Annotated in this window: 189 protein-coding genes, 2 tRNA genes and 8 pseudogenes (2 of these 199 running past the window's edge); 98 read left to right on the forward strand and 101 right to left on the reverse strand. The window is 63.3% G+C overall.

Annotated elements, in window-relative coordinates; all coding sequences use genetic code 11:
* Window positions 1-366, forward strand: partial view of a GAF domain-containing protein gene (locus ACL58G_RS28780; protein ID WP_440963923.1) — the 3' portion only. 3225 nt of this gene lie to the left of the window's left edge; only the last 366 of its 3591 coding nucleotides appear in the window; its start codon lies beyond the left edge, outside the window; the stop codon is at window positions 364-366.
* 129 nt (window positions 367-495) lie between these two features.
* Window positions 496-1821 (forward strand): ISNCY family transposase, encoded by a 1326-nt coding sequence (locus ACL58G_RS28785; RefSeq protein ID WP_413382907.1) that lies wholly within the window; start codon window positions 496-498, stop codon window positions 1819-1821.
* A 22-nt stretch (window positions 1822-1843) separates the two neighbouring features.
* Here the strand turns inward: ACL58G_RS28785 and hisN are convergent, their stop codons facing one another.
* Window positions 1844-2689, reverse strand: coding sequence for a histidinol-phosphatase (gene hisN / locus ACL58G_RS28790; protein ID WP_440963924.1), 846 nt, complete (start codon window positions 2687-2689; stop codon window positions 1844-1846).
* Window positions 2690-2731: 42 nt separating this feature from the next.
* Window positions 2732-3532 carry an MBL fold metallo-hydrolase gene (locus ACL58G_RS28795; protein WP_440963925.1) on the reverse strand — a complete coding sequence of 267 codons (801 nt, stop codon included), beginning with the start codon at window positions 3530-3532 and terminating at the stop codon, window positions 2732-2734.
* A 91-nt stretch (window positions 3533-3623) separates the two neighbouring features.
* Here ACL58G_RS28795 and ACL58G_RS28800 point away from each other — a divergent pair, with 91 nt between their 5' ends.
* On the forward strand, window positions 3624-4604 hold the full coding sequence (locus ACL58G_RS28800) for a GlxA family transcriptional regulator (protein WP_440963926.1): 981 nt from the start codon (window positions 3624-3626) through the stop codon (window positions 4602-4604).
* A 69-nt stretch (window positions 4605-4673) separates the two neighbouring features.
* On the opposite strand, the gene ACL58G_RS28805 is transcribed toward ACL58G_RS28800, so the two are convergent.
* The 3 genes from ACL58G_RS28805 to ACL58G_RS28815 all read right to left on the reverse strand — a co-directional run bounded on the left by ACL58G_RS28805 (window position 4674) and on the right by ACL58G_RS28815 (window position 8236).
* Complete coding sequence (locus ACL58G_RS28805; protein ID WP_440963927.1) at window positions 4674-7241, reverse strand: PAS domain S-box protein; 2568 nt, start codon at window positions 7239-7241, stop codon at window positions 4674-4676.
* 106 nt (window positions 7242-7347) lie between these two features.
* The gene (locus ACL58G_RS28810; protein ID WP_413387147.1) at window positions 7348-7905 is read right to left on the reverse strand and encodes a pilus assembly FimT family protein; all 558 of its coding nucleotides are present in this window, start codon (window positions 7903-7905) and stop codon (window positions 7348-7350) included.
* Window positions 7906-8023: 118 nt separating this feature from the next.
* Window positions 8024-8236, reverse strand: a complete 213-nt coding sequence (locus tag ACL58G_RS28815) for a tautomerase family protein (protein WP_413345450.1) — start codon at window positions 8234-8236, stop codon at window positions 8024-8026.
* Between the two features lie 179 nt (window positions 8237-8415).
* Here ACL58G_RS28815 and ACL58G_RS28820 point away from each other — a divergent pair, with 179 nt between their 5' ends.
* From ACL58G_RS28820 to ACL58G_RS28835, 4 genes are all read left to right on the forward strand, one after another.
* On the forward strand, window positions 8416-9216 hold the full coding sequence (locus ACL58G_RS28820) for an alpha/beta hydrolase (protein ID WP_440963928.1): 801 nt from the start codon (window positions 8416-8418) through the stop codon (window positions 9214-9216).
* A 7-nt stretch (window positions 9217-9223) separates the two neighbouring features.
* Window positions 9224-9904 (forward strand): GNAT family N-acetyltransferase, encoded by a 681-nt coding sequence (locus tag ACL58G_RS28825; RefSeq protein ID WP_440963929.1) that lies wholly within the window; start codon window positions 9224-9226, stop codon window positions 9902-9904.
* A 243-nt stretch (window positions 9905-10147) separates the two neighbouring features.
* Window positions 10148-11641 (forward strand): PhoX family protein, encoded by a 1494-nt coding sequence (locus ACL58G_RS28830; RefSeq protein WP_440963930.1) that lies wholly within the window; start codon window positions 10148-10150, stop codon window positions 11639-11641.
* A gap of 22 nt (window positions 11642-11663) precedes the next feature.
* Entirely contained in the window at window positions 11664-12254 is a 591-nt protein-coding gene (locus tag ACL58G_RS28835; RefSeq protein WP_440963931.1) for a PEP-CTERM sorting domain-containing protein, read from the forward strand.
* 84 nt (window positions 12255-12338) lie between these two features.
* Here the strand turns inward: ACL58G_RS28835 and ACL58G_RS28840 are convergent, their stop codons facing one another.
* The gene (locus ACL58G_RS28840) at window positions 12339-13739 is read right to left on the reverse strand and encodes a GntP family permease (protein WP_440963932.1); all 1401 of its coding nucleotides are present in this window, start codon (window positions 13737-13739) and stop codon (window positions 12339-12341) included.
* Window positions 13740-13968: 229 nt separating this feature from the next.
* On the opposite strand from ACL58G_RS28840, the gene ACL58G_RS28845 reads away from it, so the two are divergent.
* Window positions 13969-14901: a PAS domain-containing protein gene (locus ACL58G_RS28845; RefSeq protein WP_413387137.1), complete on the forward strand. Its 933-nt coding sequence runs from the start codon at window positions 13969-13971 to the stop codon at window positions 14899-14901.
* 54 nt (window positions 14902-14955) lie between these two features.
* The gene (fliD, locus tag ACL58G_RS28850; protein ID WP_440963933.1) at window positions 14956-16269 is read left to right on the forward strand and encodes a flagellar filament capping protein FliD; all 1314 of its coding nucleotides are present in this window, start codon (window positions 14956-14958) and stop codon (window positions 16267-16269) included.
* Window positions 16270-16290: 21 nt separating this feature from the next.
* Here the strand turns inward: fliD (ACL58G_RS28850) and ACL58G_RS28855 are convergent, their stop codons facing one another.
* From ACL58G_RS28855 to ACL58G_RS28875, 5 genes are all read right to left on the reverse strand, one after another.
* The gene (locus tag ACL58G_RS28855; protein ID WP_440963934.1) at window positions 16291-18549 is read right to left on the reverse strand and encodes a putative bifunctional diguanylate cyclase/phosphodiesterase; all 2259 of its coding nucleotides are present in this window, start codon (window positions 18547-18549) and stop codon (window positions 16291-16293) included.
* A gap of 1 nt (window position 18550) precedes the next feature.
* A complete protein-coding gene (locus ACL58G_RS28860; RefSeq protein ID WP_413387134.1) occupies window positions 18551-19204 on the reverse strand; it encodes a methylamine utilization protein in 654 nt (217 codons plus the stop codon).
* Window positions 19201-19653, reverse strand: a complete 453-nt coding sequence (locus ACL58G_RS28865) for a nuclear transport factor 2 family protein (RefSeq protein WP_413387133.1) — start codon at window positions 19651-19653, stop codon at window positions 19201-19203. Before ACL58G_RS28865 ends, ACL58G_RS28860 begins: the two co-directional genes overlap by 4 nt.
* A gap of 109 nt (window positions 19654-19762) precedes the next feature.
* Window positions 19763-20728 (reverse strand): HDOD domain-containing protein, encoded by a 966-nt coding sequence (locus ACL58G_RS28870; RefSeq protein ID WP_413387132.1) that lies wholly within the window; start codon window positions 20726-20728, stop codon window positions 19763-19765.
* Window positions 20729-20852: 124 nt separating this feature from the next.
* On the reverse strand, window positions 20853-21596 hold the full coding sequence (locus ACL58G_RS28875; RefSeq protein ID WP_440963935.1) for an SDR family oxidoreductase: 744 nt from the start codon (window positions 21594-21596) through the stop codon (window positions 20853-20855).
* 97 nt (window positions 21597-21693) lie between these two features.
* Here ACL58G_RS28875 and ACL58G_RS28880 point away from each other — a divergent pair, with 97 nt between their 5' ends.
* Window positions 21694-22590 carry an AraC family transcriptional regulator gene (locus ACL58G_RS28880; protein ID WP_440963936.1) on the forward strand — a complete coding sequence of 299 codons (897 nt, stop codon included), beginning with the start codon at window positions 21694-21696 and terminating at the stop codon, window positions 22588-22590.
* Between the two features lie 16 nt (window positions 22591-22606).
* Here the strand turns inward: ACL58G_RS28880 and ACL58G_RS28885 are convergent, their stop codons facing one another.
* The gene (locus ACL58G_RS28885) at window positions 22607-23389 is read right to left on the reverse strand and encodes an HNH endonuclease (protein WP_440963937.1); all 783 of its coding nucleotides are present in this window, start codon (window positions 23387-23389) and stop codon (window positions 22607-22609) included.
* 163 nt (window positions 23390-23552) lie between these two features.
* On the opposite strand from ACL58G_RS28885, the gene ACL58G_RS28890 reads away from it, so the two are divergent.
* Window positions 23553-23643: transfer RNA gene (locus ACL58G_RS28890), tRNA-Ser, on the forward strand.
* Between the two features lie 148 nt (window positions 23644-23791).
* Entirely contained in the window at window positions 23792-26473 is a 2682-nt protein-coding gene (locus tag ACL58G_RS28895) for a polysaccharide deacetylase family protein (RefSeq protein WP_440963938.1), read from the forward strand.
* 91 nt (window positions 26474-26564) lie between these two features.
* Here ACL58G_RS28895 and ACL58G_RS28900 read toward each other — a convergent pair whose 3' ends face one another.
* Window positions 26565-27485: a lipase secretion chaperone gene (locus tag ACL58G_RS28900; protein ID WP_440963939.1), complete on the reverse strand. Its 921-nt coding sequence runs from the start codon at window positions 27483-27485 to the stop codon at window positions 26565-26567.
* Entirely contained in the window at window positions 27482-28408 is a 927-nt protein-coding gene (locus ACL58G_RS28905; protein WP_440963940.1) for a lipase family alpha/beta hydrolase, read from the reverse strand. The genes ACL58G_RS28900 and ACL58G_RS28905 overlap by 4 nt, the downstream gene beginning before the upstream one ends.
* Before the next feature lie 157 nt (window positions 28409-28565).
* Between ACL58G_RS28905 and ACL58G_RS28910 the strand changes: the two genes are divergently transcribed.
* From ACL58G_RS28910 to ACL58G_RS28930, 5 genes are read left to right on the forward strand one after another with little or no spacing between them, the layout of a single operon-like run.
* Window positions 28566-28838 carry a KTSC domain-containing protein gene (locus ACL58G_RS28910; RefSeq protein WP_371765217.1) on the forward strand — a complete coding sequence of 91 codons (273 nt, stop codon included), beginning with the start codon at window positions 28566-28568 and terminating at the stop codon, window positions 28836-28838.
* Between the two features lie 49 nt (window positions 28839-28887).
* Window positions 28888-30015, forward strand: a complete 1128-nt coding sequence (locus ACL58G_RS28915; protein WP_440963941.1) for a glycosyltransferase family 32 protein — start codon at window positions 28888-28890, stop codon at window positions 30013-30015.
* A complete protein-coding gene (locus tag ACL58G_RS28920) occupies window positions 30012-31208 on the forward strand; it encodes a hypothetical protein (protein ID WP_440963942.1) in 1197 nt (398 codons plus the stop codon). The genes ACL58G_RS28915 and ACL58G_RS28920 overlap by 4 nt, the downstream gene beginning before the upstream one ends.
* Window positions 31205-32038, forward strand: coding sequence for a glycosyltransferase (locus ACL58G_RS28925; protein WP_440963943.1), 834 nt, complete (start codon window positions 31205-31207; stop codon window positions 32036-32038). Before ACL58G_RS28920 ends, ACL58G_RS28925 begins: the two co-directional genes overlap by 4 nt.
* On the forward strand, window positions 32035-32868 hold the full coding sequence (locus tag ACL58G_RS28930; RefSeq protein WP_440963944.1) for a glycosyltransferase family 2 protein: 834 nt from the start codon (window positions 32035-32037) through the stop codon (window positions 32866-32868). The genes ACL58G_RS28925 and ACL58G_RS28930 overlap by 4 nt, the downstream gene beginning before the upstream one ends.
* Here the strand turns inward: ACL58G_RS28930 and ACL58G_RS28935 are convergent.
* The 5 genes from ACL58G_RS28935 to acs all read right to left on the reverse strand — a co-directional run bounded on the left by ACL58G_RS28935 (window position 32865) and on the right by acs (window position 49846).
* On the reverse strand, window positions 32865-33653 hold the full coding sequence (locus tag ACL58G_RS28935) for a hypothetical protein (RefSeq protein ID WP_440963945.1): 789 nt from the start codon (window positions 33651-33653) through the stop codon (window positions 32865-32867). The two genes, ACL58G_RS28930 and ACL58G_RS28935, sit on opposite strands and share 4 nt — an antisense overlap.
* Window positions 33650-34396, reverse strand: a complete 747-nt coding sequence (locus ACL58G_RS28940; RefSeq protein ID WP_440963946.1) for a hypothetical protein — start codon at window positions 34394-34396, stop codon at window positions 33650-33652. Before ACL58G_RS28940 ends, ACL58G_RS28935 begins: the two co-directional genes overlap by 4 nt.
* 34 nt (window positions 34397-34430) lie before the next feature.
* Complete coding sequence (locus tag ACL58G_RS28945; protein ID WP_440963947.1) at window positions 34431-45530, reverse strand: ESPR-type extended signal peptide-containing protein; 11100 nt, start codon at window positions 45528-45530, stop codon at window positions 34431-34433.
* Between the two features lie 182 nt (window positions 45531-45712).
* On the reverse strand, window positions 45713-47767 hold the full coding sequence (locus ACL58G_RS28950; protein ID WP_440963948.1) for a tetratricopeptide repeat protein: 2055 nt from the start codon (window positions 47765-47767) through the stop codon (window positions 45713-45715).
* Between the two features lie 87 nt (window positions 47768-47854).
* Entirely contained in the window at window positions 47855-49846 is a 1992-nt protein-coding gene (gene acs / locus ACL58G_RS28955; RefSeq protein WP_413387119.1) for an acetate--CoA ligase, read from the reverse strand.
* A gap of 201 nt (window positions 49847-50047) precedes the next feature.
* Here acs and ACL58G_RS28960 point away from each other — a divergent pair, with 201 nt between their 5' ends.
* The 7 genes from ACL58G_RS28960 (at window position 50048) to ACL58G_RS28990 (ending at window position 57804) form a co-directional block, all read left to right on the forward strand.
* On the forward strand, window positions 50048-50659 hold the full coding sequence (locus ACL58G_RS28960; protein ID WP_413387118.1) for a TIGR00645 family protein: 612 nt from the start codon (window positions 50048-50050) through the stop codon (window positions 50657-50659).
* A 36-nt stretch (window positions 50660-50695) separates the two neighbouring features.
* Entirely contained in the window at window positions 50696-52231 is a 1536-nt protein-coding gene (locus tag ACL58G_RS28965) for a fumarate hydratase (protein ID WP_413387117.1), read from the forward strand.
* Between the two features lie 119 nt (window positions 52232-52350).
* Window positions 52351-53190, forward strand: a complete 840-nt coding sequence (murI, locus tag ACL58G_RS28970) for a glutamate racemase (protein WP_440963949.1) — start codon at window positions 52351-52353, stop codon at window positions 53188-53190.
* Window positions 53191-53293: 103 nt separating this feature from the next.
* A tRNA-His gene (locus ACL58G_RS28975) sits at window positions 53294-53369 on the forward strand.
* A 967-nt stretch (window positions 53370-54336) separates the two neighbouring features.
* On the forward strand, window positions 54337-55395 hold the full coding sequence (locus ACL58G_RS28980; RefSeq protein ID WP_440963950.1) for a hypothetical protein: 1059 nt from the start codon (window positions 54337-54339) through the stop codon (window positions 55393-55395).
* On the forward strand, window positions 55388-56596 hold the full coding sequence (locus ACL58G_RS28985) for a cation:proton antiporter domain-containing protein (RefSeq protein ID WP_413387114.1): 1209 nt from the start codon (window positions 55388-55390) through the stop codon (window positions 56594-56596). Before ACL58G_RS28980 ends, ACL58G_RS28985 begins: the two co-directional genes overlap by 8 nt.
* The gene (locus ACL58G_RS28990) at window positions 56593-57804 is read left to right on the forward strand and encodes a YbdK family carboxylate-amine ligase (protein WP_413337855.1); all 1212 of its coding nucleotides are present in this window, start codon (window positions 56593-56595) and stop codon (window positions 57802-57804) included. Before ACL58G_RS28985 ends, ACL58G_RS28990 begins: the two co-directional genes overlap by 4 nt.
* A 7-nt stretch (window positions 57805-57811) precedes the next feature.
* Here ACL58G_RS28990 and ACL58G_RS28995 read toward each other — a convergent pair whose 3' ends face one another.
* The 4 genes from ACL58G_RS28995 to dusA all read right to left on the reverse strand — a co-directional run bounded on the left by ACL58G_RS28995 (window position 57812) and on the right by dusA (window position 62016).
* Window positions 57812-58183, reverse strand: a complete 372-nt coding sequence (locus ACL58G_RS28995) for a YXWGXW repeat-containing protein (protein WP_056131028.1) — start codon at window positions 58181-58183, stop codon at window positions 57812-57814.
* Between the two features lie 294 nt (window positions 58184-58477).
* Window positions 58478-58825 carry an energy transducer TonB gene (locus tag ACL58G_RS29000; protein ID WP_413337859.1) on the reverse strand — a complete coding sequence of 116 codons (348 nt, stop codon included), beginning with the start codon at window positions 58823-58825 and terminating at the stop codon, window positions 58478-58480.
* A gap of 74 nt (window positions 58826-58899) precedes the next feature.
* The gene (locus ACL58G_RS29005) at window positions 58900-60678 is read right to left on the reverse strand and encodes a methyl-accepting chemotaxis protein (RefSeq protein ID WP_413387112.1); all 1779 of its coding nucleotides are present in this window, start codon (window positions 60676-60678) and stop codon (window positions 58900-58902) included.
* Between the two features lie 348 nt (window positions 60679-61026).
* Window positions 61027-62016, reverse strand: a complete 990-nt coding sequence (gene dusA / locus ACL58G_RS29010) for a tRNA dihydrouridine(20/20a) synthase DusA (protein WP_440963951.1) — start codon at window positions 62014-62016, stop codon at window positions 61027-61029.
* A gap of 101 nt (window positions 62017-62117) precedes the next feature.
* On the opposite strand from dusA, the gene ACL58G_RS29015 reads away from it, so the two are divergent.
* Window positions 62118-63152 carry a tyrosine-type recombinase/integrase gene (locus ACL58G_RS29015; RefSeq protein WP_440963952.1) on the forward strand — a complete coding sequence of 345 codons (1035 nt, stop codon included), beginning with the start codon at window positions 62118-62120 and terminating at the stop codon, window positions 63150-63152.
* A gap of 328 nt (window positions 63153-63480) precedes the next feature.
* On the opposite strand, the gene ACL58G_RS29020 is transcribed toward ACL58G_RS29015, so the two are convergent.
* From ACL58G_RS29020 to ACL58G_RS29105, 18 genes are all read right to left on the reverse strand, one after another.
* The gene (locus tag ACL58G_RS29020; protein ID WP_440963953.1) at window positions 63481-64935 is read right to left on the reverse strand and encodes a hypothetical protein; all 1455 of its coding nucleotides are present in this window, start codon (window positions 64933-64935) and stop codon (window positions 63481-63483) included.
* Window positions 64936-64938: 3 nt separating this feature from the next.
* A complete protein-coding gene (locus ACL58G_RS29025; protein WP_440963954.1) occupies window positions 64939-67173 on the reverse strand; it encodes a KGGVGR-motif variant AAA ATPase in 2235 nt (744 codons plus the stop codon).
* A gap of 8 nt (window positions 67174-67181) precedes the next feature.
* On the reverse strand, window positions 67182-67844 hold the full coding sequence (locus ACL58G_RS29030; protein ID WP_440963955.1) for a helix-turn-helix domain-containing protein: 663 nt from the start codon (window positions 67842-67844) through the stop codon (window positions 67182-67184).
* Between the two features lie 283 nt (window positions 67845-68127).
* Window positions 68128-69189, reverse strand: a complete 1062-nt coding sequence (locus ACL58G_RS29035; protein WP_440963956.1) for a ribonucleotide-diphosphate reductase subunit beta — start codon at window positions 69187-69189, stop codon at window positions 68128-68130.
* Between the two features lie 78 nt (window positions 69190-69267).
* Entirely contained in the window at window positions 69268-71076 is a 1809-nt protein-coding gene (locus ACL58G_RS29040) for an LPD7 domain-containing protein (RefSeq protein WP_440963957.1), read from the reverse strand.
* A gap of 12 nt (window positions 71077-71088) precedes the next feature.
* Window positions 71089-72999, reverse strand: a complete 1911-nt coding sequence (locus tag ACL58G_RS29045; RefSeq protein ID WP_440963958.1) for a type IV secretory system conjugative DNA transfer family protein — start codon at window positions 72997-72999, stop codon at window positions 71089-71091.
* Between the two features lie 9 nt (window positions 73000-73008).
* Window positions 73009-74079, reverse strand: coding sequence for a P-type DNA transfer ATPase VirB11 (gene virB11 / locus ACL58G_RS29050; protein ID WP_440963959.1), 1071 nt, complete (start codon window positions 74077-74079; stop codon window positions 73009-73011).
* Complete coding sequence (locus ACL58G_RS29055; RefSeq protein WP_440963960.1) at window positions 74076-75269, reverse strand: TrbI/VirB10 family protein; 1194 nt, start codon at window positions 75267-75269, stop codon at window positions 74076-74078. Before ACL58G_RS29055 ends, virB11 begins: the two co-directional genes overlap by 4 nt.
* Window positions 75266-76075, reverse strand: a complete 810-nt coding sequence (locus ACL58G_RS29060; protein WP_440963961.1) for a TrbG/VirB9 family P-type conjugative transfer protein — start codon at window positions 76073-76075, stop codon at window positions 75266-75268. Before ACL58G_RS29060 ends, ACL58G_RS29055 begins: the two co-directional genes overlap by 4 nt.
* Window positions 76072-76935 (reverse strand): virB8 family protein, encoded by an 864-nt coding sequence (locus ACL58G_RS29065; RefSeq protein ID WP_440963962.1) that lies wholly within the window; start codon window positions 76933-76935, stop codon window positions 76072-76074. Before ACL58G_RS29065 ends, ACL58G_RS29060 begins: the two co-directional genes overlap by 4 nt.
* An 11-nt stretch (window positions 76936-76946) precedes the next feature.
* Window positions 76947-77099 (reverse strand): hypothetical protein, encoded by a 153-nt coding sequence (locus tag ACL58G_RS29070; protein WP_440963963.1) that lies wholly within the window; start codon window positions 77097-77099, stop codon window positions 76947-76949.
* 10 nt (window positions 77100-77109) lie between these two features.
* Entirely contained in the window at window positions 77110-78132 is a 1023-nt protein-coding gene (locus ACL58G_RS29075; protein ID WP_440963964.1) for a type IV secretion system protein, read from the reverse strand.
* Window positions 78133-78143: 11 nt separating this feature from the next.
* Complete coding sequence (locus ACL58G_RS29080) at window positions 78144-78413, reverse strand: EexN family lipoprotein (RefSeq protein ID WP_440963965.1); 270 nt, start codon at window positions 78411-78413, stop codon at window positions 78144-78146.
* A gap of 32 nt (window positions 78414-78445) precedes the next feature.
* Window positions 78446-79117: a type IV secretion system protein gene (locus tag ACL58G_RS29085; protein WP_440963966.1), complete on the reverse strand. Its 672-nt coding sequence runs from the start codon at window positions 79115-79117 to the stop codon at window positions 78446-78448.
* Window positions 79114-81570 (reverse strand): VirB4 family type IV secretion/conjugal transfer ATPase, encoded by a 2457-nt coding sequence (locus ACL58G_RS29090; RefSeq protein ID WP_440963967.1) that lies wholly within the window; start codon window positions 81568-81570, stop codon window positions 79114-79116. Before ACL58G_RS29090 ends, ACL58G_RS29085 begins: the two co-directional genes overlap by 4 nt.
* Complete coding sequence (locus ACL58G_RS29095) at window positions 81567-81941, reverse strand: type IV secretion system protein VirB3 (RefSeq protein WP_440963968.1); 375 nt, start codon at window positions 81939-81941, stop codon at window positions 81567-81569. The genes ACL58G_RS29090 and ACL58G_RS29095 overlap by 4 nt, the downstream gene beginning before the upstream one ends.
* Before the next feature lies 1 nt (window position 81942).
* A complete protein-coding gene (locus ACL58G_RS29100; protein ID WP_440963969.1) occupies window positions 81943-82230 on the reverse strand; it encodes a TrbC/VirB2 family protein in 288 nt (95 codons plus the stop codon).
* On the reverse strand, window positions 82223-82651 hold the full coding sequence (locus ACL58G_RS29105; RefSeq protein WP_440963970.1) for a hypothetical protein: 429 nt from the start codon (window positions 82649-82651) through the stop codon (window positions 82223-82225). The genes ACL58G_RS29100 and ACL58G_RS29105 overlap by 8 nt, the downstream gene beginning before the upstream one ends.
* Before the next feature lie 141 nt (window positions 82652-82792).
* Here ACL58G_RS29105 and ACL58G_RS29110 point away from each other — a divergent pair, with 141 nt between their 5' ends.
* The 7 genes and pseudogenes from ACL58G_RS29110 to ACL58G_RS29140 form a co-directional block, all read left to right on the forward strand.
* Complete coding sequence (locus ACL58G_RS29110; protein WP_440963971.1) at window positions 82793-83104, forward strand: TrfB-related DNA-binding protein; 312 nt, start codon at window positions 82793-82795, stop codon at window positions 83102-83104.
* Window positions 83101-83907: a ParA family protein gene (locus tag ACL58G_RS29115; protein WP_440963972.1), complete on the forward strand. Its 807-nt coding sequence runs from the start codon at window positions 83101-83103 to the stop codon at window positions 83905-83907. Before ACL58G_RS29110 ends, ACL58G_RS29115 begins: the two co-directional genes overlap by 4 nt.
* Window positions 83904-84965: a ParB/RepB/Spo0J family partition protein gene (locus ACL58G_RS29120; RefSeq protein WP_440963973.1), complete on the forward strand. Its 1062-nt coding sequence runs from the start codon at window positions 83904-83906 to the stop codon at window positions 84963-84965. Before ACL58G_RS29115 ends, ACL58G_RS29120 begins: the two co-directional genes overlap by 4 nt.
* A gap of 549 nt (window positions 84966-85514) precedes the next feature.
* Entirely contained in the window at window positions 85515-86081 is a 567-nt protein-coding gene (mobC, locus tag ACL58G_RS29125) for a plasmid mobilization relaxosome protein MobC (RefSeq protein ID WP_440963974.1), read from the forward strand.
* The gene (locus ACL58G_RS29130; RefSeq protein ID WP_440963975.1) at window positions 86071-87099 is read left to right on the forward strand and encodes a relaxase/mobilization nuclease domain-containing protein; all 1029 of its coding nucleotides are present in this window, start codon (window positions 86071-86073) and stop codon (window positions 87097-87099) included. Before mobC ends, ACL58G_RS29130 begins: the two co-directional genes overlap by 11 nt.
* Window positions 87100-87708: 609 nt before the next feature.
* Window positions 87709-88617 (forward strand): hypothetical protein, encoded by a 909-nt coding sequence (locus ACL58G_RS29135; protein WP_440963976.1) that lies wholly within the window; start codon window positions 87709-87711, stop codon window positions 88615-88617.
* 62 nt (window positions 88618-88679) lie between these two features.
* Window positions 88680-88862, forward strand: a pseudogene (locus tag ACL58G_RS29140) (IS5/IS1182 family transposase); the annotation flags it as partial.
* Here ACL58G_RS29140 and ACL58G_RS29145 read toward each other — a convergent pair.
* The gene (locus ACL58G_RS29145) at window positions 88863-89186 is read right to left on the reverse strand and encodes a hypothetical protein (protein ID WP_440963977.1); all 324 of its coding nucleotides are present in this window, start codon (window positions 89184-89186) and stop codon (window positions 88863-88865) included.
* 327 nt (window positions 89187-89513) lie between these two features.
* Window positions 89514-90464, reverse strand: a complete 951-nt coding sequence (locus tag ACL58G_RS29150) for a LysR family transcriptional regulator (RefSeq protein WP_440963978.1) — start codon at window positions 90462-90464, stop codon at window positions 89514-89516.
* A gap of 99 nt (window positions 90465-90563) precedes the next feature.
* On the opposite strand from ACL58G_RS29150, the gene ACL58G_RS29155 reads away from it, so the two are divergent.
* The 10 genes and pseudogenes from ACL58G_RS29155 to ACL58G_RS29200 all read left to right on the forward strand — a co-directional run bounded on the left by ACL58G_RS29155 (window position 90564) and on the right by ACL58G_RS29200 (window position 102205).
* Window positions 90564-91415 (forward strand): fumarylacetoacetate hydrolase family protein, encoded by an 852-nt coding sequence (locus tag ACL58G_RS29155; RefSeq protein WP_440963979.1) that lies wholly within the window; start codon window positions 90564-90566, stop codon window positions 91413-91415.
* Window positions 91416-91445: 30 nt separating this feature from the next.
* Entirely contained in the window at window positions 91446-93548 is a 2103-nt protein-coding gene (locus ACL58G_RS29160) for a hydantoinase/oxoprolinase family protein (protein WP_440963980.1), read from the forward strand.
* Entirely contained in the window at window positions 93548-95305 is a 1758-nt protein-coding gene (locus ACL58G_RS29165) for a hydantoinase B/oxoprolinase family protein (protein ID WP_440963981.1), read from the forward strand. The genes ACL58G_RS29160 and ACL58G_RS29165 overlap by 1 nt, the downstream gene beginning before the upstream one ends.
* 7 nt (window positions 95306-95312) lie before the next feature.
* Window positions 95313-95672 carry a hypothetical protein gene (locus ACL58G_RS29170; protein ID WP_440963982.1) on the forward strand — a complete coding sequence of 120 codons (360 nt, stop codon included), beginning with the start codon at window positions 95313-95315 and terminating at the stop codon, window positions 95670-95672.
* 9 nt (window positions 95673-95681) lie between these two features.
* Entirely contained in the window at window positions 95682-96716 is a 1035-nt protein-coding gene (locus ACL58G_RS29175; RefSeq protein WP_440963983.1) for a CobW family GTP-binding protein, read from the forward strand.
* Between the two features lie 97 nt (window positions 96717-96813).
* Window positions 96814-98253, forward strand: coding sequence for an MFS transporter (locus ACL58G_RS29180; RefSeq protein ID WP_440963984.1), 1440 nt, complete (start codon window positions 96814-96816; stop codon window positions 98251-98253).
* Window positions 98254-98278: 25 nt separating this feature from the next.
* Complete coding sequence (locus ACL58G_RS29185) at window positions 98279-99304, forward strand: porin (protein ID WP_440963985.1); 1026 nt, start codon at window positions 98279-98281, stop codon at window positions 99302-99304.
* A gap of 231 nt (window positions 99305-99535) precedes the next feature.
* Window positions 99536-100478: pseudogene (locus tag ACL58G_RS29190) on the forward strand (IS5 family transposase).
* A gap of 268 nt (window positions 100479-100746) precedes the next feature.
* Window positions 100747-101532 carry an SDR family NAD(P)-dependent oxidoreductase gene (locus ACL58G_RS29195; RefSeq protein WP_440963986.1) on the forward strand — a complete coding sequence of 262 codons (786 nt, stop codon included), beginning with the start codon at window positions 100747-100749 and terminating at the stop codon, window positions 101530-101532.
* A 10-nt stretch (window positions 101533-101542) separates the two neighbouring features.
* A complete protein-coding gene (locus ACL58G_RS29200) occupies window positions 101543-102205 on the forward strand; it encodes a TetR/AcrR family transcriptional regulator (protein ID WP_440963987.1) in 663 nt (220 codons plus the stop codon).
* Between the two features lie 480 nt (window positions 102206-102685).
* Here the strand turns inward: ACL58G_RS29200 and ACL58G_RS29205 are convergent.
* The 3 pseudogenes from ACL58G_RS29205 to ACL58G_RS29215 all read right to left on the reverse strand — a co-directional run.
* Window positions 102686-102828, reverse strand: a pseudogene (locus ACL58G_RS29205) (transposase); the annotation flags it as partial.
* 21 nt (window positions 102829-102849) lie between these two features.
* Window positions 102850-103710, reverse strand: a pseudogene (locus ACL58G_RS29210) (IS5 family transposase).
* Between the two features lie 55 nt (window positions 103711-103765).
* Window positions 103766-103875 (reverse strand): annotated as a pseudogene (locus tag ACL58G_RS29215) (IS5/IS1182 family transposase); the annotation flags it as partial.
* A gap of 252 nt (window positions 103876-104127) precedes the next feature.
* Here ACL58G_RS29215 and icmF point away from each other — a divergent pair.
* The 8 genes from icmF (at window position 104128) to ACL58G_RS29255 (ending at window position 113989) form a co-directional block, all read left to right on the forward strand.
* Window positions 104128-107406 carry a fused isobutyryl-CoA mutase/GTPase IcmF gene (gene icmF, locus ACL58G_RS29220; protein WP_440963988.1) on the forward strand — a complete coding sequence of 1093 codons (3279 nt, stop codon included), beginning with the start codon at window positions 104128-104130 and terminating at the stop codon, window positions 107404-107406.
* Between the two features lie 438 nt (window positions 107407-107844).
* Window positions 107845-108840 carry a nucleoid-associated protein gene (locus ACL58G_RS29225; RefSeq protein WP_440963989.1) on the forward strand — a complete coding sequence of 332 codons (996 nt, stop codon included), beginning with the start codon at window positions 107845-107847 and terminating at the stop codon, window positions 108838-108840.
* Window positions 108837-109796, forward strand: coding sequence for a hypothetical protein (locus ACL58G_RS29230; RefSeq protein WP_440963990.1), 960 nt, complete (start codon window positions 108837-108839; stop codon window positions 109794-109796). Before ACL58G_RS29225 ends, ACL58G_RS29230 begins: the two co-directional genes overlap by 4 nt.
* Entirely contained in the window at window positions 109789-110922 is a 1134-nt protein-coding gene (locus ACL58G_RS29235) for a hypothetical protein (protein ID WP_440963991.1), read from the forward strand. The genes ACL58G_RS29230 and ACL58G_RS29235 overlap by 8 nt, the downstream gene beginning before the upstream one ends.
* Before the next feature lie 188 nt (window positions 110923-111110).
* Window positions 111111-111287 (forward strand): hypothetical protein, encoded by a 177-nt coding sequence (locus tag ACL58G_RS29240; protein ID WP_440963992.1) that lies wholly within the window; start codon window positions 111111-111113, stop codon window positions 111285-111287.
* 56 nt (window positions 111288-111343) lie between these two features.
* Window positions 111344-111838 (forward strand): helix-turn-helix domain-containing protein, encoded by a 495-nt coding sequence (locus tag ACL58G_RS29245; RefSeq protein ID WP_440963993.1) that lies wholly within the window; start codon window positions 111344-111346, stop codon window positions 111836-111838.
* Window positions 111807-112421 (forward strand): IS630 family transposase, encoded by a 615-nt coding sequence (locus ACL58G_RS29250; protein ID WP_440963994.1) that lies wholly within the window; start codon window positions 111807-111809, stop codon window positions 112419-112421. Before ACL58G_RS29245 ends, ACL58G_RS29250 begins: the two co-directional genes overlap by 32 nt.
* Before the next feature lie 557 nt (window positions 112422-112978).
* Window positions 112979-113989: an AraC family transcriptional regulator gene (locus tag ACL58G_RS29255; protein WP_440963995.1), complete on the forward strand. Its 1011-nt coding sequence runs from the start codon at window positions 112979-112981 to the stop codon at window positions 113987-113989.
* 78 nt (window positions 113990-114067) lie between these two features.
* On the opposite strand, the gene ACL58G_RS29260 is transcribed toward ACL58G_RS29255, so the two are convergent.
* From ACL58G_RS29260 to gtfA, 16 genes and pseudogenes are all read right to left on the reverse strand, one after another.
* On the reverse strand, window positions 114068-114388 hold the full coding sequence (locus ACL58G_RS29260; RefSeq protein WP_440963996.1) for a recombinase family protein: 321 nt from the start codon (window positions 114386-114388) through the stop codon (window positions 114068-114070).
* 299 nt (window positions 114389-114687) lie between these two features.
* Complete coding sequence (locus ACL58G_RS29265) at window positions 114688-120897, reverse strand: AAA family ATPase (RefSeq protein WP_440963997.1); 6210 nt, start codon at window positions 120895-120897, stop codon at window positions 114688-114690.
* Between the two features lie 502 nt (window positions 120898-121399).
* Window positions 121400-124213 (reverse strand): phosphoenolpyruvate carboxylase, encoded by a 2814-nt coding sequence (ppc, locus tag ACL58G_RS29270; RefSeq protein WP_440968150.1) that lies wholly within the window; start codon window positions 124211-124213, stop codon window positions 121400-121402.
* A 135-nt stretch (window positions 124214-124348) separates the two neighbouring features.
* Window positions 124349-125536 carry an acetyl-CoA C-acyltransferase gene (locus tag ACL58G_RS29275; protein ID WP_440963998.1) on the reverse strand — a complete coding sequence of 396 codons (1188 nt, stop codon included), beginning with the start codon at window positions 125534-125536 and terminating at the stop codon, window positions 124349-124351.
* A gap of 91 nt (window positions 125537-125627) precedes the next feature.
* A pseudogene (locus ACL58G_RS29280) lies at window positions 125628-125776 on the reverse strand (AMP-binding enzyme); the annotation flags it as partial.
* A gap of 35 nt (window positions 125777-125811) precedes the next feature.
* On the reverse strand, window positions 125812-126945 hold the full coding sequence (locus tag ACL58G_RS29285; RefSeq protein WP_440963999.1) for an acyl-CoA dehydrogenase: 1134 nt from the start codon (window positions 126943-126945) through the stop codon (window positions 125812-125814).
* Window positions 126942-128411: an MFS transporter gene (locus tag ACL58G_RS29290; protein ID WP_440964000.1), complete on the reverse strand. Its 1470-nt coding sequence runs from the start codon at window positions 128409-128411 to the stop codon at window positions 126942-126944. Before ACL58G_RS29290 ends, ACL58G_RS29285 begins: the two co-directional genes overlap by 4 nt.
* Window positions 128408-129424: an alpha/beta hydrolase gene (locus ACL58G_RS29295; protein WP_440964001.1), complete on the reverse strand. Its 1017-nt coding sequence runs from the start codon at window positions 129422-129424 to the stop codon at window positions 128408-128410. The genes ACL58G_RS29290 and ACL58G_RS29295 overlap by 4 nt, the downstream gene beginning before the upstream one ends.
* A 421-nt stretch (window positions 129425-129845) precedes the next feature.
* Window positions 129846-130253, reverse strand: a complete 408-nt coding sequence (locus ACL58G_RS29300) for an alpha/beta hydrolase fold domain-containing protein (RefSeq protein WP_440968153.1) — start codon at window positions 130251-130253, stop codon at window positions 129846-129848.
* 94 nt (window positions 130254-130347) lie between these two features.
* Window positions 130348-131376: an alpha/beta hydrolase gene (locus ACL58G_RS29305; RefSeq protein WP_440964002.1), complete on the reverse strand. Its 1029-nt coding sequence runs from the start codon at window positions 131374-131376 to the stop codon at window positions 130348-130350.
* 21 nt (window positions 131377-131397) lie between these two features.
* Window positions 131398-132579 carry a serine hydrolase domain-containing protein gene (locus ACL58G_RS29310; RefSeq protein ID WP_440964003.1) on the reverse strand — a complete coding sequence of 394 codons (1182 nt, stop codon included), beginning with the start codon at window positions 132577-132579 and terminating at the stop codon, window positions 131398-131400.
* Between the two features lie 550 nt (window positions 132580-133129).
* Window positions 133130-134800, reverse strand: a complete 1671-nt coding sequence (locus ACL58G_RS29315) for an acyl-CoA synthetase (protein WP_440964004.1) — start codon at window positions 134798-134800, stop codon at window positions 133130-133132.
* 316 nt (window positions 134801-135116) lie between these two features.
* Window positions 135117-135398, reverse strand: coding sequence for a hypothetical protein (locus tag ACL58G_RS29320; RefSeq protein ID WP_440964005.1), 282 nt, complete (start codon window positions 135396-135398; stop codon window positions 135117-135119).
* Between the two features lie 6 nt (window positions 135399-135404).
* A pseudogene (locus ACL58G_RS29325) lies at window positions 135405-135646 on the reverse strand (hypothetical protein); the annotation flags it as partial.
* Window positions 135647-135935: 289 nt separating this feature from the next.
* Entirely contained in the window at window positions 135936-138110 is a 2175-nt protein-coding gene (locus ACL58G_RS29330; protein WP_440964006.1) for a TonB-dependent receptor, read from the reverse strand.
* A 207-nt stretch (window positions 138111-138317) separates the two neighbouring features.
* The gene (gene gtfA, locus ACL58G_RS29335) at window positions 138318-139853 is read right to left on the reverse strand and encodes a sucrose phosphorylase (protein ID WP_440964007.1); all 1536 of its coding nucleotides are present in this window, start codon (window positions 139851-139853) and stop codon (window positions 138318-138320) included.
* 223 nt (window positions 139854-140076) lie between these two features.
* On the opposite strand from gtfA, the gene ACL58G_RS29340 reads away from it, so the two are divergent.
* Window positions 140077-141072, forward strand: coding sequence for a LacI family DNA-binding transcriptional regulator (locus ACL58G_RS29340; protein WP_440964008.1), 996 nt, complete (start codon window positions 140077-140079; stop codon window positions 141070-141072).
* Here ACL58G_RS29340 and ACL58G_RS29345 read toward each other — a convergent pair.
* The 9 genes from ACL58G_RS29345 to ACL58G_RS29385 form a co-directional block, all read right to left on the reverse strand.
* The gene (locus ACL58G_RS29345; protein WP_440964009.1) at window positions 141055-141555 is read right to left on the reverse strand and encodes a TetR/AcrR family transcriptional regulator C-terminal domain-containing protein; all 501 of its coding nucleotides are present in this window, start codon (window positions 141553-141555) and stop codon (window positions 141055-141057) included. The two genes, ACL58G_RS29340 and ACL58G_RS29345, sit on opposite strands and share 18 nt — an antisense overlap.
* 272 nt (window positions 141556-141827) lie before the next feature.
* The gene (locus ACL58G_RS29350; RefSeq protein ID WP_440968155.1) at window positions 141828-143456 is read right to left on the reverse strand and encodes an electron transfer flavoprotein-ubiquinone oxidoreductase; all 1629 of its coding nucleotides are present in this window, start codon (window positions 143454-143456) and stop codon (window positions 141828-141830) included.
* Window positions 143457-143495: 39 nt separating this feature from the next.
* Entirely contained in the window at window positions 143496-144425 is a 930-nt protein-coding gene (locus ACL58G_RS29355) for an electron transfer flavoprotein subunit alpha/FixB family protein (protein WP_440964010.1), read from the reverse strand.
* Window positions 144426-144454: 29 nt separating this feature from the next.
* On the reverse strand, window positions 144455-145204 hold the full coding sequence (locus ACL58G_RS29360) for an electron transfer flavoprotein subunit beta/FixA family protein (RefSeq protein WP_440964011.1): 750 nt from the start codon (window positions 145202-145204) through the stop codon (window positions 144455-144457).
* Window positions 145205-145232: 28 nt separating this feature from the next.
* Window positions 145233-146141: a hydroxymethylglutaryl-CoA lyase gene (locus ACL58G_RS29365; protein ID WP_440964012.1), complete on the reverse strand. Its 909-nt coding sequence runs from the start codon at window positions 146139-146141 to the stop codon at window positions 145233-145235.
* An 11-nt stretch (window positions 146142-146152) separates the two neighbouring features.
* A complete protein-coding gene (locus ACL58G_RS29370; RefSeq protein WP_440964013.1) occupies window positions 146153-148153 on the reverse strand; it encodes an acetyl/propionyl/methylcrotonyl-CoA carboxylase subunit alpha in 2001 nt (666 codons plus the stop codon).
* Window positions 148154-148188: 35 nt separating this feature from the next.
* Window positions 148189-148974 carry an enoyl-CoA hydratase/isomerase family protein gene (locus ACL58G_RS29375; protein ID WP_440964014.1) on the reverse strand — a complete coding sequence of 262 codons (786 nt, stop codon included), beginning with the start codon at window positions 148972-148974 and terminating at the stop codon, window positions 148189-148191.
* Window positions 148975-148982: 8 nt separating this feature from the next.
* Window positions 148983-150590 (reverse strand): carboxyl transferase domain-containing protein, encoded by a 1608-nt coding sequence (locus ACL58G_RS29380; protein ID WP_440964015.1) that lies wholly within the window; start codon window positions 150588-150590, stop codon window positions 148983-148985.
* 10 nt (window positions 150591-150600) lie between these two features.
* Complete coding sequence (locus ACL58G_RS29385; RefSeq protein ID WP_440964016.1) at window positions 150601-151797, reverse strand: isovaleryl-CoA dehydrogenase; 1197 nt, start codon at window positions 151795-151797, stop codon at window positions 150601-150603.
* A gap of 305 nt (window positions 151798-152102) precedes the next feature.
* Here ACL58G_RS29385 and ACL58G_RS29390 point away from each other — a divergent pair, with 305 nt between their 5' ends.
* Complete coding sequence (locus tag ACL58G_RS29390) at window positions 152103-153782, forward strand: AMP-binding protein (protein ID WP_440964017.1); 1680 nt, start codon at window positions 152103-152105, stop codon at window positions 153780-153782.
* Window positions 153783-154145: 363 nt separating this feature from the next.
* Here ACL58G_RS29390 and ACL58G_RS29395 read toward each other — a convergent pair whose 3' ends face one another.
* On the reverse strand, window positions 154146-154472 hold the full coding sequence (locus ACL58G_RS29395) for a hypothetical protein (protein ID WP_440964018.1): 327 nt from the start codon (window positions 154470-154472) through the stop codon (window positions 154146-154148).
* An 889-nt stretch (window positions 154473-155361) separates the two neighbouring features.
* Between ACL58G_RS29395 and ACL58G_RS29400 the strand changes: the two genes are divergently transcribed.
* The 8 genes from ACL58G_RS29400 to ACL58G_RS29435 all read left to right on the forward strand — a co-directional run bounded on the left by ACL58G_RS29400 (window position 155362) and on the right by ACL58G_RS29435 (window position 171164).
* Window positions 155362-156375 carry a hypothetical protein gene (locus ACL58G_RS29400; RefSeq protein WP_440964019.1) on the forward strand — a complete coding sequence of 338 codons (1014 nt, stop codon included), beginning with the start codon at window positions 155362-155364 and terminating at the stop codon, window positions 156373-156375.
* Window positions 156376-156673: 298 nt separating this feature from the next.
* Entirely contained in the window at window positions 156674-158869 is a 2196-nt protein-coding gene (locus tag ACL58G_RS29405) for an AAA family ATPase (RefSeq protein WP_440964020.1), read from the forward strand.
* Window positions 158869-160575: a LeoA/HP0731 family dynamin-like GTPase gene (locus ACL58G_RS29410; RefSeq protein WP_440964021.1), complete on the forward strand. Its 1707-nt coding sequence runs from the start codon at window positions 158869-158871 to the stop codon at window positions 160573-160575. Before ACL58G_RS29405 ends, ACL58G_RS29410 begins: the two co-directional genes overlap by 1 nt.
* Window positions 160576-160586: 11 nt before the next feature.
* The gene (locus ACL58G_RS29415) at window positions 160587-161843 is read left to right on the forward strand and encodes a hypothetical protein (protein ID WP_440964022.1); all 1257 of its coding nucleotides are present in this window, start codon (window positions 160587-160589) and stop codon (window positions 161841-161843) included.
* Window positions 161836-163809 (forward strand): hypothetical protein, encoded by a 1974-nt coding sequence (locus tag ACL58G_RS29420; protein WP_440964023.1) that lies wholly within the window; start codon window positions 161836-161838, stop codon window positions 163807-163809. The genes ACL58G_RS29415 and ACL58G_RS29420 overlap by 8 nt, the downstream gene beginning before the upstream one ends.
* Entirely contained in the window at window positions 163806-167963 is a 4158-nt protein-coding gene (locus ACL58G_RS29425) for a helicase-related protein (RefSeq protein ID WP_440964024.1), read from the forward strand. Before ACL58G_RS29420 ends, ACL58G_RS29425 begins: the two co-directional genes overlap by 4 nt.
* Before the next feature lie 865 nt (window positions 167964-168828).
* Entirely contained in the window at window positions 168829-170046 is a 1218-nt protein-coding gene (locus ACL58G_RS29430; protein WP_440964025.1) for a hypothetical protein, read from the forward strand.
* Window positions 170043-171164 (forward strand): hypothetical protein, encoded by a 1122-nt coding sequence (locus tag ACL58G_RS29435; protein WP_440964026.1) that lies wholly within the window; start codon window positions 170043-170045, stop codon window positions 171162-171164. Before ACL58G_RS29430 ends, ACL58G_RS29435 begins: the two co-directional genes overlap by 4 nt.
* Window positions 171165-171170: 6 nt before the next feature.
* On the opposite strand, the gene ACL58G_RS29440 is transcribed toward ACL58G_RS29435, so the two are convergent.
* Window positions 171171-172033 (reverse strand): IS5 family transposase gene (locus tag ACL58G_RS29440; RefSeq protein ID WP_440964027.1). Its coding sequence is split into 2 segments (ribosomal slippage): window positions 171171-171664 and window positions 171664-172033, totalling 864 coding nucleotides; the frame shifts between segments, so codons are not numbered across the junction.
* Window positions 172034-172100: 67 nt separating this feature from the next.
* On the opposite strand from ACL58G_RS29440, the gene ACL58G_RS29445 reads away from it, so the two are divergent.
* The gene (locus ACL58G_RS29445) at window positions 172101-172691 is read left to right on the forward strand and encodes a hypothetical protein (RefSeq protein WP_440964028.1); all 591 of its coding nucleotides are present in this window, start codon (window positions 172101-172103) and stop codon (window positions 172689-172691) included.
* Window positions 172692-173178: 487 nt separating this feature from the next.
* On the opposite strand, the gene ACL58G_RS29450 is transcribed toward ACL58G_RS29445, so the two are convergent.
* The 3 genes from ACL58G_RS29450 to ACL58G_RS29460 form a co-directional block, all read right to left on the reverse strand.
* Window positions 173179-173433, reverse strand: a complete 255-nt coding sequence (locus tag ACL58G_RS29450) for a helix-turn-helix domain-containing protein (protein WP_440964029.1) — start codon at window positions 173431-173433, stop codon at window positions 173179-173181.
* Complete coding sequence (locus ACL58G_RS29455) at window positions 173430-173810, reverse strand: hypothetical protein (protein ID WP_440964030.1); 381 nt, start codon at window positions 173808-173810, stop codon at window positions 173430-173432. The genes ACL58G_RS29450 and ACL58G_RS29455 overlap by 4 nt, the downstream gene beginning before the upstream one ends.
* A gap of 86 nt (window positions 173811-173896) precedes the next feature.
* The gene (locus ACL58G_RS29460; RefSeq protein ID WP_440964031.1) at window positions 173897-174277 is read right to left on the reverse strand and encodes a hypothetical protein; all 381 of its coding nucleotides are present in this window, start codon (window positions 174275-174277) and stop codon (window positions 173897-173899) included.
* 262 nt (window positions 174278-174539) lie between these two features.
* Here ACL58G_RS29460 and ACL58G_RS29465 point away from each other — a divergent pair, with 262 nt between their 5' ends.
* Both ACL58G_RS29465 and ACL58G_RS29470 read left to right on the forward strand, forming a co-directional pair.
* Window positions 174540-175409, forward strand: coding sequence for a DNA-binding protein (locus ACL58G_RS29465; protein ID WP_440964032.1), 870 nt, complete (start codon window positions 174540-174542; stop codon window positions 175407-175409).
* 242 nt (window positions 175410-175651) lie between these two features.
* Window positions 175652-175867, forward strand: coding sequence for a helix-turn-helix transcriptional regulator (locus ACL58G_RS29470; protein ID WP_440964033.1), 216 nt, complete (start codon window positions 175652-175654; stop codon window positions 175865-175867).
* 295 nt (window positions 175868-176162) lie between these two features.
* On the opposite strand, the gene ACL58G_RS29475 is transcribed toward ACL58G_RS29470, so the two are convergent.
* Window positions 176163-177158, reverse strand: a complete 996-nt coding sequence (locus tag ACL58G_RS29475; protein WP_440964034.1) for a LysR family transcriptional regulator — start codon at window positions 177156-177158, stop codon at window positions 176163-176165.
* Between the two features lie 100 nt (window positions 177159-177258).
* Here ACL58G_RS29475 and ACL58G_RS29480 point away from each other — a divergent pair, with 100 nt between their 5' ends.
* Entirely contained in the window at window positions 177259-178266 is a 1008-nt protein-coding gene (locus tag ACL58G_RS29480; protein WP_440964035.1) for a zinc-dependent alcohol dehydrogenase family protein, read from the forward strand.
* A 160-nt stretch (window positions 178267-178426) separates the two neighbouring features.
* On the opposite strand, the gene ACL58G_RS29485 is transcribed toward ACL58G_RS29480, so the two are convergent.
* A complete protein-coding gene (locus ACL58G_RS29485; RefSeq protein WP_413337876.1) occupies window positions 178427-179428 on the reverse strand; it encodes a sulfate ABC transporter substrate-binding protein in 1002 nt (333 codons plus the stop codon).
* Window positions 179429-179704: 276 nt separating this feature from the next.
* Here ACL58G_RS29485 and ACL58G_RS29490 point away from each other — a divergent pair, with 276 nt between their 5' ends.
* Together ACL58G_RS29490 and ACL58G_RS29495 are read left to right on the forward strand one after the other, a co-directional pair.
* The gene (locus ACL58G_RS29490) at window positions 179705-180631 is read left to right on the forward strand and encodes a flagellin N-terminal helical domain-containing protein (protein ID WP_440964036.1); all 927 of its coding nucleotides are present in this window, start codon (window positions 179705-179707) and stop codon (window positions 180629-180631) included.
* Window positions 180632-180726: 95 nt separating this feature from the next.
* On the forward strand, window positions 180727-181596 hold the full coding sequence (locus ACL58G_RS29495) for a hypothetical protein (protein WP_440964037.1): 870 nt from the start codon (window positions 180727-180729) through the stop codon (window positions 181594-181596).
* Between the two features lie 79 nt (window positions 181597-181675).
* Here the strand turns inward: ACL58G_RS29495 and ACL58G_RS29500 are convergent, their stop codons facing one another.
* Genes ACL58G_RS29500 through ACL58G_RS29530 form a run of 7 tightly spaced genes read right to left on the reverse strand, consistent with a single transcriptional unit; the run spans window position 181676 to window position 187950 of the window.
* Window positions 181676-183772 (reverse strand): flagellar biosynthesis protein FlhA, encoded by a 2097-nt coding sequence (locus tag ACL58G_RS29500; protein WP_440964038.1) that lies wholly within the window; start codon window positions 183770-183772, stop codon window positions 181676-181678.
* On the reverse strand, window positions 183769-184908 hold the full coding sequence (flhB, locus tag ACL58G_RS29505; protein ID WP_440964039.1) for a flagellar type III secretion system protein FlhB: 1140 nt from the start codon (window positions 184906-184908) through the stop codon (window positions 183769-183771). The genes ACL58G_RS29500 and flhB overlap by 4 nt, the downstream gene beginning before the upstream one ends.
* The gene (gene fliR / locus ACL58G_RS29510; protein WP_413341624.1) at window positions 184901-185680 is read right to left on the reverse strand and encodes a flagellar biosynthetic protein FliR; all 780 of its coding nucleotides are present in this window, start codon (window positions 185678-185680) and stop codon (window positions 184901-184903) included. The genes flhB and fliR overlap by 8 nt, the downstream gene beginning before the upstream one ends.
* Window positions 185680-185949: a flagellar biosynthesis protein FliQ gene (gene fliQ, locus ACL58G_RS29515; protein ID WP_036235061.1), complete on the reverse strand. Its 270-nt coding sequence runs from the start codon at window positions 185947-185949 to the stop codon at window positions 185680-185682. Before fliQ ends, fliR begins: the two co-directional genes overlap by 1 nt.
* Before the next feature lie 11 nt (window positions 185950-185960).
* On the reverse strand, window positions 185961-186728 hold the full coding sequence (gene fliP, locus ACL58G_RS29520) for a flagellar type III secretion system pore protein FliP (RefSeq protein WP_413387104.1): 768 nt from the start codon (window positions 186726-186728) through the stop codon (window positions 185961-185963).
* Window positions 186725-187090, reverse strand: a complete 366-nt coding sequence (locus ACL58G_RS29525; protein WP_413341627.1) for a FliM/FliN family flagellar motor switch protein — start codon at window positions 187088-187090, stop codon at window positions 186725-186727. Before ACL58G_RS29525 ends, fliP begins: the two co-directional genes overlap by 4 nt.
* A gap of 5 nt (window positions 187091-187095) precedes the next feature.
* Window positions 187096-187950: a FliM/FliN family flagellar motor switch protein gene (locus ACL58G_RS29530; RefSeq protein WP_413387103.1), complete on the reverse strand. Its 855-nt coding sequence runs from the start codon at window positions 187948-187950 to the stop codon at window positions 187096-187098.
* 351 nt (window positions 187951-188301) lie between these two features.
* Between ACL58G_RS29530 and ACL58G_RS29535 the strand changes: the two genes are divergently transcribed.
* The 17 genes from ACL58G_RS29535 to ACL58G_RS29615 are packed head-to-tail and all read left to right on the forward strand — an operon-like array spanning window position 188302 to window position 201809.
* Window positions 188302-188649, forward strand: a complete 348-nt coding sequence (locus tag ACL58G_RS29535) for a flagellar hook-basal body complex protein FliE (RefSeq protein WP_440964040.1) — start codon at window positions 188302-188304, stop codon at window positions 188647-188649.
* Window positions 188650-188665: 16 nt separating this feature from the next.
* Entirely contained in the window at window positions 188666-190420 is a 1755-nt protein-coding gene (gene fliF / locus ACL58G_RS29540) for a flagellar basal-body MS-ring/collar protein FliF (RefSeq protein ID WP_440964041.1), read from the forward strand.
* Window positions 190401-191423 carry a flagellar motor switch protein FliG gene (locus ACL58G_RS29545; protein WP_413343258.1) on the forward strand — a complete coding sequence of 341 codons (1023 nt, stop codon included), beginning with the start codon at window positions 190401-190403 and terminating at the stop codon, window positions 191421-191423. Before fliF ends, ACL58G_RS29545 begins: the two co-directional genes overlap by 20 nt.
* Window positions 191420-192112 carry a flagellar assembly protein FliH gene (gene fliH, locus ACL58G_RS29550; RefSeq protein ID WP_413343260.1) on the forward strand — a complete coding sequence of 231 codons (693 nt, stop codon included), beginning with the start codon at window positions 191420-191422 and terminating at the stop codon, window positions 192110-192112. The genes ACL58G_RS29545 and fliH overlap by 4 nt, the downstream gene beginning before the upstream one ends.
* Window positions 192109-193425: a flagellar protein export ATPase FliI gene (fliI, locus tag ACL58G_RS29555; protein ID WP_440964042.1), complete on the forward strand. Its 1317-nt coding sequence runs from the start codon at window positions 192109-192111 to the stop codon at window positions 193423-193425. Before fliH ends, fliI begins: the two co-directional genes overlap by 4 nt.
* On the forward strand, window positions 193422-193874 hold the full coding sequence (fliJ, locus tag ACL58G_RS29560) for a flagellar export protein FliJ (protein WP_413387099.1): 453 nt from the start codon (window positions 193422-193424) through the stop codon (window positions 193872-193874). Before fliI ends, fliJ begins: the two co-directional genes overlap by 4 nt.
* Before the next feature lie 14 nt (window positions 193875-193888).
* Window positions 193889-195307: a flagellar filament capping protein FliD gene (gene fliD, locus ACL58G_RS29565; protein WP_440964043.1), complete on the forward strand. Its 1419-nt coding sequence runs from the start codon at window positions 193889-193891 to the stop codon at window positions 195305-195307.
* Between the two features lie 10 nt (window positions 195308-195317).
* The gene (gene fliS, locus ACL58G_RS29570) at window positions 195318-195707 is read left to right on the forward strand and encodes a flagellar export chaperone FliS (protein WP_440964044.1); all 390 of its coding nucleotides are present in this window, start codon (window positions 195318-195320) and stop codon (window positions 195705-195707) included.
* A complete protein-coding gene (locus tag ACL58G_RS29575) occupies window positions 195700-196029 on the forward strand; it encodes a hypothetical protein (RefSeq protein WP_440964045.1) in 330 nt (109 codons plus the stop codon). Before fliS ends, ACL58G_RS29575 begins: the two co-directional genes overlap by 8 nt.
* 2 nt (window positions 196030-196031) lie before the next feature.
* Window positions 196032-197192 (forward strand): flagellar hook-length control protein FliK, encoded by a 1161-nt coding sequence (locus tag ACL58G_RS29580; protein WP_440964046.1) that lies wholly within the window; start codon window positions 196032-196034, stop codon window positions 197190-197192.
* 51 nt (window positions 197193-197243) lie between these two features.
* Complete coding sequence (locus ACL58G_RS29585) at window positions 197244-197705, forward strand: flagellar basal body-associated FliL family protein (RefSeq protein ID WP_440964047.1); 462 nt, start codon at window positions 197244-197246, stop codon at window positions 197703-197705.
* Window positions 197706-197728: 23 nt separating this feature from the next.
* Window positions 197729-198460, forward strand: a complete 732-nt coding sequence (locus tag ACL58G_RS29590) for a FliA/WhiG family RNA polymerase sigma factor (protein WP_413387093.1) — start codon at window positions 197729-197731, stop codon at window positions 198458-198460.
* A 26-nt stretch (window positions 198461-198486) separates the two neighbouring features.
* Window positions 198487-199377, forward strand: a complete 891-nt coding sequence (gene motA, locus ACL58G_RS29595) for a flagellar motor stator protein MotA (RefSeq protein ID WP_056123405.1) — start codon at window positions 198487-198489, stop codon at window positions 199375-199377.
* A 13-nt stretch (window positions 199378-199390) separates the two neighbouring features.
* The gene (locus tag ACL58G_RS29600) at window positions 199391-200359 is read left to right on the forward strand and encodes a flagellar motor protein MotB (protein ID WP_413387092.1); all 969 of its coding nucleotides are present in this window, start codon (window positions 199391-199393) and stop codon (window positions 200357-200359) included.
* Window positions 200360-200388: 29 nt separating this feature from the next.
* Window positions 200389-200667: a flagellar biosynthesis anti-sigma factor FlgM gene (flgM, locus tag ACL58G_RS29605; RefSeq protein WP_413387091.1), complete on the forward strand. Its 279-nt coding sequence runs from the start codon at window positions 200389-200391 to the stop codon at window positions 200665-200667.
* A gap of 4 nt (window positions 200668-200671) precedes the next feature.
* A complete protein-coding gene (gene flgN / locus ACL58G_RS29610) occupies window positions 200672-201100 on the forward strand; it encodes a flagellar export chaperone FlgN (RefSeq protein ID WP_413387090.1) in 429 nt (142 codons plus the stop codon).
* Window positions 201087-201809 (forward strand): glucosaminidase domain-containing protein, encoded by a 723-nt coding sequence (locus ACL58G_RS29615; protein WP_440964048.1) that lies wholly within the window; start codon window positions 201087-201089, stop codon window positions 201807-201809. Before flgN ends, ACL58G_RS29615 begins: the two co-directional genes overlap by 14 nt.
* On the opposite strand, the gene flgA is transcribed toward ACL58G_RS29615, so the two are convergent.
* A complete protein-coding gene (flgA, locus tag ACL58G_RS29620) occupies window positions 201799-202425 on the reverse strand; it encodes a flagellar basal body P-ring formation chaperone FlgA (RefSeq protein WP_413387088.1) in 627 nt (208 codons plus the stop codon). The genes ACL58G_RS29615 and flgA overlap by 11 nt on opposite strands.
* Before the next feature lie 160 nt (window positions 202426-202585).
* Here flgA and flgB point away from each other — a divergent pair, with 160 nt between their 5' ends.
* The 13 genes and pseudogenes from flgB to ACL58G_RS29685 all read left to right on the forward strand — a co-directional run bounded on the left by flgB (window position 202586) and on the right by ACL58G_RS29685 (window position 212375).
* Window positions 202586-202945 (forward strand): flagellar basal body rod protein FlgB, encoded by a 360-nt coding sequence (flgB, locus tag ACL58G_RS29625; RefSeq protein WP_056123393.1) that lies wholly within the window; start codon window positions 202586-202588, stop codon window positions 202943-202945.
* A gap of 10 nt (window positions 202946-202955) precedes the next feature.
* The gene (flgC, locus tag ACL58G_RS29630; protein WP_036235094.1) at window positions 202956-203360 is read left to right on the forward strand and encodes a flagellar basal body rod protein FlgC; all 405 of its coding nucleotides are present in this window, start codon (window positions 202956-202958) and stop codon (window positions 203358-203360) included.
* Window positions 203361-203362: 2 nt separating this feature from the next.
* Complete coding sequence (locus tag ACL58G_RS29635) at window positions 203363-204028, forward strand: flagellar hook capping FlgD N-terminal domain-containing protein (RefSeq protein WP_413341027.1); 666 nt, start codon at window positions 203363-203365, stop codon at window positions 204026-204028.
* A 41-nt stretch (window positions 204029-204069) separates the two neighbouring features.
* The gene (locus ACL58G_RS29640) at window positions 204070-205254 is read left to right on the forward strand and encodes a flagellar hook protein FlgE (protein WP_413387086.1); all 1185 of its coding nucleotides are present in this window, start codon (window positions 204070-204072) and stop codon (window positions 205252-205254) included.
* A 12-nt stretch (window positions 205255-205266) separates the two neighbouring features.
* Window positions 205267-205992, forward strand: a complete 726-nt coding sequence (locus tag ACL58G_RS29645) for a flagellar basal body rod protein FlgF (protein WP_413341023.1) — start codon at window positions 205267-205269, stop codon at window positions 205990-205992.
* Between the two features lie 37 nt (window positions 205993-206029).
* Entirely contained in the window at window positions 206030-206815 is a 786-nt protein-coding gene (flgG, locus tag ACL58G_RS29650) for a flagellar basal-body rod protein FlgG (RefSeq protein ID WP_200948751.1), read from the forward strand.
* A gap of 2 nt (window positions 206816-206817) precedes the next feature.
* The gene (gene flgH / locus ACL58G_RS29655; RefSeq protein ID WP_413387085.1) at window positions 206818-207486 is read left to right on the forward strand and encodes a flagellar basal body L-ring protein FlgH; all 669 of its coding nucleotides are present in this window, start codon (window positions 206818-206820) and stop codon (window positions 207484-207486) included.
* Window positions 207487-207493: 7 nt separating this feature from the next.
* Window positions 207494-208651, forward strand: coding sequence for a flagellar basal body P-ring protein FlgI (locus tag ACL58G_RS29660; RefSeq protein WP_413387084.1), 1158 nt, complete (start codon window positions 207494-207496; stop codon window positions 208649-208651).
* Between the two features lie 74 nt (window positions 208652-208725).
* Window positions 208726-208989, forward strand: coding sequence for a rod-binding protein (locus ACL58G_RS29665; RefSeq protein ID WP_440964049.1), 264 nt, complete (start codon window positions 208726-208728; stop codon window positions 208987-208989).
* A gap of 45 nt (window positions 208990-209034) precedes the next feature.
* Window positions 209035-209967: pseudogene (gene flgK / locus ACL58G_RS29670) on the forward strand (flagellar hook-associated protein FlgK); the annotation flags it as partial.
* A 364-nt stretch (window positions 209968-210331) separates the two neighbouring features.
* A complete protein-coding gene (locus tag ACL58G_RS29675; protein ID WP_440968158.1) occupies window positions 210332-210406 on the forward strand; it encodes a hypothetical protein in 75 nt (24 codons plus the stop codon).
* A gap of 11 nt (window positions 210407-210417) precedes the next feature.
* Complete coding sequence (gene flgL / locus ACL58G_RS29680; protein WP_440968160.1) at window positions 210418-211329, forward strand: flagellar hook-associated protein FlgL; 912 nt, start codon at window positions 210418-210420, stop codon at window positions 211327-211329.
* Between the two features lie 5 nt (window positions 211330-211334).
* The gene (locus ACL58G_RS29685) at window positions 211335-212375 is read left to right on the forward strand and encodes a hypothetical protein (RefSeq protein WP_413387081.1); all 1041 of its coding nucleotides are present in this window, start codon (window positions 211335-211337) and stop codon (window positions 212373-212375) included.
* A gap of 113 nt (window positions 212376-212488) precedes the next feature.
* Here ACL58G_RS29685 and ACL58G_RS29690 read toward each other — a convergent pair whose 3' ends face one another.
* Genes ACL58G_RS29690 through ACL58G_RS29710 form a run of 5 tightly spaced genes read right to left on the reverse strand, consistent with a single transcriptional unit; the run spans window position 212489 to window position 217291 of the window.
* Entirely contained in the window at window positions 212489-213271 is a 783-nt protein-coding gene (locus ACL58G_RS29690) for a hypothetical protein (protein WP_440964050.1), read from the reverse strand.
* A 36-nt stretch (window positions 213272-213307) separates the two neighbouring features.
* A complete protein-coding gene (locus ACL58G_RS29695) occupies window positions 213308-213862 on the reverse strand; it encodes a DUF2059 domain-containing protein (RefSeq protein ID WP_440964051.1) in 555 nt (184 codons plus the stop codon).
* Window positions 213863-213874: 12 nt separating this feature from the next.
* Entirely contained in the window at window positions 213875-215488 is a 1614-nt protein-coding gene (locus ACL58G_RS29700; protein ID WP_440964052.1) for an OmpP1/FadL family transporter, read from the reverse strand.
* A 10-nt stretch (window positions 215489-215498) separates the two neighbouring features.
* Window positions 215499-216509, reverse strand: coding sequence for a transporter (locus tag ACL58G_RS29705; RefSeq protein ID WP_413387076.1), 1011 nt, complete (start codon window positions 216507-216509; stop codon window positions 215499-215501).
* A gap of 20 nt (window positions 216510-216529) precedes the next feature.
* Window positions 216530-217291 (reverse strand): C39 family peptidase, encoded by a 762-nt coding sequence (locus ACL58G_RS29710; protein WP_413342833.1) that lies wholly within the window; start codon window positions 217289-217291, stop codon window positions 216530-216532.
* Window positions 217292-217499: 208 nt separating this feature from the next.
* Here ACL58G_RS29710 and ACL58G_RS29715 point away from each other — a divergent pair, with 208 nt between their 5' ends.
* Window positions 217500-218351, forward strand: coding sequence for a helix-turn-helix domain-containing protein (locus tag ACL58G_RS29715; RefSeq protein ID WP_156403644.1), 852 nt, complete (start codon window positions 217500-217502; stop codon window positions 218349-218351).
* 166 nt (window positions 218352-218517) lie between these two features.
* The gene (locus ACL58G_RS29720) at window positions 218518-219675 is read left to right on the forward strand and encodes an AraC family transcriptional regulator (protein ID WP_440964053.1); all 1158 of its coding nucleotides are present in this window, start codon (window positions 218518-218520) and stop codon (window positions 219673-219675) included.
* Here ACL58G_RS29720 and ACL58G_RS29725 read toward each other — a convergent pair.
* The 10 genes from ACL58G_RS29725 to nusA form a co-directional block, all read right to left on the reverse strand.
* Entirely contained in the window at window positions 219620-220078 is a 459-nt protein-coding gene (locus tag ACL58G_RS29725) for a hypothetical protein (protein WP_440964054.1), read from the reverse strand. The genes ACL58G_RS29720 and ACL58G_RS29725 overlap by 56 nt on opposite strands.
* Window positions 220075-220917, reverse strand: coding sequence for a hypothetical protein (locus ACL58G_RS29730; RefSeq protein WP_440964055.1), 843 nt, complete (start codon window positions 220915-220917; stop codon window positions 220075-220077). Before ACL58G_RS29730 ends, ACL58G_RS29725 begins: the two co-directional genes overlap by 4 nt.
* Window positions 220917-221690 (reverse strand): hypothetical protein, encoded by a 774-nt coding sequence (locus ACL58G_RS29735; protein ID WP_440964056.1) that lies wholly within the window; start codon window positions 221688-221690, stop codon window positions 220917-220919. The genes ACL58G_RS29730 and ACL58G_RS29735 overlap by 1 nt, the downstream gene beginning before the upstream one ends.
* Window positions 221691-221770: 80 nt before the next feature.
* On the reverse strand, window positions 221771-222280 hold the full coding sequence (locus ACL58G_RS29740; RefSeq protein WP_371763683.1) for a DUF6160 family protein: 510 nt from the start codon (window positions 222278-222280) through the stop codon (window positions 221771-221773).
* Window positions 222281-222549: 269 nt separating this feature from the next.
* Window positions 222550-224388: a translational GTPase TypA gene (gene typA / locus ACL58G_RS29745; RefSeq protein WP_440964057.1), complete on the reverse strand. Its 1839-nt coding sequence runs from the start codon at window positions 224386-224388 to the stop codon at window positions 222550-222552.
* A 154-nt stretch (window positions 224389-224542) separates the two neighbouring features.
* Complete coding sequence (locus ACL58G_RS29750) at window positions 224543-224728, reverse strand: hypothetical protein (protein ID WP_440964058.1); 186 nt, start codon at window positions 224726-224728, stop codon at window positions 224543-224545.
* A 39-nt stretch (window positions 224729-224767) separates the two neighbouring features.
* Window positions 224768-225691 (reverse strand): tRNA pseudouridine(55) synthase TruB, encoded by a 924-nt coding sequence (gene truB, locus ACL58G_RS29755; RefSeq protein ID WP_440964059.1) that lies wholly within the window; start codon window positions 225689-225691, stop codon window positions 224768-224770.
* Complete coding sequence (gene rbfA / locus ACL58G_RS29760) at window positions 225688-226137, reverse strand: 30S ribosome-binding factor RbfA (protein ID WP_440964060.1); 450 nt, start codon at window positions 226135-226137, stop codon at window positions 225688-225690. Before rbfA ends, truB begins: the two co-directional genes overlap by 4 nt.
* Window positions 226138-226390: 253 nt before the next feature.
* On the reverse strand, window positions 226391-229279 hold the full coding sequence (gene infB, locus ACL58G_RS29765; protein ID WP_413387066.1) for a translation initiation factor IF-2: 2889 nt from the start codon (window positions 229277-229279) through the stop codon (window positions 226391-226393).
* Window positions 229280-229380: 101 nt separating this feature from the next.
* Window positions 229381-230686, reverse strand: partial view of a transcription termination factor NusA gene (gene nusA / locus ACL58G_RS29770; protein WP_413387065.1) — the 3' portion only. It continues 260 nt past the right edge of the window; 1306 of the gene's 1566 nt are visible here — the last part of the coding sequence; its start codon lies beyond the right edge, outside the window; it ends in the stop codon at window positions 229381-229383.

Genomic DNA, 230686 nt, shown 5'->3' on the forward strand with positions numbered 1-230686 from the left:
GCGGCGCTGGCCGGCCACCGCGTGCTCGTCGTCGACGACAACGCCGACGCGGCCGACACGCTGGCCCAGCTGCTGGACACGCACGGGGCGCGGACGCGGGCCGTGTACGGCGGCCCGGCCGCGCTGGCGGCGCTGCCGGCGTTCGCGCCCACCGTCGTGCTGCTCGACCTGGGCATGCCGGAGATGGACGGTTTCGACGTCGCGCGCGCCATCCGCGCGGAAGGCCATGCGCACGTGCGCGTCGTCGCCCTCACGGGCTGGGGCCAGCAGGCCGACCGCGAACGCACGCGCGCGGCCGGGTTCGATCATCACATGACCAAGCCGGTCGATTTGCCGGCGCTTGCCGCTTGGCTGGGAAACGCCTGACGTCAACACATTGCGAACGTTCGCGTGGGCGGAGGGCCGCCCACCCTACCTTGCCGTAGGGTGTGTAAGAGCAAAGTTGTAATGTCCGCTTCTAGCAAAGTAGAAATGTCCGCTTTTGCTAGATAGTTCATGCTGTCGATTCCGAACGGTTTGGAGTCGAGTGTGGGCAAAGTCGGGAGCATTACGATGGAAGAGTTGGAGCGCGCCGATATCATCGCGGCTTGTGCCAAAGGTGAGATCACGGCGGTCATTGCAGCGAAGCGGTTGGGAATCACGACGCGGCAGGTTCGACGGCTGCAAAAGCGATTTGACGAAGACGGCGAACGTGGAATGATCTCCAGGCACAGGGGCAAGCCGAGCAATAATCGGCTTGCGCCCGAGTTGGCGCAAAAGGCATTGCAGCTGGTGCGCGAGCGCTATGCCGATTTTGGGCCGACGCTGGCGTGCGAGCAGTTGCGGGAGCGGCACGACTTGTGCCTATCGAAGGAAACTTTACGCAACTTGATGATTGAGGCCGGCTTATGGATTCCGAAAGCGGCCCGAAGTGCACGCTTGTACCAGCCGCGGGAACGACGGCCTTGCGTCGGAGAGTTGGTCCAGATAGACGGTAGCCGTCATCACTGGTTTGAAAAGCGCGACAACGCTTGTACCTTGCTGGTTTATGTCGACGACGCGACGGGAAAGATCCTGCATCTGCACTTCGCGGAGACTGAAACGACCGCCAGCTATTTCGCGGCCACTCGGCGATACATCGAACAGCATGGCAAGCCGCAAGCCTTCTATGCTGACCGAGCAGCGGTGTTCCGCTCGCCGTCGGCAACGAGTCGTACGAAGACCCAGTTCCAGCGTGCGCTCGACGAACTCGGCATCGAACTGATCTGTGCGAATTCCCCGCAAGCCAAAGGCCGCGTGGAACGTCTCAACCGTACTTTGCAAGACCGGCTGGTCAAGGCCCTGCGATTGGACGGAATCAGTGACATCGAAGCCGCCAACGTCTGGAGTGGCGACTTCATTCAACGTTACAACGCGACCTTCTCCCGGGTTCCGCGCAGCTCGCTCGACGTCCATGCGCCACTGCGTCCCGACGAGGATCTGGCGCTGATTCTGTCACTGTGCGACCACCGTAAGCTCACTGCCAAACTCACCCTGCAGCATGGCAAGCGGCTCTATCGCCTCGAAGACAAGCCAGCGTTACGTCAGCTGATCGGGCAGTCCATCAATATCCATACGTATGCCGATGGCCGAGTTGAAATTCGGGCAGACAGTCACGTACTCGCATACACCGCTATCGAGCAGCCTGACCGGGCCAACGTGACTTATGTCGATAGCAAAACTATTCATCACACCCTCGACAAGAAGGCGCGCAATCGTAACTACCGCCATGACCAACCTGCTACCGTCATCGCACAGGGTGTGACGGCAGCAAAGAAAATGTCCGCTCAAAAGCGCATCTGAACGCCCCAAAAAGCGGACATTTCTACTTTGCTGAAAGCGGACATTTTAACTTTGCCTTTACAGGGTGGGCACCCCGTGCCCACGCGGACGCATCCGCCAATTCACTCACCAATTGGGCGTGCAACCGGCGATCGCCGCACGCCAGCACCGTGCCGCCGTGCTGCACGTCGCCGCCATCCCACGCGGTGATGACGCCGCCCGCCCCTTCGATGATGGGCACCAGCGCCTGCACGTCCCACGGCTGCAGGCCCGCTTCGATGACGGCGTCGACGAGACCGGACGCCAGCATGCAGTAGGCGTAGCAGTCGCCGCCATAGCGCAGCAGCCGCGCGCGGCTTGCGACGGCGTCGAACGCGATGCGCTGGGCGGGATCGAAAATGTCGGGCGACGTGCACATCACGTGCGCGTTCGCCAGCTGCGCGCACGGGCGCGTGTGCAGCACGTGACCGCCGTTCCACGCGCAATGCGCCGTGCCGACGAAACGCTCGCGCGTGAAGGGCTGGTTCATCAGGCCCAGCACCGGACGCGTGCCGTCGTTCAGCGCGATCAGCGTGCCCCACAGCGGCAGGCCGAGGAGGAACGCTTTCGTGCCGTCGATGGGATCGAGCACCCAGGTGAGGCCATCGCCGGCCTGCGCCCCTTCCTCTTCGCCGAGGATGCCGTGATGCGGATAGCGCGCGCGGATCAGCGCCCGCATCACGCGCTCGGCGCCGCGATCGGCCGCCGTCACCGGATCGAAGCCGTGCGCGCTCTTGTTTTCGGCGCCGCTGCCGGCGCGGAAATGCGGCAGGATGGCGCCGGCGGCCGCGTCGGCCAGCTCGTTGGCGAACTGCAGGTACTCGTCGAATTCGGTGGCGTCGATGGGCATCGGCTATCTCGCAGGAAGGCGGCACGGCGCCGCCTCCCGATACTACATCGAACCTGCGCCGGCTTGGGTAAATACGCATGCCTCGCCATCGTCGGGCACGAGAACCCGCCCCACCAGATCCTGCGTGTCCACCCACGCCCGCAGCTCGGCCCGCGACAGCATGCAGTGATTCACGGCTTCCAGGTGGCTCGCGACGATGGCCGCCCGCGGCGCCGCCTTCACCACACTGGCCACGTCGTCCAGGTCCATGATGATGGGCCCCAGGCCCGGCACCTGCGCGTCGCCGCAGTTCAGCACGACGACGTCCGGATCGTACGTCTCCAGCGCCGCCGCCACGTGCACGTTCCACACCGTGTCGCCGGCGATGTACAGCGTGGGCTCGTCCGGATGGCGCAGCACGAGGCCGCTCACTTCGCCCATGCGCGCGCCGATGGCGGCCATGACGGTGTCGCTGCCGTGCTGGCCGCGGGTCTGGGCGATCCGGATGCCGTCGACCAGCGTGTCGCCTTGCGCCGACAGCGTGCGCACGTCGGTGAAGCCGTCGGCGCGGATGGCCCGCGCATCGGCGTCGTTCTGCGCGAACACGGTCAATGCGCGCGGCAGCTTGCGCCGCGCGGCCTCGTCCCAGTGGTCCGCGTGCAGGTGCGTGACGAGCACGGCGTCCACGTCGAACAGGGTCGCCAGCGGCACGGGCAGGTCGACGAGCGGATTCGCCAGGTGGCTGTTGGCCGTGCCGGCAAAGCCGGGGTAGGCGCCCTTGTCGGCCAGCAGCGGGTCGACGAGGAAGGTCTTGCCGGCGTACTCGATGAGCAGCGTGGCGTTGCGGATCTGGGTCACTTGCATGGTGTTTCTCCCTGGTTGTGTGACGCCATTCTCGCGGTGCGGACGGTTGCCCGACAGTGGCCCGGAGGACAATCTTCGATATAATCGGGCCATGACCCGACATGATCCCTCCACCTGGCGCGTGGCCGTCATCGCCTTCGACGGCATGACGCCCTTCCACCTGTCCGTGCCCTGCCTCGTATTCAGCGGCCGTCCCGGCGCGGATGCGAGATCGCGCTTCGCGCTGACGGTGTGCGGCGCCGGATTGGCCTCGCCGCTGGCCACGAGCGCCGGCTTCGGCATCGTGCCGGGCCACGGCCTGGAAGCGCTGCGGGATGCCGACATCGTCGTCATGCCCGCCTGGTACGATGACTGCCGCCCCGCGCCGCCCGCGCTGCTGGACGCGCTGCGTGCGGCGCATGCGCGCGGCGCCTGCATCGTCGCGCTGTGCCTCGGCGCGTTCCCGGTAGCCGAGGCGGGCCTGCTGGACGGCCGTACGGTCGCCACGCACTGGGCCCTCGCCGCCGAGCTGGCGCGCCGCCACCCGCGCGTAAAAGTCGATCCGGACGTGCTGTACGTGGACGATGGCGACGTGCTGACGTCGGCCGGCGTGGCGGCCGGCATCGACTGCTGCCTGCACCTGATGCGCCGGCTGTGCGGCGCGGATGCGGCCAACCACGTGGCGCGCATGCTCGTCGTGGCGCCGCACCGGCAAGGGGGCCAGGCCCAGTTCATCGAACGGCCGCTGCCCGCGTCGCCCAGCGACGGCCGCCTGACCGCCGTGCTGGACTGGGTCACGCGGCACCTCGCCGAGGAGCACGGCATCGACGACCTGGCGCAGCGCGCCGCCATGAGCCGGCGTAACTTCACGCGCCACTTCCGCCAGGCGACGGGCACGTCGTTCAAGCAATGGCTGCTGGCCCAGCGGCTGGCGCACGCGCGCTGGATGCTGGAGACATCCGATGCGGCCGTCGAGGTCGTGGCGCAGGAGGCGGGCTTCGGCTCCGCGCTGTCGCTGCGCCAGCACTTCCGCGCCGCGCTGCAGACGTCGCCGGCGGCGTACCGCAAGGCGTTCCGTGCCGGCGCAATCTGAACGCGTGGGCGGAGGGCCGCCCACCCTACGATTGGTCGCCGTAGGGCGGGCAGCCCGTGCCCACCGTGGTCAACGGGTCGTGCCGAGCCACGCGTGCAGCACGTCCAGGTCGACCGGCTTGGTGAGGTGAAAATCGAATCCGGCCCCGCGTGTGCGTTCGCGGTCGCCCTCCTGCCCCCACCCCGTCAGCGCGACGATGCGCACGCCGGACCAGGCGGGATCGGCGCGGATGCGGCGCGCCACGTCGAGGCCGTCCATGTCCGGCATGCCCAGGTCGAGCAGCACCGTGTGCGGGCGCAGGTCCGGCAACGCGGCCAGCGCGGACGGGCCGTCGTACACGGCGCGCGCCTGGGCGCCGTCCGCGTCCAGCAGCATCGCGAGCGTGTCGGCGGCGTCCTGGTTGTCGTCCACGACGAGGATGCGCTGTCCCGCCAGCGGCGCCATGCCCGCCCCCGTGGCGGCGCCGTCGTGCGCGGCGTCGGGCGGTTCGGCCAGCGGCAGGCGCACGACGAATTCGCTGCCCAGCCCCGTCCCGGCACTCTTCGCCTCCACGGTCCCGCCATGCATCTGCACGAGGCTGCGCACCATGGCGAGACCGATCCCGAGCCCGCCCTGCCCGCGCCCGGCCGCGCGATGCGCCTGCGTGAACATGTCGAACACCGCGGGCAGGTGGCCGGCCGGGATGCCGATGCCGTTGTCGCGCACCGCGATCTCGACTTCCAGGCCGTCGCGCCGCGCCTCCAGCGTGATCCGGCCGCCCTGGTCGGTGTACTTGGCCGCGTTGTTCAGGAGGTTCGCGAGCACCTGCGTGAGGCGCACGCTGTCCGCGTTCAGCGTCAGCGCTTCGTCGGGCAGGCGCACGTCCAGCTGGTGGTGGTGCTGGTCGATCAGCGGCCGGCTCGTCTCGACGGCGCCGTGCACGATGTCGGCCAGCAGCAGCGGCTGGCGGTGCAACTCGATCTTGTCGCGCGTGATGCGCGAGATCTCGAGCAGGTCGTCGACGAGCTTGATCATCTGGCGCACCTGGCGGCCCAGCATCTCGACGAGGCGGTCGGCGCGGCGGCGGCCGTCCGGATGGCGCAGCAAATGCACCGCGTTGCTGATCGGCGCGAGCGGGTTGCGCAGCTCGTGCGCCAGCACGGCGAGGAATTCGTCCTTGCGGCGGTCCGTTTCCTTCAGCGCCTGCTCGGCCAGCACGGCGTCCGTGATGTCGAGCGAAGCGCCCACGTGGCCCGCGTAGCCGCCGTCCGGCGCGAACAGCGGTTGCCCGTAACTGTCGAACCAGCGCCACTGGCCGTCGCGGCGGCGCACGCGGTCGACGTTGCGCCAGGGCCGGCGCGTGCGCACCGCATCCATGTAGTCGGCGATGTACGCGGGCGCGTCGTCCGGATGCACCAGTTCGTGCCAGCCCATGCCCATCACGTCCTCGAATGCCTTGCCCGTGAAATCGAGGTAGTACTGGTTGACGAACACGTTGCGGCCCGCTTCGTCGTTCTGCCAGATCAGCACGGGCACGGTATTCGCCAGCGTGCGGAAGCGCTGTTCCGACACCCGCAGCTCGTCCTCGACGCGCTTGCGCGCCGTGATGTCCTGGACGATGTTGACGGCGCCCGTGACGGCGCCCGCATGGTCGCGCAGCGGCGTGATGGTGAGCAGGACGTCGATGCGGCTGCCGTCCGGCCGCTCGATCGTCAGCTCGCGGTCGACGATGGGCTGTCCCCCGGCCAGCACCTCGCGCAACGGCGCCGTGAAGTTTTCCAGCCGGTGGCCGTTGTTCGCGCATGCTTCGGGGCCCCAGCACGCGGGCGCCTCGCCGGGCGGGCCGCCGCACAACGCGTCGGCGCAGGCGTTATGGAACACGACCGTTCCCGCCGCATCGCAGGCGACGACGCCGGCCGGGATCGCGCCGATCAGGTCGCGGTAGCGCTGCTCGCTGGCGCGCAGCGCGTCGTCGGCCTTGCGGCGCTGCGCGATCTCGTGTTCGAGCATGCGGTTGTGCTCCGCCAGCACCCGCGTGCGTTCCTCGGCCACCTGCTCCAGTTCGCGCCGGCCCTTGGCCGTTTCATCGAGCGCGACGATGGCCTGGCAGGCGGCGGCCGCGAAGTCGGCCAGGTTGCGCAGCACGCGCGCATCCTCGGCATCGAATTCGCGGTCGGGGCGATGGCTGATCACCCATACCGTGCCCACCGCGCGGCCCTGGGCCGTCAACGGCACGAGCAGGCTTTCGATCATCGGCGGGTCGAAGCCGGCCATCGCCGCGAAGCAGCGCTCGCCGTACCGCATGAGCATGGTTTGATTGCGGTCGACTACGACGCCGCATGGACTGACGTCGAAAGCGATCGTGCCGCCAGGATGGTCCGCGAACAGCCCGGCCGCCGCGTGCCAGCGGAAGTAGCGGCGCCCGTCCTGTTCCTCGAGGAGGCTGATGCCGGCCGAACCGGCGTCGCACAATTCGAGCACCAGTTCGGCGAGTGTCCGGGGGACGCCGTGCGGATCGGCGGCCAACTGGCGGGCGAGCGCAGCCATCGCGCGGTTTTCCGCCGCGTAGTCGGGCGCCCGGCGCGGACGCCGCTCCAGTTCCTTCGTGATGAGCACGTCGTCCACGCAGGACGCGGCGGCTGCGGGTGGGATCTCCATCGGCACTGTATCGCTCGTATCGACACCCCATGCTATCGAAAAGCACGCCGCCGTGGCGCGCTAATGCATTGCAGGCGCAATCAAGCTGTGCCGCGTTTCCCGCGGCTCAACACCCGTCGGTATTGGCCTTGACGGTCGGAACGCCGGTGCCGGCGTACGAGTACTGCACGGAACATTGCGTGGGATTCGGCGCGCTTTCGATACGCCATCCGGCATCGCCGTTCGGGATCTTGTTGTTGCCGTAGCCATAGAACGTGTAGCCGTCGGCCTCGACTGCCGCCGCGGACAGGTAGCAGCCGTTGGCCGGCACCGTCAGGCCTTGCACCACCGAGCCGATGCCGTCGCACCACCGGTCGGGGTAGCCGCTCCAGACACGGATCTTGGTGCCGTCCATGTCGACGTTCGTCAGGTTCGCGATGGCGAGCGGCGTGCCGGCGCCGCGGATCGCGGTCAGCGACTTGACCAGCTTGATGCCCGTGTTGACGGAACCGGTCAGCGCCTGGATCGACGCCTTGCGGCTGTCCCCCCCGAGGTCGGCGAATTTCGGCAACGCGACCGCGGACAGGACGCCCAAGATGACGATGACGACGATCAGTTCGATCAGCGTGAAGCCCCGGGTCCGTCCGGCGGTCGGGGCGTGAATTCCATTTTGATGTCGATACATGGCGCGAGCTCGGTAGATAAGCCGGTTACATTCTTTTCCACAAAGAATTATTTCAGTATATCAATACACTCGCCACATATCTATCATTTGGTTGGCCGACCGTTGTAACCTTGCGTCTCTACGGCTTGGCAAGGCCCATCCTGGCCAGGGTCAGCGTCTCGTCCGCCCTGCCCCAGCCGCCGTCGGCGACCTCTTCCACCAGCACCATCGAATAAGGCCGGGCCTGCTCGCCGAAATACTCGACGAACATCGCCGTCGTGCGGTGGATGATCTCTTCCTTGCGGGCCGCGTCGACGACGCCTTCGGGGAACTTGAAGTTTGCGAATGGCATGATTTTTCCTTGTCGTGAATGGCGACGGATGTCGCCGATGCACGCATTGTCGGCATTCACCCCAGCACGATAAATGTGCAGAGATGGCGAAGTCTGTTCGGGTTGCTCCAACAATCGACCGTTACTCGCCCCGCCCCGTTTGCGCTACCATACAGTCGAGAGCGACTCACGACGACCGCATGGAACTCGAACTGATCACGCGCCGCCCGGCGACGCCCCGTCCGGACAGCCCGCGCCTGCTGCTGGTGCACGGCATCTGCGTGGGCGCCTGGGTGTGGGAGGAACACGTCCTGCCCTGGTTCGCCGGCGCCGGGTTCGAAGTGCATGCGCTCAGCCTGCGCGGCCATGGCGGCAGCGGCGGGCGCGAACGGCTGAACGACTGGCGCCTGGCCGACTACACCGAGGACCTGCGCACGACCATCGCGCGGCTGGGCGACGGGCCGCTCGTCGTCGTCGGCCACTCGCTCGGCGGCGCCGTCGTGCAGGACTGGATCCGCAGCGGCGGGCACGCGGCCGGCGTCGCGCTGCTCGCGTCCGTGCCGCCGTGGGGCCTCGCGTATTCGGCGTGGCAGATGATGCTGTCCTCGCCCGACCTGTTCCAGCAGCTGGCGCGCCTCTCCTTCGCCGAACCGCGGACGCTCGACCCGGACGTCATGCGCCGCCACCTCTTTGCCGACGACCTGCCCGATGCCGACTATGCCCGCTTCGCGCGCCGCGTGCAGGGCGAGTCGCGCCACGTGGGCATCGAACTGCAGGGCTGGCGGCCGTTCGCGCCGATGCCCTGGCAGGCGCCGCCCGTGTTCGTGCTGGGCGGCCTGGACGACCGCTTCATCCGTCCCGACGCCGTGCGCGGCACCGCGACCTACTACGGCGTGAAACCGCACCTCGTGCCGCAGCTGGCGCACGCGCTGATGCTCGATCCGCACTGGGAAGGCGCGGCCCGGCCGCTGCTGGACTGGATCCTGAAGCTGCCTGCATAATGACAGCATGACCCACCCGCTCGACAACATCTTCTGGAACTGCCTCGACGGCCCGCACCGCCATCTTTCCACCGGCACCGACCGGGCGCGCCGCTATGCGCCCGGGTTGTCGCCCATCGTCGGCTTTCCCGATCCCGAGCGGCCCGATTTCGCCGCGCTGCGCCCGTTCTGCACGCCCGGCGAACAGTTCTATTGCGACGTCTGGTCCGGTCCCGCGCCGGACGGCTGGCGCATCGAGGTCGATGCGAAGATGTTCCGCCTCGCGTGGGATGGCCGCCCGGGCCCGGCCGGCGATCCCGCACCGGACGCCCTGCCGCTGGGCCCCGCCAACGCGGAAGAGGCACTGGTGCTGGCCCGGCTGACGCGCCCCGGCCCGTTCGGCCTGCGCACGATCGAGATGGGCGAATACTTCGGCCTGTTCGGGGACGGGCGCCTCGTCGCGATGGCCGGCGAACGCACGACGGCGGGCCGCTATCGCGAAATCAGCGGGGTCTGCACGCACCCCGACCACCAGGGCCGCGGCCATGCGAAGCGCCTGATGCAAAAGCTCATCATGCGCCAGCTCGCGCGCGCCGAGATCCCGTTCCTGCACGTGATGAGCGCCAACCAGGCCGCCCACGATTTTTACCTGCGCATGGGCTTCCGCGACTATGGCGAGACGGTCGTACGGGTCGTCACGCCATGCTGATTCCTGTTTACTCACCGTAGGGTGGGCGGCCGCCGCCCACGTGCAACGCCAGCAAGCCGCACGCGTCACGCGTGGGCACGTTTCATTTGAGGCCCCCGGCCTCAAATGCCCACCCTGCCGTTGTCTTTTTGCTGTCATCGAACGGTAGTTTTCGTTTGTTTTAATGCATGAGCACGTGCCATCCCGGCACGCAAGCCGGCCGCCAAGTGCCGGTGCAATCCATCCCTATGGAGAAAGCTCAGCATGACTCACAACGACATCTCGCCGTCGCGACGCAATCTGCTCAAGAGCATGGGCACGTTACCTTTCGTCGGCGCCTTCGCCGCCCTGCAGGCGCGCGAAGCGCTGGCCGCGGGCGGCGTCAGCGCCCTGGTCGACAGCCCATACGGCCCCATCGCCCCCGTCAACGACCTGACCACCGGCCTGCCGCTGCTGCAACTGCCGGCCGGCTTCACATACAAGAGTTTCGGCTGGACCGGCGACACCATGACCGACGGTAAGCCCTGCCCCGCCGCGCACGACGGCATGGGCGTCGTCCTGGCGCGCAAGGTGGGCCGCAGCACGGAGCTCGTCCTGATCCGCAACCACGAGGCGCACGCCGTCAGCCCGAACAAATTCATCAACGCGTTCGGCGCGTACGACACGGGCGCGAGCAGCGCCGGCGCGACCACGGTGCTGGGCGGCGGCACGACGAATCTGCTGTTCCGCGACGGCGCGTGGGTCAGCGTGACCCCGAGCCTGGGCGGCACCGACGGCAACTGCGCGGGCGGCATCACGCCGTGGGGCACGTGGCTGTCGTGCGAGGAAATCGGCTCGGATGGAGTCTCTGCCTCGGGCAAGAAGCATGGTTATGTGTTCGAAGTGTCGCCGGACACGACGCAGACGACGGGCCAGCCGATCGTCGGCATGGGACGCTTCGCGCACGAAGCGGCGGCCGTCGATCCGGCCACGAGCATCGTCTACATGACGGAGGATTCGTCGGGCAAGTCGGGCTTCTACCGCTACATCCCGGACGACAGGAATGGCGGCTACGGCGCGCTGGCGCGCGGCGGCGTGCTGCAGATGGCGAAAGTCAAAGGCACGCCGAACGCCAACGTGGCGGGTGCGCTGAAGGGCGACGCCTATGTGCTGGAATGGGTCCCGATCGCGAATCCCGACCAGAACCGCGGCAACGCGACGGGGCCGTCCGGCACGACGATCAACAACGCGGCCGGCCCGTTCGTGCAGGGCTGGCTGCAGGGCGCGCTGCGCATGAACCGCGGCGAAGGCATCTGGTACGCGCAGGGCAAGATGTACGTGATGGACACGTCGGGCGGCAGCGTGGCGCGCGGCGCGATCTGGGAACTGGACCTCGCCACGCAGGTCTTCCGCTGCATCTATTCGAGCCCGAACACGACGGTGGGCAATATGGGCGACAACCTCACGGTCAGCCCGCGCAACGCCATCCTGATCTGCGAGGACGCGTCCACGGCCACGACCGACGCCTTCGGCTACGGCCAGCGCCTGATGGGCATCACGCAGGGCGGCGACGCCTACATCTTCGCCAAGAACAACGTGCAGCTGACGACGCCGCAACTGAACGCGGCCGGCAAGCTGGATACGCTGGCGGGCGACCACCGCGGCAACGAGTTCGCGGGCGCCTGCTTCGACCCGACGGGCCGCTACCTGTTCGTCAACATCCAGACGCCGGGCATCACGTTCGCGATTTCCGGTCCGTGGGCCAAGGGCCCGCTCTGATCCGCCATCGAAAGGAACCGACATGAACAACAAACTGATGGGCGCATTCGCCCTGGCGGCCGCGCTGGCGCTGCCGCAACTGTCCCAGGCCGCGATCCTGGCCGGCACCACGGGATCGAATACCGTGACGGATTACAGCGGCGCGGGCCTGGCCTCGTTCGACCTCGACCTCGCCACGTTCACGCCGACGACGTTCAGCTTCGTGCTGGAAGCCGGCGACCTGGCAGCGCCCCTCGCCTTCAACGCGCTCGTGCGCAACCTGGCCGGCACCGCACTCGATGAATTCAGCTTCTCGTTGAACGGCATCGCGTTCTTCACGGCCGGCAGCGTGACGCCGGCGTTCGGCACGGTCGGCTCGACGACGTACGGCGCGCACATGGCGAACGTCGTGTTCAGCGCGCCGGAGTGGGCCGAGTTCCAGTTCGGGAATGCGCTGGGTGCGCCGGGTGCCAGCGACTGGCTGCTCGATACCCGTGGCCTGCGCGCGGGCGACACGTTCACGATCACCGCCGCCACCGCGGCGGCGGCCGAGGTGCCGGAGCCGTCGAGCGCATTGCTCGCGATGACGGCGTTGCTGGGCATGGCGGCGGCGTACAAGCGCAAGCGCGGCTGAGCGTCATCCCCGCGAACGCGGGGATCCATGCTGAGCTGAATTCTGATGCTCAGTATGGGTTCCCGCTTTCGCGGGAACGACGAGTTATACAAGTCCCGTGACGTAATAAAACGCGATCACGAAGAACACCGCCAGCGTCTTGATGACGGTCACCGCAAAAATCTCGCGATACGATTCCTTGTGCGTCAGCCCCGTCACCGCGAGCAAGGTGATGACGGCACCGTTGTGCGGCAACGTATCCATGCCGCCGCTCGCCATCGACACCACGCGGTGCAGCACTTCCAGCGGGATCTGCGCGGCCTGCGCGCCCTTGATGAACAGGTCCGACATCGCGGCCAGCGCGATGCTCATGCCGCCCGACGCCGACCCCGTGATGCCCGCGAGGGAGCTGACCGACACGGCCGCATTCACGAGCGGATTCGGAATGCTTTTCAAGGCATCGCTGACGACGATGAAGCCCGGCAGCGCCGCGATCACGCCGCCGAAGCCATACTCCGACGCCGTGTTCATCGCGGCCAGCAGCGCACCGCCGACCGCGGCCTTCGAGCCGTCCGCGAAACGCGCGCTCACGCGCCGGAACGCGGTCAGGATCACGACGACGATCCCCAGCAGCAGCGCCGCTTCCACCGCCCAGATCGCGACGACGGTCTTGATGGTCGCCGTCACCGGCGTGTGCACGCCCGGCAGGATCTCGGCCGGCACCGTGAACGAATCGCCATACCATTGCGGGATCATGCGCGTGAGGATGAAGTTGGCCACGCCCACCACGATCAGCGGCAGGATCGCCAGCGCCGGATGCGGCAGCGACGTCGCCTGCGTGCGTTCCGGCTCGTTGACGAGGGACGTGCCGTAGCCCTCGCCGCGCGCCAGCGCCGCGCGGCGGCGCCACTCCAGGTACGATAGGCCCACGACGATGATGAACAGCGAGCCGACGGTGCCCAGCACGGGCGCGGCCCACGACGTCGTCTTGAAGAACGTCGTCGGGATGATGTTCTGGATTTGCGGCGTGCCCGGCAGCGAGTCCATCGTGAACGAGAACGCACCCAGCGCGATGGCGCCCGGCATCAGCCGTTTCGGGATGTTGCTCTGGCGGTAGAGCTCCGCCGCGAACGGGTACACCGCGAACACGACGACGAACAGCGACACGCCGCCATAGGTCAGCAGCGCACACACGGCCACGATCACCGCGTTCGCGCGCGAGCGGCCGATGTAGCGGATGGCGGCATTGACGATGGATTCCGAAAAGCCGGACAGCTCGATCACCTTGCCGAACACGGCGCCCAGCATGAACACGGGGAAGTACAGCTTGACGAAGCCGACCATCTTTTCCATGAAGATGCCGGTGAATACAGGTGCGACGGCGTCCGGCGCCGTGAGCAGCACCGCGCCGAGGGCGGCGATCGGGGCGAACAGGATGACGCTGTAGCCGCGGTAGGCGGCGAACATCAGGAACGCCAGCGCGGCGAGAACGATCAGGAATGACATGGGTCTCCTCTTTCTTCTTGATGCAGCCGATTATTATTGATCGGACAAATCTTTGAAATACGTAAAATTACTGTTACATAGATTCCGGGTGATGTTGCGTTGCCACATATGTAAAGGTTTGCATTTCCACTTCCCTCATTCAGCGTCGCCGCCGGCTTACATCTATTAGGAATTTCGCAAAAGAAATGATATTTTGTGAAACACCCATCGATGTATTGCGGAGACCGCCGTGCCCGTTGTCAGTGCTGAACTCCTGTTGATGTTGATGCCGCTCGCGGCAGTCATCGCCATCCTGCTGGGATGGCAGCAGCAGCGTCTGGGCGACGCCCGGCGCGACAGCCTGGACACGCACCGCGCCATCCTGACCCTGGAAGCCGCGTTCGCCCACGTGCCGGTCGGACTGGCCGTGCTGGACCTCGACCTGCGCTACGTGCGCATCAACCGCCTGCTCGCCGAGATCAACGGCCTGTCGGCCGAGGACCACATCGGCAAATCGATCCACGACGTCATTCCCGACATCGCCCCCGCCGCCGAAGTGCGCATCCGCCAGGTCATGGCGCGCAGCACGCCCCTCCTCGGCTTCGTGTTCGAAGGCGCGACGCCGGCCCAGGCGCATGTGCGTCGCGTATGGCGCGAAAGCATCTACCCGGTCGTCGACCGCAACGGCGCCCTGCTGGGCGTGACCGTGGTCGTCGAGGAGATCACCGAACAGCAGCGTCTCGCCGGCGCCCTGAAGGACAGCGAGCGGCGCGAGCAGCGCCGCACGAACGAGCTGGAAGGCCTGATGAAGGCGGCGCCCGCCGCGCTGTTCGTCGCCAGCGACCGCGAATGCCGGCGCATCAAGGCGAATCCCGCCGCCGAGCGCCTGCTGCGCCTGCGCCGCGGCGAGAATCCCACGGCGGACGTGCCCGGCCACCGCGCGTTCGCCGTGTACGCGGGCGGCACGCTGCTGGCCCTCGACCAGTTGCCGCTGCAGCGCGCCGCCGCCACCGGCGAGGAAGTGCGCGACGAGACGCTGACGGTGCGCTTTGCGGACGACGAGCGGCTGCAGGTCGTCATGAACGCCCTGCCCCTGCGCGACGAAGCGGGTGAAGTCGTCGGCGCCGTCGCTTGCTTCGTCGAGGCACCCACCGCCGCGGCAAACGCGGAGATTGACGGGTAAACCGGACGATGTTCGGTAAATGAAACGGCAAGCTTGCAGCGATAATATCGAGCCATGACGACCACCATTTCATCGAGGACGACGGCGAACGCCAACCAGGGCCTGGCCGACCTGTACGGCGCCGCCGTGAAGTCGCTGAGCGCCCGCAACACGGGCCTGCAGGGCATCGACGCGCAGATCAAACGCGACGACGCGCGCCTGTCCACGCTCGGGCGCCTGGCCAACGTGCTGGATGACGTCAGGTCCGTCGCCGGAACCCTCGCCGCGAGCGGCCTGAAACTCGCGACGCAGGTCGACGGCAAGGTCCTCGACGCGCGCATCACCGCTTCCGGCGCGACTGCCGGCGCGCACAAGATCGACGTCAAGCAGCTGGCCCAGGCCCAGCAACTGGTCACGATCCGCGTGCCGACGGCCACGACGACGATCGGCAGCGGCGCGCCGACCGTCGTCAGGATCGAAGCGGGCGGCAGCACCAGGACCATCCGCATCGGCGCGCCCGACAACACGCCGGACGGCATCGCCGCCGCGTTCAAGGCGGCCGGCATCGATGCGAAGCTCGTATCCGACGACAAGGGCGTCGCGCTGAGCCTCACCGGCCAGCCCGGCGCGGCGAATGCCATGCGCATCGGCGTGTCCGGCGACCCGGCCCTGCAGGCGCTGCTGTCTTACCAGCCGGGCGCGCGCGGCGCGGTGACGCAGGCGAGCGCCGCGCAGGATGCGGTCGTCAACGTCGACGGCAAGACCGTCACCAGCGGCAGCAACAAGCTCACGGGCGCCATCGCCGGCGTCACGCTCGACCTCAAGGCCAAGGGTGCCGGCACCGTGACGCTGGCCGGCGACAACACGGCGATCGCGAAGAACGTCAAGGCGTTCGCCGACGCCGTCAACGCGCTGCCGGGCCGCCTGGCCGCGCTGAAGTCGGGAGACACCGCCTCCGACCGCACGCTCGCCCAGATCCAGGACCAGGTCACGCGCCTCGTCGGCGGCGTCGATCCCACCGCTCTCGCGGCCATCGGGGTGAGTACGAAGAACGGCAAGCTGGCGATCGATGCGACGAAGCTTGACGCCGCCATCGCCGCCGACCCGGACCGGGTGGCCAAGCTGTTCGCGAACGGCGGCTCGGGACTCGCGGACAAGGTGGGCACCGGCATCGCGCAGCAGCTGGCGACGGGCGGCACGCTGGCCGGCCAGGCCGCAGCCGTGGCGAAGGACCGCGACACGCTCGCCGACAAGAAGACGCAGATGACGCAGGCGGTCAACGCGCAGGCCAGCAACCTGGTGCAGCAGTACGCGAATGCCGGCAGCAATTCGCTGTTCGGGCTGATGAACGGTGGCCGCCCGATGTCGGCGTTCGACTTCCTCGCCTGACGTTCTTCAGGCGACCGCAGTTCAAACCACAGTATGGCGCGCGAACCCGGCGAGCCAGTCCTGCAGCTGCGCCGCCGTCATCGGCCGGCCGATACCGTAACCCTGCGCGATGTCGCAGCCGTGCTCGCGCAGCCAGCGCAGTTCCGCCGGCGTTTCCACGCCCTCCGCGACGACCGTCAATCCAAGTGCGTGGCTCAGCATGATGGTCGATTCGACGATGGCCGCGTTGCGCGGCGACTCCGTGATCGCGGTGATGAAGCTGCGGTCGAGCTTCAGTTCGTCCACGGGCAGGCTTTTCAGGTAGGCCAGCGACGCCTGGCCGACGCCGTAGTCGTCGATCGACAGCTTGATCCCGAGGCCCGCCAGTTCATCGAGGTGCGCCTGCGCCAGCGCCGGATCGTCCATCAGCGCGCTTTCCGTGATCTCCAGGCACAGGCGGCGCGCCGGTACGGCATGCCGCTCCAGCAGGCCGCGCACGCGCCGGCCCAGGTGCGGATCGAGCAGGTCCAGGGTCGACAGGTTCGCCGACACGGCGATGTCCAGTCCCGCCGCATGCCACACGGCGGCCTGGCGCACCGCGGATTCCAGCACCCACGGCGTGATCTCGCGGATGAAACCCGTCTGTTCGGCGAACGGGATGAAGCGCGCCGGCGCGATGCTGCCGCGCTCCGGATGCTGCCAGCGCAGCAGCGCTTCCACCGCCACGATGCGCCCGCTCCCCAGCGCCAGCTTGGGTTGATAAGCGAGCGTGAATTCGCCGGCCGCCAGCGCACGCCGCATGTCGCCGATGAGGGACAGCTGCTCGTGCGCGGACTCCCCGCCCGCCTCCTGCGCGAACGCGATACCGGCATGGCGCCGCTTGGCGGCGGCCAGCGCCAGCTCCGCGCGCCGTAGCAGCGTCGCCGCATCGAGGCCGTCGTCCGGATACAGCGCGATGCCGACGCTGGCCTCGATGTCGAGGCGCTGGCCGTCCAGTGTGACCGGGTCGCGCAGCGCGGCCAGCACGGTGTCGGCGAAACCGCGCGCGGCCTCGGGGCCAGCGCCCTCCAGCAGGAACGCGAACTGGTCGCCCCACAGGCGCGCCAGCATGCCGCCCGCCGGCACCAGCGGCTGCAACTGGCCCGCGACGGCGCGCAGCAGGCGGTCGCCGACGACGTGGCCCAGCGCATTGTTGATGAGGGCGAAGCGGTCGACGTTCACGACCAGCACGGCGCCGCCGGCGCCCGGCGAGAGGCGGCCGAACGCTTCCAGGAAGCGCGTGCGGTTGGGCAGGTCGGTCAAGGCATCGACGTAGGCCAGCCGGGCGATGCGCTCCTCGCGGCACGCGATCTCCGTGCGCATCTGCTCGAAACTGCCGGCCAGCTGGCCGATCTCGTCGCGCGGCGCGGGCGGCAGCGGCTGCGCGTAATCGCCCTGCGCGATGCGGCGCGCGGCGGCGGACAATTGGTGCAGGGGCCGGACGATGCGCCCGGCCAGCATCACGCTGCCCGCCGCGAACACCGCGATGGCCGCGACGATCACGCCCAGCAGCCGGCCCTGCAGCTGTTCGAACGGCGCCCGCACCTGCGCGACGGGCAGCCGCAGCACGGCCTGCAGGCCGCCGTCCAGCGGCACCGCCACCGACGCATCCCGCGTGCCGACGGGTGCGCCGGACGAGGCGAGCACGCCGGGCGTCCCGGTCCGCACGATCTGCACGCCCAGGCCCGTGATGCCGGCCATGTCGGCCGCCCAGCGGTCGTCCACGTGGAAGCCCATGGCCACCCACGCGATGCGCGTGGGCGCCTGGATCGGCACGAGCACGACTTGATAAAGTTGGCCACTGAGCTGGCCGTTGCGCATCTGGCGCAAGCCCGCGCTGCGCCCGGACGCCTCGGCGGCGGCGATCAGGTCGGGGAACGGGAACGGGTCGCCGGCCGCGCTGGCGCGCTGCGTGGTGGCGATCAGCCTGCCGTCGGTGCCCGCGACCATCATCACCTGCGCGTGGATGCGCTGGCCGTGGTTGCGGATCACGGAACGCACGGTGGGCTGGTCCTGCGTCGCGATCGCCTCGCGGAACGCGAAGTCGGCGGACAGCACGGCGGCCGCCGTCTCGAGCTGGCGCTGGTTCTGTTCGAGCAGGCGCTGGAAGACCTTGGCGCCGACGGCCAGTTCGCGCCGCGTCTCGCGCTCCACGATCCGCTCGCTGCTGTGGTGGACGAGCGCCAGCACGAGCCCCATGACCAGCACGAGCAGGCCCACGAAGACGATGGCGATCCGATGCCGCAGCGATCTCGATGACATGTCAGTAACGGTCCGGGTCGTCCTCGGTATGCGGCTTCGGTTGGCGGGCGCGCGCGTCCAGCACGAGCGTCATGCGCACCGGCGCCTCCTCGATCTCGATGTCTTGCGGCGCCACGGCCACCTTCTGCAGCGGATGCCACGGCCGCACGCGATAATGGCCCGCCGGGACGTTCGTGACGGCCGCACGGCCATCCGCGCCCGTGCGGGCAAAGTATGGCGTGTCGACGACCAGCACGTGGGCCTCCATCCAGTCGTGGATATTGCAGCCGATGTCGACCTGGCCCGGCTTGTCGAACACGACGGGCTGGCCGGGCTTGCCGGCATACAGCTTGATCTCGAAGCGCTTCGGCTCGGAGAACGAATACACGTGGTGGCGGATCGTGTCGTTGTTGGGGAAATCGACGCTGGTGCCGGTCTGCACGACGGTCATCCACGGGATGAATTCGCGGCCCCGCTGCTCGATTGCTACCCCTTTCGCGGCAGGGACGCGTGCACGTGCGCGCGCAGGCGTGCCCGCGAGGGGCTCGACGAGCACGGCGGCGTCGGCCAGCGGCGTGCCGGCCGGCGTCTGCACGAGCACCTCGACGGTCGCGGCGCTCGCGCTACCCGCCACCAGGGCCGCTGCGCACAACAGCGGCGGCAGCGCGCGCCTCACGGATCGATCTGCAGCGCGGGCGCGATCTGCCACACCTCGGTGGTCAAATCGCCGTCGCGGTAGGTCAGCGCATGCCAGACTTTCACGGGAACGGTGCCGCCGTAGTCGGCCTTCGCCTGCAGCGACGTGCCGCGCGGATTGCCGAGCGCCGTCAGCTTGCCGAACGACGCGGGACGGGGCTTGCCGGCATTCGCCGCGATGAACTTCTGCCAGACGGCGCGGATCGCGGCCTTGCCGCGGTAGCGGCCGTCGAGCGGTCCGCCGACCCACTCCATATAAGCGTCATCGGCATAGTCGCGCATCAGCGCTTCCAGGTCGCCGGCGGCGACGGCGTCGAGGTGGGCCTTCGCCTTCGCCTCGTCCAGCGGTCCGGCCACGGCCTGGCCGCCGCACACGGGCAGCAATGCGCATGCCAGCAGCAGGGATGCAACCTTCGTCTTGCGAATCATGGTGTCTCCTCCACGTGTATTTATTGCTCGAGCAAAAGTTTCGTGTCCGAAAATCATAATTACACGGAAACCCTGCCGTGGCAACACGGAAGAAGAACGGTGGGGCGGATCAGCTTTCGACGGTGCCCAGCTTGCCGAGGCAGCGGCGCTGGAAGTTGTCCAGGCCGTCGGTGACGAAATCGTCGTCCTCGTCGATCACATGGCCGTCGATCAGCATGCGCAGCTTGGCGATGCGGTCGCCCAGCGCGAGCGCCTGCGCCAGGTTCTCCTCGCCCGGATCGCCGGCGTGCGCGATCGCGTCGGCGACTTCCTGCGGGAAGTCCCAGTGCTTCGCGATGGCGGCCGACAGCAGGCGGCCTTCGGCCAGCAACTGCACGCCGAATTCGCTGGAACCGGGCACCTTGTTCTCTTCGCACAGGCGGTCGGCCAGGCGGAAGCCGACGACGAGCCCCAGGTTCTGCATCAGGCCGGACAGATAGGCTTCGAACGGCCCGGCCGTCAGGCCCGGCGCCATCAGGCTCGCGGCCAGCGCGCATTTCTCGGACTGGGCCCAGACGTGCGGCGCCGCCAGGCGCGTGAAACCCGTCGTCTGCAGCTTGATGATCGGGCGGAAGGCGATGCGCGCCAGCAGCATGCGCAAGCCATTCTGGCCCAGCATCATGAGGGCCGCTTCGACCGTCTTCACGGGCGACATCGGCCGGTAATACGCGCTGTTCGCCTCGCGGATCACCTCGGCCACGAGGACGACGTCCTGCGCGACCTGGCGCGCCAGCTCGGCGTTCGACGCTTCGTCCTGGAGGCTGCGCAGCAGTTGCGGGATCACTTCCGGCACGCGCGGCACCAGCTCGGCCGCACTGGCCGGATCGCGCGCGAGCGCGCGCACCTGGTCGAGGATCGCCGCCTGGACGGCGTCCGACGCCTCGTAGCCGGAGGACGCCGTCAGCCAGCGGTAATACGCGGCCTCGATTTCGGCGGGAATGCCGCCCGGGTGTTCGTCCGCCGCCGCCACGGGAGCGGGTTTCGTGTCGGGCGTGTTGTCGGCACCGCCCCGGAGGCGGCTGATCCAGTTTTTCATAGGCGTTGGGACTGCGCAGCGGTCATGGCTTCATTGTAGCCTGTTGCTGGCTGTGCGCGCATGAACTTACATGCGAATGATGCCATACGGCAACATTCGCAACAACGTTCCTTATCGCCGCGCGTCAGAGCGAGGCCGCCAGTGCTTCCGCATCCGCACCGGCGGGAATGCGCATTGGCGCCGCGGGATCCGTCACGGCACGCCACACGGCTTGCGCAACGTCCTCGGCGTGCGTCACCGGGCCGGGCGCGCGCATGCCCGCAAACAGGCTGTCGCGCAGCGGCGCGTAATCTGCCGGCACGTCGTCCTGCATGAGCGGACGGGCGTTCTCGCCGAAGCGCGTCGCCGGCGCGCGACCCGGCAGCACGAGGCGCGCGCGGATACCCAGCGGTTCCAGCTCCATCGCCAACGATTCCGTGAACGCATTCACCGCCGCCTTGCTGCCCGTGTAGACCGACAGCAGCGGCCGCGGCGCGAGCGTAACGGTCGATGTCACGTTCACGATCACGCCCGCGCGCCGGGCGCGCATCGCCGGCAGCACGGCCTGCGTCATGGCGATCGTGCCGAGTGTGTTCGTCTCGAACACCGCACGGATCGCGTCCATCGACACGGCTTCCAGCGGATTGATCAGGCCGACGCCGGCATTGTTGACGAGCGCATCGATCGGCCCCGCGGCGGCGATGGCCGCGCGGACGCTGTCCGCGTCCGTCACGTCCAGCGCGACGACGCGCAGGCGGCTCGACGCCGGCAGCAGGTCGGTGCGCGGCGTACGCATCGTGGCGACGACCTGCCAGTCGCGGTCGAGGAAATGGCGGGCGATTTCGAGGCCGAAGCCGGACGAGCAGCCGGTGATCATGACGGTTTTCATGTGAACTCCTGTGTGGGTTGGCAATACCGTTACGATAGCGGCCGGCGCCCGGACGCGCTACAATCGTTAGTCCACATATCTTTTGTGAGAGTCCGGAATGATCGATCCCTTGGCCGACGTGGTCGGCCTGCTGCGGCCGGGCGTGCGCTACACGAAGATCGTCGGCGCGGCGGGCCGCTGGGGCGTGCGGCGCACGGAAACGGGCGAGCCGTCGTATTGCGTCGTACTCGACGGCGCCTGCCTGCTCACGGCCGCGGACATGGATCCCATCGCGCTCGAACCGGGCGACTTCGTGCTGATCCCTGCCACGTACGACTTCTCGATGTCCAGCCTGCGCCCGCCGCCCGCACGCGACTTCGACAAGCCGCCCGCGCAGGTCGCGCCCGGCGAAGTCCGCCACGGCACGCGCGACGGCCCGCCGGACGTGCGCTTCCTCATCGGCCACTGCGAGTTCGCGGCGCCCGATGCGGCCCTGCTCGTGTCGCTGCTGCCGCGCGTCGTGCACGTGCGCGGCGAGGCACGCCTGGCCACACTCGTGCAGTTGGTGAACGACGAAGCGCGCGCCGGGCGTCCCGCGCGCGACGTCGTGCTGGCGCGCCTGCTGGAAGTGCTGCTGATCGAAGCGTTGCGCGGTGCCGGTGGCACGGACGCGTCGCCGGGGCTCGTGCGCGGTCTCGCGGACGCACGCCTCGCGCACGCGTTGCGCGCGCTGCACGCGGCGCCGGAACGCGCGTGGACGGTGGCCGACCTCGCGCGGGAAGCGGCGCTGTCGCGCTCCACGTTCTTCGAGCGTTTCAGCCGCACCGTGGGCGTGGCGCCGATGGCCTACCTGCTCACCTGGCGGATGGCGCTGGCGCAGGACCTGCTGCGCCGCGGCGCGGGTAGCGTCGCCGAGGTGGCCGAGCGCGTGGGCTACAGTTCCGCGAGTACGTTCACCGTCGCCTTTGCGCGGCATGTGGGGCAGCCGCCGGGGCGGTATGCGCGGGCGGCATGATCGGATTCGAACCGACTTACCGCATGCCTAGCGCCGCTTCATCGTGTTTCTTGTGCACGAGATCCCATTGCTGCTGCAAGGCAGACACCGCTGGATGCTGGGCGGGATGCGATGGATGCTTCAGCGGTTGTCCCGACAGCATACGATAAGTCGGATCGTCGACGTCGGGGCTGACCCATACCTCACCTGTATCGGGCTCGACGGCCAATAAGCCCAAGTCCCATAACGTATGGATGTCGGCACGCAGCAGTATGCCATTCTTGATCGTGTTGGTATCCGGGCCGAGATAGGGCGTAATATGCGCAGCTTCCAACAGGGGGACCACGGGACAGCCTGTGATCGCGCAACGTCCGCCGTAGGCTTGGAGCAGCGCCGCCCTGAACTTGCGCTGTCCGCGTCGCTGGACGACTTCGCGCAGGACGCGGGTGCGCGCGTCATCGAGGCCAGTCGGATCGAACGGCTCGTCGGTGTCCGCTGCGAGTTCTTCAACTTGCTGTCGATACGGCCCGTAATCGTTCGGCTTTCCATGATATTGGGCCTGCAGGTATTTTTGATAGTTGCTGAGGGCTGCAGCGTGCATGCCTTTCCCTGTCGCGTTCCGATTGATGAACTCGGTGGTTCGGCTTAGCCGCTCGATGAGGACAGTGAGTTCGTCCACATCCGAGATGTCGGAAATCGGTTTCGTCGTCAACTTGTGCCTGATCGCCCAGTTGGTCAAACTTCCCTTGATGGCGTTGAGGTAGTTATTGGCCGACTTTTCGGATAAGCCGCTTGCTCGCATCCATTCCACGAAATCCATGTTGCCTCTTCAATAGATATTGAACAGGCAAGATAGCATTGATTTTGAACAGCGGGATCTGAACGGGGAGGCAATTTAGTAGACGTGACATGACACCCTTGTACAGCCGAGAATCCTTGCTATAATAGGCGGCTTCGCGAGCAACTGGCTCGCGAACCCATCAGGAGAGATGGATGAGTGGTTTAAGTCGCACGCCTGGAAAGCGTGTATAGGTTCATAGCCTATCGGGGGTTCGAATCCCCCTCTCTCCGCCAGAATACGAAAGATAGGCCACCCTCGAGTGGCCTATTTTTTTGTGCCCGCCGCCGTAATTGTTGCGCCACCACAAACGTTAAGTTTTCGTTAGCAAAAGTCACGCCGTTAGTGATATTGTTGCCGCGATATAACTTTTTCAACACGGCCGTGAAACGCAAATCCCTTTACCTCGTCATCTTCGCCATCGCCGCAGCGGGCGCCGCCAGTGGGACCTGGATCGCCAACCGCAAGCCCGCGCCGCCCACCCAGTCAGCGCCAGCCACGGGACTATCGAAGGAAGCCACCGCCATCGCCGCCGACATGCGGCAGGTGCTGGCCGCCTACCGCAAGATGATCGTGCTGACCCAGGACGAAGCCGGGCTCTCCTCGACAGGCCAGGAAGAGGTCAACCGCGTCGGCCAGCAGCTGTTCCATGAAAACCAGGAGCGCATCAACAAGATCGACGATGCGCTGGCGAGCCTTGTCGGGTCGCAGAATCCGCGCCGTTTCGAGGCGGTCGGCGGCCTGCTCGATTACGTCGAGTCGGGCGAAGGCCTGTACGACGCGGACCGTCTCGCATTCCGCGAACTGATGCAGTCGTTGCTGGCCAGCGTGGCGAAGGATTCGTCGCTACCCGCGATCAAGCTGCACAAGCGGATCTCGGAAGACGTCGATGCGCTGGCCGAGATCGAGCGCAATTACGAGAAGGAGATCCGTGCCGTCTTCGGGCGCTTCGAGACGCGCTCCATCACGCTCAAGCGCGAGAAGTGGGACAGCTACGTCGCCTACCTGAAGACGCTCTACCAGCGCGACCGCATCCTCAAGGATTACGGCGTCGTGCTGCCCTACCCCGCCAGGCCCGAACCGCCGAACCAGGACAACAGCCCGACCGCGCAAAAGGAAGAGGACGAGATCTTCGGCAAGGGCCTGCCCAAGAAGACGATCGTGCTGACCTTCGACGACGGCCCGCACCGCCGCTACAGCGAGGAGATCGCCGCGATCCTCAAGCAGTACGACGCGCCGGCCGTGTTCTTCAGCGTCGGCCGCAACCTCGGCACGCTCGACGCGCACGGCGCCGCGCGGCTCAACGCGGGTGCGGAAGTCAGCCGCAAGCTGAAGGCTGCGGGCTATGTGCTGGCGAACCACAGCTTCTCGCACGCGCAGTTGTCGAAGGAGAGCGGCGACAGTCTGAAAGCCGAGATCCTCGATACGGACACGCTGCTGAAGGCCGTCGATCCGCAACGCTCCGCGCTGTTCCGCTTTCCCTACGGCGCGCACAACAAGGAGGGCATGCACCTGCTGGCCGATGCGCACCTGAAGTCCGTCATGTGGAACATCGATTCGCTCGACTGGGCCGATCCCGTGCCCTCGTCCATCGCGGATCGCGTGCTGCGCGCGGTCGACAAGGAAGGCCGCGGCATCATCCTGTTCCACGACATCCACGAGCGCACCGTGAAGGCGCTGCCGGCGATCCTCGACCGGCTCGTCGCCGAGGGCTACCAGTTCGCCGGCTGGGATGGCAACGCGTTCCGCGTGAGCGGCGGCGCGCATCCGGCGCCGGCGCCCGTCGCGCGCGCGGCTGCGACAGGGTATGCGTCCTCGTGGGCGATCGTCGTCGGCGTCGACGGTTATCCGAAATGGCCGCGCCTGCAGTACGCCGTGCGCGATGCGGAAGGCGTCGGGCAGGCGCTCGTGCAAAAGTTCGGCTTCGCGCCCGACCACGTGGTCACGCTGAAGAACGAGCAGGCCACGCGCCGCGGCATCCTCGCTGCATTCCATGACGTAGTTGGCCACGGCCTGCAGCCGAACGACCGCGTGTTCGTGTTCTTCGCCGGCCACGGCGCCACGCGCAAGCTGAGTTCCGGCCGCGATCTCGGCTACATCGTGCCGTACGACGCCGATCCGGAGAATCTCGCCAGCGACGCGATCCCGATGACCGAAATCCAGAACATTGCCGAGAGCCTGCCCGCGAAACACGTGCTGTTCGTGATGGATGCCTGCTACAGCGGCCTGGGTCTCACGCGCGGCGGCGCCAACGCGGCCTTTTTGCGCGATAACGCCAAGCGCCTCGGCCGCCAGATGCTGACGGCGGGCGGCACGGACCAGATGGTGTCGGACGGCGGTCCGAACGGCCATTCCGTGTTCACGTGGACGCTGTTGCAGGGCCTCGGCGGCAAGGCCGACCTGAATGGCGATGGCCTGATCACGGCGACGGAGCTGGCGGCATACGTGGCGCCGGCGGTGGCCAGCGTGTCGCAGCAGACGCCCGCCTTCGGCAGCCTGCCCGGGTCCGAAGGCGGCGACTTCGTGTTCGAACTGCCGGAGGAAAGCGAATTCCTGAACACGAACACGGCGCAGCTGTCGAACGATGCCATCGCGCTCAACACGAAGCTGGACGCGAAGGCTTCGGCGCCGACCGCGCCCGTCGTCGTGAAGGACCTGCAAGGCGGCGAGCAGACGATCAAGGCGCCGGTCGCGGTGCCGGTGTCGAGCCGCCAGCAGGCGCAGCGCGCCAACGACCACGGGCTGCAGCTGTACAAGGAAAAACAGTACGCGCAGGCGGAGGCGCAGTTCACGGAAGCGCTGAAGCTGCGGCCGAACTTCGCGCTGGCGGCGAACAATCTCGGCTTCGTTTTCTACAAGCAGGACAAGTTTGCCGAGGCGGCGCGCTGGTTCGAGAACGCCATCAAGATGGATCCGTCGCGCGCGATCGCGTACATGAACCTGGGCGACGCGTATGCGCGCGCGGGGGATGGCGAGAAGGCGAAGGCGGCGTACAAGACTTATCTCGAGCTGGCGCCGAGTGGGGCGGGTGCGGGATATGCGAAGGGGCAGATCGAGAAACTGTAGACACCAACCGTCATTCCCGCGCGGGCGGGAATCCAGGTTAGGCCGGCACGCTGCTTAAACTTGGATCCCCGCCTTCGCGGGGACGACGGTTTCAAGGTTGTGGGCCGCCCTCATACGCCCCCAACCTTCGCTGCTCATCCTCGCTGAACATGCGATTGCGCAGCGCCGCCACGGCTGCCTCGTCGTTCAATCCGCGGCGCTGAACCAGATACGCTTCGATCCGCCGCTTCCACGCCGCCTCCTCCCGATCGACATCCGCCAGCCGCTGCGCCGCATCCGCGCCAAACGCCTCCGCGCGCAGGCGGAAGACATCGTCCTCGCCCGCACCGCCGGCCCGCAGCCGTTCCGCCTCCTCCTGCACGCGCACGATTTTCAGAGGCGCCTCGCGCGCCGCGCGCACGTCGGCCGGCAAGCCGGCATCCAGCGCGGCCAGGCGCGCCTGCTTCTGCTGCGCGTCCAAGGTACGGTCGTCGCGGATCGCCATGCGTGCCAGGGCCTCGGCATTGGCGGCATCCTCGCGGCCGAAGATCGCGGCGATCTCGCGCTGGCTGAAATACCGCGCACGCAGTCCGCGCAGCGCGTCGAGCCGGCGCTTCAGGGCCGCGGCGTCCTGGCCGGTCAGCCTGCGGTCGGCGCCAAGGCCCGCCAGCGCCTGCCGGTACGCGGTGTAGCGCGTCAGCACGCGCTTCGCTGCCGCGGCGGCCGCCGGGCGCAAGGTGCGGTCCAGTTCACGCTCGATTTCCGCCCGCACCGCGGCGGGCGATTTCTCGCCCACGGTGCTCAGGTAGTAGTCGAACAGTTCGATCAGCTGGGCGTCCGCGACGACGCTGTCGTCCGGCGCCACGTGCACGGCGCCGTCCGGCCGCGTGCCCAGCAGCGATGGCGCGAACGCCTTCGCCGGCGGGGTGACGGTCACGGTTTGCATTGCCGGCGCAGGCTGCCCGGCCAGCATGGCAAGCCACAGCGTGCCGGCCGCGCCGAGCGCCAGGACGATGGTCGGACTGCGGTTCACAGGCCCATCTCGCGCAGGCGGTTGGCGTGCTGGCGGTACAGCGTGACGGGATTCGTCTCGAACAGGTTGACGAGGCCCGCGACCTGGTTCACTTCGTCCAGGTGGTTCAGCGCGTAGTCGTCGCGGATCACGCGGCCCAGGTGGCTGGAACAGCTGCCGACGAGGCCATCGTTCTTCTCGCCGCGGAACGCCAGCGACACGAGGCCGAGCGGCGCGTCGATCGGGTCGAGCAGGTTCGTGAACGGTTGCGCGCCGCTCCACGAAAAGTAATACACGCCGCCAGCCTGGTAGGCGCCCTCGCCGCACGCGGTCGTCGGCACGCCTTCCGGATGCGCCGCATTGAACTTTGCGGCACCCGCGGTCGTCAGAGAATCCAGCGCCGCCGTCGACACCTGCGCGCTGCTGTCGCCGGACAGGAAGGCGATGGTGCCCGCCAGGCCGTCGACGATGGACCCCAGCACGGCTTCCGAAAAGGTCCCCGGCGCGACCGTGCCGCGGATGACGTCCGCCACAGCGGACCCCTTATTGACGCCGCCGACGCTCGTCACGGACGCGACGAGGTTCGGCGCCACCGAGGCGACGTAGCGGATGGTCGGACCGCCGTGGCTGTGGCCGATCAGGTTGACCTTCCGGGCGCCGGTCGCGGCCAGCACCTGCTTGACGTAGGTGAGCAGCTGCTCGCCGCGCACTTCCGTGCTGTTGGCGGCGCTCACCTGGGCGACGTAGACCTGGGCGCCGTCGCGGCGCAGCGCGTCCGTGATGCCGAACCAGTAATCGAAGGGGCCGATGCTGTCCCAGCCGAGCAGGCCGTGCACCAGCACGATCGGGTAGCGGGTCTGGGTATAACCGGCGGCGGATGCGGACAGCGGCAGGAACGACAGCGCGAACAAGAGTGCGGCGAACCAGCGGGCGAAACGTTTCATCGGTTAGTCTCCTTTCTAATGATTGTCGTACGGCTGAGCCAGAGTACGGTCAAGCGGAGGACGCAACAAGGCATGCACGGCCGCACGGGACGGATTGGCTTGCCGAATCAGGTGAATGTCCCAATAATCCATGCATCGTCAGGGGAGAAAACCACACATGGACATGAAACGCATCAACGCGGGCAAGCTGCGCGCGATCGGCTACGACGCGCGCGAGCGCATCCTGCGCGTGGAATTCGACGACGGCAGCGCGATCGATTACTCGGGGGTCGGCAGCGAGGTATGGCGGCGCTTCTCGACGTCGGGCGCGGCCTGGAGTTTCTATCGCGACAATATCGAGGAAGAGTTTGCGGGCAAGCGCGGCCGCGCGGCCGTCGACAGCAAACGGGCGGAGCTGGAAGCGTTGTTCAGGCAAGCCGGCGAGCAATGACGGTGCCAGGACGCATGCTGGGCTACAATAGGCCTCTCCGGTCTCATCCATGAACCTGTTCAGCATACTCATCGCCGACCAGCCGCCCGATGCCCCGCCGCGCCTGCCGCCGGCGGTCGCACGCAACATCGGCTCGTTCAAGGAACACCATCCGGGACTGCCGCATCGCCTGTACGACCAGCCGGCCATCCGCGCCTTCCTGCGCGCGCACATGGAAGCGGACGTGTGCCGCGCCTACGAGGAACTGCTTCCGTACGCATACCGGGCCGACCTGGCGCGCCTGTGCCTGTTGCACGAGTTCGGCGGCGCCTATGCCGACCTGTCCGTGTTCTTCCATGCCGGGCTGCCGCTCGAGTCCGGCAAGCTCGTCGTGTTTCGCGACCGCGCGGTGGATGCCCCGTGGATCGTCAGCAACACGATCATCGCGGCGCCCGCCCGCCTGCCCGCGTTCGAAGCCGCGATCCGCATGATCGTCGCCCATTGCCGCCGGCGCTACCGCGGCGTGTCGTCGCTGTGCCCGACCGGTCCCGTCCTGTTCGGCAAAGCCATCGCGTTGCACTGCGAGCCGGAGCAGATCCACTTGGGCGAGGTGATCAACGTCGCCCAGCGCGAGACGACCGAGACGCTCGCGTTCGTCGACGCGACGAACGGCACGCTGGTCGCCTACCGCGCCAAGTCCGCGGCCGGCCTGGACGTCCTCGGCATGGACGCGGGCGTCAACAACTACAACGACTTCTACAACGCCCGCCTCGTGTACGCCAGCGACTTTCCGGTCATCATCAAAGCGGACTTCCTCGCCGCCCATGGCGCTCCCGGCGGCCGGCTCGAGGGCACGCATTGGCTCCTCGCGCGCGACGGGGGCGATGGCGCGCTCGCCGCCGCCGGCCGGTGTCGCCTGCCGTTCCCGTTCGCGGCCGGCCGCCACCGCGTGCTGCTCGACCTGGCCTGGGCGACGCCCGGCGAGGTGGGTCTGGCCGCCACGGCGCACGGCTCCGGGGCGACGCTGGCCTGCGCGCGCCGGCGCATCGACGCGACCGGCCCGACCAGCGTGACGCTCGACCTCGACGTCGAAGCGAGCCGCAAGGACATCGTCATCGACATCCTCGCCGCGCCCGGCGCCCGCGTCGCGGTGGCCGGACTGCGCATCGAGCGGCTGCAAGGAGACATACCGACATGATCAAGTATATTTCCTATGGCGACACGACCGGCTATGGGCTGGCGGGGCTCGCCTACCTGCGCGGCCTGGTGAATCTCGGGCTGGACGTCCACTGGCAGCCGATGTTCTGGGGCGCCGACGGCCTGCAGCCCTGGCTGCCGGCCATGCCCCCGCAACTGCTCGAGGTCGTGCGCGCCGCCGGGGCCGACCCCGCGCTGCGCGATCTCGGCCCGCTGCTGCAGCGCACCGCCGCCCCGCGCGACTACCGCATCGTCGTCGCCCACCTGGTGCCGGAATACCTGCCCGCGTGCCTGGAACCCGGCAAGGCGAACTTCGCCTACTGCACCTGGGAATCGGATCGCATACCGGCGCACTGGCCGGCCATCCTGAACCGGTTCGACGGCGTCCTGGTACCGTCGACGTTCAATGCCGAGGTGTTCCGGGCCGGCGGCGTGACCGTTCCGCTGCATGTGGTGCCGCACATCCGCCGCCACGCGCACGACGACGTCGCGCCCGGCCAGCTCGACGACATGCGCCGCCAGCTCGGCATCCCCGCCGGGCACCACGTGTTCTACACGATCGGGGCCTGGATGCTGCGCAAGGACTTGCCGCGCCTCATCGAAGCGTTCGTCGAGGAATTCGACGCCGACGAGCCGGCCGCGCTCTGCATCAAGACCTCGACCCGGCCCGTCCATTTCCCGCTGCCGCACGAAGCCGGCAGGACGTCGCTGCAACTCGTCGAGACGCAGCTGGCGGCCCTGCGCGCGCGGCTCGGGCGGCCCCGCCTGCCGCCCGTCGCGGTGCTGGCCGGCGACGGCGTCAGCGGCGCCTGGATCGACCGCCTGCACCGGCTCGGCGACACCTATGTCTCGCTGACGCGGGCCGAAGGCTGGGGCATGGGCGCGTTCGACGCCGCCGCGCTCGGGCGTCCGGTGCTCATGACCGGCTGGAGTGGCCACCTGGACTTCCTCGGGCGCGACCATCCCGGCCTGATCGGCGGCACGCTGGCGCCGATCGACTGGCCCGGCACCTCGTACGGCCCCGACCACCGCTGGGCCGTCGCCGACGTCGCCGACGCGCGCAGCAAGATGCGCTACCGCTTCGTGCACCGCGGCCAACCCGATCCGCACGCCCGCCTGCTCGGCGAACGGATCGCCAACCTGTACGCCGAGGGGCCGGTGATGCGGCGCTTCCGGCACGCGATCGGAGCATGAGCATGGTGCCGCGCCTGTTTCACTTCGTATTCGGCCTGAAGGAACAGACCGAGCCCTTCCACCTGGCGCATTACCTGTGCCTGGAATCGTGCCGCCGGATCAACCGTCCGGACGCGATCTGGTTCCATTACGCCAACGAACCCCATGGACCGCTGTGGGAGCGGATCAAGCCGCACCTGACGCTGCGCCCGGTGACCCGCGCCGCGCTGCCGCTGGCCGCCTATGCCGCCTCGGAAGAAGGCCGCGGCATCGCCGCCGCCGGCTGGAGCTATGCGCACGAGGCCGACTTCATCCGCCTCCAGGTCCTGCGCGAGCATGGCGGCGTGTATGCCGACATCGACACGCTGTTCGTCGCGCCCATGCCCGACCACCTGTACGGCCACGCCTGCGTGCTCGGCGACGAAGGCGCGCTGCCCGACGAACGCGGCATCCTGCGGCCGTCGCTGTGCAATGCGCTGATCCTCGCCGCGCCGGGGGCGCCGTTCGTCGCGCGCTGGCTCGACGCCTCGTACGGCGCGTTCGACGGCAAATGGACCAGCCACTCCTGCCAGCTCGCGAGCCGCCTGTGGGAACAGCATCCGGAACTGGTCCACGTCGTGCCGCGCCAGTACTTCTACCGTCACCCCTGGACGCCGGACGGCATGCGCAACCTGTTCGAGCGGCTCGACCCGGACGTGCGCGACGTCTTCAGCCTGCACTTGTGCAGCCACCTGTGGTGGAGCGCGGAGCGCACCGATTTCACCCGCTTCCACGCCGGCCTGCTGACCGAGGACTACGTGCGCGCCGGCGCCACCACCTACGCCATGCTGGCGCGGCCGTTCCTGCCATGAGCGGCGCCGCCCTGGCCGACTTCCTGCCGCAACCCGGCCGCGGCGTCGATTTCAGGCTGGGCCAGGACGGCGTCCTGGTCCAGCGGGGCCGGCTCGACCTGGTGGCGTTCCCGCGGCAACCGCTCGTCTCGTGCCTGATGGTCACGCGCGGCCGCCTGTTCCCGGCGCGCTTCGCCGTCGACGCCTTCCGCAGCCAGACGTGGCCGGAGCGCGAACTGGTGCTCGTCTGCGACGCGCCGGGCACGCCGATCGAGGCGCATTGCCGCGCGCTCGACGATCCGCGCATCCGCGTGGTGACGCCGGACCGGCCCGCCGGCAGCCTGGGCGAACTGCGCAACCTCTCGCTCAGGGCCGCGCGCGGCGACTGGATCTGCCAGTGGGACGACGACGACCTCTACCACCCGCAGCGGCTCGAACTCGGCATGCTCCTGCTGCAGTCGATGCAGGCCGACGCCATGTTCCTCAGCCGCTGGCTGCTGTGGTCGCCGGCGGCGCGGCGCCTCGGCGTGTCCGGCGCGCGCGAATGGGAAGGGTCGATGCTGGCGCGCCGCGCCGCCGTCCCCGACTATCCCGGGCTGGCGCGCGGCGAGGACACGGAAGTGATGCACGCCATGCTGCGGCGCGGCCGCATCGCGCTGGTGGACGCGCCCTGGCTGTACACGTACGTGCAGACCGGCGCGAACACATGGACGGCCCGGCATTTCGAGGCAATCTGGGAAGCGGCCACGCTGGTGGAAACGGAAGCGCGCTACGCCGCCGCGCTGGCCGCCCTCGAGGCCCAGGGCCCGTATCGCGCGTACGCGACGGCGGCCGCGCAGCGGCCGGACTAGGCGCCGCGGCTCGAGCCGGCCTTCGGCGCGACGTGGGCCTCGACGCCGTGCGCGCGCATGAATTCGACGCGGCGCGCATGCAGCGCATCGTTCGGGTCGAGCGCGCAACACACGGTCGCCGCCCCGGTGCAGCCGTGGGGCTCGCGACGCAACTGTTCGAACACCAGCCGGTCCTCGCCGTCGCCGCTCGCGAACGCCGCGCACGACCACAGGTGCACCACATGCAGCAGCTGCAGCTTGTCGATCGCCAGCCCGCTCGGGCGCACAAAGCCGCCGAAGGACTCGGCGTAGATGCCGCGCCCGACGCCCACGCTCTCGAGCCCGTCCACGCAGAGTTCCTGTCCGGTATTGCCGTCCGCGTAGATCGAATACGAGTACGCCCATTTCTTGCCCTCGATCGCTTGCAGGATGCGGGCGCAATGGTCTTCCTTCAGCCAGTCGTCGTCGTCGAGGTAGACGACCACGCGGCTGTCGGCGAGCAGTGTCAGCGCGGAGCGCAGCGAGCCGCCGTAGTACGAGGCGTGCGGTCCGCCGTGGCGCTGCGACGTCGAGTAGCCGAGGTTGATCAGCGTAACCGTCACGTGTGGCGGGCATTCGGGCGCCAGCTCGTCCAGCAGCGCCGCCAGGCGCCCGTCCGGGTCGCAGTCGACGCCCAGCAAGACCTGGATGCGGCCGCCCTGCCCGTCCGCGAGACGTTGCCGGAACACCGAGCGCACCGCGCGCGCCAGCGAGGCGCGGCAGGTGGTGACGATCGCCACGGCGACGGCATGGCGGCTCGGGTTCATAGCGGCCGCAGGGCGAACGGATAGGCGTCCGCGCCGGCGCGCCGGGCAACGCGCAGGCGCACGTCCTCGGCGCCCTGCGCGCCCGGCCGGTGATGGGTCCCGTCGCGCTGCGGCGCGTGGGTCGAGGCCAGCCCGACGTCGTTGAAAAAGAGCGGCAGCGTGGCCGTATAGCAGATGGCGCGGCGGTACAGCAGGTGGTCGGCCACCAGCTTGCCCCAGGCATGCACGCCCGTCAGGTCGAGGGCGACGCCGTCCGGGCAGTAGCGCGCCAGCAGGGCCTGCATGCCCCGGCGCGACACCACGTAGGCGCCCGCCGAATAACATGCCGGCTCCCATTCGTGCCACAGGATGCCGTGCCGCAGGTACAGCTCGCCCAGCTCGAGCACGACCGGCGCATGGCTCACGTGCAGTTGCAGGATCTCCCAGTCGGGCGGCGCGGTGGCCAGCAGGGCCGCGCCGTCGAACAGGTGGTGCGAGCGGACGTCGTCCTCCAGCACCAGCGCAACGGCGGCGCCCGCGCGGTACGCGGTGCCGACGGCGCGCAGGTGCGACGCCATGATCGCCAGCTCCGGCAGCGAATTGACGAAGGGTTCGCGCACGCGCACCGGCGGCAGCGTGTCGGGCGTCACGGCGTCGATGCGCGCGTGGACGACGCCGGCGCGGTCCAGGAACGCCTGCGCCAGCGCGCGCCGCTGCGCGTCGGCGGCGCGGTTGATCCAGAAATGCGGTAGTCCTTCGAGCATGCGCAGCAGTCTATCCCAAATGCGCCGCCCGCAGTCAGAACACCGCGCGCACGCCGGCGTTGCCGCCGACCTGGTAATAGCCGCCGCGACCCTCGCCGGTGACGCCGTAGTACAGGTAAGCGCCCTTCCCGACGTGCAGCGTGCCGGTTACGCCGCCCTGCACGAAAGCGCGGCCCACGCCCGGCGCACCGATGGTGACGCGCTCTCCCGCCAGCCAGGCCGACCGGGTCGGCCGCAGCAGGCCGCCGGCATCGACGCCCGCGCCCAGGTTGACGCGATAGGTCGAGGCCCGCAACGGATCGGCGTTGCGGGACGCCGCCGCCAGGCCCGCCTGCAGGCGAGTGCCGGTCGCGGTGTCGCCGTCCACCGTCAGGGCCGCCGCCGATGCCGGCGTTTCCGCCAGGCCGTCCCGTTCGACCCGCTGCACGGTCAACCGGGCGAACGGCTCCACCTTGGCGCCCAGGAGTTCGCGCTCGGCGCGCACGCCCACGCCGAGCAGCGCCGCATTGCCGCCGGCATGCGCGCTCAGGCCGGACGATGTGGCCAGCGGATCGGCGCGCCGGCTGTCGGCCTTGTCGCGGCCGACGCTGCCGATGCCGTCGAACGTCAGGCCGTCGACCGTGGTTTCGCCATACACGAATACCTTGTTCTGGCGCAGCTTGCCCGTATCGTCGCCGGCCGACACGTCGGTATGGGCGTAGCTGGCGCCGACACCGAGGCGATAATCGGCGCCGCGCAGCACGTCCAGGCCCGCGGTGACCTGCAGGCGATCGGCCTTGAAACCCGACGCGTCGGCGTCGCCGCTCCACTTGCCGCGGGTGCCCGCGAGGTCGAGCCAGAGCGCGCGGTCGCCATCGTCGGCGGTATGCTTGAGCACGCTGCGCTGCAGGTTCCATCCGGCCTGCGGCGCCGCGGCGGCCAGGCTGCCGTGCACTTCGCCGGACAGCCCGCGCAGCAGGCCGCCGAGCCGGTCCGCGGTCGCGGAACCGACCCGGTACAACAGCAGGTCCTGCCGTTCGCCGGCGCGGCCCGACTGGTCGAGGTCGACGATCCGGTCGAGCGCGCCCGCCACCGCGCGGCTGTTCGCGTTGCCGCCACGGCTCCAGTCCGCGTACGACGCCGGCAGCACCTTCAACTCGATGCTGTTGTTGCCGCCGACGTTGTAGAACGCGGCCATGCGGGTACCGTCCATGCCGTCCGGCTGGACCAGCGTGTCGAAGCGCCCGGCGATGCCGCCGTCAGCGGTCACGATGCGGAAGCTCTGGCCCAGTTCGGGCTTGAGCGGCGCCGAACCATAGCCCGCCTCGTCGGGCGAATACAGGTTCTTCAGCGTCGGCGCCAGCGTGGCGCCCGGTTCGATCGTGAAGCGCTTGCCGCCGACGACGTGCAGGTAGGAGTAATACCCGGGCGCGCCGACCGGCGCCGTGGGCGTGGCTTGCGCGGTGCCGCCGATGTCTTCCTTGTACGTGCTGCCGGCGGCCATCGTGATGTTCGAATCGGCCGTCAGCATGCCCGGCGAATTGCCTGGCGAGAGCGTGCCCTGCACCAGCAGGTCGCCCTTGACGGTGCCGCTGCCGCCCAGCGTGGCGCCGTGCGCCACCGTCACCCGGCTGTTGAAGAGGCCGTTCGCGAGCAGCTTGCCTTCCAGGACGCAGGTGGCGTCGATATTGGCGTTGCCGGTGACGTTCAGCGTGCCCTGGCCGGTCTTGGTGAAGCAGCCGTCGCCCGCGCCGGTCGACAGCAGGTCGCCCGCCAGCGTGGTCGTGGTGTTGGCCTCGGTGTTGATGTTGGTCGAGCGGCCCATGCGGATGTCCTGGCCGGTCGCGATATCGACGGTCGCGTAGATCGTGCCGGCGTTGAACGTCATCACGCTGCCCCATCCGAGGCCGTAGGCGTTCGTCACCTTCACCAGGCCGTCGTTGATGGTCAGGCCGCCGGTCCATCCATCGCCCGGCGCGTTGGCGCTGCCCTGGCCACCGCCGTTGTCGCCGCCGAGCACCAGCGTGCCCTGGCCTTCCTTGACCAGCCGGCCGTCGCCGCCGATGTTGCCGTTCAACGTGACGACGCTGTCGGCGCCCTCGGCGTCGAGCACCCCGTTGCGCGCCGTGATCGTGAAGGCGCGGTCCGACGTCATGCTGCCGGTGGTCTGCAACGTGCCGCCGTCGAGGACCAGCCGGTTGCCGGCGGCGCCCAGGTTGGCGTCGCTGTCGATGCGCAGGATGCCGTCCCGCGACACGGCCGTATCGCCGGTATAGGTGTTGGCCGCATGCAGCGCCACCGTTCCGTGCTCCACCTGCAGGCCGCCGTTGGCGAGCACGCCGCGCAGGACCAGCGTACCGGTGCCCTGCTTGACCAGCGTGCCGCTGCCGCCGACCGTGCCGTTCTCGGTGGTCACGGTGCCGGCGTCGACATCGACCGTACCCCGGCCCGTCAGCGCCAGGCCGCGCTCGTGCGTCAGGTCGGCGCTGGTCTGCCAGGTGCCGTTGTCGAGCTCGAGTGCGGCGCTACCCTTGCCGAGGTTGGCGTCGGCATAGGTCCGCAGCGTGCCGCCGCTGACCACCGTCTTGCCGGTATAGTCGTTGGCGCCGTCGAGCGTGAGCGTGCCGCCTGTGACCTTCAGGCTGCCGCTGCCGGCAATATTGCCGCCGAAGCGGCCGGCGGCGGCGGTGACGGTCAGGTCGTTCGCGCCCAGCAGGACGCTGCCCGAGCCGCTCAGGCCCTTGATCGCCACGCCGTGGGCCGCGCCCGAGACGTCGAACACGCCATCGTCGCGCACCGCGCTGCCGGCAATGCTGCCGGCGCCGGACAGCGCCAGCGCTGCCCCGCCGGCGATCGAGGTCGTGCCCGTGTAGTCGTTGACGCCGCCGAGGGAGATCCTGCCGCCGTCGACGGACAGGCCGCCCGCGCCCACGATGGTGCCGGCAAAGAGGCCGGCCGCCCGGCTCAGCGCCAGCGTCTGCGCGCCCAGGTAAATGGTGCCCGCACCCGAGACGGTGCGGACCGTGGCCCCGCGGTCGGTGCCGCTGATGTCGAACCTGCCGTCCACGTCCACGCCGCTCGAGCTGGCGATGCTGCCCTGCCCGCTCAGCGCCAGCGTGGCGCCGCCGCCGATGTAGGTGGCGCCGCGGTAGGTATTGTTCCCGGCCAGGGTCGCCGTGCCGCCCGTCAGGTTCAGGGCGCCGTCGCCGGCGATCGTGCCGCCGAAGACGTCACGGGCGGCCGTCAGCGTGAGCGTCTGGCTGCCGAGCTGGACCATGCCGTCGCCGGCGAGCGACTGGATGGTCGCGCCGGCGTCAGCCACATTCAGCGTGCCGTCCGCCACGACCCGGCTCGATGCGGCGATCAAGCCATTGCCCGCCAGCGTCAGCGTGGCGCCCGCCCCGATCGAGGTCGCGCCGGTGTAGGCCTGCGTGGTCGTCAGCGCCTGGCTGCCGTCGGCGATGGCGATACCGCCCGAGCCGCTGATGCGGCCGTTGAAGGCGCCGGCGGCATCGGTCAGCGTCAGGGTGTGGCCGCCCAGCAGCACGGCGCCGGAGCCGCCGAGGCTCTTGACCGCCGCGCCGCCCGTGCTGGCCGACACGTCCAGCGTGCCATCGGTCTGCACGCGGCTGTTGCCGATGCTGCCGTTGCCGGCCAAGGCCAATGTCGCGCCGTGCGATACCGCCGTGGTGCCGGTGTGCGTATTCACGCCCGTCAGGGTTTCGGTGCCGGCCGCGATCGCCAGGCCGCCCGAGCCGTGGATGCTGCCGGCGAACGTATCGCCGGCATTGGTCAGCGTCAGGGTCTGGCCGCCCAGGAGCACGGCACCGGAGCCGGACAGCGTGCGCACCTGCGCGCCGTTGCCGGTCGCGGCGATATCGAGCACGCCGTCGTTGGCGACGCCGCTGGACAGCGCGATGCTGCCGGAGCCGGACAGCGCGAGGCCGCCGTCGTGGCCGATCGACGTGGCGCCCGTATTGGTATTGGTACCGGCCAGCGTCTCGGTGCCGCCCGCGATCGTCAGGCCGCCCGAGCCGTGGATGCTGCCAGTAAATGTATCGCCGGCATCGGTCAGCGTCAGGGTCTGGCCGCCCAGCAGCACGGCGCCGGAGCCGCCGAGGCTCTGGACCGCCGCGCCGCCCGTGCTGGCCGACACGTCCAGCGTGCCATCGGTCCGCACGCGGCTGTTGCCGATGCTGCCGTTGCCGGCCAGGGCCAATGTCGCGCCGTGCGATACCGCCGTGGCGCCGGTGTGCGTGTTCACGCCCGTCAGGGTTTCGGTGCCGGCCGCGATCGCCAGGCCGCCCGAGCCGTGGATGCTGCCAGTAAATGTATCGCCGGCATCGGTCAGCGTCAGGGTCTGGCCGCCGAGCAGCACGGCGCCGGAGCCGCCGAGGCTCTTGACCGCCGCGCCGCCCGTGCTGGCCGATACGTCCAGCGTACCATCGGTCTGCACGCGGCTGTTGCCGATGCTGCCGTTGCCGGCCAGGGCCAATGTCGCGCCGTGCGATACCGCCGTGGCGCCGGTGTGCGTGTTCACGCCCGTCAAGGTTTCGGTGCCGGCCGCAATCGCCAGGCCGCCCGAGCCGTGGATGCTGCCGGCGAACGTATCGCCGGCATTGGTCAGCGTCAGGGTCTGGCCGCCGAGCAGCACGGCACCGGAGCCGCCGAGGCTCTGGACCGCCACGCCGCCCGTGCTGGCCGATACGTCCAGCGTGCCATCGGTCTGCACGCGGCTGTTGCCGATGCTGCCGTTGCCGGCCAGGGCCAATGTCGCACCGTGCGATACCGCCGTGGTGCCGCTGTGCGTATTCACGCCCGTCAGGGTTTCGGTGCCGGCCGCGATCGTCAGGCCGCCCGAGCCGTGGATGCTGCCGGCGAATACGTCCTGCGCATCCGTCAACGTCAACGTCTGGCCGCCCAGCAGCACAGCACCGGAGCCAGACAGCGAGCGCACTTCGGCGCCGTTGTCCGTGGCCGCGATGTCGAGCACGCCGTTGTTGGCTACACCGCTGGACAGCGCGATACTGCCCGACCCGGACAGCGCCAGCGCGCCGCCCTGGTCGATCGAGGTGGCGCCGTTATAGGTGTTGGTGCCGGCCAGGGTTTCGGTGCCGCCCGCGATTGTCAGCCCGCCCGAGCCAAGGATGCTGCCGGCGAACGTATCAGCGGCATCCGTCAGCGTCAGCGTCTGGCCGCCCAGCAGCACAACGCCGGATCCGGACAGCGAGCGCACTTCGGCGCCGTTGTTTGTCGCGGCAATATCGAACACACCGTTGTTGGCGACGCCGCTGGACAGAGCGATGCTGCCCGAGCCGGATAGTGCGAGACCGCCTTGGTCGATCGACGTGGCCCCGGTATAGGTGTTGGTACCGCTCAGGGTTTCGATACCGCCCGCGATCGTCAGCCCGCCCGAGCCGTGGATACCGCCGGCGGATACGTCCTGCGCATCCGTCAACGTCAACGTCTGGCCGCCCAACAGCACGGCGCCAGAACCGGACAAGGTACGCACCTGCGCACCATTATCCGTGGCGGCGATGTCCAACAAACCGTTATTGGCGACGCCACTGGACAGAGCGATACCGCCCGAACCGGACAGCGCCAGCGCGCCGCCCTGATTGATCGACGTGGCGCCGGTATAGGTATTGGTACCGCTCAGGGTTTCGATGCCGCCCGCAATTGTCAGACCGCCCGAACCGTGGATACTGCCCGCAAACGCATCGCCGGCATCCGTCAGCGTCAACGTCTGGCCGCCCAGCAGCACGGCACCGGATCCGGACAGCGAGTGCACTTCGGCGCCGTTGTTCGTGGCCGCGATGTCAAGCACGCCGTTGTTGGCCACACCGCTGGACAGCGCGATGCTGCCCGAACCGGACAGCGCCAGTGCGCCGCCCTGGTCGATCGAGGTGGCACCTGAATAGGTATTGGTACCGCTGAGCACCTGCGTGCCGCCCGCGATCGTCAGGCCTCCCGAGCCGTGGATACCGCCGGCGAATACGTCTTGCGCATCCGTCAGCGTCATGGTTTGGCCGCCCAGCAGCACAACACCGGAGCCGGACAGCGTGCGAACTTCGGCGCCGTTGTTTGTCGCGGCAATGTCGAGCACGCCGTTGTTGGCGACGCCGCTGGACAGAGCGATGCTGCCCGAACCGGACAGCGCCAGCGCGCCGCCCTGGTCGATCGAGGTGGCGCCGTTATAGGTGTTGGTGCCGGCTAGGGTTTCGATGCCGCCCGCGATTGTCAGACCGCCCGAGCCGTGGATACCGCCGGCGAATACGTCCTGCGCATCCGTCAACGTCAACGTCTGGCCGCCCAACAGCACCGCGCCCGAACCGGACAAGGTACGCACCTGCGCACCATTATCCGTGGCGGCGATGTCCAACAAACCGTTATTGGCGACGCCACTGGACAGAGCGATACCGCCCGAACCGGACAGCGCCAGCGCGCCGCCCTGATTGATCGACGTGGCGCCGGTATAGGTATTGGTACCGCTCAGGGTTTCGATGCCGCCCGCAATTGTCAGACCGCCCGAACCGTGGATGCTGCCGGCGAACGTATCGCCGGCATCCGTCAGCGTCAACGTCTGGCCGCCCAACAGCACGGCACCGGAGCCGGACAGCGTGCGCACTTCGGCGCCGTTGTCCGTGGCCGCGATGTCGAGCACGCCGTTGTTGGCGACGCCGCTGGACAGCGCGATGCTGCCCGAACCGGACAGCGCCAGCGCGCCGCCCTGGTCAATCGACGTGGCGCCGTTATAGGTGTTGGTACCGCTCAGGGTTTCGATGCCGCCCGCGATTGTCAGCCCGCCCGAGCCAAGGATGCTGCCGGCGAACGTATCTCCGGCATTGGTCAGCGTCAGGGTTTGGCCGCCGAGCAGCACAGCACCGGAGCCGGACAGCGTGCGCACTTCGGCGCCGTTGTCCGTGGCCGTGATGTCGAGCACGCCGTTGTTGGCTACACCGCTGGACAGCGCGATGCTGCCCGAACCGGACAGCACGAGACCGCCTTGGTCGATCGACGTGGCGCCGGTATAGGTATTGGTACCGCTCACGGTTTCGATGCCGCCCGCAATTGTCAGACCGCCCGAACCGTGGATGCTGCCGGCGAACGTATCGCCGGCATCCGTCAGCGTCAACGTCTGGCCGCCCAGCAGCACGGCACCGGAGCCGGACAGCGTGCGCACTTCGGCGCCGTTGTCCGTAGCCGCGATGTCGAGCACGCCGTTGTTGGCGACGCCGCTGGACAGAGCGATGCTGCCCGAACCGGACAGCGCCAGCGCGCCGCCCTGGTCGATCGAGGTGGCACCTGAATAGGTATTGGTACCGCTCAGGGTTTCGATGCCGCCCGCGATTGTCAGCCCGCCCGAGCCAAGGATGCTGCCGGCGAACGTATCTCCGGCATTGGTCAGCGTCAGGGTTTGGCCGCCGAGCAGCACAGCACCGGAGCCGGACAGCGAGCGCACTTCGGCGCCGTTGTCCGTGGCCGCGATGTCGAGCACGCCGTTGTTGGCTACACCGCTGGACAACGCGATGCTGCCCGAACCGGAAAGCGCGAGGCCGCCGCCCTGGTCGATCGAGGTGGCACCTGAATAGGTATTGGTACCGCTCAGGGTTTCGATGCCGCCCGCGATTGTCAGCCCGCCCGAGCCAAGGATGCTGCCGGCGAACGTATCGCCGGCATTGGTCAGCGTCAGGGTTTGGCCGCCGAGCAGCACAGCACCGGAGCCGGACAGCGTGCGCACTTCGGCGCCGTTGTCCGTGGCCGTGATGTCGAGCACGCCGTTGTTGGCTACACCGCTGGACAGCGCGATGCTGCCCGAACCTGACAGCGCCAGCGCGCCGTCCTGGTCGATCGATGTGGCGCCGGTATAGGTATTGGTACCGCTCAGGGTTTCGATGCCGCCCGCGATTGTCAGCCCGCCCGAGCCAAGGATGCTGCCGGCGAACGTATCTCCGGCATTGGTCAGCGTCAGGGTTTGGCCACCCAAGAGCACCGCACCGGAGCCGGACAGCGTGCGCACTTCGGCGCCGTTGTTTGTCGCGGCAATATCGAACACGCCGTTGTTGGCGACGCCGCTGGACAGAGCGATGCTGCCCGAGCCGGACAGCGCCAGTGCGCTGACCTGGTCGATCGATGTGGCGCCTGAATAGGTATTGGTACCGCTCAGGGTCTCGATGCCGCCCGCGATCGTCAGCCCACCCGAGCCGTGAATACCGCCGGCGAATACGTCCTGCGCATCCGTCAGCGTCAACGTCTGGCCGCCCAGCAGCACAGCACCGGATCCGGACAGCGTGCGCACTTCGGCGCCGTTGTTCGTGGCCGCGATGTCGAGCACGCCGTTGTTGGCTACACCGCTGGACAACGCGATGCTGCCCGAACCAGAAAGCGCGAGGCCGCCGCCCTGGTCGATCGAGGTGGCACCTGAATAGGTATTGGTACCGCTCAGGGTTTCGATGCCGCCCGCGATTGTCAGACCGCCCGAACCGTGGATGCTGCCGGCGAACGTATCGCCGGCATCCGTCAGCGTCAACGTCTGGCCACCCAGCAGCACCGCACCGGAGCCGGACAGCGTGCGCACTTCGGCGCCGTTGTTTGTCGCGGCAATATCGAGCACACCGTTGTTGGCGACGCCACTGGACAGCGCGATACCGCCCGAACCGGACAGCGCGAGGCCGCCGCCCTGGTCGATCGAGGTGGCACCTGAATAGGTATTGGTACCGCTCAGGGTTTCGATGCCGCCCGCGATTGTCAGCCCGCCCGAGCCAAGGATGCTGCCGGCGAACGTATCTCCGGCATTGGTCAGCGTCAGGGTTTGGCCACCCAAGAGCACCGCACCGGAGCCGGACAGCGTGCGCACTTCGGCGCCGTTGTCCGTGGCCGCGATGTCGAACACGCCGTTGTTGGCGACGCCGCTGGACAGCGCGATACTGCCCGACCCGGACAGCGCCAGCGCGCCGCCCTGGTCGACCGACGTGGCGCCGTTATAGGTATTGGTACCACTGAGCACCTGCATGCCGCCCGCGATTGTCATTCCGCCCGAACCGTGGATGCTGCCGGCGAATACATCCTGCGCATCCGTCAACGTCAACGTCTGGCCGCCCAGCAGCACGGCACCGGAGCCGGACAGCGTGCGCACTTCGGCGCCGTTGTTTGTCGCGGCAATGTCGAACACACCGTTGTTGGCGATGCCGCTGGACAGAGCGATGCTGCCCGAGCCGGACAGCGCCAGCGCGCCGCCCTGGTCGATCGAGGTGGCGCCGTTATAGGTGTTGGTACCGCTCAGGGTTTCGATGCCGCCCGCGATTGTCAGCCCGCCCGAACCGTGGATGCTGCCGGCGAAGGTATCGCCGGCATCCGTCAGCGCCAACGTCTGGCCGCCCAGCAGCACAGCACCGGAGCCGGACAGCGAGCGCACTTCGGCGCCGTTGTTCGTGGCCGCGATGTCGAGCACGCCGTTGTTGGCCACACCGCTGGACAGCGCGATGCTGCCCGAACCGGACAGCGCCAGCGCGCCGCCCTGATCGATCGAGGTGGCACCTGAATAGGTATTGGTACCGCTCAGGGTTTCGATGCCGCCCGCGATTGTCAGACCGCCGGAGCCAAGGATGCTGCCGGCGAACGTATCTCCGGCATTGGTCAGCGTCAGGGTTTGGCCGCCGAGCAGCACAGCACCGGATCCGGACAGCGAGCGCACTTCGGCGCCGTTGTTTGTCGCGGCAATATCGAACACGCCGTTGTTGGCGATGCCGCTGGACAGAGCGATGCTGCCCGAGCCGGACAGCGCCAGCGCGCCTCCCTGGTCGATCGACGTGGCGCCATTATAGGTATTGGTACCGCTGAGCACCTGCATGCCGCCCGCGATCGTCAGCCCGCCCGAACCGTAAATGCTGCCCGCAAACGTATCGCCTGCATCCGTCAACGTCAACGTCTGGCCGCCCAGCAGCACAGCACCGGAGCCAGACAGCGAGCGCACTTCGGCGCCATTGTCCGTGGCCACGATGTCGAGCACACCGTTGTTGGCGACGCCGCTGGACAGCGCGATGCTGCCCGAACCGGACAGCGCCAGTGCGCCGCCCTGGTCGATCGACGTGGCGCCGAAATAGATATTCGTACCGCTGAGCACCTGCGTGCCGCCCGCGACGTTCACGCCGCCGAAACCGGCGATCATGCCTGCAAAGGTGTCGCCAGCATTGGTCAGCGTCAGCGTCTGTCCGCCCAGCCACACCGTTCCCGAACCGGACAGCGATGTCACCTGGGCGCCATTGTCCGTGGCGGCAATATCGAACACGCCGTTGTTGGCGACGCCGCTGGACAGCGCGATGCTGCCCGAACCGGACAGCGCCAGTGCGCCGCCCTGGTCGATCGACGTGGCGCCGAAATAGATATTGGTACCGCTGAGCACCTGCGTGCCGCCCGCGACGTTCACGCCGCCGAACCCGGCGATCATGCCTGCAAAGGTGTCGCCGGCATTGGTCAGCGTCAGCGTCTGTCCGCCCAGCCACACCGTCCCCGAACCGGACAGCGAGTTCACCTTGGCGCCGTTGTTCGTCGCGGCAATGTCGAACATGCCGTTATTGAGCAAGCCGCTCGACAGGGCAATGCTGCCGGAACCCGACAGGGACAGGCCCGCGTATTGGTCGACCTGGGTGACGCCCCCATGGACGTTCACACCGCCCAGCGTTTCGTAGCCGCCGGCGACCACCAGGCTGCCGGAACCCTGCAGCGTGCCGAGATAAAAGCCGTCCGCGGCGGTCAAGGTCAGCGTCCTGGCGTCCATCAGCACGGTCCCGGAACCCGACAGGCTGACGAGGTGCGAGCCGGCATCCGTGCCGGTGATATCGAGCGTGCCATCGTTCGTCAGGTTCGTGCCGGCCAGCAAGGCATTCGAGCCGTCGCCGTCGGAGACCGACAACGATGTGCCAGCGGGAATATAGTCCGACATGCCCTGCTGCGCGAACGACACGAGCGGAAACAGCGCGAGCAACGCAGTCGCCAGGAGCGTCCGGGCGCCGGAATAAGCGCCGCCCCCGTCAGGCACGCCATCTTGGCCGCGGGTCGTTCCCGCGGCGTCCTTGCCGTTGGCGCAGCCGATTTCGGCGACCGCCATGAGCATACGGCGTTTCTTGTTCCAGACGAGACGATAGATGTGATTCATGGCAGTGTGGTGTATTCCGTAAAAACAGCAAGACCGGACGAAAGGACAGCGACAAACGTTGATTATCGGCGACAAAAATGCCACTAGGGAACATTTGTTCCCGAAAAAACGAAACGATAGTAAGAGTTCGTGTGTCGAAACAACGAAAAGTAGACCTTCTGGTAACTTGACGAGGCAGCGCGTCAATACGCGATGGCAGCCAGGTCGTGCGCCACCCGCGCAACGACGTCGTCCCAGGCACCGGCATGGCGCTGGCGGTACAACCGGAGCACGCCCGGATACCAGGGCGAATCGACGCGCTCTTCCATCCAGCGCCAGTCGGGATGGATGGCCGGCAGCAGCACCCAGCAGCGCTTGCCCAGTGCGCCGGCGACATGGGCCACGGCCGTATCGACGCAGACGACCAGGTCGAGCTCCGCCACGATTGCCGCCGTATCGCCGAAGTCCGCGATTCCGGCGCCGAGCTCGAGGAGATCAAGGCCGTCCGGGCCGGCCCGCCGCGGCTCGCCGTCCATGCCGCGCTGCAGACTGACGAACGCGACGCCCGGCACCGACCACAGCGGGGCCAGGACCGACAGATCCGGCAGGGAGCGGTTCGCGTCATTGACGTGCCCGCCAAAGCCGCGCCAGACGAGGCCGACACGCATCCCGGCGGGCAGCGTATCCAGCCGGGCACGCCAGTACGCGCGGCGCGCGGGGTCCGCGGCGAGGTAAGGGAGCGTGGCCGGGATCGTCGCGAGCGTGGTCCCGGCATGCATCGGCAGGCTCAACATGAAAACCCAGAAATCGTGCGGCGCCAGGTGCCCCGCCTCGCTCATGGGGACGACGCGGTCGGCGCCGGCAGCACCGCGCAGCAAGGGCAGCAGCGCGTCGTGGCAGATCAGCGTGACCGTCCGCGCGCCGGCCGCTTTCAGCAACGGCAGGTAGCGCACGAACTGGATCTGGTCGCCGAAGCCCTGCTCCGGCCACACGGCGATGGCCTTGCCGTCCAGCGCCTCTCCGCTCCACTGCGGGAAACCGGGCGCCGGCCTAACGGCGATCGGACGCGCCAGTGCCGGATCGTGCCGGGCCTCCATCCACGGCCAGCCTTCGGCCAGCCGCCCCTGCGCCAGCAGCAGGAAACCGAGGTTCCAACGCGCTTCCGGATAGCCGGGGTCGGCGGCGATCGCTTGCCGGTACGCATCCTCGGCCTCGCCGGCACGCCCCTGGCGCTGGCGCAGGGTGCCCAGGTTGTTCAACGTCTTGGCGAGGCCGGGGCGGGCCGCGAGCGCGCGCCGATACGCAGCCTCGGCGTCGGCGTCACGCTGCATGTACTGGTAGACGTTGCCCAACGAATTCCAGACTTCCGGGTCGTGCGCGCGCCACCGCAGGCAGGTGCGCAGCGCGGCCTCGGCCTCGGCGTAGCGGCCGGACTGCGTGTACGACAGGCCGAGGTTGTGCCAGGCGTCGGCATACCCGGGGCGGCACGCGACCGCCTGCAGGTATTCCCGTTCGGCCGCTTCCGGCTGGCCCGACCTGGCCAACAGCACCGCGAAGTTGTTGTGGAGTTCGGCATTGTCCGGACGCAGCAGCAGCGCCGCCCGGTAGCACTCGGCCGCCTCGGCACGCCGTCCCAGCCGGTGCAGCAGGTCGGCGCGGTGCTGCAGGGATGCGGCGTCGGCCGGGTCGTGCGCGACGGCCTCCCCGAAGCGGCGTTGCGCCTCCTCGAAGCGCCCGAGCCGCTCCAGCACCAGTCCGAGGTTGGCGCTGGCTTCCGGATACCGGGGCCGCAGGGCCAGCGCGGCCTCGTGCGCGCCGACGGCCTGTTCGAGTCCGCCCGCCTGTTGATACAACAGGGCCAGGTTGTAATGGGCTTCGGCGTAATCGGGTTGCAGCTGCAGGGCGCGCCGGAACGCCTCCCCCGCCTCGGCGCCGCGTCCCCTCTGCTGCAACAGGATGCCGAGGTTGTTCCAGCTGGCCGCGTGCGTGGGATCGCGCGCCAGCGCCTTGCGCCAGAACGCCTCGGCATCGTCCGGCCGCCCGAGCGCGCGGGCGCAGGCCGCCGCCAGATTCAGGGCATCCACGTTCGCCTCGTCGCCCTGCAGCAAGTCGCCGATCCCGGCCAGGGCCTGGTCGAAGCGGCGCTCGTTGAACAGGGCGATGGCAAGGGCAATGCGCTGGCGCGGGTTCATGAAAGCATGGAAGACGGACGAGCCCGTATTTTCCCACGTCCACGGGCACGCGAGAACGGGCGCCATGGCGGCGCACATAAAAAAACGCCGCCCCGGTCTCCCGGCGCGGCGTCAACTCTGCTGTGACCAGTGTAACCGATCACGCCCGAATGGTCAGGCAGATTCTTTCAGTTGTTCCAGGATGGCCGGGTTTTCCAAGGTCGAGATGTCCTGGGTGATGGTCTCGCCCTTGGCCAGCACGCGCAGCAGGCGGCGCATGATCTTGCCGGAACGGGTCTTCGGCAGGTTGTCGCCGAAGCGGATCTCTTTCGGCTTGGCGATCGGACCGATCTCCTTGCCGACCCAGTTGCGCAGCTCGGCGGCCAGCTTCTTCGCTTCCTCGCCGGTCGGACGCGCCTGTTTCAGCACGACGAACGCGCAGATCGCCTCGCCCGTCGTCTCGTCCGGCTTGCCGACGACCGCGGCTTCCGCCACGATCGGGTGCGCCACGAGCGCGGACTCGATCTCCATCGTGCCCATGCGGTGGCCCGAGACGTTCAGCACGTCGTCGATGCGGCCCGTGATGGTGAAGTAGCCCGTGTCCTTGTTGCGGATCGCGCCATCGCCAGCCAGGTAGTACTTGCCGCCCAGTTCATCCGGGTAGTAGGCGCTGCGGAAGCGGTCCGGGTTGTTCCAGATCGTACGGATCATCGACGGCCACGGACGTTTCACCACGAGGATGCCGCCCTGCCCGTTCGGCACGTCGTGGCCGGCCTCGTCGACGATGGCGGCCATGATGCCCGGCAGCGGCAACGTGCAGGAACCCGGCACCATCGGGGTCGCGCCCGGCAGCGGAGTGATCATGTGGCCGCCCGTTTCCGTCTGCCAGAAGGTGTCCACGATCGGGCAGCGCTGGCCGCCGATCTGCGTGTAGTACCACATCCACGCTTCCGGATTGATCGGTTCGCCGACGGTGCCCAGCAGGCGCAGGCTGGACAGGTCGTAGTTCTTCGGATGCACCTTCTCGTCCGTGTTGGACGCCTTGATCAGCGAACGGATCGCCGTCGGCGCCGTGTAGAAGATGCTGACCTTGTGCTTGGCGATCGTCTCCCAGAAGCGGCCGGCGTTCGGGAACGTCGGCACGCCTTCGAACACGATCTGCGTGGCGCCGACCGCGGTCGGGCCGTAGCAGATGTACGTGTGGCCCGTCACCCAGCCGATATCCGCCGTGCACCAGTAGACGTCGTCCGGCTTGAGGTCGAAGGTCCACTTCATCGTCAGCGCGGCCCACAGCAGGTAGCCGCCGGTCGAGTGCTGGACGCCCTTCGGCGTGCCCGTCGAACCCGACGTGTAGAGGATGAACAGCGGATGTTCCGCATCCACCCACTCCGGCTCGCACTCGCCGCTCTGGCCGTCGACGAGGTCGTGCAGCCACAGGTCGCGGCCTGCCTGGAAGGCGATGTTGCCGCCGGTGCGCTTGTAGACGATGACGTCGCGGATCGTCTCGCAGCCGCCCATCGCCAGCGCCTCGTCGACGATGGCTTTCAGCGGCAGCGATTTACCGCCGCGCAGCTGCTCGTCGGCCGTGATGACGGCAACGGCGCCCGCGTCGATGATGCGCTCCTGCAGCGACTTCGCGGAGAAGCCGCCGAACACGACGGAGTGCGTCGCACCGATGCGCGCGCACGCCTGCATCGCGGCCACGCCTTCGATCGACATCGACATGTAGATGATGACGCGGTCGCCTTTTTTGATGCCGCGGGATTTCAGGCCGTTGGCGAATTTGCACACACGCTCGTGCAGTTCGCGGTAGGTGGCGCGGGTGACGGTGCCGTCGTCCGCTTCGAAGATGATCGCCGTCTTGTCGCCGTTGCCGTTCTCGATTTGGCGGTCGAGGCAGTTGTACGACGCGTTCAGCTGGCCATCCGCGAACCATTTGTAGAACGGCGCATTCGATTCGTCGAGGGTTTGCGTGAAGGGTTTGTGCCAGGCGACGTTTTCGCGCGCAAGGCGGGCCCAGAAACCTTCGTAGTCGCTGGCGGCTTCGTCGCACAGCTTGTTGTACGCATCCATGCCGGAAATCGCGGCATTGGCGGTGAATTGTGCGGGCGGCTGGAAGACACGGTGTTCCTGCAGTCCCTGCTGTTGGGTCTCGTTCTCGGCCATACTAGTCTCCTATTGATGATGTAGTAATTTTGCCTAATACCTTAAGCACCCACGCTTACTGAGCCCTTACACGGCCCAAGGCGGCATCCCCGCTGGCCATTCTATCAACCTTCGGCATGCCACGACGCCGTGCCGGCGACGCGCGGCGGGTGTAGAATGTTGAGCTGTCCTGACCGCCGCCGCATTGGAAAGCCCGCATAGATGCTCGATTCGCAACCCTCCTCCAGCGCACGCAAACGCAGCGCACTCGCCAATTTCATGTTCGCCAGCCGCTGGCTGCAACTGCCTCTGTATCTCGGCCTGATCCTCGCGCAGTGCGTTTACGTGTTCCATTTCTGGGTCGAACTGAAGGACCTCGTGCTGGCCGCGATGGGCAACGAAGCCGCGCTGCAGCACATCTTCCAGGCCGTCGCCGTGCCGGGCGCGCCGCTGCCGGACAAGCTGAACGAAACGACGATCATGCTCGTCGTGCTGGGCCTGATCGACGTCGTCATGATTTCGAATTTGCTGATCATGGTGATCGTGGGCGGCTACGAGACGTTCGTGTCGCGCATGTATCTCGAAGACCATCCGGACCAGCCGGAATGGCTGTCGCACGTGAACGCGTCCGTGCTGAAGACCAAGCTGGCGATGGCGATCATCGGCATCTCGTCGATCCACCTGCTCAAGACGTTCATCAACGCCAAGTCCTACGATGCGCAGACGATCATCGCGCAGACCTGCATCCACGTCGTGTTCCTGCTGTCGGCGATGGCGATCGCCTACACCGACCGGATCATGATGAATACCCAGAGTGACAACAAGCACCACTGATTCCTCCGTAATCCAAGACCCCACAGCGAGACCCACATGACTGTCATTAAACAGGACGACCTGATCGAATCGGTCGCTAGCGCCCTCCAGTACATCAGCTACTACCACCCCGCCGACTACATCCAGCACCTCGCGCGCGCCTACGAGGCCGAGCAGAGCCCGGCCGCCAAGGACGCCATCGCGCAGATCCTGACCAACTCGCGCATGTGCGCGGAAGGCAAGCGCCCGATCTGCCAGGACACCGGCATCGTCAACGTGTTCCTGAAGATCGGCATGAACGTGCGTTTCGAAGGCTTCGGCAGCGGCTCGATCACCGACGCCGTCAACGAAGGCGTGCGCCGCGCGTACAACTTCGCCGACAACAAGCTGCGCGCCTCGATCGTCGCCGACCCGCACTTCGAGCGCAAGAACACGAAGGACAACACCCCGGCCGTCGTGCACATGGAACTGGTCCCGGGCGACACCGTCGACGTGATGGTCGCCGCAAAAGGCGGCGGCTCGGAAAACAAGACCAAGTTCGTCATGCTGAATCCGTCCGACTCGCTGGTCGACTGGGTCCTCAAGACTGTCCCGCTGATGGGCGCCGGCTGGTGCCCGCCGGGCATGCTGGGCATCGGCATCGGCGGCTCCGCCGAGAAGGCCATGCTGATGGCCAAGGAGTCGCTGATGGAAGACATCGACATGTACGAACTGAAGGCACGCGGCCCGCAAAATAAACTGGAAGAGCTGCGGATCGAACTGTGCGACAAGATCAACGCACTGGGCATCGGCGCGCAGGGCCTGGGTGGCCTGACGACCGTGCTGGACGTGAAGATCAACATGTACCCGACCCACGCCGCATCGAAGCCGGTCGCGATGATCCCGAACTGCGCCGCGACGCGCCACGCGCACTTCGTGCTGGACGGCTCGGGCCCGTCGTACATCGAACCGCCGGCGCTGTCGACCTGGCCGGACGTGAACTGGACGCCGGACACGCAGAAATCGAAGAGCGTCAACCTCGACACGCTGACGAAGGAAGAAGTCGCATCGTGGCAGCCGGGCCAGACCCTGCTCCTGAACGGCAAGATGCTGACGGGCCGCGACGCCGCGCACAAGCGCATCCAGGACATGCTGGCGAAAGGCGAACAGCTGCCGGTCGACTTCACGAACCGCGTGATCTACTACGTCGGCCCGGTCGATCCGGTGCGTGACGAAGTCGTGGGCCCGGCCGGCCCGACGACGGCGACCCGCATGGACAAGTTCACCGACATGATGCTCGAGAAGACGGGCCTGATCGCGATGATCGGTAAAGCGGAACGCGGCCCGGCCGCCATCGAGGCGATCAAGAACCACAAGTCGGCGTACCTGATGGCCGTCGGCGGCTCGGCTTACCTCGTGTCGAAGGCGATCAAGTCGGCGAAGGTCGTCGGCTTCGCAGACCTGGGCATGGAAGCGATCTACGAGTTCGAGGTCAAGGACATGCCGGTCACCGTGGCCGTCGATGCGACGGGTACGTCGGTGCACCAGACCGGTCCGAAAGAGTGGGCTGCGAAGATCGAGTCGCTGAAGGGTATCCCGGTCGCAACCGCTTAAGGTTGTGCGGTACGACGTGTGAGCCCGGCCCGCGCCGCCCGCACGTCGTCCCCGCGGAGGCGGGGACCCAATTTCACTCGCAGTACCGCAACGCTTCCTGCCGGGTTACCATCTCCCCCATGAACACCCAAGCACACCCCGAAGACGCCCCCGTCGGCGTCTTCGACTCCGGCCTCGGCGGCCTGTCGATCCTGCGCCACATCCGAGCGCAACTCCCGCACGAACACCTGATCTACGTGGCCGACACGGGCTTCGCCCCGTATGGCGACAAGCCCGAACACGTCGTCGCCGAGCGTTCGCTGGCGGTGGCCCGCTTCCTCGTCGAACGGGGCGTCAAGGCCATCGTCGTCGCCTGCAACACGGCGACCATCTCCGCGGTTCGCCTGATGCGCGACACCTTCCCCGACCTGCCCATCGTCGGCGTGGAACCGGGCCTGAAGCCCGCGGCGGCGGCGACGCGCAGCGGCAAGGTCGGCGTGCTGGCCACGGAACGCACGCTGGCCGGCGCCAAGTTCCTGCAGCTGCGCGACCAGGTCACCGAAGCGACGCACGCGGAATTTTTGCTGCAGCCGTGCCGCGGCCTCGTCGACCAGATCGAACTGGGCGACACGGAGGCCACGCGCGCGCTGCTGGTACGCTACGTGACACCGCTGCTCGACCAGGGCGCCGACACGCTCGTCCTCGGCTGCACGCACTATCCGCTCGTGCGCGCCGCGATCGAGGACGTGATCGCATCGGCCGGCGCACGTGACGTCACGCTGGTGGACACCGGCGACGCCGTGACGCGCCAGCTGGTGCGCTTGCTGGATGCGGGGCGGTTGCTGCGCTCCCCTTCTGGCGATGCGCCAGGCACACTGGAGGCTTGGACCAGCGCCAGCGCCACCGCGCTGTCGGCCGCGTTCAACAGCCTGATCGGCATCGATCCGCCCGTGCACGAGGCGACGTTCGGCGAGCCGTGACGGCCGTTCGCACTGCTGGGCAAAACTCGATTTGCCAGAATGCGAATGACCCTATATAATCTCGTTCTGTCTCGGCAACAACGAGACAGCAAGCAAGACAGTGGTGGCTGTAGCTCAGTTGGTAGAGTCCAGGATTGTGATTCCTGTTGTCGTGGGTTCGAGTCCCATCAGCCACCCCAAAGAATTCGAAAGCCCAGCCTCGTGCTGGGTTTTTTGTTTTTCGGCCACACCTGTAACGTGCGGCGGTCCGCCTCAGCCGGGAAGCGCTCCCCCGGTCTCTTGAGCCATTGCACATCGACACCAAATGTCCGCGCTTGTCCGCGATCGATGACTCACCCAGTCCATCAAAATTCTCGACGGCACAGTACGACAACAAAAAGGCCAGGGACATCGCCGGCCTTTTCGTGTTGACGAGAGAGATTACCTCTTCTCGACTTTATCGCCGTTCGCCAAGAAGCACTGCTCCAACTCCGACCAACCGACCCGACATCCTTGCTTTCCTTTTTGCGGAAACCATACAGCAGAGCCATTAGAGATTTTCAGCTCGCCAAATTTCCGTTCATCTTTTCTTACTTTGAACGAAACGTCAGCCTTACCGACTTCCGTTCGGGCAAGGTGAATTTTACGGTATGAACAGTCATGTGGATTTGAAGTTGAGTGGCTGCAGAAACAAGACGACAATACGATCCGCCCTGCGAATGAAATAACATCGTTTCCTGTTTACCCGGTCCTTTTACTGCGCTAACGACCTGCTCTGAAACTTACACCCAAGAAATTTTAGTCAAAATAGGCCGGCGTTTCGAGTTTCATAGCGATAGTCCACGGGATTCCAACTGTACGCCGTCGCGCTTTCCAATAGCTTAAAATGCATGTCAGAAATGTACTTACGTCAATCATATTTGAGCGAATGAATCATTTGCCCTATACTTGACCCCGATACACACCCATAACAACGAGCGGCAGGCATCACGTTGACCTGACCGCCATGCGGCCCCGCCGCATCGCGGATGCGTGAAGCATCCACTCTTTCAACGGGTCCAGACGCCGGCCGAACGAGCCGCGCTGCGACCGCCCGCCTCCGCGCGCCGGACGGATCCAAGCTTCCAGCCGGCCCGCACCGAGGCCTTTCAATGAGGGCCGATCTTCATGACCCCAACACGACCATCGCGCCGCCACTGCCTGCTCGCGACCGCGTGCGCGCTGTGCGTCATCCTGACACCACAAGCGCATGCGGCCAAACGCAAGCCGGCGGCGCCAAAGACACCAGCCATCGCCGACTTCAGGGAATTGAGCGGCTCGTATCCCGGCACGTGCGAACAACCCGTCGCCCCGGCGCTTTCCGGCCTGGGCGAACCGACGACGCGCCAGTGCGCCTGGAGCCAGCGCGTGGAAATGGTGTACTGGCGCAGCATCCCGACGCCGACCGCCACCTGCCTGCCGCCCGCCGCCATCGCATGGCACCGCCTCACGCAAGCGATCCACGCGGACGCGCCGCCCTGGAACAACGCCTGGTCCGGCCGCACCGTGTCTACGAACACGCCCGAATCCCAGCAACTGGCCGCGATCTGGCGCGACGACGACGGGCAATGGTCGGCGGCGCTGTGGCGCTGGCAGCCGTCTGAGAAACCGGACACGCGCACCTGGCAGGCCGGCCACTGGGACGATGTGAAGCAGGCTGCGCACGCGATCGATGCGGGCAGTCCGCTGCCCGCCGCGTCGCCGTTGTTCGTCGCGTGGCGCGATGCGTCGCAGGGCAAGCCGCGCGTGCTCGATGGCGACACGTGGCGCTGGGTGTCGGACAAGACCTGTTTGCGACTGGAGACGTCGGGCATCAGCCAGACGCGCATCCACCTGCCCTATTCGCGCGACGATGCGCGCCTCGAGCAGCGCAGCGGCATGCAGGTGCTGCTGGCGCGCCGCTTCCCGAATGCCGAGTGGCTGCAGCCCTTTACCTTGCTGGAGCCGGGCCATCCCGGCGACCGCACCGGTGCGAAGTTCATCGCCGTGTGGCGCGAAGGCGCAAGCGTCAAGGGACAGTTGTGGATTCCGCTGCGCGACGACGCGGGCATCGTCCGCGCACGCATCGTCAGCGATCTCGCGCCGGCATCGGCGGAGCGTCAAAAGGAACTGGCGAAGCAGCGGGCCGACGTGATCGGGCGCGAACTGACCGCGCTTGCCCACGCGTGGGAGGTGCGCCATGAATGACGAACTGTACTCGCCCTTCTGGCTGCTGTCGCCGCTGGCCGTGCTGGGTGCCGGCCTGATGGTCGCGCTCGTGATCGGACTGACCCTGCAGCGTTTTCGCATCCCGAAACTGTATGGCGCCGTGATCGCGGGCCTGCTGCTCGGCGCGAACGGTGCCGGCTTCATCGACCGCGCGCTGCTGACGCAGTTCCAGGAACTGCTCAACGGCGCCGCCGCGCTCGTGCTGTTCGAGGTCGGCCGCAAGATGGACCTCGCGTGGCTGCTGCGTAGCGGCCGCCAGGGCGCCAGCCTGCTGCTCGCGACCGTGGCGCGCGGCGCCGCGGCCGCCATCACGCTGGGCCTCTTCGGCCTGCCGTGGGGCGCCGCGATCTTCATCGGCTCGATCCTCATCGCCGTCAATCCCGTCATCCACAGTTCGATGGTGGCGGACGAAAACGCAAGCGGCACGAGCACGTTCGCGACGTCGAACATGGTCGGCCTCTCCAACCTGGTCGCGCTGCTGGCGCTCGGCATCACGCTCGCATGGACGCGCAGCCACGGCCAGGACGCCGACAGCGGTTTCTGGACGGAGTTGATGCGCCAGGGCGGCAAGCTCGTGATCGGCGCCCTGATCGCCGTGCTGTCGTACGGCCTCTATGCGCTGGCCACGCGGTTGTGCAAGGTCCCGGCGACGCTGCGCCCCGGCATGCTGCTGGCCGCGCTGCTGATCGACCTCGGGCTGTGCTCCGTGATGTCCGCGAGCGCCCTGCTCTCGCTGCTGCTGATGGGCGTCCTGCTGCGCAATGCGGAGAAGCGCGACAACGTGTTCCAGGCGCAGTTGAAGACGGCGCAGGACATCGGCTACGTGCTGCTGTTCCTGATGTCGGCGGCGCTCGTCGACCTGCAGGCGCTGCTGCATGGCTGGACCATCGTGGTCGCGCTGACGGTGTTCGCGGTCCGCATCGCGGCCACGCGCCTGGCCCTGTGGCCGGGCACCGCGTGGGACGTGCGCAAGCAGCATGCGATGGCCCTGTCGATGTGTTCCCTGGTGAGCTACGGCGGTCTCGTCGTGGACAACACCCTGAATGCCTACACCGGGCTCGATGCGACGTCCACCGCCGTCATGGGCGCGCTGCTGGCCCTGAACGTCCTGCTGGCGCCCGGCCTCACGTGGCTCGGCTTGCGCCTGGCGGGCGAAACCTATCGAGGAGGTGCCCAATGAGCGAACTATTGAATGACGAAGCACTGGGAAAACTGAAAACGGACGCCCAGGCCCAGGCGGTATCTGGCCAGGGCCCCGCGTTCCTGCCCGACTTCAAGGCGTCCACGATCGGCACGATGGGCATCGAACTGGAACTGATGGTGCTCGACCGTCTTACGTTCGACCTGTTCCCCGCCGCGCCCGACATCCTGCGCCTGCTGGACAAGCACGACAAGCCGTGGGTGCACACGCCGGAAATCACGACATCGATGCTGGAAGTGGCGACTGCCATCCTCACCTCGTTCGACGAAGCGGCCGAGCAGCTGGAACACATCCGCACGACGGTGCAACGGGCCGCGTTCGATGTCGGCGCGTCGATCTCGGGCGGCGGTGCGCATCCCTTCCAGAAGTGGAACGAGCAGCGCATCTACCCGAAGGAACGCTATTTCGCATCGGAGCGCAAGTTCGGCTATCTGGCTAAACTGTTTACCGTGTTTGGCATGCACGTGCACATCGGCGCGGGTACGCCGGACGAGGCGATGCGGCTGTGCTCCTGGCTCACGCAGCGCGCGCCCCTGTTCATCGCACTGTCGGCCAATTCGCCGTGCTGGCAGGGCGAAGTGTCGGGCTTCTGCAGCTCGCGCAGCAACGTCGTGGGCGCGTTCCCGATGAGCGGCATCCTCCCGTACGACATCCGCACGTGGGACGATTTCCGCGCCCACTTCGACGAGCTGGCCGGCCACGGCATCGTCAACAGCATCAAGGATTTTTATTGGGACGTGCGTCCGAAGCCGGAATACGGGACGATCGAACTGCGCGTGCTGGATACGCCGTTGAAACCCGTGTACGCGGCGGCGCTCGCGTGCTATGCGCGCGAGCTGTGCCTGGAATGGGCGGGCCAGCCGGGTCGCTGGCCGACCAGCAGCAGCCGCGAGCTGTACATCTGGAACCGCTTCAATGCGGCACGCGACGGCGTCGAGGCGACGTGGATCGATCCGGAGTCGGGCGCGTCGATGCCCATCGGCGAAGCGATCCGCGCCGACCTCGAACGACTGTCAAAACGCTCGACCGATCCCGGTTTCGGCAAGGCGTGCAAGGTGATCGAGCATCTGATGAAGGACGGCGGACAGGCGCGCTGGCTGCGCGCCCATCTCGCGTCCGGCGGCGGCATGAACGACCTCGCGCGGATGGCGAGCGAGATGTTCGAAGACGGCGCGCCGCTGGACTAGTTGCTCGTCACGAGCGGTGCGGGTTGTTGGGACGGTTGTCGACGCGGTTCGGCACGCCGTCGCCGTCACGGTCGCCGTGGCGCCAGCCGCCCCGCTCCAGTTGCCAGCCGCGGTCGCCCTGGCGCCATTCCGGACGGTGCCAGACATAGCCCGGGCGCACCCGTTCCCAATGGCCGCGCACCCAGGTGTAGCGGTGGCCGTTCCAGTTCCAGTAGCCCGGCGCCCATTCGTAACCGTGGCGCGCGGCCGGCACGACTTCGTGACGCGGCGGCGGCGGTGCGGTGCGCACGACGACGACATCCCGGGCGAACGCCTGCGCCGGCAAGACGGCGGCAGAACTGACGATGGCAAGGGCGGCAGCAGCGAGAATGCGTTTCATGGTGGTTCTCCTTTGGTTGCGCGGTGAAGTTGCGCTGTGAGACCACTATAGCGATTCGCCGCCTGCATTTGCCGGATTGAAGCGGGCGCTTACAACCGATACATGCCGCAACAGGCCGGTAACAGATTTTCAGATTTTCACGAGGCAGATGCGAAAAGGGCGCCCCGCAGGGACGCCCTTTTCGCGCTGTTGGATGCCGCCAGGCCCAGGTCTCGTGCGCACCCGACAAAGATGCCGGGGACGCAGTGCCTCACCTGGGGCGCCGAGCCAGGCCGGCCGGCACCCGCCAGACGATCAGTCCAGCTTCCAGGCGTAGTCGACCTTGGTCCAGGTCTGGGCCGGTGCGCCGTCCTTGGTGCCCGGCTTGAACTTGCAGGCCGACAGGCCCTTCATTGCAGCCTTGTCCAGGCCTTTGAAGCCGCTCGATTTGTCCAGCTTCGAATCGGCCACCGAACCGTCGGCGGCGATGAGGAAGGACATCGACGTGATGCCCTGCTCTTCGTTCATCAGCGACGCTTTCGGATATTCGACCTTGCACTTGGACGGATCGAACGTCGCCGGCGTTTCGCCTGCAAAAGCCGAACCAGCGATACCCGAGACCAGCAGAGCGACGAGGCTTACAGCAAATTTCTTATTGGACATTTTTATTACCCCCGGAAAACAAAGTTTTTTTTAATGCCAGTGCTCTCCACCGGCGCTGGACGAGCCGTCCTGGCTCAGAATTCTTCCCAATCGTCGCTGGCTGCTGCCGCTGCGACTTTTTTCGCGGTCGATGCCGGCGCATCCGCCGCACGTTCCTGCTGGACCGGCGCCTTGGCCTTCGCGGCGGCCGGCTTCTTCAGCTGCGGCTTGGCGGCCGGGCGGACGACGACGGCGCGGCTGGCGGTGGCGGCAGCCGGCGCCGGTGCGTCCACGATGGCCTGCTCCTCGCCTTCGGCCAGCTTGAAGATGCTGACGACGCGCTGCAGTTCCGCGGCCTGGTCCTGCAGGCTCTGGAAGGCGGCGGCGGCTTCTTCGACCAGCGCGGCGTTCTGCTGCGTCATGCCGTCCATCTCGATGATCGACAGGTTGACCTGTTCGATGCCGGCGCTCTGTTCGGCGCTGGCACTGGCGATGTCGCTCATGATGTCGGTCACGCGCTTGACGCTGGCAACGACCTCGTCCATCGTCTCGCCGGCCTCGCCGACGAGCTTGCTGCCGCGGCCGATCTTCTCGACGGAGTCGCCGATCAGTTGCTTGATTTCTTTGGCGGCCGCTGCGGAACGCTGGGCCAGGTTACGCACTTCCGAAGCGACGACGGCGAAGCCGCGACCCTGTTCACCGGCACGGGCTGCCTCGACGGCGGCGTTCAGTGCCAGGATGTTCGTCTGGAAGGCGATGCCATCGATGACGCCGATGATGTCGGCGATCTTGCTCGCCGAGCTATTGATCTCGCCCATCGTGCCGACGACCTGCGACACCACGTCGCCGCCCTTGCGTGCCACGTCCGATGCGGTGGCGGCCAGGTGATTCGCTTCGCGGGCATTGTCCGCGTTCTGTTTCACGGTCGACGTCAGTTCTTCCATCGCCGACGCGGTCTTTTCCAGCGAGCTGGCTTGCAGTTCGGTACGCGACGACAGGTCGGTGTTGCCGGCTGCGATTTCACGCGACGCGGTGGTGATGGTGTGCGTGCCGCGACGGACCTGGCTGACGATGTCGACCAGGCTGTTGCGCATCTGTTTCATTTCGATCAGCAGGCTGCCGCGATCCGACGACTTGGTGTCGATGGCGATCGACAGGTCGCCTTCGGCGATACTGCCGGCGATCTTGGCGGTGTAGCCCGGCTCGCCGCCCAGCTGCTTCAGCAGGCCGCGGGTGATGATGGTGGCGGCCAGGATGCCGAGTGTAACGGCCAGGGCCAGCAGCCCGAGCATGAAATTACGGGCGCTGGCGAAGGCGGCTTCCGCGTCGACCTGGGTCTGCGCGTTCAGCTTGTCTTCCAGCTTGCCCAGCTGATCCAGCCCATCCAGCCATTTCTTCTGGGCCGGACGGATTTCCTTGACCATCACGCGGGTGGCGTCCATCGCGTTATTGGCCAGATAGAGTTCCGATGCCTTGGCGATGGCCGGCATGGCGGCGCCTTCGGCTTCTTTCACCTGGTTCAGCAGGGTTTTTTCTTCAGGCAACGCTTCTTCAGAGAACTTGGCGGCCAGTTTTTGCTGCAGAGCATCGTACTTGGCGGTCTGCTCCTTGAAACGGTTCAGTTCCGGCTCCATGTCGGCCGGGTCCGTCATCAGGGTCAAGGTACGCAGCGAGGTGACGCGTTCGCTCACGTTATTGCGCATGTCGACGACCAGGCGGGTCACGACATTGTTGACATTCACGACGTGGTCGAGCCGGTTCTGGATCTGCGCCATGCGCAGGATGCCGACGACGGTAACGATAACCAGCAGCACGAGCACGAGGGCAAAACCCAGCCCCAAACGCATGCCGACCTTCATGTTTGCTAAGTTCATTCCTTATCTTCCCTGTTTCAAGTGATCAGACCCGCTCCGGAGTCTTTGTCTTTTGTTACGGAAAGTCCATCTTCCCGGTGGACTCGCGTATTTCCGTCAGGATAAATCAAAACGCCGATTTGCAGACAGAAAACATGCCCCGCTGTAATTATGTTTCACCACAACAACAGGATTAGATGTCGTGCAAGGAGAAGAGCCCAGATTATGGGTCTATTCTTGCCTTCGGGCAAGGATAACGTTGCAAATGATTAAATAAATGCAACATTTTTTGTAGCGAATTTTGAACATCCCGGCCATTTTCATGCGGCCGGGGTAGTAAAATAACTAAAAGTCAACCTTACACGGCGCTTACGCAGCGAGGCGCAGTCTGCCGGCGGCTTCGAGGAGGAGTTCGGGGTTGCCTGCGGCGAGGCGGCGGGAGTCGGACAGCAACTGGCGATAGCCGCGCGCGCCCGGCAGGCCGGCCATCAGGCCCAGCATGTGGCGCGTGATGCTGTTCAGGCGGAGGCCCAGCGGACCGTAGCGCTCCAGCTCGGCGCGGATATATGGAATCATGGCTTCCAGCACCTGTTCGCGCGTTTTCGGCGGGGTCGCGTCGCCATAGAAACGGGCGTCCCAGCCGGCCATCACGTAGGGATTGTGGTACGCCTCGCGACCGATCATGACGCCGTCCACGTGCTGCAAGTGAGTGGCGATCTCGTCGTCGGTCTTGATGCCGCCGTTGATGATAATCTCGAGCTCAGGAAATTCGCGCTTCAGCTGGTACGCCACTTCATAGCGCAGCGGCGGGATCTCGCGGTTTTCCTTCGGCGACAGCCCCTTCAGCACGGCATTGCGCGCGTGCACGATGAAAGTACGGCAGCCAGCGTCGGCGATGGTGCCGATAAAATCGCGCACGAAGCCGTATTCCTCGTTGTAATCGATGCCGATACGGTGCTTGACGGTGACGTCGATGCTGACGGCGTCGCGCATCGCCTTCACGCAATCGGCGACGAGTTGCGGTTCCTGCATCAGGCAGGCGCCGAACGCCCCCTTCTGCACGCGCTCGGACGGGCAGCCGCAATTCAGGTTGATCTCGTCATAGCCCCACTGCTCGCCCAGCTTCGCGCTCTTGGCGAGGTCGGCCGGATCGCTGCCGCCCAGTTGCAGCGCGATGGGATGCTCGACCTCGTCGTAGCGCAGGTGGCGCTCGACGTCACCATAGACCAGGGCGCCCGTCGTCACCATCTCTGTATACAACCAGGTGTGCTGCGTGATCTGGCGGTGGAACACGCGGCAATGGCGGTCCGTCCAGTCCATCATGGGTGCTACGCTCAGTTTTCTCTTGCTGTATTTCATCAAATCCCTACTTTTCCCTCTGAGAGAGAGCAATACGACTTCCCGGAACTTCCCGCAGAATGCCCCTATTTCCTCCCCTCGCTGCTACAAATTTGCTACAGATGGCTTCGATACTTAAAGTCGGGGACACTTGGCGGGCGCAGGTCCGCCGCAAGGGTCATAAGTCCATTTCGGAAACTTTTCCGACGAAGGCGCAGGCCGTCGCGTGGGCGCGGAAGGTCGAGGCTGATATGGATGCCCGGCGCTTCAATGACACTCGCGGGCTAGCGAATATTACCCTAAAAGAGCTCATCGATTGGTACTTCGAGGAGATCGGGGCTGCTCATCCCTTCGGAAAGAACAAGACGGCGGTGCTGCGGACGTGGCAACGGGACCACGGTGAAGTTAGTGTGGCTGACATCACATCCGACTACGTGACCGATTTCGTCCGCAAGCGGCGTCGGGCTGGGGCGTCGGGGGTCACGATTTCGATCGACTTAACGTACTTGGGTGGCGTCTTTAAGTCCGCGCGGGACCTACGCAAGCTCCCTCTGAACCTCGAAGTGATCTCCAGCGCGAGAGCTAACATGGCGCATCTTAAGATCTCGTCAAAAAGCAAGGAGCGCGCTCGCCGGCCCACTGAAAAAGAGATATCGGACTTATGCGACTACCTGGACAGGCATTCCAGCTTGCCAATGCGAGACATTATCTTTTTCGCGATCGAATCGGCCATGCGGGTAGATGAGATCACCCGGCTCCGTTGGGTCGACCTTAACGAAGCCGATAGAACCATAATCATCCGCGACAGGAAACATCCTCGGCAGAAGCAAGGTAACGATCAAGAGGTACCTTTGCTCGGCAAGACCTTTGACATCATCCGACGACAGCCGAGGCCTGAGAAGATTACGACCGAATCAAGGATATTTCCTGTCAAAGTCGATACCATCACTACGATTTTCCCGCGGGCCAAGAACGCCTTAGGCATCAAAGATCTGCACTTCCATGACCTACGCCACGAAGGGGTATCGCGACTGTTTGAACAAGGCTATCAGATTCAGGAGGTCGCTTTAGTGTCCGGGCACCGGGACTGGAAGATGTTGGCACGGTACACGCAGATTCGGGCAAAGGACTTGCATCGGTCCACTAGCTTCCTTTGAGATCGCAACGTCCGAACGAAGTTGATTGTGGCCCCTTGAACTATCGTAATGATGCATGAGTATTCTAGTAAGGAAAAGCAGCAATTAGCAAAACATACGTCAGATACGACTCAGTGAAGCACGACAACGCCCAGCTTTAATTGGGCCAATAGTTGCCATAACTTATTGGGTCCTTATACTGCATTTCATCTGCTTAATTTTCAACATTGATAGCTAAACCGTTTAAAGGCCAATTGCAAATATCGGTAGAAAAACCAAAAGTGTTTACGGTTTAGCAACATGGCACGTCAAGAATGTTTCTCAGAGACGTGAAGGTGATTTCCGCGCTTTAGTCAGTACCCAGCAAGCTCTTATGCCAGTCACCATTATGCCATTGCAAAACGGCAACGTCACTTGTTAAGTCTTTTAAGTTGGCGATTACACAGCGTCTAGCTTCGTCCCAATCATCGCTGGACGCGCTTTTAGGGCCAACTGCGATACCACAAGACAAATTACTTTTTGTCAGGTCAGCAAGGGACAGGCTACTTACTACAACATATCTTGCATTTGACGCGGCGCTTAATTCAAAAACTTTTGAATGTGCCCAGTTCCCTGGCCGAACACCACAATCCATCACAGGAATGAAAACCCAGTCGGGTTGAAACCGGTGAATCAGCTCTTGAGCTAAAGGTTTGGTTTCAAGATCTTGACATATAAGTACAACACATCGGCCATAGGATTGAGTATCTACGACCAAAATTTCATCTGACTCGGCATTTCTTTCCAATAGAAAACCATCACCCTTTGGATCAAGACCATATTCGCGAGCTCGTTCGGACGAAAAACCAGATGTCCAAACTTTTTGTTGGCGCCATAGAGGCTTGCCAAAAGCGTTAAAGACTTGCGTCTCATTGTATGGCAGCCCGTCCTCACTAACCTCCTCCGTGTTTCCTGAACCAGCGACAATCAAGTTTGGCTTTTCACAAGTCGCACTCAACAAATATTGAGACAACTTCTTCGCATCCGCCTCAGAAACCAATAATTCTGGAAGCACCAGAAAATCTAGCTCATTTAAATCACGAATGACCTTGTCTAAAACCTCCACAATTTTCAATTTCGATGAAATCGAAAAGTCGACGAAACCTTGCCCACCTTCAATTGAATAACTTATTTTTAGATCATCAGCATTTTTAGCCAAAGGGACAATTGCGAGCGTCTCTTTTGATCGGGATGACCTAGTAATTCCTAGAAGACCTCCATTAGCCACAACCTTTTGCGTCACTCTAATATTACGAGTCGAATTCTTAAGCACGCATGGAACTCTAGTAATTGCAGCAAAATAATCAACTAGATCATCCGCGCTTGAAGAAAATAAGGGACGTGGCCCCTTAACTAATGGGCCCCGAAACGTGAGTGATTCGGTTCCATTAGTCCAAAATATCCCATGAGAATCATACGTATCAAGAATTTCGTCCAACCATGAGGGCAAGGGAACTCTAAGACTATTATAACGAGGATGTACCAACGCAATACATTCGTCAATGGCACGCATTAAAGCGAGTACGGCACCATTTTTGTCTTGTTTCGTCGCGTTCCGATAATCGTTTAACTCACTTAGAATTTCATCGCACGAGGTTTGTTCAGAAGCGCCGGTAAGTATTGATGAAAATTTCGCTTGAAGATCTGAATTTCGAGTTGCAGTTGTTCTTTGATATCCAGACAGGCCGTTTGCATAGTCCCAAAGGAGGAAGAACAACTCGATGGGATTCGAATATTTTTCGGCAAAAATCGTCTCAAAAACCATTACTTAGCGCCTAACTTTCGACAAAATTCTGATATTTTCCAACATTCCAACCAAGCGACGTGATTTCTCGTCCGTCAAGCCCGTATCGGTTATAATTTTGTCCACTCTAGCTGTTATCCCATCAATGATTTCTGGCGACAGTCGAGTACGCGAACGATTAATAGCACTTACGAGTTCAAATAAGGTACTCAAAATATGAGCAATACTCGCGTCAGTCGATTCCGACTTGCGCAAACTCCTTAGAGCTCTACTAATTAAATCAACCAACGGGAAGAGTAGTTCTTCACGACGAGTAAAATACGAAATCAATTTTCTGCGTTTGCTCACATCAGAAAATACAGCCCGAGCAAATTCAAGAACATAAGTACCATTCACTGCAGGTCGCAATATTATTGAAAACAAATCTGCAGCTGAGTATTGAAACTCATGCGTTTGCACATACGCAGCTTGGACACAATATTTAGAGCTTTCGTCAATAGATAACGATGGCAGTTTAGCTAGGCTAACAAGCAATCTAAACTTTAATCGATCAATCTCATCCCCGGGATTACGCCCCGGAATATTCTCTATATTTGCCAAACCTTCGAGAAATACTTGTTTAGCCCCGTTGAATTGATCAACAGACAAGTATACTTCGCCACGGAAAAGCGAATATTTAGAAACCGCTATCAATAATGCTCGCGCATGTACTTCGGAGAAATCACGGCGCGTCGCCAAATCTTTTATTAGCCCACCGATTCTTTCAATAAGAGGATGTAGTAACGAAAAATTTGAACGGGATCGATAAATTCGAGCAATCTCTTGCAGATTATCAACCTGAAGCAACTTAACTCCAGCTGATTCATCATTTTCTAATAAGCGTGCAAGCTCACTTCTTATTTTTAACTCTTCCTCTTCATTATCGAAAATCCATACAATTTCGAGCGCACTCCGTATAAAATCTATATATGGACCATGCCAAACATGGGAATCTTTGCTGGATAAATAGCGAAGAATATCCATCGTTTTATTTAGCATAGACAAATCGCTTGCTTCACCATCAGAAATAGAGGCTACATGCAAAACAGTATCGCAAAGTGCAGCAAGATATTCCACTTCAATCTGGCCATCACCAGCCGTTTCAGCAGCAACGTTAAGTAAGCGATTTATTTCAGAATGAGCTCTTAACGGCTCAGCGGATTGCAGATCGATAACATACTGTATCGTCGCGTTTTTTGGAACAATACGATTTTTAATTACTTTAAGTGTGTCGAGCGATATCTCTGGAATACCAACTTCTGGACCAATAAGCTCTTTCGCTAGACGTACATAACTCAAAGTAAGCGGATCTAATGTTAAATCTACAGCGAAAAACGGGGCAAGAGTCTCATAGAATGGCAGATTGTCTTCTGCAGCGATGTGAAGCGTTAAGAGATCCTCTTGAACCAAGTGAGATGGAATTCCACCGACACGTGAAAGCACCGATATAGCCCGTGCTTGTGCATCACTTCCTTCTGCACTATCGCGTCGATCCACTCGCATCGGAACAACACGCACCTTTACTCTTTCATGAGTTTGACTAGTTATTGCAGACGCTACCTGTCCGATTCCATCAATATTCTGTTGATTCAATACAAAACATAAAACGACGACATCGGGCATTGCGAGCGTGCAAATCCCTGCGACATCAGCAAGCCCAGTGCGGCTATCAATAAGAATAATATCATAATCTTTACGCGCCCATTCGCGTAAAGAATCCAATAGATATCCGCCCAAATTATTGTTAAAGAAATTATGCCACGAGAAATTAGATAAAACTTCTTCGTACGGCTTCCCAGCCTCGCCAATAAACTTGCTTCCTGCACTGATAATATCCAAGCAGCCGCCACTTGGCAATAACTCTGGAAATACTCTCTCGTCGATAACTGATCTTACAAATCGACCAAAGTTATCAGCGGAAGCGTGTCGAGACGTGAATTCCTCTAACTCATCTTCAGTCTCAAGTGAGGAGATCCCACTATCCCATTCATCTAATAGATTGAGAATCCCGGGCGCGTCTTTCAATATTCCGTCAACGGTTCGCTCCGTGACACCGCGAAAGTAATATTCAAGCCCTGGGGCCTCAAGATCCCAGTCCATCATTAAAACACGCTTCCCCGCCATTGACGCGAGAAATGCGACATTTGCTAGGCTCATAGTACGTCCAACGCCTCCTTTGAAGGAGTAGAACGTAAATATCTTGCCGTTGAAATCTCTCATCAAATTCTCTATGCTTTCTTGGATAACATTGGCATACCGATGAATTCATTCGCCGTTTTCATTTTTATTTTTTCCTTAGCTTCGCTCAAATTAGCACCAACTTTAATCTTTGGCTCCTTTGGAAGGCATTCTGATAAAATGCGACCCACTGGAGTTAAAAAATTAACTAAAGAAGTGCCCTCTCTTCTAAAGTCAGTGATGCCATGCTCCCGTAATTCAGCTAAATTACGACTAACGGTTTCGGGTGCTCTTCCACATAGATCAGCTAAGTCTTTTCCGCTTAGGTTACCTGTTGTCAACGCTAGAATGTATGGCTTAAATTTAGCGTTGTTTATAAGCTCATGTAAAACTTTACTGCTAGCTTTTTCTCGGATGGAGTGAACCAACTGATGTGCAAAACTCAACTGCCCTAGTATGTAGCTTGCCGCGATAGGATCATCTAAGGTTGACTCGCCCACAGCTTGCACTACAGGGGGTGGCGCCATTGCTACAGCGTCGTTGAGTACCCCATGAAGGCCGTCTCTAAGCTGACCAAGCTGCTCAGCTGAAGGATTAGAGAGCACTTGTTCCAACCGTCTCGTAAGGCTTATAAAAAAGCCGCTTGGTACTGTTCGTGATTTTTTGATAGTCGATCTTACCTCATCGACAAGTTTCCACTGAGCATTAATCATGTTTTCTCCCTATAAGTTGAACTATAGGCCATTCAAGCATGAAAGCAAAGAAGATCATTGATCTATCATTGACATCAGCAAAAATTTGACGTAAACATGCCGATTATTGTTGTATTTTCGTAAATTTTGTGTCTAAATTTAACTTTTGTCAAGGATATAGGCAATCCCAACTTTTGCGAGCTGTTAAGCGCAACAATTCAGTATGTCTTAAACCACACACTGTCTGTGAATACTGTCACGATCATGGAATAGCCTGAGAGTATTTTCAGCAAAGATTGATGACCTAGTCCCAACCTAAAAGCTGACTGGTTTGGTACTCGGTCACGCGCGTCTCGAAGAAGTTGCGCTCCTTCTTCAGGTCGATCATCTCGCTCATCCACGGGAACGGGTTTTCCTCGTTCGGGAACAGCGCATCCAGGCCGATCTGGACGGCGCGGCGGTTGGCGATGAAGCGCAGGTAGCCCTTGAACATGGCCGCGTTCAGGCCCAGCACGCCGCGCGGCATCGCGTCTTCGGCGTAGCGGTATTCCAGGTCGACGGCCTGCAGGAACAGCTGCTTGATCTCTTCGCGGAATTCCGGCGTCCACAGCTGCGGGTTTTCCATCTTGATCGTGTTGATCAGGTCGATGCCGAAGTTGCAGTGCATCGACTCGTCGCGCAGGATGTACTGGTACTGCTCGGCGGCGCCCATCATCTTGTTCTGGCGGCCCAGCGCGAGGATCTGCGTGAAGCCGACGTAGAAGAACAGGCCTTCCATCAGGCAAGCAAACACGATGATCGAACGCAGCAGCTTCTGGTCGTTTTCCAGCGCGCCGGTGTGGAACATCGGATCGTTGATGACTTCGATGAACGGGATCAGGAACTGGTCCTTGTCGCGGATCGACGGGATCTCGTTGTAGGCGTTGAAGATTTCCTTCTCGTCCAGGCCCAGCGATTCCACGATGTACTGGTAGGCGTGCGTGTGGATCGCTTCCTCGAACGCCTGGCGCAGCAGATACTGGCGGCATTCCGGCGCCGTGATGTGGCGGTAGGTGCCCAGCACGATGTTGTTGGCGGCCAGCGAGTCGGCGGTCACGAAGAAGCCGAGATTGCGCTTGACGACGCGGCGCTCGTCTTCGGTCAGGCCGTTCGGGTTCTTCCACAGTTCGATGTCGCGCTGCATGTTCACTTCCTGCGGCATCCAGTGGTTCGCGCAGCCGGCCAGGTATTTGTCCCACGCCCATTTATATTTGAACGGGACCAGTTGGTTGACGTCGGTCTTGGCGTTGATGATGCGCTTGTCGTCCGCGTTCACGCGCGTGCTGTGTTCCTGAGCTTCCGGTGGCTCGTCGTCCCACGATAACATGATGACCTCCTGAAAACCGAGTACCCACGCTCTTTGCAGAGGTGGGTCGATTACTCCCCGTTAAACATGCAGGCACGACTACCGCTCTTTCGCCACCTCTTTAGCGCGCGGTGCCTTGCCCTGATCAATGGCTCCCTTCGCTACCTCAGGCTCACGATCGCTCCCCTTTCTGCTCTTCGCATGCGCCACGTAGATCTTCGGCCCTTTCACGGCCTCGCCCGTAACGATCTTCTGTAACACGTGTCGCCTGGCGAGACCGACAAACTCCTCCCGTGCCTCCTCGGGAAGATGCGCTTCCGCGAACTTTCTGGCCACGTCGACGACGCCGTACGCAGGCGCGAGCTCAGGATTATTCTTCAGGACGAATGATGGCTTTTCCTTCTCGAAAGCTGAAGCCTTTGCGATCGATGCGGCGTTAGGAACTGAGGGCGCCTTCGGCGTAATCTCAGCGCTCCGGTGGCCCGATTTAGGCCGCTCTGACGCAGCGACCGACGGTGACGCTGGAGCCTTGCCGAGGTCCGGTACTCGTCCTTTCTCGACCATGTTATTCGCAGGTCGATTCGCCAACTCGGCCAGGTCCAGGGCAGTCGGCTGATATCCCGCGACCTTCAACCCGGCCTGAGCAGCCTGCATCCAGGCACTGCGTCGAAATTCCTCAGTGCCTTTGACCGTGATGTTCGACCAGCCGCGCGCTTGGGCAATTTCGACCAGCGACCGCACGACTTCTGGATGGGCGCCCTTGGTCGCCAGCTTTTCGCCGCGGTCACTGAACGCCAGCGTCTTGTCTGGGAAGTAGTAATCGGCCTCGACCTTAAGGAAGCGTCGAGCTACGCTGGCCGGCACAGCATTAGCTTTGTCCTCGGTTAGCGCAGGCTCGTTACCTGAGACTACAGATCGCTCAGCAACTCTGGATGTCACGGCCGGCGTCGCTTTACTGTGTAGCCAGGTGCCAGCGACCTGAGCGGAGCTACCGATCAGCTGAAGCACTTTCTTACTCAGGCCCAGTGGCGACTTTCCACCGTCGCCCGTTACGGTCTCCTGTTGCGGAACGTCAGTTGATGGCCATTTGTCGAGTTCGCGTAAAGGGCCGCGTTCAATCGTGTTCTCGACGTCGGCTTCGCGCCCCTTGGCCTCACGAACAGTTCGGGACAGTGCCTTTAGCTGAATCACCTCTGTGACATGACGCGGCCCGTAGAAATTCGAAGGGCTGGCAGATGTCGAGTTGCCGGCATCTTGCGCTCCCTTGCCTGAAACCGCGCGTCCCGACTTAGCCAGCTTTGCTAAGAGAGCGTCAGCAGTTTTTTCGAACTCGGGACTGAACTTCGGCATATGCGTCGCCAGGTAGCTTCGCCCTGATGCGATCTCTGCGTTCAAGCGCTGCATGTTCGACACGTGGTACAGAACGAATTCGCGGCTCTGCGGTCGCAGTTTGAACAAGTCCGGGACCTTTGCCTCGGGATTGGCAAGGAAATTGATTGCCTCCTGGGTAACTGGAGGGATGTCACCACGCTCGGGCATGGCCTGATGTGGTGCCGACTGCGTCGAAAGCTGCGCGACGTCCGGGTTTGGCGATGCCCGGCGTCGCACGCGCTTTGAAACGGACGGTTCGGTTCGCGCTGGTCCCGCCGCGTCCACAGCCTTCGATGATGTCCGAGACTTCCTTACCGGACCAGCAGCCTCCGTGACTTGAGCGGGATCGCTGCTACCCTTTCCTTGTTCCTGGCTTTTTGCAGCTCGGCTCTTGCGTGGCTTGGATGTCGTGATCTCGACACCGCTGTCCTGTCCAGCGCTGGGCGCTCGGGCCGCCTTTGAATTGTCGTTCGGGTCGCGCGGCACACGATTGTCCGGTGCAGGCGACACATGTTCCTGTTTGTCTTCGACACTCATTATCAACTCCTGTCAGGTTGCTACTTCAACTTCTCGGATGAAGGAATCGAAAACTCTTTGCAGATCTTCGCCGGTCAGCTTTTCTCCTTTCGGTAGTTGGACATTCTTGAATTCCGTCGCGTAATCGGTGAGCTTCAATTTGCCGAGCTTAGGCACGTCCTGTGGCGTGATGTCGCGTGGCGACTTCGCTTTGTCGGAGGGGAGGTCATCCTTCTCGAGCAGCGGTGGCGGCGGCGCCGGCATCCTGATTTCGATCGGCGTGATTTCCGGCAGCGGGCGATTCGCGCGGCGAAGGAAGACGAGGCGCTGCCAGTACCAGATCTTGCGGCAGAAGATCGGCAGACAATGTTCGACGAAGACGATCTCGTTATTCACGCCCATCATCTTGACCTCTTGCGGGTTGAGCAGTGCACGGGCCGCCTTTGACCTGGTGACGTTGCCCGGCCGCACGCTCATGGCCTGCCGCGAATCCGACGTGCTGTCCGCAGTGAACGTACCAAGTTCGCGTGAGATGTCTGTCGCATACTCGTTATCGTTTGGCGCATACACGACGCGCGCACCACAGCACGCGATGATGTTCTTGGTATGGTCCGGCCCGTAGACGGCACGGAGCTGGGGAACCGAATGCGCTATCAGCAGCGGACGGATGCCGTAACCACCCATCAGCTGGATGCTCTTTTCGATAATGGGCATCCGGCCGAGCGCAGCCAGTTCGTCCATGATCGGAAGCAGTTCATGACGGATGGTCGGATCGTCTTCCGGCATCTTGTCCATGTTCGCGTCCAGCAGCTGCGTAAAAAACAGGTTCATCAGCAGGGACAGGCGATCCAGGTCTCCCGGATTGACGCCGAGGTAGATCGACAGGCGCTTGCGGCGCAGATCGTAAAAGTTGAAGGAGTCGGCACTGGTTGCGGCATCAACGAGCGGGTCCGTCCACAACTGTAATTTCGCGGTGAACGTCTTGCGTACGGAAGACTGCGTCTGGGGACTCAGGGCGATGAAGTCGTACAGCATCCGTTTGCACGTAGGCGACAGTGGATTCTCCGACTTGTCATGTTCGCGGATGATCCGCTTCCAGTGGTCGCTCACGGAATCGTCCGCACCATGCATGATCTGGCGCACCATCTCGCCGAGCGTACGCGGTAGCGACGGCGTTTCGATCACATACAGTCCGATACCGAGGAACAGGTCGCGGCACGACGCCGGCCAGAAGGGATCCCCCGACGCCGGATCGGGGGACAGCTGGTTCGCGAGTTTTTGCAGCGCGCTGACACGCAGCGGCGGATCGTCCGGCACGTAATATTTCGAAATCGGATTCCATTGCCCCGTCAGACCCTTGGGCGACAACGGATCGAACAGGTGAACTTCAGAAAACAGGCTGCGGAATCCTGCCGTGATCCTGTAGCACTCCTTGCGTACGTCGTTGACGACGATGCTGCCGCGCCAGGAAAGCGCGTTGGGTTGAACGAGGCCCGCGCCTTTCCCTGACCGCGGCGGTGCGATGACGATCGCCGCAAGCTGGCGACCAAGTACGAGATAGCGCCGGCCCCACCGCCCAAGGATGATGCCAGCCTCGCCGAACAGGCCGGCACGGGCAACCTCTTGCCTGGTCGCGAAACGTGCATCGCCGTGCAGCGAACGATGCACGGGCCGGCACAAGGCGATCGCGACGGCACTTACTGGAACCGCCCCCACGACGAGACAGCCGATCAGCCAGCGACGGGTATATGGTTCGGTGCCGTACTGCTGCCAGTAGCGCAGTATCGTCATTGGCGTTGCCGCCCACGGCGGAAGCAAAGGATTCGCAAGCTTGATCAGGAAAAGGTAGCTCGCCAGGTAGAGTGCCGTCAGCAGGGCGCCAAACAACATTGCGCCGAACGCCACTGCCTTGAGACGTGGACTGTCGATCGGAGTGATGAGCATGGCATTCCCCTACCCCAGCTGGCGGACGGCAAACGCCGGGTCGTAGTAGACCTCGGAAGCGACGCGGCACCCTCCCGGCAGTCGTTCCATCTGGACGACGACATCGACCAGGGCATACAGGTTCGCAAAGATATCGTCGAGGTCCAAGCCCGCCCCTTCCGCGCTCCCCTTGATCATGAGGGCGAGGCGGCGGAAAGCGAGCTTGGCCCGCGTCGCGTGGACGGTGGTGATCGTGCCCGGGTGGCCCGAGTTAAGGACATTCTGGATAAAAAAGAACGTCTCGTCGCCGCGCAGTTCGGCCAACAGTACCCTGTCCGGCCGCATGCGCAGCGTCGCCTCGAGCAGGTCGCGTGGCCGCAGTCTCGATACGCCATTCGGACCCTTCGGGTAGAACAGGTTGACCTGGTTGACGTGAGGTAGGCGCATCTCCGCCACGTCCTCGACGGTGATGATGCGTTCGTCCAGCGGGATCATTGAAGCGAGCGCGTTGCCGAGCGTCGTCTTGCCGGATCCGGTCGCGCCCGACGACACGATGTTCTTCCGACCTTCAACCGCCGCACAAAAGAAGGCGTTCCATTGCTGCCTGCGGAACAGGTCGAGCATCGAGCGGTCCCGTTCCGGCAGTAACGCCTCGATCCGCACCCGCTCCTCCAGTGTCATCAGCAACGATTGTTCGCACCGCGTGTCTTCAAAAGCGCCGCCCTGGATGATCTCGGACATCGACAACGGGGCGCCTATCGGACGCCGGGTCGTGAACGAGACCTTCCCGGCTTCGATGGCAGGCGGGATGACGATTTGTACACGCAAACCTCCCGGCAGCTGTGCGCCAAGCAGCGGCCAGTCCTCCGCGAGATCCTGGTTTGCGCGATTACGCAGTAGCATTGCAAGACCGTCGCACCACTGATGCGAGATGGCGGGGTTCCTGACGGACTCCCAACCGTCCGAGCGCTCCAGTAATACCTCGCCTGCGCGATTGATGACGATTTCAGTGACGCTCTCGTCGTTGAGGTGCGCGGAGATCGGCTCCAAGTGCAGTGCCAGCGTGGAAGCGTCTTCCGTAGCGATGGCGATGTCGTTCATGGCCGCTTCCTTTCCAGTTCGTAGACATCGCGGAAGTCGATGTCCCCGGCCAGGTAAATCAACACCTGGCTGGCCTGCGGAGCGGTGATCGTCGGCCGGATGTCCACCGTGCTTTTCAGCACCTCGGACATGACCTCCTGCGGCCCGGTGATCGCCGGGAACGCAATCGTCGTGTTTCCGTTTCCGCGCTGGGCGGTAGCGACGAGGTATGGCCCGATATCGGTGATTAGGCTGAGCGCGATGGCGGAACCGAATCGGTCCCAGAAATGATTGTCGACCTCTCCGGGAATGCCAGGGCGCCCCAGAGAATCCGCCGCATCCGAGTCGAGCGGTACCAGCACATGCTGCGGTGTCTCGCAGCGTTGCCAGATGATGCCGACCCGGCGCTGCCCATGCATGACGCCACCGCCCTGCTTGCCGACACAGTAAGTACCGCGATCCATCAGCGATACCTTGTTATCGGCGCTCGTCGCGTCCACCGCGGTCACGCAGGTGACGGTTCCGGTCAACGTGGTGTCGATCGCAGGGACAACGGTACAGGGAATCACCTTACCTCGGGTCATCATGAGTGTCGGATCAGGAAGCATGTAGGCGCGCGCTGCGGTGTATCCGCCGGGTTGCGGAGGGCTGGTCGTGGCCGTGCGGGACGCACTTCCCGTCAGCGCCTCGTCGGTTGACGTGCGGGCTTGGCCAAGGACAGTCGATGCCGTCGTGCCGGCGCCGTCCAGGCTGAAGCGCACCTCGCGTTTCAGCCGGCGGTCCCGTACCAGGTCCGCCTGGCTCCTGGCCGGCTGCTGGTCGGACGCGCCTCCAGCCGATGTTGGTTTGGTGGAGGCCGCTGTACCTGTCGATGTCTGGAGCGGCGGCAGATTGTCGGGATCTTTCGCAGCGACCGGCACCTCCACCGGGGCGGGATCCGGCATCGACAGCGGCGGCAACGTGGTTGTGGCCAGGGTGCGCGTGACGTCCTTCGGCGCGGTCTTCGTTTCCTCGTAATGCCTGTACATGCCCGCGTAGTACTTGTAGAGCAGGAGGCCGGCCAGCAGGCAGGCTCCCAGGATGACCGCCCAGTTGGTGAGCCTGTTTTGCAGCGTAATCCCCCTGTTGACCGAGTCGAGGACACGCTCGCCTTCGATGCTGTTTTCGTCCTCGATGTCGGCTTCATCGTGCCGGCGCTTGAACAGATTCATTTGGTGGCTCCTTTGAGGATACGATCGACCTGCGCCGACGCCGTGCTCGTGGCGGGACGCCGCGCGTCTTGATCGAAACCATCGTTGAACACGCAGGCCACTTCACGTCCGATACGCATCACCAGCTTGCGGTGCACGCCGGGCACCTGCATCACGTCATCCTTCATGACCGGGCTTTCGATCTGCTCCAGCGCATCCTCCCCGCTGCGGACCGAATACACGGCCGGGACGCTCCCAGTCGCACGGAACCGGAGGAACGTCGTCCTGCCGTCGTCCCACGCCTCCACAGGTGCCAGTTCGCTCGATCCCTGGACTGAATAACGCCGGTTGGCGACCGGTGGCGATGCATCCAGCAAAGCGCGCGCCTGCTCTGCCGCGCTGGGCTCAGCACTAGCGGCGTGCTCGGCGGCGGGATAGCGGAAATAAACCGTCATGAAGCCGACCTCGCCCTTGTCTTTCCTGGCCCGCTTCAGGTCGAACGTGTAGGTCCGCCTCGTCGTCACCACGTGCAGGTTCGCGTCGGGAAGGATGCCCGCAGGCTTGATAAACAACCCGTCGCGGGAATACTTGGTCGCCACGCCCCATGCATCGACGTCGCCCCCCGTCATATCGACGATCTTCTCGTCATGGTCGAAGACGATGTGGGTTTCGAGCCCGTCGCGCGTATAGATCGTCACCACGTCGTATGGGTCGTACGTGGCGAACCGGATGCGCGCATCCTTCTTCCCTGCCTCCGGGAGCTGGGCGGCATGGACCGTAGCCGTCACCACAAGCGTGACCAGGCCGAAGATGAACCGCTTGTTCATGGAGACACCTGCTGGGCGTTGGTTGGCGACACGAGCGCCATGGGAGACGCCGCCTGGCGCGCGGGAGACCTAGGCGCCGCACGTTCGGCGGCGCCTCGCCCGGCCGGTCCCAGGTCGCGGTCGGCCGTGTAGTCGGTAATTTCCATGCCGAGGTCATTGATGCGCCGGTCACGCTCGTTCGTGGGCTGGTTCACCCAATGGAACGAGATGTTGGCAATCCACTCGGTCGGCCCTTCCTCCACATCGTTCGCGAGCTCCGTTCTTGAGAAGCTGGCGCGCGCGCCAATGGCCGTGCCGAGACCGTTGCGCAGCACGGTAATGGCCCCGACCTTGACGCGTACCCTCCGCTCTTTCTTGTACATGTTTGGTGGCGACTCGGGATTGGACTTGTCCCACTTCTGCGCCCATTGCGCCTGAAGTTGCGGACTCATGAATGCAGCGGCCGTGTAGTAGTGGGTATCCGCCTGTTCGTAGCTGTAGCCCTCGCGTGCCAGGACGAACGTGTTGACGTTCCGGCGTATCGTCGCCTCTTCCGGGGACATCTGGAACTCGGCCAGTGAAATCAATGGCTGCACGATGCCGTTTGCACGTTCGACCACCAATACTTGCGGCGCTGGCGCTGGGCGCATCGCCGTCAGGACGGCGCCGCCGGCCACGACGATGGAGATGACGGCGACGACACCGAACGAACCTGCCACACGCCATGCGACGCGACGCGACGTTTCGCCGGCGAGAGCCCGGCGATCGGCTTCGTCCGCGGCCAGATCGAGCATCTTCTGGATGTCGGCATGGGCGTCGATCAGCGCACGAGTAGCGGCTAACTCTTCGACCAGTTGATCTGCTTTGGAACGGCTGTTCATCGAAAGCTCCTTTATGCGGAAGCGCTGCAGCTGGGGTATCCAGCCTGGGCACTGGACGGGACGTTGATCGGACGGCGTTCGCTGCCGTCGCATCCCGGCAGGGAGGCGCTCGCGCACCCGCCCAGTACGCTGGCCGTGGCCAGCATGATCAGAATTTTGCGCATTTGCTCCTCACTATTTGTAGGTCAACAATTTCGTTTTGGTCTTCGTCGGACGAATCGAATTGCGGCTTCTGTTCTGGTAGGCGCCCCAGGAACCTCGGGCGATTTTCTTGCCGGTCCAGGCGACCGGACGTACACCCGTCACGCCAATCTGCTTGCCCAGTTCCATACCTTTAAAGCTCAGCAATTTGCCTGCGAACCGGCCCATCCCGAACGACGACAGGGAAACTCCACCAGCGAGGCCAGCGGCGATACTGAGCACCGAAGCCAGCGCTAGGAGACACACCAGGCCCATCGCAAGGAACGGGAAAACCTCCGCCACCTCGGCACTCGACCTCATCGCTGCCGGCCCGCTGGCCGCGCTCGCGAACAGTTTCATGACCAGCAGGTTGACCATGACCACGAGTACGGGCACGAGAAAATAGTTCGCCAGTTGGCGCAGCCAGGAATTGAAGAATCCCGCCGTGCCCTCGAACAATAGGCCGATGAAGAACACGGGGCCCAGGGCGACGACTGCCGTGAGAACGACCTTCGATAGCGCCATCAGAAAGAACGCGTAGGCCGTGACGACGACCGTCATGATGATGACTGCGGCCGCTATCAGGTACATGCCGAAGTCGCCGTCGAGGACACCGGCTTTGGACCAGAATCGAGCCGTCAGCAGCAGGCCATCGTTCAACATTGCGTCGAGCCCGCTGATAACGCCATCGGGGCCGGGACTGCGCGCCAGCCCCGCGATAAACTCGTCCGGACCGCGCAGGAACGTGTTGGTGATCAGGACGTTGTAGTTCGCCACGTTGAATCCGATACCGAGAATCACGCTCAGCTTCACGACGCGGTTGATGAATTCGCTGACGGGCTCCTTGATCAGGCCCCGTATGCTGGCGAAGCCCCACAGGGCCACGTAAAGGACCAGCATCGTCGTCAGGAACGGACCAACCACCCGCGCGACCGCTACGACGTTCTCGCCCACATAGCCTTCGCACACGGCGTTGATGTAATTCATGCCGTCACGATAGAGGGTCGGCGTGGCCATGATCGACGCTCCTAGCGGGTCAGGTCGAGACGAAGCTTGTCGGCGGTCCCCATCGATGCGATGTGGTCAGCCCGACGCACGTTGACGCAATTCGGCGTCGCTCCCATCCTGCCGGGATCGTTCCGGCATAACGCGCTTACCTTGTTGCGCAAATCCGGCCGCGCCACGAATTCATCCACCGTGAGCACGCGGTCGCCCAGTTCCGGGATCGCCACGGCGGGTTCCCGTCCGCATCCGAGCATGAGAACCGCCATCGATATGGCGAATAAGATCGATTTCATGAAGTCCTCCGGTAACGGTTGAGGGTCGACGCTCACGGCAGCGGTACTTCCACGCGCGGGATCGACGTTCCGACCGAGCCCGCACGCATCTGGCTGATCATCAGCCGCTGCGCGCGGTCCTGTGCGGCGGCGCCGTTCGCCGCAGCTTCCAGCTGGTTCTGGTCCTTGACGAGTTCCACATGCTCGATGGCGATCCGGTTGGCCAGGTCGTATGCCGCCTTCGGGTCCTCGGTTCTCGCCAGCGTGTCGGTGAGGATCTGCAGCCTGGCCTGGCGCATGGCCGCGTCGTTAAATGCGGTCTGCGCCATCGCCTGGTTGACCGCGGAGACGTCCTGCGCCTGCGCGACGAAGCGTTGCAGTTCAGGGGCGAGTTGGGCTGCCTGATCCGGTCGAAGCACCGCTTGCGCGCTGCGGATCTGCTGCGCAAGCACGGAAAGCTGGCTCATCGAACGAGCCCAGTCCGGCGGTAATGCGGGGACAGCAGCGGGCAACAGGCGCGACATACCGCGATCGCCGGTCATGGACTTGATCTGGAAGTTGACGCTCTCGATCTGCGTCGCCATCTGCCTGTACTGGTCACTCCAGGCTTTGACCTGCTTGATGGCTTCTCCAAGGACGGCCGGATCGATGACGGCCAGCTGGGCACAGGCTTGTGCGGACGCGCAGGCCAGCACAGCGGTGCCGATCAGGTTGCGAAGTTTCATGCGGATTTCCTTTCGTTGTCAAAGTGGGGAGCCCACGCGGCGGGGTCTTCTCCATACTGGGCGATGAGGCGGTCCATCAGTTCGAGGTTGGAAGTGCGCGCGGACAGTACCGCCAGGTCGTCGTCCATGCCGGCGAGCGGCAGCTTGGCCACCACGGAATGGCGCCCCTGCTTGAGCAGGAACATTCCCGAACCTTCGGGCAGATCCGTCTTGATGAGGCTGAACTCCCGGTCCGACAGCCCAAGGCCTTCCTGGTATTCGGCGCGGTCGGCTCCGGGATTCGGGAACAGGATCATGGTTGCGACCTGCTCGATCAGCGTACGCGCCATGGGATGCCGCAACGCGTCGCTCGGAGATTGCGAATCGAGTACGACGAGACCGTTCTTCTTGCGCAGGGTCTTGAGGAGGTCCTTGAGGAACGCGGCGAACTGCTTGTCGCCTATCGACTTCCAGAATTCGGCGAAGAACACGGCCAGGCGCCTTCCATCGATCAGGCGCCCGGTCAGATGGAACAGGTGCAGTGCGATCGGGGTGCGCAGTTCGGCGTCGTCGAGGAATGCGGTGGTATCGAATACGGTGGTGCGCACTGTACCGAGTTCGTTGGCGATCGTGGCCGATGGGTTGTCGAAGACCCATGCAAGCGCACCGTCCTGCCGTCCTGGTTCGCGTGCATGGCACCATCGAGCCAGGCGCTCGTACAACTCGCCTTTCGGAAGGAAGTCGAGCACCCGCCCGAGCCGGCGCGCAGCGGGAGCCATATCCAGCACATGGGCAATCGCCTTGTCCACATCCTTTTCGTCCTGCACCGTCAACGGTTTCGTATCGACTTCGAGACCGGCTTCGGTAACGACCGGACGGCTCATCAGCTTTCGCACGAGTAGCTGTAGGTGGCGCACGTTCGATGGTTCCGCAGGGTCGAGCTGGAACGGCGCCAGGCCGGTCGGCTCGTTCATCCGGAGCGTATATACGTCCGCTCCCAGGCGCCGGGCTGCGATTTCGGTGTCGCGGTCCTTGGAAAAAAGCACTGAGGTCACACCGAATTTCTGCATCATCGCCAATAGGAAGCACACGGTAGCCGTCTTGCCCGATCCATTGGGTCCGAACAGGACGGTGTGCCCGACGTCCTTCTTTCCGCCCCCGTTCGCCGCCTGCGGGTCCGATGCATGCAGGCTGAGGTAATGCGGTGTGCCGGCCGCGGTCATCAGCATGCCGATTGCATCTCCCCAATGGTTGCCCTTGCGGCGCCCGACGGGAAAGTTATGCAGCGGATAAAACCCGCAGAGGTTGCGGCTGTTGATGGGTGACAGGCGCGGTCGCATTGCAAAGTTGGCCGGCAGCTGCGCCCAGAACGCCGCCTCGAGCGCCAAATCTTCGCGTGCCGGTTTGATGCCCGCGTCGACGAGGACACGGCGCACCTCGGCGACCTCCCGATCGAGCATGTCAAGCGAGTCCGCTTTCACGAAAACGCTGTAGTGATGACTGCCCATGACGGTCCGGCGGGACGTGAGGTCGTCAGCGATCTCCGGGATTTCGTCGATCTGCGATCTCGCCGCATCACCGGCATTCTCCATGCGGTTTGTCCTCATCCGCATGTTCCGCAACGCTGCGTCCTGCGCCTGGAACTCGAACGACTGGGTGGCCACGAGTTCGACCGGCTGTGTCAGTAGTTCGTCAAGGAAGAGCGGTGTCGTCTCGGGTGGGTAGGATTGGATGCCGAGCATCGCCCCGAAATGGCTCACGTCCGCATCGTGTATCTCGACGGTTTCGTTGCCGAATACAGGGCGTGCTCCGCCGACCTGGTACTTGAGCGGTACCGGCGCATACAGCACGGGCTCCCATCTTCCGGTTAGCAGGAAATTGAAGAATTCGGCAGGTTCGGAGAAAAGCGCCCCGTGCCGTTCGTACGCGGAGAGTCGCTCTGGCTCGTAGTAACCCAGCGACGCGACGAGATCGGTAACGATCTGGTCTAGTTCCGAAACCTGTTCCGCGCGCGCCTTCCTGATGTCGTCGGCCGTACGCGACGATAACAGCGTCGAAAACAGTCCTTGGGCTTTGCTGCGGAACGGCCGCAATACGATGGTCATGTACAGCTCGTTGACCATCAGGTGCTCGCTGCAAATCCGGGCCTTGTAGCGCTCATTGAATTCATGCGCGTAGCCCGCCTGGAAAACGCCGTCGGGATACTGGCTCTCCCGCCGGCGCACGATGTGCTGCCAGACCGTGATACGCGGGTCCGCGAGACTCATGACAGTGCGATTGAGGCGTGCATGCCGGTTGTTGATCTCGTCGTCGTCAGCGCATTCGAACGACGCGCCAGCCAGCCGCAGTACGCACAGGCATTCGCCCGCGCTGGTATCGATGATGGACGGCGTCAAATGACCTTCGTACGGCACGTTGCGTTCGACCGGCGTTTCGCGCCCCATCGCGAGCTTGCGTGATTCCGAGGTTTTCATGCCTGGACCTCCAGTTTCAAATGCCGCTTGACGCGCCAACGCTTGAATGAGCCGAATCGCTCCCGGAACGCCAGCGGACTGTATGACGACGCATGCCAATGCCACCGCGTCGCAATGAGCGTCCCAAGCTTTGTCCGAGCCCACAGCAGCAGGAGCTCGAAGGACCGCGGATCGTTCAGCGTGATCAGATAGCAGATGCCATGGACCGGAATGCACATCAGCAGCCACAACAGGTTTTCGGTCAGCGACAACGCCTCGACCGAAACGAGGATATTCACCATGCACGCCTCGTAGGGAACGCCGAGGATGGTCGACGGCCGGGTGAGCGCCACCGCGAGCGGATCGACGTCTATCCCCTCCTCGCGGTCCATCTCATGCCCCCAACCAGCCGCGGAACATGGTGACGACCTGGTCGCGGCCGAAGAACAATGCGGTACCCAGGACACCTCCGACGAACCATCCCCAGTTGACACGGCCCGTCAGGCACAGGATGCCGACGGCCGCGACCGCGAGCGGCACGACAGGTGTAAGCAGTTGTACGAACCAGTTGGTGGCCTGCGTTCCGGCGCCCGTAAACTGCGCCATTGCAGGCGAAGCTTGCAGTGCGAGCAGACCTGCACAAAGCACGAACGCAAGTGCACGTTGAGTCTTGTTACTCATGGCTGTCACTCCTTTGGCTGGTTGATGAATCGTTGAAGTCGATATCCCGGTTGTACGGATCCCAGAATCTCGGCGCACGCGCGGCAGTACCTGCGGACGGGCGAAGTGCCCTGACTGAAAGACGTCGAGGTGCTTCGCCACCGCTTTGCGCGTCACCATCCAGTTCGCGCTGGAGCGCCTTGATGTTTTCTTCGTGCCGGTGAACGGCATCCCTGTCTTCTTTCGAAGTGCCCGCACCAGGCCTCGCTTTTACCTCGGCGAGTGCGCCGCGCTCCAACGCGAGTTCGGTCTGCAGGATCAGGCGCCTATCCTCGTCGCGGGCCTTTTGTTCCGCTTTGGCGACGACCGGATACAAAGGCTGAGCTTGCACATATGGCACGACCGCCGACAACAAGATGATGAGAGCGACACGATGTGACATGGGCATCCTTAACGGGTTATGCGTTCTACATTAGCCCTCCCCCACGCCGCCGATTTAATCCAACGCAGAGTTTCGCGTTGACTAAACGCGTACCTTTTAGCTAGCGGAGAAGTGAACGGCCGCGTTCCCGGGGAGGAGCAAATGACCGTACGGAAGCGATTGACACCGGCCGAGTTCGATTTCATCCGGCCGTATCTGGAGCGTCAAAAAGAAGAGAACATCGAGCACATCCGCCGCGTCCTGGTGGACGGCGTAAAGCAGCGCGACATCGCAACGGAGTTGCGGATGACCGTGCAAGGCGTCAGTGCGATGGTGGCGCGCGCGTGGCGCACGCATGTGGAGTCGGGCAACCGTCCCGACGGCTGGCGGGCCGTCAGCGTGGCGCTTCCGGACAACGTCGCCGACGTGGTCGAAGAGATGGCGGACATCGCGAGAAGGAGGCTACTGAAATGATCAAATTCATGCCAGTGAGCCAGAAAGGCGGTACAGGCAAGACGACGACTGGCTACAACTTCGCCCACCATGCGGCGGAGAGACGACGTCGCTCGGCCCTGGTGGATGGCGACGAACAGGGCAATGCGAGCCAGGCAATGGCGCCGCATGCGATCACGGAATTCAACGCGGCCGACCTATTTCTGGACAAGCCCCTGCCCTTGCCGGACGATTTTCCCAATCTGGTGCTGATACCGGCCGACAGGATCCGCCTGCGCGACATCGAGCAGTCCGATCTCGACGACGCCGAGTTGGTCGAGAACCTGCGCGCGCGGTTGGCCGAACTGGCCCCGCACTTCGACTACATGACGTTTGATACGCCGGGGGCCAATAGTCGGATCGCCAACGCGTTCCTCGTCGCCAGCGACTTCGCGATTATCCCCTGCAAGATCGATCCTTTCAGCGTCGCGGTGTCGGCCGAAGTGATCAAGCGGATCAAATTCATCCAGCAGCATTTCAATCCCGACCTGGTCAACTTCGGCATCCTCGCCAACGAGTTCGATATGCGCCAGCCGGCTCAAGTCCAGGACTTCAAGGAGCTGCTGGCCTCGCATCACCAGTACATGTTCCCGAAGCCGATCATGGACCGCCAGGCCTACCGCGAAGCCGCAGGCGCGCAGGTGCCGGTGTGGGGCTTGAGGGAAAGCACAGCCGGCGAAAACCGCGGCCGCGTCAAGAGCGCCGCTCGCGACGCGGGGAAGGAAATCCGCGCTGTGTTCGACATTCTGATGGAAAGAATGGAAGGAACAGGAGTGGCGACATGAACACGCGCATGAACCTCACCGGCTTCGCCGATCTCGCACATGAAGAGCGTGCAGCGAAGGGGCAGCCATTGCCGATCCCGGTGGATGACATCCTTCCTGATCCTGACAACCCGCGCAACGCGGACGACGAGAATGCACCCGCCGCCGTCGAGGCCCAGAAAGCACTCGATGCCGACGTCGCCGAGCGCGGAATAAAGACGCCGATCTCGGTGCGCCCTCACCCGACCATCCGCGGCAAGTACGTGATCAACTACGGACATCGCCGCCATAAGTCGGTCCGCAACAACGGTTTGTCGACGATACCGGGATTCGTGGATGATCGCTTCGACAGCTACGACCAGTTCAACGAGAACGAACTGCGGACCAGCTTGAGTACGCGAGCGCGTGCCCTCTTCATCAAGAGCCGGTTGGATGCGGGCGATACAAAGGGCGAGATCGCACAGCGGATGCGGAAGAAGAACCAGAACTTCATCACCGAGCACTTAGCGCTCATCGACGCACCGGAGTGCGTAAACCGGGCTTATTCCAATGGTGTCACGTCTGCGCGGACGCTGTATGACTTACGCCAGGCCTGGGAAGAGTTCCCCGTGGAGGTTGATTCGTGGTGCCAGCATGTCCCGCAGGTTACCCGCGAAGGGATCAAGGATGCGTTGGAAAATTTCCGCTGCTGCCGACCTGCCTTCAGCGAAGATCAAGTAGGTGCGGTAGCAGAAACTTCCTCCACTGAATTTCGTCATGACGAAAAAGTGCTGCAGTCCAAACGGACGGGTTCGTCGACAACACCAAAATTTCGTCATGACGAAAAAGTCCTCTCGCCCGAGCCGGCTGCTGCCTCGGCAGCACGGCAATTTCGTCATGACGAAAAAAGCCCACCCGGTGGTGCGCAATTGAACACGCCTGCGATAACGAATGACGCGCCGCCACCTGACGATGGCGTGGTCATCGTTCAGTACAAGGGCAAACGCGCCTGTGTCGTCCCAGGCACAACGGTATCGATCATCGTGGACGGCGCTGAAGTACCGTTGAACGTGCCTCTGTCCGAGTTGGTATTCAAGTGATGCCGTCACGAAGCGGTCAATCATCTACATAGAACATCAACCATCTACTTTGCGAGGGCGTGGACGTGAGCCGCGTATCGAAAAAGGTAGTTGTCTTGGCTGGTAAGGCGGCGCTCGAAGCGGTCAGGTGCAGCCTTTACGTGGTCTTGTTACTGTTGGGGCGTGTACTCGTTCCCATAGCCAGTTTGGCTGTTGTGGGCGGGTTCATCCTCTTTCTCTTCTGCCTGCTGTTTCTGCGTGATCGTACACCGCTGTTAATCGGTGGGGCGTGCCTAGCGGTTGGTGGGATCACCCTGCAAGTTGTCTTTCACGCCGCGTTACGGGCCGTCGCGCCCAAGGGCGTTGTGGTTGTGAGTGAGGTTTGAGATATGTGCCCGCAGTCCCGGAGGGACGAGGACCCGTCTGTTAATCCGCAAGGATTAACAACGCGAGACGTCAGTCTATCCTGCCCTCTTAAAACCTAAAGCAAGACAGAACCGTTGAACGCAAGCCGTCGCACGAGCAGCAGCCAAGTCGATCCACAACGTTGGTTTAAGCGGGAGAGCCATCATGGCAGTGATCGGAGCAGCAGTTGATAGCGAGACCAAGCAAGTTTTCGATGCGATCGCGCGGTCGCGAACGTTGACAGCGTCGCGCCTCGCCGCAACCTTGATTACAGACTTCATCCAAGCGGAGCAAAGCGGGACCGTCTACACGTCGGCCTCGACGCAGTTACCTGCCGTGAAGTCCCAGCAGGTGAATGCCGGTGCCAAGACTGAACAAGTCTTTGTCCGCCTTGAACCCTACTACTACGATGAACTGGGACGTCTTGCAGCCGGACGGCGCTGGCACCGCAGTTCTTATCTGGCGAATCTACTGTACGTCCACGTCGACAATCGCCCTGTGCTGTGCCATGACGAGATCAACGCCGTACGCCAGGTGGCCCGCCAGCTAGCTGACATCGGTCGCAACGTCAACCAGATCGCCAAGCAGCTCAACACTTCACTTGAAAATGCACACATTGCAATGGCCTACGATTTCGAGCTGCTTAAGATGCTGCTTGACGTGGAGACCGTGGCGATCAAGGAACTGATTCTGGCTAATCTGCGGGGATGGGGAGTTACAGATGTCCATTGATCGCACGATTGTCCCGGAGCGAAGCGGACGTAAGTCAGGCCTGCGCCGCTTCATTTATCTGCCGGAAGCGCCAAAGTTTGAAGCGCAAGATGACTGGGAAGCGATCAAGGGCAAGTTGCGACGAACCGTTACACGGGTTCCCGAGGTCGTCATCAAAGTTAAAGGCGGGGGCACAACCTTCGCTGGCGTGCTGCGCTACATGAACTATATCTCGCGCAACGGGGCGCTGATCACTACCGACGAGAAAGGTGAACGCATAAGTGGTCGGGATAACGTCATGGCCACGCATGCATCGTGGGACCTCGACTTGCAACGCGCTCACGACCGAAGAGGCGAAGCTCTGCACCAATCTTTCAATATCATCTTCTCCATGCCAGCCAAGACAGACCCGAACAAGCTCTTCGCTGCAGTACAGGGATTCGCACAGGAGCACTTCTCCAAGCATCAATATCTCATGGCCTTACACACGCCCGAGACAGATCCGAGCAACAGTCCGCCACCGCATCCGCACGTGCATGTCGTGGTTCGCGCTGAGGATGAGGATGGTCGGCGTCTCTGTATCCGGAAAAGTACGTTACGCGGCTGGCGTGAAACGTTTGCCGCCGAACTCAGGGCTCACGGTATCGACGCTAACGCGACATCGCGAGCCGAACGTGGGGTATCGCTAAAGGGACGAGGTAGCGCGGAATATCATATCCACGAACGCGGTGCTGTTTCAACTGCAAAGGCGAGGCGTTTTGCACACGCCGCCCTTGAACTCGAACACGGCCATTCCGAACCTAAGCCGTGGGAAGTAGCGATGGCAGCACGACGGAGCGACGTTCTTCGGGACCTGATGCAAAGCGCAGCTCGTCTACGTGAAGAAGATGACATCGAGCTGGCTGAGCAAGTGGAGCGCTATGCGCGGGCGTTACCGCCTGTCGATAGCGAGAAGAGAAAGATGCAACGCGCGATTATCGTCCAAGTTCAGGAACGGTTGCGCCAGCAACACGGGCAAGATAGAGATACGTCTGAGTGAGCAAAGTAACTGAGCGGTACGGAAACAGTTATAAATGTACCTGTGAAATATGTGACTCTGACTTTGCACATATTAAGTAAGAATTTCTTGGCTGGTCGGGTTTTGGTTTCACGATGAGGTCTAACCAACTTAGTCCGAGCTAAGTTGATTAGATTTGCCGACGGGTTTGAGCGTTTCACGCATGGTTTTCTGGGCTCGGCCAAGCGAAATAGGGGCATCAACGCGGCCTAAAGATACTCGTGGGAAATTACGGAAAATAATGGATGCGATAGCCGGTCATACGACCGTATCTGGATTTTCCACGGCATGGTGAGTCTCTACAGGGACAGCCAGCGTGTTCGTCCTTCCGTTGTGCGAACTATATCCTTGTTGCCTTGATAGCAATAAAGAGCGTGCACTCAGGTCCGAAGGTCGGAGTTCGGGTCCAGAGCAGATGCCGAACTTCTCGTAACGCATTGATTTTTCTGGCTTCCTCGACTGTTTGTTGTATATTACATGTCAGTTTCATCAACTACTCACCGAGACTCGTTGTATCTGGGTGAGAGCTTCACATGGACCGCCGACTATCCAAACCCATTCGTTTTTCAAAATATAGTATTCGGAGGTTTCATGTCAATGCTGTCATCCTACGATCTCTCCCTACCTCAAGTTTTGGTTGCTTCAAGCCTATCAGTCCGAGATAGGGATCTAGATCTTAAAGCAGCTGCTTTGTATTACGACCGTATTGTGATTCTTCATGAAGACCTATTTCGATTTAAGCTTAAAGAGGCCATCGGTGATGATTTAGACTATCTTGAAAATGAAGGTATTGTTCAGTTAATGAGTCACAATGTAGAAGACGAGACAGATCAAGAGTATCGTGAAGGTAGGGGAATTTTTGCCATGTCGTTTTTCGCTAGCGAAGGAACAGTTGAAGCTAGATCGCTTCCCCGCCAAGCCTCTAATGGCGGTATTCGAGCCCGCACAGCTAGGCTTGCAAAGCTTGAAAAAGAGAAGATTATAGTTCCGTTCTATCACGCCTTTGAAGCATGTCCCGCTTATAACGAAGAACTACCTGCCCCAGCTGCAGAGCCCACATTGGTGAAAGCAACTGAGATGCTTTTTAAATACGTCCCGATTCCAGCAGATGACGTCCCATGGGAGCAAATACAGGAATTTCGGAGTGACAAAGACTCTCGAAAATCGGCTGAAAGATTATCGCAATGGGCACGACAACTCTCTGTTGACCAAGACGTTCATGCTATCGAACGAATAGCTGCAATTCAGCGGGAAGACTTAATAGAAAAAATTGCAGAACACCAGATGAAGCACAATCTCACAACGGTTAAGATGATCCTACCGATACTTGATATTGTCACTGCACCTATCGCAGCTCTTCTGAATGCAAAACCATCTGAGACCTTCGCACCTTTCGTAGAAATTGGTGAACGTTGGATCGAGCGGAATTCCAGTGAAGCCGCAATGAAACGAGAGCCGCTTTATTTCCTATCAGAGCTGCATGAGCGTTTTTCTACTTAGGACTTGCCAAAAAAACAATCTGGCGGTTCGGCAGCGTCGGGAGCACAATCCCAGCAGTTAAAGGGCTTCCCGGCCGTGCGCGCAAACGTCCAGCTAAGCTGCACGCCGATCGAGCGTACGCTTCAAGAGCACATCGCGCTTGGCTGCGCCGGAGAGGGATCGCAGCACGTATCGCGCGATACGGCGTGGAGTCGCGGGAAAGGCTTGGCCGATGGCGTTGGGTCGTTGAGCGCACCTTAGGCTGGCTAATCAGCAATTTCACCTACAAAATTAGGAGGAGTGGTCATTCCTGGCCACTGAGAGTCGATTTTTTCTTTATTGGCGCATCTCTTTGGAGAAACAAATTCACCTGTTTTTACGGCGCGACATGCCCAGATAATAGCCCCAGTGTGATTGAAATTATCCCAGGCATAATCGTCGGTTTGGGTCGACGATTTTTGCAGCTTCTGAGTTTTTGTCTCGCTAGTCCTTTGCCTCTCAACGTGCTCCTTTTGCTGAGAATCATTGGCAAGTGCGTTCCCAGCCTTTACCGCGAAGCCAATGGTAAAGATCTGAATGAGATTTTTCATAGTTAAACAATCCGTAAGAGCACCAGCTATTATTATCATGAGTCATTCGAACCGTGACGCTGCTATTGCTCATCGCTGATCTGAAAGTAGAGCTATCTAACAGATAATTCATAGCCAGATTCATGTTAATCATGTCAGCCGATGTCGGCGAACCATTTACTGTAAGGCTCAAGTTATCTCTCCATTGTTATTAACTCAATGCCTAATGCGGGGCGACTGAGTTCAGATATGCTACATGAATAAATCTTGAAAAAACTCACAGAATGTTTCACGCGAAAAATTAATTTTAAACATTTGCTGATTCTCACGATAAGTAACGAGCGATGTTCATTCGACATCCACAGGTATGGCATTAGCCTGCGGTTCTTTCGCGACTTCTTTTACGAGTTGCATGACCGTCTTCCCCGCAAGCGTCAGTGCCCCATGCTGAGACACCGCCAACGCGATGTGACGCAGCAACTGCGGCTCGACGATCGTGCTGGACTGGAGCTTGAGCGACTTGGCTGCGCCGGCGATGGCGTACGGTCCAAGCAGCGCATACATCCCGCCATCGCTGACGATCCGGGCCTGCAGCCCCAGCGAATCGACCTCGGCAGCGGCATTCAACACGATCCCATGCTCCGTCGCCACCTGGTCCAGCCTGTCGCGCCATGAATTCGGACGGCAGAACATCACGAGCGGCAGCCGGTTCAGCGACCGGAAGGGGACGGTCCGCGCGCTCGTCAGCGCGTCGCCCGGCGGCCCAACCAGATACGTTTCCACCTGGGACAGGTAAACGTCGCCGTGGTTGGGCGTCGGGCTGTGCCGATAGAGCAATGCAAGGTCGACGTCTCCATTTTCGAGCCAGGTTTCCAGCTGTGCCCCCTGCCCTTCGCGGATGGTGAGCTGGATGAGGGGAAAACGCTCCTTCAGCCGGTAATACAAGGTCGTGACGAACGGATGGGCCGTCGACGGCAGGATGCCGAGCCTGACTACGCCGACGGGCGTGCCTGCCGTGGCGCGGATGTCGTTCGTCAGCTGGTCGGTGTCCGCGATCCACCTGCGGATGCGCGGCGCGATGCGCCGTCCCAGCTCTGTCAGCACGACACCACGTCCCGTACGTACGAACAACCGTTCCCCGCACTCTCGCTCCAGCTCCGTGATCTGTCGGCTGATGTGCGGCTGCGTCGTCCCATAGGCCGTCGCCGCCTTCGTAAGGCTGCCCAGCTCGCTCACGACGATGAACAGCTTCCAGGCCGCGTAATCGATGGCCTCTTCGTGGTATGCGATTTTAGGCATGTCTGAAATGTCTGATGGTTAGCTTCCGGCATAGCCTAGCACGGCCTAGACTCGATTTACCAACTGAATCAACTAACAACACAACGGAGGAGATACGGGATGAAACTCGTGGCTTACCAATATGAAGGCAAGGCCGGCTACGGCTTGCTGTCCGGCGACCGGATCGCCGCCCCAGGCAAGGATTTCCTGGAACGCTATCCGGACATCCGTTCCGTCCTGGACGGGGATGCGCTGTCGAAACTGCAGGAAGTGCTGGGCGGCGCGTCGGCCACGCTGGCGCTGGCGGACGTGACGCCGCTGCCGCCGCTCGCCAACCCGCGCAAGATCTTCTGCGTCGGCCTGAACTACAAATCGCACGTGGCCGAGACGAAGCGCCCGGATGCCGACCATCCCGCGATCTTCGTACGATTCGCCGATTCGCTCATCGCCGACGGTGCGCCGCTGCGCTACCCGAGCGGTAAATCGGAAAAATTCGACTTCGAGGGCGAACTCGCCGTCGTCATCGGCAAGGGTGGCGAAGATATCGCCGAAAGCGACGCGATGGGCCATATCGCCGGCTATGCGTGCTTCAACGACGCCACGGTGCGCGACTGGCAGCGCCACACGCACCAGTGGACGCCCGGGAAGAATTTCCCCGGCACCGGCGCCTTCGGCCCGGCACTCGTCACGGCCGACGAAATCTCCGACATCACGCAATCCGTGCTGACGACCCGGCTGAACGGCAACGTCATGCAGAAGGCGCCCCTGTCGGACCTGATCTTCACCCTGCCCGTCATCATTTCCTACCTCTCGAAGTTTACGCGCCTGTCCCCCGGCGACGTGATCGCGACGGGCACCCCGGGCGGTGTCGGCGACCGCCGCGAGCCTCCCCTCTACATGAAACCCGGCGATACGGTCGAAGTCGAGATCAGCGGCATCGGCCTGCTGAAGAACACTGTCCAGGCCCTGTAAGCCGCCCGACGCAACCAAGGAGACATCAGCATGACCAAGCAAAACACCGCGACGGCGTCGCATGCAGGCCATCTGCGCATCGCCGTCGACATCGGCGGCACGTTCACCGACCTCGCCATCCTCAACGAAAAGACGGGCGAGCTGTCGTTCGGAAAGGCGCTGTCCACGCACGGCCAACTCGTGAACGGCATCCAGAACACGCTCGACAGCGCCGGCGCGCACGTCGAGAACGGCGGCCTGTTCCTGCATGGGTCGACAATCGCCATCAACACGCTGCTGGAACGTAACGGCGCGAAGACGGCCCTCTTGATCACGCAGGGCTTCCGCGACATCTACGAGATCGGCCGCGTGAACCGCCCGGATGCGTACAACCTGTTCTTTTCCAAGCATGAACCGCTGATCCGCCGCTCCCTGCGCTTCGAGGTGCCGGAGCGCCTGCTGGCCGACGGCACGGTCTACCGTCCGCTCGACGAGGATGCCGTGCGCGCGCTGACGCGCCAGCTCAAGGACGAAGGCGTGGACGCCGTCGCGGTCCTGCTGCTGCACTCGTACCGCAATCCGGCGCACGAGATCCGGGTGCGCGACATCGTGCGCGAGGAAATCCCCGGTGTGTTCGTCACCGCGTCGCACGAACTGTCGCAGGAATACCGCGAGTTCGAGCGCGTCTCGACGGTGGCGGCCAATGCGTATGTCGGTCCGCGCGTGTCCGCCTACCTCGGCGAACTGGAAGAACACCTGGACCAGCAGGGCTTCCCTGGTGACTTCTATGCCGTGCAATCCACGGGCGGCCTGTTCCCGCTCGACCATGCGCGCCGCGAATGCGTGCGCATGCTGGAGTCCGGCCCGGCCGCCGGCGTGATCGGCGCGCAGGCCATCTGCGCCCAGCTGGGCCTCGGCGACGCGATCGCGTTCGACATGGGGGGCACGACGGCGAAGGCCGGCGTCATCAACGACGGCAAACCGCTGACGAGCAGCAGCGCGTTGATCGGCGGCTACGAGAAGGCCCTCCCGATCCAGATCCCGATGATCGACATCTTCGAGGTCGGCACCGGCGGGGGCAGCATCGCGCGCCTCGAAGTGGGTAACGCGCTGCGCGTCGGCCCGCAGAGCGCCGGTTCGATCCCGGGCCCCGCGTGCTACCAGCGCGGCGGTACCGAGCCGACCGTGACGGATGCGAACCTGCTGCTGGGCCGGCTGGACGAGCACAACTTCCTCGGCGGCGAAATGCTGCTCGACAAGGACCATGCCTACCGCGTGATGCAGTCGAAGATCGGCGATCCGCTCGACATCGATCCGGTGAAGGCCGCCGACGGCATCCTGCGCATCGCCGTGACCGCGATGTCCCATGCGGTGAAGGCCGTCACGACGGAGCGCGGCCTGGATGCTGGCAGCTTCACGATGGTCGTCTACGGCGGTGCCGGTCCCCTGCACGCTTCCGCGATCGCCCGCGAGCTCGGCATCCGCAAGGTGCTGATCCCGTTCGCCCCCGGCTACTTCTCGGCCTACGGCATGCTGTTTTCCGACCTGCGCTACGACTACGTGCGCTCGGTGTTCCGCAAGCTGGACGACGTGTCGTTCGAGGAGATCGAAGCGATCTACGCCGGGATGGAAGCCGAGGGCCGCGCCGCTCTGGCGCAGTCCGCGGTGGCACCGGAATCCATCGTGATCGAGCGTGCGGCCGACATGCGCTACGTCGGCCAGGAACACGCGGTCGCGGTGGATCTTCCGACCGAATTCTTCGAGCGCCAGGACCGCGGCGCGATCAAGCAGCGCTTCGACGCCGTCCACAACGTCCGCTACGGCACGTCGGCACCCGGCGAACCGGCCGACCTCGTGAGCCTGCGCGTGACAGTGCTGGGCGTGATGCGCAAGCCGCCGCGCCACGCCGTCGAGGAAGGTAGCGCCATGCCGCCGGAGGAAGCGCTGCGCGCGCACAAGGACGTGTACTTCCGCTCGGCCGACGGCTTCGTCGCCACGCCCGTCTACAAGCGCCACCTGCTGCGCAGCGGGAACCGCATCGTCGGACCGGCACTCGTCGAAGAACATGCCTCGACCACCGTCGTGCAACCGGGCGACGAGGTGCTCGTCGACGCCTTCGGCAACCTGCAAATTTCCATCGGGAGCGAACTGTAATGAACACGCATGCAAACGCAGTCGACATGGTCGATGCCGTTACCGTCGAGATCATCCGCAACGGCCTGATCGCGGTGACGGAAGAGATGAAGTCCAACCTCACCCGCACGGCCTACAACCTGATCATCTACGAGGCGCTGGATTTCACGGTGGGCCTGTTCACCGTCGAGGGCGATTCGATCTCCATCGGTCTCGGTCTGCCGATGTTCATCCGCGGCATGAGCGAGACGGTGAAGGCGAAGATCCGCCACTTCGGGCTGGAGAACATCAAGCCGGGCGACATCCTCGTCACCAACGACGCCTACACGACGGGCAGCCACTTGAACCACTTCACGTTCACGATGCCGGTGTTCCACGACGATGAACTGATCGGCTTCACGTGCTGCATGGCGCACTGGCTGGACGTGGGCGGCACGCTGGGCCAGATCACCACCGACATCTATTCGGAAGGCATCCAGATCCCGATCGTCAAGTACCGCAAGGAAGGCGTCGTCAACCAGGACCTGGTCGACATCATCGCGATGAACGTGCGCCTGTCCGAGCGCGCCATGGGCGACCTGCGCGCGCAGATCACGGCGATCACCACGGGCGAGCGCCGCTATCTCGAACTCGTGCGCCGCTACAGCTGGCCGGCCGTGCGCGCCTCCGTCGTGCAGATCATGGACCATTCGGAGGCGCTGGCCCGCGCCAACACCCTGAGCATCCCGGACGGCGTCTACGAAGCCGAATCGTACATGGACGACGACGGTCTCGAAGTCGGCAAGCGCATCCCGATCCGCGTCAAGGTGGTCGTGCAGGGCGACGAGATGACGGTTGACTTCACCGACGTCGCCAAGCAGGTGCGCGGCTTCTACAACTCCGGCTTCACGACGGGTATCGCCTGCGCCCAGGTCGCGTACAAGTGCCTGACGACGCCGACAGATTACCCGGTCAACGACGGCAGCTTCCGCCCATTGAAGGTCATCATGCCGATGGGGACCGTGATCAGCGCCGAGCGCCCGTTCCCGATGCGCGTCTGGATGACGTTCCCGATGACGGTGATCGACACGATCTTCAAGGCGCTCGCCCCCGCGATCCCGGACCGCGCCATCGCCGGCCACCACGCCGACCTCGTATTCCCGAACATCCACGGCATCTCGCCGGAAGACGGGAGGCTGTTCATCGTCGGCATCGGCCCGCTGGGCGGTGGCTGGGGCGCCAAGTCGCGCGAGGATGGTGTGTCGGCCACGGTCTGCATCAACGACGGCGACACCCACAACAGTCCCACCGAGCAGCTCGAGGCGAAATATCCGGTGCTGGTGGAAAGCTACCGGCTGCGCCAGGACAGCGCGGGTGCGGGCCGCCAGCGCGGCGGCCTCGGTGCCGAGATGGTGGTGCAGGCGCTGTCGCCCTTCTCCGTCACGACCCGCATCGACCGCGTCCACTGCAAACCGTGGGGCCTGGAAGGCGGCCACGAGGCGGCGGGCAACGGCATCGGCATCCGCAAGGACGGTGTCTGGGACGAGAGCCAGGCGAACGCCAAGGTGTTCAACGTTCGGCTGGCACGTGGCGACGCCTACAAGATGCTGTCGGGCGGCGGCGGCGGATTCGGCGACCCGGCCGAGCGCGATCCCGAACTGGTGGCCGACGACGTGCGCGAAGGTTACGTCAGCCGCGAGCAGGCGCAAGCCGCCTACAAGGTGATCGTCGGCGCCGATGGCCGACTCGATGCCGCGGCCACGGCAAAGCTGCGCGGCACCGCGTCCATCACCGCCTGAGGCCACGATGGACGCCGCCACCCACGCCGTATCCGTCGAAGCGCGCGAGTTGCTTGACATCTGGGACCGCCTGGCGCGCCAGCACGTGGCGCTGGCGGGCAGCTGCGCCTGCAGCGTGGGCGGCGTCACGCTGCAGCTGCAGGACTTCGAGCAGGACATCGTCGACTACCTGCTGGGCCAGGCCGAGCGCAATGGCCGCGCGGACGTCGTGGCACTGCTGCGCGAGCGGGGGCGCAGCGACGATGGCAAGTGGAGCATCGGCGCCCTGCTCGGAGTGCTGGCCGGCGCGCCCGGCGACGACGCCGGCGCGTTCCTTGTCGCCCGGCTCGGCAAGACCCTGCGTTCTTTCGCTAAACTCCATGGCTGAGGATCTCACATGAGCTTGAAAGACAAATCCGCCCTGCCGCTGCCCGTCACCGTATTGACGGGCTTCCTGGGCAGCGGCAAGACCACGCTGCTGTCGCACATCCTGCGGGACCCGGCTTTCGCACGCACGGCCGTCATCATCAACGAGTTCGGTGAGGTCGGACTCGACCACGAACTGCTCGAGCAGACCCGCGAGGAACTCGTGCTGCTGGCGAACGGCTGCGTATGCTGCACGGTGCGCGGCGACCTGCAGGCCACGCTGGAGCGGCTGGCGCGGGACGGCGCCGTGCACGACATCGACCGCGTCGTGCTCGAGACCACGGGCCTGGCCGATCCGGCGCCGATCCTGCACACCCTGATGGCCGAACCGTCGCTGCGCGAGCAGTTCCGCTTCGACCGTCTGATCACCACCGTCGACGCCGTGAACGGTGCTGACACGCTCGCGCGCCACGAAACGGCGCGGCACCAGGTGGCGCTGGCCGACCGTCTCGTGCTGACGAAGACCGACCTGTGCGCGCCGCAGCAGCGTGCAGCGATCGAAAGGCAACTGGAAGCGTTGAATCCCGGCGCGCCGGTATGCCCGTCCACGCAGGGCCGGATCGATCCGGACATCCTGTTCGGTGGCGCGGTCGAGCACGACGCGGCCGACAGCGACGCGTGGATCGCCCGCGCGACGGACCATGAACATCACGACGGCCACGATCATCATGACCATGACCATGGGCACGACCACGCGGAGGGCATCCATTCGTATGCCGTGGTACTCGACGAACCCGTCTCGTGGAACGGCTTCCAGGCCTGGCTCGACATGATGACCGCGATGCGCGGACCGGACCTTCTGCGCGTGAAAGGGATCGTTCACGTGCGCGAGCATCCGGACGCACCCGTCGTCGTCCACGGCGTCCAGCACATCTTCCATCCGCCCCGCAAGCTCGACGCGTGGCCAAGTGCCGACCGCCGTACACGCCTCGTGTTCATCACGCGCGACATCGACCGGGACGACATCGAAGCCACGCTTGCCGTGTTCGCCAATAAGACCGCATGAACTGATCACATGGAGAACTGAACCACACGACCCACAACGCACGCAAAAGCTCCAGAAGGCCGCACAGACGGCTCCACAATTCCATCACGGAGACACCATGAGCATCGCAAACCAGACAGTCGCGTCCGAGCACAACCTAGAGTCTTCGCTCCAGCGCGAACAGAGCATCGCACAAGCCGCCCCGCTGTTGTTCCGGCTGGAGAACGTCCACATGTCCCGCTGGCACACGAAGGCCAGGGTCATCATGGGCAGCGCCACGTTCTTCGACGCCTTCGACGCCCTGTCGCTCGCGTTCGTCCTGCCGGTCCTCATCGGGCTGTGGAAGATCACACCCGGGCAGATCGGCCTGCTGATCGCGGCAGGTTACCTCGGGCAGGTCGTCGGCGCCCTGTTCTTCGGCTGGCTCGCCGAACGGATCGGACGCGTGCGCAGCGCCGGCATCACGATCGGCCTGATGTCCATCATGAGCATCGGCTGCGCGCTGGCCGGCAACTTCAACATGCTGTTCCTGGCGCGCTTCATCCAGGGCATCGGCGTCGGCGGCGAAGTCCCGGTGGCGGCCACGTACATCAACGAGCTGTCGCAGGCCAAGGGCCGCGGGCGCTTCTTCCTCCTGTACGAACTGATCTTCCCGATCGGCCTGCTGGGCGCGGCCCAGATCGGCGCCTACGTCGTGCCGCGCTTCGGCTGGGAATACATGTTCCTGGTCGGCGGCCTGCCCGGCCTCGTGATCAGCTTCCTCGTGCTACGCCTGCCGGAATCGCCCCGCTGGCTGATCGGCCGGGGACGCTTCAACGAAGCGGAACGCATCATCGCCACCGTCGAAGCGGCAAGCCCGGGACGCCATCTCGATCCGGCCGTCGAGACGGAGGCCTGCCAGGCCAGGACCGCCGAACTGGCACGCACGCTGCACAGCAAGCGCAAGGGCTCGTGGAAGGAATTGTTCTCGTCCGTCTATCGCAGCCGCACCTTCGTCGTCTGGGCACTCTGGGCCAGTGCCTACTTCATCGCCAACGGCATCAACAACTGGCTGCCCAGCCTCTACAAGACCGTGTACCACCTGCCGTTGCAGACGGCGCTGCACATGGCCTCCCTGTCGAACGTGCTGAGCACCTGCGCCGTCGTCTGCTGCGCGCTCGTGATCGACCGTACGGGACGGCGCCGCTGGGCCATCGGCAGCTTCATCATCGCCGGCCTGCTGCTGCTCGGCCTCGTCCTGGTCGGCACCGACAGCGCCACCCATGTGATGATCCTCGGTTCGGCGGCATACGCCGTGATGGGCACGACGACCGTGATGCTGTACCTGTACACGCCGGAGATCTACCCGACGCGGATCCGCGCGATCGGCACCGGGCTCGCCACGTCCTGGCTGCGCGCGGCGTCGGCGGCGGCGCCCGCCCTCGTCGGCGTCGTGCTGGCGAAGGACGGCATCAACACCGTGTTCCTCATGTTCGCCGGGATGACCGTCGTGGGCCTCATCGCCGCGCTCGGCATGATCGAAACCACCAACCGCTCGCTCGAAGAAATCTCGCCCTGAGGCCCCCGCCCCATACGGAGACACCATGACAATCGAAAACAACAAGGCCGCGCGAGCCGCGGCAGGGGCCCTCGCATGCCTGCTGTGCGCGGATGCGGCCGCTCAATCGTCCGTCGAAGTGTATGGCCTGATCGGCGCCTACCTCGGCAGCGTGAAGCGCAGCGGCGACCCGCAGGGCGTGACCCAGTTGAACGGCGGCGGCTTGACGACGTCCTTCCTCGGGTTCCGGGGCAGCGAAGACCTGGGATCGGGCACCCGCGTCATCTGGTCGCTGGAGAGCTTCTACCGTCCCGACACGGGCGAACAGGGCCGCAACGCGACGGATCCGTTCTGGTCCCGCAACGCCTGGGTCGGCGTGGAAGGCGCGTTTGGCCGGCTGACACTGGGCCGGCAGACGAATCCGATGTACCAGCAGATGCTGCAACTGAGCCCGTTCGGCACCTCGGTGGTCTTCTCGCCCCTCGCGACGCAGACCTTCGTCGCGGCCTACGGCAGCAACGTGCTCGGGGATACCGTGTGGAACAACGTGATCCGCTACACGACGCCGCGCTTCGGCGGCCTGCGCGCCAGCATCGACTACGGTCCGGGCGAGCAGGCCGGCCGGGCCGGCGTGGCGAACCTGGGCGTACACGCCGACTACAACAGCGGCCCGTGGAGCGCCGCCATCAGTGCGCAGCGGCTGCGCGTGAACATCCTCACGCCGCTGCCGGTCGAACAAAAGGCCTGGATGGCGGGCGTCGCCTACGACTTCGGTCCGGTCAAGCTCTACGGAAACGCCGGGCACGCGAGCATCGACGGTGGGAACACGTCGCGCCTGCTCGACGCCGGAATGTCGATCCCCGTCGGCGCACGGGGCGCTATTCTTCTGGAAAGCGCCCGCACGCAACTGACGCCTGCACACGGAGGGACCACACAGCGCCGCACGACGTCGCTCGGGTATGACTATCGCCTGTCCAAGCGGACGGACATTTATCTCATCCACACGGGAGACAAGAAGACCAACGCGGGCTATGGGGCTACGAACGCGCTTGGAATTCGTCACGTTTTCTGACTGAGCTGCGCCGTGGAAAAAATCGGTGCAACGCAATGCCGCGAGCAGGTTAAGAGAATGATCAACGCACCTGCTTAACGAGTATTTGCGGACATCTCGGGTTGGTCACGTGGCACCAGAGAACGCTTTGCTGACGTAGATCAGCGCAACTGCGCTGATCTACGGATATGGGCTTTGTTGCGTAAATCAGGGCCGGCCAGCGTGAAGCCGGTGGTCGGGTAGTCTGCGCCGATGAAACCGGCTCCTCAGAAGTACCGCACCACGAATTGGAAGATCTACAACGAAGCACTGAAGTCACGCGGTTCGCTGCTCATCTGCCTTGACCCGACGATGAACTGGCACGGGCAGCCGAGCGGCAAGCGCGGACGCAGCCAGAACGTTCAGCGATCAGGCGATCCAGTTCTGCCTGAGCATCAAGTGCCTCTTCAATTTACCGCTGCGCCAGGCCATGGGGATGACGAAAAGCCTGCTGCGCCTGGCTGGGCTCGACTGGTCGGTGCCGGACTACAGCACGGTAAGTCGGCGGCAGAAGACGCTTCGGGTTGCCATCGGCGCTGTGGCGACCACGACAGGGTTGCATCTGCTGGTGGACAGCACGGGCATCAAGATGCTGGGCGAAGGCGAGTGGAAGACGAAGAAACATGGCGCAGACTATCGCCGCCAGTGGCGCAAGGTGCATCTCGGGATTGACGCGTCCACGCTCGAGATCCGGGCCATGGAGGTGACCAACAACAGCATTGGCGACGCGCCTGTCCTGCCAGCACTGCTGGATCAGATTCCTGCCGACGAGAAGATTGCCAGCGTCAGTGGCGATGGCGCCTATGTCACGAAAAACTGCCACGAGGCCATCGCCTTGCGTGCCGCGCATGCCATCATCCCTACCCGCAAAAATGCCAAGCCCTGGAAAACGAACCGCTGCGGTGCCAACGCGCGTAACGACATGCTGTGCGCGACACGCAGGCTGGGGCGGGCGATCTGGAAGAAATGGAGCGGCTACCACCGATGCATTCTTATGGAAACCAAGATGCGCTGTTTCAAGCTAATGGGTGAACGCGTCATGGCGCGCGACTTCGACCGTCAGGTGGCCGAGTTACAGGTACGAGCTGCCGTGCTAAACCGCTTTACTCGGCTGGGTACCCCGATTACGGTTCCGGCGTTGCAAAACCGGCCATAATTAGCGTCAGCTCGTCCTTCGTTCGATTTGCTCAACAAAGCCGTTTTACTTCATAAACAGTCCCGCTTTTACTTCACCGGACGGTCCCCGCGTCGCCCCACGTCCTGATCTGCAGCAGTCCTCTGAACAAAATATCCGCACAAAAGACCATCGGTCTGCTATATTGAAGACCATCGGTCCCTTATTTCCAATTCTCCGGGGCCGTTGACGCAATCAACAGTGGCGGCCTCTGCGGCCGCCGGAATGACTTCATGCAAGGGCTACCGATATGGCATCGACTAACGATTCATGGGTTCTCATCACTGGCGCTTCAGGCGGTTTCGGCGAGGAGTTTGCGCGCCAGTACTCGGCCATGGGGCATTCCCTGGTCCTGGTGGCACGCCGGCTGGACCGGCTCCAGACGCTCGCCGAATCCCTGCGCCAGGCGCATGGCATCAAGGTGCTCGTCGAGCAGGTTGACCTCGCCGATGTGCAAGCTGTTGGTCAGCTCCATTCGCGACTGCGCGACCAGGGCATCGCCGTTGACATCCTGATCAACAACGCCGGCCACGGATTGCAAGGGCCGTTTCTTGATACGCCACTCGACGCGGCTTTGACCATGGTGCAGCTGGACATTGCCAGTCTGACCGCCATGACGCGTCTCTTCGGGCAGGACATGCGACAGCGAGGCCGTGGGAAAATCCTGCTGGTAGCCAGTCTTCTGGCATATTACGGCGTGCACGACATGGCGGTCTATGGTGCGGCGAAGGCCTATGTCCTGCGTCTGGGCGAGGCATTGCACCGCGAGTTCAAACAGGACGGCGTGACGGTGACTTCGCTTTGCCCGGGCATGTCGGACACTGGGTTTGCGCAGGCGGCAAAACAAAAGATGACATTCGCGTTGAAGCTGCTCATGATGAAGCCCGAGCCCGTGGTCCGTGCCGGCATACGCGCGCTGCACGCGGGACGTATGAGCGTGGTGGCCGGCTGGGCCAACAAGGCGGCGGTGGCAATGGTCTGGGCGACGCCGCGCTGGATGCACCAGGCGATCTTCGCCCGCGTCATGAACGGCTGATGGTTCCAGGATGGCTACATCGACATATCTAAGGGCGCGGTCCGACGAACAAAAGGAGGATCGCCGGCGCCACCTGCTTGACACGGCGAAGTTGCTGCTGCTCGAGGTGCCGGACGTGCACGATCTCGGTATCAATGAGCTGGCGCGGTGCGCGCAGATGACCAAGTCGAACGTGTATCGCTACTTCGAGAGTAGCGAAGCCGTTTTGCTCACTGTGCTCGTCGAGGAGTTCAAAATTTGGCACACGGAACTGCGCGCGGCACTCAGCCGCGAGACGCGGCGCCGGGGAACCATCGAACACATCGCGCGGGCGTTCTCCGCAACGCTGGCGGCACGTCCACTGTTGTGCCGACTCGTGAGCGTCTTCCCGTCGCTTCTCGAGCGGAATGTCTCCGCTGAGCGCATGGTCGGGTTCAAGCATGGGCTGCTGGGCATACGGAAGGAGACGGCGCTCGATTTTCACAACTGCATGCCGTCCATCTCCGCATGCGCGTTCGAGAAATTTATTCACCAAGCCCTGCCGCTTCTCATTGGGCTCTGGCCGCTGAGCAATCCAGCCAAGATCGCGGCAGAAGTTGTTGCGCGCCCCGATCTGGCGGCTCTGCGCTACGATTTTCAGCATGACCTTGAAGCGGGGCTGCTGATGCTTCTGCGTGGTCGGTTCAGTGAGTAAGTGTCGCGTCCCCTGTGATCATGTTCCCAACCGTAGCCCAGAAGGCGCTTCTGCTGCGCAGCCAAGCGTGTGTAGCCCACCTCTCTGAAGAACTGACACGATTGAAGGAATGATCGGCGATGTGGGCACCCATCAGCTGGCGCGTCCGACTCAACTGTTCTTGAGCAGGTCAGGAGGACCAACCAAGACATTGCGCGTTCACTCGGCATCGTTCGGAGCCGCAAGCTCATGGAGGCGCGGCATTGTGAAGAACGTGGCCCAACAACGCGCCAGCCAGTGCGCCGGGCCAGCCGATGTAAGTTCTGCGGCCCATCTGATTTCGACATGACCATCGCGGAAGCGTCGCTGCCCGTTTGCCTCGCGCCTTTCGGCACGTTTGCGCCGCCTCCTTGAACGTGAAAGCAGCACCGGCGAGCGTCCGGCCACCTATTGCATTGCTACTTCTGGACGGCGCACGCGGAAGGCCACGCTCACACACGGGTAGTCCAGACCTGCTAGATGCAGCAGGCTCTCGGTGCTCCCCATGGCCTGACGCAACGGCAAACCGAACAAGCACTGATGCTCAGACAGAATTGAATTACCTGGTTGATGAAGGTCGGATTGCGCCCGCGCTTGCCGCTCGCCTAAGGCGTGTCTGACTGATCTCAGAGGAGCCATAAAATAATTGTCGCTACAAGCACGGCCGTAGAGAAGTTATGGCCGCGTTTGTCGTATCGCGTTGCGACGGCGCGGAAGTCTTTTAATCGGTTGATCGCGCGTTCGACGACGTTGCGACCCTTGTACGCTTCGGCGTCGAATCGTGGAGGCGAGCCGCCGCGACGCCCTTTGCGCAGCCGGCTGTTCTGCGCATCAAGTCGTTCCGGGCACACGCAGCGGATGCCCCGCTGTTGGATCTGCCGCCGATAATGCCGGGCACCGTAAGCACGATCGACACGCAAGCATGTCGGGCGTTTGCGTGGCCGGCCTCGCCCTGGTCGAGGTACAGAAATGGCGTCAAGGACAGGGCGATGTTCGCCGCGTCGCTGCATTGCCCGGCCGTGACGATGAACGACAATGGCAGACCGTTTCCATCCACGCAGAGATGGATCTTGCTGGTGATGCCACCACGAGAATGCCCCAGCCACTCGTCAATTACATCCCCTTTTTTCTGCCGAAGGAAGTGTCTTTCGAGCGCCAGCGGCACTTCGCTGAGCTTTCACGTGGGTCGCATCAAGCGCGGCTCCGTCCCAGTCGATGCGGCCGGATGCATCCGCGGCCGCCTGCATGATCTTGAGTAGACGTTGCCATGTGCCGTTGCGCGACCAGCGCACAAATCTGTCGTAACAAGTCTGCCAGGGACCGTAGCGGGGCGGGATGTCGCGCCAAGGCGCGCCAGTTCTCAACCGCCACACGATCCCATTAATCACGTGTCTGTGCCCGACATAAGCATGACCGTGATGTGGATTGGGCGGCAAATGTGGCTCCAACCGCCGCCATTGCTGTTCAGTTAGGTCAGTTCGGCTCATCGCCGTCTGACCAACCAAACAAAATTTCGTTCCCTCAGTCAGACAGACCCTAGCCGTACCAGTCCATCGTCCGGTCGAGCCAGATGAACAGCGAGCCGCGTGACTTCAGCGCAGCATCGTACACCTTCAGTTCGTCGTTCGGTACTTCCTGGGCGTCGGTTTCATGTACCAAGGCTACCTCAGCCTCCAACGCTCCGCCGTCCCGCTATATTTATGCAACAGAGCCGCTAACCACAACCGGCGCAGGTCCTGCAGCGCTCCGCTCGATTCAAGCATAGCCACCGCCGATATGAAGCTGGTCCATGGCATTTGCCGACAGGTGATTTGACTGTTTTTGTCATCGATTCCGCCTTTCGCGGCGCGTAAGCTCCCCTTACAAGCGGCTAACCGCCTCACCAATTTCATGTGGAGAAACAAATGACCGACCTTTCGATCGTGGCCAAGCTGACCGACTATAAACCGGCCAACAAGGTTCGCTTCGTCACCGCGGCCTCGCTGTTCGACGGCCACGATGCGTCGATCAACATCATGCGCCGCATCCTGATGGCGAATGGGGCGGAGGTCATTCACCTCGGCCACAACCGCTCGGTCGAGGAAATCGTCACGGCCGCGCTGCAGGAAGACGCGCAGGGCATAGCCATCTCCAGCTACCAGGGCGGCCATGTCGAATACTTCAAATACATGATCGACCTGCTGCGCGAACGCGGCGGCGCACATATCAAGGTGTTCGGTGGCGGTGGCGGCGTGATCGTGCCCGCCGAGATCGCCGACCTGCATGCGTACGGCGTGGCACGCATCTTCTCGCCGGAAGATGGCCAGCAGCTCGGCCTGGTCGGCATGATATTGTCGATGATCCAGGCCTGCGACGTCGATCTGTCCAGCTATGCACCAGCCTCGCTCGACGTCCTGACCAAGGGGACGATGGAGGATCGCCAGCGACCGCTGGCGCAACTGATCACCGCGCTGGAAAACGATAGGACGCCTGTCGCCCTGAAGAGCGCACTGCACGAAGCGGCCGCGGCGATCGAAACTCCCGTGTTGGGCATTACCGGCACCGGCGGTGCAGGCAAATCCTCGCTGACCGATGAACTCATCCGGCGCCTCCGTCTGGACCAGGACGATGCATTGAACATCGCCGTCATCTCGATCGACCCGTCGCGCCGCAAATCGGGCGGCGCCCTGTTGGGCGACCGCATCCGCATGAACGCGATCAACGCCTGGAACGGGCAGTCGCGCGTCTTCATGCGCTCCCTGGCCACGCGCGAAGCGGGCTCCGAGATCTCGCAAGCGCTACCGGACGTCATCGCGGCCTGCAAGGTGACCGGGTTCGATATCGTCATCGTGGAAACCTCGGGCATCGGCCAGGGCGATGCGGCGATCGTGCCGTTCGTGGGCCTGTCGATGTACGTGATGACGCCGGAATTCGGCGCCGCCTCGCAGCTGGAAAAGATCGACATGCTCGACTTCGCCGACTTCGTCGCCATCAACAAGTTCGACCGCAAGGGTTCGCACGATGCACTGCGCGACGTGGCCAAGCAATACCAGCGCAATCGCGAATTATGGCACGTCAAGCCGGACCAGATGCCGGTCTATGGCACCCAGGCATCGCGCTTCAACGATGACGGTGTGACCGCGCTCTACCAGGGCCTGCTGCCCGCGCTGGCAAGGCTGGGCTTGCCCACGGTGCCCGGCAAACTGGCGCGGGTGGCTGTGCGTTTCTCGTCGGGCAAGAATGCCATCGTGCCGCCGGCGCGCAGCCGTTACCTGGCCGAGATCGCCGACACGCTGCGCGGCTATCACCGGCACGTGGCCGTACAGGTCGAACTGGTGCGCGAACGCCAGCACCTGCAGGAAGCTGCGCGCCTGATGCGCGCCGCCGGCAGGGACATCGACATTGCCGAACTGGTAGACGAGCGCGAAAACCGCATCACCGGCGAGGCCGGTAAGCTGGTAGACATGTGGCCCGACATGCAGGCAGCCTACGCCGGCGACGAGTACGTGGTTAAAATCCGCGACAAGGAAGTCCGCACGCGCCTTGTGCAAACCTCGCTCTCCGGCACCAAGATCCGCAAGGTGGCGCTGCCGCGCTTCAAGGATCATGGCGAGATCCTGCGCTGGCTCATGCTCGACAACGTGCCCGGCTCGTTCCCGTACACCGCAGGCGTTTTCGCCTTCAAGCGCGAGGGCGAGGATCCGACCCGCATGTTCGCAGGCGAAGGCGACGCGTTCCGCACCAACCGGCGCTTCAGGCTGGTATCGGAAGGCATGGACGCCAAGCGCCTGTCCACCGCGTTCGATTCCGTCACACTGTACGGCGCCGATCCGGCTCTGCGCCCGGACATCTACGGCAAGGTGGGCAACTCCGGCGTGTCGATCGCCACGCTGGACGACATGAAGGTGCTGTACGACGGTTTTGATCTGTGCTCCCCGAGCACGTCGGTATCGATGACGATCAACGGCCCGGCTCCGACGATCCTGGCCATGTTCATGAACACGGCGATCGACCAGCAGATGGACAAGTTCGTCACTGAAAACCGTCGCCAGCCCACCGGCGACGAAACGGCCAAGATCCGCACGTGGGTGCTGCAAAACGTGCGCGGCACCGTCCAGGCGGACATCCTGAAGGAAGACCAGGGCCAGAACACCTGCATCTTCTCGACCGAGTTCTCGCTGAAGGTAATGGGCGATATCCAGGAGTACTTCGTGCACCATCAGGTGCGCAACTTTTACTCGGTCTCGATCTCCGGCTATCACATCGCCGAAGCCGGCGCCAATCCGATCTCGCAGCTTGCATTCACGCTGTCGAACGGTTTTACCTTTGTCGAGGCCTACCTGGCGCGCGGCATGCATATCGACGATTTCGCGCCGAACCTGTCGTTCTTCTTTTCCAACGGCATGGACCCGGAGTACTCCGTGCTGGGCCGTGTGGCACGCCGCATCTGGGCCGTTGCGATGCGCGAAAAATACGGCGCGAACGAACGCGCGCAAAAACTCAAGTACCACATCCAGACGTCCGGCCGTTCGCTGCACGCGCAGGAGATCGACTTCAACGATATCCGCACCACGCTGCAGGCGCTGATAGCCATCTACGACAACTGCAATTCGTTGCACACCAACGCTTATGACGAGGCGATCACCACGCCGACCGATGAATCGGTGCGCCGCGCCCTTGCCATCCAGTTGATCATCAATCGCGAATGGGGCCTGGCCAAGAACGAGAACCCGAACCAGGGCTCGTTCATCATCGAGGAACTCACCGACCTGGTCGAGGAAGCCGTGCTGCAGGAGTTCGAGCGCATCGCCGAACGCGGCGGCGTGCTGGGCGCGATGGAGACCGGCTATCAGCGCGGCAAGATCCAGGAAGAGTCGATGTACTACGAAGAACTCAAGCACGACGGCTCGCTCCCCATCATCGGCGTCAACACCTTCCGCAATCCGAAAGGCGATGCCGCCCCGCAGAGCGTGGAACTGGCGCGCTCGACCGACGACGAAAAGCAGTCGCAGCTGAGACGCCTGGAAGACTTCCATGCTCGGCATCGCGAACAGTCCGCCCCCATGCTGCGGCGCCTGCAGCAGGTCGTCATCGATGATGGCAATGTGTTCGAGGCACTGATGGACGCCGTGCGCGTCTGTTCACTGGGGCAGATTAGCAGTGCCCTGTTCGAAGTCGGCGGCCAGTACCGCCGCAGTATGTAGCGTACGCCGCAGCGCCGTCGCGCTTCGCGGGGCGGCACTCATTTTCTTATGACTGCAAGAACATGAGCCGTTACCGCCTCCAGTTGACTGATATTTCATTCCTGCTCAACCTGGTCTTTCACTTCGATGAATACGCCCGACATCGCGGTGCCGATATCGAGTAGTTCGATTCGCAGGTCGGGCGATAGAGCAATCCAAGCATTCCTCGATTAGGCAAGCTCCCTCATCCAGTACGTCGGTGCCAAAGGCTCTCGCGACCCTTTGGGGTTATGCGCCAAGAGGGAGGCTACACCGTAGCTTGAGGTCGTCACGGCCGCAGTAGCTGAAGTCAGCCGTTGAAGTCTACTGAAGAACAGTCTCCTGTGCGAACAGTTGGCCCTCGCAACATGATGTTGACAAAGCGAAATTTTTTTGTCACATTGGCAACTGGAGAGAAAAATGAATATTTCTGAAGCGACCCTTATCTCATGCGTATGTCATTTGGTGGGAAATCCGACGAGGTCGGAGCCTATCGTATTTTCGGAAACGCAGCCTAAACTAACAGACGAAACCGCGGGTCTACTCATGCGGAGATGTGTGGCTTCGATGGAAAAAGCAGCCCCGTTTTTTTTTCAACACGACGCTGATATTCGCCTGAACGAACTCTATACATTCTCAAGATCTATATTTTTAGATAGAGAGAGTTTCTTCGAGAACTCGAAACACATAGCTAGGCTCTTGTATAACAAAAGCAAGAATCCGAACATTCCCCAAGGGGAATTGTTAATTCTTCTGGTCCGGGACATCGAATTACAGGGGGCAAAAACTGATGCCTTGTGTATATTAAAGATTGAGGCGAGAGAGCAATATCTTACGATTTCACTAGATAACGGTAGCTATGTCCCGCAAGAGCAGGACGGAATTGATCTTAGGATGTTGCAAAAAGCCGTTTTGATCCCATCCGAGCATAACTTTATTTTAGCTTATGAACGCACCGGATCTACACAATATTGGATCGATGACTTCCTTCAAGCAAAAGCTGTTCAAACAGAGAAGTCTGCGTCGAAATTTGTTTCTGAATTCACTAAGAATGCGATTGAGGCAATGACGGATTCGAGTCGCATCGCTGAGTATGCTGAAAGAATTCATGCATTAACTGAACGTGAAAATTTGACCCCTAATGACGTCATCTCAACAACATCCGGTTTTTTGACAAAATCTGAATTGGATTCTATTGCGGATGTGGCGGTGGGGAAATCAAATTTGGTAGATCTAGATTTTTCAATTTCGTCAAGTACGTTAGCGAAAGCTGCTTCCAAAACGTTTCGTAAGATTGACATTGTCCGTGGAGTTAAGTTGTTAGTCGAAAATGGAATGCGCTATCCGTTGATCTCGGTAAGCAACGTTGGCGACGAGCAGCATATTTTAATTCGTATGAAAGCAGCTAAAGCATGAGTGGCGAGAATTCCAAACGATCTGGAGAAATTGGGGAAAAGTTGGCGGATAGCTATCTGGAGCTGATAGGTTGGTCCTCAGGGCTGCAAGCCATTCCGATAAAATGCAACGACGATTCCCATCGAACAGCAAAAGATGATCTGCGCCGTAGCCACGGCGATGATAGGGTTTTTGTTTACAATAATCCGTTCTTTGACCACCAAACGGATGTCGTGCATATATCTGTGAAGAATAGCTCTAAGGGATATCCAACTAGCGAGGCGGTTACGAAAACGGAATTCAAGAATTTCGTGGAGGAGTTGAATGAAATAATTTCATGTGCACAATATGATGAGGGTTTGGATGGCTTATTAGACACATACGAGCGGCGACGTCATCTTGAACATGCCGGGCTCCTTATCTGGACGAGTTCAGATTTTGGAAGTCATGACAAGGACGTACTTTCGTTGGTACGGAATATTAAGTCTCTTGATGATAAGTGTATACATAACGTCTATTTCGTAGACGGTGCACGTATTGAGTTTACCAGAAAGATGGTTGAACACCTGCGAAGTAATTCTCCTGGTGGTTATAGCTTCATCTATCCCGAGCCTGGCGCATTAATAAACCGAAATGATGAAAGACACGGTCGGGCACTTCCATTGTCGTTAGTTATTGCTGATGTGATTCCAGCAAAAGTTATTGCGGCAACCGGGGAGGAAGTATTGTTTTTGTACGCGAATCAAGCTTTTGACCGGGAAGCATACATGCGATTACTCAATCTCGCGCTTGTTATTGCTGGTGCTTGGCCACAAAAGGTTTTTATAGGTTTTCGCGACTATAACGACGCCATTCATTCTAACGATGCGCGCAGCGCCGAACTGGCTTTTCAGGATCGAAAGAAATCATTTCACCCGTTCTCTTTCGAACCATCTAATTTGGCTTCCCTATCAGCTGTGAGCACTGGTGATGAGTAAAATCGAAGATAAAGTAAAAGTCAAACAATGGCTGCCGCACGGTGAGCAGCTCCGCGTTTTGCTCGGAAGTGATCACATTTCGCCTGGTGAGGTCGCTTCTACCCTGCGATCAAAAGGCGTGTTCAATGTAATTACCGAAAAATCAGCGACAATACCGATCCTCGCCGCGTCAATTCTTTTGCCTAACGAATTTGTGAAACTTCTAGAGACCTCGGTCTCTAGGGAAAGCAAGCTTAAAGAACAGCCGCAAGACATTCAATTGTCGAGCGCAGACGCTGCTTGGCAAAAGTGCTTTAAATCCCTGAGCGGCGAACTGGTCACACTGGTGGGACTTGATGATTTGCATGGCGTGTCGTTTTCGCGCGCTCCACAGGTCAAGTTTGATGGCCATTCGAAAGCATATATTGAGTATGAGATTAATCGCCGCGACTTTAGTCAGGATTTACTCGGTCGCGACCTAAATTTCATCGGTCGTATCGGAGTTGAGCAGAAAAACGGAGCGTTAAGACTCGATTTCCTTTCTCAGCATTCGTCTAAAGAGACTCAGCGAATTAACGAGCGGGTGCTGAAAGTATTATCAACTGCACTCAAGACTGCAGGTTTAACAAAAACGGATGAGCCAAGAAAGATTGTCTTTGGAGCGTTTGAGAATAAAAACCGTATTTTGTTTATGCTTCACGTCGCCTCTAGATTCGAGGGAAGCAAAGGGAATGGAACGATTGTGGATGTCACAATCAGGAAGAACGAAGCACATGTCGAGTTGCCTAATGATCCGGGTATTAAATGGATGGAAGGATCAGTTCGAAATCTGAAAGTCGATGGCGACAAATTAAATAACTTTGCTTTGTTGGCTAATTCTGCTTACCATGATTATTTTTTTCTTACCCGCGTGCTCGTTGAATACGAGTTTGCGTTTGGAAATTTTGAGGGGAGCTGTAACGTAGTTTACGCCTTTGATAAAATTCGTTCGATAGAAAAAATAGCGGCAACACCATTTCATTATTCGATTGATCGTATCGCAATGAGCTCCAGCCTGAGCGGCAAAGCGCTTGCTGATGTTCGTTCTCAGATCGGTTCTAGAATCAGGAGAGCGGTTGAATTGGAATTCGAGAAGTTTAAGACATAATCGTGTAATGCGTCAAAATGAAGTGCAAGGTTAGTGGGCATGTGCCGGCCGAACTGCATCAAGATATGGAGTAAAAATCCTTGGTATTAATTGTGTGTGGTTACGAAACAGAAAGAAAAAGAAAAAGAAAAGAAAACGCGAGCATACTTTGCCGAATTAGTCGTCAAGAATTTTCGTAAATATTACATGTGAAGCTGTTGTTTCAAACCGGTGTAAATGCTTGGTTGGCGGCAAAAACGTTGGGATACGCCGTCCTCAACGCATTGCGCACACCGCTGGCCAGTCAAACGCGCTCTATTCTCGTGGGCAAAGATGATGTGAATCGCCGCAGCGGCGGCACCTCATCAGGTGTCAGCGTGTTCTAAGTAGTCTTCCAGTTTTTGCTGTCAAAGTCGATCAGGCAGATAGCATGAGTTGAAAGATGAAGCTGCTGGAGCTGTCGAAAGACGAACGACGGACGCTGCGGGAAATGGGAATTTTCCATCCACACCTGAGGACACGGATGCGGGCGCAGGGAATTTTACGGTTGAGCCAGGGGCTGACGTTGCAGCAGACTGCGGACGAGTTCATGGTGCATCTGAACAGCGTCGAGCAGTGGCGGCAACGCTGGAACAAGTTCGGGTTGGCCGGACTGTACGAAGGCCGCCACACTGGCCGGCCAAAGAAGTGGATGTCCGAACAGCGGCGAGCTCTGGGCGAGTTGGCGCAGTCCGAGGGCGGCACAGTTGTCGCACTGCTTCGTCATATCGGGCGGCAGCAGGAACAGGCACCGATCAGCGAGAACACCGCCGTACGCTATCTCAAAGAGATGAATTTCAGCTACAAGCGCTACCGGTACAATTTAAAAAAAACGCAACCAGAAGGCCTTCGAACGCGCCAGCAGGGTGATTGGGGAACTGGGCCAGCTCGATCATGAGCAGCGATGCGAACTGCTGTATTTCGACGAATCCGGTTTCAGTCCAAATCCACCGGTGCAATATGGCTGGACGCGGGTCGGCCAAACGCGCTCGGTCGAACCCCTAGCGCACCGGCAGCGTGTGAATGTGTTAGGAGCATTGCGCCACGACGGCCAGTTGATCTGGACTACACAGCAGCGGCCGACCACGCGCGATGATGTCATCGCTCTCTTTGATCAGATAGCTGACCAGCCGCACTCGGTGCCACGCATTGTTCTGCTCGATAATGCTGGGATCCACAAAGGCGAGGCAATGGAAAAACAGCGGCGCCGCTGGGCCAAGAAGGGGCTGTGCTTGTACTATCTGCCGCCGTACAGCCCGGAACTCAACCGCATCGAGACACTGTGGAAGCACGCCAAATACTTCTGGCGCCGATTCGCCAGCGTCAACGGCGCCAACCTACTGGCCGAGATCCAGTCCCTGATGAAAGGTTTCGGCAGCGAATTCACCGTAATTTTGGGAGAGTACTTAGATACCTGCCGCCAGGCTGCAATCAATGCCTACCACAAGATCATTGCGCGGCAGCTCGGCTTTGATGGATGATGTCCAGCCAGGCTACAGGTTCGAGAGCGCTCATACCTTCGATCCGACGCGGGCAAGTGCGTTTGCCTTTGCCGCCGGCGACTGCAATCCGTTGCGCCATGACCTGCAAGCTGCCCGGTCGTCCCGCTACGGAAACTGCTGGCCGGCGCGACGCAAACGAATGCACTACCGATGGGGCTGGCGGCACGCCATTTTTCGGGGCGCTGCAGTGTAGTTGGCGTAAAGTTTTCCTTTGAACTCCTGCGGGGCGTATTTGCCATGAACGCGTGCGGATATGGTGGGAGGTCAGCGGGATAGATCCTCATCCAAGGAATGGCCAGTACGTGGATCTGACCGTCGCCATGACGGGACCGCGGGCGATATCCGCGTCCATAGCCATGGCCGCATCCGAGTCTGGTGAGCGAAGAAAATCACATTGGCTTCGCATCCTGTTGTTCAACAGTTCACTGTCGCGTGGGCAGTCGATTGAGGTATGCTTCGGTCTCGATACGGCACACTGCCTGGCATGACGTGGTGTGTATTCCTCCTCTTATGGCGCTGCGTATACCCGTTACTGAATGCAAAAAGGCAGTGTTTCGATCTACTTCGTGAAGTCGGCCGTGGAACCGGTCGTCGCCCGGGGCATTAACCCTGCCCCGCTACTGCGCGACGCCGGTATTACGCCGGCATTGCTGCAGGCGCCGCAGGGCCGCGTGATCGCTCAGAGTTTCAGTGCTCTCTGGCTCGGCGTGGCACGCACGCTCGACGATGAACTTTTTGGCCAGGACACCCGGCGCATGAAGGTCGGCAGTTTTTCCATGCTCAGCCACATCCTGGTAGACTGCGCCACGCTGGCCGATGCACTGGCCCGCATGACACGATTTTTCAACCTGCTGCTGGATGATTTCCAGTGCGCCGTTGAAACCAGCGGCGGCCATGCCTCCCTCACGATCCGGCAAAGGGCCGAATCGGGGGCGCCGCGTATCTTCGGTTACGAAACGCTGCTGATGTTGCAGCACGGCCTCGCCTGCTGGCTGATCGGACGACGGATTCCGGTCCTTGCGGCGCGCTTCGCTTACGCAGAGCCATCGCGTAGCGCGGAATACCAGTTCATGTATTCCGCCCGGCTCACGTTCAACGACGAGGTTACCTCGCTCTGTTTTGAACGCACCTACCTCAACCTGCCGGTGATCCAGAACAGCCGGACGGTACGCGAGTTCGTTCGCAATGCACCGGCCAACATCATTCTCAAGTACAAGAACACCAACAGTCTGTCGGCCCAGATCCGCCGGCGCCTGCGCGCCGCGGGCACCTTCGAATGGCCAGAATTCGATGCGATCGCCAAGGCGCTGAATCTTACACCGTCAACGCTGCGGCGGCGTCTCGACGACGAGGGACAGTCGTTTCAGGCCATCAAGGATCAGGTGCGTCGCGACATGGCAATCGACCAGCTGTGCCACACCACCAGGAGTGTTGCCGAAATTGCGGCGGACCTGGGCTTTTCCGAGGCTAGCGCTTTCCACCGGGCCTTCAAGAAGTGGGCCGGCGCATCGCCGGGTGAATATCGCCTGATGGCGAACCGCAGCTGAGTGCGGCACGTGGCGCAAGCCACATCACAGGATGGCCGCCGAACGTGATGGCCACTACGCGTGGCAGACTGCGGGACGCTAACGTGCTACCTGGCCTCCTGGTTGGCGATGCAGCAGCGCCCAGACGCTCGCCGAATACCAGCGTGCGCCGTAGCGGCCGCGGATGCCCCGTCGGTTCAGGTCGGCGGCAATCGCCGCATACGTTTCGCCGCTGGCGCGCCGCGCCGCGAGGACCGGCAAATCCGATTCCCCTGCCCCGGGCACCGACACTTGGTCGCCAGAATCACCAGGGTTTGCTGGCTCGGGCACACGATGCCGTCCCGGGTCCGCCGCTTCGGCAATGGCCATCAACTGCTTCAACATGAAGGCCGGGTCGCGTGGCTTATCAGTGGTAGCCATTGCTTATCGTGGTTGAATCGAGAGCTTGTAGAAGCCGGCACAAGGCACCCACGGCGCTGATGCATTTGGACGGGAGCACGGTGACCGGTGCCTGTAACTAGTAGATGATCTCGCTGTGATAGCGCGATCAGGCAGGGCATCTGTTACGGACGGCTCGTCAACCTTGCAACGAGACCTGGCTGTTCTCGTTTTCGTCTGGCCAGCAGCGCCGCCCTTGCTTGTGACCGTTCGTTCGATGGCGAACTGAACTGGCACACACATTGGCAATAACGCTGACGTCGGCAACCTCGATGTCATCGTCAGGATTTTATGGGCTGGCGGGCCATTGGAAGGCCGCTCTGGGCGATTGTGACCGCCCGTTGCGGATCGGGCGTTGCCGTACGATGCTCCTCCACCAGCCGCAGCACGGCCTTGGACTGGTATCCCCCAGCCAGAGACTTCAACCGGTTGGCAAAGGGGCGATAGTGCTCGTCCAACTGGGCCAACCGATCAGCTCGTGCCGTGATGCCGAGCATGTCGCCCATTTGGGCCAATCGGTATAGCACCTCCATTTCTTCCGCAGGCGGCGCAACGATAGGCCCCTCCTCCGGCGGCGACTCCGCTTGCTCCGGGCCACCGACCCATGCCAACTGCAGCAGTCCTGCCACCTGCTCCAGCAAATTGTCCGCTTCGAGTGGTTTGACAAGAAAGGCATTCATCCCAGCAGCCAGACTTTGCTCGCTGTCGCTAGCCGACACGCTGGCCGACATGGCGACGATCGGCACTTCGCGGAAGGCTTCCTGTTTCCGCAAGAGGCGGGTAGCGGCCAGCCCATCCATTACCGGCATTGCAATGTCCATCACGATCAGGTCCGGCCGCAGGCGTTGCGCCAACTCCACCCCTTCGCGGCCATTGGCCGCTTCGGCTACTTCGAAGCCGAGCGGTATCAGCAGACCGCTTACCACCGCACGGTTATCAGCGATATCGTCCACCACCAGCACCTTCCTGCGCGGCCCTATATAGCCGGTCACGGCCTTGGTTGTCGCCACAGTTGGGGCCACCTGTACCGGCTGCGCCTGTACCTCGAAGCGGAAAATGCTGCCCTGGCCGGGCCGGCTCTCGACCTGGATGTCACCGCCCATCAGGCGCACGTATTTGCGGCTGATGGCTAGGCCCAGGCCGGTGCCCGCCTGACGCCGCCGCATCTCGCCGGCTTGCTCGAACGGCTCGAAGATGCTGTCTAGCTGGTCGATGGCGATGCCTACGCCGGTGTCCTGCACTTCGAAGGCCAGCCGGGCCGGTGGTCCAAAGCGTACCCGCAGCGTGATGCGGCCGTGGTCGGTGAACTTAGATGCGTTGGCCAACAGGTTGAGCAAGACCTGGCGCAGCCGCTTTTCGTCGGCCCGGACTCCCTGCGGCAGATCGGGAGAGAGCTCGCACACCAGCATCAGTCCCTTTTCCGCCATCTTCACGCCAACGATCTCGATGATGGTCTGCACGAACCGCGCCAGCTGGATGTCGACCGGATAGAGTTCCATCTTGCCGGACTCGATCTTGGCCAGGTCCAGGATATCGTTGATGAGGGTGAGCAGGTGTTCACCGCTCTTGCGGATCACGTTGACTCCGTTGAGCTGGCGCTCGCCCAGCGCCGGGTCGCGCTCCAGGATCTCGGCATAGCCCAGAATGCCGTTCAAGGGCGTGCGCAGCTCGTGGCTCATGTTGGCCAGAAAGGCGCTCTTGGCGCGGTTGGCCGCCTCCGCGGCATGGCGAGCTTCCCGTTCCGTCTCGGCCCGCTTGCGCTCGGAAAGATCCAGCACGAAGGCTACCCCGTGATCCGGCGAGTCGTCGAAGAGAACGGCGCCGATCAGTACCGGGACGCGGCTGCCGTCGTTGCGGAGGAATTCCTTTTCATACGGGACGCACGTCCTGGCTTCACGCAGCTCCGCTACTTTCCGCACATCGAGCGCGCGGTATTCCGCCAGCGTCATGCGTTCCCAGTTCACTTCGCCCGCCAGCAAGTCTTGCCGCTCGTAGCCGAGCATCCGGAGAAACGCATCGTTGGCGTCGGTGATGTTGCCGCTCAAGTCCCAGAAGAAGATGCCGATGATGTTCGATTCGACCAGGCGCCGGATGCGGGCGTGACTGTCGCGCACATCCGCATAGAGCCGGGCATTGTCGATCGAGATGGCGGCCTGGGAAGCCAGGAGCTCCAGCACCTGGACCCGGTCCGGGGTGAAGGCATGGGTGGCCAGACTGTTTTCCAGGTACAAGATGCCAACCAAAGCCGATTGGCGCAGGATAGGCAGGCAAAGCACCGACTGGGGATGCTGTTGCGCAAAGTACGGGTCGGTGGCAAACGAATGCCGTTCGGCCGCCTCCATCAGCAGCACCGGTTCCCGGCTGCGCCGGACGTACTGGAGCATGGCAATGGGTAATTGGCCCTGGGACGGGGACTGTCCGGCATGCCGGCGCACCTGCACCGTCTGCTGCTCGACCCTGGCGTCGGCCATGAGCGTCAACGCGTCTCCTTGCGCGAGCAACAAATAGCCCGTCTGCGCGCCTGCGCTTTCGAGCACCAGGCGCATGAGGGTATCGACCAGCTCATCGAGCAGGATCTGACCGGAAATGGCTTGCGAGGCCTTCGCAACAGCGAGCAGATCCAGCCGCACCTGGTTTTCGGCGGGCGTGGAGGCAGCCTGTTCCTCCGTACGCACGCGCAACCATGGGTGCTGCGCCTCGAGTTGCCTCACCTTGGCATCGGCGCCCCAACGGAGATAGGCGTCACGGGCGTCCTGCAAATACAGCTTGGCAATCTTTTTGAAACCGCGCGTCGCGTAAAAGCGCGAGGCGAATTCATTGGCAATCGCCTCGTTGTGGATAAAGCCGCTGTCGCATGCAGTACGGACGGCTTGCTCGTAGAGTCGCTCGGCATCGAGCTCACGTCCGTCGAGGCGGGCGATCTCGGCGCCGACCAGTGCGGCATGGGTCGCGAAGTTGTCCGGGCAATTCTCTTCCCAGACCTGAAGCTGCCGGTGGTGCGCGGCCAAGGTTTCCCGATGCTGTTGCCGCTCGTCCGGCGCGGCGTCATCGCACCAGGCGGCCCGTGAAAGCGCGCCGCAGTAGTGATATTCCACCGTGTCCAGAAACGCTGGTGACGTCCAGAGCAGTCCGCTCGCCTTCTCCGCGGCCTCCGTGGCCGCGGCATGATCGCCGGCGAAGAAGCGCGCCTGCAGCTTCCGGATCCAATACCAGCACGCGACGGGCGCCCGCTGCAGGTTTTCCTCCAGAATGTGCTGCTCGAACCGGCTCTCGTCGAACCCGGCCCCGTTCAGGCTGCCGAAGACCGGAACGGCGCCGCGCAGCGTCCGGACCAGCTGAAGCGGCAAGGTGATGGCGTCGACGGCGTGGCCAAACCCCGCCCGGCGCGCGAAGTCGAGCCCGGCCTCGGCCTCCCGCTGCACCTCGGCGAGCGGGGTACCGCCGGTGAGATGAAGCGTGACGACGTTTCTGTAGTGGTAGGCCTCAAAGGTGAGATCGCCAGTCTGCTGCAGCGCATCGAAAGCACGTTGCATCCACTCCCAGGCGGATTGGATGGGCCGCATCCAGGGAACGATATGGATAGCGTAGATCACGTAAACACGGGCCTTGAAGGGGCTCAACCCACGCCTCTCCATCAGGTCGAGACCGAGCTGACCAAAGCGCAACGCTGCCGCGTAGTCGCCGAAGTATGACCCCACGACCACACTGAATGAGGCATAGCAGACGCAGGAACTATCGCTGTTGCCACGATCCAGGCTGAGATTGATTGTCCGGCACATCACAAAGCAAAGCAATAGATTGTCACCCGATTGGTGTACAGGCGGAATAATCTTGGTCAGGACATCGAGTGTCGCCAGGGACTCTCGGTCGCCCATCCAGGGCAGATCGATCAGGTCCTCGATCGCGCGGTCGCCGAGCTTTGACCAGATCTGCTCATATTCACGACGCACGTCCTCGTCTGTGGGATGCTGCGACCAGTCGATACCCATCTGCCGTAAATAGTCGAGACCGACCGCCACTGCGAGGTCGGTTCGATTGATCGTTGTATAAAGGTCCACGCGCAGGCATGTCACGGCCGCCTGTTCAACGGTGTTGGCGGCGCGAGTGGACAGCGTCGTCAGGCGGGCTTCCGACTCTGCCAGTGCACCGGTCAGGAACTCGCATTCCGCCTGGCCCAACTCGAATGCAAAGACGAGCTCATGCTGCCGCGTCCAGTCGTCTTCCGCCAGGAGTCCCGCACCGGTGCGGAGATAGGCGAGCGCCGGGGCATAGGCCGCTGCCGCCTTGGCGCGCTGCGCGGCAAGCAAATTGAGTTCGGCAATTCGCTTGCGCTCTTCCCGCGACTCGACCAGCTCCGCGCCGTGATTGAGCTGGTTGACGACCTCGAAGATCCGTTCGGCGACTGCCCCGGGCGCGAGGCGGGACGACAGAATGCGGCCGATGACAAGGTGCATCCGGGCCTGCGATGCCTCGGGAATTAGCGAATAGGCCGTTTCCTGCACGCGGTCATGAAGGAAGGTGTAAATGTCGTCTTGCCGGTACACCAGACCCGCCCGCTCGGCCTCCCACAGCAAGGCGCGGACCCCGTCTTCGGATTGCGCGAGGACGAGACCCAGCGTGGCGGCGTCGGCGGCATGGCCCAGGCAGGCAAACAGGGTCAAGGCGTCTTGCGTTTTCGGTGGCAGGCGGGCGAGCTTGCCCACTAGCAGATCCACCACGTTGTTGGTATAGCCCTTGGCATGAATGCGCGGCAAGTCCCAGCGCCAGCCGCAGTGGCTGGCATCGAAGTCCACCAGCTTTTCCTCGGCCAGGGCAGTCAGGAACTGGCGGGTGAAGAAAGGGTTGCCGCCGGTCTTCTCCAATACCAGTTGCGCCAGCGGCTGAGCCGCGTTCAACGGGCAGTGCAGCAACTCGGCCACGAACTGCACCACATCGTCGAGAACAAGCGGGGCGAGCACGATGCTCTGCACGACGCCGCCTACCTGGCGGATCGCCCCCAGGCTATGCATCAGCGGGTGGGCGGCGCCGACCTCGTTATCGCGGTAGGCGCCGATCAGCAACAGGTAATGCACGTCCGGGTGGGTGGCGAGATCGGCGAGCAGGGGCAGCGTTCCCGTGTCCACCCATTGCAAGTCGTCGAGGAACAGCACCAGCGGATGCTCTCGCTTGGCGAACACGCCGATGAACCGCCGGAGCACAAGCCGGAATCGGGCTTGCACCTCTTGGGCTGACAGGTCCGGGACTGACGGCTGCGGACCGATGACGAGTTCGAGCTGGGGGATCAGGCTGACCAAGAGCTGGCCGTTAGGCCCCAGCGCTTCACGAATGACATCCCGCCAGTGCGCGATATTGGCATCGCTCTCGCCCAGGATCTGGCGTACCAGACCGTCGAAGGCCTGGGCCAGGATCGCGTAGGGAATGTCGCGCTTGACCTGGTCGAACTTGCCGGCAATAAAGTAGCCACGCCTTTCCGTGATCGGTTGTTGCAGCTCGTTGATCAGCGAGGATTTCCCCACCCCCGAATAACCGGCTACCGTGACCAGCATCGGCGTACCTGTCGTGGCCACTCTCTCGAACACGGCCAACAGCGCAGCGCGTTCCCGCTCGCGTCCGTACAGCTTGTGGGGGAGCTGAAAGCGGTCGGACACATCCCGCATGCCAAGTACAAACGGCGCAATCTCGCCAGACGCCTGCCATTCGGCCAGACAGCGCTCCACGTCGGCCAGAAGGCCGCTGGCACTCTGGTAACGCTCCTCCGGCACCTTGGCCACGAGTTTCAGCACGAGGTCCGAGACGACCTCGGGAATGTCTGGGACCAGGCCGCGCGGCGAAACGGGCATGCGTGCGAGGTGGCAATGCACCCATTCCAGCGGATCGTCCGCCTGGAACGGCAGCTGCCCGGTCAGCAAGCGATACAGTGTGATGCCCAACGCATAGAAATCGGCGCGGTTATCGGCCTGGCGGTTCATGCGCCCGGTCTGCTCCGGCGAGACATAGGCCCAGTCGATGACGGCAGGCGGACCGGTAGACGTAGCAGAGTCGCGCACGGCGGCCCGGCTCAGGTCTGCCAGTTTGACCTGGACACCGTCGTGCGCCAGCAGGAAGTTCGTCGGGCGGATATCGCGGTGCACGATGCCGCCGGCATGGAGCGCTGCCAAAGCGCCGGCCATTTGGCCGGCGATGGCGAGCGCTTCCGGTAGAGTGAAGCGTTGCTGGCGCGCCAGCACGGCCTCCAGACTCTCGCCGGCGAAAGGTTCCAGCACCAGGGCCAGCCGCGCACCGTCTTCATGCAGGGCGATCGGCTTGAGGATCCCTGACGCATCAAGGGATTGCAGCAGCGCATATTCGTGCCGCAGGCCACCGGCAACGCTGTCGTGTGAGGGGAACTTGAGGAGCACGGGGGTGCCGTCCCGAACATGCCGGGCAAGGTGGAGCGTGCCGCCGGCTACTGTACCTACCTGCTCAACAGTCTGATAGTTGCCTAGGTTCATCGGGCTCCCCTATCTCGAGGATTGTCTACAGGCTGCGGCGATCATTCCTTGCTTTTTCAATCCCCGATTCCGAGAGTAATCGTATTTTCTTCTTGGTACAAGCACTCCCGCCGCATCCATTGTTTCGTTGATCTTCATACGATTGCCCAGGTTCACGGACGAAGCCGTGGCTGACTTTACTGTTTGTTCCAAGCACCTTTGCAGGCGGTGGAGCTACCCATGGTAACCGGCTCAACTGATCGGTTGCAAATTCAGCCTTGAGCAATTATGCAATCGTTTGCAATCGACTTACGGAATGTTAGCACCCCCGACTGGAAATGCAAGAAAAATATTCACTCCTGTCAAACCAACACTATCAACGCATCCAGACCTGTGTGGCAGCCTGTACGCAGGCGCCATTTATTGCAAACGTATGCGGAGTTGCGCGCAATAAGGGCGCGCATGGCGCCCGTCGGCCACTAACGACATGGACACATGGGTGGTCGTTAGCAACGCGATGAGCTCAGCCGGTATTGCGCAAGCCCGCCGCCACCCCATTGATCGACAGATGAATCCCCCGATGCACCCGCTCATCGACCTTCTGCTCGGCCGACAGCGCCCGATGCCGCTGGATCAGCTCCACCTGCAAGTGATTCAACGGATCGAGATAGGCGAAACGGTTCTGGATCGAGCGCGCCAGCAGCGGGTTGTTCACGAGGCGTTCGTCCGACCCGGTGACCAGCTCCAGGCAGTGCAGCGTCTCCGCGTACTCGGCCGAGATGCGCTTGAAGATGCGGTCGCGCAGTTCGGCGTCCGGCACCAGTTCCGCGTAGCGCGACGCGAGCGCGAGGTCGGTCTTGGCCAGCACCATGTCCATGTTCGACAGCAGCGTGGCGAAGAACGGCCAGTGCTGGCCCATCTCGCGCAGCAGCGCCAGGCGTTCGTCCCGGTCACCCTCGGCGAGCCAGCTGGAGACCGCAGCGCCGAAGCCGAACCAGCCCGGCAGCAGCAGGCGGCACTGGCCCCACGAGAAGCCCCAGGGGATCGCGCGCAGGTCTTCGATGCGGCGCGTCGACTTGCGTGATGCCGGACGCGAGCCGAGGTTCAGTTCCGCGATCTCGGCGATCGGCGTGGCGGCGAAGAAGTAGTCCGTGAAGCCCGGGGTCTCGTACACGAGGTTGCGGTACGCCTTGTACGCGCGCTGCGACAGCTCGGCCATCACGGGCTCGAAGCGCGCCAGGCGCTCGATCTGCTCGCGGTCGGCATCGTGCGGCATCAGGCCCGCTTCCAGCGTCGCGGCGACGAGCAGCTCGAGGTTGCGGCGGCCGATTTCCGGGTTGCTGAATTTCGACGAGATGATCTCGCCCTGTTCCGTCAGGCGGATCTGGCCGTTCACGGTGCCGGGCGGCTGGGCGAGGATCGCGTTGTAGCTCGGACCGCCGCCGCGGCCCACCGTGCCGCCGCGGCCGTGGAACAGGCGCAGCTTGACGTTCGCGTCGGCGAACACGTTCACCAGCTTCAGCTCGGCCTGATACAGCTCCCAGTTCGACGTCAGGAAGCCGCCGTCCTTGTTCGAGTCCGAATAACCCAGCATGACTTCCTGCAGGCGGCCCTGGTGCTCGATCACATTGGACACGATCGGCAGCGCCATCCACGTGTTCATGATGTCGCCGGCGCGCTGCAGGTCGGGGATGGTCTCGAACAGCGGGATGACCATCGCGTCGCTCTTCTTCTCGCTCGGGCGGAAGAGCCCCGTTTCCTTTTGCAGCAGCAGGACTTCGAGCAGGTCCGACACCTCCTCCGTGTGCGAGATGATGTAGTTGCGGATCGCGCGCGTGCCATAGCGCTTGCGGATCTCGCGCGCCGTGCGCATGATCTGCAGTTCGGAATTCGTGATGTCCGAATAGCTTTCGTACGGCGTGTACAGCAGGCGTGGCTGCGCCAGTTCGTCCAGCAGCAGTTTGACTTTCGCGTCTTCGTCGAGGGCAGCGTAATCCGCTTCGACACCCGCGCGCGCGAACAGCTCGGCCAGCACTTTCTCGTGCACGTCGGAGCTCTGGCGCATGTCGAGCGAGGCGAGGTGGAAGCCGAAGATGCGCGCCGCGCGTAGGAGGCCGTTCAGGCGCGGCACGGCGAGGATGGCGCCGTGGTTTCCGTTCAGCGAATCGACGAGCACCTGCAGCTCGGCGCGGAATTCGGAGGCGTCGCGGTACGCGTCCGCATGGCCCACTTCCTTGCGCAGGATGTTGGTGGCGCCCAGCTCGCGCGCCGTCGATGCGAGGCGCGCGTAGACGCCGATCAGCGCGCGGCGGTACGGTTCGTCGCTGCGGTGCGGGGAGCGGTCGGGCGATGCGTCGGCCAGCGCCAGCAGCGCGGGGCTCGCGGCCACCAGCAGCGTGGACGGCGACAGCTCCGCGCCCAGCGCGTGCACTTCGTCGAGATAGAAATCGAAGATGGTCGTCGAATGGCGCACGAGGGCGCGCTGCATCGTCGCGGCGTTGACGTTCGGGTTGCCGTCGCGGTCGCCGCCGATCCAGCTGCCCATCTGCATGTAGGCCGCGTCGTCCAGGCCATCGGCATCGCGGCCGTACTGCGCCGCGATCTCTTCCTCGACGTCGTCGTACACGGCCGGCAGCTCGCACAGGAACGTCGTGCGGTAGTACGACAGGGCGTTCTCGATCTCGTCCGCCACCGTCAGTTTTTCGTAGCGCAGCATGCGGGTCTGCCACAGGGTCGCGATGCGGGCCTGCAGCAGCTGCAGGTTGCGCGCGCGTTCCTTCGGCGTCAGCGGCAGGTCGCGCTCGGCCAGCAGGTGCGCGATGTCGTGCTCGGCGTCGAGGGTACTCTTTCTCTGGACTTCGGTCGGGTGCGCGGTCAGCACGGGCGCGATCAGCGCCTCGCGCAGGAAGCCTTCGACCGTCTCCTGCGCGACGCCGGCATCCTTCAGGCGGGTGAGGGCGTAGGCGACGCTGGACGGCTGCGGCTTCGAGCCGGCCAGCAGGTGGGCGCGGCGGCGGCGGATGTGGTGCTGGTCTTCCGCGATGTTGGCCAGGTGCGAGAAGTACGAGAAGGCGCGCACGACGGAGTTGGTCTCTTCGCGCGACAGTTTCGCCAGCAGCGTCTTGAGTTCGGTGCCGGCTTCCTGGTCGTCTTCGCGGCGGAAGCGCACGGCGGTCTGGCGGATCGTCTCGACGAGGTCGAACACGGCTTCGCCTTCCTGGTCGCGCAGCACGTCGCCGAGGAGGCGGCCGAGCAGGCGGATGTCTTCTTTCAGCGGCGCGTCCTTGTTGAAAATATCGTAGGTAACGGACACTGGGGGGCAAGCGTGTTCCGGCATGTCATGCGCAACTGCTGAGTTCATGTTCAACTTTCCTGATCGGGAGTCGTGCCAGTCAACATCCGGACGTTGCGAATGCCAGACTCGAAAAACATTGGGAGCGCGGTCACCCGCGCGGCATTTCATGTACTTTCCTTACAACATTTCGATGGCGATGGCCGTGGCTTCCCCGCCGCCAATACATAAGCTTGCGACTCCGCGCTTCCCGCCTGTTTTTCGTAACGCCCCTATTAATGTCACCAGAATACGAGCGCCGGATGCGCCGATCGGGTGACCTAGCGCGCACGCGCCACCATGTATGTTCACTTTATCGATGTCGAGTTCTAGTTCCCGCATGGCGGCCAGGGTGACGACAGCAAATGCCTCGTTGATCTCCCATAAGTCGATATCTTGCACCGATAGGCCAGTGTTGCTCAGCAACTTCCGTATCGCACCAATCGGAGCAGTCGGGAACAACTTCGGTTCGTGTGCATAAGTCGTGTGATTGAGAATAACGGCGAGTGGCTTTACGCCGAGCTTCTCCGCTGTGACGCGACGCATCATGACCAGTGCTGCGGCGCCATCGGAAATGGAGCTTGAGTTCGCGGCAGTAACAGTACCGTCTTTTTTGAAGGCCGGCTTCAACATGGGGATCTTTTCGATCTGCGCCGACAGGGGTTGCTCATCGTCTGCAACTTGAGTTGATTTGTTTCTGTGAACAACCTCAACTGGTGCAATCTCCCACGCGAACGACTCTGTCTTGATTGCTTCCTGGGCGCGCAAGGTGGATGCAATAGCATAGCCATCTTGTTGGATACGGTCGAAATCAAAGGCTGTCGCACAGTCCTCCGCAAAGGTCCCCATCAGACGGCCCTTGTCGAAATAGGCATCTTCGAGTCCGTCGAGGAACATGTGATCAAGCATTTGGCCATGACCAAGGCGCATGCCCTTTCGCGCCTTTGGAAGAATATATGGAGCATTACTCATGGATTCCATTCCACCCGCGACGACAACATCGTTTGTGCCGGCTGCGAGGGTATCGTGCGCCACCATTACTGCTTTCATGCCAGAGCCACAAACCTTGCTAACGGTTGAGCACGGGATCGACATTGGTAGACCTGCGTCTAGCAAGGCCTGACGCGCTGGAGCCTGCCCAAGGCCGGCGGGGAGCACACAACCGAGGATCAGTTCATCTATTCGATCTGGAGAAATCCCGGAACGCTCGATGGCAGCCTTGATAGCCGTGCCACCAAGTTGCGGAGCAGTCAAGCTTGAAAGGCAGCCCTGAAATCCCCCAATAGGAGTACGGGCGACGGAAACAATGACAACAGAATCTGGTGACATATAGTGCTTTCAAAAACGTGGATTTATTTTGCGAATTTACGAATTGACCACCAAGACGCGTGACGGCGCCATTCAAGAATTGATTTGCCTCTCACGTCTTGGCAGCAAGTTTTTCCGACTCCATTTTTCGCAGCACAAATCGTTGCAGCTTTCCGCTGGGCGTTTTGGCAATGCGTCGATGAATTTGATAGCGCGGGGATATGCATGTGCCGAGAGGCGGCGTTTGACATGTAGAGCAAGCTTCGACGAGAATTTTTTCGTAAGCGATGTCTACCTCACTGCGCCAAGGCGCGCCCAATGACCATGCGCTGAATGTCGTTGGCACCTTCGTAGATTTGGCAAACGCGGACGTCGCGGTAAATCCGCTCTACTGGGAAGTCGCTAACATAGCCGTAGCCCCCGTGGACCTGAATAGCGTCAGAGCAGATTTTCTCGGCAACCTCAGAGGCGAACATTTTCGCCATCGACGCTTCTTTCAAACACGGCTGGCCAGCATCCTTGAGCGTTGCCGCACGCCAAACCAGGAGTCGGGCAGCGTCCAGTTGCGTCGCCATGTCTGCAAGGCGAAAGCTTATTGCTTGATGCTCAATCAGCAGCTTTCCGAACGTTTCGCGCTCTTTTGCATACTTCAATGCAGCGTCAAACGCAGAGCGCGCCATACCGACAGATTGCGCGGCGATCCCTATCCTGCCCGCTTCGAGATTGGAAAGAGCAATACGGTATCCTTCGCCCTCAACGCCCATCAGTGCGTTCGCTGGCACCCGGCAATTGTCGAAGATAATCTGTGCGGTGTCGGAGGCTTTTTGGCCCATTTTTTCCTCAACACGCGCGACGACATAGCCGGGCGCGGACGCTGGCACGAGGAAGCAGGAGATACCATTCTTGCCGGCGTCCTTATTTGTGACCGCAAACACGATCGCTACATCCGCGTGCTTGCCAGTGGTGATAAATTGTTTGACGCCATTGAGAACCCATTCGTCGCCGTCACGCACTGCAGTCGATTTCAGTGCCGAAGCATCCGACCCCACATGTGGCTCTGTGAGACAGAAGCAACCCAGCTTCTCTCCGCGCGCCATAGGTTTTAACCACTCCTCCTTCTGAAGATCCGATCCGTATTTCAACGTAATCCCGCATGCCAGCGAATTCTGAACACTGACAATGGTCGAGGTGGCGCCATCGCCGGCTGCAACTTCTTCGAGCACAAGAACCAGACTCATGTAATCCAGGCCCGCGCCTCCCCAGTGGTCGGGAACGACCATTCCCATCACCCCAAGCTCTCCCAGCTCTTTCAACGCTTGACGCGGAAAGGTATGGTTGCGATCCCACTCTGCGGCAAAAGGCGCCAGTCGTTCCGTGGCAAACACACGGATAGCGTCGCGGATCATTGCATGTTGTTCCGTTAATATCATTGGTCACCCTTCGGCGTGGCTTGGACGGCACGGCGTGTGGACAGCACCTCGATGATCCGCTGGTGTTCCTTACGATCGATACGATAGGCCATCAGCAAGGGCACGACGACCAGGAACAGGACGGCATGGCCTGGCCCCCACAGCATGCCGAGAAATTCGGCATCTGCGCCGGACAACTGCGGTGCCTGTGCCTGCCCCCCTTTCAGGCCGACAATGGATAGCATCAGGCCTGCCAGCAGCGACCCGATACCGACCGCTGCCTTGGCCGCGAACACCACCGAGCTGAAATACAAGCCCTCGCAACGGGTACCGAAAAGGTATTCGTGCTCGTCGATCGAATCGGCGAGCATTGATTGGATACCGATGAACAGCATCGACGAGCTCAGTCCGAACACGACCGACATCGAGCACAACACAGTTACCAGAGAAATGCCCGAAAGAAGCCCTGAACTGATGAGGAGAACGGGGAGGCCCTGGGTGAGAACGACCAGAATGACGCCGATGAGCATGCCAGTACGCTTCTCCACGCGGTGATAGAGCATCGCAGCAATGGGAATACCGACGAACATGCCTATCTGCATGGCGAGCACCGGCGCCTGAGTCTGGGCCGTATCGAGGCGCCAATAGTATTTATAGGCGTACAGGTTCAGCGCTTGCATGCTGCCACTCACTACCAGGAACAACAGGCAGGTCGCGAAGAGCAGGACAAAAGAGCGGTTTCTTGCGAGGTCGCGAATATCCCGGACAACCGAAGTCCGGTGGGCTTCCGGCGCCGCGCCCTGCCCCCCTCCCGGTGCCGCCAGCTTCCAGATTCCGGCGATGCACGCCAGTCCGGCGACCAGCACGACGCCGGCAAGGAGGAGGCCTAGATGGGCATATGCCGGCGCACTCGACATCGACCCAGGCTCGTTAAAGATCAGATGAAAGGCCGGCATGACACAAGCGACAGCGCCAAGGAAATTGAAGAACGCCCGGTACACGGCGATGCTTGATCGCTCGCTGTAATCACTGGTCAGTTCCGCGGTCATGGACGAATATGGCAACGCGTAACAGGAGGTGCCCAGGCGCAGCACGATGTTTGCCGCAAGGGCGCACGCCAGCGTCACCGTGCTGCCATACGCGGTCGGGATCGTGAATAATAACCAGCCGGCCACCGACACCACCGGCAACGCTCCGATCATGAACGGCAATCTGCGCCCCCAACGCGACTTGAGCCGGTCGGAGGCCGAACCGATCATTGGATCGGCAATCGCGTCAACGACGAGGGAAGCGAACAGGAGCGCACCGGCAACGGCCGGGTCCATCCTGCACACGTTCGTCAGGTAGTACAGGAGAAAGGTCGACGCAACAAACGTTACGCCGGCCTCCACCACTTGGCCGCTGCCAAACATCAGTTTCTGCCCAATGCTGAGGCGGCGGGCGGTGGACACCCCGATGTACGGCACCTTTTCCATTGGATTGTTCATCGTCCTTGCTCCGAAACATTGCCAGTGGCCTCTTCAATTGTCCCGCCCGCGCTAGCGCTTCGAGCGAGCATGCGGCAGCGCGCGATCACCTCATCGAACGCAGCCTGCGCCGCCGGCACGATCGCGCTCAAGTGCACGAAGCCATGGGTCAGGTGCGAGTATTCGATCAGCTCGGCGCGCACGCCAGCCGCCCGCAATTTGGCGGCATAGTCGGCGCCCGAATCACGCAGCGGATCGACGCTGAGCACGACGACCAGTGCCGGCGGGAGTTCCGCCAGGTCGGCGACCACAGGCGATATCCGCCAGTCGTCGGGGGATTGCCCCTGCAGATAGGCTGCCCGGCACTCTTCCACCATCGCCTTCCGTAGGGTGGGATCAAGGTCGGCCATGGACGATTCGCTCGCGAACAAGGCGTCGCGCAGATCCACGGCCGGATACAGCAGCAATTGCCCTGTGATAGCCGGCAACGGGGAAAGCGCATCGCGGCGTGCCGCGGCCGCCTCGTCGCGCAAAGCGATGGTGACTGCGGCGGCCAGGTTACCGCCGGCACTGTCCCCCGCAATGATGATCGACTCGCGGGGGCCGCCGAGCTCATCAATGTTGCGTAGGGTCCAGCGCACTGCCGCGAGCGCGTCGTCATACCCTGCAGGAAAAGGATGTTCCGGCGCCAGACGATAGGTGCAGGAGACGACCAGTGCCGGAAGATCGTGGCAGAGCTTACGGATCGTGTGGTCTACCTGGTCCAGTTCGCCCGCTGTCCAGCCGCCACCATGGATGTAGATGAGCGTCAGCTGTGCAGGCTGGGTCGGCCTGTACACCCGCACATCAACGTGTCCCCCCTCCCCCGGCAATGCGATGGACTCGACTGCGGCGACGGAGGGCAGCGGGCGTTGTCCGACGATGAAAGGCAACAGCGCCGTGCCTGCCGTACGTATTGCAGCCCAGTCCACCGGGGTCTGGACGTTGAGTGGAACTGAACTGAGCAATTGCTGAAGGACAGGATCGAGGTTCACATTGTCTCCGATAGTATTTTGGGGTTATCTGGCAAGAGCGCATGATGCATCCGGCACACGCAGCTTGAAACGATCTAATGCAATCGTTTGCAACAGCTTACGACAATATTAGCACCACCGGCTGAAAACGCAAGAAGAACGTTCGCCTCTGTCCGAAACGCACTGTCGACGCATCCGAACTGTGTGCCGGGCGGCATGCGGCCGCAATTTATTGCAAACGTATGCAATGTTATCAAGATGTCGGATTTCCCGTACTACGTGTGAAGCGGCTCCGAAGCCGGAAGAATCACTGGCAAAGAAGAGTCAAAGGTGGCCGATGGGAAATTTAGCGCAACACTCAGATATTCAGCTAACAGCAGCGCGCGCTCGGAATGAGCCGGGCCGACACGGCCATCAGTTGGCACGCCAAGGTTGCTTGGGTTTATACACCCGAATCGCGCAGCGGATCGTCGGTAAGCACGACCACGAGAGCCGGAGATAGACCAGGGAGGTCAGCGACGATAGGCGACGCGCGCCAGTCCTTGGGATCCTGTCCTTGGAGGTAGTTCGAAAAACAGGCCCCCAGGAATCGCGACGGCAGGGCCGGGTCGTGATCCGCGAATGAGGAAGCCGTCATTGATACCGAGGGCCGCGGCAGGATACAGCAAAAGCCGCGCCGCAAGCGCCGGTAGACCGGACGCCAGGCTTGCCGTCCATGCGCCTCCTCGCGTAGCCCCATGGCGACCGCAGCCGCCAGGTTCGCGCCGGCGCTGTCACCACCAATGACAAGGGGGGCTGGGTCGCCGCTCTGTTCGCCGATATGTTCGAGCATCCGATGCGCTGCGGTCAGGACGTCGTTTTATCCCGCAGGGAAAGGATGATTTCAAAAAATCGAGCAGGACGGGATCGAGACTCATGACGTTCTCCAGGAAAAAGCGCAGGCATCAAATGACCTGACCATTCTCCGCAACGTCGCCCATGGCCCGCGCCTGTCCGCTACCGTCCTGCGCACTCCTTCCGTCTGCCAACGCCTTGAAGCGGGAAATTACCTCATCGAATGCCAGACGTGTGGCCGGGACGATGCCTGCGAAATGGACGAAGCCATGGGTCAGGTGGCTGTACTCGATCAGCTCGGTATGAACGCCTGCCGCCTTCATACGTTCCGCATACTCGACCCCCGCGTCACGAAGCGGGTCGACCTCCAGCACGACCACGAGCGCCGGAGGGAGGCCGGAAAGATCCGCAAGGATCGGCGATGCGCGCCAGTCGTCCATATTCTTCTCACCCAGATAGGCCGCCATGCATAGCTCAACGGATTGTGTAGGCAAGGACGGATCACGGTCAGCTAAGCATGAGGCTGTAGTCAAAGCAGACGGCCGCAGGTCGGTGGCGGGATAAAGCAGCAACTGCGCCTTCAGTGCCGGGCGGCGCGGCGCCCCATCATCCCGCCACTGGGCGGCCTCGTCGCGCAGACGGATTGCCACTGCGGCAGCAAGGTTGCCGCCCGCACTATCTCCACCGATGAGCACAGCGTCCGGATCTCCACCGAGTTCATCGACATGGTCCAGAACCCAGTGGCTTGCCGCCAGAACATCGTTGTATGCTGCGGGGAACCGGTGCTCCGGCGCAAGACGATAGGTGACCGAAACAACAGTAGCAGGAAGATCATTGCATAGCTTTCGGACAGTGTGATCGACAGTATCGAGGTCGCCCAATGACCAGCCTCCGCCGTGGATGTAGATGAGCGTGGTCGATGAGGGCTGGTCCGGCTTATACACGCGCAAGCTGACATCGCCGGCTTCGCCAGCAATCTTCACATCCGTCGCGGACCGCACGGGAAGCAGGCCTTCCGGCCCGACGACGTGCGGCTGGAGCGTCTTCGCCACCTGGCGCATCTCCACCCAATCGACGGGCGTCTTGATTTCGACAGGAACGGCGCCAAGGATATTTAGCAAAACTGGATCGAGGCTCACGATGTCTCCTTATACTTAGTTTCAAACGAGTTGGCGCACAGCGTCGACGACTTTGTAGACGGCGGGGTCTTTTACTCCACCTACAGCTATCCGGTTGCGCACATAGGCAAATGCTACTTCACTCTCCGGATCGGCAAACGCCAGGCTTCCACCGTATCCATCATGGCCGAAACTTGCCGGGCCAAGCATCGGTTGGATACTCCAGGGGATCATCACTCCCGCGCCCCACGATGCGCCGGGGAACTCAGTATCGAATGGAATGCCGGTCGATACCGGTTTGGAGGCATCGGCGATCGTCGCAGCGGAAAGCAGCCTGGGCATTCCCATGTCTCCGATACATGCGGCGTAAAACTTCGCTAGCGATCTGGCGTCTGCGATCATGCCCGCTCCAGCGAGCTCGGTGGACTGCAGGCGGAAATCATTGAAATCGAGCCCGCCGAATCCAGGCACGAGGTGCAAGAGGCCATTGAGAGTGACGACCTTCCAGGCAAGCGAATCCGGCGGGACTATCTTAGGCCAGCTCGTCAGTTGTTCGGGAGTCGCCACACCGAGCCGTGCAACCCGATGGCGCTCCGCCTGGGGCAGTCCGATGTACATGTCGAGGCCAAGAGGCGCGGCCAGGTGCCGGGCGAACCAGACGCCGATCGATTCGCCGGTAACGCGGCGCACCAGTTCACTGGTCAACCAGCCGATGGTCAGCGCGTGGTATGCATGCGTGGAACCTGGCTCGAACACTGGCCGCTGGGCCGCAAGGCGGCCCGCCATTGCTTTGGGATCCCGGAGATCCGCGAGCGTGACCTCGCCTTCGACATAAGGTACGCCGGCGCGATGCGCCAACAGGTTGCGCACCGTGACGGCTTCCTTGCCGTGCGCCGCGAATTCGGGCCAATACGTCGAGACTGGCTCATCGAGTCGAAGCAGACCCTGGTCGACCAAGTGCAGCACACACACCGCAGCCACACCCTTGGTCACCGAATGGATCACGACCATGGTGTCGCTCCGCCATGGCTGGGCCGAGGTCGGCTCGCTCACGCCGCCCCAGATATCCACGACGAGCTCGCCACGAACGTAGACCGCACAGGCAGCGCCAAACTCTTCTCCCGCGGCCAGATTGGAAGAAAAGGCAGTAACAACCTCCTCGAAACCTTCCCGGTAGCGTCCTTGCACTTCAAGACCAGCAGGTAAATCTTGCAACTTGTTCATACTTCGCTCCGCATTGAACTGACGCGCGCGCGCCTTCCGATATACATTGGTGGTCCTAGAAATGACCTAAATATACTTTTGCAATCGTTTGCATGTACTTTCTGCATACTACCATGTTTTCGCTCAAAGACAGGGGGAACTGAGCCTCTTCAGGAACTCTGTGGCCTAATAGTCAGAGACAATTACCATCTCCGCGCGTTACGGTTACCTTTCCGATCTCCATTATGATCACATGCACACAATCGTTTGCAAAAGAACGACCTGGATGCCGCACCAGATATATGTCAAAAGAATTCGAGACGAACCGGCATCGCTTCAATACTTAATCGCACACGATTCGCGTTAAAAATGCACATAGTTCCCTGCGAGAAGCAACCTCAGGCGGCGGAAGTCATTGACTCGAAGCATTCGAAGCGCCTCAAGCGCCTCGACTTGGGTCGAACACCTGCTACGCGCTGCACTGCTGGCTTGCGATGCCCGCTGTACTCCTCATCCAGTTGCGTTACTCAGCCAGCATTACGGCCGTTCGAAACGATTTTTCGAAGTTCGCTTACGTTTTAGCGGCCAACTTTTCCGACTCCATTTTCCGCAGCATAAAGCGTTGTAGCTTTCCGCTAGGCGTTTTTGGCAACGTCTCGAGGAATTCGATAGCGCGGGGATACGCGTGCGCTGAAAGGCGTCGTTTGACATGCAGAGCAAGTTCTTCGGCTAGGTCGTCACTTGCCGAGACCTTGCTGGCAAGCACAACAAATGCTTTTACAATTTCTGTCCGTTCTGCATCGGGAACACCAATGACCGCAACATCCACCACGGCTGGATGTTCCAAGAGCGCGCTTTCAACGTCGAAAGGGCCGATCCGATATCCCGATGACGTGATCACATCGTCTGCTCGGCCAATGAAGCTTATGCTCCCGTTCTTTTCAAGCTCAACATTGTCACCGGTCAAGTAGTATCCACCAGCAATAGCCGCAGTTTCTTGCTGCCAATAGCCGGAGAACCACAAGAGCGGCGACCGCGAAATGTCGATAGCGAGTTCTCCGGGCTCGTTCGGCCCGAGCTCTTTGCAATCGTCGCCCAAGACGGCTATCCGGTAGCCGGGCATCGGGTAACCGGCGGAGCCGAGCTGCACCGGATGCGCCAGTCCATGGTGATTGTTCACAACCATACCCAACTCGGTCTGGCCGTAGTGGTCGTAGATTGGCACTCCTAAGGAAGAATCAAACCAGCGGATGACTTCCGGATTGAGTGGCTCACCGGCGCTACTCACTACGCGCAGGAGGCCCTTCACCGGCGCAGTCGGTTGGTCGCCGGCTGCCATCAACATCCGGTACGCGGTAGGAGAGCCGGCCAGACTCGTAATGTTCAGGCGCCGAATAATCTCGTACGTACCGTCAACGCTAAAGGAGCCTTCATATAACGTTGTTCCATGGCCAATCGACAGCGGCCCAAGAATTGCATAGTAGAGGCCATAGGCCCAGCCCGGGTCGGCCAAGTTCCAAAATTTGTCCTCAGGACGAAGATCTATCGCATCCCGCATGTAGACGGCAAAGCTCTGCAGGGCACGCAGCGGCACCGCAACACCTTTTGCGGCGCCTGTCGTTCCTGACGTCGACATCATGAGCATCAGATCGGAGCCTTTACGTAGCACAGGTTCAAATTGCGCCGACTGCGTTTCGAGAACCTTGCGGAAATCGATGTCACCTTCGTACCCCTCGTCGTCAGTTTCCTTGACGACGCAGACTAGCGGACACTGGCTGACTTCAATTAGCTTTGGTCGACTCGCGACATTCGTCACCACGAGCTTCGCGCCACTTAGACCAAGGCGGTGCTCGATTGCTTTTGGACCGAAAGCAGTGAAGAGAGGCTGATAGACAGCCCCTGCTCTCAAAGTCCCAAGGATGGTTGCCAACAATTCCGGTGTTCTTGGCAGCAAGCCTGCGACCACGTCTCCTGGTTGAACACCCTGCTTGACGAGCATGTTCGCGACGCGCGCCGACATCGCTCTTATTTGTTCGAAGCTGTAGCGCTCGTGCTTTCCATCGGCAGACACGAAATCCAAAGCCACATTGTCGCCGTCAATGTGGCGGTCACAACATTCAACACAGGCATTAACGCCTTGGTCAAAGTCCCCTTGGAACAGCTCGTTCACCTGTTCAATTCGGAAGCTTTCGTAGGCCTCAGCATACGCCGATTTGACCTCATCGATAATTGACCTAGCCATTCTTTTCTCCTTTTAGAATTGGCATTTCAAATTTGTTCGAGAATAAATTTCTGATATTAGCCCATGATTGAACGCTGAGCCCGAATTGGATTTGCTCTGAATTGAGTTTCAATAAGAGGAGTAAGCTCCGACATAACAAATGTCTCGCGCTTCGGCCGATCGCCTGCGCCAAAATTGTACCGATCTTTCCAATAGCCAGCATCGCCACTTTGCATGACTACGATAGATAAGTAATCTTGGGTTAATGCTTCGCCATCATAAGCCCCACGAAATATAGTGTGGTTCGATTTGTTCTATCGGCGTAATAGATTACAGGTCAACGACGTGAAAGATCCTCATTGTATCCTCCAGGCAGAATAACCTCGACATTCACAGGCGCCGGAAATGATGGGCTGGCAATCGTCAGTTTGATAGTGCGTTCTGATATTCCTTGCTGAATTCTGATGCTCGGCACCAGCGCTGTTGCTTGATCGAGTGTCGATAATACTCGAGGAGCGTTGGCGTCGCTGAGCGGACTAGCAGTATCGCCAGCGTTACCCCCACAGGAAATCAATCCGGCAGAAGTTAATAGGTTCAGCGTCCAAAACCGTATTTTCATAATGTCTCATGCTAATATTTTATTAACACATAGCAACGTCTGCATGTCAAGAGCCGCCTGGTTATACACGCGTTTCCTGAACAATCCAGGGGGTGTCTCGTTCGATTCCTTGAGTGCCTAAATAGGCGTTTTGTGCTTGAGTGCCCACTGGGGATGCTGTGGTTGTAAATCTTGACGTAATTGCGCAGCGTCGATTCGAGTTAAGCTGCTATTCCAAAGCAAGTCTGGTTGACGAGGCCGGCTTTGCGGCGGCATGATCCTCCGGTGCGGCCGGCAAAGATCCTCGATTACGATTCGCTCACGTCATGCCTGGAGCGCGATATACACGACGGTACTCTTCTCCCCGATCGGGCTCAGGCCTCTCCAATCGCGTCTTCAGTCAGGCCTTTAATTGCGCCACGATTTCCCGAGACCGGAAAGCGCGCCCCTGCGGCGGCGAGGCAGCTTTCCATACCAGATCTGAAAATCGCTGGAGAGCGTATTACCCTCGCCCCCCAGCTTCAGTCACGATTGACCGCGTTCAGTTGCCACTAGACGTCAGAAATGATAACGCCCGCGGATTCCGATAGTGCGAGGAACAGGTCCGCCGATCAGGCCAGCCTGGCGAATGAACCAGGGGCCACGCGCGTCGCCCAGGTTCTGGCCGTACAGCTCGACCTCGTACGTTTTGCTGCGCAGCCCCAGGCTTGCATCGACGAGGTTGAAAATTGCGGTTTCGTCGCCTGCCTGGTTCATACGCGAACCGCTGCGCGAGACCGAACCGTTGGCATACGCGGTCCAGGTTTCATTCACCGGACGCGAATAGTTGGCATCTAGGCGGGTGGTGAACCGTGGCGTGTTCAACAGTTGCGCGCCTGGGTAGACGACGCTACCGATGCCGCGTGCGACGAGCGGATTCACATCGTTATACTTAGCGTTGTTGAGGTCGCCGGCAAAGCCGAGGTTCAACCCACGCATAGGAGTCCACTGCAATGCCAGGTCGATGCCCTTTACCGTTGCGTTGCCCAGCGATGCGAATGCGGCAATACCACTCGAGGTGTAAAGTCCAGTTTGCAGGCCATTGTATTGGAGTTTGTACAGGTTGGCTTCATAACTCAGCCGTGCCTGGCGCAAGCTACCCTTGATGCCGATCTCCAGATTTCGGACGCGATCCGGGTTGAGTGCTACGCCTTCGATGATGTTATCAATCCGCAGTGCATTGACTTGCAATGGGGATTGCGCGATGCCGCTTCGGAAGCCGGTGCCGGCGTTCAAATACGCGGTGGTCTCGCCATCCGGATGGTAGGCCAGGTTGGCTCGCCATGTGGTGACGCTTGGCGATGCATTTCCTGACGCGTCAGGCGCCTTCGGGATAATCGACTCGCTGATGAAGGTGCGGTTATCCTTGTATTGGCGCAAGCCCAGCAAGGGGACAAGCTTTCCATCGAACAGGTCATAGCTCATCTCACCAAAGATAGACTTGTTGCGCGTTTTGGTCGTTGTCGCGCCGAGAATAGTTAGGAGTGTCAAGTTGGCACTTTGGTCAAAGCGATTCTTAGCGTTGTTGTAGTACGCGCCCACGACCCAGTGCAAGGGGCCGTTCGAATTCGAAGCCAGACGCAGTTCCTGGGTAAAGCTATTGCCGGTGTAGCCATTGAATAACGGTCCCGAACCAAGGACCGGTACCGCCAGCGCGCTCAGGTAGGACGTGTCGAATTCCACCACCCCGGTCGCACTCGTCAGCGTGGCAAAACCGAGGTCGTACTCCATCGACAGGCTGTAGAGATCATTCCTGGATTTCTCGTATCCTTGAACATCGCCCCAATTGGCAAGATAAGAGGGGTCGACAGAAGTCATCTGCTGGCTATAGTCCTGTTTGCCTCCAAAATGCATATACTGCAGACGCGCCTTGAAATTCTCATTCGGTACCCAATACAGCACGACACGGGCGTCACTCTTGTGCATCTTGTTCGCATCGCGGACCCGGGGCGTGCCTGTCGGATCACCGCTGTACACATCGGCGTACCCGGCACGTGAGTCGCCTCCGCCGCTGATGCGCAAACCGAGCGTGTCCTTAATCAATGGTATCGATACTGCTGCGGCAGCACCATAACTCAGGCCACTTGAACCTTCCACGTTGGCAATGTACGTTTCGGCGTCGCCGGTAACCTGCTTCAGATTCGGATTTTTCGTCCGGAAAATCATCGTCCCGCCCATGGCGCCTTGACCGTACAAGGTGCCGTAGGGGCCGCGGAGCACTTCGACCTGAGCGATATCCATCAGACGAAGCGGTGGCGCGAATTGGGCATTCGGGATTACATACGCCGTCTCGTCGATGTAATAGCCGACCAGCGCATCGCCGATGCCACCGCCAGCTCCTGAACCACGAATCGAATATGAACGAATGAATTCACCCAGTTGTTCGCCTTGCGATGCGCCGGGCACTGCGCTGACCAGGGCATCGAGGTTGGTGATGTTTTTGCTCGCCAGTTCCTTGCCCGTGAATGCCTGAATCGACATCGGGGCCTCGACCATAATCTGCGGACGGTTCTTGCTTGCCGAAACCAGAACCTGTTGAGGCGCCCCATTGTCAACCGCCGGAGCCGACTTCGCCGCTTCCGACGGAGTAGATGCTGCCTGGGGCTGCGCGGGGGGGGCGTCTTGTTGTGCGTAAGCGGGGATGCAAAACGAAATCAACGATGCACAGCCCGTCACGATGGTCTTTGTTGCCATAATTTCTGTCTCCTCTTTTCTGCAAACGATTGTAATACCGTGAAAATAATAACATTGCTGACTAGCAGCGCAAGCACTATCTGCCTCTCCGGGCATTTATTCAAAAAAACAACGATTTGTTGACATTTAATTCAATGATTAGCGTGCCTACAACTCATGCCAAGCTAATCGAACATACGCATTTGCAATCGATTGCAAAGGTGGAATTCATGCAAGCTCCCGGCTCGCCGCTTCCGGACGGTCAGCCGTTACGGAACTACCGACCCGCTGCAATGTGCCGTCGGCCTGGTACAAAATCGCTCTACCATCCGACGTCGTGACTGTGGCGGCACATTGCGCCAGATTGACGTCCAGCTCGATCCACTCCGTCCCGTTGTTCCAGGCGAGCACTAGGGTCGCGTCATCGGACGGCCTCGCCGTGAACACCCCTTGGAACGCGGGATGGGCGTTACGTAACCGGATCAGCTCGATCAGTTCCACAACGACTGGCTGCCTGAGCGCATCTTCGACCTCGCCGAGGTCGTAGTAATGACGATTGATATCCCTGCCGACGCCCGTTTTTGCCAGCAATGCCAGATCGTTGCCGCCCGCGAGCGCGCCAACGTAATAGACTTGGGGGACACCGGGCAGGAAGAACTGGATCGCGCGCGCGATCAGGTAGGCCCCACGGTCTTGGCCGACTGCGTCGTAGAAAGTGCAGTTCACCTGGTAAAGATCGAGATTCGATGCGGCTGCGCCGGTTGCAGTCCGGCTCGCGTCCCTGCTGTTGCGATGGATCGTCTCGACCAGAAGATCCAGCTCGTCCGGCGGCACCAGTCCCGCATCATGTGCAGCCGACTTGTCCGCGCCGATATCGATGATGCCGATACCGTCATGCGTGTCGAGCACGGTGATTGCATTTGTCGGACGCGCCTCGATCCAATGGTACAGCGGGACGGCGGTGCCAAAATACAGTGCATGGAGCACCAGTGGCGGCAATGCGAAGTCATAGACCCAGTCGACGCGTTGCGCGATTTCTATCTGGCGCCGGTAATACGAGTGGATTTCTACGAGAACCTCCATTCCCAGGGACCGCGCCCGTTCGGCGAATTCGTCGATGAATGCAAAGGTCTCGGGGAGCATGAAGCAACTTGACCCGGCCTTCTTGATGGCGTAGCCAACCGCGTCGAGGCGGACCATCGTCACGCCTGCCAGCGCCAGCCGCTCCAGGATGCCCTGCAAATACGCTTCCCCCTGAGGATGCTTGACGTTGATGTCTACCTGCTTCGATGTGAAGGTCGTCCACAGCAGCCGCGTTTCTCCGTTTTTCAACGGGACGGAAGTGAACGGCAGGCCGGGGCGTGGACGGTAGACCGAAAGCAGATCGTTCTCGGACGCACCGATCGGAAACACAGTATCCATCGTGAGGAACAAGCCATCGTACTCCGATTCCCACCCTCTTTCGGAATAGTCTTTGAACTGCGGAGAGTCGGTCGACATGTGATTGACGATGACATCGGCCATGACGGGCAGCTTGGCGGTGAGTGAGCGAATACTGTTCCAGTCGCCCAGCCTGGAGTCGACCATTGTGTGGTCGATCGGGTCGAAACCGGCATCCGCGCCGTCGACTTTCTCGAAGAATGGAAGCAGGTGCACGCCACCAAAGACACCGGCCAGTGGGCCATCGAGCAACGCCTCCAGCTCAGACAAAGTTTTACCACCGAATCGATCGACATAGGCGATCAGTTGTACTTGGTTGCGCATTGGTGCGGGCCCTTTTATGCAAACGATTGGCAAAGCTACAGGTTCTTACGTCACGCCATGGATTCTAGACCAACTCGCGACGAGATGCAATCGTTTGCAATTAAGCCGGCAGATTGATATATAATGATTTCTTTATCAACCGTTTGAGTGCGCCACCATGCCACGCCGTCCCCGCATTGACCTTCAGTCTCCTGGCATTTCCGCTGTTGTTGGCCGACCTCGCATGTCCGACATCGCGCGCATGGCAGGTGTCAACGTGTCAACGGTATCGCGCGCGCTCAACGGCAGCAGCCTGACCAACGAAGAAACCCGGGCACGCATCCTTGAAATCGCGACGGCGCTGAATTACACGGTGAACGCCGCCGGCAAGAGCTTGCGTTCTGGCCAAAGTCGCACGATCGGTGTGGTGATCCCGATCGATCCAATCTCGCAGGACCACATTTCCGACCCGTTCTTTCTGGCGCTGCTCGGTGGTATCGCCGATGCCCTGACCGAGCGCGGCTACGATATGCTGGTCTCGCGCATCGATGTCGAGGAGCTCGAGGTGGCGGCGAACGTCTGCGACACGGGCCGCACGGATGGCGTCATCCTCATCGGTCAGTGGCGACATCCTGACAAGCTCAACCAGATGGCGGCTCGTGGCATTCCATTGATCGTTTGGGGGGCCAAACTCCCACACCAGAAATATGCGACGGTCGGCACCGACAATACGCTTGGCGGCGAACTCGCCACGGGCCATCTGCTCGATCTGGGAGCACGACGAATTGCGTTCCTTGGCGATATGGAGCTGCCAGAGTTCCGCTTGCGTCACGACGGCTATATGAATGCGCACGCGAAACGCGGTTTGCTGGTCGATCCGTCGTTGACCCGCCCTATTCCATTTGTCGCGGAGACAATCCAGAAAAACGTGGAAGCCATGCTCACCCAGAAAACCGGCTTCGATGGCCTGTTTGCCGCCAGCGACGTCGCCGCCATGACGGCCATCTCCACCTTGCTTCGTGCCGGGGTCCGCGTGCCGGAAGATGTCCTGGTGGCGGGCTACGACGACATCGGCCCTGCCGCCTATACCCATCCTTCGCTCACCACTGTCCGTCAGCCAATGCGTGAGGCCGGACAATGCCTGGTTGACGGTCTGATGGAGCAGTTGGGGGGAGAAGCAGCAAAGTCCGTGTTACTCACAACTGAACTGGTCATTCGCGAGTCAACCCGGCGTATCTAGTCTCCGCAACGCGTCCGCGACGGCCAGGTGAAACTGCGCCAGCTTTTCCGCCGACGGTTGCACCGGCATGAAGGCCGCCCACAGCATGGAAGTCAGCTGCTCCGCCGTCGCGTCGATATCCGGCTTGTTCCCGTTCGCCACATAGTCCCACAGCACGTGTTCCATCGAACCGTAGACCATGCCGCGTAATAGCGAAAGGGGAGCACTCGGACGGATCTCTCCCGCGCGCTGGGCCGCGGCGAGGACATTCATCAACGGGGCAGTATACCGGCGCTTGAGTTCAACCAGCAGGCTCGCGAATTCGTCGTCGACGGTACGGCCTTCGCTCAGCACCAGCCGGCACATGCCGCTGCCCTCCTGCATCAGCGTGACGAGGTGTTTGTGCACGACGAAATGCAACCGGGCGCGGGTGCCGGGGACCAGTGGCAGCTCGTTTTCGAGAACCTGCGTGATCTCGTCATACCACCCCTTGATCACATGCATGCACAGGTCGCGCTTGCTGAGGAAGTAAGAAAAGATCGTGGCTTCGGAGATATTCAGCTGGCGCGCGATGTCGAGCGTGGTGGAACGCTCGTAGCCTTGTTCGGAAAACGTTCTGGCGCGCGGTCGCCAGGATTTCCTTCACGCGACGCTCCGAGCGCGCGCCCTGTGCATCCCGTCTCCGTACGGGTCTCAATGGTGTGTTCACGTTGTCGATTCCTGGTGTGTTCCGTTGACGGACATTCTTTCGCGGCCAAGGATACCATCCGGTCGAGCTACATATTCGGGTAGTTCGGCCCGCCGCCGCCTTCCGGCGTGACCCACACGATGTTCTGCACGGGGTCCTTGATGTCGCAGGTCTTGCAGTGCACGCAGTTCTGCGCATTGATCTGCAGGCGGTCCTTGCCTTCATCCATCTTCACGAATTCGTACACGCCGGCCGGGCAGTAGCGCTGTTCCGGACCCGCGAATTTCGCCAGGTTCACGTCGACCGGCACGTTCGGGTTCTTCAGCGTGAGGTGCACGGGCTGGTCTTCCGCGTGGTTCGTGTTCGAGATGAACACGGACGACAGGCGGTCGAATGTCAGCTTGCCGTCCGGCTTCGGATAGGCGATGGGCGAGAAGTCGGACGCCGGGCGCAGGCATTCGTGGTCGGCGTGGTTGTGGTGCAGGGTCCACGGGGCCTTGCCCTTGAACAGGATCTGGTCGATGCCGACCATGATCGTGCCCGTGATCAGGCCCTTGCTCATCCACGGCTTGAAGTTGCGCGCGACGTGCAGTTCCTCGTGCAGCCACGACTGTTCGAACGCGACCGGATAGCTCAGCAGCTCGTCGTGCGACCGGCCCGCGCCCAGTGCGGCGTAGGCGGCGTCGGCGGCGAGCATGCCCGTCTTGATGGCGGCGTGGCTGCCCTTGATGCGGCTCGTGTTGAGGAAGCCGGCGTCGCAGCCGATCAGCGCGCCGCCCGGGAACACGGTCTTCGGCAGCGATTGCAGGCCGCCCGCCGTGATCGCGCGCGCACCGTACGAGATGCGCTTGCCGCCCTCGAAGAAGTGGCGGATCGCCGGGTGCGTTTTGTAACGCTGGAATTCCTCGTACGGCGACAGGTACGGGTTCTGGTAAGACAGGCCGACGACGAAGCCGACGGCGACCTGGTTGTTTTCCAGGTGGTACAGGAACGAGCCGCCGTAGGTGTCGTTGGCCAGCGGCCAGCCGGCCGTGTGGATCACGAGGCCCGGCTTGTGCCTGGCCGGATCGATTTCCCACAATTCCTTGATGCCGATGCCGTAGGTCTGCGGATCCTTGCCCTTGTTCAGGTCGTACTTCGCCATCAGCTGCTTGCCGAGGTGGCCGCGCGAGCCTTCCGCGAACAGCGTGTACTTCGCGTGCAATTCCATGCCCAGCTGGAACGCGTCGGTCGGCTGGCCATGACGGTTGACGCCCATATTGCCGGTGGCGACGCCCTTCACCGAGCCGTCGTCGTTGTACAGGATCTCGGCGGCGGGGAAGCCCGGGAAGATCTCGACGCCCAGCGCTTCCGCCTGCTGGCCCAGCCAGCGCACGACGTTGGCCAGCGAAATGACGTAGTTGCCGTGGTTCTGCAGGGCCTTCGGCACGAACATCGACGGCGTCGCGTACGACCTGGTCTCCGTCAGGAACAGCACGCGGTCTTCCGTCACGGCCGTGTTCAGCGGTGCGCCCAGTTCCTTCCAGTTCGGGAACAGTTCGTCCAGCGCGCGCGGGTCCATCACGGCGCCCGACAGGATGTGCGCGCCCAGCTCGCCGCCTTTTTCCAGCACGCAGACCGACACGTCCTGGCCCTTGTCCGCCGCGACCTGTTTCAGGCGGATTGCGGCCGAGAGGCCCGCGGGACCGCCACCGACGATGACCACGTCGTATTCCATTGCCTCGCGCGGGCCGTAGTCTTTGAGTGAATCCATGCGTCAGCCCAGCGCAGCGTCGATGACGGGCACGACCTCGAACAGGTCGCCGACGATGCCGTAGTCCGCCACCTGGAAGATCGGCGCCTCCGGGTCCTTGTTGATAGCCACAATCGTCTTCGAGTCCTTCATGCCGGCCAGGTGCTGGATCGCGCCCGAGATCCCGACTGCGATGTACAACTGCGGCGCTACCACCTTGCCAGTCTGCCCCACCTGCCAATCGTTCGGCACGAACCCCGCGTCGACGGCCGCCCGCGATGCACCCATCGCGGCGCCCAGCTTGTCCGCCAGCGGCTCGAGGACCTTGAATGCCTCGCCCGATCCCATGCCGCGGCCGCCGGAAACGATGATCTTCGCGGCCGTCAGTTCCGGACGCGCGGACTTCACGATATCGCGCGACACGAACACGGACTTGCCGCTGTCGCCGACCGGCACGACGTCCTCGACGGGTGCCGAACCGCCCTGCCCTGCGGCGTCGAAACCTGTCGTACGCACGGTGATGACCTTGATGCGGTCGATCGATTGCACGGTGGCGATCGCATTGCCCGCATAGATCGGCCGCTCGAACGTGTCCGGCGTCACCACCTTCGTGATTTCCGACACCTGCGCGACGTCGAGCCGCGCCGCCACCCGCGGCAGAATGTTCTTTCCGTATGCCGTTGCCGGCGCCAGGATGTGGGTATAGTCGCGGGCCAGTGCGAGCACCTGCTCGGCCACGTTTTCAGCGAGGCCGTCGGCGAATTGCGGGCCGTCGGCCAACAGCGCCCTCGCGACTCCGGCGATTTGCGCCGCCGCCGCTGCGGCAGCGCGGGCGTTATGGCCGGCGACGAGGACGTGGACGTCGCCGCCGCATTGCACCGCAGCGGTGACCGTGTTCAGGGTGCTGCCCTTGAGGCCGGCATTGTCGTGTTCTGCGATAACCAGTGTCGTCATGATCGTTCGTGTTCTTTCGGTTGTATGGGCTAGATGACTTTTGCTTCGTTCCTGAGCCTGGCCACCAGTTCTGCCGCATCCTTGACGACAACGCCGGCCGAACGCTTGGGCGGCTCGACGACCCTCAGCGTCTTCAAGCGCGGCGTCACATCCACGCCGAGGTCGGCCGGGCCGAGCGTACCCAGCGGCTTCTTCTTGGCCTTCATGATGTTCGGCAGCGTGACGTAGCGAGGCTCGTTGAGGCGCAGGTCGGTGGTGACGACGGCTGGCAGCGGCAGGGCCACCGTTTCCAGGCCGCCGTCGACCTCGCGTGTGACGACCGCACGGCCGTCCCCGACAACGAGCGTCGAGGCAAAAGTCGCCTGGCCCCAGCCCAGCAGGGCCGCCAGCATCTGGCCGGTCTGGTTGCAATCGCCGTCGATGGCCTGCTTGCCGAGGATGACCAACTTCGGTTGCTCCCTGTCCACGACGGCTTTCAGGAGCTTGGCCACGGCCAGCGGCTGCAGTTCCCCGGGGACGTCGACGAGGATGCCCCGATCGGCGCCGATGGCCAGCGCCGTGCGCAGGGTTTCCTGGCACTGGGCCGGACCGCAGGACACGACGACGACCTCGTCGACCTTGCCGGCTTCCTTCAGCCGTACCGCTTCCTCGACGGCGATCTCGTCGAAGGGATTCATGCTCATCTTGGCACTGGCGATATCGACACCGGTGCCATCGGATTTCACCCGGACCTTCACGTTGTAGTCCACGACGCGCTTGACGGCGACTAATGCTTTCATTTCAATCTTCCCGTATTCGTTGATTGGATCACCCGGCGCGCCGGCTCGCGAGCGCGTTGCCGGCCCGGCTTGCAGCCTTGCGGCCGAGGTGGCGCATGATGAACTGGCCGGCGTCCACGACGGCATCGAGATCAACGCCGGTCCGGACCCCTAGCCCGTGCAGCATGTACAACACGTCCTCCGTCGCGACGTTTCCGGTCGCGCCTTTCGCATACGGACAGCCGCCCAGCCCGGCCACCGACGCGTGGAAGATCGCGATGCCGACTTCCAGGCTGGCGTAGATGTTCGCCAGCGCCTGTCCATAGGTGTCGTGGAAGTGTCCCGACAGGCGCCCGACCGGAAACTCGGCGGCGGCGCGTGCCATCACCTGCTGCACCTGGAGGGGGGTGCCGACGCCGATCGTGTCGGCAATGTCGATCTCGTCGCAGCCGAGATCGCGCATGCGCCGCACGACGTCGGCCACGCTGTCGGCCGGCACCACTCCCTGGTAGGGACAGCCGAACGCGCAGCTGATGCTGCCGCGCAGGCGCAGCCCGTGCGCCCGCGCCGCCGCCGCGACGTCGCGGAACCGTTCGATTGATTCCTCGATGGAGCAGTTGATGTTTTTCTGGGAAAAGGCCTCCGATGCGGAGCCGAAAATCACGACTTCCCCGGCACCGGCGGCCAGCGCGCCGTCCAGTCCCTTCATGTTGGGCGTGAGCGCCGAATAGACGACTCCCGGCCTGCGGCGGATGGCGGCCATCACTTCCGCCGACGTCGCCATCTGCGGCACCCATTTCGACGACACGAACGACGCGGTCTCGATGTTCACGAAGCCGGACGCCGTCAACCGGTCGATCAACTCGACCTTGACTGCGACCGGTATCGTTTCCTTCTCGTTCTGCAGGCCGTCGCGCGGCCCCACCTCGACGACTTTTACCTGATCGGGCAATGCCATGTTCGCTCCTTTCACGCGGCCTTGAACGCCAGCAGTTGCGCGCCGTCCGCCACCTGGTCGCCGACCGCGTACAGCAGGTCCTCGACCAGGCCGTCGGATGGCGCGGCGATCGTGTGCTCCATCTTCATCGCCTCCATGATCAAGAGGGGCGCCCCCTTCTGCACCTGCTGGTTCCTTTCGACCAGCAGGGCCACGATCTTGCCCGGCATCGGCGCCGTCAGGCGGCCCCCCTTGGCCTCTGCTTCGCCGGCGTGGACCATCGGATCGCGATAGTCCAGGACGACATGCTCGCCCTGCCACCAGACGTGGAGCACGGACCCGTCGCGCACAACCGTGCCGCGCACCACCGCGTGTCCCACGCGCAGCGTGAAGTCGCGACCGGCGCAGGCGCTCAGCCGCACGTGTTCGATAGCCTCCGCGCAGGCCAGGCGCCAGCCATCGTCTCCATAGGTGACCGTCACCCGGACGTCGCCGTCGTCCGCGCCGAATTCGAGTACACGCGCCAGCGCGGCGTTCATGCGCCAGCCCCGGGTCGATGCCCACACGTCGCGTTCGGCCCGGCGTTCGCCGGCTAGGATCGCGACCGTAGCCAGCGCGACAACCGGCAACGGCACCGGGCGTGGCGGCGGAAACAGGTCATCGTGATAGCGGACGATCAGTCCGGTATCCAGGTCGGCATCCGAGAACGGACGGCTCAGCACAAGGCGCCTGAGGAACGCGACATTGCTGGCAAGGCCAACGATCTGGTAGTCCGCCAGGGCCTGCGCCATCAACGCCAGCGCCGCCGCGCGGTCCTGCCCCCACACGATGAGCTTGGCGATCATCGGGTCGTAGAAGGGCGAGATCGCGTCACCCTCGCGCACGCCGCTGTCGATGCGTACGATGCCGCCTGTCTCCGGCGCCGGTGGCGTCGTGAAATGCACGGCGGCAGGTGTGCGCAGGTGGCGGAGCCGACCGATCGACGGCAGGAAGCCCTTCTCGGGATTTTCCGCGTAGATGCGCGCTTCCAGCGCATGGCCGTGGATGGTCAGCTCGTCCTGGCGCTTCGGCAGCGGCTGGCCGGCTGCGACCCGCAGCTGCCATTCGACGAGGTCGGTACCGGTGATCATTTCCGTCACCGGATGCTCGACCTGCAGCCGGGTGTTCATCTCCATGAAATAGAACGACCCGTCCTGGTTCGCGATGAATTCGACGGTGCCGGCGCCGACGTAGCCCACCGCGCGCGCCGCGGCCACGGCCGCCTCGCCCATCGCCCTGCGCCTCTCCTGCGTCATGCCTGGCGCGGGCGCCTCTTCCAGCACCTTCTGGTGGCGGCGCTGCACGGAGCAGTCGCGCTCGAACAGGTAGACGCAGTTGCCGAGGGTATCGGCGAAGACCTGGATCTCGATATGGCGCGGCCGCGTGAGATATTTTTCCACCAGCACCCGGTCGTCGCCGAAACTGGCAATCGCCTCGCGCTTGCAGGACTTCAGCGCGTCGGCAAAGTCTTCGTGACGCTCCACCACGCGCATGCCCTTGCCGCCGCCGCCGGCGCTGGCCTTCAACAGCACGGGATAGCCGATGCGGTCGGCCTGCTCGCGCAGGAATTCCACGTCCTGGCGCTCGCCATGGTAGCCCGGCACCAGAGGGACGTCGGCCTCCTCCATCACGCGCTTGGCCTCGGATTTGGATCCCATCGCGTGGATCGCGCCCACTGGCGGCCCGATAAATACGAGGCCGGCTTCCGCGCAGGCCCGGGCGAAGTCTTCGTTCTCGGACAGGAAGCCGTAGCCCGGGTGGATCGCCTGCGCGCCGGTCGCAAGCGCCGCCGCGATGATCGTGTCGCCGCGCAGGTAGCTGTCCCTTGCGGCCGCGGGGCCGATCGGCACGGCCTCGTCGCACGCCGCCACGTGCCTGGCATCGGCGTCGGCCTCGGAATACACGGCGACGGTACGGATGCCCATGCGCTGCGCGGTCGCGGCGACCCGGCAGGCGATCTCGCCGCGATTGGCGATCAGTATTTTGCTGAACATTTTATTTGTGCTCGATAGATTGGTCTGGATGAGATTCACTGGCACCACGACGGCTTGCGTTTTTCCAGGAACGACTGGATGCCCTCCCGGCCTTCGTTCGACGCGCGGATGTCGGCGATCCTGACGACCGTATCGTTCACCAGCGCGTCATCGATGGACCTGCCGGCGACGTCCTGGACGAGGCGCTTGGCCTCCCTGACGGCGTTCGGGCTCGCCGCCACGAGCGCACGCACAATCCCCGCCACCCGCTCGTCGAGGGCGTCGGCCGGTGCCAGTTCATGCACGAACCCTAGGCGGTGCGCCTCGGCCGCCGGGATGATCTCGGCGGTCAGGAAAAAGCGTCGCGACGCCTGCGCGCCCAGCGCCTTGACCACGTACGGCGAGATCGTCGCGGGAATCAGGCCGAGCCTGGTCTCGGACAGGCAGAACTTCACGCCCTCGCCCGCGACGACGACGTCGCACGCGGCGGCCAGCCCGACACCGCCCGCATAACAGTCGCCCTGGATCCGCGCGACGACGGGTTTCGAGCACCGGTAGATCGACTGGAGCATGCGCGCGAGGCGGCCGGCGTCGTCGAGGTTCTCGGCGTGGCTGTATCCGGCCATTTTCTTCATCCAGTTCAGGTCCGCGCCGGCACAGAATGCCTGGCCGTGCGCCGCCAGCACGACCGCGCGGACGTCGGTGCGTTCGTCCAGCATGTCGAACACCCGGGTGAGTTCAGCGATTGCCGTCTCGTCGAAGGCATTGCGTACGTCGGGACGGTTCAGCCATACAGTGGCCACGCGCCCTTCCTGCGTCAGTTGCAGCGTCTGGAATTCCATATCGTCTCCTACATCCGGAATACGCCGAACTTCGTGTCCTCGATCGGCGCGTTCAACGCGGCCGAAAGACCCAGGCCCAGCACCATGCGGGTGTCGGCCGGATCGATCACGCCGTCGTCCCACAGGCGTGCCGACGCGTAGTACGGGTGGCCCTGCGTTTCGTACTGAGCACGAATCGGCGCCTTGAACGCTTCCTCCTCTTGCGCGCCCCAGTTGCCGCCCCGGGCCTCGATACCGTCGCGCTTGACCGTCGCGAGCACGCCGGCAGCCTGCTCACCACCCATCACAGAGATGCGTGCGTTCGGCCACATCCACAAAAAGCGCGGCGAGAAGGCGCGGCCGCACATGCCGTAGTTGCCGGCGCCGAAGCTGCCGCCGATGATCACGGTGAATTTCGGTACGGCGGCCGTGGCGACCGCGGTCACCATCTTCGCGCCGTTGCGGGCAATGCCTTCATTCTCGTATTTGCGGCCCACCATGAAGCCCGTGATGTTCTGCAGGAAGACGAGCGGGATTTTTCTCTGGCAGCACAATTCGATGAAGTGCGTGCCCTTCAGTGCGGACTCCGAGAACAGGATGCCGTTGTTGGCGATGATCCCGACCTTCATGCCGAAGATATGGGAGAAGCCGCAGACGAGCGTCGTGCCGTATCTCGCCTTGAACTCGTCGAACGCGCTGCCGTCGACGATGCGCGCGATGACCTCGCGCACGTCGAACGGCTTGCGCGTATCGGTCGGAATCACCCCGTACAGCTCGTGCGCCGCGTAGTTCGGCTCGACCGGTTCGCGGCGCGCCCCCTGTTGCGGTTTCACGCGGTTCAGGTTCGAGACGATGGTGCGCGCCAGTGCCAGCGCATGCGTGTCGTTCTGCGCCAGGTGGTCGGCCACACCGGACAATCGCGTGTGCACGTCGCCCCCGCCCAGTTCCTCCGCCGTGACGACTTCGCCTGTGGCCGCCTTCACGAGCGGCGGGCCACCCAGGAAGATCGTGCCCTGTTCCTTGACGATGATGGATTCGTCGCTCATCGCCGGCACGTACGCGCCACCGGCCGTGCACGAGCCCATCACGACGGCGATCTGCGGGATGCCCTTGGCCGACAGGTTCGCCTGGTTATAAAAGATGCGGCCGAAGTGGTCGCGGTCGGGGAACACGTCGTCCTGGTTCGGCAGGTTGGCGCCACCGGAATCCACGAGGTAAATGCAGGGCAGGTTGTTCTGCTCCGCGATCTCCTGCGCGCGCAGGTGTTTTTTCACCGTCATCGGGTAATACGTGCCGCCCTTGACGGTAGCGTCGTTACAGACGATCACGCATTCCTGGCCCGCGACACGGCCGATGCCCGTGATGATGCCGGCGGCGGGCGCCGCATCGTCGTACATCGCGTAGGCCGCCATCTGGGAGAATTCGAGGAACGGGGTGCCCGGATCGAGCAGCATCTGCACGCGCTCGCGCGGCAGCAGCTTGCCGCGTGCCGTGTGTTTTGCTCGGGCCGCATCGCCGCCGCCCTGCGCGATTTCGGCGACACGCTCACGCAAGTCGTCGACCAGCTTCTGCATCGCGTCCGCATTCGCGCGGAAATCATCGGCGCGTGGATTCAATCGGGATTCGAGAGTCGTCATGGCCGGGCCTTCATTCCGTCTCGGCGAACAGCTCGCGCCCGATCAGCATGCGGCGAATCTCGCTCGTGCCCGCGCCGATCTCGTACAGCTTGGCGTCGCGCCACAGGCGGCCCACCGGATACTCGTTGATGTAGCCGTTGCCGCCCAGCGTCTGGATCGCTTCGCCGGCCATCCACGTCGCTTTTTCCGCGCTGTACAGGATGGCGCCGGCGGCGTCCTTGCGCAGGGCGCGGACCTGTTCCGGGTTCGATGCGCGGTCGCAGGCCTGGCCGACCGCGTAGACATACGCGCGGCATGCCATCATCGTCGAATACATATCCGCGATCTTGCCTTGCATCAGTTGGAACTCACCAATGGCCTGGCCAAACTGCTTGCGCTCGTGAATATACGGGACGACGACGTCCATGCAGGCCGACATGATGCCCAGCGGACCGCCGGAGAGGACGGTGCGTTCGAAATCCAGCCCCGACATCAGCACGTTCACGCCCTTGCCCACGCCACCCAGCACGTTTTCCACGGGCACTTCGCAATCCTGGAACACCAACTCGCCCGTGTGCGAACCGCGCATCCCCAATTTGTCCAGTTTTTGGGCGATCGAAAAACCTTTGAAGCCCTTTTCGATCAGGAAGGCGGTCATGCCGCGCGGGCCGGCCTCGATGTCGGTCTTGGCGTAGACGACGAGGGTGTCGGCGTCCGGGCCGTTCGTGATCCACATCTTGGTGCCGTTCAGCACGTAGCGGTCGCCCTTCAGCTCGGCGCGCAGCTTCATGCTGACGACGTCCGAGCCGGCATTCGGTTCGGACATGGCCAATGCACCGACGTGCTCGCCCGAGATCAGTTTCGGCAGGTATTTGCGCTTCTGCTCGTCGTTGCCGTTGCGCTTGATCTGGTTGACGCACAGGTTCGAGTGGGCGCCGTAAGACAGGCCGACGGAGGCCGACGCGCGCGAGATTTCTTCCATGGCGACGATGTGCGCCAGGTAGCCCATATTGGCGCCGCCGTATTCCTCGCTGACGGTGATGCCGAGCAGGCCCAGTTCGCCCATCTTTTTCCACAGGTCCATCGGGAACTGGTCGGTGCGGTCGATCTCGGCCGCGCGGGGGGCGATTTCGCTCGCGGCGAACTGTTGTACAGCTTCGCGCAGTGCCCGAATGTCTTCCCCGTGATCGAAGCCCAGACCCGGAAGGTCGAGGAATGAATTTGCCATGTTGTCCCCTGTTAGCGAGATGAAAGTAGAGCCGGCGGCGCCGGGCACGGTGCACCGCGGCACATCGGATGTTTTGTGAGTTTAACTCACATTATTTTATTTTCTCGAATTTGTCAAAATGAATGTTGCCTATCATCTCTAGGTTCACTACACTCTATCGATACCAAAATAATGAGCATTACTCAGGCAAGGCCCCAAGTATCAGCCATTGTGAGCTTTACTCAAACTGAATTTATTTGTATAGACAGGCCGACCATCCGCACGGCGACGGGTGCGCGCGCCACCAATCACCGGAGGAGTGAAAGATGCAGCAGTCAAGCTATGTCCATGGGTCACATGACGTGCCGCTCATCGGAGAGACGATCGGGACTCATCTTGCCGGCATCGCGAAACGCTTCAGCGACCGCGACGCACTCGTCGTGGCACACCAGAACATTCGCTGGACGTACCGCGAGCTTCTCGAGCATGTCAACCGCTTCGCGGCCGGGTTGTTGAAGCTTGGGTTGCGCCCCGGCGACCGCGTCGGGATCTGGGCACCGAATTGCGCAGAGTGGATCGTGACGCAGTTCGCGACGGCACAGGCCGGTCTCGTCATGGTCAACATCAATCCGGCGTACCGGCGCTCGGAGCTGCAATACGTGCTCGATAAGGTACAGTGCAGCGCGTTGATCCTCGCACCAAGCTTCAAAAGCAGCGATTACATCGCGATGGTGCAGGATGTCGTGCCCGAACTTCGGGACGCCAGCCCAGGACGTCTGGGCGCGACCAGCCTGCCCCATCTGCGCCACGTCATCCGCCTGGGCACGGATAACACCGTGGGCATGCTGAATTTCGACGACGTCGCCGCCGCAGCTGGCCCCGCCGACCTGGAACGTCTCGCAGAAGTGGCAGCCGGCGTGCAATTCGACGATCCGGTGAACATCCAGTTCACGTCCGGCACCACGGGCGCGCCCAAGGGGGCGACGCTGACGCACCATAACATCCTCAACAACGGCTTCTTCATCGGGGAAACGATGCGCCTGACGGCGCGCGACCGGCTCTGCATCCCGGTGCCGCTCTACCATTGTTTTGGCATGGTCCTAGGCAACCTCGCCTGCATCACCCATGGCGCCGCCATGGTCTTCCCGGGTGAGGGATTCGATGCCAAGGCCGTCCTCGACGTCGTGCAGTCGGAGCGCTGCACGGGCCTGCACGGCGTGCCGACCATGTTCATCGCCATTCTCGACCATCCCGATTTCGCGAAATACGACCTGTCGCATCTCCGCACAGGCATCATGGCCGGCTCGCCCTGCCCGGTCGAGATCATGACCCGGGTTATCCAGCACATGCACATGAGAGAAGTCACGATCGCCTACGGCATGACGGAAACGTCTCCGGTGAGCTTCCAGAGTTCGATCGACGATCCCGTCAACGTCCGGGTATCCACGGTCGGCCGCGTCCATCCTCATCTCGAAGTGAAGATCGTGGACGGCAGCGGACGCGTCGTTCCCCGCGGCGAGAAGGGCGAGCTTCTGACCCGCGGCTACTCCGTAATGCTCGGCTACTGGGGCGACGAGGACAAGACGCGCGAGGCGATCGATGCCGCCGGCTGGATGCACACCGGCGACCTGGCCGTCATCGACGACCAAGGGTATTGCCGGATCGTCGGCCGTTCCAAGGACATGGTGATCCGAGGCGGCGAAAACATATATCCCCGTGAAGTCGAGGAATTCCTGTACCGGCATCCGAAGGTACAGGACGTGCAGTGCGTCGGCGTTCCGGATCCGAAGTATGGCGAAGAACTTTGCGCTTGCATCATCCTGCGCCCAGGTATGGAAGCGGACGCCGATGAGATCCGGGCGTTCTGCTCGGGTCAGATTGCGCACTACAAGATTCCGCGCTACGTGCGGTTCGTCGGCGCCTTCCCGATGACGGTAACCGGAAAGATACAAAAGTACATCCTGCGCGAACAGGTCACATCGGACCTTGGGCTAGCCATGGAATGAAATTGGCGCTGGTATCTAGCCGAAGATCCACTGCGCACGTTATACGACCGGCGTTCGATCACGCCTTCCTGTGTGATCCCTACCCCGTTTTTCGCCGCCTTCGCGAGACGGGTCCGGTGCTGTGACGCGACGACGTGTTCCAGGGTTCTTGGCTGCTGACACGCCACGCGGAGGCGGAGCTTGCGTTGCGCGATCCGCACTTTTCGTCGCAGCGCACGGCCGGATGGATCGGGCGCCCCCCGGGATGGCGTCACCGAAAAGTAATATGCCGCAATATAAAGATTAATCGCCGGGAACACGAATACCCGCAAGACCAAGCCAAAGACTTCGTCAGGGACCAGAAGCCTCTGCTGGCGATATTGCCTACATGCCGGACTTTGGGTGGCGCGGCCGCATGGCTGCCATTCGGGCGCGGCGACGCTGGCGTCCGGCGGTAGCGCGCGCAAAACCGTCGAGGAGGTGCGCCGGAAGCATTTTCACCATGCCATGCAGGACGAGCGGGACCAGCACGAATTCGTCGACCGCGCCGAACACGGGCAAAGCGAAATTCAGTGGCTCAACGGCGAACAACGTCAGGCCAGCCAGCCCGGGCAACAACCACCCGGGACATTCCTCATGCCGGAGCGCGAACCACAGCAGGCGCAGGTCCTGCCCGGCGACCATGCGCCAAAGTGCAAAGATGCGATTCAATGCGCTCTTCTCCATAGCAAAGGGCTTTTCGGTGTCCCGTACATTGGTCCTCCAAGCCCGAACGCAATAGAGAACTGCAAAAGGTTACCGCATTTTAGAAGGCAAAGTACGGCCGAGGCATCGTCCACCCGCGTCGCGGCCCGGCCGTGTTCACCCGCGCCCAAGTGACATTTTCACTTCACAAGTTGCGGCATTTTTGCTTCAACGGACGCCGACGGGTTTGGGCGTTTCACACACGGATTTCTGGGCCGACGGAAGGCCGGGAAATAGCCAGCGGCAAGGCAAACGATTGCATGAAGGCAATAATTGGGAATAGTTCAGGAGTAAGACTCAAGCCAGCTGACACAGCAAACCAGGCGTAGCCGGCATGATAGCTCCTTCAAATTGTCGATGCCGAACAGGATGCCTGCGACTCACAGGCGTGGTTGCAAACTGTTCAAGCAGTAGCAGGACCGCTGAGTTAAAAGCCTCTTGTTGCTTTTCCAGACGTCAGACGAAGAATTGACCGTCAGAGAGAATCAGCCTTAGAACTGGCCCACCGGAATCCAGCGCTTCAGGCACAGACAAGACGCGCTCGATTTTCTTGATCGATGCGGGAAAGGTGGCCCCGGTCTTTTTCTCGAGCTCGGGCAGTGAAATCTGCGCCCACGCCCAGTCCTCAAGAGGTATCGGCCGCTCTGTGATTTTTCCACTTTGCGCGGGCCGGTTCAGGTCAGTTTTACCTGAAATCGCTTACTACAACGACCCGCACTTTTCCTTCATAAAGAGTCGCATATTTAATTCATCGAACCTCTGCCCCTGAAGTAGCAACGGGGCACTTTTTATTTCATAATCGCAAATTTTCTGTATGATAATGTTATTGATATTAGACCGATTGCGATTTGTACCGATGAGAAAACATACGATCCCCAAGCTGTGTGGCCTTGGACTGTTGCTGGCCGCCTTGGCGAGCCCGGCGAAGGCCAATCTGTTCAGGGTCACCGAGCTGCTGGTGCCAAATGTCGAGTCGAGCAGCGTGAGCGCCATCAACAACCGGGGGCAGAGCGTCGGGACCGCAACCACTGCCGACGGCGTGACACACGCGATTTTGTGGTCTGGAGCGGCCGCGCGCGACCTCGGGACGTGGAAGGGATCGATGGTAACGCCGCTTGCGATCAATGATGCGGGGGAGATCGCGGGCTTTGCCAATGCACCTCGCGACGGCCCCCACGCGCTCGTATGGCGCAGCAGCGGCTGGATCGACCTCGGCCATGGCTATGCTCAGGGGATGAACAGCGGCGGGCAGGTGGTCGGTTACGATCAGCGTGGCACCCTTTGGTCGGCTGATTCCGTGACCGATCTAGGCAACGCCCTCGCTCAAGGGATCAATGACGCAGGCGATATCGTGGGCTACCGGTACGCGGCCGGTAACCCGATCGCCGTGGTCTGGCGCAATGGCGTTCTCACAGATCTGGAACGCAACGGCGCTGCGTATAGCATCAACGGAGCCGGCGACATCGTCGGCGAAAGCCGTTCGGCAACGGGGCAGTACCAAGCGACGCTATGGAACGCTCAGGGTAAGAGCCTGCTTGGAACCACAGGCGACGGCGAACATTCGGGCGCCTTCGATATCAACGAAAGGGATCAGGTGGTCGGTTATAACAATACCGGCGCGCTCCTCTGGACAGGACAGAAACAGGTCGATCTCAATGCCGTGCTTGCGAACCCGCCGGGCGGACAGTTCAGGCTGCTGCTCGCAATCGGGATCAACGAAGGTGGACAAATCGCCGCAGTGGGAACCGATGCGAACAATTACATCAGGGGGTATGTGCTGACCCCGATACCCGAGCCGGCCTCCCTAGCGCTGGTCCTCGGCGGGCTTTGCCTTCTGCCCATCGGCGGCAAGCGCGACTTGCGCAGCTGAGCGCCGTCTGGACGCTCTATTGCCGGCTCCCTCAGTTAGCGCGGCAGTTTCTTCAGAAGCTGGGGCATTCTTGTTTCAACGGACGGAAAGTGCCAATTAAGGTAGCGGTCGGGTGAAGAACCCATCGCCCATCTTTATTTGACGCCACCGGAACGTCTGCGCTACGTCGAACTCAGCCGTTCAGTCGGCAGCAGACTATCCAGGTACCTGCAATCTTCTATCGCGTTTCAATTAAAACAATATTAATACGGCGCACTTGGCCTCACTTCGTTACATCTTCCTCAGGAAAGGCACACTTTTGGACCTCAGCACGCCACAACATCTTTACGCCATGGTGTCGGCCGAAGTCGATGCCATCCTCCGTGGACTTCAATATGGTTCAAGCGACCAGAACGTATCCGAGGCAATCGGCAATGCACGTGACGTATTCAACAACCTCGCACGCGAACTCGGCACCGATATCGCTTCGCTGCAAAAGAACGCCAAGTGGGAAGTCTTCGAGATCGCCTTTTATGGCGAGACCAATGCCGGCAAATCGACAATCATCGAGATGTTGCGCATTATGCTCGAAGAAGAAGGACGGCGTTCGAACAAGCAGCAATTCAAGCAATTGCAGGCCGAGTTCAACCTGACCGAAGAAGGTATCGCGGCCATGCGGGACCGGGTCGAGCAGTACAAGACGCAGGCCGCCGAGCTGGAGGCGAAACACGACGACATCCTTACAGCCGCCCGGCAGCGCAGTCAGCAGCTGCGTGCCCAGATCGAAGTACTCGGCCAGCAGGTCGTGCAGATCAAGGCGGCGGCACCGCTCTGGCAACGCTTCATCTACCTGTTCAAGCAGTTGCCGGCACAGAAGCAGGCGCGCGAACTGGAACAGGCCTTGAACGACAACGAGGTGCAAGCGACAAGAGCAGCCGCTCCGGCAAAACAGGCCTGGGCCGAAGCGCAACAACACGCCGCAGCGGCGGAAAATGCGCTGGCGCAATCCGAAGGCCAGCTCAAGCAACTGGAGCGGTATGCCGACGGAGAAATCATCGGTGACGGCCGCTCCGACAATACCCGGATAACCGGACGCTACGAATTCACTGTGGCAGGACAACGGTTCGCACTGCTGGACGTTCCCGGCATCGAAGGATCGGAACGGCAGGTCAACGACGAGATCTCGCACGCCATCGAGGCCGCCCATGCGGTCTTCTATGTCACCGCAATCGCATCCGCGCCGCAAAAAGGTGATGACGGACGCATGGGCACGCTCGAGAAGATCAAGTCCCACCTCGGCGCACAAAGCGAAGTCTGGACCATCTATAACAAACGCGCGACCAATCCTGCGGTGCTCGCGAAGAACATCCTGGTGAGCAAGGACGAAGAGGACAGCCTGGCCGCGCTCGACACGACGATGCAAGAGGCGCTCGGCGAACACTACTGCGGCCATCTGGCGATCAGTGCCCACCCTGCTTTCCTGGGCGTGGCCGAGTGCCTGGTTCCCGGCTCGACCAAGGCCAAGAGCCGGGCCAAATTCCTCGACGCCTTCCCTCTGGAGACCTTGCTGGACCGCTCAGGCGCGAGCGCTTTCCGCACCAAGGTCGCTTCAGAGCTGGTCAGCAACAGCGAAGCGAAGATCGTCCGCTCCAACTTCAACAAGGCGCGCCAAGTGGTGGTGGCAGTCGACGACAAGCTGACGGAGCTGCGAAAGGAGACCTTCCAGCCGCTGGCCAAGCGCCTTCACGCCGATGCGCTCGACGCGGAGAAACAGGTCGACCTCGCGATGAATGCGCTGAAGTCGCGCGCCCACTCGATCGGCGCAGAAGCGGTCGACCGCTTCGTCACCGTGACACGCGAGCGGATTTACGAGCAAATCGACAAGGACATCGGCAACGACGATTTCAAGCAGGCGCTGGAACGCTGCCTGCGCCAAGGCCAGGAGAATCTGGCGAAAGAAATGCCGAAGCTGATGCAAGGGGCGCTCGAAAAATTCCAGTCGCAGATCGCCGACGTGATCGATCGTTTCAAGGAGCACGCCAGCGAACTGCTCGAGGCCTACGGCAGCATCGACATGGGCGGCCTCAGCGAACGCTTCGAGCTGAAGATCAAGATCGACAACGGCATCAATATCCCGGGTCTGGTCGGCGCCGTCGCTGGCGCAGCGATCCTGCTCTCGAATCCAGCAGGATGGGCCATCATTGCGCTCGGTGCGGTGACGGCGATCGTCGGTTTGGCCAAGGCCGTGTGGGGCGCCTTCAGCTCAAGTTACCGCATGTCGCAGCAGCGTAAGGCAGCGAACGAAAACCTCAGCCGCATCGAAGACGCGCTGCGCGAGTCGGTGCGCAAGGGACTAGTGGAAGGCTGGCCGCAACTGGAACCGAAGGTCGAGGCGCTGAACGCGGCCGTGCAGGTTCCGGCCGAACAGGTGCGGCAGATCGACACCATCCTCGGCAGCGCGCAGAAACAGCTGAAGACCATCATCAAGACGATCGAAAAGACAGGAGCAAAATAATGGAGCAAACCCTCGACGCATTCAAGTCGCAGCAATCCGATGCCATCGGCATCCTCAACAAGCTGCGCGAGTTTCTCCTGCGGGGCGAAGCGGTCGGCATCGACATCGACCCGAAGCTGAAGGAAAAGCTCGACGCGACCATCGACAGCGCCGCAGGCGAAAAACTCAAGGTCGCGCTGATCGGCGGCTTCTCGGAAGGGAAAACCTCGATCGCTGCGGCCTGGCTGGAACAGCTCGATCGCTCGACCATGAACATCAGTCACCAGGAATCCTCGAACGAGGTCAAGGTTTACCAGGTCGGCTCCGACTTCGAGCTGATCGACACGCCCGGCCTGTTCGGCTTCAAGGAAAAGTTCAACGCGGATATCAACGCGATCGAGAAATACAAGGACATCACGCGCAAGTACGTGAGCGAAGCCCACCTGGTCCTGTACGTGATGGGGTCTGCCAATCCGATCAAGGCCAGCCACCAGGACGACCTACACTGGCTGTTCCGGACCCTGGACCTGCTGCCGCGCACCGTGTTCGTCCTGAGCCGCTTCGACGAGGTCGCCGACGTCGAAGACGACCGCGAATATACCGAGGGTCTGGAGATCAAGCGCCGCAACGTCATCGGCCGCCTGCAGGAACTGATCGGCCTGAGCCCGCAGGAGGCGGCCTCGCTCGCCATCGTCGCGGTCGCCGCCAACCCTTTCGACATGGGTACCGAGCACTGGCTGCAGAACCTGGAAAAATTCCGCAGCCTGTCGCGTATTGCCACATTGCAGAAAGCCACCGCCGACAAGGTGACGATGAACGGCGGACTGGCCTCCGTCATCGGCGAGGCCAAGAAGAGCGTGATTCGCGACGTCCTCGACAAGCAGCTGCCGGTCGCCGTCGCCAACGACGAGAAGATCGCCGCGGAAGTCGCCAAGCTCGAGACCATCAACGTGCGCATGCAGAAGCAACTTACGATTACCGCCGGTGAAGTCTCGGACGTGCGGATCAGTCTGCGCCAGTTTGTCACCGGCTATTTCTCGGACCTGATCCTGCAGGCTCGTGGCACCACCCTGGAAACCTTCGGCGAATTCTTCGAGCGCGAAGTCGGCGCGGGCGGCGTGATGATCGCCACCCGACTGCAGAACGAATTCGAGCGCCGCATCAGTACCGTGACGCTCGAAGTGCAGAAGATGCGGGTCGGCTTCGAGTCGGAACTCAATCACTTCAATGCCAACGTGCGCCAGTACGGTAAACAGGGACTGGATTTCGTCCTGAGCGGCAACCTGATCAACAGCTCGACGGTGCTTGCCACGCGTGACGGAGTCGTCACTGCTGCCAAGTGGATCGGGGTCGACCTCGGCAAGATGTTGAAATTTAAACCCTGGGGCGCCGTGAACATGGCCAAGGGCATCAATGGCGCGCTGTCGGTGCTGGGCCTGGCGATCGAAGCTTGGGACAGCTGGGAACAGGCCCAGCGGCGCGAAGCGTTCGCGAATGCGATCGCCGACATGGTGAAGAATTTCGAGCAGCAGCGCGAGGAACTGCTCGGGCTCGTCAACAGCGATGATTTCGCGGCCAAGTTCTTCCCCGACTATAACGAACTCGAGACGAGCGTCCGCGACATCGCCCAAAGCGTCCGCGAGCGCGAGGCGCAACGCCAGCAGTTCCACGCATGGCGCCAGTCCGGCGAGGCGATCCGCGTCGAGTTCACCGACGTCGCGGCCTGATTGAGAAACCCGTGAACCTGCCCTTTTTTACCGCGCGCGACCCGGACCTGTTGCGCGCCGATACCGGCCGGGATCCGCTCGGCCTTCTCCCCGTGTGGGCCGAACTGGGCCGCCGGCTGGTGCCGATCATCGCCGGCCCGGTCACACGGCTCGACGGCATCAAGGCGGTGCTGGTGATTCATTTCGTCCATGCCCGGCTCTTCGAACGCGACGGCGCCGCCGAAGGCGTGAGCTTCCGCCGCTGCTTCCGCCTGATGGAAGGGCTGCTGGAAGCGTATCTCCACGAAAACGTCCGCCATTGCTTCGGTACGCGCCGCTTCGCTTCCGGCACCGAGTTCACCGTTCGCCGCGACGACAGCAGCACTGCTGTCAACGGCCTGTACCAGTACTACCGCGGCACCTGCGGGCGCGCCGGCCTGATCAACAACGGCATGCTGAGCCCGGAGCCGTCGGACGTGCTCGCCGCCGAATGGGACAAAGGCGCCGACAAGGCACTGCGCAGCGAACTTCTGGCCTGTGCAAAGGACGGACGGCGCACACTCCATCCCCGAACTCTGCTGGACGCCGAACCGCTGCTGCGCCGGTCCCTGGACAACTGCTTCGAATCGGCTGCCCTCAACACCCTGTTGTTCGACCGGCTTTTCGGTAAGGAGCATCACAGCGCCCTTGCCCGGCACTGCAGTACGCTGCGCAAGGAACCGATCGCCGAGGACCACGAACGATATGGGCCTGTCCGCAACTTGGTGGAGCGGCTATCTGCGACCTTGGCCACGGCCGACGCTGATGCGGCTCAGCCACTTGCCGGCCAACTCGAATACGTGCGGCTCTGTGAACCGTTCTTGGTCACGGTACAGGACAGCTTCGACTACCTGCTGCGCAGTAGCGCAACGCGCATCGGCACGGTGGCAGCCGACCTGGCCGCATTCAGCACGCCGATCCGTGAACGGGCCCAGGACTTCCTGAAGCTCGAGGATGTCATGAAGAACCCGCGCAGCCAGCAGTTGATGGCCGTTGCCAGGGCCGCAAACGAGGGCGTATCGCCCTTCCTGCAGGAGGTGCTCGCGCACCACTCCACGGTGGCCGTCGAGCGCGGCCGTGACCCCATGGCGCGTCTGGAAGGATCGCTGGTGCTGGTGCTGACGGCGCCGGATCGCAGCACCGGCGCCATCCTGAAACGCTTGGAAAACGGGTTCCCCTGGGATAACGGCTATTACCTGTCCACCGCGGGCACCCTGTACGCCCAAGCACAGAAAGCATGCCGTGGCTGAACAACAATTCATGCGCAGTGCGCTCGGCAGCATGTTGGGCAAGTTCATCGACGGAAGGCCTGACTACGTCCTGTTCACCAGCTTTACGTTCTCCGCTTCCTTTTTCGAAGACAACGTGCTGCCCCTCCTCTGCGGCACGGACATCAACGATCTCAAAGGCGCATCGCTCACGCGCGACATGCTGAACCGGCAACTTGCCGAGCTCAAGGTCGTGGTCGCCTGCGATCATTCGGCGCACCCCGAACCCAAGGGCAACCTGCGCTATGGACTGATGACGGTCGCGCTCGATCGGGGCCGGTTCCATCCCAAGATCATCCTGATGGCGGGGACCGGCACCAGCGGGCGCAAGGAATTGTGGCTGTCGGTGGCCAGCGCCAACCTGAGTTACAGCGGATGGGGCGTCAACCGCGAGGTGGTCGGCATCACGCCGGTCGCCGCGCAGCACGCGGACGAGTTGCAGCCGCTGCTCGCATGGCTGCTGCGCCAGGCCGAGAGCAAGGTGAGCATGGCCGGCGCAGCGCCGGGCCAGGCTCCGGTCGAGGAAGGCGACACGCGCCATGTGCTGGAACATCTCCTGGCTGCCCTGGGCACGGATCGTCTACCCGCGGGCGAGGCGCGCGATCTGCCGACGCTGCATTTGGCCCTTCCTCCGCAGATTCGAACAAGCCAGGTTTCATTGCTGTCGTCGCTGCTAGGCGGCGACGCCTGGCGCGAAGCGACTGTCATCTCCCCTTTCTGGAGCGACGTTCCCGGATTAATTGCGCGGGCCGAGGCGGACACGCGGGGCGACATTGACTTCCGGCTGGTACCGGCCATGCAGGGTGATGGCTACGCTTTTCCCTCCCTGCGGGAAGTACGTCCAGTGAGCTATGCCCGTTTCGTCGACGAACCCGAACGCTACACCCACGCCAAGGCCCTGCTGCTGGCCGACGAGAAGCACAAGGTGCTGTGCATCGGCTCGGCCAATTTCACCACGGCCGCCCTGCAACACGGCAGCGGCTGGCTTTCGAATATCGAGGCCATGCTCCGCTATCGGGTCGATGTGGATTACAACTGGTCGCGCATGCTGACCGACCTGGCACGGGACGATCGCGCAGGCGCCGACGACGGCGAAGAAGGCGCACCTCCCTTGCCGCCATTCCGTGCCGATATCGTCTACGACTGGCGCAGCAAACACTTCCATTGCAACCTCACGGTCGACCCCGATGCCGGGTTCGCCGACCTGCTGCTGGAAATCGGTCCCCTGACCCATCGCTTCGACTGCCGCCGCCAACGTGAGCACCGGGTCAGCCTGCCCCTACCCCTGCGCCATCCCGTGCGCAGCTACAAGCTGATCTACGAAAGCGGCACCGGGACGATCGTCCACGTCGGCCTGGTCAGCCAGTTGAATGCGGAGGACGATCAGCTCGGCTACCTGCCCAAGCCCCGCCTCGACCAGGTGCTGGCCCTGCTGCACGGACTGGTACCCGGTCGCGTCGATCCACGGTGCCGCGGCGTCGGCGGGGGCGAAGACGAGGAATCCGATCCTGACGGCAATGACAATACTGAGCCGGTGTTCGACTTTTTCGGCTTCTTCCTGGCGACCGACAAGATGCGGCGCTACTACGCCGATCCGCGCCACCGCGACGAGGATGCCCTGGGCACGGGCAACACCAGCATCTACACGCTTTACCGCGCCGTTATGGCGCAACCGGACGCGACGCCGGCAGCGCAGATCGGCCGTTACGTCCAGTTGGCCGAGCTGGCCGAGACCCTGGGCTACCTGCACGCGCTGCGTCCGCAGGCCAAGCCGCGCCCAGCGCGCGCCGAGATCGAAGAGGAAATGCAGCGACTCGAGCTGGCCATTGCGCCGCTGACGGAAGCGTCGCCGCACTGGAGGAATATGTTCGCCCCGCGCCTACCCGATACCCGACAATTCCTGGCGTGGTTCCGCCATGAACTGACACTGAAAACACTCGCACCATGACCACATTGCGCAACCTGCTCCCGATTCCGCTGAACGCTGCGGCCGTGCGCTCGTACATCAATTTCGATGGCGGCGCGCAGGTGGACGTCGAAGGCTCGACACAGGCACAGCTGCAAAGCCGTGGGGTCGCCGTCGTCTGGCATCTGCTCACGACCAAGGGCTACGCCTATCTGGCGGACGAAGTGGGCATGGGCAAGACCCGGCAGGCCTTGGGCGTGATCGCCACGCAGTTCCTGAGCGAGCCCGACTCCCATGTGGTCATCATCTGTCCCGGCAAGACCCTGCAGGCGCAATGGGCGCGTGAATGGGATACCTTCATCCGAACCTGCTACAAGAGCCGCGACGACCGCCTGGTCAGCACGGTCGACGACAAGCCGCTGTATCGCCCGCTGCGCTATGAGCGACTGAGCGACTTCGCCAAAGCCCTGCTGCTCAACGAAGGCCGTATCCACCTGCTGCGCTATTCCTCGTTTCAGCGCCCGGTCCGGTTCGGCCGCAAGGCAGATACCGACACGGTCGACACCATTCGCGCGCAATACGCCGAGAGTCTGCGCGAGATCGGCATCGACGCCCTCGGTGCCAGCGAAACGGCGCTGCTAGCCAAGCCGCGCGGCGAGGACTGGCGTGATTCGCTCACGGAAGGTCTGAACGAAGCCTATGCGCGCCGTGTCGGCCAACTGGTCAAGAGCCGCACCATCAACCTGCTCACCCTGGACGAAGCGCAGTACCTGCGCCATGTCGAGAACCGCCAGAACACCAATCTGGCGCACGTGTTCCGGGGCCATGTCGAGAAGTGGCAATTCCTGAGCGCGACGCCGCTGCACAGCGGCCCGGGCGATATCAAGAGCCTGGACACCTACCTCTGCCGGCAGGCCGATGGCCATGACAAGGGCAAGTCCTGCGCGAGCTGCACCCATCCGGAGCGTCGCCGATGCTCGCAGGCCGCCCACCGCATGAGCGGGGCCGGCGGCGAGCGCACCGACGTGGTCGAGGTCCTCAGGGACTTCATGGTGCGCCGGCCCCGGATGCATATCGATGGCGACGATAAAGCGCACGGCAAGGTCACTTATCGCAGCTACAAGCGGGTGACGACCTCGCCCCTCGGCGATCCCTTCCTGACGCTGACCATAGCGGTGGTGCAGAAGCAGCTGGTCCACGTGCTGAACGGCCAGAGCAACCGTTTCCGCCAAGGCGAATGCTCGTCCTTCGAATCGCTGTCGTCTTCCGTCAAGCGCCTGGTCAAAGACAAGGAAGGCAAGGAGCACGTGCAGCGCGAAATCGACCGCCAGGAAACCACTGGCGGCAAGCCGCCCGAGGAAACGCCGGACCGCAGCCTGATCAACCAGCTCAACACCAGCTTTTTCAAGGCCATGCTACCCGGCGTGGTGCGCGGCGACCCACCCGAGCCAAAATACAATTTACCGCACGCGAAACTGAGCCATGTCTGCGAATCGCTTGCGCACGCATGCCTGCGCGAAGGCGGACTGCACAAGACCCTCGTCTTCGTGCGCCGCATCGATACCGTCAATGAACTGGTGCTGGGGCTGATGTCGCGGTTCCAGGATCAGCTGAACGGCCGCCTCGCAGCATGGCGAGACCTGCTGTCCACACCTGGTGATGGCTTTGCCCGGCGCGAGGACTTGTGGGACTCAGGCGATTTCTGGAACAATGACGACTACGAACCGGTAAGCACCGATGAGCCGCCCGCCGACGAGAACGACTACAGTGATGCCGGGGACCCGCAGGAAGAGGACGAATTGGGCCGGCGCGCCGGAAGCATGCCATATTTCGCAGCGACGAAAAAGGCTTCCGGCAAGCGGGCATCGAACGGCAAGTTGTACTCGTTCCAGTCGCGGCTGCTGACCGCGCCGACACGCGCCGTCCCCTTTGCCGGTTTCCTGCTGCACCGCGCGGCGCATCCCGGTATCGAAGACGCGGTATGGGACAAGGCCGATGCCCACTGGGCCCGGCTGGTCGCCCTCCTGTTCGAGGACGGCAAAGTGCCGGCATGGCTGTCTCCACAGGACGCGGACGCCGAGGCGGACTGGAAGATCGCCACGCTGAAACGTTGCCTGTTGCAGGTGATGCGACACAGTGACCTGCTGGTCGACCTGTATGTCCTCAACCGCTACGTGCGCGGCCTGCCCGGCACGCAGGATGGTGCGTCGCTACCCGAAAAACTGATCGGCCTGCTGGGCTTGGCGAACGACCAGGCCTTGCCGACCGCGCTGCGCACTTACCTGCAGAACTGGATTGCCCGGTTCCGCCTGTGGATCGAGCATTTCGACCTGATCATCGACAAGTGCCTGCGCAACGAAGCGACTTTGGGCTGGAAAGACGTCCACGCCAACGTCGACCCCGCGTTTGCCCGCATGGCGCCCGTGGTCGGTCGTTCGGGCATGCTGTCGAACAAATACGCGGTCACGCAGTTCAACTTCCCAAGCTATCCGAACATCCTGGTGTGTACCGATGTGCTGAAGGAAGGCGTAGACATGCACCTCTTCTGCGATGAAATCGTGCACTATGGCGTGGCATGGACGTCGGGTGACCTCGAACAGCGGATCGGCCGCATCGACCGCTTCGGCAGCCAGATCAGCCGTCGCCTAAGACAGCATCGGGCCAGTTCACTCCGGTCAATGCCGCGCCTGGCCGTCGAATTCCCCTATCTCGAGGGAACACTGGACCGCTACCAGGTGGAACGCGTGATGCTGGCCAAGGTGCAAAGCGATATGCGCATGGATCTCGGCAAGCAGCAGGACGAGCTCGGCCATATCACCATCGGCCGGCTGGATTATCCGTCGGAAGCCTCCGGCCCGTTCGAACAGGCGTTGGAACAATATCCGGATTGCGCGGGCCACCTGCTGCACGGCGAGATCGACGTACCTGGCGCGTTTTCTACGATGGGCGGCAGCCCTGTAGAGAATGTCACGCACGCCCCCGAGCTGGACGCGATGATCGTGCGCAGGGAGCAGTTGATAGCGCATTCCATGCTACGTGCCACGAACGGCGAACGGAAACGCAGTGCCGGCAAACTCCATCTGGAATATCTGCTGCCGCGAGCGCAGCATGGCGCTCATGAGCCGGCTCCCTTACGGAAGAGCATTGCGTTCGCGCTCACGGCATTTGCCGAACCCTGTGGTTTCCACCTCGACCGCCGCTGGAATACGCTGGCGCGCGAAGTCTCCGTCCGCGATCCCTTTGTCGAGAACGGGTACCGGCGCCAGCCGGTGCTGCTCGAACGGCTGCAGGACTTCTACCTGCTGCGCACGCCGGTTGCGAGAGCGGATGGTGTTGCCGCCGACCGCTTGGATGCGCTGATCCTGCAAGAAAACGGCCGCCGTCGCTGGAGCTACCTGGTCAAGGAACAAGGCGTCGTCTGGCTCGTCTGCTTGGCGCTGTCACCCCACGGTTCGTGGCTGGCCAGGCTCTCCGAACGCCTGGCCAAGCTCGGCAACCGCCTGCAGCACCTTCACGCCAATGGCGACGCTTCGGAAGAATGGCAGTACCGTGCCGTAGCAAGCATCGGCGATATCACTGCCGCCCACGCGACATTTTTTTTTCAAGGTAACCTAGAGAATTTCATGACTCCAGAATCTTCCCATCTCGCGGCGCACGGCCGCCTGCTGGCAGGTGCGCAGCAATGGCTGGCCGATGCATTCGATACGGTGCTGTCCATTCTGTACGGGAACGATGACGGCAAGCTGCGCGGCCTCGAAGTGCTGCCGATCAGGCTGCTGCCGAACGGGGTGCTGCACATCCGCAGCGAAGGCAGGGAGCGCTTCAACCTCGAAGCCTACCTGGAGCTCGCATCGGACCGCCAGGACAACGCTGCCGCCCCAGCACCACGCATCGTCTGGCAAGTCGTGGCCAGCACGTCGAGCACCGGCCCAAAGCCCGAACTCCCCTTCATCGAATGGGCCGAGCTGCCCCACATGTCGATGGACGACTGGAAGGGCGAACGCCGTCCGGAAGCCGCCGTCTATTTCAGCGAGACGAACCGGCGTTATGCCGTGCTCTATCACCACCCTGCGATGTGGGATAGCGCCCGCAACGAACTGATCGAGGCCTGGAAAGGCTTGCTGGGCAAGATGACCAGCCAGAAGTTCCAGCAGAAATATGCGCGCGACGCCTTCTTCAAGGCTCTAGGAGCCTAGCAAGAATGCAGTGCCCTGGCGGCCTGACCCAGCAGGCATATGTTCACGAATCATGATCGCCATACCTTCACAACGACGGGCAGAATACAAAACGCCTGCTGAACGATTCAGCTAACTTGTTGCGTCGACCGGTTGAATCCAAGGTCGAACTCGGCCGTTCACTCTGCGGCAAAGCACCGGACCTTGCCGCCCGCAAGTGGCATTTTTACTTCAGAAGCTGGAGCACTTTTGCTTCAACGGACGATCGGCAAGCGCGAGGAGCCGTTTTACAGCGGCATGCCTAGGTTCGCCTTGTCGCTGGCATGCTGCGCGGCATGAAGCCGTCGTGACGGGCCAGCTGCTGTCGCACAAAGCCTTCGCGCGCCGGTGGGCGGCGTGCGAAGGCTTAGCTGGGTCCGGAACGGACGAAGAGGAGGCAACGGTATCGGCGCCGTCGTGAATGAACTTGGCGTTAAACACTGGCCGCCGCGCGCCGCTGGCGCGCGAGCGCGGGGACATTGCCGAGGTGTTGAACGATGCACGCCTGGTCAGGCCACAGGGCCCGCCGCCGTCGGGGGAATGTACCTCGATTCGACGCGCGGCGGGATGGGGCGGATGCCGATTGCGGCGATTGCCAGGCTCAAAGCGCTTCGAATGCGACGGCTCTCACGGCCGTCGCGTCCAATTGCGCTGCAGCGCGTATGGATCCGCTCGAGGCCGGGCGACTGGTTCGGCGCCACACGCTGAAGATTTTTCGCCGCTATGCCCCATCAATTGACTCGGTGTAAACACGATTGTAGGCTTGATAAATATCAAACAACTAACCGGCGTAAGGCCGCGCCGGCGGCGCTGGGCTTGCCGCGTGTCGTGCGCTTCAGGAGCGGACATGGACAACTTCGCGTTGGCGCTGGCGGTTTTTCTGGTGTTTAACGTTCCGGTCGTGGTCTTGCTGATGACGGTCCCGTTCGCGAGGCTGATGAGACAGGCGCTGCAGGAAAAGGCGGCGACCGGCGACGGCACCGGCGCGACAAGCTACAGCCGCGTGACGGGCGCGCTCGGCGCCGTGATGTTGACGACCTTTTTCTGGGCGATCGGCAATCTGGTGCTGGCCGATGCCGTGCTACCCGGCCGTGCGGACCGGATCGCTCCGCTCCTTGGGTCGGTCGACCATTTCTTCTTGGTCGGCTCCGCCTTGTTCCTGCCTTACGCCTTCAACCAGCTGAAAACCCTGTTCCCATGGGGCGCCAGGGCGACCGCGGCATTGGCCGACGCGCAGGCACGCGCCCCGATTTACTTGGCGCCGCCGGCGGCGATTGCGCCGCTGCAGGTCACGATTGCCAACTTGGGCGGCATCGACGACGCCACGCTGCAGCGAACGGTAGCGGCCATCCAGCTGCAGGTCGACCAGCACCTGGTACCGGAGTGGCGTTGTCCGGGGATCCTGACGGCCCGCCGCATGGCGCACTCCGATGTCGCCGCCAGCGTCGCCGGAACGACCGATGCCGTCATCTACCTGGCGAACCAGGCGAACGACCCGCTCACGGGGCTGGAACCGATCGTCGGCATCCACCGCGACGCGGGCCAGGACAAACCATACGGTTTCGTTTATCTGGACAAATGCGCGGAATATAAAGAGGACTGGTCGGTGACGCTCTCGCACGAAGTGCTGGAACTGCTTGTCGACCCGACTGCGGTGCTGACCGTCGATGACCAGAGCGGTGTGGTCGCTAGAGGGACCAAGGTCGCGCTCGAAGTGTGCGATCCGGTGCAGGGCACACCCTACAAAATCGGCGACATCTGCGTGGCGAATTTCGTGAACCGCGCCTTTTTCGGCATGCTCGGGCAGTCGAAAGACATGAACTACCGGGGCATTCCGCAAAAGCCATACATGCCGTTGCCGGATGGCTATGTGCAGGACACCGACACGACCGGTTATAGCTGGCCGCGTTGGGGCGCCGAGGACAGCGATGCCCAGCAGGCGGCGCGAGCAGCGCTCGGCCCGTATCGTCGCAACGCGCGCCGCGCCGCGCGTGCGGCGCCGCCACTGAAGGCTGGCGCCATCGGGATCGTTCGTAGAGGGCAACCAAGGGGAGAACAAGAATGAACATCAAATCGGTGGCAGGCTCGCTCGGCATCGCCGTCGCCTGTGCGGGCTGTGCCTCGGGCATCCAGGTGGCCAGGCTCACGCCGGGGCAAACAGCGACGGGCGTGCCGTGGAACCTCGCCATGACCCAGTACACGGTGACGATCACGCGCCAGCTGCGGCATTGCGGAAACTCGTTGAGCGGAACGGTCACCGTGTCCGCAGTCACCGGCAAGAAAATCGATGACGACCAGCGTTACGTGCTGTTCTCCAATGGCGTGCGCGCCACGGCCGACATCACTTCGACGCTGGCAACCGACGGCACCAGTACCGGCTTGAACGCGCATTCAGAAGACCAGACAGCCACCATTATTTCGAATACGGTGGGCGTGCTGGCTGCGGTCGCAACGGCCGGCGCAGCGGCGGGCGGGCCGCTCCACTTCGCGTGTTCGGCCGACGTCGACAAGGCGCTCGGCGAGTTGTATCCGGTCGCAGGCCGCCCACTGAAGGATGTCGTCGACCAGGAAACCCGTGACGTCGCGTTGGCCACGGCGAAGGTCACGCAGCTGACCACGCTCTACCAGGCGGAGAGCGGACAGAAGGCAGAAATTGCCGCGCCCGCGCCGGCTGCGCCCTCGGCTGCCGCACACGGTGCGCGCCCTAAAAAGGGCCTGCCGCCGCCGGACCCCAGCACGTCGTTGCGGGTGGCGGTCGCGGATCTGCTGAAGAAGCAGGATAAGCTGAACACCGATCAGGCGACGCTCAACGCTGCCTTGAAGGTGGTCACCGCGACCCAGACGGTGATATGGCCGGCGTCGGCGGCGACCACGACGACAGCCTCTTCGTTCACGCTCGATCAGGGCGTGGCAAGCAGCTGGGTCGAGTGGAACGACAAACAAATCCACCGCGTGCCGACCAAGGATTTCGACGTGCACTTGGCGCTCTACCAGAGCGACGGTGCCGGCGGATGGCGCTTGCCGGCTGCGGCGCCATCAACCGGCGACGTCGCGGTTGGCGTGCCGGTTCGGGTACCGCGTCCAGGTCGCCTGCTGGCCTGTACCCTGGGTCCGTGCAAACCGTCTCTGGCCGCGGACTGGGTACCGGACGACACGCAAACACTGCCGCTAGGGCGTGTCTGACTGATCTCAGAGGAGCCATAAAATAATTGTCGCTACAAGCACGGCCGTAGAGAAGTTATGGCCGCGTTTGTCGTATCGCGTTGCGACGGCGCGGAAGTCTTTTAATCGGTTGATCGCGCGTTCGACGACGTTGCGACCCTTGTACGCTTCGGCGTCGAATCGTGGAGGCGAGCCGCCGCGACGCCCTTTGCGCAGCCGGCTGTTCTGCGCATCAAGTCGTTCGGGGCACACGCAGCGGATGCCCCGCTGTTGGATCTGCCGCCGATAATGCCGGGCACCGTAAGCACGATCGACACGCAAGCATGTCGGGCGTTTGCGTGGCCGGCCTCGCCCTGGTCGAGGTACGGAAATGGCGTCAAGGACGGGGCCGATGTTCGCCGCGTCGCTGCATTGCCCGGCCGTGACGATGAAGGACAATGGCAGACCGTTTCCATCCACGCAGAGATGGATCTTGCTGGTGAGGCCACCACGAGAATGCCCCAGCCACTCGTCAATTACATCCCCCTTTTTTCTGCGGAAGGAAGTGTCTTTCGAGCGCCAGCGGCACTTCGCTGAGCTTTCACGTGGGTCGCATCAAGCGCGGCTCCGTCCCAGTCGATGCGGCCGGATGCATCCGCGGCCGCCTGCATGATCTTGAGTAGACGTTGCCATGTGCCGTTGCGCGACCAGCGCACAAACCTGTCGTAACAGGTCTGCCAAGGACCGTAGCGGGGCGGGATGTCGCGCCAAGGCGCGCCAGTCCTCAACCGCCACACGATCCCATTAATCACGTGTCTGTGCCCGACATAAGCATGACCGTGATGTGGATTGGGCGGCAAATGTGGCTCCAACCGCCGCCATTGCTGTTCAGTTAGGTCAGTTCGGCTCATCGCCGTCTGACCAACCAAACAAAATTTCGTTCCCTCAGTCAGACAGACCCTAGCGGTCGACGGGCCGGTGCTGCAGTTCGGCGACCTGTACAACATCCCTGTGACCGGTGGGGTATTCAAATCGGAAGGAGCGGTGATCGCGCTGGATGCCAACGGCGTGCCGACCTCGATCGAGGTCAGCGAGAAGGCGGCCGTGGCGTCAGCGGCTACCGGCGCGGCGCAGTCGGCGGCGAGTTCGCTGGCGGCGCTGCCCGCGCAGGTTGCTGCGGCGCGCCTGGCCAGGACCCAAGCCGCCACCAGCCAGGTGAATGCGGACAACGCGCTCGTGGCCGCGCAGGCTGCGGTACCAACCGCAGGCAGCACGGCGGCCGCCACCGCGCAGGCGACATACCTGAACGCCACGACAGCACTCGCCACCGCCAAGGCGAATGCGAGCGCCGCCGGCCAGTTGGGTGACTTGGCAGCTCAGCAAGCGATCGCCGCTCAGCAAGCGGCCGTCGCCGACGCCGAGGCGAAGCTCGGGGTAGCCCAAGCGAATGCCGCGGTCGCTCCGGCAATCAACGCGATGTCAGCGAACACCAGTCTCCTCAATGCCCAGGCTGCGCAGATCAACGCGCAGGTCGCGGTGACGAAGGCACAGGCGGCGTTGCAGCAGTAGTCGCGCGACCTCGCCTCGTCGCCGTGGCAGCCACCTGCAGTAGCTGCAGTCGGTGAGCGATTGCGCCCCTACCCGAAGTTCCGGTGTGGTGGCGCCGCCTGTCCCGTCCGGCCGCGATGTTCGACCGGACTCAGGCCGTAGGCATTCGCCTTCGTCGAATGGGGTTGGTCGAAGCCTGGAACTGGAGAGCAATCTACGCGAAGATATCGATGGCAAACGAAGGCGAATTAAAAGCAACATGTATCATTGCCGAGGTGAACTATGTTTCATTTGGCATTACGAGACCAAGCGCGCTTGCCTAATGACCGAGCACTCCAGACCGCTAAATTTATTCAACCCGACATTACATTTTCTAATATCGATAATACATTGTGCTCACGTGCATGTAGCTCGGTCTGGAATACGTCACGACGGGTTCTATGCACTTGCCATACCACCTGGGCTAATATCGAAACAAGGCCGCAGTGCGCAAACGGTCGTGTTCCGCTTAACGTGCTTGGGCCAGTCCGGCCTCGATCAACAGCAGGCGCCACGCAGCGTAATCAATCTGCGCATGGGTCTTCGAATCAAGAGAGGCAAGCCAGCGGCGTACGGCACGCCCATCTTTCATTCCGACGAGGGCTGCGACCTGATCGGCGGTGAGATCTAGCAGCTCAATTACCGCACGCACGTCGGCGGGAGTCGGCGCACAATAACCCGGATCGTTGTATGCCAAAAGCGTACTCGACGCTGGCAGGGTCACTTCTGACACTCCACCACAGCAAGCGTCTCGAGAACACCGTGAGAGCCTCCGGTCAATGGGAAGTCAACGACAGTCTTCGCAATAACCTGCACGAAATACTCGCGCATGTAGGCGCAGCGAATGTCCAATTTTTTCTGGCCAGTGCCGGATGCGGAATCGATTACCCTATGCAAGCTAAATGACGGAGCAGCTACCGTTAAACGATCACCGTCGTCGAGCGAGCCCCACGCCGACATACGTTTGTATTCACGTTCATACGAAGGGCCTGCCCGAGACGAGAAGCACGTACGAACATACATCATTTTTTCAAACCTGACCGCGTTCGCAACCGGTTCAAGAATCTTTTGTTCGGTATAGGATTTCATTGTTGTAGTCATCGCGCCTCCTCAATATCCTTAAACTGAATGGGATTTGGTTACATATTTGTGTCTCGACAGTAACATCTTTACAGGAATTTCCCCGTTCAGTCTGCGTTTGGATTGATGTCTGCCAAAGGTCTACTTTGGTGCTCCACAGTCTGCAGGCCGACAGACACTGACGAGCCAACAGTGTCATCGAGAGCCACATAATGCAGCGCCATCTGCGCCTTGTACCGCTCAAGTAATAAGGGCTCGTTAGCGAGGATTCGACGTGCCACCATCGTCAAGCAGCTGATGTCATGGCCCGCGACGCCTTGCAGTTCTCCGCCGCACAGCAAGCAAAATGCTTTCTCCCCGTCCTGATCGCACAAGCCGTGAGCAACCCGCTCCACGCAAGTGCGCCAGCCCTCCGGGGCCAGTTCGAGGTAACGCATATGGAACACGGCAGCGGCTGCCGCAACGGAGCGATAAGCGAGCATATCCATAACATTCTCCTGACGAACACCCGCAGAGGTAGCTGGGCATAAGCCATGCTAGGTCTACTTAACCTAATTTCTTTTGATCAAAGTCATGTCTTTTCGACCTGCGAAAGGAATCGCGTTCTGGCGCCTTCGCGCCGCCGTGATGATTCGTGTGCTGGACATTTTCGACGACAGCAGCTCCTTGAGCCGACGCAAACCAGACCATGCAGCTCAAGCTAACGTAACGTATCGATAACGTAATTCATAACGTTACAACGGAGGGCGCATGGGACGCCAAGCATTGGTAACGCTCGACCACATCAAAGCCGCAGTAGCAGCCCTGCAAGCCGAGGGCAGGAACGTATCTTCCAGAGCTGTGCGGGAGAAACTTGGCAACGTCGGCAGCATGGGGACGATCAACAAGTTACTCCAACAATGTGCAGGCGATAAAGTGGAAACGCCCAGCAGCTTGCGCCAATTGCCACCTGAGGTGCAATACGCAATCCTGGATTTCGCGGATCATCAAGCCAACGACGTCCGCCAGCAAATTGCCGACGAGCTCATGCAATGCAAGCGGGAGATGGACGATCTCGCAGAAGCCAATGAACAATTGACGGTCATGATCGACGATTTGCGAGAACAGATCGTCCGCGCCATGTCAGATAAGGCGAACATCGAAGGACAGGTGAAGCAGCTTGCGGAGGAACTAACCGGATCGCGCAACGAAATCGCAGCGGAGCGCCGGGCTGCCGAGGCAACTCGTGTTGAACTGATCAAGTTACAGATGCGCACTGAGGTGTTAGCGCCTTTGGAGAGCGAGCTGCGCGATGCGCGGGCCGAGTGCGAAGCACAGCGCAGGACAAGCGCGCGCTTCGAACAAGCCGCAGCCGTCCTGGAAGCACAGCGGCTAGCGCTCGAAAACCATGTTCAATTTCTCGACAGGAAGGCTGAAGATGCGCAGGACACCAGGCAGCAACTTGCCGAAAAGCTCGAGACGATGTCGATGCTACTTGACAGAGAAAAAGACGCGCGAGCAATCGCCGAACGTGAGCTGGCGGTCGTCTCTGCAACGCAGGCCGAGCGGAAGGTAGCTGGTAACACAACGCGGAAAGGAACGGACAGCAAACAACACAATAATCCGCTGACGCAGGACTGAACGCCGAATACGTTTTGTAGATGCGTCACCGCCACCAGATGATAAAGCTGCGAGCTGTGTCAGTAGCATAGCCCTCGGCCATTGACCTGCCACACTTGACGTAGTGGACAATACGCTAACTTTATACGAGATGCGTAAATCTTGACACACAGGTCTCAAGGCATAAATTGCCGTACGGATCCTCCAGCGCATCCCGACAACCTCGGCCCGGTGGCTATTTCGACTGGAAACGGCAAGTCATCATGCAAACCGAATTCATGCTTCTGGCGATCTACAACAAGCCACGGATGAACCTGAAGGAAGTTTGCGAAGCCATCGGTATGTCGATGAAAACCGCCTACAACCAGCGGTCTGCGAACACGTTCCCGATCCCGATGTCGGGCGATCCCCTGCATGCCGATATCCGTGATGTGGCGGCATACCTGGACAAGCTACGCACCCCGACCGTAGCCGCATAAGCGCCACGCCAGCGCTTGCTGGTCGTCGATCGACACACGGCCTGACGCCTTCTGGCGTTGCTACATCTGGACGTCTTAATCAAACTCGACGGCGCACCCAGACCACAGGGGCACCGGGAAAAAACTCGGTGCTACAAAATTGCTACAGCCCCGCCCCGGCTTCCTCTGTAAACCCCTCTTCCTCGGTCCAGTCCATCATGGGGGCAACCGACAGCCTGCGGCCCGTTGCCTGGACACCTGGATTAGCTTGCTTGTGATCGTTCACGTTACGTCGGGCTCGAAAAAGGGACAGACATTATACGTGTCCGCCACGCACGCCGCTCACCCCGCCGCTTTCCTTGCCTCCAGCCACGCTTCCATGTCGCCCACGGACAACGGCTTCGCAAGATAACTGTCGTGGCAGGCGGTCCGACAGGAAGTCCAGAACCACACGCACGCGCGGCGGCTGGTAGCGGTGCGGCAGCCAGATCGCGAACGCCTGGTGCCCGAACACCGGCCGCGGCTCCCACTCGGGCAAGAGCCGCACCGCGCGGCCGGCATCCAGGTCGTCCGCCACGACATAGTGCGGCAACAGCGCGACGCCGAGCCCGGCCAGCATGAGCGCGCGCAGGCTGTCGCTGTTATTCACCGACACGTTGCCGCGCACGGCCACGGCGAGGTCGTCGTCGGCACGGCGAAAATGCCCGGCGCGCGCGTGCTCGCCTTCGCCGTAGCGCAGGCACACCACGCCGGCCAGGTCACGGGGGTGCGCGAGCACGGGCGCGGCATGCGCCGCCGCGCACAGCAGATAGCGCGTGGTCAGCAGGCGGCGCGCCACCACGTCGCCGGGCAGCGACCGCGTCAGGCGGATCGCCAGGTCGTAACCCTCCTGGGCCAGGTCGACGGGACGGTCCAGCAGCACGAGTCGCACGTCGAGACGCGGATGGGTGGCCAGCAGCTCGGGCAGCAGCGGCACGATGCAGCGCTGGCCGAACGTGATCGGCGCGCTCATGCGCACGGTGCCGCCGGCGTCGCCGTGCAGGCTGTCGATCTCGCGGCCGGCACCCTCGCACAGCGCCACGGCTTCCCGGGCGCGCTCGACCATCACTTGCCCCGCTTCGGTGAGACTGATGCTGCGGGTGGTCCGCCGCAGCAATTGCGCGCCGCACAGCGTTTCCAGCCGCGCCACCTGCTTGCTGACGGCCGACTTCGTCAGCCCCAGCGAGCGCGCCGCGGCCGAAAAGCCGCCCATGTCGACGACGCGCGCGAACACGGCCATGCATGCCATCCGCTCGGTCAGGCGATCACCCATGATTGTCCACCTCAGGAAACAGTCTGTAACAGGAATGCAGATTGTATCCCGAGCGACCCTTCGCAATACTGCAGCCATTCCCTGTTCAGAAAGGATGGTCATGAAAGCAATCGAACTGCAGGCATTCGGACTCGACGGCTTGCGCATGGTGGACGCGTGCGAACCGGATCCGCCGCCGGGCCACGTCACCCTCCGCCTCCACGCGGCCGCCCTCAACTTCCGCGACTTGGAAATCCTCGAAGGCCGCTACGGCATGCCCGTGCGCCTGCCCTGCATGCCGTTGTCGGACGCGGTCGGCACAGTGACCCGGATCGGGCCGGGCGTCACCGAATGGCGGGAAGGCGACCGGGTCAATCCGCTGTTCTTCCCCGACTGGATCGACGGCCCGTTCCACCCGTGCTATTTCGCACGTCAGCTGGGCGGCAACCACCCGGGCGTGCTGCGCCAGGCGATGACGGCGCCGGCCAATGCCATCGTCCGTGCGCCGCGCCATCTCGGGGACGAGGCCGCCACGCTGTCCGTCGCCGCGCTCACCGCCTGGGCGGCGCTCACGGATGCCGCGCTGCAGCCGGGCCAGACGATCGTGGCCATCGGCAGCGGCGGCGTCGCGCTGTTCGCCCTGCAGTTTGCGCGAATGTTCGGCGTGCGGGCGATCGCCGTCACGTCGTCGGCGCACAAGATCCCGCAGTTGCTCGCGGCCGGGGCGACCACTGCGGTCGACAGCCGCGCGCATCCCGACTGGGGCATGGAAGTCATGCGGCTGACGGAGGGCGTCGGTGCGCACCTCGTGCTGGAAACCGGAGGCAGTGCGACGTTTTCCGAATCGGTCCGCGCGCTGGCGCCGGGCGCGACGATGGCGATGATCGGATATGTGTCCGGGCCGCTGCTGGAGATGGACCTGCGCCAGGTGTTCATCGCCAAACGCGCGCGCCTGCACGGCCACACGGTGGGTAATGCGCGCCAGTTCGATGCCATGAACCGCGCCCTGGAGGCGCATGGGATCGTGCCGCTGGTCGACAGCGTGCATCCGTTCATCGATGCCGCCGCGGCCTATCGCCGGCTCGCGTCCGGCACCAGCGTCGGCAAGGTCCTGGTCAAGCTGGATTGACCAGGACGCTTACTGGTCGCCGCGGTTGATGGGAAAGCAGAAGGCGGCGATCACGAGCACGATGACCAGGAACCAGGTCACCCGATCCAGCCAGTCCATGATGGGTCCGAAACAAAAGAAGGCCGGCGCGGGAGCGCCGGCGGAACGGGATCAGACTATCTTACTTGCCCGGCTGGTACAACTGGTCGAACGTGCCGCCATCCGCGAAGTGGGTCTTCTGCGCCTTGGTCCAGCCGCCGAACACGTCGTTGATGGTGAACAGGTTCACTTTCGGGAACTGCGCCGCGTATTTCGCGCCGATCGCGGCGTTGATCGGGCGGTAGTAATTCTTCGCGATGATGTCCTGCCCTTCATCCGTGTACAGGAATTGCAGGTAGGCGTCCGCCACCTTGCGGGTGCCGCGCTTGTCGACGACCTTGTCGACGACGGCGACCGGCGGCTCGGCGAGGATGCTCGCCTTCGGCGCGACGATTTCGAATTTATCCGGGCCCAGTTCCTTGATGGCCAGGATCGCTTCGTTTTCCCAGGCGATCAGCACGTCGCCGATGCCGCGTTCGACGAAGGTCGTCGTCGCGCCACGGGCGCCGGAATCCAGCACCGGCACGTTCTTGAACAGCTTGGCCACGTAGTCGCGCGCCTTCGCTTCATTGCCGCCCGGCTGTTTCAGGGCGTTGCCCCACGCTGCCAGGTAATTCCAGCGCGCGCCGCCGGACGTCTTCGGGTTCGGGGTGATGACTTGCACGCCCGGCTTGATCAGGTCGTTCCAGTCGTGGATGCCTTTCGGGTTGCCCTTGCGGACCAGGAACACGATGGTCGAGTTGTACGGCGAGCTGTTGTGCTGCAGGCGCTTCTGCCAATCCCTGGCGATCAGGCCGCGCTCGGCGATCTCGTCGATGTCCCAGGCGAGGGCCAGGGTAACGACGTCCGCCTGCAGGCCGTCGATCACGGAGCGGGCCTGCTTGCCCGAGCCGCCGTGCGACGCCTTGAAGGTGACGTTGTCGCCGGTCTGGGCCTTGTACCTGGCGGCGAAGGCTTTGCCGACGTCCTGGTACAGCTCGCGCGTCGGATCGTACGACACGTTCAGGAGAGTGATGTCGGCGGCGTGCACGGTCGGGGCCACCAGCGCGATGCCGACCAGGGCCTGGATCAGTTTTCTTGACAACATATGGAAGCTCTTTTTCGAAGGGTTCTGGAAGGCACAGGTTAAGCACACCCCCTCGAAAGACGAACGAATACTTTCGGTCTTGTATATCCGGTTTACTCATGACAGACCTGCCATACGTACAACAGTCAAAATGACAACATGAAACGCGCAAAAAATAATTTAAAAAAATTTCCGCTCGGCATTTAATGACGGCCGCTAAATGGTCGTCCTGTACTTGTGAGAGCGCGAGATGCGCAACCTCCCAACAGTATCCAAGCCATTAGGAGCCATATCATGCTGAGCCTTCACACCAACGCCGCTTCGCTTTCCGCACAAAATTCCCTGAGCCGCACCCAGACGTCGCTGTCGACCTCGATGACCCGCCTGTCGACCGGCTACCGCATCAACTCGGCAATGGACGACGCCGCCGGCCTGCAGATCGCGACCCGCCTGAAGTCCCAGACCAGCGGTATGGCCGTCGCCATGCGCAACACCCAGAACTCGATCTCCATGCTGCAGACCGCCGACGGCGCGCTGAGCGAAGTCAACAACATCCTGACCCGCATGAAAGACCTGGCTACCCAGGCCAAGGACGGTTCCTCGTCGGGCGCCGACATTACCGCCCTGCAGGGCGAGTACAACTCGCTGACCGACGAACTGTCGAACATCTTCAGCAACACCAAATTCGGCGGCACGGAGCTGCTGAAAATGGACGCTGCGGCTCCGACCAACGACGCGACCAACGGTAAACTGGGTCAATCCACCGGCATCGTCTTCCAGATCGGCGCCGCCAGCACAGAAACGATGTCGGCGCATTTCGATGGCGAACTGACCACTGCGACCGCCGCAATCGACACTGCCACCAAGAAGGCCGACACCACCAGCCTGTTCAAAGGTGACGGCACGGCAGCCGACGCTTCGACCGGCGATAATCTCACGGCCGGCGCAACGGACGCCATCAGCAACCTCGGTGCCGCCATCGACGCCGTCTCGGCCCTGCGTTCGAAACTGGGCGCAATCTCGAACCGCCTCGACCACGTCTACAATAACCTGTCGAACATCTCGAGCAACACGCAAGCCGCTACCGGCCGCATCATGGACGTCGACTTCGCGACCGAGTCGTCGAGCATGACCTCGAACCAGATGCTGATGCAAGCTGGTACCGCCATGCTGAAGCAGACCAACAGCATGTCGTCGATGGTCATGTCCCTGCTGCAGTAATCGCAGGGCCGGTGATGGCCACCCCGGGCTAGTCCAGCCGGAATCCGCAAGAGGCCAGCCACAAGCTGGCCTTTTCACTTTACACTGCCGAGATCATGGCCAGCCTATCCATCCCCGCCCTTCCGCCACCCGTCATCCCGGCGAGCGCGCCCGGCACCCTGCCGGCCACGCCGGTCGGCGCGGTCGCGGCCGCCGTCCCGGTCGCTTTGCTGCAGGCCGAGCTCGAGGCAATCCCGCTGCCGCTGCCCGCCGTGCAGCCGGCGCCCGCGCTGCCCGCCGGCGATGCCCTGCCCGATGCCGCGGCGATGCGTCCCGACCAGGTCGTGATGGCGCGCCAGCTGACCTGGCCGCGTCCGGACGGCGGTGCGCTCGCCACGTCATGGCGCGGGATGGTGCGCACCTACGGCACCCAACTCGTCACGCGCGCGGTGCAGGCGTCCCGGCAACAGTCGGGCCAGTCGCTGCCGGGCGCGCTGCTGCAGAGCGGGCTGGATGCGCGCGTGCTGCGCCAGGCCGATCTCGCGGCCCTGCCGCCCGACGCCTGGCGGTTCACCGTGCATGCGGGCGGACCGCAGGCACAGCACCTGCGCGTGATTGGGGAAGAGGAACAATCGCAAAAGCCGCAGCGCCGCCGGCGCCGTGCCGCGCTGCGGCTGGAACTGGTGCTGGCCGACGGCACCGTCGTCACGGTGCAGGCGGAGCCGCTGGCCGATGGGGTCATGCTCGAGGTGTGCACGCTCGACCCGGGCACCCTGCTGCACCTGCGCGCCCTGCAGCCGCAGCTGGAAGACGCCGTGCGCCGCGCGGGCCTGCGCGTGCTCGGCTGGACCTGGAACGACGCCCTGCCGGAAGGCCGGGTGCACGCGCGCCTGCCGTCGACCGAGGCGGCGGCCGCCCTCAGCTTGCCCGTGTTCCGCGCGATGGCGGAACTGGCGCTGCTGCTGCCGACGGAGGCCGGCGCCTGATCGGCGAGCTGGCGGGCACGGGGTGCCCACCCTACGGCTGATCGGCGAGCTGGCGGGCACGGGGTGCCCACGCGTAACGTCAGCCGACCGTGCCGATGATCGAGACTTCCCGGTTCTCGGGAATCTCGTTATACGACAGCACGTGCAGCCCCGGCGCGAACAGGCGCGCGTAGCGGGCCAGCAGCGGGCGGATCTGCGGCAACACCAGGAGCAGCGGCGGCGTATGATGCTGCTTCATCTGCTCGCGCGCCACCGGCATGTTCAGCTGCAGTTGCTGCAGCAGTTGCGGATCGATCGGATAGTTGTCCAGCACGACCTTGCCGCCGTTGTTCTGGCGCGCCTGGTTCAGGGAACCGAGCAGCATGTTTTCCAGCTCGCCCGACAGGTTAAACGCGGGCATGTCCTTCTTCTTGCCGTACAGGCCGGACACGATCTGGCGGCGCAGCGCGCAGCGCACCTCGGCCGCGAGCAGGATCGGATCCTTCGTCGTTTCCGAGCTGTCCAGCAAGGTCGTCGCGATCACGACGATGTCCTTCAGCGACACGTTCTCGGCCAGCAGCACACGGAACACGCGCAAGAGCTGCGTGTGCGTGAGCGCCTTGTCCAGCGCACCGGCCAGCTTCGGCGAGAGCGCGGTGAGGCGTTCCATCAACGCCGGCACGTCCTCGTGGCGGAACAGCTCCGCCATGTAGTCGCGCGCGACCTTGGACGTGTGCGTGGCGATCGCGCTCGGCACCTCGACGACCTGGTAGCCCTGCCCCAGCGCGTGCGCCTTCTGCTCCGGATCGATCCACGTGACGGCCATGCCGAACGCCGGTTCGATGCCGGGGATGCCGTCGATGTCGCCGTACACGTTCGGCGACGGGATCGCCATCAGGCATTCCGCCACGACCTCGCCCTCGGCCACGACGGTGCCGTTGATCGCGATCGCGTACTGGTTCGGGCGCAGGGTCAGGTCGTCGCGCACGCCGATCGGCGGCAGCAGGAGGCCCATCTGCTCGGACAGGCTCTGGCGCACGCCCTTGATCCGCTTCGTCAGCACCTCGCCCTGCGCCTTGTCGACCAGGTGCACGAGCTTGTAGCCGACCGTGATCGAGATCGGCTGCACGACGGGCAGCTGCTGCCAGTCGAGTTCCGGCACGCGGTCGTCGCGCAGCGCGGCCTCGATGGCGGCCACGCCCGATTCGTCCGGCGGCTTCACTTCTTCGCGCGCCAGCTTCCAGGCGACGTAGCCGATGGCCGCGGCGAACGCCATGAAGAACAGCGACGGCATGCCCGGCACCATGGCCAGGATCAGCATCACGCCGGCGGCCGAGTACAGGACGCTCGGATTGGCCAGCAGCTGGCCGCCGATCTGCTGTTCGAATTCGCCCGAATCGCTGATGCGGGTGACGAGGATCGCCGCCGCGGCAGACAGCAGCAGCGCCGGCACCTGGGCCACGAGGCCGTCGCCGATGGTCAGCAGCGCATACTGGCGGAAGGCGTCGCCGAACGACAGGTCGTGCATCACCGCGCCGATCGCGACGCCGCCGATCATGTTGATGAGCAGGATGAGGATCGACGCGATCGCATCGCCGCGCACGAACTTGGAGGCACCGTCCATCGCGCCGTAGAAGTCCGCTTCCGCCGCCACTTCCTTGCGGCGCACCTGCGCCTGTTCCTGGTTGACGAGGCCCGCGTTCAGGTCGGCGTCGATCGCCATCTGCTTGCCGGGCAGCGCGTCCAGCGTGAAGCGCGCGGACACTTCGGAGATACGTTCCGAACCCTTCGTCACGACGACGAAGTTGATGATCATGAGGATCACGAAGACGACGATACCGACGACGAAGTTACCGCCGATGACGACGTTGCCGAAGGCTTCGATCACGTGGCCCGCCGCGCCCGTGCCCTCGTGGCCGTGCAGCAGCACGACCCGCGTGGACGCCACGTTCAGCGCCAGGCGCAGCAGCGTGGTGCCGAGGATGACGGTCGGGAAGACCGAGAAGTCCAGCGGCCGCCTGGTCGAGACGGACGTCAGGATCACGATCAGCGCCAGCACGATGTTGAACGTGAACAGCACGTCCAGCACCGCGGGCGGCAGCGGCAGCATGATCATCGCCAGGAGCGTCAGCAGGAACGCCGGCGTGGCGATCTTCTGGCGGCGCAGCTCGAGCATCAAGCTGTTCAGGAAATTCATGTCGGGGATACCTCACTCAAAGCGGCCGGCACGGCCACGTCATTCGGGAACCGCGGGGCGGCCTGGCGCCGGCCCGCTCGGAAAGCATTCAATTGCAGCACGTAGTTCAGCACCTGCGACACCGCCTGGTACAGCGCGGCGGGAATCTGCTGCTGCACCTGGCTGGTGTTGTAGATGGCACGTGCCAGCGGCGGCAAGGCGATCGTCTCGATCTGGTGCTTGGCCGCGACGGAGCGGATGTACAGGGCCATCTCGTCGATGCCCTTCGCCACCACGAACGGCGCTTCCGCACGCTTGATGTCGTACTTCAGCGCGACCGCGTAGTGCTCGGGATTCACGATCACCACGTCGGCGGTCGGCACCGTCTTGTTCACGTTGCGGCGTGCCATCTGCTGCTGCAGCTGGCGGATGCGCGCACGGATCTCGGGCTTGCCCTCGGTGCTCTTGTATTCTTCCTTCACTTCCTGCTTGCTCATGCGCTGGCTGCGCGCGAACAGGAACGTCTGCAGCGGCACGTCGATCAGCGCGAACAGCACGAATACGGCGACGAGCGCCATCAGGCCGTCGAACATCATGCTTGCGCCGTGCAGCAGCGCGTCCGACAGCGGCATGCGCTGCAGGTTGACCCACGCCGACAGCGCCGAGCGCACGACGTGCACCAGCACCACGGCGAGCAGCGCCGCCTTGGCCACCGACGTCGCGAACGTCGTCCAGTGCTTGCCGGAGGCCAGGTTGCCCAGGTTTTTCACGGGCGAGAAGCGGTCGAACTTCGGCACCAGGTTGCTGGTCGAGACGGCCCAGCCGCCCGGCACGAGGCTCGCGGCGACGATCGCGAGCGGCACGGCGGCGAGCGGCAGCACCATCTTCACGAGCAGCACGGCGGCGCCGCCCCATACGACGGTCATCGCGTTTTCCATCGAGCCGGCCGCACCCAGCGGCGCGTACACGAGCCGGAACAGCGACCGGAACGACTCCAGGTAGTCCGGGAGCAGGAACGCGAACAGCTTCAGGCTCACCAGGATCCCGACCGCCGTGGCCAGGTCCTTCGAGCGGACGACGTGGCCCTGCTCGCGCGCCTTCTTGAGCTTCTGGGCTGACGCCTTTTCCGACTTGTCGCCGCCGGTATTGTCAGCCATGCGCCGCCCCCATCTGCTGCTGGAGCATCTCCAGCACCTGGTTCGTCATCTGCACGTAGTGTTCCGGGATGAAGCGCACGACCTGCACGAGCATCATCAGGCCGAACAGCGTCACCAGCGAAAAGCCCAGCGAGAACAGGTTCAGCGACGGCGCGACCCGGTTCAGGAAGCCGAACCCGATCTGCACGACCATCGTCGAAAACACGATCGGGAGCGCGAGCAGGATCGCGGCCGAGAACACCCAGCCCACGTTCAGCGCCACCGTCTCCAGCAGGAGACTCTTGTAGCCGCCGCCGACCGGCCACGCCTTGAAGCTCTGGCCCAGCACGCCCGCGAGCACGAGATGGCCGTCGACGGCGAAGAACACGAGGATTGCGACGAGGCCCAGCAGGCCCGAAATCACGTCCGACTGCTGGCCGTTCATGGGGTCGTTCATCTGCGCCATCGAAAAGCCCACCTGGCTCGAGACGAGGAAGCCGAGCATGTTCACGACGGCCATCGTCAGCTGCATGGCGAGGCCGATCACGCCGCCGATCACGGCCTGCTCGATCATCACGACGACGCCCGCCAGCGAGAACGGATCCGGCATGACGGCGCCTTTCGTCAGCGGCAGCATCAGGAACGCGAGCACCACGGACAGCAGCGCGCGCACCGGTACCGGCACCAGCGCGTCGCCGATGACGGGAGCCGTCGACAGCAGCGCCATGACGCGGCAGAACGGCCACCACAGCGCGCTGATGAACGGCAGCAGCAGGTGAGACACTTCCAGCATCAGCCGACCAGGGTCGCGGCGCGCTGGAACACGCTCACGCAATAGTCCATCAGTTTGCCGGTCATCCAGTGACCGGCGAGGATCAGGGCCACCAGTGTCACGAGGAGACGCGGCAGGAAGCTCAGCGTCTGCTCGTTGATCTGGGTGGCGGCCTGCACGAGGGCGACGATGACGCCGGCCACGAGGCCCGGCACCACCAGCACCATCACGAGCAGCATCACCAGCTGCAGGGCTTCGACGACGAAGTCGACGGCGATATCAGGAGTCATGGGAATGAATGCTAGATGCCGTGGATGCTGCCGACCAGCGTATTCACGGTCAGGGTCCAGCCATCGACGAGCACGAACAAGAGGAGCTTGAACGGCAGCGAGATGACGAGCGGCGAGAGCATCATCATGCCCATCGCCATCAGCACCGACGACACCACGAGGTCGATGATCAGGAACGGAATGAACAGCATGCAGCCGATCTGGAACGCGCTTTTCAACTCGGACAGCACGAACGCGGCCAGCTTCACGGTGAAACCGCGGTCCATCGGTTTCATCTCGGCCGGCTCGCCCGCCAGGTGCGCGATCTGGGCCAGCGCCGTCTTGCTCGTCTGGGCCAGCATGAAACGCGACAGCGGCACCTCGGCGATCTTGAGCGCCTGCTCCAGCGAGATCTTGTCCTTGTCGTACGGGACGAAGGCCTCGTTCCACACCTGCTCGCCGATGGGACGCATGACGAGCAGCGTGAGGATCAGGGCGACGCCGGTGATGATCCGGTTGGGCAGGCCCTGCTGCAGGCCCAGGGCCTGGCGCAGCAGCGACAGCACGATCACGAAGCGGGTGAAGCTGGTCATCATCATGACCATCACGGGCAGCAGCCCGAGGATGGTCATCAGGACCAGGATCTGCGACTTCACCGTGAGGCCGCTGGACGAGCCGGGGATCACGCCGGGCAGCACGTCCGGTGCGGCCCATGCGCCTGCGCTGGCCAGCAAAAGAACGGCGCCCGCGATGGCGGGCGCGTAGCGGCGCAAACCGGCGCCGCGGCGTTGCAACGTCATGACGCGATCAGGTCCAGGTTGAGGCCGTCCAGATCGATCACCTTCAGGCCGTACTGCTCGCCCGCGACGACCACTTCGGCGCGCCCGATGGCGGCGCCGTTGACCTTGATGACGAGCGGCTCGCCCGCCATGGCGTCGAGCGGCAGCACGCTGTCCGGGCCGATCGCCATCAGTTCCTGCAGCGAGATGCGGGCCGAACCCACTTCCAGCGTCAGCGTCACCGGGATGCGGCGCATCATCTGCGGCAGGCGCGGCGCGGCTTTCGGTGCCGCGGCCGCGCTTTGCTTGCCTTCTGCGGTTTCTTCCGCCAGCTCGTCGTCGATGAGGATGTCGTCACCAGCGAATTGATCGTTCAGGTTCATGTTGATTACTCGGCGTCTTCAAAAGAGGTTAAACACAGCTTGCCTTTGTGCTCGGCGACGGCGGCGGTAAACAACCGCGCCTCGTCGAGCAGGACGTCGGCCCGGCCCACGTTCACCGGAATCACGTCGCCCACCTTCAGGTCGAACAGTGCGCCCAGGGTGATTTCCTTGCTGACCAGGCGGCCGTCCAGTTTGACCTGGAGCCTGGTCGCAAGGGGCTCGGCCGGACCGCGCGCGCCGGCCGGGCGGCCAGTTTCCAGGCGCAGCGTGCCCAGGATCATGGCCATCAGCTGCTGGTCGGGCGCGATCCAGAACTGGCCGGTGTTGTCGTTGTTGTCACGGACCTGCACGCGGAGGGCCCAGTTGCTCTCGCCGGGCATTGCCGAAGGCACCACCGCATTGGCCTGAATGGGCCGCGGCGCCACCTCCATTGCCACATTGGCAGCGACGCGTGCATACAACAGATCGACCATTTGTTGCGTCAGTACGACGCCCAATCTTTCTTCGGTGGCCGTCACGCGCTCGGTTTGCGGGTCCCGCTGAGTTGCGCCGGCGCTACGTCCACCGTAGCGTCGCTCCAACAGTGTCAGTAATAAACCACGCTCGAAAGTCACCGCGACGGTGCCCAACGCACCCAATACGGCCATCCAGCGCAGGCTATTTTCTTGCGGCACGCGGCCGAATTCAACGGTTTCGAGACGCCATCCGGCCCAGTAACGGCGCGCGCTGCCCTGCAGGGCAGTGTCCAGGTCTTCCTGGAGACGCGCCGCAAACTGGGGCAGCAGGTGTACCGGACGCCCTAGAAGACAGGGGTCGAGCACTTGGTGCTGCAGGGTGGTGTCGGGGTTTGCAATCGGCATGGTCAAATTAAAAAAATGATAAGCAGAGATGCTTTCTTTTCATTCCTCTGGGCAACAATTATACCCGGGAAATTGTGTCACGCCATTTGATTTTCCCCTTTGAATTCGCCATTGCCCTACGGTAAGATGCGGTTACTGCGCTGGGGAAAACAAAAATCCACTCTGGGTATCGGACGAAACCGCTGCTATTCTCCTCGGTTCCGCGAGAGAAACCAAGCCACAGTATGACACTGAAAATTTAACAATTTTCTAAATGTCAACGGTTCTTGCAGAAAATGAAACAACCGTATGCGAAGCAAGATTGACTAAAAGTTACAACCCGCAAACTTAAGCATGGGAGCGATGAACACGATGGGAACTGAACTTGCCGGCCTGATCCGGGCCGACCTGGCAGCCCTCGCCAACGATGCCAACCGCCTCGCCAGCGTGGCGCCGGCGGCCAATGCCGGCCACCCCACCCTGGGCGATGGCACCGGCAACTTCTCCTTCGCGCAGAGCATGAAGAATGCCCTCGTCAGCGTGGACCAGGACCAGCAGGTGGCCAACCAGAAGATGGCCGACGTGGACAGCGGCAAGAGCGACGACCTGGTCGGCGCCATGCTGTCGTCGCAGCAGGCCAACCTGTCCTTCTCCATGCTGATGCAGGTCCGCAACAAGGTGATGGGCGCCGTGGACGAGCTGATGAAGCTGCCGGTGTAACGGGAACGAACCGATCGTGATTGCTACTCTCAAGTCCGCCTTCGGCGGCAAGCGCCTGGCCCTGCCGCCCGCGCTGACCAGGAACCTGACCCCGATGCTGGTGCTGGCCATCGGCATCACCGCGGCCGTCATGCTCTACATGTGGAACGACCAGGCCGGCTACAAACCGGTGTTCGGCGCCCACGAGAAAGTCGTCGCCAGCGACATGATGAGCGTGCTCGACGCCGAGCACGTGCCCTACCGCATCCACCCGGATTCGGGCCAGGTCATGGTGCCGACCGGCCAGCTGGGCAAGGTCCGCATGCTGCTGGCCGCCAAGGGCGTGACCGCGCAGCTGCCGGCCGGCCTGGAGCTGATGGACAAGAACGACCCGCTGGGCGTGTCGCAGTTCGTGCAGGACGTGCGCTTCCGCCGCGGCCTGGAAGGCGAGCTGGCGCAGTCGATCCAGACCCTGGACGCCATCGCCTCGGCACGCGTGCACCTGGCCATCGCCAAGTCCTCGTCGTTCGTCGCCAGCGACGGCGACAAGTCGTCCGCCTCCGTCGTGGTGGCGGTCAAGCCGGGGCACACGCTGTCGAACGAACAGATCGCCGCGATCGTCAACATGGTGTCGGGCAGCGTCGCGGGCCTGGCGCCGGCGCGCGTGTCGCTCGTCGACCAGAACGGCAACTACCTGTCGTCGCGCGTGGACCTGACCGAAGGCTTCGATGGCGCCGCCCAGGGCGATGCCGCCGCCAAGCGCTACCAGGATGAAGCGCGCGCCAACGTGGCCGGCCTGCTCGGCCCCGTGCTCGGCGCCGACAACTTCAAGGTCAGCGTGACGGCCGACGTCGACAACGACAAGATCGAGGAAACCCAGGAGAAATACGGCGCAGACCCGAAAGTCACCAGCGAAGCGATGCGCGAGGAGATGGAAAAGAGCCGCATGGCGCTGGGCGTGCCGGGCACGCTGTCGAACCGTCCGCCGGTCACCGCCAATCCGCCGGCCGATCCGAATGCCGCTGCCAACGGCGCCGCCGCGGACCCGAACGCCAAGGCGGACGACGGCAGCGCACGCAAGAACGCGACGACGCGCCAGTACGCCTATGACCGCGCCATCACGCAGATCAAGCGCTCGCGCGGCCGCCTGAAGAAGCTGTCGGTGGCGGTGGTGCTGAACAACGCCAGGGCCGCGACGCCGAAGACGGGCTGGACCCCGGCCGAGATCGCCAACATCGACAAGATCCTGCGCGGCGGCCTCGGCATCGACGCCACCCGCGGCGACGTGCTGACGGTGTCCGCGCTGTCGTTCCCGGCGCCGGTCGCGGTCGAGCCGTGGTACCAGGAGCGCGACAACATCGTCGACATGGTCCGCTACGGCATGTATGCGCTCGGCGCCCTGCTCGGCTGGCTGCTGGTCCTGCGTCCGCTGATGCGCATGCTGAACCAGCGCGTCGCACCGCAACAGGCGGCGGCAGCCGCCGCGCCGAACCTGGCGACCGTCCAGGCCGGTGCAAGCAACGCCCTGCCGGGTGCCGCGCACAGCGCCGGCGCGCTGCCGGCCCCGGGCGCCACCGCGGCGGCGGCCCTGCCGGACGACGCGGCGGCAGCATCGACCAGCGGCACGCTGCCGGTCCAGGCGCTGCTCGAGGAATACGATTTGCCTCCGGCCGGCTCGGCCGTGGATGTGATGGTCGATCACCTGAAAGTCCTGGCGGGCAAGGAGCCGGAGCGGGTGGCGGAAGTGGTCAAACAATGGGTGCAAAAGAAAAATGCCGGATCTGAACAATAACGACGTGCAGGAAGCAGTGCTGAGCCCGGTCGAACAGGCCGCAATCGTATTGCTGTCCATCGGTGAAGAACCGGCTGCGGCCGTTCTGCGCTGCCTCGAACGCGAGGAATTGATCGAACTGACCCAGGTGATGAGCCGCATGAGCGGCATCAAGGTCGACGCCGTGAAGAACTCGATCCAGAAGTTCTTCGACGACTACCGCCAGCAGAGCGGCCTGCACGGCGCTTCGCGCAGCTACCTGAAGCGTTCGCTCGACCTGGCCCTGGGCAGCGAGATCGCCAATTCCGTGCTCAACACGATCTACGGCGACGCCATCCGTCCGATGATGGCGCGCCTGCAGTACGCGTCGCCGAAGTGGCTGGCCGACTATATCGCCGCCGAACACGTGCAGATGCAGGCCGTGTTCCTCGCCTTCCTGCCGCCCGCGCTGGCCGGCCAGATCATCGATGCGCTGCCGGAAGGCAGCCGCGAGATGGTCCTGCTGAACCTGGCGCGCCTGGAAGAGATCGACCGCGACCTGCTCACCGAGCTGGAAGAGCTGGTGCAGCGCTGCCTGTCCGCGCTGGACACGCAGAGCGCCACCGTGGAAGGCGTGCGCCAGGCGGCGGACATCCTGAACCGCCTGCCGAACAACCGCGCCACGATGGTCGAGCTGCTGCGCGCGCACGATCCGGATGTCGTGTCGAAGATCGAGATGTCGATGTACGACTTCTTCATCCTGTCGAAACAGACCGAGCAGACGATCACCCGCCTGCTCGACGAGATCCCGCTGGAGCAGTGGGCGATCGCGCTCAAGGGTGCCGAACCCGCGCTGCGCGACGCGCTGCTCGGCGCGATGCCGAAGCGCCAGGCACAGAGCTTCGAGGACCTCATGAAGCGTTCCGGCCCGGTGCCGATGTCGCGCATCGTGCAGACGCGCCAGGAGATCATGGCGCAGGTCAAGGAGCTCGTCGACAACGGTGAGATCGAAGTCCAGCTGTTTGCCGAGGCGACTGCCGAATGAAGCAGTTCCGGCCTTATCACTTCCCGCCGCTGGCGCAGTTCATCGCCGCCGGCGCGGCCAAGGGCGCGCAATCGTCGTCCTCCGCCACGCCGACCGAGGACTGGCAGAGCGCGGTGGCCGATGGCTATCGCCAGGGCCAGCGCGAAGGCTATGAAGTCGGACTGGACGAAGGCCGTGCCGACGGCTATGACGCGGGCCATGCCGAGGGCGTGGAGCGCGGCATCGCCGAAGGCCGCCAGCAGGCGCTGGCCGAACTGGAGCAGATGGCCAAGCCGGTCGACGCCATGCTGCGCAGCCTGAAGAAGATGAAGACCGAATTCCGCAACGCCCAGCGCAAGGAAGTGGTGGACCTGGTCGGCAAGATCGCCCGCCAGGTGATCCGCGCCGAGCTGGCGCTGCAACCCGTGCAGATGCTGAACCTCGTCGACGAGGCGCTGGCCGCGATGCCGCCGACGCGCGACGAGGTGGAAGTGTTCATGAATCCGGAAGAACTCAAGCGCATCCAGGAACTCGATCCGAAGCGCGCCAAGAAGTGGAACCTGATGTCCGATCCCGCCCTGGACCTGGGCGAGTGCCGCGTGCGCGCGGGCGACCATGAAGTGGACGCCGGCTGCCAGAACCGCCTCGCCGCCTGCATGACGCAAGTCCGCGAAAGCCTGGACTCGGCCGCGAAGGAGGACGCCGAGTGAGCGCACTGGCCGAAACCCTGCGCGCACTCGAGATCAAGGCCCCGCCGGTCGCGACGCCCACCGGGCGCCTCGTCGCCGTGCAGGGCCTGCTGCTCGAAAGCGTGGGCTGCCGCCTGCACACGGGCCAGCGCTGCCGCGTCGAGACCGTCGACGGCTCGTGGCTCGACGCGCAGGTCGTGGGCTTCCGCGACAAGGTCACGTACCTGATGCCGTTCAAGCAGGCCGACGGCCTCGTGACCGGCGCGCGCGTGCTGCCGGCCACGGGCCCGTCCAGCATCCAGATCGGCCCGTCGTGGATGGGCCGCATGGTGAACGGCCTGGGCGAACCGATCGACGGCCGCGGCAAGCTGGGTGGAGAGGAAACCCTGTCGACGACGCCGCCGAAGGTCAACCCGCTGCGCAAGGCCCCGGTGGAAGAACCGCTGGACGTCGGCGTGCGCGCGATCAATTCGATGCTCACGCTCGGCAAGGGCCAGCGCGTCGGCCTGATGGCCGGCTCCGGCGTGGGTAAATCCGTGCTGCTCGGCCTGATCACGCGCCAGACCGTGGCCGACGTGATCGTCGTGGGCCTGATCGGCGAGCGTAACCGCGAGGTGCGCGAGTTCATCGAGAAGTCGCTCGGTCCGGAAGGCCTGAAGCGCGCCGTGGTGGTGGTCGCGCCGGCCGACGAAAGTCCCTTGATGCGCGTGATGGCGACGGAATTGTGCCACTCGATCGCGGCGCACTTCCGCGACCGCGGCCAGAACGTGCTGCTGCTGTGCGATTCGCTGACGCGCTACGCGATGGCGCTGCGCGAAGTGGCGCTGTCGCTGGGCGAGCCGCCGGCCACGCGCGGCTATCCGCCGTCGGTGTTCTCGAACCTGCCGCAGCTCGTCGAATCGGCCGGCAACGGCGAAAACGAACAGGGCAGCATGAGCGCCATCTACACCGTGCTGGCGGAAGGCGACGACCAGCAGGACCCGGTCGTCGACAGCGCCCGCGCGATCCTCGACGGCCACATCGTGCTGACGCGCGAACTGGCCGAACGCGGACACTACCCGGCGATCGACGTGGCGCAATCCATCAGCCGCTGCATGGCGCAGGTGGTGACGCCGGAACACGCCCAGGCGGCGCGCAAGCTGAAGGCCGCGCTGGCGAAGCATGCGCGCGTGCGCGACCTGATCCCGCTCGGCGCGTACCAGCCGGGCGCCGATCCGGAAACCGACCGCGCCGTGAAGCTGCATCCGCACATCGAGGCGTTCCTGTGCCAGGGCACGCGCGAAGACGCGCCGTTCGCGGACTGCGTCGACCAACTGAAAGCGATGATGGCATGAGCAAGCGCGAGACGATCACCAGCCTGGACACGCTCGTACGCGTGCGCAGCACCGAAGTGGAACGCATGCAGACGGCGCTGGCGAAGAAGGAGGCGACGCGTGCGCGCTACCAGGCCAGCGTGGAGCGCCTGACGGCGCTGGCGGAAGGCAGCGGCCCGTCGGGGCAGCCGGCCGGCGCACGCGCGCTGTCGCCGGCGCTGGCCATCAACTGCGGCAATTACAAGCAGGCCGTGTTCGCGCTGGCGGATACGCACCGGACCGACCTGCAGTTGCACGAGGCCGACATGGCCGTCGCGCAGAAGCATCTGGCCCAGGCCTGGACGCGGCGCGAGCTGCTGGGCAAGGTGCTGGAGCAGCACGAGGACGCGTATGCGCGTGCGCAGGAACGCACGCAGCGCAAACGCGAAGACGAGATCGCCACGCAGTCGTGGCTGGCAAAGAACGTATAAGCAGGAGAACCGATATGGCAACGAGCGCGATCACCGCCCCCACCTACGACCCGACCAGCACCGCCAAGGCCCTGGCCGACAAGTACATCGAGGGCTCGCAAAACCAGTTGACCACCCAGTCCAACAACGCGACCGCCACGGCCAAGGCCCTCACGACACTCGGCTCCGCGATCTCGGCCTTCCAGACCTCGCTTGCCAACCTGGCCGGCACCGGCAAGTCGGTGCTGGCCCAGAGCGCCACCCTCTCCGACACGACGATCGGCACTGCCACCGCCAATGCAAACGCTGCGGCCGGCGCCTACAGCCTGTTCGTGGAAACGGTGGCGACCAGCAGCCAGGTCTCGTACAACAGCCTCGCGGACGGCGCGGCGCTGGGCGGCAAGTTGACGATCAACCTCGCCAACGAAGGCGCGGGAACGAATACGGCCAATTTCGACGTGCAGCTGGACGCCAGCGCGGACACGAGCGGCGACGGCACCTTAAGCGTGCGCGAAATCGCGGCCGCCATCAACCGCGCCAGCGGCAACGCCGGCAAGGTGTCGGCCGGTATCGTCACGGTCGGCGGCGTCGCCCGCCTGATGCTGACGTCGAAGAACACCGGCGTCGCGAACACCATCTCGGTCGACGCCTCGAACGCCACCGACGCCGGCCTGCAGACGGGCTTCACGGCGCGCACCGTCGTCAAGAACGCCCAGGATGCCGTCGTCTGGCTCGGCGATCCCGCCGATCCTGCCAGCACCCGGATCCAGCAGGCATCGAACACGTTCACGAACATCGAAGGGGTTTCGTTCACCGCGGCCAAGGCCCAAGCGCCGGGCGCCACGCCGATCACGCTGGCGGTCGGCATGGACACGAGCGGTACCACGGCGAACGCGCAAGCCTTCATCGACGCCTACAACAAGCTCAAGAGCACGATCGACGGTCTGGTGTCGTCCGGCGACCCTGCCAACAACGTCGCCGCGGGCATCTTTGCCCACGACGCCGGCATCCGCGATCTACAGAACACCCTCGTCAACCTGCTTCGTCCGTCCGGCGCCACGTCGCTGGCCAGCTTCGGCATCACGGGGACCCGTGACGGCACGCTAACCCTGAAGGCAAGCGACTTGCAAAGCCGGCTGGCGATCGATCCGACTGGCCTCGACACGCTGATCGGCTCGAGCAGCGTCAGCGCGCCGACCGGTATCGCGGGTGCCATGAACAAGTACCTGAACCAGTGGAGCAACGCGGCCAGCGGCCAGATCCAGCAGCGTACCGACGCCATCACCAAGCTGCAGTCGGACCTGAGCAAGCGCCAGACGGACCTCGACGCCAAGTACGACGCGGCCTACCAGCGCTACCTGATGCAGTACACCACTCTGCAGACCCTGCAGGCTAGGATGCAACAAAATTCGTCGATGTTCAGCTCGCTGTTCAGCAGCGACTCCTCCAACTGAGAGATTCGAGATGTCTTATACCGAAGCCTACAGCAGCTATCACACCACCAACCTGGACGCGCAAACGTCGCGCGCCTCGCCGATCGAACTCGTCCTGGTGCTGACCGATGGCCTGCTCGACGAACTGGCGCGCGCCCGCGCCCACATCGTGGCCAAGCGCTACGAACAGCGCGCCCACAGCATCAACAAATGCGTCGACATCATCAACGGCCTGTCCAGCTCGCTCGATTTCGAGACCGGCGGCCAGGTCGTCGCCAACCTCGCCAACCTGTATGACTTCTGCGTCACGCACCTGCACGGCGCCGGCATCAAGCAGGACCCGGCGATGATCGACGAGGTCGTGCGCATCCTGACCACCATCCGCCAGGGCTGGGCCGGCGTACAGGCGCGCAATGGCTGACAGGACCGACCGGCTTGCACCGCTGGCGCTATTAGGCAATGCCCTGCAGGACGCCGCCGCGCGCCAGGACTGGGACCGGCTGGGCGAACAGGCCCGTGCCCTCTTCCCGGCCTTGAAGGCGCTCGCCGCACAGGGGCCGTGGACCGCCGGGGAACGCACCGCGCTGGAACGCGTGCGTGCCCAGCACGACACGGCCGCGCGCGACGTGGCCGCCGCCGCGCGCGCGCTCGAACCGCGCCTGGAAGAGATGCGCGCCAACAAGGACGGCTGGATCGCCTACGCGATGCACAGCGAAACAGAATCAGGCGCAAGCCAGGAATGACCATGATGCTCAACACCGCAACCCCGTCCACGTCGGCCCAGCCGGCCGCCAAGCAGGCGAATGCCCCGGCTGCCGCCAAGGATGCACCGACCGCGGCGGCAGCCACGCAATCCACGGCCGCAGGCACCGCGCCGGCGCAGGCGCCGGGCAAGACGTTCGCCCGCTGGCTCGGCCTGCAGAACGTCGCGGGCACACAGGCGCCGACCGACGCCGCAGCGGATCCGGCAGCGGACGCCGCCGCCGCGCAAGCGAGCGCGCCCACCGACGCCGCGACTGCCGCCGCGACCGACACTGCGCCGGCCGACGACGCCGCCACGCCGGACAATCCCCTGCTGGCCGCGATGACGATGCCGCTGATGCCGCTGTCGCCGCAACAGGTCACCCAGGCCGTGCAGGCTGCCCAGGGCGGCGCGCACACCGGCACGGACGAGACCGGCAAGGCCGACACGCCGGCGCAGCCGCTCGCAGTCTCGGGCCAGGAGGCCCGCCGCGCACCGGTGGCCCTGCCGCAGGCTGTGCTCGCGCAAGCCGCCCAGCAGGATGCGACCGCCGCCAACGTGCGCCTGGCCGTCCAGGGCAATGCCGCCAACGGCAACGCCGGTACCGGCGGCCAGGACGCCGCGACGGACGGGTCCGGTGCGCAGGGCGTCCAGCCGGGCGGCGCCACGGCCGCGCCGGTCGTGGGCGCCGTGACCTTGCCGGCTGCCCAGCCGGCCGCCGACACCGTCAAGCTGGCCGGTCCGCCGACCGCATGGCGCCAGACTCTGCAGGAAACGCTGGGCGACCGCCTGAATGTCCACGTCGCGGGCAACGTGCAGCAGGCCACGATCAGCATCGAGCCGCCCCAGCTGGGCCGCATCGACATTGCGATCCGCCACAGCGCCGGCATGCTGGAAGTGAACATCTCGGCCACCAACGGCGACGTGCTGCGCCAGCTGCAGACCGTCAGCGACAACCTGCGCAACGATTTGTCGCAGCGCCAGTACACGGAGGTCGCCGTGACGGTGACACCGGCACCCAGGAACCATGCGGCGCCGTTCGGCGACCCGCAGCAGCAGGGCCGCGGCCGCCAGCAAGGCCGCGACCAGGACAACGAGCCCGGCCGCGGTCTGGCCGAGGCCGGCAACCCCGCGTCCGTGTTCAATCTCGGCCGCGACTCGTAAGCAACGGACGAATCGAGAGCGCTTTCGGGCGCAAGTACCAACATGAGCAAAATGAAAATGATGATTGCCATCGCCAGCGCCGTGATCGTGAGCGCGGCCGGTGCGGGTGGCGCGGTCTGGTGGTTCATGCCCAAGCCCGCGGCAGCTGCCGGCGCGGCGAAAAAAGCGGAAGCGGAAAGGGCCAGGGAAGGCAAGCCGGTCAAGTACGTGACGCTGGACAAGGTCATCGTGATGCTGCGCCGCGGCCCGGACGACACCGACACCCACTACCTGTCGACCGACCTCGTCTTGTCGACGGAAGCGGAGAAGGAAAAGGAAACGAAGGAAAACCTGCCGCTGCTGCGCAGCCTGGCGGTGCGTACCCTGTCGGCCTACACGATGAAGGAAGCGGCCGGAATGACGGTGGAACAGTACGCGGAAGAACTGAACAAATCCTTCGACGCCAATTATGAGCATGAGCACACGGAAAAACCGTTCGTGCAAGTCATGATCGGCAAGCTGATCATCGAATAACCATCGGGGACAACGTGGGTTACATGACCGACTACGCCGACAGCTACGCCAGCAGCGAATATGCCGACGCCGCCATCCACGCGGCCATGAGCGCGGCCGAAGAGCAGAAACATCTCGTCGCCTATGCCCCGCTCGTCAAGCGCATCGCGCGCCAGCTCACGTCGCAGGTGTCGGGCGCGATGGGACGCGAGGACATGGAGCAGATCGGGCTGATGGGCCTGCTCGAAGCGCTGCGCCGCTACGGCACCCCGGACACCGGCTTCTCCAGCTACGCGTCGCTGCGCGTGCGCGGCGCGATCCTCGACGAGCTGCGCCGCCAGGACTGGCGCCCGCGCGCCGTGCGCCAGGACAGCCACAAGATGCGCGACGCCGTGCGTGCCCTCACCCGCAAGCTCGGCCGCGAGCCGAACGACAAGGAAGCGGCGGAGGCGCTCGGCATCAGCCAGGAAGACTGGCGCCAGTTCCTGCTGGATGACGTTGCCGAGGAGCTGCTCAGCTTCGACGATGTGCTGCAGGAAGCGACCGAGCGCGCCCACAACGCCCCCGGTCCGGAAGAACAGTTCATGGTACGCCGCAGCCTGGAGCAGGCACTGGGCGCCCTGAACGAACGCGAGCAGCGCGTGATCCAGATGATTTATGAATTCGAGCTCAGCTACAAGGAAATCGCGGCCGTGCTCGACCTGTCCGACGCCCGCGTCTGCCAGCTCAACAAGAGTGCGCTGGCCAAGATGAAAGCGGCGCTCGCCCAGGCCTGAACGACCAGACAAGAAAGGTAATAACAATCATGCAAATCCTTGGCATTCTCATCGTGCTCGGTGCCGTGTTCGGCGGCTACCTCATGATGGGCGGCAGCGCCCTCGCCATCTGGCAACCGACCGAGATGCTCGTCATCTGTGGCGCCGCCGTCGGCGCACTCGTGCTGGGCAACCCCAAGCACGTGCTGGCCGAACTGTTTTCCCAGGTCAGGAAGGTCGCGAGCAAGCACAAGCACGACTCCGAATTCCAGCGCCAGCTACTGCTGCTGATGTACGAACTGCTGCAGACGGCCGCGGGCGGCCTGAAGGCACTCGACGCCCACGTCGAGGCGCCGAAGGACAGCCCGATGTTCCAGCGCTATCCGCGGATTCTCGAAGAACCGAAGCTGCTGGCGTTCATCGTCGACAACTTCCGCCTGATGGCAATGGGCAAGATCAACGCCCACGAGCTGGAAGGCGTGCTCGAACAGGAACTCGAGGCCATCCACGACGAACTGACCCAGCCGTCGAAATCGCTGCACAAGATCGCCGAGGCAATGCCGGGCTTCGGCATCCTGGCCGCCGTGCTGGGCATCGTGATCACGATGAACTCGGTCGGCGAAGGGGCCGACACCGCCGAGATCGCCGAACACGTCGGCGCCGCGATGGTCGGCACGTTCATCGGTATCTTCTTCTGCTACGGCGTGCTCGACCCGATCTCCGGCATGATGAAGCAGCTGGTCAATTCCGAAGCGTCGACGATGGAAACCGTGAAGGTCGTGCTGTGCACCCACGTCGCCGGCAAGCCGCCCCTGCTGGCGATCGACGCGGGCCGCCGCCTGATCCAGCTGAACACCAAGCCCAGCTTCGCCCAGCTCGAAGCGTGGATCAACGCGATGGCCGACGGCGAGGACGCCGGCGCCAGGCGCAAGGCCTGATCTGGAGCGATAAGTGCAAGCAACCAAGAAAGTCGCCGCCGAAAAGCACGAAGCGACCATCGTCAAACGTGGCGGCGGCAAGCATCACGACGACGAACACGGCGGCGCGTGGAAGGTCGCCTTCGCCGACTTCTGCATGGCGCTGATGGCGCTGTTCCTCGTGCTGTGGCTGATCGCCGCGCGCGAAGCCCAGCAGGTCAAGAACATCGTGCGCGACAACACGGCCAGCGGCCTGATCGAAGGTACGGGCGGCAAGCCGGAAATCAAGTCGAGCCCCGCCGGCAGCCTGATCGAACGCTTCCAGCTCCCGAAGAGCAACGGCGGCGCCGAAGGTCCGGCGGCCGGCGCCAGGGCGAATACCCAGACGGTGCGCACGAAGTACGAATCGCCGTCCGAACTGGCCGCGCTGGCGCACCAGCTCCAGCAGATGAGCGCGGACGCCGGCCTCGCGTCGAACCTTGCCACCGTGATCACACCGGACGGCCTGCGCGTGATGTTGCACGACACCGACCGCCAGGGCATGTTCGTGCGCGGCAGCCCGCTGCCGACCGCCAAGTTCGCAAAACTGTTGCGTGCGATGGCGCCGCTGTTCGAAAAAATGGAAAATCAGATGCTGATCGTAGGCCACACCGACTCCTTGCAGTACACTAAGGCCGGACCGACCAGCTATTCCAACTGGAGCCTGTCGGTCAACCGCGCTCTGGCTGCGCGGTCCGAACTGCTCGTCGGCGGGATGCGCAACACCAGCATCCTGCAACTGGTCGGCATGGCCGACCGCGCCCCGATCGACGCGGCCCATCCGGATGCTTCGGCCAACCGCCGTATCGAATTGTTGATCCTGACCAGCAGGCAAGCGGCTGCCATCAAGACCATGTTCGGCACCCCGGCGGATACCGAAGCCCTGACGTCCGACGCGTCCACGTCCACAACGGACGATCCGGCGCTGAAGGACCTGCGCAGCCAGATGGTAAAGAAACCATGACGATTCAATCGAAAACCCGAGGACCACGCATGAAGATTTCCAGTGCCTCTTCGCCTTCCGTCTCGATCGCCCCGCAGGTGGGCGGCGCCGCCGCCGCGCCGGCGGCGGCCCCAGTCGCCGCCCCGGCGGGCAACGACGCCCTCGAATCCGCCGTGCTGCAGCCGGCCCAGAAAGCGCTTGGCGCCCTGCCCGACTTCGACGCCGCCCGCGTGGCCGAGCTGCGCGACGCGCTGGCCAAGGGCGAACTGCCGTTCGACGCGGGCCGCCTGGCCGGCCTGATCCAGCGCTTCCACGGCAGCAAGGCGTGAACCCATGAGCCGCATGACCCGCGACCAGGCCGTCGTGCGCCTGCTGGATGGTGTCCAGGCCGACCTGACCGCCTGCGGCACGATCCGCGACCTGCTGGAACGCCAATTCCAGGCCGCGATGCGCCACCGCGGCACCGAACTGACGCTGCTGGCCGAATCCCTCGCGCCCGAGCTGGACGCGATGGAACAGCGCCGCCAGCAGCGCGTGCAGCTCGTGCGCGCCCTGCTGGGCCCGCAAGCGACGATGGACGACCTGTTCGGCAGCCTGCCGGCGCCGCAGCGCACGCGCGGCCAGGCCGACTGGGAACAGCTCGAGACGCTCGTGCGCGACTGCAAGCAGGCGACGACGCGCAACGGCAATCTGATGGCTGAACAATTTACGATCATGCAACGCCTGCTGCACGGCGAAGACGATACCTATGCGCCACGCTGAATTCACGACGTCGATCCCCTCATTGACCCCGACCGCGGCCACCGCGCCCACCGCGCCGATCGGCAACGGCGGCGGCAAATTCGGCGGCATCTTCAACGAGGTGCAGGGCGAAGTCACCGACTTCATCCAGAACGGCGGCGGCGATTTCGCGCCGAGCGCACAGCTCAGCGCGGAGGGCCGCATGTGGGCCGCGCGCAGCCAGGGCGCAACGGCGGCCCTGATGGGCGGCGACACCGACGCGTCGCCCGACCAGCAGGCTTTCCTGGAAAGCATCGCGCCATGGGCGAAAGAAGCGGCCGACAAGCTGGGCGTGGCACCCGAGCTCGTCTCCGCGCACGCCGCACTGGAATCCGGCTGGGGCCAGCGTCCGCTGCGCAATGCGGACGGGAGTTCATCCTATAACCTGTTCGGCATCAAGGCCGGCGCCAGCTGGAAAGGCGATGTCGCCCAGTCCGCCACCACCGAATACGTCGCCGGGGCCGCCATCAAGACGAGCGCGAAGTTCCGCGCCTACCCGGACCAGGCCAGCGCCTTCCGCGATTATGCGCAGATGCTGATCGACAATCCGCGCTTCCGTGGCGCACTCGGCGCCGGCGCCGACGCCCAGGCCTTTGCCGCCGGCCTCGCGAAGGGCGGCTATGCCACCGACCCCGCTTATGCGGCCAAGCTGTCGCGCCTGGCCGGCAAACTGCAGAACATCAGCGGCTGATCGCCATGTCGATCGGCTCAACCGCGCCGGGTCCGGCGACGCGCATGCGCACGACTTGCCCGCTGCCGGCGTTGCGCACGCGCACGACCGCGCCCTTGCTGCCCGCATCCAGTGCTTCTCCGGCCATGCTGACTTCGATGCCTTCGCGCCGCGCGATCATCATGACGGCATCGCCGCGCTTCACCAAAACGGGGCTGCTGAGCTGGCCGCTGCGCAAAATGTCTCCTGGACGCAACATGCGACGAGACATTTGTCCGACCGCGTCGGCCGGATTGCTGATCGGATCGGCAATGTTGGAAATATCACGCCGCTCGATCGTGACTTGTGCATCCGTCAACGCTTCATTGGCCGCCACCGGCGCCGCCGCGATCGCGACCATGGCCGTCACGCGCGCGCGGACGACGTACTCGTACCGCCATCCGGGCGTGTCCGGACAGCGCGCCACGAAGCGCATCCTCTGGGGAAAACGGGTATCGAGCGGTTCCACGGCCACTTGCTGGCTGCACGGCGGCGCCGGCCGCGCGGTCACGACGGCAATCTCGAATTGCGGTTCGGTCAAGCCGGACGCGGCCATCTGTCTTTCCAGTTCGGCACGGGCCGATTGCTCGATTTGCATGGGAATCGACGGCGTCGCCGCTTGCGCGAACGCAGAAAATAGTATCAGTGATGAAGCGGCAAGGGTTGCCTTACAGAAAGCAATCATTAGAGAATAGTGGCTGCGGAAAAAATCTGATTCTAACCAATCATCCGAAGTTCAACCGACAGGAGTTCCCGACATGACGATTAATTTCAAAGATGCACTGGGTGTGCATGCCGACGCGCTGGAACTGCGCGCCGAGCGCACCAAGGTGCTGGCGGCGAACATTGCCAACGAGAGCACGCCCGGCTACACCGCCCGTGACATCGACTTTGGCGCCATGTTGCAGGATCGTATCGACACCGAGAACGGCGAGCTCAGCCTGAGCGACGACCAGCCCCTGTACCGCGTGCCCTACCACCCGAGCGCCGACGGCAACACCGTCGAGATCGGCGTCGAACAGGCCGCGTTCGGCCAGAACTCTTCCGATTTCAATACCAGCCTCACCTTCATCAACATGCAGTTGCGCGGTCTGGCAAAAGCCATCAACGGTCAATAACAGGTCAACAATGGGCTTCAAGGATATTTCCCAGATCGCCGGTTCGGCGATGGCGGCGCAGTCGGTGCGCCTGAACACGATTGCCAGCAACCTGGCCAACGCCGACGTCGCGGCCGGCTCCGAAGCGGAAGCGTACCGCGCCCGCAAGCCGGTCTTCGCGGCCGTCATGGGCAACAACGCCAGCGCGGGCGTGCAGGTGCTCGACGTGGTCGAGAGCGCCGAGCCGCTGCGCCGCGTGCACGAGCCGGGCAACCCGAAGGCCGATGCCGACGGCATGGTCTATTACACGAACGTCAACGAAGTGTCCGAGATGGCCGACATGATGTCCGCCAGCCGCGCCTTCGAAACCAACGTCGAAGTCCTCGGACGCATCAAATCCATGCAGCAGTCGCTGCTCAAGCTGGGAGAATCCTGAACATGGTGACCACCAATCACGCCACCAACACCCAGTTCGGCAGCACGTCGAATACGGGCAGCAACAAAATCGCAACGCAGGCGCCGACCGAGGCCAACAAGGACATGTTCACCAAGCTGCTGGTGGCGCAGATCCAGAACCAGGATCCGCTGTCGCCGCAGGATCCGACCCAGTACGTGAACCAGCTGTCGCAGCTGTCGCAGACCGAGGCATTGCAGAACCTGTCGCAGACGACGACCGCCAGCGCATCCGTCCTGCAAAGCCTGCAGACGCTCGCGATGGGCGGCCAGGTGGGTTCCGACGTCACGGTCGCGACGGACACCGTCAGGCTCGACGGCGGCAAGGTGAACGGCACCGTGCAACTGAATGGTCTCTCGGCCGGCACGAGCCTGGTCCTGACCGGCGTCGACGGCCGCCAGCATGAAGTCGACCTGGGTCCCGGTTCGGGCGCCCAGTCGTTCACGATCGATCCGGACGCCCTTGGCCTGGCGCCGGGCACGTACAAGATCCAGGCCAAGCCGTCGGACGGCAGCGCCCCGACGATCGAAGTGGCGGCGCGCCTGAACAGCGTGCGCGTGAACGGCACCAGCGTCGTGCTCCAGGTGGCCAACATCGGCGAGGTCGATCCCTCGGCCGTCACGGGTTTCAACGGCAAGACGGGCTCCTGAACGGCGCCCACCCTCTACCGCAACGCATTTAAGGAATCGACATGAGCTTCGACATCGCACTGTCCGGCATCCAGGCCATCAACGAGCAACTGAACACCGTTTCGAACAACATCGCCAACGCGGCCACCTACGGCTTCAAGGGCAGCCGCGCCAACTTCTCGTCCGTCATGGCCGGCAGCCGCCCCAACGGCGTGGAAATCGGTTCGGTCACGCAGAACATCAGCACGAACGGCAGCACCCAGACCACCGGCCGCGGCCTCGACGCCGCCATCGACGGCCGCGGCTTCTTCGTCAGCGTCAACGCCCAGGGCACGACGCAGTATTCGCGCGTGGGCATCTTCTCGACCGACTCGACCGGCATGCTGATCGACAGCAACGGCAACAAGGTGCAGGGCTACGGTCCGTCCAAGAACGGCACGCTGGGTGTGATGGGCGACGTGCAAATTCCGACCGGCCAGATCCCGGCCGTCGCGACGACCGGCATCGCCTACACCGGCAACCTGTCGGCCGACTGGACCGTGCCGACCGTCACCCCGTTCGACCCGGCCAAGAACACCTCGTACAACATGGTCAAGCAGTCGATCGTGTACGACTCGCTGGGCACGCAGCACACCCTGTCGCAATACTTCGTCAAGAAGGACGCCAACACCGTCAACGCATTCTATTCGCTGGACGGCGCGACGCCGGGCACGACGCCCGCCGTGCTGACGTTCGACGCCACCGGCGCGCTGAAGACCACGACCGGCAACTCGGTCGCCATCACGGCGGCGGGCGGCGCTGCGGCCGGCAACGTCACCATCGACTACACGGGCACGACCCGTTTCGCCGGCGAAGCCACCACGACCACCAACCGCAGCAACGGCTATGCGTCGGGTACGTTCGTGGGCGTGGAACTCGCACCGGACGGGTCGCTCGTGGCCAAGTACAGCAACGACCAGTCGCAGGTGGTCGGCACCATCGCCCTCGCCACCTTCGCCAACGAAGGCGCACTCTCCTCCATCAGCGATACCAGCTGGGTCGCCAACGCCGACTCGGGCGCCGCCCTGTACAGCTCCCCGGGCGTGGGCCTGGCCGGCAAGCTGTCGACCGGCGCGCTGGAAGGCTCGAACGTCGACATCACGTCGGAACTGGTCGGCCTGATGACGTCGCAGCGCAACTACCAGGCGAACTCGAAGGTCCTGACCACCGAGAACCAGATGATGCAGGCCCTCATGCAGGCCCTGTAAGACTGACGCCCCATGGATAAACTGATCTTCACCGCCGTTTCCGGCGCCGAGCGCCTGATGCGCGCCCAACAGGTCCACGCCAACAACCTGGCGAACCTGGACACCGCGGGCTTCCGGGCCAGCATGGAAGTGGCGACCAACCAGCAGCTGGGCGGTTTCGGCTACGACGACCGCCATATGTCGTCGATGCAGGCCGACATGGTCTCGACCCGTGCCGGCTCGGTGCGCGAAACGGGCCGTCCGCTCGACGTCGCGATCGGCGGCCAGGGCTATCTCGCCGTGCAGTATGGCGACAACGAAGCCTATACCCGCTCCGGCGAGATCGACATCGGTCCCGACGGCGCGCTGTCGGTCCACGGCCATGCGCTGATGGGCGAAGGCGGCCCCATCGTGCTGCCGCCGCACACCGCGGTCGAAATCGGCAAGGACGGCACGATCTCCGTGCTGACCGAAGGCGCCACGCAGATGCAGGTCGTCGACAAGCTGCGCCTCGTGAACGCCACCGGCGCCGAATTGACGAAGAACGAGGCGGGCCTGATCGTGACGCGCGACGGCGCCCAGCTGCCGGCCGATCCGGACGTCAAGGTCCGCCCGGGCGCGCTCGAAGGCAGCAATGTCTCGGCCGTCGAAGAAATGGTCGCCACCATGAGCCTGAACCGCAGCTTCGAAGTGCAGATGCGCCTGTTCAAGGCCAGCGACGGCATGAACGAGGTCGGCAACAAGCTGATCGCCGGCTGATCGCGCGTCCCCAACCGAATCCAGAGAGAGAGAAACCATGAATCCAGCAATGTGGATCAGCAAGACCGGCGTGCAGGCGCAGGATGCGAAACTGCAAGCCATCGCCAACAACCTGGCCAACGTGAACACGGTCGGCTTCAAGCGCGACCGCGTCGTGTTCGAAGACCTGTTCTACCAGGTCGACAAGCAGCCGGGCGCCCAAACGGCCGACAACACGGTCAGTAACGGCGTCCAGCTCGGCAACGGCGTGAACATCGTCGGCACGCAGAAGGTGTTCACCAACGGCAGCATCCAGACGACGAGCCAGCCGCTCGACGTGGCAATCAACGGCAACGGTTTCCTGCAGGTGCGCCGCCCGGACGGCCAGCCGGCATTCACCCGCGCCGGCCAGCTGCAGGTCGATTCGAACGGCGTGCTGGTCAACGCGCAGGGCCTGCCCCTGGTGCCGCAGATCACCGTGCCGAACAACGCGACCGCGATCACGATCGGCGAAAACGGCATGGTCAGCGCGACCGTCCCGGGCAACATCGCCCCGACCGAACTGGGCCAGCTCACGCTGACCACGTTCGTCAACCCGGCCGGCCTGCTGGCCCTGGGCGACAACCTGTTCCAGGAAACGACCGCCAGCGGCACGCCCAACGAAGGCCGCGCCGGCGACGGCGCCTTCGGCAAGATCAAGCAGGGCGCACTGGAAGGGTCGAACGTGCAGGTCGTCGAAGAGATGGTCGACATGATCGCCGCCCAGCGCACCTATGAAATGAACACCAAGGTGTTGTCGGCCGCCGACAACATGCTGCAATACCTGTCCCAGGCGTCCCGCTGACCATGAAACGCTTCGCCCTCGCCGCCGGGATGGCGGCCAGCCTCGTGCTGACCGGATGCGCCTCGCGCGTCCCCCTGAACACCCCCGCCCCCGTGGACGACGCCCTCGCCCTGCCGAAAGCGCAGGCGGCGCGCGCCGGCGTCGGGGGCGGCGTGTTCAGCGCCGATACCGTCTCGCTGACCTCGGACGCGCGCGCGTTCCGCGTGGGCGACGTCGTCACCGTCCTGCTGCAGGAAACGACCCAGGCCAGCAAGAAGGCCGGGACCAGCTTCAGCAAGGGTTCCTCCGCCTCCGTGACGCCGATCAGCGCGCTCGGCAAGACCTTCGGCCGCACCGGCCTCGAGATCGCCGGCGACCGCAGCTTCAACGGCGACGCCACCAGCACCCAGCAGAACGCGCTGACCGGCGCGATCACCGTGCTCGTGCAGGAAGTGCTGCCGAACGGCCTGCTGCGCGTGGCCGGCGAAAAGCGCCTGCAGCTGAACCAGGGCGAGGAATACGTCCGCATCAAGGGTTACCTGCGCGCCGCCGACATCGACAACGAGAACCAGGTGTCGTCGCTGCGCGTGGCCAATGCCCGCATCGCTTATTCCGGCCAGGGCACGCTGGCCGAAGCCAATACCCCCGGCTGGCTGACCCGGTTCTTCACCGGTCCGTTCATGCCCTTCTGAGGACGTCATGACCCGCATCTTACGTTTCGCTTCCCTGGTCCTGGCCGCGGTGCTGGCGCTGCCGGCCCTGGCCGCCCCCGCCGTGAAGACCGCGTCCGTCAGTCCCGACTTGGCCATCCTCGCGCGCACCCAGCCGCTGCGCAACCTCGCCAGCGTGGAAGGCGTGCGCGAAAACCCGCTCGTCGGCTACGGCCTCGTCGTCGGCCTGAACGGCAGCGGCGACTCCACCCAGGTGAAGTACTCGAGCCAGTCGGTCGTCAACATGCTCAAGCAGTTCGGCGTCAAGCTGCCGGAAGGCGAGGAAGCGAAGAACAAGAACGTGGCCGCCGTCATGGTCTCGGCCGTGTTCCCGCCCGGCTACCGCCGCGGCCAGCAGATCGACGTGACCGTCTCGTCGCTGGGCGACGCGAAAAGCCTGCGCGGCGGTACCCTGCTGCTGACCCAGCTGCGCGCGGCCGACAACGACGTCTATGCGCTGGCCCAGGGCAACCTCGTCGTCGGCGGCCTGTCGGCGGCCGGCAAGAGCGGCTCGTCGGTGACGGTCAACACGCCGACCAGCGGCCGCATCCCGAACGGCGCGATAATCGAGCGCGAAATCGCGACCGATTTCGCCACCCGCCCGGCCGTGCTGCTGCGCCTGCGGCACCCGAACTTCGACACCGCGACCAATGTCGTGAACGCGATCAACCGCCGCTTCGGCCAGGTCGCGACCACCGCCGACGGCACCAGCGTCGAGGTCGTGGCGCCGACGAATCCGACCGAACGCGTCGCCTTCGTCGCCAAGCTGGAAAACATGGCGGTGGAAGCCGGCGAGGAAGTGCCGCGCGTCGTGTTCAACTCGCGCACGGGCACCGTCGTGATTTCCGACGGCCTGCGCGTGAAATCGGCCGCCGTGACCCACGGCTCGCTCAAGGTCGTGATCTCGGAAAGCTCGGCCGTCAGCCAGCCGGGTCCGTTCTCGAAAGGCCAGACGCAGGTCACGCCGCAATCGAAGGTGTCGGTCGACCAGGGCTCGGGCCAGATGTTCCACTGGCCGGCCGGCGCCCGCCTGCAGACCATCATCGACACGGTCAACAGCCTCGGCGCTTCTCCCGACGACATCATGGCGATCCTGCAGGCCCTCGACCAGGCCGGCGCGATCGAAGGCGAACTGGTGGTGATCTGATGCTAAACAACGTCAACGCAATCGGTCCGGAGCAGCCGGACCAGGCCGCGGGTGAGGAAAAAGTCGCGCCCGCCGTGGACAAGGCCTACGTTGCCAAAGCGACCAAGGCCGCCGTCGAATTCGAGAGCTTTTTCATTTCGCACATGCTGCACCAGATGCGCGAGAGCACGCGCGCCATCGCGCCGGACGACAGCCCGACGAAGGACAAAGTCAACCAGGACATGACCGACATGGTGGATAACATGTTGGCCGGTAATATGGCGCAACAGCGTGCCTTCGGCGTCGCCGATGCGATTTTGCGGCAGATCTTGCCCGCGCCGCTTAATAAAACGAGCTGAACGGTCGCCTGTCATTACTGACCACGCACAAGAAGGCTTCGCACCATGAGCATCCTGAACAACGCCCTGTCCGGAGCAGTCGCTTCGCAACTGGCCCTGTCCGCCAGCAGCCAGAACATCGCCAACCTGCAGACCAAGGGGTACACCCGCCAGTCGGCCCTGCTGAGCGCGGTCGCGCCGGCGGCCGGTTCGAGCCAGGCCGGCAACGGCGTGCGCGTGACCGAGCTGATGCGGTTCTCCGACAGCTACAAGACGCAGCAGATGTGGCGCAGCGCGTCGGACCTGGGCGCGCATTCGCAGACCCAGCCCTACCTGACCCAGCTGGAAAAAGTGATGGGCGACGACACCGCCAGCCTGTCGAGCGGCGTCGACGGCTTCTTCGCGGCCTTGAACTCGGTGGCCGGCGTCGACCCGACGTCGACCCCGCTGCGCCAGCAGGTGGTGACCGCCGCCGGCCTGCTGGCCCAGCGTTTCAACAGCATGAACAACGTCTACAACGCCCAGTTGCAATCGGTGCGCCAGCAGCGCAGCGCGCTGGTCGACTCGGCCAACTCGACGATCGCGTCGATCGCGTCGCTGAACGCCCAGATCGCGAACGCGAACGCCACCGGCAGCAATCCGTCGGCCCTGATCGACGCGCGCGACCAGGCCATCGACAGCCTGGCGAGCCAGATGGGCCTGGAAGTCAGCGACCAGCCGGACGGCACCCGCAACGTGTCGCTCAAGACCGGCCAGTCGCTGGTATTGGGCGGCGTCCCCGCCAAGCTGTCGGTCAGCGGCGGCGCCGCGCAGACCTTCACCCTGACGTTCGCCGGCACGACGTTCGACCTCGACACGACGAGGGCCGGCGGCCAACTGGGCGGCCTGTCGGTCTATGAACAGGACACGCTGCTGCCGCTGCAGCAGGGCGTGGCCGAGATGGCGCAGCAGATCGCCGACAAGGTCAACACCCAGCTCAAGGCCGGGTATGCGATGGACGGGTCGGCCGGCAAGCCGCTGTTCGTGTACAACCCGGGCAGCACGTCGAACATGCTGCAGGTGGCGGACGGCTACCAGAACGTCGGACCTCGCATTTTCCAGCGACGGCAAGCCGGGCGACACCGGCAACCTGCAACAACTGGTCGCCATCAAGAGCCAGACGATCACGATGGCGAAGATCGGCACGGTGCTCATCAGCGACGCCGACACCCAGCTCGTCGGCCGCCTCGCCGTCGACAGCCAGCAGAACAAGGGGGCCCTCAAGACCGCGCAGACGATGCGCGACCAGGCCGTCGCGGACTGGCAGTCGACGAGCGGCGTCAACCAGGACGAGGAAGCCGTGCATCTCGTCGAATACCAGAACATGTACCAGGCCAACATGAAGGTGATGTCCGTCGCGAACGCGCTGTTCGACGCCACCTTGCAGATGATGGGCTAAAGGAGAAAAGCATGCGTATCGCCACCAGTCAATATCAGGCGATGATGACCCAGTCGCTCGAGCTGAACCAGGAGAGCATCACCTACGTGACGCAGCAGATGGCCAACGGCAACCGCATCCAGCTGCCGTCGGACGATCCAGTCGACAGCGTGCGCCTGTCGCGCCTCAAGCGCGAAGAAGCCGGCATCAAGCAGTACCGCAACAACATCGCCGCGATCAACGAACGGCTCACGAAGAACGAAGGCTACCTGCAGAACATGGTCAACGACATGGGCCCGGGCCGCGACCTGCTCGTGTGGGCACTGAACGGTTCGAACACCTCGCAGGACTTGAACGCCATGACCAGCCCGCTGACCTCGTTGCGCGACAGCCTGATGTACTCGGCCAACACGGTCGACCAGGAAGGCCGCTACGTATTTTCCGGCACCGAGACCGGCACGGCCCCGATCACGTACAATGCCGCCGCCCCGCTCGGTTCGCGCTACAGCTATACGGGTAACACGAATGACCAGCTGGTGGTGGTGGGCAATGGCATCACCCAGGTGGCGAACCAGAACGTCAACGGGCTGGAAAAACTGCTGAACCAGCTCGACCAGACGATCAGCACGATGTCGAGCAGCACGGTCAATGCCAACGACCCCGCCGTGCGCAGCATCCTGAAGGCCAACCTCGACGGCTTCGACGATGCGCTGAATCTCGTTACCGGCAAGGTCGCCGTCATCGGCGGCCAGCAGAACGTCCTCAAGACGATCGACGCCAACCACGAGAACGTCAGCCTGTCGAACCAGACGGCGATCCTCGACATCGGCCAGCTCGACGTCGGTACCGCGGCCATCGAGCTGAACGGCTACCAGACGGCGCTCCAGGCCAGCTACAAGGCCTACAGCAAGATCGGCACGCTGTCCCTGTTCGCGGTGCTCTGACGGCGATGGATACCACATTACGACCCACGACCGCCGGCGGAACCGGCGGCACACTCGGCACCCGGGCGAATGCCTCCTCCCGGCTCGTTCCGACCCGCTCGAGCGGGTCCGTCGACGACACGGCGGCCGCCACGACGGCGGCCTCCGCCGCGTCCGCGGCACCGCTGCGCGCCAACGGCAGCGCGGCGAAGATCGCCAGCGGCCTGCAGGACCAGGTCGCGGGCGCCCAGCAGGCGCTCGACTATCTGGAACGCGTGTCGAACCAGCTCGAGGCGCTGAAGGGCGAGCTGACGGCCAAGCTGGCCGGCACCCGCAACGGTTCGCGCCTGCAGCTCGAAGTCCACGCGCGCCAGCTTGCACAAACGCTGGCCGAGCGCAAGAAGACCGGCGGCGGCAGCGTCGACAACAACCTGAATTATTCGACGAAGCCGGCCACGCAGCGCTTCCGTATCCGCGGCCTCGACATCGCCAGCATCAAGCAGAACGCGCCGCTGACCATCTCGTTCTCGGTCGGCAGCGCCGGCGGCCCGCAGATGGGCGTCAACATCGAGCCGGACCAGTCGAACCAGGAAGTCGCCCGCGCCCTCGACCGCGCCCTCGCCCCGATGGGCGTGCATGCGAGCCTGGACGAGAACGGGGAACTCGTGTTCTCGACGCCGGAATCGAACTGGTCGTCCGTCAAGGACAGCATCGCCGTGAGCGGCCGCGGCCGCGTGACCACCGAAGAACTGCCGGCGAACCTGGCACCCCAGCTGTGGAACGTGGGCGCGGAGACCGGCAATGCCGACGCGCTGCGCCAGAGCCTGCGCGAAGTCGTGCAGGCTCTGGAACGCGTGCACCGTTCGCAGGCCGCCGCCAGCGCTGCCCTGCAGGCTGCCAGCGCCCAGGTGTCGGATGCCGCGACGCCGCCGCCCGACATGACCATCGCGATCGACGACTTCGGCAAGGTCGCCGCCAGCACCGACTACGAGTCGCTGATCGCCCTGACGTCGGCGCTCGTCGGCGTCAGCCGGGATCGCGTCCTCGCGCTGCTCGGCCTGCGTTAAAAACCACCGTCGCCCCCGGACTAGCCGTCCGCCTTGCCGGGGGCCCAATCTTGCAAGCGTTTCGATACGCCTGGAACTTGGGTCCCCGCCTCCGCGGGGACGACGTTTATGGGTCAACGACCCAGCGGCTTCACGCTGATCGTCGTCCCCCGCAAATCGATGTCGTGGATCTCGATGCTGCCGAACGTCGGCCCCGGATGGCTGCCCACGCGGATGTTGCGGAAGCTGATCTCGCCGATCGTGCTGGGCAGGCGCAAGGTGATGGAGCCGTCCTTGTTCACGGTCGCGTGCGAATTGGCCGGGTCGTAGCTGACGTCGCGCACCGTCGTGTCGGCCGACAGCAGCAGTGCGAGCGGATTGAACACCGTCGCCAGTTCGCCCAGCACGCGCACGCCGTCGTTCGGCAGCGCGTGCTGCACGGCGGTCCGCACCCCATGCGGGCCGCCCTGCGCCGCCATGGCGATCAGGCGCAGTTCCGCCAGGCGCGCCTGGTCGCGCAGCGCATCGCCCAGTTGATCCTCCTTGCGGCCCTGGGCCGTCACCTCCCCCAGTTCCTCATCCGACAGCGCACGCATGCCGCGACCGAATTCGCGCCCGCTTTCGCCGCCAAGGCGCGTGGAGACGGCCGCCGCCGGCGCCGCCGCCACCGCCGCGTAGGCGTGCAAAGGCCCGAGCAAGGCGGTCGCCAGCGCCGCCGCCATGCGCAGGCTGCGCTGGCGCCGCACGGCGCCGCGCACCTGCGCCTGCGTGATCAGCTTCATGTCGGCCAGGATCTCGCCCAGCCGGCGTCCGCTCTGTTCCTGCGCGCGGATCGCCGCGTCCAGCTGGTCCTGCGAGATCAGCTTCTTCTCGATCAGGATCTGGCCCAGCCGGGACCTGTTGGTACTGCGTGTCATCCAGTCGCTCATCCCCGCCTCCTCATGGTGTGGTCATCACTGCCCGACGGCCGCGCGCAGCTTCAGGCCCACGCGGTTCTGCAGCGCCGTCATCTTCGGCTGGATCTGCGCCGCGTTGGCCTTGGCCACGTTTTCGCCGACGGCCTTCTTCATCTCCGGCACGACGCTCTCGAACTTCGCCAGCACGGGCGATTCGAGGATGCCCGCCAGCTGTTTCAGCTCGTCCTCGCTGAACTTCTGCGCGAGCAGCGGCGCCACGCTGGACTGCACGATCGCGCGCGTGCTCGTGCGCAGGCCCGGGGATTCCTGCTCGACGAACTTCGTCGCCTCCACCGTGATGTCCTTCATCGTCGCGTCCTGCTTGTCGGCCGGGACGCGACTCTGCACGACCACGCGCGACTGCCGCAGCATGTCGGCCACCGGCGCCTGCAGCATCTGCAGGCCGACGGATTCCAGCCCCATCTTGTCCAGCACGCGCTGCACGAGCGCCTGCTTGGCGGGGGGCACGCCGGTGATGCCCTCCGCGTGCGCGCCCGCGGCCAGGCCCACGCCCGCACCGAGCGCCATCGTCATCCACATCGTTCGCAACATCGTCGTCTCCAGTCAGAACGGCCGCGTGTACGAGGCGCCCGCGTATTTCACGATCAGGCTGCCGGACACGTTGGTGGCCGCGTAAGGGTTGTAGATCAGGTTGAAGAAATTGTCGCAATTCAGATTGCAGTCGCCGCGCGCGGGGATGTCGTACGTCCCCTTCATGTAGCTGCCCGTCAGGTTGAGTTCCCCGCCGTCGTCGAAACGGTAGCGCAGGCCGACGCTCCTGAGTTTCGTGTCCGGCAGCGGCGCGAGAAGACTCATCTGGTTGCCCGGGATGGAGCTCTTGCGCGGCTCGTAGCCGAAGCGCAGCGCGAGCTTCTTCGTCAGGTTCAGCTGCGTGCCGAAGCTGTAGTTGACGACGCTCCTGAAACCCATCTTGAACGTGGCCTGGCTCGAATTCGCATAGCCGAACAGGCGCGCCATCTCGAGCAGCTTGACGCTGCGGTCGAACTGGAACGTCAGCTCGTTCCACTGGGACCAGTCGGCGTAGCTGACGTCCGCGTTCACCTGCACGTAATCCGTCAGCATCAGCTTCATGCCGGCCTGCACGCGCCACGGGAACGGGATCTGCGCCGTCATGTTCCCCGACTGGTATTCGGGTATGTCCTGCGGCATGCCGGTGACGGCGCCGACGATCGGCCCGAGCAGGCTCGAATTCAGACCGCGCACGAAGCTGCGCAGCATCGGGTCGCTGTGGAACGTGTACGAACCGGTGTAGGTCGTACGCGCGCCGCCCTGGTACACGAGGCCCAGCGCGAACCATTTTTTCGGTTCCCACAGCACGCCGATGTTGACCGTCGGGTCGAACGACGCACGCAGATCGAAGTCGATGTTCGCGGCGCGCTTGAACGGATTGACCATCCCTTCCGGACCGCCGCCGCACAGGCCGAACGTCAGCGTGTCGATCACGGTGCCGTTGCCGTCCGGGCAGACGGCCTTCTGCAGTTGACCGACGGTGCCGAGCAGCTTGTTGGGCGCGCGGAAGTCGGTGTTGATGGCGAACGCGGAATACGCGATCGGCACCGAGATGCCGATCTTCAGCGTGTCCGACACCTTGTACGCGGCCGCCGGCGACAGGTACACGAGACGCTGCAGCTGGACCAGGCGGCCGTCGAAGCGCGCGGGATCGTCCGGGTCCTTGGTGCGGTCGATACTCATCGCCGCCGCCAGGTAGACGTTCGTGCCGAACGTCCAGCGCGAACCGGGCGCGTTGTACGACATGCCCATGCTCGGCACCAGCACGCCCGGCAGGCGCGCCTTGGGGACGCCGTAGAACGGGATGTAGAGGGCCTGGCGCACCGGGCCGCTCGACTTGCCGTTGATCGGATCGTCCTTGAAGCCGCCGATGTCGAGGTCGGGCGCGGACACGAACCGGTTCGGGTTGCGGATCGTCGCCACGAACACCGAATCGATGTGGTGCGTGCCTTCCAGGCGCGCGAGACCGGCCGGGTTGAAGTGGATCGATTCGATCCCGGGCGGGTCGGCCGTCACCGCATTCCCCATCGCCATCGCGGTGGGGCTCGTGACGAGGTTGTCGGTGACGCCGGCATGGGCGACCGGCGCCAGCGCCGCGGCCAGGCCGGCCGCGGCGAGCAGAACGATCGGTGACGGCGCGGCGTTCATGGGCACGGCCTCACAGCGACAACGGCAGGCTCATGGTGAGCGACAGGTTCGGCGCGGCCGCCGTGAGGCCGGCGCCGACCGTCACGTTGACGGTGGTCTTGGGCGACATGCGATAGCCCGCGCCGATCGCCAGGATGCCCGCGCTCTGCGTCTGCGTCTGTGCCTTGTTGCCGTTGTCGAAGGTGAGCGTGGAGCGGGCCTGGATCGATTCCTGGAACGAGAACGACGTCGTGATCTTGTACGACAGCGCGTACGCGAAGCCGAGGCCGAAGCCGAAGCTGGCGCCCGGCTTCACTTCGCGCAGCGTGGCGCCGTACATTTGCTGGCTCAGGTGTTTCGCGGCGAGGCTGTAGCCCATGTTGAAGGAGCCGAACAGCGCGACCGGATCGACGATGCGCGTCATATTGGCGCCGATGTTGAAGGTGTTGACGCCGGAGCCGGTGGCCACGCCCTTCTGCACGTCGACCTTGTACGGACTGGTGCCCGTCGCGAGGCGCACGTTGCCCGTGAACGTGTACGCGACCTCGTCGCGCTTGACCTCCTGCGGCTGCCAGCGCACGCCCAGGCCCACGTCGCCGATCGTGTGCGAGACGCCCGAGAAGCCGCCGGAATCGGAGTAGCGGCTGATCAGGGGCAGCGTGACGTTGGCGGTCAGGTTGTTGCGCACGCCATAGTCCGCCATGATCGTGTTGGTGATCGTGTGCGAGTTAGTGTTCTCGATCGAGAACAGCGTGGCCGTGCCGGACGACAGGTCGGTGTTGATCTTTTCCTGGCCGATGTAGGTGTAGCCCAGCTCGTAGTTCAGCTGCACCTTGCCCTTGCGGATCAGCGAGTACTGCTTGTCCACCGCGGTCAGCGTTTCCTTCAGCAGCGTCGTGTTGTCGGCATCGCCCTCCTTCTTCGCCAGCGCGTCGCGCACGGCTTCCGGGGTCGCCGGGTCCTGGGCCCGCGCCGGCATCTGGGCGAGCAGGAGGGTGCAGGCCAGCGCCGGCGCGCACGCCGACATAGTGGAAATCTTCATGGTGGTCCTTCGTGGTGGGTCTAGTGTTTGCGGATCGAGATGCCGCCGAAACCGTTCAGCAGGCGTTCGTTCGCCACCTGCGTGTCGATGGGGCGCTGCAGGCCGCGGTCGCGGATGCGGTCCATGTCGACCACGCCCAGTTCGTCGTCGGCCAGCGCGAGCTTCAATGCGGGCGGACGGTTCTTCGGCGGGTAGGCGATGAACAGCGTGTTGCGGTCCCACAGCGTGGCGAATTCCTCGACCGAGAACGTGATGTTGCCGGCCGACGGGTCGGCCAGGAACACGAGGCCGCCACGCACGCCGCGCAGCACGACGAAATGCTTGAAGCCGGCGTAGTCGATCGGCACGATGCCCGGCGCGTCGAGCGCGAGCAGGTCCGCCATCTCGGCGTGGAAGCCCGCGCTCTGCACGTCGATCGAGGCGAGGTAGCGCTTCATGTCGAGCAGGGAAAAGCCGCGCCGCTCGATGATCTTGTCCTTCTCGCCGAAGGCCATCATGCCTTCCATCGACTGCTGCTCGGTGACGTCGATGCCCAGGTGGTACTTGAGGATCGTGACGAGCGCCGCGGAGCCGCAGCTGTAATCGTAGGCCTGGTGGACGATGTTCTTGTACTTGAGCTCGGAGAACGGCTCCATCGACACGTTCGGAATGCCGGCGGCGGCCACGGACATGGTCGTCGGCAGGTCGAAATGGTCGAGCGGACGGTCCTGCACGTCGTGCCTGGCCAGCACGCCGCCGCCGCCCACGAGGACCGCGAGGATCCCCAGCAGGAATGTGTACATGATGTCTCCCTGGGGCGCTTCATGCGGCCCCTTGTGGCCCGGCTCCGTGCGCATTCATGGCGTCCGGATGGCGGATTTTTCATGCATCCCAACGTGGTGTTTTGGCCACGTTTATTGCACTTTTTCTATATTTTGGATGCAGCCACGGCTGACGGATGTTATAAAACGCTATCGTTTTTATAAAAAACCGCTCATTCATTGAGGCAGCGTGCACACTTGGGACAGGATCAGCAATGCATTGGGCGAGCCGGTCACCAGCGTGGAGATCGGCGGCGTGCCGCTGCGCGCGGAGCGCTACATCTTCCAGCTGGGCGGCTGCGAAGTGCCGCCGCTCGATTCGATGGTGCTGGCCTGCCACCTCGGTGGCGCGCGCGCCACGGCCGGGCGCAGTCCGGGCCGTTCGTTCGATTTCCTGGCGGGTGCCGCGACCGTGTTCCAGCCCGGCTTCGCGAGCCGCTGGTCGTTCTTCGGCGCGATCGACATGGCGATGTTCCACTTCCTCGATCCGGAGCACGAGATGGTGCGCCACCTGCAGCGCCTGCTCGCGGCGCGCGCCAAGTCGCCCATGTTCTCCGACCCGCTCGTGCACGCGGCCGCCCAGCAGCTGCTGGCGGAAGTTTCCCGCACCAGCACGCCGAACACGGGCTTCGTGGAGCGGGCCTGTTCCCTGATGATCGAGCAGGCGTGCCGCGTGCTGGAGGGCAAGACGGGCCGCCACCTTCCCCCGGACGCCCTCCAGCTGGGCCGCCTGCAGGGCGTGCTGGAATGGATCGGCCAGAACCTGTCGAGCGAGCTGTCCAATGCCGAACTGGCCGAGCGCGCGGGGGTGTCGGAATCGCACTTCCGCCGCATCTTCCAGGAAGCGATGGGGATGACGCCGCACCGCTATGTGTTGCGTTTACGCCTCGAACGGGTGCATGAATTACTGACCCGGACCAGCTTCTCGATCGCCCGTGTTGCGGCGCAATGCGGGTTCAACAGCCAGAGTCACATGACGGCCTGTTTCGCGGCCGCGTACGGCATCACGCCCGCTCGGGCACGCCAGCAGGCGCGCTCCTGATTCCGGCAGGCAACGCCGCGTTTGCGCCGCGTCAAATTGAAAATCTTGCCTGCCTAAAATGATCGTTTTTTGATAAACACGGGATCATTTTCCGAAGCGTTGCGATTTCGCATGCACACATAATAAAAAACACACCCGGGCACAAGAACCCGCGGCCACTCGATAAATGAGTCAGGAGACCAAGCATGAGACCAGCGCAGGACGCGTCCGCACGTACGCGGTCGCCAGCGTGAAGTACCTGTCCGCCACGGACGTGGTACAGCGCATCAAGACCTGCCTCGGCGCCGAGGGCATCGACGTCGACGCCCTGTTCGCCAGGGCCGGCCTCGAATGGTTCGAGCACGGCGCGCAGGGACAGCGCGCGGCCGACCTGCTCGCGTTGTCCGACCAGTTCAGCATCCTGTGGGAGAGCCTCGCGGCCGCCAGCGGCGATCCCCTGATCGGCTTTCGCGTGTTCGCCCCGGACCCGCTCAGCTGGCTCGGCGTACTGGGCCATCTGATGCTCGCCTCCCCCACCCTGCGCCAGGCCGCGGACAGCCTGACGCGCTACATGCCGCTCGTGTCGCCCGTCGTGCGCGCCACCATCGAGCCGAAGGCGGACCGCGTGCGCGTGGGCCTGAACCTCGTCGGCGGCGCGCGCGCCGTGCCGCAGGCGCGCTACGACTTCACCTGGAACCTGCTGCTGGCGACGTTGCGCTTCGTCGGCAGCAAGCCCGACCTGAAGCCGGCGCTCGTCGAATACGCGTATCCGGCCCCGCTCGACACGGCGCCGTACGTGCGAAAGTATGGGTGCCCCGTGCGTTTCGGCGCGCCCGCCAACGCGGTCGAATTCGCCAATGCCGACATCACGGCGCCGATTCCGACCGCGAACCCGCTCGCGGCGGAAGGCCTGTTCCGCCTGCTCGACGAACGCCTCGCGCAGGCCGAGCGCACGAGCGTGGCCGCGCGCGTGCGCGAACTCCTGCCGGCGATGATTGACCAGGGCGGCGCATTGCGCGATGCCGTCGCGCGGCGCCTCGCGATCAGCGAGCGCACCCTGCAGCGCCGTCTTGCGGGCGAAGGCACCGACTTTTCCACGCTCGTCGACGAGGTGCGCCGCACGATCGCGCAGCAATACCTCGGCAGCGACCGCATCAGCGTCAAGAACCTCAGCTACAAGCTGGGTTTCGCCGACCCCAGCGCCTTCCACCGCGCCTGCCTGCGCTGGTTCGGCAAGGCGCCCGGCGAATTCCAGCAGGACCGGCTGAACGCCCACGGACAAGCGGCCGTCAATGGGACCACAGGCGCAACTGGCCCTGCATCTGCAATTCGCCGTTCAGGGTGACCTGCCCCAGGCTCTGCGTGACGGGCCCGCGCGGGTCGGCCTGCACGCTGAGCGAATCGAAGCCGGCGTCCGTGAACTTCGTCCACGCCGGCAGAGTCAGCGCCAGGTAGTTCGTGCCGTCCGCGGCCGTCTGCGGACTGATGTTCAGGCCCACCATCTGGATCACGCCCCCGATGTTCTTGAATACCGTGTACGTCGTGCGGCCATCGACCGTCTGGCCGATGGTCAGGCGGCTGTCGCCCACACTGCCGTCGCCCGGACGGTTCAGTTGCAGGCGCACGGCGAAGCTGACGCCGTCGGCGCCGCGCACCTGCGCGAGTTCTTCGTCGGCCAGCGGCTGCGGCCCCGCCAGCGCACACCGCGCCACAAGGAGCAACAGGAGGGCGAGAAGGCGCGTGCTCACTGGCGGAACTTGACGTCGAGGTACTGCAACTGGATGGATCCGATGCGCGAGCTGCCCAGGTCCATGCTCGCGCCTGCGTCGCTGCGGAAGCCGATGTTCCCGATCTGCAGCGTGCCGCTCGGTGCCGCCTGGCCGGCCTCGGGCCAGTTGACGCCGATGTGCAGGCTCGAATTACCCGCCGCGTCCGTGCGCGCATTGAAGATGCCGGCCTGGCTCGTCACGTCGGCGATGCGCCACGGCGACGTGGGCGCGGAACCGTCCGCCGTCGCCGCGCCGATCTTCACGTTGGACAGCACCATCGCCTCGCCCGTCGCCTCGCGTCCGTTCGGCGCCAGCGTCAGGCTCCCGAGCTCGATGCGTGTGGCGAGGCCGAACGCGAGGCCGTCGCCCACGGCCGGCGTCGACCACTGCAGGCCGCCGCCGTAGACCATGAGATCCTTGAGGATCACGCTGCCGTTCCTGACGTCGAAGCCGCTGGCGTTCACGCCGAAATCGTAGGCGACCTGCCAGACTTCGCGGCCGGCCGCGTTCTCGGGAAAGGCGATGTTGATGATGTCGGCACGGCCCTGGCCGCCCGCGAGGATGTCGAGGCGGTACGGATCGGCGAACGGCGCGTCCGTGTTGTCGGAACGCGATGCGGCCAGGTTGCCGATGCCGACGCTGCCGCCGCCGGGCGCGTAGTAGCGCAGCTCGGCGTTGCCGCTCATGGCGAAATTCGACAGGTTGAAACTCATGCCGTCGCGCCCCGCCACCTTGGCGAGTGCGCTGTCCGGCAGCGGTTCGAGCGCGGCGGCCAGCGCCGGCGCGGACAACAGGATGGCAGCGGCGACGGCGCGCATCAATGCCCCGCCGCGTTATTGGCCGGCACGGTGCCGGTAAGGTTCAGCGCGGTCAGCCGGTCGCGCCAGTTCAGCCAGATGCCGGCCTGCGCCTCGGTCGGCGCGGGCATGCCGGCGGCGGCCTGGAATGTCACGGGTTGCTTGAGGATCGCGATCCAGAAATCGCGGCTCGGGCCGTTCGCATCGCCGGCCGTGACGCCGCCCACGTTGGCGAGCGGCGTGCAGCCCGTGCACGTGCCGTCCCAGCGCTTGCCGCCGCCGGCGTCGTTCATGCTGTCGATGACGCCGGCGGCGCCCGCATCGATGCGCATGGAACCGGACAGCGTGGCGATCTTCATGCCGATGTCGCCGGAGATGCCGTCGAAGCCGAGACGCATGCCGACGATCTCGCGCTGGCTGCCGCCGCCCGCGGCGGTGTTCTTGTAGACGAATTCGAAATAGGGGTTCGTGATCTGCACGAGCCGCTGTGCCGCGGACGCGTCGGTGCGGCCGAACCGCAGCGCGCCGATGTCGAGGTCGGCGCCGGACCCGTTGCGCGGCGCGTACGTGTACTCGCCCAGGCGCATGTTGGCGAAGTTGGCGTTCAGCGAGACGTCGGCGTCGAGGCCGATGCGCGTGAAATCGAAACCACTGTAGCTGGAATTACTGACCGTGAACAGGCCCTGGCCGCTGACTGTGGACAGTTCGGCGTCGGACATCGGGCGCATCTGGGCCGATGCCGCGCAGGGCGACAGCGAGAGTGCCACGAGGGACGCAGTGAGCAAGGTGCGCATGGCCTAACCAGGGGGAAACAATGGTCAAAAAAACGGCCCGGGGCAAGCCCGCGGGCCGTCCATCACCCAACCCGAGCCGCTCAGTGCGCCCAGATGTAGACGGTGGTGCCTTGCAGCTTGATGTCGTTGGCGGCGAACGAACCGTAGGAAGCGGTCGAGTTGCCCATCTTGATCGAGTCGACCGACATGCTCAGGTTCTTGTTGGTGTCGATCAGCGGGATGGCGATCTTGACGACGTCGCCCGCCGGCATGAAGGCGGCCAGGCCGGCACCGCCGGTCACGCCCAGGACGCTCGATGCGCCCGACGCTGCGCTGGCGTCGGCCTGGAACGTGGCGTTGTCGATGATGTCGATGGTTGCAGCGATGGCACCGGCGATCTTGATGTTGTTGAAGCTCACCGAGCCGCCTGCGGTATCGGTATCCGTGTAGACGAACGAACCGATGTTCACATGCAGGTCAGCGGCGATCGACACACCGTCACGGCCCGAGACCTTGGACAGTTCGGCATCGGCGATCGGGGTCAGGGCCGATGCGTACGAAGCGATCGAGGACAGGGCGGCAACGACGGTCAGTTGTTTCAGCAGTTTCATGGTATCTCCAGTGTTATTGTGATCGACGGAATCTCTTCGGGCTTACCCGCGCGTCCGCATCGGTTCCTCTGCGGCTTGTGGCCAATCGGGACGGCTGCGTCGGGACCGCTTTTGCCTTAATTGGAAGTCAATTAAGTGGAAATAATGTTATTCCTTCCAATGCAATAACCACATCGTTTTGTCCTTGCCCGGGAAGCCAAATCGATGGATTCCCGAGCCATAAAAAAACCCGCTGCGAACAGCGGGTTTTTCGTTGGAACCAGTGAAGCTTATGCGGCTTCGCGGCTGGCCTTCTTGCGCTCGTGCTCTTTCAGGTGGCGCTTGCGCAGGCGGATGCTCTTCGGCGTGATCTCGACCAGTTCGTCGTCCTCGATGAACTCGACGGCGTATTCCAGCGACATCTGGATCGGCGGCACCAGGCGGACGGCTTCGTCGGTACCCGACGCGCGCACGTTGGTCAGCTGCTTGCCCTTGATCGGGTTGACGACCAGGTCGTTGTCGCGCGAGTGGATGCCGATGATCATGCCTTCGTACACCGGGGTGTTGTGCTCGACGAACATGCGGCCGCGGTCCTGCAGCTTCCACAGTGCGTAGGCGACGGCCTGGCCGTCATCCTGCGAGATCAGCACGCCGTTGCGGCGGCCGGCCAGTTCGCCCTTGCCGTTGTCGACCGGGGAGTATGCGTCGAACACGTGGCTCATCAGGCCGGTGCCGCGGGTCAGGGTCATGAAGTCGCCCTGGAAGCCGATCAGGCCACGGGCCGGGATGCGGTATTCCAGACGGACGCGGCCTTTGCCGTCCGATTCCATGTTCTGCAGGTCGCCACGGCGGCGGCCCAGTTCTTCCATCACGCCGCCCTGGTTGACTTCTTCGACGTCGACGGTCAGGTTTTCGTACGGCTCGCACTTGACGCCGTCGATCTCCTTGAAGACGACGCGCGGACGCGACACGGCCAGCTCGAAGCCTTCGCGACGCATGTTTTCCAGCAGGATGGTCAGGTGCAGCTCGCCACGGCCCGACACTTCGAACACGGTGTCGTCCGGGGTCGGCAGCACGCGCAGCGCCACGTTCGACTTCAGTTCGCGTTCCAGGCGGTCGCGCAGCTGGCGGCTGGTGACGAACTTGCCTTCGCGGCCGGCCAGCGGCGAGTTGTTGACCATGAAGTTCATCGTCAGGGTCGGCTCGTCGACGGTCAGCATCGGCAGCGCTTCCGGGGTATCCACCGCGGTCACGGTCACGCCGATGCCGATGTCTTCGATACCGTTGATCAGCACGATGTCGCCGGCGACGGCTTCATCGACCAGCACGCGCTCCAGGCCCTTGAAGTTCAGCACCTGATTGATGCGGCCCTTGATCGGATTCTTGTCGTCCTGGCCGTTCACGACCAGCACGTCCATGCCCGGCTTGACGCGACCGCGGTTGACGCGGCCGATACCGATCTTGCCGACGTACGACGAGTAGTCGAGCGACGTGATCTGCATCTGCAGCGGACCGTCCGGATTGTCGTCACGCACCGGCACGTATTTCAGGATGGCGTCGAACAGCGGCTTCATGTCGCCGCCGCGCACGCTTTCGTCCATGCCGGCGTAGCCGTTCAGGCCCGACGCGTAGACGATCGGGAAGTCCAGCTGCTCGTCGTTGGCGCCCAGCTTGTCGAACAGTTCGAACGTCTGGTTGATCGCCCAGTCGGCGCGCGCGCCCGGACGGTCGATCTTGTTGACGACGACGATCGGCTTCAGGCCCAGCGCCAGCGCCTTGCGCGTGACGAAGCGGGTCTGCGGCATCGGGCCTTCCTGGGCGTCCACCAGCAGCAGCACCGAGTCGACCATCGACAGCACGCGCTCGACCTCGCCGCCGAAGTCGGCGTGGCCCGGGGTGTCGACGATGTTGATGTGCGTGCCTTCATACTCGACCGCGCAGTTCTTCGACAGAATCGTAATGCCGCGTTCTTTCTCGAGGTCGTTCGAGTCCATCACGCGGGTGTCGACCGCCTGGTTTTCACGGAAAGTGCCGGATTGGCGCAGCAGCTGGTCCACCAGGGTGGTCTTGCCGTGGTCAACGTGGGCGATGATTGCGATATTACGAATCGCGCGTTTGGTGTCTGACATATGCGTTTTCAACAGTGAAATGTTGCGTGATGGGCGGAAGAGCTCGAGACTTTCGACTTCCGGAACCCACTAGTATAGCATGCTTACAGGCCTCTGCTGCGCCGCAACGGCCCGCAGCGCCAGAATAACGCCGAAATATTGAATGACGATGACGTCAGGCGCGCAGTGCCCAGGCGGCGCTGAGCCACAGGATGAGTCCGGCACCGAGGAAACCCACCGGCGCCGCCGGGCCGCCGCTCGCCAGCCGCGGATACAGCGCGGCGAACGCGAAGAAGAACATGGCGCCGGTGGCCCGGCCGGCCAGTTGCGCTTCGGTGCGAATGGAGTCGGTCGCTTGCATCACTTGATTCTGGCGCAATGTTGACGCCAGAGCAAACGATTAACCTTGCGGCCGCGCGATCAGCCGTTCGGGCGCCAGCACGCCGTAGTCCTGCAGGATCGCCGTGCCCAGCAGCTTATCGCCGTGGTAGACACGCACCCTGCCCGGCGTCTCAGGCAGCGTCACCGGCTCGCGGTTCAGCGCGAGGCGCTGGCCGTTGAGGAAGCGCGCGGCCAGTTCGGGGGTGAGCTCGACGCGCGGAAAGCTCGACAGCAGCGCATCGACGGGTGCCAGCAGCGACAACGGATTGTCGTGCGCCTGCAACTGTTCCAGGGTGACCATGCCGTCGACCGTCAGCGCGCCGACCTGGATCCGGCGCAGCGCGTTCAGGTGCGCGCCGCAGCCGAGTTCGGCACCGATGTCCTCGCCCAGCACGCGCACGTACGTGCCCTTGCTGCACGTGACGCGGATCGTCAGCATCGGGGCGTCGTACGCCAGCATCTCGAGCTTGTGGATCGTGACGGGACGCGCTTCGCGTTCCAGCGTGATCCCTTCGCGCGCGTACTCGTACAACGCCTTGCCGTCGCGCTTCAGGGCCGAATACATCGGCGGGATCTGCAGGATGGGGCCGCGGAACTTCGCCAGCGCCGCTTCGATCTGCTCGACCGTGACGTTCACGGGACGCGTCTCGACGGCCTCGCCTTCGGTATCGCCCGTGGCCGTCGTGATGCCCAGGTGGACGACGGCGTCATACGTCTTGTCCGCTTCCAGCAGGTCTTGCGAGAACTTGGTCGCCTCGCCGAAGCACAGCGGCAGCAGGCCGGTGGCGAACGGGTCCAGCGTGCCGGTGTGGCCGGCTTTCTTCGCGTTGACGACGCGCTTTGCCTTGATCAGCGCATCGTTGGACGACAGGCCAACCGGCTTGTCGATGAGGAGCACCCCGTCGACGAGGTCGCGGGGCTTTTTCGGGGGACGTGCGTTCACTCGGAATCCTCGGCAACGTCGTTGCCGGTAACCCCTCGATCGGATTCGATGTGGCCGGTGTCGGCCACGTCGTCTTTTGCTCTTGTCGCGTTCGCCTGGTCGATCAGCGCCGACAGCGCGAGGCCGCGGCTCGTCGACGTGTCGTGCACGAAGTGCAGCTGCGGCAGCGTGTGGATGTGCAGGCGCTTGCCGAGCAGGTTGCGCAGGTAGCCCGACGCCTTGGTCAGGCCTTCCAGCGTCTGCTTGATCTCTTCCGGGCTGTCCTTGAGCAGCGTGAAATAGATCTTCGCGTGCGCGTAGTCCGGGGTCAGCTTGACCTCGCTGATGGTGACCATGCCGACGCGCGGGTCCTTCAGTTCGAAGGCGATCAGTTCCGACAGGTCCTTCTGGATCTGGTCGGCCACGCGCAAACCGCGCTGGGGAATGCTTTTGCTATGTTTTGCCATATTCGTTTACTGCCGTGTATTCTTGTTATCACCCGTCATTCCCGCGAAAGCGGGAACCCATACTGACGTTCAGAAATCGAAAAACAATCGACTTCGATCACTGTATCGATCGAGCCATCAGCGCAACCCGATATGCTCAGCATGGATTCCCGCGTGCGCGGGAACGACGAAAAATGATTTGGGGCCAGTCGCCCCGCGCCGCAAGGCGCGAGCTCCTGGCCCCAAATGGTACTCCGATCGGCAAAGGCCGTGATTACAGCGTACGCGCCACTTCCTGAACTTCGAAGACTTCCAGGGTATCGCCCACCTGGATATCGTTGTAGTTCTTCAGCGACAGACCGCACTCCAGACCGGCACGCACTTCCTTGACGTCGTCCTTGAAGCGCTTGAGCGAGTCGATCTCGCCCGTCCACACGACGATGTTGTTGCGCAGCAGGCGGACCGACGAGGTACGCTTGACGACGCCGTCCGTGACCAGGCAACCCGCGATCGCGCCGACTTTCGACACGAGGATGACCTGGCGGATTTCCACCTGGCCGGTGACGTGCTCGCGCTTCTCCGGTGCCAGCATGCCCGACAGTGCCGTCTTGATCTCGTCGATCGCATCGTAAATGATGCTGTAGTAACGGATGTCGACGCCGTTCGTTTCCGCCAGCTTGCGCGCCTGGGCATCGGCACGGGCGTTGAAGCCGATGATGACTGCCTTCGACGCGGTTGCCAGGTTGACGTCCGACTCGGTGATGCCGCCGACGGCCGCGTGCACGATCTGCACACGCACTTCCGACGTCGACAGCTTCTGCAGCGAGCCGACCAGCGCTTCCTGCGAACCCTGGACGTCGGTCTTGACGATGAGCGGCAGGTTCTTGACTTCGCCTTCGCCCATCTGGTCGAGGATATTCTCCAGCTTCGCTGCCTGCTGCTTGGCCAGTTTCACGTCGCGGAATTTACCTTGACGGAACAGTGCGATTTCGCGCGCCTTGCGTTCATCGGCCATGACCATGACTTCCTCGCCCGCGCTCGGGACTTCGGTCAGGCCCTGGATCTCGACCGGGAAGGACGGACCGGCTTCGGTCACCGACTTGCCATTTTCGTCCAGCATCGCACGGACGCGGCCGAAGGACGATCCCGCCAGCACGACGTCGCCGCGCTTCAGCGTACCCGACTGCACCAGGATGGTGGCGACCGGGCCGCGGCCCTTGTCCAGGCGGGCTTCGACCACCAGGCCACGGGCCAGCGATTCCACCGGCGCCTTCAGTTCCAGCACTTCGGCCTGCAGCAGCACGTTTTCCAGCAGGTCGTCGATGCCCTGGCCGGTTTTCGCCGACACCTGGACGAACGGCGACTCGCCACCGTATTCTTCCGGCACGACGCCTTCAGCCACCAGTTCCTGGGTCACGCGGTCCGGATTCGCGCCCTGCTTGTCGATCTTGTTGATCGCCACGACCAGGGGAACGCCGGCCGCTTTCGCGTGAGCGATTGCTTCCTTGGTCTGCGGCATCACGCCGTCGTCGGCCGCCACCACGAGGATGACGATGTCGGTCGCCTTGGCACCACGGGCACGCATGGCGGTGAATGCCTCGTGGCCCGGGGTATCCAGGAAGGTGACCATGCCGCGCGGCGTGTCCACGTGGTAAGCACCGATGTGCTGGGTAATGCCGCCGGCTTCGCCCGCTGCCACCTTGGCGCGGCGGATGTAGTCCAGCAGCGAGGTCTTGCCGTGGTCGACGTGACCCATGACGGTCACGACCGGCGCACGCGGCTTCAACTCGAAATCGGCATGCTCGCCGTGGTCGGCCAGCAGCGCTTCCGGATCGTCCTCGGCGGCGGCGAAGGCCTTGTGGCCCATCTCTTCCACCACGATCATCGCGGTTTCCTGGTCCAGCACCTGGTTGATGGTGCACATCTGGCCCAGCTTCATCAGCTGCTTGATGACTTCCGATGCCTTGACGGCCATCTTGTGCGCCAGTTCGGCGACGGTGATGGTCTCCGGCACGTAGACATCCTTGACGATGGCTTCGGTCGGGGCCTGGAAGTTCGATTCGCGATCGTCGTGGCCGCCACGACGGCCGCCACGGCCGCCGCCTGCACGCCAGCCGTCACGGCCGGTCGGCGCCGCGTTGCCGCGCCCCTTCGTACCGCCGCTCGGACCGCCGCGCTTCTTGTCGTCCGACCAGGTCGAGGCCACGTTGGCCGACTTGATCGATTTCTTGTCGCCCGGCTTGGCACGGCCGCCCGCACCGTCGGCCGGCTTGGCTTCGGCCGGTTTCGCAACCGTCGCCGGCTTGTGCAGGGTGCTCGGTTCGGCCGCCTTCGGTTTCGCAGCCGGCACCACTTCCGGCGCCTTGATCACGCGGCGCGGCTGGGCCATCATCGCCTTGATCTGGGCGACTTCGTCGGCCACGGCCTTGCGCGCACGCTCGGTGGCGGCAGCGCGTTCGGCGGCTTCCTTCGCGGCCTCTTCGGCCTTGCGCTTGGCTTCCTCGGCAGCCGCTTTCTTGGCTTCCTCGGCGGCGGCGCGCTTCGCTTCCTCGGCGGCGTTGGCAGCACCTGCCGACGCCTGGGATGCTTTCTGCGCCTCGTTGGCACGGGCTGCCTCGGCTTCCGCGGCTTCGCGCTTGGCGCGCTCTTCCGCGTCGCGCTTGGCCTGCTCTTCGGCCGCCTTGGCCTGCTCGGCCTTTTCGGATTCGAGCTTGGCCAGGCGTTCCTGCTTCTCGCGCAGTTCCGCTTCCTGGCGCGCGATCAGCTCTGCCTGACGGCGCGCTTCTTCATCGCGACGCGCCTGCTCGGCGGCGTCGACGACCGGCGACTGCTGGGCAGCCGCCTTCGGCGTGACGAGATCGTCACGTTGCACGAAAGTGCGTTTCTTGCGCACTTCGACCTGGATCGTGCGCGACTTGCCACTGGCGTCAGCCTGCTTGATCTCGGAGGTTTCCTTGCGGGTCACCGTGATCTTCTTCTTTTCGCCGGATTCGGCGGCACCGTGGGTACGGCGCAGATGGTTCAGCAGCTTATCCTTATCATCCTTGGACAAGGGATCTGACGTCGAACTTTTCTCGACGCCGGCAGAACGCAGCTGCGTCAGCAGCAAATCTGCAGGCATCTTCAGTTCGGTGGCAAATTGGGCTACGTTGTTACTCGCCATTCAGTCCTCTTTTCTATGTGTCGCGAGATGATAAAGAAATTTGCTAGCTTAATAAAGCGCGAAGACCGGAAAGCGATATGCTCCGGTCTGTCGCGTCTCATTTATGCCTTGGCCGTTTCGACCTGGCTCCAGGCTTTTGCCTGGAGGGCCTTGGCCCGGTCGTCGTACTTGGCGTCGACCAGTTTCATCTCATCGTCGGTCACATCATTAAATTCATTCTTGATCAGTTCACGGGCACGATCGGTCGGGAGCGCCAGGATGGCGCTGAACTCGTCGTAGGCCAGACCCGCGAATTGCTCCAGGGTCTTGATACCGGCCAGGCCCAGCTTGCCGGCAGTGGCGCGGTCCATCCCTTCCAGGTTGGCCAGCGCCTCTTCCATACCCTCGAGACCTTCTTCCGAAGCAATCGCCTCGGTCACCAGCGCGTCGCGTGCGCGGGTGCGCAGTTCATTGACGGTGTCCTCGTCGAACGATTCGATCTCCAGCATTTCGGAGATGGGCACGTATGCGACTTCTTCAAGGCTCGAGAAGCCTTCTTCGACCAGGATGTTCGCCACTTCCTCGTCCACATCCAGCTTTTCCATGAACAGCGTGCGCACGGCAGCGGTTTCCTGGGCAGCCTTGTTGGCCGACTCTTCGGCGGTCATGATGTTGATCTTCCAGCCGGTCAGCTCGGACGCCAGGCGTACGTTCTGGCCCGAACGGCCGATCGCGATCGCGAGGTTTTCCTCGTCGACGACGACGTCCATCGCGTGCTTCTCTTCATCCACCATGATCGACGACACGTTGGCCGGAGCCAGCGCGCCGATCACGAACTGGGCCGGATCTTCCGACCACAGCACGATGTCCACGCGCTCGCCGCCCAGCTCGCCGGTCACGGCCTGCACGCGCGAACCGCGCATGCCGACGCAGGTACCGATCGGGTCGATGCGCTTGTCCGCGGTAAAGACAGCGATCTTCGCACGGACGCCCGGGTCGCGGGCGGCCGACTTGATCTGCAGCAGACCCTGCTCGATCTCGGGAACTTCGAGTTCGAACAGTTTCATGATGAATTCCGGTGCCGTGCGCGACAGGATCACCTGCGGGCCGCGCATGTTGCGGTCCACGCGCAGGATGTAGGCACGCACGCGGTCGCCGATGCGCAGGTTTTCCTTCGGGATCATCTGGTCGCGCGGCAGGCGCGCCTCGATCTTGCCCGATTCGACGATCGCATCGCCGCGCTCCATGCGCTTGATGGTGCCGGTGACCAGCGCGTCGCCGCGCTCCAGGAAGTCCTGCAGGATCTGCTCGCGCTCGGCGTCACGGACGCGCTGCAGCACGACCTGTTTCGTGTCCTGGGCGAAGCGGCGACCGAACTCGACCGACTCGATCGGCTCTTCGATGTATTCGTCGACTTCGATGTCCGGA

Origin of the sequence: Massilia sp. GER05 (genome assembly GCF_052056005.1) — a bacterium.
In the GTDB taxonomy this organism is placed as follows: domain Bacteria; phylum Pseudomonadota; class Gammaproteobacteria; order Burkholderiales; family Burkholderiaceae_D; genus Telluria; species Telluria orientalis.

Coding starts and splice junctions, on each gene's coding strand:
- ACL58G_RS28800 (WP_440963926.1), top strand. CDS start 3,624: ATGACCCGACATGATCCCTCCACCTGGCGCGTGGCCGTCATCGCCTTC.
- flgC (WP_036235094.1), top strand. CDS start 202,956: ATGGGCTTCAAGGATATTTCCCAGATCGCCGGTTCGGCGATGGCGGCG.
- ACL58G_RS29575 (WP_440964045.1), top strand. CDS start 195,700: ATGGCTGACAGGACCGACCGGCTTGCACCGCTGGCGCTATTAGGCAAT.
- ACL58G_RS29615 (WP_440964048.1), top strand. CDS start 201,087: ATGCGCCACGCTGAATTCACGACGTCGATCCCCTCATTGACCCCGACC.
- ACL58G_RS29390 (WP_440964017.1), top strand. CDS start 152,103: ATGCAGCAGTCAAGCTATGTCCATGGGTCACATGACGTGCCGCTCATC.
- ACL58G_RS28965 (WP_413387117.1), top strand. CDS start 50,696: ATGACTGTCATTAAACAGGACGACCTGATCGAATCGGTCGCTAGCGCC.
- ACL58G_RS29195 (WP_440963986.1), top strand. CDS start 100,747: ATGGCATCGACTAACGATTCATGGGTTCTCATCACTGGCGCTTCAGGC.
- ACL58G_RS29500 (WP_440964038.1), bottom strand. CDS start 183,772: ATGAATTTCCTGAACAGCTTGATGCTCGAGCTGCGCCGCCAGAAGATC.
- ACL58G_RS28870 (WP_413387132.1), bottom strand. CDS start 20,728: ATGAAAAACTGGATCAGCCGCCTCCGGGGCGGTGCCGACAACACGCCC.
- ACL58G_RS29385 (WP_440964016.1), bottom strand. CDS start 151,797: ATGGCAAATTCATTCCTCGACCTTCCGGGTCTGGGCTTCGATCACGGG.
- ACL58G_RS29355 (WP_440964010.1), bottom strand. CDS start 144,425: ATGACGACACTGGTTATCGCAGAACACGACAATGCCGGCCTCAAGGGC.
- flhB (WP_440964039.1), bottom strand. CDS start 184,908: ATGGCTGACAATACCGGCGGCGACAAGTCGGAAAAGGCGTCAGCCCAG.
- ACL58G_RS29200 (WP_440963987.1), top strand. CDS start 101,543: ATGGCTACATCGACATATCTAAGGGCGCGGTCCGACGAACAAAAGGAG.
- ACL58G_RS29705 (WP_413387076.1), bottom strand. CDS start 216,509: ATGAAGATTTCCACTATGTCGGCGTGCGCGCCGGCGCTGGCCTGCACC.
- ACL58G_RS29465 (WP_440964032.1), top strand. CDS start 174,540: ATGGGACGCCAAGCATTGGTAACGCTCGACCACATCAAAGCCGCAGTA.
- ACL58G_RS29685 (WP_413387081.1), top strand. CDS start 211,335: ATGGATACCACATTACGACCCACGACCGCCGGCGGAACCGGCGGCACA.
- ACL58G_RS29155 (WP_440963979.1), top strand. CDS start 90,564: ATGAAACTCGTGGCTTACCAATATGAAGGCAAGGCCGGCTACGGCTTG.
- ACL58G_RS29320 (WP_440964005.1), bottom strand. CDS start 135,398: ATGAAAATACGGTTTTGGACGCTGAACCTATTAACTTCTGCCGGATTG.
- ACL58G_RS28855 (WP_440963934.1), bottom strand. CDS start 18,549: ATGTCATCGAGATCGCTGCGGCATCGGATCGCCATCGTCTTCGTGGGC.
- ACL58G_RS29530 (WP_413387103.1), bottom strand. CDS start 187,950: ATGCCGATTGCAAACCCCGACACCACCCTGCAGCACCAAGTGCTCGAC.
- ACL58G_RS28930 (WP_440963944.1), top strand. CDS start 32,035: ATGAGCGGCGCCGCCCTGGCCGACTTCCTGCCGCAACCCGGCCGCGGC.
- flgA (WP_413387088.1), bottom strand. CDS start 202,425: ATGCAAATCGAGCAATCGGCCCGTGCCGAACTGGAAAGACAGATGGCC.
- ACL58G_RS28920 (WP_440963942.1), top strand. CDS start 30,012: ATGATCAAGTATATTTCCTATGGCGACACGACCGGCTATGGGCTGGCG.
- ACL58G_RS28875 (WP_440963935.1), bottom strand. CDS start 21,596: ATGAAAACCGTCATGATCACCGGCTGCTCGTCCGGCTTCGGCCTCGAA.
- typA (WP_440964057.1), bottom strand. CDS start 224,388: ATGTCAGACACCAAACGCGCGATTCGTAATATCGCAATCATCGCCCAC.
- infB (WP_413387066.1), bottom strand. CDS start 229,279: ATGGCGAGTAACAACGTAGCCCAATTTGCCACCGAACTGAAGATGCCT.
- ACL58G_RS29235 (WP_440963991.1), top strand. CDS start 109,789: ATGAGTAAAATCGAAGATAAAGTAAAAGTCAAACAATGGCTGCCGCAC.
- fliS (WP_440964044.1), top strand. CDS start 195,318: ATGTCTTATACCGAAGCCTACAGCAGCTATCACACCACCAACCTGGAC.
- ACL58G_RS29460 (WP_440964031.1), bottom strand. CDS start 174,277: ATGGATATGCTCGCTTATCGCTCCGTTGCGGCAGCCGCTGCCGTGTTC.
- ACL58G_RS29020 (WP_440963953.1), bottom strand. CDS start 64,935: ATGGTTTTTGAGACGATTTTTGCCGAAAAATATTCGAATCCCATCGAG.
- ACL58G_RS28985 (WP_413387114.1), top strand. CDS start 55,388: ATGAATGACGAACTGTACTCGCCCTTCTGGCTGCTGTCGCCGCTGGCC.
- ACL58G_RS29470 (WP_440964033.1), top strand. CDS start 175,652: ATGCAAACCGAATTCATGCTTCTGGCGATCTACAACAAGCCACGGATG.
- ACL58G_RS28880 (WP_440963936.1), top strand. CDS start 21,694: ATGATCGATCCCTTGGCCGACGTGGTCGGCCTGCTGCGGCCGGGCGTG.
- ACL58G_RS29115 (WP_440963972.1), top strand. CDS start 83,101: ATGATCAAATTCATGCCAGTGAGCCAGAAAGGCGGTACAGGCAAGACG.
- ACL58G_RS28795 (WP_440963925.1), bottom strand. CDS start 3,532: ATGCAAGTGACCCAGATCCGCAACGCCACGCTGCTCATCGAGTACGCC.
- ACL58G_RS29535 (WP_440964040.1), top strand. CDS start 188,302: ATGGGAACTGAACTTGCCGGCCTGATCCGGGCCGACCTGGCAGCCCTC.
- ACL58G_RS28915 (WP_440963941.1), top strand. CDS start 28,888: ATGAACCTGTTCAGCATACTCATCGCCGACCAGCCGCCCGATGCCCCG.
- ACL58G_RS29005 (WP_413387112.1), bottom strand. CDS start 60,678: ATGAACTTAGCAAACATGAAGGTCGGCATGCGTTTGGGGCTGGGTTTT.
- ACL58G_RS29425 (WP_440964024.1), top strand. CDS start 163,806: ATGACCACATTGCGCAACCTGCTCCCGATTCCGCTGAACGCTGCGGCC.
- ACL58G_RS29635 (WP_413341027.1), top strand. CDS start 203,363: ATGGTGACCACCAATCACGCCACCAACACCCAGTTCGGCAGCACGTCG.
- flgH (WP_413387085.1), top strand. CDS start 206,818: ATGAAACGCTTCGCCCTCGCCGCCGGGATGGCGGCCAGCCTCGTGCTG.
- ACL58G_RS29095 (WP_440963968.1), bottom strand. CDS start 81,941: ATGGACCGCGAGGAGGGGATAGACGTCGATCCGCTCGCGGTGGCGCTC.
- ACL58G_RS29735 (WP_440964056.1), bottom strand. CDS start 221,690: ATGCGCACCTTGCTCACTGCGTCCCTCGTGGCACTCTCGCTGTCGCCC.
- ACL58G_RS29585 (WP_440964047.1), top strand. CDS start 197,244: ATGAAAATGATGATTGCCATCGCCAGCGCCGTGATCGTGAGCGCGGCC.
- ACL58G_RS29080 (WP_440963965.1), bottom strand. CDS start 78,413: ATGAAATCGATCTTATTCGCCATATCGATGGCGGTTCTCATGCTCGGA.
- mobC (WP_440963974.1), top strand. CDS start 85,515: ATGGCAGTGATCGGAGCAGCAGTTGATAGCGAGACCAAGCAAGTTTTC.
- flgM (WP_413387091.1), top strand. CDS start 200,389: ATGAAGATTTCCAGTGCCTCTTCGCCTTCCGTCTCGATCGCCCCGCAG.
- ACL58G_RS29070 (WP_440963963.1), bottom strand. CDS start 77,099: ATGCGCAAAATTCTGATCATGCTGGCCACGGCCAGCGTACTGGGCGGG.
- ACL58G_RS29170 (WP_440963982.1), top strand. CDS start 95,313: ATGGACGCCGCCACCCACGCCGTATCCGTCGAAGCGCGCGAGTTGCTT.
- ACL58G_RS29435 (WP_440964026.1), top strand. CDS start 170,043: ATGAACATCAAATCGGTGGCAGGCTCGCTCGGCATCGCCGTCGCCTGT.
- ACL58G_RS29475 (WP_440964034.1), bottom strand. CDS start 177,158: ATGGGTGATCGCCTGACCGAGCGGATGGCATGCATGGCCGTGTTCGCG.
- ACL58G_RS28815 (WP_413345450.1), bottom strand. CDS start 8,236: ATGCCATTCGCAAACTTCAAGTTCCCCGAAGGCGTCGTCGACGCGGCC.
- ACL58G_RS28925 (WP_440963943.1), top strand. CDS start 31,205: ATGAGCATGGTGCCGCGCCTGTTTCACTTCGTATTCGGCCTGAAGGAA.
- ACL58G_RS29640 (WP_413387086.1), top strand. CDS start 204,070: ATGAGCTTCGACATCGCACTGTCCGGCATCCAGGCCATCAACGAGCAA.
- ACL58G_RS28840 (WP_440963932.1), bottom strand. CDS start 13,739: ATGTCATTCCTGATCGTTCTCGCCGCGCTGGCGTTCCTGATGTTCGCC.
- ppc (WP_440968150.1), bottom strand. CDS start 124,213: ATGCCGGAACACGCTTGCCCCCCAGTGTCCGTTACCTACGATATTTTC.
- ACL58G_RS29330 (WP_440964006.1), bottom strand. CDS start 138,110: ATGGCAACAAAGACCATCGTGACGGGCTGTGCATCGTTGATTTCGTTT.
- ACL58G_RS29105 (WP_440963970.1), bottom strand. CDS start 82,651: ATGTCACATCGTGTCGCTCTCATCATCTTGTTGTCGGCGGTCGTGCCA.
- ACL58G_RS29180 (WP_440963984.1), top strand. CDS start 96,814: ATGAGCATCGCAAACCAGACAGTCGCGTCCGAGCACAACCTAGAGTCT.
- ACL58G_RS29580 (WP_440964046.1), top strand. CDS start 196,032: ATGATGCTCAACACCGCAACCCCGTCCACGTCGGCCCAGCCGGCCGCC.
- ACL58G_RS29245 (WP_440963993.1), top strand. CDS start 111,344: ATGAAGCTGCTGGAGCTGTCGAAAGACGAACGACGGACGCTGCGGGAA.
- ACL58G_RS28960 (WP_413387118.1), top strand. CDS start 50,048: ATGCTCGATTCGCAACCCTCCTCCAGCGCACGCAAACGCAGCGCACTC.
- rbfA (WP_440964060.1), bottom strand. CDS start 226,137: ATGGCAAAACATAGCAAAAGCATTCCCCAGCGCGGTTTGCGCGTGGCC.
- ACL58G_RS29185 (WP_440963985.1), top strand. CDS start 98,279: ATGACAATCGAAAACAACAAGGCCGCGCGAGCCGCGGCAGGGGCCCTC.
- ACL58G_RS29045 (WP_440963958.1), bottom strand. CDS start 72,999: ATGCTCATCACTCCGATCGACAGTCCACGTCTCAAGGCAGTGGCGTTC.
- ACL58G_RS29275 (WP_440963998.1), bottom strand. CDS start 125,536: ATGTCACCAGATTCTGTTGTCATTGTTTCCGTCGCCCGTACTCCTATT.
- ACL58G_RS29720 (WP_440964053.1), top strand. CDS start 218,518: ATGAGTCAGGAGACCAAGCATGAGACCAGCGCAGGACGCGTCCGCACG.
- ACL58G_RS29100 (WP_440963969.1), bottom strand. CDS start 82,230: ATGAGTAACAAGACTCAACGTGCACTTGCGTTCGTGCTTTGTGCAGGT.
- ACL58G_RS29375 (WP_440964014.1), bottom strand. CDS start 148,974: ATGGAATTCCAGACGCTGCAACTGACGCAGGAAGGGCGCGTGGCCACT.
- ACL58G_RS29350 (WP_440968155.1), bottom strand. CDS start 143,456: ATGGAATACGACGTGGTCATCGTCGGTGGCGGTCCCGCGGGCCTCTCG.
- ACL58G_RS29145 (WP_440963977.1), bottom strand. CDS start 89,186: ATGAAAAATCTCATTCAGATCTTTACCATTGGCTTCGCGGTAAAGGCT.
- ACL58G_RS29165 (WP_440963981.1), top strand. CDS start 93,548: ATGAACACGCATGCAAACGCAGTCGACATGGTCGATGCCGTTACCGTC.
- ACL58G_RS28950 (WP_440963948.1), bottom strand. CDS start 47,767: ATGGCGCCCGTTCTCGCGTGCCCGTGGACGTGGGAAAATACGGGCTCG.
- virB11 (WP_440963959.1), bottom strand. CDS start 74,079: ATGAACGACATCGCCATCGCTACGGAAGACGCTTCCACGCTGGCACTG.
- ACL58G_RS29150 (WP_440963978.1), bottom strand. CDS start 90,464: ATGCCTAAAATCGCATACCACGAAGAGGCCATCGATTACGCGGCCTGG.
- gtfA (WP_440964007.1), bottom strand. CDS start 139,853: ATGCGCAACCAAGTACAACTGATCGCCTATGTCGATCGATTCGGTGGT.
- ACL58G_RS29340 (WP_440964008.1), top strand. CDS start 140,077: ATGTCCGACATCGCGCGCATGGCAGGTGTCAACGTGTCAACGGTATCG.
- ACL58G_RS28810 (WP_413387147.1), bottom strand. CDS start 7,905: ATGTATCGACATCAAAATGGAATTCACGCCCCGACCGCCGGACGGACC.
- ACL58G_RS28940 (WP_440963946.1), bottom strand. CDS start 34,396: ATGCTCGAAGGACTACCGCATTTCTGGATCAACCGCGCCGCCGACGCG.
- flgG (WP_200948751.1), top strand. CDS start 206,030: ATGAATCCAGCAATGTGGATCAGCAAGACCGGCGTGCAGGCGCAGGAT.
- ACL58G_RS28990 (WP_413337855.1), top strand. CDS start 56,593: ATGAGCGAACTATTGAATGACGAAGCACTGGGAAAACTGAAAACGGAC.
- ACL58G_RS29525 (WP_413341627.1), bottom strand. CDS start 187,090: ATGAACCTGAACGATCAATTCGCTGGTGACGACATCCTCATCGACGAC.
- ACL58G_RS29265 (WP_440963997.1), bottom strand. CDS start 120,897: ATGAACCTAGGCAACTATCAGACTGTTGAGCAGGTAGGTACAGTAGCC.
- ACL58G_RS29700 (WP_440964052.1), bottom strand. CDS start 215,488: ATGAACGCCGCGCCGTCACCGATCGTTCTGCTCGCCGCGGCCGGCCTG.
- ACL58G_RS29085 (WP_440963966.1), bottom strand. CDS start 79,117: ATGAAACTTCGCAACCTGATCGGCACCGCTGTGCTGGCCTGCGCGTCC.
- ACL58G_RS28820 (WP_440963928.1), top strand. CDS start 8,416: ATGGAACTCGAACTGATCACGCGCCGCCCGGCGACGCCCCGTCCGGAC.
- ACL58G_RS29740 (WP_371763683.1), bottom strand. CDS start 222,280: ATGAAACTGCTGAAACAACTGACCGTCGTTGCCGCCCTGTCCTCGATC.
- hisN (WP_440963924.1), bottom strand. CDS start 2,689: ATGCCCATCGACGCCACCGAATTCGACGAGTACCTGCAGTTCGCCAAC.
- flgL (WP_440968160.1), top strand. CDS start 210,418: ATGCGTATCGCCACCAGTCAATATCAGGCGATGATGACCCAGTCGCTC.
- ACL58G_RS29160 (WP_440963980.1), top strand. CDS start 91,446: ATGACCAAGCAAAACACCGCGACGGCGTCGCATGCAGGCCATCTGCGC.
- ACL58G_RS29230 (WP_440963990.1), top strand. CDS start 108,837: ATGAGTGGCGAGAATTCCAAACGATCTGGAGAAATTGGGGAAAAGTTG.
- ACL58G_RS28865 (WP_413387133.1), bottom strand. CDS start 19,653: ATGATTCGCAAGACGAAGGTTGCATCCCTGCTGCTGGCATGCGCATTG.
- fliJ (WP_413387099.1), top strand. CDS start 193,422: ATGAGCAAGCGCGAGACGATCACCAGCCTGGACACGCTCGTACGCGTG.
- ACL58G_RS29750 (WP_440964058.1), bottom strand. CDS start 224,728: ATGCAAGCGACCGACTCCATTCGCACCGAAGCGCAACTGGCCGGCCGG.
- ACL58G_RS28830 (WP_440963930.1), top strand. CDS start 10,148: ATGACTCACAACGACATCTCGCCGTCGCGACGCAATCTGCTCAAGAGC.
- ACL58G_RS29055 (WP_440963960.1), bottom strand. CDS start 75,269: ATGAATCTGTTCAAGCGCCGGCACGATGAAGCCGACATCGAGGACGAA.
- ACL58G_RS29030 (WP_440963955.1), bottom strand. CDS start 67,844: ATGATTAATGCTCAGTGGAAACTTGTCGATGAGGTAAGATCGACTATC.
- ACL58G_RS28785 (WP_413382907.1), top strand. CDS start 496: ATGCTGTCGATTCCGAACGGTTTGGAGTCGAGTGTGGGCAAAGTCGGG.
- ACL58G_RS29015 (WP_440963952.1), top strand. CDS start 62,118: ATGGCTTCGATACTTAAAGTCGGGGACACTTGGCGGGCGCAGGTCCGC.
- ACL58G_RS29430 (WP_440964025.1), top strand. CDS start 168,829: ATGGACAACTTCGCGTTGGCGCTGGCGGTTTTTCTGGTGTTTAACGTT.
- ACL58G_RS29370 (WP_440964013.1), bottom strand. CDS start 148,153: ATGTTCAGCAAAATACTGATCGCCAATCGCGGCGAGATCGCCTGCCGG.
- ACL58G_RS29120 (WP_440963973.1), top strand. CDS start 83,904: ATGAACACGCGCATGAACCTCACCGGCTTCGCCGATCTCGCACATGAA.
- ACL58G_RS29690 (WP_440964050.1), bottom strand. CDS start 213,271: ATGACACGCAGTACCAACAGGTCCCGGCTGGGCCAGATCCTGATCGAG.
- ACL58G_RS29490 (WP_440964036.1), top strand. CDS start 179,705: ATGCTGAGCCTTCACACCAACGCCGCTTCGCTTTCCGCACAAAATTCC.
- ACL58G_RS28835 (WP_440963931.1), top strand. CDS start 11,664: ATGAACAACAAACTGATGGGCGCATTCGCCCTGGCGGCCGCGCTGGCG.
- ACL58G_RS29380 (WP_440964015.1), bottom strand. CDS start 150,590: ATGACGACTCTCGAATCCCGATTGAATCCACGCGCCGATGATTTCCGC.
- ACL58G_RS29695 (WP_440964051.1), bottom strand. CDS start 213,862: ATGTTGCGAACGATGTGGATGACGATGGCGCTCGGTGCGGGCGTGGGC.
- ACL58G_RS29645 (WP_413341023.1), top strand. CDS start 205,267: ATGGATAAACTGATCTTCACCGCCGTTTCCGGCGCCGAGCGCCTGATG.
- ACL58G_RS28905 (WP_440963940.1), bottom strand. CDS start 28,408: ATGAAACGTTTCGCCCGCTGGTTCGCCGCACTCTTGTTCGCGCTGTCG.
- ACL58G_RS29345 (WP_440964009.1), bottom strand. CDS start 141,555: ATGCATGTGATCAAGGGGTGGTATGACGAGATCACGCAGGTTCTCGAA.
- ACL58G_RS28825 (WP_440963929.1), top strand. CDS start 9,224: ATGACCCACCCGCTCGACAACATCTTCTGGAACTGCCTCGACGGCCCG.
- ACL58G_RS29065 (WP_440963962.1), bottom strand. CDS start 76,935: ATGAACAGCCGTTCCAAAGCAGATCAACTGGTCGAAGAGTTAGCCGCT.
- ACL58G_RS29455 (WP_440964030.1), bottom strand. CDS start 173,810: ATGACTACAACAATGAAATCCTATACCGAACAAAAGATTCTTGAACCG.
- ACL58G_RS28945 (WP_440963947.1), bottom strand. CDS start 45,530: ATGAATCACATCTATCGTCTCGTCTGGAACAAGAAACGCCGTATGCTC.
- ACL58G_RS28980 (WP_440963950.1), top strand. CDS start 54,337: ATGACCCCAACACGACCATCGCGCCGCCACTGCCTGCTCGCGACCGCG.
- ACL58G_RS29225 (WP_440963989.1), top strand. CDS start 107,845: ATGAATATTTCTGAAGCGACCCTTATCTCATGCGTATGTCATTTGGTG.
- fliD (WP_440964043.1), top strand. CDS start 193,889: ATGGCAACGAGCGCGATCACCGCCCCCACCTACGACCCGACCAGCACC.
- ACL58G_RS28885 (WP_440963937.1), bottom strand. CDS start 23,389: ATGGATTTCGTGGAATGGATGCGAGCAAGCGGCTTATCCGAAAAGTCG.
- ACL58G_RS29260 (WP_440963996.1), bottom strand. CDS start 114,388: ATGGCTACCACTGATAAGCCACGCGACCCGGCCTTCATGTTGAAGCAG.
- ACL58G_RS29060 (WP_440963961.1), bottom strand. CDS start 76,075: ATGAACAAGCGGTTCATCTTCGGCCTGGTCACGCTTGTGGTGACGGCT.
- ACL58G_RS29660 (WP_413387084.1), top strand. CDS start 207,494: ATGACCCGCATCTTACGTTTCGCTTCCCTGGTCCTGGCCGCGGTGCTG.
- ACL58G_RS29400 (WP_440964019.1), top strand. CDS start 155,362: ATGAGAAAACATACGATCCCCAAGCTGTGTGGCCTTGGACTGTTGCTG.
- fliH (WP_413343260.1), top strand. CDS start 191,420: ATGAAGCAGTTCCGGCCTTATCACTTCCCGCCGCTGGCGCAGTTCATC.
- ACL58G_RS29285 (WP_440963999.1), bottom strand. CDS start 126,945: ATGATATTAACGGAACAACATGCAATGATCCGCGACGCTATCCGTGTG.
- ACL58G_RS29075 (WP_440963964.1), bottom strand. CDS start 78,132: ATGGCCACGCCGACCCTCTATCGTGACGGCATGAATTACATCAACGCC.
- ACL58G_RS29025 (WP_440963954.1), bottom strand. CDS start 67,173: ATGAGAGATTTCAACGGCAAGATATTTACGTTCTACTCCTTCAAAGGA.
- ACL58G_RS29255 (WP_440963995.1), top strand. CDS start 112,979: ATGCAAAAAGGCAGTGTTTCGATCTACTTCGTGAAGTCGGCCGTGGAA.
- murI (WP_440963949.1), top strand. CDS start 52,351: ATGAACACCCAAGCACACCCCGAAGACGCCCCCGTCGGCGTCTTCGAC.
- acs (WP_413387119.1), bottom strand. CDS start 49,846: ATGGCCGAGAACGAGACCCAACAGCAGGGACTGCAGGAACACCGTGTC.
- ACL58G_RS29710 (WP_413342833.1), bottom strand. CDS start 217,291: ATGTACACATTCCTGCTGGGGATCCTCGCGGTCCTCGTGGGCGGCGGC.
- ACL58G_RS29730 (WP_440964055.1), bottom strand. CDS start 220,917: ATGCGCGCCGTCGCCGCTGCCATCCTGTTGTCCGCGCCGGCGCTGGCC.
- dusA (WP_440963951.1), bottom strand. CDS start 62,016: ATGAAATACAGCAAGAGAAAACTGAGCGTAGCACCCATGATGGACTGG.
- flgB (WP_056123393.1), top strand. CDS start 202,586: ATGACGATTAATTTCAAAGATGCACTGGGTGTGCATGCCGACGCGCTG.
- ACL58G_RS29410 (WP_440964021.1), top strand. CDS start 158,869: ATGGAGCAAACCCTCGACGCATTCAAGTCGCAGCAATCCGATGCCATC.
- flgN (WP_413387090.1), top strand. CDS start 200,672: ATGAGCCGCATGACCCGCGACCAGGCCGTCGTGCGCCTGCTGGATGGT.
- ACL58G_RS29135 (WP_440963976.1), top strand. CDS start 87,709: ATGTCAATGCTGTCATCCTACGATCTCTCCCTACCTCAAGTTTTGGTT.
- ACL58G_RS28995 (WP_056131028.1), bottom strand. CDS start 58,183: ATGAAACGCATTCTCGCTGCTGCCGCCCTTGCCATCGTCAGTTCTGCC.
- ACL58G_RS29175 (WP_440963983.1), top strand. CDS start 95,682: ATGAGCTTGAAAGACAAATCCGCCCTGCCGCTGCCCGTCACCGTATTG.
- icmF (WP_440963988.1), top strand. CDS start 104,128: ATGACCGACCTTTCGATCGTGGCCAAGCTGACCGACTATAAACCGGCC.
- ACL58G_RS29315 (WP_440964004.1), bottom strand. CDS start 134,800: ATGGCTAGGTCAATTATCGATGAGGTCAAATCGGCGTATGCTGAGGCC.
- ACL58G_RS29365 (WP_440964012.1), bottom strand. CDS start 146,141: ATGGCATTGCCCGATCAGGTAAAAGTCGTCGAGGTGGGGCCGCGCGAC.
- ACL58G_RS29035 (WP_440963956.1), bottom strand. CDS start 69,189: ATGTTATCGTGGGACGACGAGCCACCGGAAGCTCAGGAACACAGCACG.
- ACL58G_RS29290 (WP_440964000.1), bottom strand. CDS start 128,411: ATGAACAATCCAATGGAAAAGGTGCCGTACATCGGGGTGTCCACCGCC.
- ACL58G_RS29090 (WP_440963967.1), bottom strand. CDS start 81,570: ATGAAAACCTCGGAATCACGCAAGCTCGCGATGGGGCGCGAAACGCCG.
- ACL58G_RS29360 (WP_440964011.1), bottom strand. CDS start 145,204: ATGAAAGCATTAGTCGCCGTCAAGCGCGTCGTGGACTACAACGTGAAG.
- ACL58G_RS29495 (WP_440964037.1), top strand. CDS start 180,727: ATGGCCAGCCTATCCATCCCCGCCCTTCCGCCACCCGTCATCCCGGCG.
- ACL58G_RS29590 (WP_413387093.1), top strand. CDS start 197,729: ATGACCGACTACGCCGACAGCTACGCCAGCAGCGAATATGCCGACGCC.
- ACL58G_RS29480 (WP_440964035.1), top strand. CDS start 177,259: ATGAAAGCAATCGAACTGCAGGCATTCGGACTCGACGGCTTGCGCATG.
- ACL58G_RS29545 (WP_413343258.1), top strand. CDS start 190,401: ATGCCGGATCTGAACAATAACGACGTGCAGGAAGCAGTGCTGAGCCCG.
- ACL58G_RS29130 (WP_440963975.1), top strand. CDS start 86,071: ATGTCCATTGATCGCACGATTGTCCCGGAGCGAAGCGGACGTAAGTCA.
- ACL58G_RS29040 (WP_440963957.1), bottom strand. CDS start 71,076: ATGAGTGTCGAAGACAAACAGGAACATGTGTCGCCTGCACCGGACAAT.
- ACL58G_RS29310 (WP_440964003.1), bottom strand. CDS start 132,579: ATGAACAAGTTGCAAGATTTACCTGCTGGTCTTGAAGTGCAAGGACGC.
- fliP (WP_413387104.1), bottom strand. CDS start 186,728: ATGACGTTGCAACGCCGCGGCGCCGGTTTGCGCCGCTACGCGCCCGCC.
- ACL58G_RS28805 (WP_440963927.1), bottom strand. CDS start 7,241: ATGGAGATCCCACCCGCAGCCGCCGCGTCCTGCGTGGACGACGTGCTC.
- ACL58G_RS29000 (WP_413337859.1), bottom strand. CDS start 58,825: ATGTCCAATAAGAAATTTGCTGTAAGCCTCGTCGCTCTGCTGGTCTCG.
- fliD (WP_440963933.1), top strand. CDS start 14,956: ATGACGACCACCATTTCATCGAGGACGACGGCGAACGCCAACCAGGGC.
- ACL58G_RS29110 (WP_440963971.1), top strand. CDS start 82,793: ATGACCGTACGGAAGCGATTGACACCGGCCGAGTTCGATTTCATCCGG.
- fliR (WP_413341624.1), bottom strand. CDS start 185,680: ATGCTGGAAGTGTCTCACCTGCTGCTGCCGTTCATCAGCGCGCTGTGG.
- ACL58G_RS28935 (WP_440963945.1), bottom strand. CDS start 33,653: ATGAACCCGAGCCGCCATGCCGTCGCCGTGGCGATCGTCACCACCTGC.
- fliQ (WP_036235061.1), bottom strand. CDS start 185,949: ATGACTCCTGATATCGCCGTCGACTTCGTCGTCGAAGCCCTGCAGCTG.
- ACL58G_RS28910 (WP_371765217.1), top strand. CDS start 28,566: ATGGACATGAAACGCATCAACGCGGGCAAGCTGCGCGCGATCGGCTAC.